This window comes from Nonomuraea pusilla, from assembly GCF_900109355.1.
Lineage (GTDB): Bacteria > Actinomycetota > Actinomycetes > Streptosporangiales > Streptosporangiaceae > Nonomuraea > Nonomuraea pusilla.
In genome coordinates this window covers 54,254-219,897 of the sequence record NZ_FOBF01000016.1, presented here as the reverse complement: position 1 = coordinate 219,897, position 165,644 = coordinate 54,254, and the positions used below count along the sequence as shown (strand labels likewise).

Genomic DNA, 165,644 nt, shown 5'->3' with positions numbered 1-165,644 from the left:
ACAACTTCCTGGTGACCGACCCCGCCGACATCGCCCGGACCATCGCCGAGGCGTTCCACATCGCCTCGACGGGCCGTCCCGGGCCGGTGCTGGTGGACATCTCCAAGGACGCCCTGCAGGCCGAGACGGACTTCAGCTGGCCGCCGACGATGCAGCTGCCCGGCTACCGGCCGGTGACCAAGCCGCATTCGAAGCAGATCCGCGAGGCGGCCAAGCTGATCGCCGAGGCGAAGCGGCCGGTGCTGTACGTCGGCGGCGGCGTCCACAAGGCGCGCGCGTCGGCGGAGCTGCTGCGCCTGGCCGAGCTGACCGGCATCCCGGTCGTGACGACGCTGATGGCGCGTGGCACGTTCCCCGACAGCCACCCGCAGCACATGGGCATGCCGGGCATGCACGGCAGCGTGTCCGCGGTCGGCGCGCTGCAGAAGTCCGACCTGCTCATCGGCCTGGGCGTGCGCTTCGACGACCGGGTCACCGGCGAGCTTTCGTCCTTCGCGCCGCACGCGAAGGTCGTCCACGCCGACATCGACCCGGCGGAGATCTCCAAGAACCGCCACGCCGACGTGCCGATCGTGGGCGACTGCAAGGAGGTCCTCGCCGACCTCATCGCCGCCGTCGAGGCGTCGGGCGAGAAGGGCGACTACACCGAGTGGTGGACCCTCCTCAACGGCTACAAGGAGACGTACCCGCTCGGGTACGACACCTTCGAGGACGGCTCCCTCGCCCCGCAGTACGTCATGGAGCGGCTCAGCGCCATCGCCGGGCCCGACGCGTACTACGTGGCCGGGGTCGGTCAGCACCAGATGTGGGCGTCGCAGTTCGTGTCGTACGAGAACCCGGGCACGTTCATCAACTCCGGCGGCGCCGGCACGATGGGCTTCGCCGTCCCGGCCGCGATGGGCGCCAAGATGGGCCGGCCCGACGCGATCGTGTGGGCCATCGACGGCGACGGCTGCTTCCAGATGACCAACCAGGAACTCGCCACCTGCGCCCTGGAGGGCGTGCCGATCAAGGTCGCCGTCATCAACAACGGCAACCTCGGCATGGTCAGGCAGTGGCAGACGCTCTTCTACGACCAGCGGTACTCCAACACCAACCTGCAGACGGCGCGCCGCATCCCGGACTTCGTGAAGCTCGCGGACGCCTATGGTTGTGTTGGCCTGCGGTGCGAGCGTCCCGAGGACGTGGACGCGACCATCAGGAAGGCCATGGAGATCAACGACGTGCCCGTCGTGGTCGACTTCGTCGTCCACGAGGACGCCATGGTCTGGCCCATGGTCGCGGCAGGCACCAGCAACGACGACATCAAGATCGCCCGTGACATGGCGCCGAAGTGGGAGAACGAGGAATGAGCAGACACACGCTGTCGGTGCTCGTGGAGAACAAGCCGGGTGTGCTGGCGCGGGTGTCCTCGCTGTTCAGCCGGCGTGGGTTCAACATCGACTCGCTGGCCGTCGGGCCCACCGAGCACGACGACATCTCCCGCATGACGATCGTCGTCAGCGTCGAGGAGCTCCCGCTGGAGCAGGTGACCAAGCAGCTCAACAAGCTGGTGAACATCCTGAAGATCGTGGAGCTCGACCCGTCGCAGTCCGTGCAGCGGGAGCTGATGCTGATCAAGGTCAAGGCCGACGCGGACAACCGCAGCCACGTCCTCGAACTCGTGCAGCTCTTCCGCGCCCGCTGCGTGGACGTCGCGTCCGACGCCGTGACCATCGAGGTCACCGGCACCCCCGACAAGCTGGAGGCCTTCGTGAAGGTCCTCGAGCCGTTCGGGATCAAAGAACTCGTCCAGTCGGGCATGGTGGCCATCGGCCGCGGCGCCCGTTCCATCACCGACCGGTCCCTCAGGGCACTGGACCGTACCGCCTGAAAGGTTTTGAGCAAGTGACCGAGATCTACTACGACGACCAGGCCGACCTGTCGATCATCCAGGGACGCCACGTGGCCGTGCTGGGGTACGGCAGCCAGGGCCACGCCCACGCGCTCTCCCTGCGTGACTCGGGTGTCGACGTCCGCGTCGGCCTGCCCGAGGGGTCCAAGAGCCGCGAGAAGGCCGAGAACGACGGCCTTCGGGTGCTCACGCCGTCCGAGGCGGTCGAGGAGGCCGACCTCACGATGATCCTCGCGCCGGACCACATCCAGCGCCACCTGTACGCCGAGCACGTCGCCCCGAACCTCGTCGAGGGCGACGCCCTGTTCTTCGGCCACGGCCTGAACATCCGCTACGGCCTCATCGAGGCGCCCGAGGGCGTCGACGTCTGCATGGTCGCCCCGAAGGGTCCGGGCCACCTGGTCCGCCGCCAGTTCGAGGCCGGCCGCGGCGTGCCGTGTCTCGTCGCCGTCGAGAAGGACGCCTCCGGCCGGGCGCTCGACCTCGCCCTGTCGTACGCGAAGGGCATCGGCGGCACCCGCGCCGGCGCGCTGCGCACCACCTTCACCGAGGAGACCGAGACCGACCTGTTCGGCGAGCAGGCCGTGCTGTGCGGCGGCGTGTCCGAGCTGATCAAGGCGGGCTTCGAGACCCTGATCGAGGCCGGCTACCAGCCTGAGGTCGCCTACTTCGAGTGCCTGCACGAGATGAAGCTGATCGTCGACCTCATGTACGAGGGCGGCATCTCCAAGATGTACTGGTCGGTGTCCGACACCGCCGAGTACGGCGGCTACACGCGCGGCCCGCGCGTCATCACCGACGAGACCAGGAAGGAGATGCGCCGCATCCTGGGTGAGATCCAGGACGGCACCTTCGCCAGGGAGCTCGTCGCCGAGTTCGACGGCGGCCAGAAGGAGTTCAGCCGCTACCGCGAGGAGCTGGCCGAGAACCCGATCGAGAAGACGGGCGCCACGCTGCGCCCGATGATGAGCTGGCTCAAGGGCTGAGCCCTGGCCGCTCCGAGGCCGGTCGGTCGTGCGGGAAGCCCGCCCGGGGTCACCCCGGGCGGGCTTCGCCGTCTCCGCCCCCGTGCGGTGACGGGTCAGGCGCAGTTCCAGCGGATGCCCTGCCACTGGGCGCCCCAGCGGCTCCACTGCGCGGTGGCGGAGCGGTGCGGGGCGAGCACGGTGCACCTCGGGTCCGGGCCGCGCCGCTTGACCTGGAACGAGATGGTGTAGCTGCAGTTGTTCGTCACCCTGACGCTCTGGGTCACCCGGCCCGTCCAGTGCTTGACGGCGGCGCAGCCGCCGAGCGCCGCCGAAGCCGCCGCGGTGGTCTGAGCGCCCGTGGTGGCCTGGCCGTCGGCCTGCGCGGGGGCCGCGCCGAGGGCGCCGAGTGCGATGGCGCCCGCCGCGACCGCCGTGCCGATCCTCGTGATGGTCCTCATGGGTTCCTCCCCTTGTCGGTCGGTATGGGAGGACGTTAGGACCGGGCGTGTTGAGAACCTGTTGAGTCCGCGTCCAGCACGGCCTTCGGCGGCGGGGCGACGAGGGAGGCGAGACGGTCGCGTAGGCGCGTCAGCCGGGCGATCTCCGCGTCCAGCGCGGCGACGCGGCGCTCCGCGACGCCGCTGCCCCGCTCGCACCCGGGCCCGGACGGGGGCCGCAGATCCACGTCGAGGAGGTCCAGGCGGTCGGCGACGTGCCGGACGTCCTCGACGGTCAGCCCCAGCGACAGCAGCTCCCTGATGACGCGGACGCGGGCCACCTCGCGCGGCCCGTACTCGCGCTGCCCGGCCGCCGTGCGCGACGGCGGCGTCAGCAGCCCCCGCTCCTCGTAGAAGCGCAGCGCGCGCGGGGTGGTGCCCGCGGCGGCGGCCGCGTCGCCGATCCGCATCCCGTCTCACCTCTCCACGGCGGTCCTCACACCTCCACGAGGACGGCGCCGAAGTGCCGCCCCGTGAACACCTCGTGCAACGCGCGCGGCGCCTGATCGATGCCGGGAACGCGGACGTGGGGGAAGACGATCTCGCCGGAGCGCAGCCACCCGCCGAACCGCTCGGTCCACCGCGCCTGCTCCTCCGGGTCGTCGGGCGCGCTGAGGCCGCGCACCGTGACCCTCTTCAGGATCAGCTGGTACGTGTCCAGCTCCACCGGGGCCGAGCCGCCCGTGCCCCGCTCGGAGAGCTGCCCCGACAGCGCCCCCACCAGGACGAACCGCGCGTCGGGCCGGGCCGCCGCGAGCGCGCCGCGCAGCTGCTCGCCGCCGGAGTTGTCCAGGTGGACGTCGATGCCGTCGGGGGCGGCCTCGGCGAGCTGCTCGGCCGTAGGCGCGCCGCCGCGCAGCACGACCGCGTCGTACCCGAGCTCGTCCAGCATGCGGGCGGCCTTCTCCGGTGAGCCGGTGCCGCCGACCACCCTGCGGGCGCCGAGCAGCCGGGCGATCTGCCCGGCCATCGACCCGACGGCCCCGGCGCCGCCCGACACGAAGACGGTGTCGCCGGGCCTGACCCGGGCGTTCAGCGCGAGCGCCGCGTACGCGATCCAGCCCTTCGACAGGTGGGCGGCCGGGTCGGGCAGCGCGTCGCCCAGCGGCACGCACCGCTCCACCGGCACGGCCGCGTACTCGCGCCAGCCCTGCCCGTGGAGGACCAGGTCGCCGGGGCGCAGGGCGGCGCCGTCCGGCGCGGAGACCACCTCGCCGACGGCGGGGCCGATCAGAGTGTCGCCGGGCCGCAGCGGCGGGAGCGGCGCGCCCTGCAGGCCGCCGATCAGGGTGCGCAGCGCGGCGAAGACGTGGAAGAAGCGGTTGCGGACCAGCGCCTGCCCGGGGGCGGGCTCGGGCAGCGGGGCCTCGGCGACCTCGAAGTGCTCGGGCCGCGGCAGCCCGTCGGGCACGGCGGCGAGCCGCACCTCACGGGAGACGCCCGGCCGGGCGGTGTGCGGGCGGGAGTCGTGCGGGCGGGCGGTGTGCGGGCGGGAGTCGTGCGGGCGGGATTCGTGCGACATGGGGCGTTTCCTCGGCGTCGGCGTCGTCGGGTCCCGGCGGCGGCGCGCCGCCGGGGCTCCCGTGAGAGCCGGGCGACCGTAACCCCTGACGCGCACGTCAAAGGCAAGCCTCAGCCGCCCGGCCCGCCGCCCTCCCGGCGCGGGGCGGGCGGCTCCAGCGGGGTGCGGGCCGGGTAGCGCAGAGCCTCCCGGTGCTGGTGGCACAGGTACGCCACGCCCCGGTTCTCCGGCAGCTCGCGCTCGCGCAGCCCGCCCCACTCGCCCGACGGGTCGAGCGCCAGCAGCGCCTGCCGCAGCCGCGCGAAATCCGCGCTGGTACGCGGCCGGCTCGCGTGCGCCGGGTCGAGCAGCCCGTCGGTCTGGTCCTGCGGCGGCCCGGCGAGCCGGTCCAGCAGCCGGCACGACAGCTCCAGCCGCCCCTCGTCGGCCGCCGACAGCGCCACCCCGGCCAGGCCGGTCAGCGCGGGGCCGACGAGAGGCAGCGCGAACCGCAGCCCCGACAGCAGCAGCCGCAGGTAGGGGGCGTACGCGCGCAGCCAGTCGGGGATGCGCCGCAGCTCGTACACGCCGGCGTCGTCGGGCAGCGGGTGCGGCGCCTCCGGCTGCTCGCAGTACAGGCGCAGCTCGTAGCGCAGGAACCCGGTTCGCGTCACGGTGAAGATGCTGGGGCAGCGCACGCCCTGCTCGGCGCGGTGGCGCAGCAGGTCGCGGACGGTGTCGAGGACGTGCAGCTGCGACACCTCGATGCGTCCCGCCGTCTCGGCGAGCTGCCCGAGGTCCCGCTGGATCTCCGCGAGCGTGCGCTCCAGCGGGACGGGCCGCAGCCCGAGCAGCAGCGTGCGCGGATCGACGGTGCTCAGCGACTGCTGGCACTGCAGCCCCACGCCGCGCTCCAGGGCCCGCAGCGCGGCGGCGTGGTCGAACTCGTACGAGCAGGGCGGCCCCGGCGGCCCGTCGCAGACGCAGGGGATGAGCTGCTGCACCCCGAGGCCGGGGTAGCGCTCGGCCAGGATGCCGGTGAACCCTTCGTGCAGGATCGAGTAGAAGGCGTGCGGTTCGACGCCCCGCACGGTCAGCCGGATCGTCGGCTGGGCGCGGTCGTCGTCCTCCAGGAGCGCCATCGCCGCGTGGCCGGGGCCGTGGTGGTGGCGCAGGAGCACGCCGCGCGCCCACGCGACACCCGTCGTGAACCGGTGCTCCCTCGCGATGAACCAGGACGGGATGCCCGCCTGCCGCGACGACAGCTTGTACGTGATGCGCAGCTCGGTGGCGCCGGGCACGTCGAGCGCCTGCCGCCAGGTGACGGGCAGCTCGGCGGGGGCGCCCGCGGGCAGGCGTTCGACGACGAGGGCCACGTCGTCCTGGCCCGGCGCGTCGGTGCGGTACGCCAGGTCGAACCGCTCCATCAGGGCGGTGAGCGTCTCGCCCAGGCCGGGGTCGTCCAGGTCGCGCCAGAGCTCGGCCCGGTGGGCGCGGCTGAGCAGGCCGCCCCGGTCCACGACCTCCTGGCTGTCGAGCACCCGGGTGATCAGGGCGTCGACCCAGGTCGGCTCCAGGACGACGGTGTAGCGCAGCTCGGGGTCGTTGGCGAAGTGGAGGATCTGGCCGCGGTCGTGCAGCGCGTTCAGCAGCGCCCTGCGCTCCACGGGGTCGTCCATGCCGGCCTCGGCCATGAGGAGCTCGGCCCGATGGGTGGTGATGTAGCGGCCGGGCTCGGCGGCCAGGCGGCGGGCGCCCCCCGCCCAGGTGGCGGGCCAGCGGCGGCCCATCAGCGGCAGGTCGGCCGCCCGGCGCCTGATCTCCTCGCGCAGCTCGGCGATGCCGGTGCCGTCCCGGCAGTCCACCCGCAGGATGTTGGTGATGCGGGGGTAGCGGCGGCGCAGGTCGGCCTCGTCCAGGTCGGCGACCGACTCCGTGCAGTGCGTCGCGACGATCACGACGGGGGAGGACGGGGCGACGTTCGTGATGGCCTGCAGCCACTCCTCGACCTGGCCGCCGACCCGCCAGCCGCGCCTGCTGTTCCACACCAGCAGGAACAGCGAGCGGTCGGTGAGGTAGAAGCGCTGGGTGGCGCGGTACTCGAGCTGGCCGCCGAAGTCCCACAGGTTGAGCCGCATGGTGACGTCGGGGTGCTCGGGGTGGCGCAGATCGAGCGGATCGACGTGGACGCCGTGGGTCTGCGGCTCGCTCGGGTCGTACGCCAGGCCGCACAGCGCCTTGGTGACGGTGGTCTTGCCGACGGCGGCCTCGCCGACCACGAGCATCTTGGACGACCACTGCTCCTCGCCGCCGCGCGCCAGCGCGCGCAGGAACGCCAGCACCGCCACGGTGCCGGACGCGCAGATCTCCTTGGGCGGGCTGACCAGGTCGTTGCCTTCGAGGACGAACGTCTCCAGCCTGGTCAGCGCGCCCAGCGACTCGGGCAGCGTGCGCAGCCGGTTGAAGCCGAGGTCGAGCTCGACGAGGTTGACCAGGCCGCCCAGCGACTCGGGCAGCGCGCTGAGCTGGTTGCCGCTCAGGGACAGGCTGGTCAGGTGCACCAGGTCGCCGAGCGAGTCGGGCAGGGTGGTGAGCTGGTTGTCGTACAGGGAGAGCGTGGTCAGCCGGGTGAGCCGGCCGAGCGAGTCGGGCAGCGACTTGAGCTGGTTGCCGCCCAGCGACAGCCGGGTCAGGCCGGTGAGGTCGCCCAGCCAGTCGGGCAGGGCGGTGAGCTGGTTGACGTAGAGGGAGAGCCTGGTCAGCCCGGTGAGGCGGCGCAGCCAGTCGGGCAGCCTGGTCAGCCGGTTGCCGCCGAGGTGGAGCGTGGTCAGGCCGGTGAGCCCGGCCAGGGTCTCCGGCAGGCTCTCCAGGTCGAGGTTGGTGAGTTCGAGCGTGGTGGCGTCGTCGCGCCTGGCCGCCTCGATGAGACGGATCGCGGTGGCGTACCCCTCGGTCATCGTGGCTCCCCGGGTTCATGTCTCGGCCGGCACGGTGGGGAACAGCATCGTCGCAGGAAGCGACCCCGGTGAAGGCCGCATTGGCGAACGCCACGCCTGCCGTTTACCTCGTCCTCGGTGAGCGAACGCGGCGCCTTCCGCCGAGATCTCCCTCTCCCTTCCTGAAGGACGGACGCGGCGCCTTCTGGAGGGATCTCCCTTCTCCCTCCTGAAGGACGGACGCGGCGCCTTCCGGAGGGATCTCCCTTCTCCCTCCTGAAGGACCGACGCGGCACCTCCGGAAGCGTGATAAGAATACCGGTATAGTTATCGAGGCGCGCTGGAAAGGTGCTGGCTGTGATCGAACTGAAGACCGCCGGAGAGATCGACGCGATGCGGGAGGCGGGGCGGGTCGTCGCGGCCGTGCACGCCGCCGTACGGGAGCGCGCCGCCATAGGCGTGACGCTGCACGAGCTGGACCAGGTGGCGAGGACGGTCATCGAGGAGGCGAAGGCGAAGTCGTCGTTCCTCGGCTACCACCCGTCGTTCGGCGCCACCCCGTACCCGGGGGTGATCTGCACCTCGGTGAACGGCGCCATGCTGCACGGCCTGCCGACGACGTACCGGCTGCGCGACGGCGACCTGATCAGCGTCGACTGCGCGGCGCACCTGGACGGCTGGCACGCCGACGGCACGGTCAGCTTCACCGTGGGCCACGCCCGCGAGGACGATCTCAAGCTCGTCAGGGCGGCCGACGAGATGCTGGCGGCGGGCATCGCCGCCGCGGTCCCCGGGGCCAGGATGGGCGACATCGGCCACGCGATGTCCCTGGTGGGCCGGGGCGCCGGGTACGGCGTCCAGAACGACTTCGCCGGTCACGGCATCGGCCGGGAGATGCACGAGTCGCCGTTCGTGCCGAACGAGGGCCGTCCCGGGCGCGGGCTGCGGCTGCTGCCCGGCCTGGTGATCGCGATCGAGCCGAGCCTGATCGCGGGCGGCTCCGACGACTACCGCATGGCGGACGACGGCTGGACGGTGGTGACGGCCGACGGCAGCAGAAGCGCGCACGTCGAGCACACGGTGGCCGTGACCCAGGACGGCCCGGTGATCCTCACGCTGCCCTGACCGGGGCGGACGGCTCCCGGAGCCGCCCGCCGCCGGTCCTGTCAGGGGGCCGGGGTCAGCACTGGGCGGGCTTGAGCCACGAGCACTCCAGGTCCCCGGCGGACGGGTCCTGGGCGGAGCGCAGCTCGGCGGTGGCGGCGTCCACCGGGTTGGCGCGGGAGAACTGCGCCAGCCTGACCGCGATCTTGTCCTCGATGTCCTTGGGGGAGCCGGACAGGTACTGGTTCAGCATGATCGAGAAGACCAGCGGCTCACCGTCGGCGCTGGTGACGTAGCCCGACAGCGACGTGACGCCGGTGAGCGAGCCGGTCTTGGCGTGGACGTTGTTCGCGGCGGGCGTGTTGCGCATGCGGCTGCGCAGCGTGCCGCCGACGAACCGGTCGGCGTTGCCGGCGACGGGCAGGGAGTCGTACCACGTCTTGAACCAGGGCTTGGCGCGGACGGCGGTGAGGAGCTGCGCGATGGAGCCGGGCGAGAAGCCGTCGCGGCGGGAGAGCCCTGAGCCGTCACGCATGTTGATCACCTGGACGCCGTTGGCCTTGGCGAAGTCGGTGGCGACCTTGAGCCCGGCGGACCAGGTGCCCTGGCCGGCGACCTTGCGTCCCATGGCCTTGGTGAGGATCTCGGCGTGGATGTTGTTGCTCAGCTTCATGAACGGCACGAGCAGCTCGCCCAGCGTCATCGACCGGTGCTCGGCCAGCACGGCGGCGCCCTCGGGCGCGGCCCCGGCGACGGTGCGCCCGAGCACCTTGACGCCGTGCTTGGTGAGGGCGGCGCGGAACAGCGACGCGGCGTAGGCGGCGGGGTCGTCGACCGCCACCCACTCCTGGTACGGGTCGGCGACCGTGCCGGTGATGACGACGGTCCTGCTGCCGTGCTGACGCTCGATGAGCACGTCGGTCTCCGAGCCGACGGTCGCCTTGTTGACGATCTTCAGGTAGTCGGTCTCGGGCGTGGTCGTGACCTTGACCTGGCCGTCGGCGGCCGACACCGACACGATGACGGAGCCCGCGTCGTAGTCGCGGTCGGGGGAGGCGGTCAGCGCGGAGATGGGCGCGGCGTAGTAGGCGGTCTCGTCGTCCCAGGACCAGTCGTTGCCGAGGCGCTGCCCGTCGAACCAGGTGTCGTCGGCGACGAGCCTGCCCGTCACGACCTTGACGCCCGCCGCGGCGACCTCGGCGGCGAGCGCGTCGTAGTCCTCGGCCAGCATGGTGGGGTCGCCGGTGCCGCGCAGCACCAGGTCGCCGGCGAGGGCGGAGCCGGCCCTGCGGCCGGAGGCGAGGACGCCGGTGGTGAAGCGGTGGTCGAGCCCGAGCGTCTCCACCGCCGCGGCGGAGGTGAACAGCTTGGTGTTGGACGCGGGGGTCATGAGCTTGCCGGCGTCGGTGGAGTAGAGCTCCTCGCCGGTCGAGGCGCTCTTGACGACGACGCCCGCCCTCGCGACGGTGAGCCGCGAGTCGCTGAGGATCTTGTTGATGTCCTGGCCGAGGTCGGCCACGCCGGCGGCGGGGTCGAGGGCGTTGGCGGGGGAGGAGGGTCCTGACGTCCACGCGAGGGCCGCGACGAGCGCGCCCGCGACGAGGCTGGCTGAGGTGCGCCGCATGGGGTCTCCAAAGGGCTGAGGGATCGCCTGCGAGCATGGATCACCACGGCCACCCTGTAATCCGCAAATCTCCGTATTTATCGGAGATTTGGTATCTGTGAGGGGTCCCGATGGCTCTGGTGGGATCAGAGCGAGGAGGGACCGGACGTCACCAGGAAGCCGCAGTCGCCGAACGACACCTCGTCGCCCGACCGGACGCGGGCGGGGCCGACGAGCCGCCAGCCGTTGAGCCGCGTGCCGTTGAGCGAGCCGAGATCGACCAGCGTCCAGCCGCCGTCGGGCTCGCGGCGCAGCTCGGCGTGCACGCGCGACACGGTGAGGTCGGCCAGCACGAGGTCGCAGGCGGAGCCGCGGCCGACCACGTAGCGGGCGCGGTCGTCGTCGGGCAGGGCCAGGCGGGGCAGGCGCGGCTTGCGCCAGGCCGACTGGAGCCTGGTGGTGAACTCGGAGACCGACGAGACGGCGTCGGTCAGCCGCTGGCGGAGCGTCGGCCGCCTGGGCAGGTCGGCCACCAGCTCGTCGAGCTCGTGCTGGCTGCGGGCGCGCAGTGCCTGATCGACGCGGCCCACGAACGTGTCGTGCGACAGCCGACCCTCGACGGCGCGGTTCTTGAGCTCGTCGATCGCACGATCGCGTTCCCCATCTGATGCGCGAAACGGCGGATGCGTCGAGCTCATCCCCCGAGTATCCGACTCCACGCCGGGCGCTGTCCAGAAATACGGGGATCACTTGCCGAGAGCATACTCGGTATGCATACTCAGTAACCATGTCGATCAGGCATGGGCTGCTGGCCCTGCTGAGCAGAGGACCGCGCTACGGCTACCAGTTGCGGGTGGAGTTCGAGGCGTCGACCGGGGCCACCTGGCCGTTGAACATCGGCCAGGTGTACACGACGCTCTCCCGCCTGGAACGCGACGGCCTGGTGGCGCCGGGGGGCGCCGACGACCAGGGGCGCGCGGTCTACACGATCACCGACGCCGGACGGCGCGAGCTGGAGCGGTGGTTCGCCACCCCCGTCGCCCAGGCCGACCGGCCCAGGGACGAGCTGGTCATCAAGCTCGCCATGGCCATCGCCGCCGCCGACGTGGACGTCGCCGGCGTCATCCTGGCCCAGCGCATGGCCACGATGCGTGCCCTGCAGAAGCTCACCAGGGCCAAACGCGACGCGGGCGACCTCGGCGAGCGGCTCGTCCTCGATTCCATGATCTTCCAGGCCGAGGCGGAACAGCGCTGGCTGGACCACTGCGAGGCCGTGCTGAAGGAGAAGAACGCATGACTGTGGTGAGCCTGCGGGACATCACCCGCGACCACGGCTCCGTCCGTGCCCTGCGAGGAGTGAGCCTGGACGTCTCGAAGGGCGAGCTGGTCGCCGTCATGGGCCCGTCCGGGTCCGGCAAGTCGACGCTGCTCAACATCGCGGGCGGCCTCGACAGGCCGACGTCGGGCACGGTGACCGTCGGGGGCGCCGACCTGGCCGGGGTCAAGGACCTCGCCGCGTTACGCCGCACCAAGGTCGGCTACGTCTTCCAGGACCTCAACCTCATCCCGTCGCTGACCGCCGCCGAGAACGTCATGCTCCCGCGGGAGCTCGACGGCGTCCGGACGGGACGGGCGAGGGAGGAGGCGCTGGCCGCGCTCGCCTCGGTCGGCGCCGACCAGGCGGCCGACCGCTTCCCCGACGAACTGTCGGGCGGCCAGCGCCAGCGGGTCGCCATCGCCAGGGCGCTGGTGGGGGAGCGGTCGCTGCTGCTCGCCGACGAGCCCACCGGCGCCCTGGACACGGTGACCGGCGACGAGATCCTGCGCGTGCTGCGCGCCCGCTGCGACGACGGGGCGGCGGTGCTGCTCGTCACCCACGAGCCCCGCTACGCCGCCTGGGCCGACCGGGTCGTCTACCTGCGCGACGGCCTCGTGGCCGAAGCGTCGGAGGTGCGGATGGAGAGCGCCCGATGAGCGCGGTGCGCGCCGCGCTGCGCCTGTCCTGGAGGGACATGCTGCGTGCCAAGGGCCGCAGCGCGCTCATCATGATCATGGTGGGCCTGCCGGTGCTGGCCGTCACCGCGCTCTTCACCCTCAACGCGACGACCGAGGTCACGATGCGGGAGCAGCTGACGTCCAGGCTCGGCGAGGTGGCCGACGCGCGGATCGTCACCTTTCCCAAGGGCAAGGTTCTCGAACAGGACTTCGCCGGCAACAGCGCCATCGAGAAGGACGCCGAACCCCTCGCGATGCAGCCGTGGCCGCCCGGCGACGTCGCCGCGCTGGTCAAGGGCCGGCTGATCCCGTACGACATGGGCACGGTCTCCGTGCTGCTGCCCGAGGGCCACGACTGGGCCGACTCGCTGCTGCTCGACCTGCGCGACCCGCTGGCCCGAGGCGTGCGCCGCCTGGTCGAGGGCCGCTTCCCGGCCGCCCCTGGCGAGGTGGCCGTCACGCCCGCGCTCGTGGACGCCGGCGTACGGGTCGGCGGCACGATCGGCGTCACCAGGCGGGACGCGCCCGCGCGGGTGGTGGGCGTGATGGAGCACCCCACCCGGCCCGGCATACGGGAGGTCGCGGCGCTGCCGGGCGCCACCCTGGAGGAGGACGGCGAGGAGAGCGGCGTCGGCTGGCTGGCCGAGACGCCCGCCCCGCTCAGCCTGGCGGACGTCGCCAGGCTCAACCGGCAGGGGCTCCTCGTGGCCTCGCGTGCCGTGATCGAGGACGAGCCGAGGCCCGACTACGGCTACGGCCTGAGTTTCGACGAAGGGGCGAGCTGGGCGGCCGTCGGCGCGGTGCTGATCGTGACCGAGACGGCCCTGCTCGCCGGGCCCGCGTTCGCGGTCGGGCTGCGGCGGCGCGGCAGGGAACTGGCGCTGATCGCGGCCCAGGGCGGCTCGGCCGCGCACCTGCGCCTGGTGGTGCTGGCCGACGGCCTGCTGCTGGGCGGCGTCGCGGCTGCGCTCGGCACGGCGGGCGGCATCGGCGTGGGCCTGCTCGCCGAGTCGATCGCGGCGCGGACGCTGGACTGGCAGAGCGGCCCTCCGGAGGTTCCCTGGCCGCAGGTGCTCGGCGTGGCGCTCCTCGGCCTGGTCAGCGCGCTCGCCGCGGCACTCGTCCCGGCCGTGTCGGCGGCCCGCCAGGACCCGGTCCAGGTACTGGCCGGACGGTCCGCCGAGGCCCGCGGACGCCCGGCCCGCCCGCTGCCCGGCCTCGTGCTGGCAGTGCTCGGGCTCGGCGCCGTGGCCCTGGCGGCGTGGAAGGGCGACGTCGCGGCCACGGTGGCGTCGATCCGGCTGTCGGTCGTGGCGTCCTCGATCCCACTGGTCTTCGGGCTGGTCGCGCTGATGCCGTGGCTGGTGCAGATCACGGGGCGGTGGGCCGCGCGGCTGCCGCTGCCGCTGCGCCTGTCCGTACGCGACGCGGGGCGGCACCGTACGCGTACGGCGTCCGCCGTGGCGGCGGTCATGGCGGCCACGATGGGCGCGGTCGCGATCGGCATCGGCTACAGCAGCTCGCACGCCGTCCGCATGCTCCAGTATCCGGGCGAGACCCCTCCGGGAACCCTGTGGATCAGCGCGCCGGGCACCGACGACGGGACGTGGGCCAAGGTGAAGGCGGAGGCGGAGCGCCTGATGCCTGGGGCGGCGCTGGTGCCAGGCCCGCTCGCCCTCGACGCCAAGGGGCGGGAGCTGCGGCTGACCGTCCAGCAGGTGCCCAAGGGGTGTGGGAAGTGCCCCGTCACCATCAGAGACCTGCCCGCAGGTGACGACCGCCTGCTCGCCTTCTTGCAGGGGCGGCGCGATCCCGTGGCGGCGGCCGCGCTGGCTTCCGGCAAGGCCGTGGTGTTCGACCCCCGCCTGATGCGTGGCGACAAGGTCGAGGTGTCGGCCTGGCGGTCCACGGGGGGCGAGGCGGCCGCCCGGTTCACCGTGCCCGCCGTGCTCGCCACCGCCGGCGATCCCTCGCAGGGCGGCGGAGTGCTGCCCGCCTCGGCAGTGACGGCGGCCGGGATACGGACGGCCGAGCGGCGCCTGTTCGCCGACCGGACCGAGCGTCAGCTCACGGGCGCCATGTACGCGCTGAGCGAGAAGGTGTCCCTCCACGCGACGACGAACCACGAACAGGAGTTGCTCCTCACGCTGTCGGCGGCGCTCGCGCTGGCCGTGGTCGTGGTGCTGGGCGGCACGTTCGCCGCCACCGGGCTGGCCGTCGCGGACATGCGCCGCGACCTCGACACCCTGTCGGCCGTCGGAGGCCGGCCGCTGACCCGCAGGCTGGTGGTGGCATCCCAGGCGGGCTACGTGGCGGGACTCGGCGCGCTCACCGGCCTGCCAGGGGGCCTGCTCGTGGGGCTCGCGCTGAGCTGGCCCACGGGCGGGACGACGCGGTGGACGGGCCTGTCCGGGTTCGACGTCGTGTTCGTCAGCGGCTCGGTGCCGTGGCTGTACCTGGCCGCGCTGGTCGTCGGGGTGCCGGCGCTGGCCGCGCTGCTGGCGGGGCTGTGCGCCCGTACCCGCCTGGTGCTCGCCCGCCGCGTCACCTGAGGACGCGCGGAAACCCCGAGGGGCGCCCCGGCTCCGTCGTGCGGGTCGGGGCGCCGAGGTCGCGCGGTGCCGCGGCTCCGGCGTGCGGGGCCGGGGCGCCGGGGGCGCGCCGTCCATGGCCTGTGGCCGGGGCGGCGCGCCTTCCGGCGTTCGGGCCTCAGTCCTGGACGTCGGCGCAGACGACGTGGGCGCCGATCTCGATCATGCGGCGTTCGCTGCGGCCGTCGGCCACCCGTGCCATGAGGATCGGGGCGCCGCTCGCCGCGAACTGGGGCAGCCGGGCGCGCACCAGCCGGTGCAGGTCGCGTACGACGTCCTCGGCGGCGGACATGTGCACCTTGACGTGCAGCATGATGCCGGGGACGCCGGAGGCGGTGCGGGCCTCGGAGATCCAGACGTGGTGCACGAGCGGGAAGTCCACGAGCAGTTGCGCGATGGCGCGCCGCAGCGCGGGCAGTATCGGGTGCGCGCACCGCCGGTAGCCGGGGTCCACCTGCTGCATCGGCCCTGACAGGTGCGGCCGGGGCGCGGGCACCCACGGCACCGCCGGGGCGTCCTGGGGCTGGGCGAGCGGCGTCAGCGCCGGCTGCTTGGAGACGGTGGCCATGGCGCCGGTCGCGTACGCGGCGGGGACGGCGCCCGACAACACCGGCATGGGCCCGGTCCTGGTGGAGGTGAGGAAGCGTTGGAGGTCGTCGATGGGCACGGCCGCCGCAGCGGGGCCGGCCGCGTCGATCACGATTTCCCGGACGCCGGTGACGCGCTGGATGTCCAGGATGGTGTCGGCGTCGCACGCCGAGAGGGAATGACCGCCGCGGTGCCTGGCGTACGTCGCAGAACTGGTGTAACCGAGCAGGACCCGGTCACCGGCCTGGGTCGTCCCGAGGACGACCGATCGGTCTGGTCGTACTGCCACCAGGACTCCACCGTCGGCGAGAGCTGCCAGCAGGCGGCGCGGGGTGCCATGCTGAGCGAGCACGTCGGCAAGCGCAGGATTCCCGATGCTCATATGACGAACCATAGGTAGTTGGCCACGGCTTATCAGGCTAATGGCCAATAAATCTCCCGATCAAGACAAAGATGGGCGAAGACGGGATGAGTTTTCCGAGTCCTGGGTAGGGCTGCGCTCGTCTCACATCGTGGGTGGCTCGTGAACGCGTTCACAAGCGCGGATAGACTCTGTGGGACCGCGAGAGACCCGCCGCAGTGTCTCTCCAGCCCGCCGCACGCCCGAAGGATCCACACCTGTGAACAAGCCCGTCGTACTGGTCGCAGAGGAGCTGTCCGAGGCCGGCCTGGCCGTGCTCGGAGCCGATTTCGAGGTCCGCCACACCGACGGCGCCGACCGTTCCCAGCTGCTGCCCGCGCTCGCGGACGTGGACGCGCTGATCGTCCGCTCCGCCACGCAGGTCGACGCGGAGGCCATCGCCGCCGCGCCGAAGCTGCGCGTGGTCGCCCGCGCCGGTGTCGGCCTGGACAACGTCGACGTCGAGGCGGCCACCAAGGCCGGCGTCATGGTCGTCAACGCGCCGACCTCCAACATCACCAGCGCCGCCGAGCAGACCGTCGCCCTGATCCTGGCCAGCGCGCGCAACACCGCCCAGGCGCACGCCGCGCTGAAGAACGGCGAGTGGAAGCGGTCGAAGTACACCGGCGTCGAGCTCGACGGCAAGATCGTCGGCATCCTCGGCCTGGGCAAGATCGGCCAGCTCGTGGCGCAGCGGCTGCAGCCGTTCGGCGTCGAGCTGATCGCCTACGACCCGTACCTGCCGCCGGCCCGCGCCGCGCAGATGGGCGTCAAGCTGCTGCCGCTGGAGGACGTCCTCAAGCAGTCCGACTTCATCACGGTGCACCTGCCGAAGTCCAAGGAGACCCTCGGCCTCATCGGCGACAAGGAGCTGCACGAGGTCAAGCCCAGCGTGCGCATCGTCAACGTCGCGCGCGGCGGCATCGTCGACGAGGGCGCGCTCTACTCGGCGATCAAGGAGGGGCGCGTGGCGGGCGCCGGCCTCGACGTGTTCGCCAAGGAGCCGTGCACCGACAGCCCGCTGTTCGAGCTCGACCAGGTCGTCGTCACCCCGCACCTGGGCGCCTCCACGCACGAGGCCCAGGAGAAGGCCGGCACCCAGGTGGCGCGCAGCGTCAAGCTGGCCCTCGCGGGCGAGTTCGTGCCCGACGCGGTGAACGTCCAGGGCGGCGCGGTGGCCGAGGACGTCAAGCCGGGCCTGCCGCTGGCCGAGAAGCTGGGCCGCGTCTTCACGGCGCTGGCGGGCGAGGTCGCCACCAAGCTCGACGTCGAGGTCCGCGGCGAGATCGCCGCCCAGGACGTCCGCGTGATCGAGCTGGCCGCGCTCAAGGGCGTCTTCACCGACGTGATCGAGGAGCAGGTCACCTACGTCAACGCGCCGCTGCTGGCCAAGGACCGCGGCGTGACGGTCGAGCTGGTCACCAGCTCCGAGAGCCCCGACTGGCGCAACCTCGTCACCGTGCGCGGCGTCCTCGCCGACGGCCGCCAGGTCTCGGTGTCCGGCACGCTCTCCGGCCCGCGGCAGATCACCAAGATCGTCGAGGTGAACGGCTACGAGATGGAGATCGAGCCGACCGCGCACCTCGCGTTCTTCGCCTACACCGACCGTCCCGGCGTGGTCGGCGTGGTGGGCCGCCTGCTCGGCGAGGCCGGCATCAACATCGCGTCGATGCAGGTGTCCCGTGACGTCAAGGGCGGCAAGGCGCTCATCGCGCTGACCGTCGACTCGGCGATCACGGCCGACGTGGCCGAGCAGATCGGCGCCGAGATCGGCGCGGAGAGCAGCCGCACGGTCGACCTGGAGGACTGACGCTCCGGCTCGTGCGAACGCGCGGCCGCCGCCCGGCTCCCTGGGCGGCGGCCGCTTTCGTTGTCTCGGCATACGAGATGGTAGGACGTCCAACGAGACAGCTCCCGGACCGCCGGGTACTGTGAAAGAGACATGCGCCAGGTTCTCGTACTCATTACCTGCCGCGGCGGGGCCTGTTAGGGCAGGTCGACCACCCGCCGCGGTGAGCGGCGTACGCGTCGGCCGGTAAGCCCCTATCCCCTCCGGGGCCCGCGATCCGGGCTCCCGAGTCACAGGCCCGGTCGGATTCGCGACCGGGGTCCGACGTCCCCAGGACGACCACTCGCGAAAGAGACGAGCCATGTACGAGATGTACGCGTTCCACCGTGCCGACCACCGCCCCGACCGCCCTGTCGCGCACCGTGCCGAGGGTGACCGTGACGAGGCCGCGGAGGCGCTGCAGACCGCCCTGGACCGCAGGGACAACGGCGGGGTTCCGCAGCAGCTGGGCTGAACCGTCGCCGGGCGTGGGGGGCCGGCGGAGGGCGGCGTGACCTGCCTCACGCCGTCCGTCCTGAACGCGGCCTAGAGGGTCGCGGTGGGCATGGCGGGGGCGGGCGCGCGGCGCTGCTTCTGGATCTGGGCCCAGCGCTCGACCCCCTTCCGGTCGGGGCGTACGGCGCCGACGAAGCTGTCCTTGCGCCACGCCGACAACTGCTCCTCCTTCACCACGTCGCCCGTGTGCGGGGCGTGGACCATGTAGCCGGGCCGGGAGATCATCCCGACGTGGCCGAGGCCGTGGAAGAAGACCAGGTCACCGGGTTTGAGGTCGTCCCAGGCGATCTTCCTGGTGAAGGCGTTGTACTGCTCCTCGGCGGTTCTGGGGAGTTCGATCCCGGCCGCCGCGTACGCCTTGAGCGTCAGGCCGGAGCAGTCGTAGCCCCGGTCGGTGGTGCCGCCCCAGACGTACGGGATGCCGCGCTTGCTCATCGCGAAGGCGAGGGCGGTCTTCCACGCGGGGGTGGGCAGGCGTTCGACCTGCGCGCGTTTGACGTCGGCGCCCGTGAGGGTGACGGACTCCGCGTCGATCGAGGTGGAGGTGGAGGCGGAGGTGTGGCCCGTGCCGGAGGACGAGCCGGTGGCGGAGGTGTTCGAGGCGGTGGTGGGGGCCGCGGCGTGGGCCGGGCCGGCGACGGTGAGCGTGGCGGCGCACGCCGCCAGGAGGAAAGCGAAGCGAGACAGGGCTCTGTCCTTCCACGTGGCCGGCCGGGTTAGCTGACGGGCTCGGGCCTGGAAGCAGCCCTACGACACGCGCGGCGCGCCGATTCGCCCCAAGGGGGTCGGTGGGTCCCCGGCTCCGCGCAGAGCGGCTGCGCGGATTAGGCTGGTCGGGACTCTAACGAAACGGTCAAAACCCCGCAAACTGTGCAAAACGGGATGTCCAAGACATGAGACTGTGTGTTCGGCAGTCGAGACGAGCGGTAAGGTACGCCCATGGAGTCGCGTAACATCCGTCTGGCCGTCATCCCTGGCGACGGCATCGGCACCGAGGTCGTGGCCGAGGGGCTGAAGGTCCTCGAAGCGGTCGGCACGAAGATCGAGCCCACCCACTACGACCTGGGCGCCGCCCGTTACCACCGCACCGGCGAGACGCTGCCCGACGCCGTGCTCGAAGAGCTGCGCGGCTACGACGCGATCCTGCTCGGCGCGGTGGGCGATCCCAGCGTGCCGCCGGGCATCCTGGAGCGCGACCTGCTGCTGCGCCTGCGTTTCGAGTTCGACCACTACGTCAACCTGCGCCCGGTCAAGCTGTTCCCCGGCGTGGAGACGCCGCTGGCCGACACGCCGTCCGAGGACATCGACATGATCGTCGTCCGCGAGGGCACCGAGGGCCTGTACGCCGGCACCGGCGGCGTCATGCGGCGCGGCACGAAGCACGAGATCGCCACCCAGGAGTCGCTGAACACGGCCCACGGCGTGGAGCGCGTGGTGCGTTACGCGTTCGAGAAGGCCAGGTCGCGCCCGCGCAAGAAGCTCACGCTCGTCCACAAGACGAACGTCCTCACCTTCGCCGGCGACCTGTGGCAGCGCACGGTCGACCGCGTGGCCGAGGAGTACCCCGAGGTCGCCACCGACTACTGCCACATCGACGCCGCGTCGATGTTCTTCGTGACGCAGCCCGAGCGCTTCGACGTCGTCGTCACCGACAACCTGTTCGGCGACATCATCACCGACCTCGGCGCCGCAATCGCGGGCGGCATCGGCCTGGCCGCGAGCGGCAACATCAACCCCGAGGGCACGGCGCCGAGCATGTTCGAGCCGGTGCACGGCAGCGCCCCCGACATCGCGGGGCAGGGCAAGGCCGACCCGACGGCGACGATCCTGTCGGTCGCCATGCTCCTCGACCACCTGGGCCTGCGCGAGCAGGCGGCCAGGGTCGAGCAGGCCGTCGCCGACGACATCCTGGAGCGCCTGACCGGCTGGGCGGGCCGCACCACCCACGAGATCGGCGACGACATCACCGCGCGAGTATCCGGCTAGGGCCGCCCAGCCCGGAGAGCGCCTGGCGGTCCGACGAGGGCCACCAGGCGCTTTTTTCGTGCGCTGGAACGAAACCCCCCAACAGGGGCTTGCCATCCCATATAGCGAGACAATAGGAAGTACGGACTGCCCTCGGCAGTACAGATTCGCAGAGAGAAGGACCTCCGTCATGACCAGCGCTCAGAAGCTCAGCTTCGACGTGCAGCACAACGACCACGCTCGCACCGCGGCCGAGCGGGAGCAGGTACTGGCGAACCCGGGCTTCGGGCAGACCTTCACCGATCACATGATCATGATCGACTACACCGAGGGCAGCGGCTGGCACGACGCGAGGCTGATGCCGTACGGTCCGCTGTCGCTCGACCCCGCCACGTCGGTCTTCCACTACGCCCAGGAGCTGTTCGAGGGGCTGAAGGCCTACCGCCAGGTCGGCGGCTCGATCGTCGCCTTCCGCCCGCACGCCAACGCGGCCCGCTTCAACCGCTCCGCCGCCCGCATGGCCATGCCGGAGCTGCCCGAGGACGCCTTCGTCGAGTCGCTCGAACTCCTCGTCGAGGCCGACAAGGAGTGGGTGCCGACCACCGAGGGCCACAGCCTGTACCTGCGCCCCTTCATGATCGCCACGCAGGTGGGCCTGGGCGTGAACTACCCCTCCAAGACCTACAAGTACATGGTCATCGCCTCGCCGGCGGCGTCGTACTTCACCGGCGGCATCAAGCCGGTCTCGGTCTGGCTGTCCACCGAGTACACCCGGGCCGCGCCCGGCGGCACCGGCTTCGCCAAGTGCGGCGGCAACTACGCCGCGGCCTTCCTCGCCCAGCGCCAGGCCGTCGAGAACGGCTGCGACCAGGTGGTCTGGCTCGACGCCCACGAGCACGAGTACGTCGAGGAGATGGGCGGGATGAACCTGTTCTTCGTGTTCGGCAACAAGCTCGTCACCCCCGAGCTGACCGGCACGCTCCTGCCCGGCATCACCCGCGAGTCGATCCTGGAGCTGGCCGGCGACCTCGGCCTGGAGACCGAGGAGCGGCTCGTCTCGGTGGAGGAGTGGCAGGAGGGCTGCGCCTCCGGCGAGCTGACCGAGGTGTTCGCCTGCGGCACCGCCGCCGTCGTGACCCCCGTCGGCTCCGTGAAGGGCGAGGACCGCTCCTGGACCGTCGCCGACGGCACCCCCGGCCCCGTCACCATGCGGGTGCGTGAGGAACTGGTCGGCATCCAGTACGGCGCCCGCCCCGACACCCGCAACTGGATCCACAAGATCCTCTGACGGCTCCTTCTCAACGGCCCGCCAGGCCGGCGATGCCGAGCGCACGGCCCCAAGCGAGGGGCGGCCTTAACGGATCGCCGGCCGGCGCCACCGTCCGCGCCGCGCCGCGCGCCACGCGCCGCGACCGTGCCCGAAACCATGTCCGCGAGCGTGTCGATCAGGGGTTCTTGCGCACCATGGTGAGGCCGTCGGCGATCGGCAGGATCACGAGGGTCACGCGAGGGTCCTCCCGTACGAGGTCGTTGAACTCGCGCATCACCACCGTGGCGGCGTCGTGGTCGGACGGGTCGGCCACGCGGCCCCTCCACAGCGTGTTGTCCACCATGAGCAGCCCGCCGGGCCGCAGGCGGTCCATGAGCAGCTCGTAGTACGCCGGGTAGTTCGGCTTGTCCGCGTCGAGGAAGGCCAGGTCGATCCGCTGGTCGAAGGCGGCGAGCGTCTCGACGGCCGGGCCCAGCGTGAGCGTGACGCGGTGCGCCACCCCGGCCTTCTCCCAGTGGCGGCGGGCGATGGACGTCCACTCCTCGCTCACGTCGAAGCAGTACAGGTGGCCGCCGGTCAGACCGCGGGCGATGCACAGCGACGAGTAGCCGGTGAACGTCCCGACCTCCACCGCGACGGACGGCGCGGTGAGCTGCGTGATCATGGTGAGGAAGCGGCCCTGGTCGGCCGAGATCTGCATGCCCGCGCTGCTGCCCGTCGTCTCGGCCGTCTCCCTGGCGAGGTCGTCGAGCAGCGGGTCGGGCGCGGTGGAGTGGTCGAGGATGTAGCGCGCCACTGCCTGGTCGAGGAGGTGTGCCTTCATGGGGTCATTGTGTCGGGTAAGGTCTGCGCGATCGACGATCGTTTGAGAGTTGGGCGGATGATGAAGCGGTGGGCGGCCGTGGCGGTCGCGTGTGCGGTGCTGGCGCTGATCGGTGTGCTGGCGTTCTCCGAGCCGGGCCAGTCGGACGGCGGCGTGCGGCTGCTGCGGCAGGCCGACGGGTCGATGGTGCTGGCCGACACGGCGGGCGACGCGCCGGTCCTCGACCTGTACGAGGACTTCGACTGCCCGGTCTGCAAGGAACTGCACGGCCGCGTCGATCCGACGATCCAGCGGCTGGCCAGGGAGGGCAAGGTCAAGGTCGTCTTCCACCCGGTGACGATCTTCAGGGACGAGCCCATGCGTTCCAACTCGATCAGGGCCGCCGCGGCGGCGCGCTGCGTGCCCGAGGCCGGCTGGCTGGCCTTCAGGGACGAGCTGTACGCCATGCAGCCCGCCCCGCACGGCACCGCGTCCGGTTTCACGGTGGAGGAGCTGGCGGCGGCGGCGAGGAAGGCCGGCGCCCAGGTGGACGAGTGCGTCACCTCCCAGTCGTACGCGAAGGAGCACCTGGCGCAGACCGCGAAGGTGCGCATCGAGGGCACCCCGACCGTGCTGCTCGACGGCCGCATGCTGGGCCAGGAGGCGTTCGACCCGGCCGCGCTGGAGCGCGCCATCACCGGCGGCGACGGCGTCAGCGTGTGACCTCGCGTCTCGCGCCTTGAGATCGATGTGCCAGATGGTGAATCGGTGTGGCAGACTGACAGGCACCATGTTCTACGGTCTGCTCATTATCGGCAGGCGCGCTGGCAGCTGAATGGGACACCGCCAGCGCGCAGACCTCTCACGTCCGTGAGGGGTCTTTTTGTTTTCCAGGGAGAAGGAACCATGGCCGACGACCGCTTCCACGTCTACGACACGACGCTGAGGGACGGCGCACAGCAGGAGGGACTCAACCTCACCGTCGCCGACAAGCTCGCCGTCGCTCGGCAGCTGGACAGCCTGGGCGTCGGCTTCATCGAAGGGGGCTGGCCAGGCGCCAACCCCAAGGACACCGAGTTCTTCAGGCGGGCCCGGACCGAGCTCGACCTGAGAAACGCGCAGCTCGCCGCGTTCGGCGCGACCCGCCGGGCCGGTGTGAAGGCAGCCGACGACCCCTTGGTGGCCGCGCTGCGCGAATCCGGCGCGCCGGTCGTGACCCTTGTCGCCAAGAGTCACGACCGGCACGTGGAGCTGGCCCTCCGCACGACTCTCCAGGAGAACCTCGCGATGATCCGCGACACGGTCTCTCACCTTCGTGCGGAGGGACAGCGAGTCTTCCTCGACGCCGAGCACTTCTTCGACGGTTACACGTCCAACCCAGCCTACGCGCTGGAGGTCGTCCGCACCGCCGCCGAGGCGGGCGCCGACGTCATCGCCCTGTGCGACACCAACGGCGGCATGCTGCCCGACGAGCTCGCCGAGATCGTCCACGCGGCCGTCCAGACCAGCGCCCGCGTCGGCATCCACTGCCACGACGACACCGGCTGCGCCGTCGCCAACACGCTGGCCGCCGTCAAGGCGGGCGCCACGCACGTCCAGGGCTGCGCCAACGGCTACGGCGAGCGGTCCGGCAACGCCAACCTCTTCACCGTCGTCGCCAACCTGCAGCTCAAGCGCGGCTTCGACCTGGTGCCGCCCGAGTCGCTCGCCGACATGACGCGCATCGCCCACGCCGTCACCGAGGTGACCAACGTCACCCCCAACTCGCACGCGCCGTACGTCGGCACGTCCGCGTTCGCGCACAAGGCCGGGCTGCACGCCAGCGCGATCAAGGTCGATCCGAACCTCTACCAGCACATCGACCCCGCGCTCGTCGGCAACGACATGCGCATGCTCGTCTCCGACATGGCCGGCCGCGCCTCCGTCGAGCTGAAGGGCCGCGAGCTCGGCTACGAGCTCACCCCCGGCCACACGAAGACGCTGGTCGACCGGGTCAAGGACCTGGAGGCCAAGGGGTTCACGTTCGAGGCGGCCGACGCGTCGTTCGAGCTGCTGCTGCGCGACACCGTCCAGGGCGAGCGCAGGCGCCACTTCCAGGTCGAGTCGTGGCGGGTGATCGTCGAGCGGACCAAGGGCGGCGAGCTGGTCAGCGAGGCCACCGTCAAGGTGCACGCCAAGGGCGAGCGCATCGTCGCCACCGGCGAGGGCAACGGCCCGGTCAACGCGCTCGACAGGGCCGTGCGGCAGGCGCTGGAGAAGCTCTACCCCGAGCTGGCCAAGCTGGAGCTGGTCGACTACAAGGTGCGCATCCTGGAGGGCACCCACGGCACCGGCGCCGTCACCCGGGTGCTCATCACCTCCAGCGACGACAGCGGCGAATGGGCCACGGTCGGCGTCGCCGAGAACATCATCGACGCGAGCTGGCAGGCCCTGGAGCAGGCGGTCACGTACGGGCTGCTGCGCGCCGGCCGCGAGACGTCCTCCTGACACCTGCTCAGCAGGGAGAACCGTCCTGGGCGGGGCCCCGCCCAGGACGGTCGTCGCACGGGCCGCCGGGGAAGCGCAGAGCGATGCGGCGGGCGGCCCGCGCGGGCTCCGTGGCCGGGTGCCAGGCGTACACGACGTGGCGCGACCCCTCGTCCCAGCCGGCCCGCCACCAGTACTTCTCGCCGTCGCACCAGACGACCAGGCCGACGCGCACCCACACGAGCGCGAGGCCGTACCCGGCGTGCAGGGTGGTGGGCACTCCCAGCCGCGCCAGGCAGTCGGCGAGCCGCTCGGCGTCCTGATAGGGAATGCCGTGCTCGTCCTGAGGCGTGGCGGTCTGCGCGTGCCACGGTTCCCCGCTCATGACACCGATCATTCCCCGGACGTCGCCGCAGGTGGAGCCGGTAGTCGTGGTGGTGCGCGGACCATTCTTCCCGCGAATATCAGTCTGGTAACGGCTGTCGGCCTAACCTACCGTTGTGACCGAGACACCAGGTCGTCTCCCGCCTCAGTTCTGGTCCGAGCCCGCGGTCGCCGCCGCGCTGGCCGGCTGCGACATCCCCGTCATCCTCGCCGAGGTGCGGCGGGCGCACGGCTGGACGCAGGCCCAGCTGGCGGAGGCGGTCGGCTATTCGCAGAGCTGGGTGTCCAAGGTGCTGCGCGGCAGGCAGCCGCTCACCCTGGACCAGGTCAGGGAGATGTCGAGCCGGATCGGGGTTCCGCTGCACCTGCTCCGCTTCGGCGTACGAGGGGATGACGATCAGACGAAGCGCAGAGACTTCGGCAAGGCGGTGGCGCTGACCGCGCTCGCGGGGCTGGCGCCGTCCAGACCGGCGGAGGTGGACGAGGGCGCCGTCCAGACCCTGACCGGCATCACCGGGGCGCAGCGCCGCCTGGAGGCCACCACGCCCGCCAGGGACCTCGCGCGCGGCGCCACCGCGCACGTCGAGCTGGCCCGGCGCCTGCTGGGCAGGGCGCACCCCGGCCTGGCCGGCGACGTGCGGGCCGCGCTCAGCGAGGCCGCCGGGTTCGCCGCCTGGGTCCACGCCGACATGCAGGACCACGGCAGCGCCAGGGGCTACTACCGGCTGGCCGTCGAGAGCGCGAGAAGGGCCGGGCATCCGCTGCTGGCGGCGTACATGATCGGCAGCCTGGCCGCGTTCGAGATCGACGCCGACGACGCGGGCCTCGCGCTGACGCTGCTCGCGCAGGCCAGGCGCGAGCTCGGGGAGCGGCCACCCGCCACCGCCCGCGCCTGGCTGTCCAGCATCGAGGCGCTCGGCCACGCCGCCGCCGGCGACGCGCCGTCGGCGCTCGCCGCGCTGCGCGACGCCGAGTCCGCCGTCGCGGCGGCGGAGCGCGCGGCCACCCCGCCCTGGCCCTGGGTCTTCCCGTTCGACCAGGCCAAGCTCGCGAGCTACCGGGCCCTCGTCGCGGTGCGGCTCGGCCGCGCGGAGGAGGCGGAGCACGCGCTCGCCGAGTCGCTCGCGTCGGCGCAGCCCGCCGTCAAGCAGCGCGCCGTGCTCACCACCGAGATCGCCGCCGCCAGGCTCATGGCAGGCCGGCCCGACGAGGCGTTCCACCTGGCGGGCGGCGCGCTGGAGGTGGGGCTCGCCTACGGCTCGGCCCGGATCGTCCACCGCGTCAGGAGGTTCCGGCGGGCGTACGACGGCGCCGAGACGGCCGTCGTACGCGACTTCGACGAGCGGCTGAGGTCCACCGTGTGGAACGCGTGAGAGGAGCGTCGATCACCGGCATGATCCGTGTCGCCGTGTCAGGACACCGGGGCCTGCCGCCCCGTACCGCGGAGCTGGTCGACGCGGCCGTCCGCGCCGCGCTGGCCGGCCACGCGCCCCGCCTCGTCGGGCTCTCCTGCCTGGCCGACGGGGCCGACCAGCTCTTCGCCCGCGCGGTGCTCGACCTGGGCGGCGCGCTGGAGGTCGTGGTTCCCGCGGAGCGGTACCGCGACGGGCTGCCGGGCAGCGCCCACGACGAGTACGACGCCCTGCTCAAGCAGGCCGCGGTCGTGCACAGGCTGCCGTTCGCCGACTCCACGCCGCGCGCCCACATGGCGGCGAGCCTCGCCATGCTCGACCGCGCCGACGAGCTCCTCGCCGTCTGGGACGGCAGGCCCGCGCGCGGCTACGGCGGCACCGCCGACGTCGTCGCCGAGGCCGGGCGGCGCGGCCTGCCGGTGCGCGTCGTCTGGCCGCCGGGCGCCCGCCGCGACTGACGGCCCGGACGCACCGCCCGGCCTTCCACATCGATGCGGAGCGGGAGGGCGCCCGGGTTCGCCGGGAACGGCCTAGAGGAGGTTGGCCGAGAACGAGACGCCCTCGACCGTGACCTTCCCGCCCGAGCACGACACCTTGGGCGAGTCGGTGCCCGGCACGATGATCGTCAGCAGCTTCTCCGCCGCCGGCGAGACCACCACGTTCGCGGCCTCCTTCGACAGGTACGTCGGCGACACCCAGCCCAGCGCGCCGCCCCGCTCCACCTTCTGCCCGCCCACCGGCGAGCACGAGGAGAGCTGCACCAGCGTGACCTTGAACTTGCCGTCGCCCAGCACCACCCGGCCGCCCGAGTTCGAGACGAGCTTCAGCGACGGCGCGAACCGCCACAGGCTGCTGACCTTGCCGCCGCCCCCGGCGGTGTCGAGCACCGCCATGACGTCCTGGCCGTGGTTGACGAGCACCGACCTGGTGCGGGTGACGCCGTACGCCTTGTCGGTCAGGCGGAACGCCTGCCTGTCCTTGCCGTACGCGCTGTCGACCAGGCTGCTCGCCGTGCGCGGACGGAAGCGCGCCCCGACGACCGTGGGCACGTTGTGCGCCTCGGGGGAGAGCGTCCAGTAGCGGTAGGAGCTCTTCTCGTACGAGTGGAAGCCGCCGTCCATGAGGATGTCGCGGCCCTGCGCGTAGTACGTCACACCCAGGTGGTCCTCGTGCCCGTGGAACTTCGTCCCGGGGCCGAACCTGATCGAGTAGTACGCCGACTCGGGCTTGCCCCAGTCGGTGCGGCCGTACACGTACCCGGCCCGGTACACCTTGACCTTCTTGTCCGGGGTGCCGGTCTCCATCTTCGGCTCGGTCTCGGCGCTGCCGTCGCCGATGGGCACCATGTAGCCGTTCGGCATGGTGGAGTGCGCGACGAACTCCTTCAGCGCCTCCGCCCGCCGCGACACCTCGCCCGGCACCTTCCTGCCGCACGCCTTCATGTTGGCCATGGCCACCTGCAGCCGGCCGTACACGTAGACGGCGTAGCGGGGGGCCTGCTCCATCAGCGCGCCCTGCGCGTCGACGTCCAGCTTCACCGTGCCCGTGAGCCGCCTCGCGGCCAGGCTCTGCCAGTCGGCGCGGCCGTACCTGCAGCCGATGCCCATGAGGGCGATGTCCTGGTCGATGCCGTGGTTGTGGCCCTTCTTGTACAGCCGCGCGTCGGACAGCAGCCTCGCGTGGTCGGCCAGGCTCGTCTTCAGCCAGTCCGCCTTGACGTGCATGCTCAGGCACAGCAGCGGCTGCGTGCGCAGCGAGACGGGGTGGTCCTTCCACACGTACGGCTTGGTGCCGCGCGCCCCGCGCTTGTTGTGCAGCACCCAGTCCTCGGCGATCTCGGTGGCCCGGTCGAGGTACCGCTTCTCGCCGCTGTTCTCGTACGCGACGACGAGCGTTCCCATCCAGCGCAACGACTGGAAGACGAACTCCCACGAGCGGTTGCGGTACGGGCTCGCCCCCCAGTCGATCTTCTTGCCGAGCTTGAACGCGGGCAGCCCGACGAGGGAGATCTCGCCGCTCATGACGTCCTCGGCGGTGGGGCTGCCGGGCAGCCAGTCGCCCTGGCACTGGGCGGTGCGCTTGACCGGGGCGTCCGCCTGGGCCGGGCCCGCCACGCCGCCGAGGGCGAGCACGAGAGCAAGGGGTATCGCGAGCCGGCGCACGCCAGTTCCTTCCGGAGCCGAAATATGGGGGCGGAACATGCTGTCCGACCGGCGATCATGCGGTCAAGTCGGACATCTCACGGGTGTGGCGCCGCACCGCTTCCAGGCCGCCCGTACGGGATGCTGGTGACTGTGAGATTCGACGACATCGTGCTGCCCGACACGCCCGCCTGCCGCGGCGCGCTCGACGTGGCCACGCGCTACCACACGCCCTCGCTGCTCAACCACTCGGTGCGCGCCTACCTGTGGGCGGCGGCCTATGCCCAGGACAACGGCATCGCGTTCGACGCCGAGTTGCTCTACGTGTCGTCCATGCTGCACGACATCGGGCTGGCGCCGGAGTTCGACAGCCACACCGTGCCGTACGAGGAGGCCGGCGGGCACGTGGCGTGGGCGTTCTGCGCCGGGGCCGGCTGGTCGGCCGAGCGCAGGACCCGCGCCACGGAGGTGATCATCCATCACATGTGGGACGAGGTGTCCGTGGACGAGGACCCGGAGGGCCACCTCCTCGAACTCTCGACCGGCATGGACATCTCAGGCCGCCGGACCGAGGACATCCCCGCGCTCGTGCGCGAGGAGGTGCTCGCGCGCTACCCGCGGCTCGGCATCGCCAAGGAGTTCGCCGCCTGCATCACCGAGCAGGGAGCGCGCAAGCCCGGCAGCCTGGCGGGCGGCTTCGTGCGCTCGGGCATCGCCGACCGCATCGCCCGCAACCCCCTGGACGCCTGAGTCCCGGACGCCCGGCACGCGGGACGTCCGGGACCCGGACGGCTGAGACCTACGCGTCCGTCACGGCTTGGGCCCCGCGCTCTGCACGACCTCGAACGTCCACACCTCGGAGCCGGTCGCCGCGGGGCCCTGCCCGTGACCGTGTCCCTGCCCCGCGTGCCCGTGCCCCGCCTGCCCCGGATGCCCCTGCGCGGCGGCCTGTCCGTGCTCGCGCGCCTCCTGGGCCGCCTGCGCGTGCCCGCGCTGGAACGCCTGGCTCTGCTGCCAGACCTGGAAGTCCTCCTCGCTGCGCCAGCGCGTGTAGACGAGGTAGCGGTCGGTGCCCTCGACCGGCCTGAGCAGCTCGAACCACTCGAACCCGTCGGACGACTCCACCATCCCCGCCCGGTTGGAGAACCGGCTCTCCAGCTCGGAGCGCATCTGCTCGGGAACGGTCAGCACATTGATCTTGACGACGGACACCAGGACCCCTCTCGCGGCACCCTCATCGCACCACCCGTTGCGGCGCGGGTGAGGGCTCCAGGCTAACGCGGGCCACAGCCGGGACGCGGTCGGCCTCCAGCGCGTCGCGCATGTGCGGCAGCGCGACCCGCGACAGGTGCTCGCTCAGCTCGCTCATCGGCCACCGCTCGTCGGCGACCACGCGCAGCCGCACCTCCGGCCGCCCCGACCGTCCGGCCAGCCCGGCGTCGGCGCTCAGCACCGCGGGGCTGCGCGCCACGTCGGCGGCCACCGCCTCCGCCATGCCGCTCGCCGACAGGTCCGTGACCCCCGCCGCGCCCCGCTCGATCCGGTACGACCCCAGCGCCTCGCCGCGCCCCTGCGCGAACAGCCAGCGCAGCCCGAGCAGCGCCACGACCAGCGCCACGGCGGTCACCGCCCACCAGATCCAGGGCGAGTTCGCCGCGAACCACGACCGCACACCCGCGTCCACCACGGGCGTCCCCGCCGCCCGCGCCGAGAACCCGCCCAGGCCCCGCGCCAGCGTCAGGCCGCCCAGCACCGCCAGCACCAGCCCGACCACCGCGAGCCCCCACCGGTTCCCCCGGCCGGTCCTGTCGCTCACCTGCGCTCCTTCACGTTCACGGCCACCCGGTACGGCTCCACCGGCTGCAACGCGGCCATCCTCGTCAGCACCGCGTCCCTGACGGCCCGCGCGAAGCCCTCCTCGTCCCAGCCCGAGGTGAACGGCGTGACGGCGACCGTCCTGCCGCGCAGCCTCGCCCTGGCGCCGTGGACGCCGGGCACCTCCTCGGCCGCGTGGGCCAGGGCACTGGAGAAGCTCTTCCGCCGCATGCCGATGACGAGGTCGGGGTCGCCGGTGCGTACCGGGATCATCCTGGGCCTGCCGGGCACCAGGGCGGTGGCCAGCAGGGCGAGGCCGACGAGCGTGGCGACGGCCGCGCCGAGCAGCAGCAGCGGGTCGGACCACGGCGTCGAGGACGCCCAGGCGAGCATCCGGTCGTAGGGCAGCAGCCGCAGCGGGGCGCCGACGAGCGCGGAGACGGTCTCGGCGGCCACGTAGAGGCCCGCGAGCGTCACGAGCGCCGCCACGACGACGGCGGGGACGGTCCTGTGCGGCCGGAAGGCCCGTACAGCCGCCCGGTCCGCGGCCCGTTCCTGCCTGCCCCGCCCCGGCGCCCGGCCGCCGTGCTCAGGGCCGCCGCGCTCAGGGCCGCCGTGCTCAGGGCCGCCGTGCTCAGGGCCGCTGTGCTCAGGGCCGCGGTGCTCAGGGCCGCTGTGCTCAGGGCCGCCGTGCTCAGGGCCGCCGTGTTCGGGGCCTCCGGGTGCGCGGGTGCCCGGGTCGCGGGCGGTGGGTTCACCGGCGCCGCGCACGCCCGGTTCGTCCGCCGCGGTCATGCCCGGTCTCCCGAGAGGTCCTGACCGGCGCCCCGGCCGGCGCCCCGGCCGGCGCTCTGATCGACGTCCTGGCCCGCTCTCCGGCCGGCCGGCTGAGCGGTGCTCCGGCCCGTGGCCCGGTCGGCGAGGGCGGTGTCCAGGGAGACGTCCATGCCGATGTCCAGGCGGGTGACGCGCAGCCCGGCCTGCTCGGCCACGCGGCGCGTGACGTGCTCCCTGAGCCGCCGCGCCACCTCCCGCAGCGGCGCCGGGTAGCCGACGGTCACGCTCAGCTCGATCTCGGCCCGCGCGCCCCGCACCGTCACCCTGGACGCGCGCGTCCACGGCAGGCCGCCCTGGTGCACCTTGCGCACGCCGGGCACCTCCCTGGCGGCGGCCAGCGCGATGACGGTGGCGGCGCGGTCGCCCACCTCGGTGCGCCCGCGCGACTCGGGCGCGGGCGGCGGCGGACGGCGCTGCCGTGGCACGAGGCCGCCGCCGCTGCGGTGTTCGGGGGCGACGGCCGTCATTTCCGCCTCACGGACAGACCTGACAGGTTGACCTCGCCGGTCTCGGCGACCCTCCCGAGGAGGAACCCGAGCGCGCCGAGCACGAGCACGATCAGGAACGGGCCGAGCCCGCCGAACGCGCCCACGATCCCGAGCACCATGCCGGCGATCATGCCGATCACCGGCGTCCACCGGATGTTGTTCATGTCTCCTCCACGACGTCGTCGATCCGGACGTCCACGCGCCGGCCCCCGGCCAGGTCTGCGACGGCCCGCCGCACCTCGTCGGCGGTCTCGGCCAGTGGGCGGCCCGTCGTCGCGACGATCGCGATCTCCACCGCGCCGTCGCCCACCGACACGCCCACGAGCCGTTCGCCCGGCAGGTACGTGGCCACCGTGCCGAAGGGGCCGCCCGACAGCCGGACCACCCCCGGGCAGGCCGCGGCCCGCTCGGCGATCGCCCGGGCCTCGCTCATTGGACCCTGGGCTCCTGCTGCTGTTGCTCGCCCTCGCCGCCCTGCTGGCGTTCCTGGCCGGGCAGGTGCACGTCGTCGACCCTGATGTTCACCTCGGTGACCTCCAGGCCGCACATCCGCTCCACGGCGTTGATCACGTTCTTGCGCACGGCCGCGGCGAGGTCGGGGATGGCGGTGCCGTACTCGGCCACCAGTTCGAGGTCCACGGCGGCCTGCCGCTCGCCCACCTCCACCGACACGCCCTGCGCGGGGCTCCGCTCGCCGCCGACCATGCCGCGTACGCTGCCGAAGGCACGCGCGGCCCCGGCGCCCATGTCGTAGACGCCGGACACCTCGCGGGCCGCCAGTCCGGCGATCTTCGCGACGACGCCGTCGTCGATGCTCGTGGTGCCCCGTTCGGTGACCAGCGAGGTCCCCGGGGCGCCGCTCTCGGTCCTGGCCCGCGGTACCGACGCGGTTTGAGACGCGGTTTGAATGTCCGACACGACCCGTCACCCCCGACGTTCGATGTGTGCCATCAAGTCCGACATAGCCGGATATTGGGCATTGATGCAGCATGAAAGGGATTCGGGGGCTAACTATGGGGGCCCCGTGACCCGGCCCTTCTCCGGGTGGGCCGACCCCTGCGACGGCGGCGATAGCCTTGTCAGGTGCGCATAGCGAGGTTCTCCACAGGCGAAGGCATGTCGTTCGGGGTGGTCGAGGGCGGTCCGGGCGAGGAGGTCGTGTCCGCGATCGCCGGCCACCCGTTCAACCAGGTGCAGTTCACGGGCGAGCGCTTCCCGCTGTCCCAGGTGAAGCTGCTGGCCCCGATGCTGCCGAGCAAGGTGGTCGCCATCGGCAGGAACTACGCGGAGCACGCCCGCGAGCTGGGCAACGAGGTGCCCGACGAGCCGCTCATCTTCATGAAGCCGTCCACGTCCGTGATCGGCCACGGCGAGGCCATCGCCTACCCGACGTCGCTGTCCGAGCGCGTCGACTTCGAGGGCGAGCTGGCCGTCGTGATCGGCAGGCTGTGCCGCGAGGTGCCGGTCGAGCGGGTCAAGGACGTCATCTTCGGCTACACCTGCGCCAACGACGTCACCGCGCGCGACCTGCAGAAGAAGGACGTCCAGTTCACCCGGGCCAAGAGCTTCGACACCTTCTGCCCGCTCGGCCCCTGGATCCAGACCGACCTCGACGCCGCCGACCTGGCCCTCACCACCACGGTCAACGGCGAGGTGCGCCAGAGCGGCCGCACCAGCCAGCTCATCAACGACATCCCCGCGCTCGTCGCCTACGTCAGCGCCGTCATGACGCTGATCCCCGGCGACGTCATCCTGACCGGCACCCCGGCCGGCGTCGGCCCGCTCCACATCGGCGACGAGGTCAGCGTGGGCATCGAAGGCATCGGCACTCTGACGAACAAGGTGGTCTCCCGTGACTGATCTGCGGGTGCGTTTCGCCCCGTCCCCAACCGGCATGTTCCACGTCGGCGGCGCGCGCACGGCGCTGTACAACTGGGCGCTGGCCGAGCAGTCCGGCGGCACGTTCGTGCTGCGCATCGAGGACACCGACGCGTCGAGGAACCGCCCCGAGTGGACCGAGGGCATCATCTCCGCCCTCGACTGGATCGGCATCAACGGCTCGCACCCGGCCTTCGAGGGCCCCTACTTCCAGTCCGCGTACGAGCCGCAGCACCGCGAGGCCGTGGCCAAGCTGCTGGCCGACGGCCTGGCCTACTACTGCGACTGCACCCGCGAGCAGCTCGTGGCCCGCACCGGCTCCGAGCACAGGGGCTACGACGGCCACTGCCGCGAGCGCGGCCTCACCGCGGGCGCGGTGCGCTTCCGCACCCCCGACGAGGGCGTCACCGTGGTCGAGGACGTCATCCGCGGGCGCGTGGAGTTCCCGAACGACGCGCAGGAGGACTTCGTCATCGCCCGCAGCGACGGCTCCCCGCTGTACGTGCTGGCCAACGCCGTCGACGACATCACCCAGAACATCACCCACGTCATCCGCGGCGAGGAGCACCTCGGCAACGCGGCCAAGCAGGAGCTGCTGTGGCCGGCGCTGGGTGCCAAGGCGCCGGTCTGGGCGCACCTGCCGGTCATCGTCAACGAGCAGCGCAAGAAGCTGTCCAAGCGCCGCGACAAGGTGGCGCTGGAGGCGTACCGCGCCGAGGGTTACCTGGCCGAGGCCATGGTCAACTACCTCATGCTGCTCGGCTGGGGTCCGGGCGACGACCGCGAGATCATGCCGTGGTCCGAGATGATGCCGCTGTTCCGCCTCGACTCGGTCAACTCCTCCAGCGCGTTCTTCGACGAGAAGAAGCTGCGCGCGTTCAACGGCGAGTACATCCGCGCGCTGCCGCTGGAGACGTTCGAGGAGCGCTGCGCCCCCTACCTGGAGCCGTCGTGGGACCGCGAGCTGTTCAGCAAGCTCGCCCCGCTCGCCCAGACCCGCCTCACCGTGCTGTCCGAGATCCGGCAGAACGTCGACTTCCTCTTCCTGGAGGAGCCCGTCTTCGACCAGGCGTCCTGGGACAAGGCGATGAAGAACGCCCCCGAGGAGATCCTCGGCGGCTACCTGGAGCGCCTGGAGACCGTGAGCTGGGACCCCGAGTCGCTCAAGGAGGCGCTGGAGGAGGTCGGCGCGGCCCACGGGCTCAAGCTGGGCAAGGCTCAGGCCCCGGTCCGCGTGGCGATCACCGGCCGCACGGTCGGCCTTCCGCTGTTCGAGTCGATCGAGGTGCTCGGGCGGGAGCGGTCGCAGGACCGCCTGCGCGCGGCGCTAGCGCGGCTGCGAGGCTGACCGAGGCCCCCGCGGCCATCGACAGCCACACGCCGGTCACGCCGAGCCACGAGCTCAGCGCGTACGCGAGGGGCAGCTGCACGGCGAAACCCGCCAGCGTGGCGGCCAGCAGGCGGCCGCCCCTCCCGCTCGCCTGGAGCACGCCGCCCACGGCGATGAGCCCGCCGAAGGGCACCAGGTAGAGCGTCATCCAGCGCAGGAATCCCACGGCCACCGACGGGTCGGCGGTGAACAGCCCGGCGGCGGGCACGGCGGCCGCGTTCAGCGCGGCCGCCACCGCCGCGCCCCCGCCGAGTCCCAGCAGCAGCGGCGACCCGGCGGGCTCCGACCGGGCGGTACGGATCATCGCGGCCTGCCGCAGTGCGTAGAACACCATGACCCCGGCCAGCATGATCTTCTGGCCGATGCCGTAGCCCGCCACCTGCGCGGTGCCGAACCCGGCCACGATCTCGACCAGCGCCATGCCGACGAGCGCGCGGGCCAGGAAGTCGCCGGACATCGGCAGCCCGGTCACCAGGATCTCCCGGCCGAGCCACGCCCCCCTGCCCCGCTCGCCGTCATCGGGGGCGCCGGCAGCGGGGGAGCCGTCCTCGGGGGCGCTGTCGCCCTGGGCGCCGTCGCGCAGCCCCCTGAGCGATCTGACCGCGATGGCCAGCGTGACGGCGCGGGCGGCCACGGTGGCCAGCGCGGCGCCGCGCACGCCCAGCCCGAGCCCGTAGATGAGCAGCGGGTCCAGGACGACCACGAGGGCGTTGCAGATGAGCGCGTTGCGCATCGGGGTCCGCGTGTCACCCAGGCCCTTCAGCACGCCGTCCACGACGGTCTGGGCGAAGTACACGGGCAGCCCGGCCAGCGAGACCAGCAGGAAGTCCGCGGCCGGGCCGGACGCGGCGCCGAACAGGGCGGCGATCGGCTCGTGCAGGAGCACGCCGGGGACGGCGACGGCGGCGGAGAACAGGGCCCACAGCAGCCGGCCGGTCCTGACCACGGGCCACAGCGGGGCCCGGCCGTCCCGCCTTCCCACCAGCACGGTGACGCCCGTGGGCACCGCCAGGAACAGCCCGTAGGCCAGGTACTCCACCGTGGTGCCGACGGTCACGGCGGCGATCGCGCCCTCCCCGAGCCCGGAGACCCACAGCAGGTCGATCAGGCCCACCGCGACGACGGCGGTGAGCAGTTCCACGTAGACGGGCAGGGCCAGCCTGAACATCGATACCTCGTTTCGTTGTACCTCGTTTAGAGGTATAACGGTACGATGCTCCCCATGGCAAGCGGCGGTGACCTGGCGTTCACCATCCTGGGATTCCTGAACGAGCGGCCCATGCACGGCTACGAGCTGAAGGCCCGTCTCACCTCGCTGACCGGTCACCTGCGGCCGGTCAGCGACGGCGCGCTCTACCCGGCCATCGCCAGGCTGGAGGCCAAGGGGCTCCTCGAACGGCACGAGGAGCCCGGCGCCGCCGCCGCCCGCAGGCAGGTGCTGACCATCACCCGCGCCGGTCGCGAGGAACTGCTGCGACGGCTGCGCGACCCCGCCGACCTCGACATCAGCGACCAGACGCGGTTCTTCGCCCTCCTCACGTTCCTGTCCGCGCTGCCCGACCCCGCGGGCCGGGCGCGCGTGCTGCGGCGCCGCCTCGACTTCCTGGAGGCCCCCGCGAGCTTCTTCCACGAGGGCGACCGGCCGGTACGGGCCCGGGACGAGCCGGACCCGTACCGGCGCGGCATGCTTCTGGTCGCCGCCGCCTCCAGCAGGGCCGAACGCGCGTGGCTGCGCGAGCGCCTGGCCGAACTGGAGCCGCGGCGGGAGGGCGAGCCCGCGGCGGACGCCTGAACCCGCCCCGGCCCCGCCCGGCGGGCGGGCTCAGGCGAGGCCGCGGCGGGTGAGCAGCGGCTCGATGCGCGGCTCCCCGCCCCGGAACGCCCGGAAGGCCGCCAGCGGATCGACGCTCCCGCCCCGCGACAGCAGCTCCCGCCGGAAGTGGTCGCCGTTCTCCCGGGTGAGGCCGCCGTTCTCCTTGAACCACTCCACGCTCTCCGCGTCGAGCACCTCGCTCCAGATGTACGAGTAGTACCCGGCGCTGTAGCCGCCCGCGAAGATGTGCGCGAAGTAGTTCGTGCGGTACCGGGGCGGCACCGGCGCGAACGCGATGCCCGCCGCCTCCAGGGCCGCCGCCTCGAACGCCTCCGGGTCGCCGGGGTCCTCGCCCGGGGCCAGCTTGTGCCAGGCCCAGTCGAGGAGCGTCGCCGCGAGGTACTCCACCGTCTTGAAGCCCTGGTTGAACTGCTCGGCCGCCGTCAGCTTGTCCACGAGCTCCTGCGGCATCGGCTCGCCCGTCTCGTAGTGCCTGGCGTAGTTGGCCAGGATCTCCGGCCAGGTGACCCACATCTCGTTCACCTGCGACGGGTACTCGACGAAGTCGCGCGGCACGTTCGTGCCGGAGACCCGCGGGTAGCGCACGCGCGAGAACAGCCCGTGCAGCGCGTGGCCGAACTCGTGGAAGGCGGTCGTGACCTCGTCGTACGTCAGCAGGGTCGGCCCGGAGGCCGGCTTGGTGACGTTGAGGTTGTTCATCACCACGGGCAGCTCGTCGAACAGGAACGACTGGTCCACCAGGTTGTTCATCCACGCGCCGCCCCGCTTGTTCGCCCTCGCGTACGGGTCGAGCGCGAACAGCCCGAGCGGCGTGCCGTCGGCGTCGGACACCTCGAAGACCGTGACGTCCTCGTGGTAGCCCCGCAGGTCCGGCCGGTCGGCGAAGGTGACGCCGTACAGGCGGGTGGCGGCGTGGAAGACGCCGTCGCGGTAGACGCGCTCCAGCTCGAAGTACGGACGCACCGCCTCCGCGTCGAAGTCGTAGCGGGCCTTGCGCACCTTCTCCGCGTAGTACGACCAGTCCCACGGCTCGATCGCGAACCCGGCCTGTTCGGCCAGCGCCTCCGCCTCCCTGCGGGCGTTGCGCACGGCCGGCCCGACCAGCTGGCCCAGCATCTCCTCGACCGCCTCGACGGTCTTGGCGGTCTGGTCGGCGACCGAGTAGGCGGCGTGGTTCGGGAAGCCCAGCAGCGCCGCCCGCTCCGCCCGCAGCCGCGCCATGCGCGCCGCCACCTCGAAGTTGCGCGGCGCGCGCTCCACGCTCAGCGTGTACAGCCTGCGGCGCACCTCGCGGTCGGTGAGCTGCGCGAGCGCCGGCTGGTTGGTGAAGTTCAGCAGCGGCAGGGCGTAGCGGCCGTCGTCCTGCACCAGCGCCGAGACCGCGGCCTCGTCCATCCCGTCGAGCTCCTTGGCGTCGTCGACGACCAGGGCCGACTCCGTCGAGGCCCGCAGCAGGATCTGCCGGAACTCGGTCGACAGGCGGGACAGCTCCTCGTTCAGCTCGCGCAGCCGCGCCTGCTCGGGCTCGGTCAGGTCAGCGCCGGCCCTGACGAAGTCGTCGCGGTACTTCTCCAGCAGCCACGCCTCCTCGGGGTCGTCCGTGGCGACCTGCTTGATGCGGGCCCACAGCGCGCGGTTCAGCCGGATGGCGTCGCTGTGCTTGGACAGCTCGGGCGAGATCCGCTTCTCGATCTCCATGACGCCGTCGGTGGAGTTCGAGGCGGCGACCGTGAAGAAGGCCGTGGCGGCGCGGCCGAGGACGCGCCCCGACCGCTCCAGCGCCGCGATCGTGTTCTCGAACGTGGGCGGCTCGGGGTTGCTCGCGATCGCGTCGACCTCGGCCAGTTGCTCGGCCATGCCGCGCTCGAACGCGGGCAGGTAGTGCTCCTCGCGGATCTCCGCGAACGGCGGCAACTGGTAGGGCAGGCTGCTGGGGGCGAAGAACGGGTTCTCGGCCAACGCTTGGGCTCCTCCACGTGGGGTTTTGTCCCCATCAGCTTGGCACGGCCGGGCCGTCGCCGGGGCCGCCACGGAGGCGTCCCGGTATTCGTTTTGGTCTTACCCCCGTAGCTGGGCTATTCTTTCGGACGTCGCCAAGCGAAACCCCAAGGGGATCGCAGCGGTGGGGTATGGTGTAATTGGCAGCACGACTGATTCTGGTTCAGTTAGTCTAGGTTCGAGTCCTGGTACCCCAGCAGGGAAAACAGAGCGGATGTCTCCACACGGAGGCGTCCGTTTTCTTATGCCGCCAGCCGGTGCAGGATCTCCGTGATCCGCCGGTACACCGCCGGCGTCGGCGCGTGCGGCGCGTCCACCGTGCGCACGTCGAAACCGTTGCCCGGCGTCGCCGCGTCCGCCTCCCTGATCATCCGGTCCTGCAGCGCGAGCGGGATCATCCGGTCCCGCGTGTGCCTGATGTACGTACGCGGCACCCGGCCCCATGCGTCCGGCCGGCCGCGGGCGTCGCCCGCCGACACCAGCAGGCTCTCGTCCGGCAGCAGCGTGTTCATCATGGCCAGCACCTCCCCGTCGGTCGCGCCCTCCATGAAGGCGGCCTTCACGGCGTCCACGAACGCCCTGTCGGCCGAACGCCAGTTCACCCGGACCGCCCCGATGACCCGGGGATCTCCCACGATCCCGGCCAGCACGGCCGACGCGAGGCTCCCCGCCGCCTCGGGCGTCTCCAGGTACTCGGCGGGGGAGCGCAGGTCCGTGCAGCAGAACGCGGCGTCGTACACGAGCCGGTGGATCAGGTGCGGCACCTCGTCGGCGGCCTTCGTGATCGCCGTGCCGCCCAGGCTGCCGCCCACCAGGACGACGGGACCGTGCTCGGCGGCCCTGCGCACGACCGTCACGGTGGCCTCGACGTGGTCGTCCAGCGTGACGCCCGCGACGGCCGAGGGCAGCGCGGCGAGCCGCTCCAGGTCCTGGGGGGCCTGGTAGGCGAGGTCGAACTGCCGGGCGGCCCCGTGGCCAGGCAACTCCACCCCCACGCAGCGGTGCCCGCGCAACGTCAGCTCGGGATCCTGGGCGGGCGCCCCGTTCGCCCCGCTCACGAACACGTACGTGGTCACCGCCCCCGCCTGCACGTCCGAGGAGGTCCCGTCGCCGGTGAGGGCCGTGGACCGGTCCACCGCTCTGCTCATGTGATCGCTCATGCGAAGATGCTCGCCCGCCGCACCCGGCTCCCGCATCGCCCGCCCGGCCCTCCATCCGGTGGACGCCCCCGTCAACCGATCGGCGAACCGGCAGGCGGCCCAGGCTCGGTACATGGCGCGCGGCATGTCAGGCTGGGGACGTGAGCCGGCTCGACGGGCGCGAACGCCTGGTGCACCTGACCATCGCCTACGGCCTGCTCGCGGTCTCCGTGATCGCCGCGGTCGCGTTCGGCGACGGCGCGGGCGGCCCCAGGCCCGGCACACCGGCACTGGCCGTCGCCCCCTGGCTGGCGGGCACGTCCTGGCCGCCCCTGGCCGTCCTGGCGGCCCTCTGGCTCGCGCCTCTGGGCCTCCCACGTCGAGAGGGCAGGCTGAGACGCGGCTCCCCTCTTCCGCCCGCCTGGGGCTGGGCGCGACGGGTGCCGGTCGTCGTGCACCACGCGGGCCTGGTGGCGATCGCCGGGGCGCTCGTGGCGTGCGACGCCGCCTTCACGGTGTTCGCCTCGGCCGGATACCTGCTCGCCACCGCCCTGCTCCCCGGACGGCTCGTCATCGCGGGCGTCGCGCTCACCGCCGCCGCGGTCGTCCTCGGCCAGGCGGGCGCCGACGACACCGCCGGGCTGCTCGTCGTCATCGGCGGCCTGGCACTCCCGCTGGCCGTCGCCGGTTGGTACGTCTCCGCCGAGAGTGACAGGCGGCGCAGGCTCGTCGAGGAGCTGCGCGCCGCCCTGGCCGAGAACGCCGCCCTGCACGCCCGCCTCCTCGACCAGGCCAGGCACGCGGGCGTGCTCGACGAGCGGCAGCGCGTCGCCGGTGAGATCCACGACACCGTGGCCCAGGACCTCGCCGCCGTCATCGGCCAGCTCGCAGCCGCCGACGCCGCCGCCGGTGAGCCGGAGCGGCGACGCCACCTCGACCGGGCGTCCGCACTGGCCCGCAGCGGCCTCGCCGAGGCCCGCCGCGCCGTGCGCGCCCTGCGCCCGGGGCCGCTGGAGGACTCCCGCCTGCCCGACGCCCTGACCCGGCTGGCCGCCGAGTGGGAGGCCCGGACCGGCCTCGCCCTGGCCGTCGAGATCACGGGGACGCCCGTGGCGCTCGCCGCCGACGTCGAGGACACCCTGTTCCGGGTGGCGCAGGAAGCGCTGACCAACGTCGCCAAGCACGCCGGGGCCCGGCGCGCGGCCCTGACCCTGTCGTACACGGACCTCCCCTTCCCCGGCCCGCACGCCGCCCACGCCGCCGGCGGCCGGGACGGCGGCCCGCGGGGCGTCCTGCTGGACGTGCGTGATGACGGGCGGGGATTCGACCCGCGGGCGCCGGGCGACGGCTTCGGGCTCGACGGCATGCGGCAGCGGGTGCGCGGCGTCGGTGGCACCCTGGAGGTCGAGTCAGAGCCCGGCCGCGGCACCGCCGTCGCCGCGGCCGTGCCCGCCATACCTCCGGAAGGCCGTCCATGACGACGCTCATCAGGCTGCTCATCGTCGACGACCACCCGATCGTGCGCGACGGCCTGCGTGCGGTGCTCGGCCGCGAACCCGACCTGGAGATCGCTGGGGAGGCGGGCGACGGTGAGGAGGCGGTGCGGCTGACCGCCCGGCTCGCTCCCGACGTCGTCCTGCTGGACCTGCGCATGCCCGGCCTGGCCGGCGTCGCCGCCATCCGCGCCCTGCGGGCCGCGGGGGAGGGGGAGCCGCCCCGCGTGCTCGTCCTCACGACCTTCGACACGGACGTGCTGCCCGCGCTGGAGGCGGGCGCGGACGGCTACCTGCTCAAGGACGCGCCGCCTGAGGAGCTGGCGCGGGCCGTGCGCGCCACGCACAGGGGGGAGACGGTGCTCGCGCCCGCGGCGGCCGGGCGGCTGGCCGACCATGTGCGCAGGCCCGCCCGAGGGGTGCTGACGGGGCGTGAGCTGGAGGTGCTGCGGCTGGTGGCCGGGGGAGCGACGAACCGCGAGGCGGCCGCCGAGCTCTTCATCAGCGAGGCGAGCGTGAAGACGCACCTGCTGCACGTCTACGCCAAGCTGGACGTCCGCGACCGCGCGGCCGCGGTCGGCGAGGCCTACCGCCGCGGTCTCCTCCACCCCTAGCCGGGCAGGCGGCCTCCTCCGCCCCGGGGTGGCCGATCTGGCGGGCTGATAGCGGTTTGGAGTGGTCTCCGGGGTGCGGTAGAGTTACCTCCGTTGCCGGGGAGCCCCGGCACACAGCTTGTGGGACCAGGTCCCGTCGTCTAGTGGCCCAGGACGCCGCCCTCTCAAGGCGGTAGCGCCGGTTCGAATCCGGTCGGGACTACCACTCCACAAGCGCAGCAAGGTCCCGTCGTCTAGTGGCCCAGGACGCCGCCCTCTCAAGGCGGTAGCGCCGGTTCGAATCCGGTCGGGACTACGTCTTTCTCATGCAGCTCCGGTGCCGTACACGGCCCGGAGCTTTTCGCTGTTCCGGCCCGGCACGGGCAGGGCGGCGAGAAGCCCGGCCGCGCGGGTCGCGACCGGGCTTCGAGGACGGGCGGGGGCGTTACCTGGCGGGCTGCCCAGCGGAGCGGGCCTTGAACAGCGCCCGCTTGGCGGCCTTCGCCACCTGCTTGTCCGGGTGCACCTGGGAAATCAGGTCGAGCAGCTCCTCGACGTGGCCGTGCGGGATCTTCCAGATGACGTCGAGCAGCTCGTTGACCATCTCGGGCCCGATGTCCTGCAGGCTGCTCACGAACTCGGACCGGCCGAGGCCCGCCGAGATCGTCCACATGTCGAGGATCAGCCAGTGCGTGTCGTCCTGGGTGGGTTCGGGGGCCCCCTCGACCCCGAGCTGGCTCAGGTGGGTCGCCGCGTACGGGCGCAGCGACGGCTGCTTGAGCGCCTCCTGCCAGGCCGGGACGGCCGCCTCGCCCAGCGTGCCCACCACGCTGGCGGCCTGCACCCTGATGAGGGCGTCGTTCTCGTCCTCGACCGCGGCCTCCAGCAGCTCCTCGGCGGCCTTGGCCGGCTCGCGCAGCCGCATCCAGGCGGCGAACTCGGCGTCGGCTTCGTCCTCGGGCAGCTCGGCGCTGAGCGCGAGCAGCTCGTGCGCCGTCATGGACTCGATCGCGGGCCTCGCGTCGATCTCGATGTCGGCGTCGTCGACCAGGTGGATGACGCCCTCGGTGCCGAGCGGGGTGAGCCTGACGGCGTCGCCCTCGACCTCGGCCATGCCGTAGCCGACGAGCCAGTCGATCGCGCCGGCCAGCGGGTCGCCCGCCGCCTCCCAGGCCTCGGCGCCCAGCTCGTCGAGGTCGGCGGCGGCCTCGGCCAGCTCCCTGCCGAGGTCGTCGATCTCGCGGGAGCCGCCGGCGAGCAGCAGCCGCACGAGGACGCCGCGGGTGAGCCCGGCCAGCGCCATCGTGAGGTCCTCGTCGGACAGCTCGGGGTCGCCGTAGTCGACCGAGTGCAGCCCCAGCATCCAGGCGTCGAGGACGTCCTCGTCGTCGTCGAACGGCCAGTCGGAGGTGTCGTCCTGGACGTGGACGGTGCCGCCCTCGCCGGGTTCGAGGAACTCGAGGTCGACGGCGAGGTTCCAGATGTTCCACAGGTGGGGGACGGACTCGGCGAGCGGCCGGTCGGTCTCGGGCCTCGGCAGGCCGACGGCCCGCAGCGCCTCCTCCACCTCGGCGTCGCTGAGCAGGGTGTCCTCGCCGACGCGGCGGCCGGAGCCGACCCACAGGGCCAGGTCGCGGGCCTTGGCGACGAGCGGGGCCGTGCGGGCCAGCGCGGCCAGCTCGGAGTCGGGCCGCAGCCTGATGGTGTCGAGCTCGGCCAGCTCGTCGGCGAAGGGTTCGAAGTCGCCGAGGTCGCCGGCCTCCTCGTCGTCGTCGTCCTCGTCGTCCTCGATGAGGTCTTCCATGAGCTCGACGAACTCGTCTTCGACGTCGTCGAGCTCCGCCTGCAGATCTGCGAGGGAGTCCGAGCCCTTGGCGAGCCTGCCGGTCTGGGAGAGGAACGTCAGGTACGCGTCGACGGCCGGGAGCATGCCGTCGGCCGCGGCGTCGGGGTCCTCCACGACCTTGGGCATGCGGTCGAGCAGCAGGTTGCGCAGGTCGGCGCGCTTCCAGGTGCCGAGGTCCTGCGAGAAGGCGAGACGGTGCCACAGTGCTGCGGGCCCCACGAGCTCGGGGTCGCTGTCGGGCGCGTTGACGCGGGCCCACATGATGAACTCTTCGAGCAGGGGTCGCAGCTCAGTGGCGGCTACCTCGATGCGATCTGTCACCCACTCAGGCTAGTGCGCTCCCGAGGCAGTCGGCTCCCGAAATTCCGGCATTCACCGATCATGACGTGCGGCGCATCGCCTCGGTGATCCGCTCGGCGGCGGCCATGACGGGCACCGCGTGGAGCCTGCCGGGCGCCCTGGTGAGCCGCTCGATCGGGCCGGAGACGGAGACGGCGGCGATCACCTTGCCGCCGCTGCCCCTGATGGGGGCGGACACGCTGGCGACGCCCTGCTCGCGTTCGCCGACGCTGTGGGCCCAGCCGCGCCTGCGGACGGAGGCGAGGGTGGCGGCGGTGAACTTGGCGCCGCGCAGGCCGCGGTGCAGGCGGTCGGGCTCCTCCCAGGCGAGGAGTATCTGGGCGGCGGAGCCGGCGGTCATGGGCAGCGCCGACCCGACGGGGACGGTGTCGCGCAGGCCGCTGGCGCGTTCGGCGGCGGCGACGCAGACGCGCTCGTCGCCCTGGCGGCGGTAGAGCTGGGCGCTCTCGCCGGTCAGGTCGCGGAGCTGGGTCAGCACGGGGGCGGCCACGGCGAGCAGCCGGTCCTCGCCGGCGGCGGTGGACAACTCGGACAGCCGCGGGCCGAGGACGAATCTGCCCTGCGTGTCGCGGCTGACGATGCGGTGGTGCTCCAGTGCGACGGCGAGTCTGTGGGCCGTGGGCCGGGCCAGGCCGGTGGCCTGAACGAGCTGAGCCAGTGAAGCAGGGCCTGCTTCGAGGGCGTTGAGTACCAGAACGGCCTTGTCCAGTACTCCGACTCCGCTAGAGTTGTCCATACACCGATACTGCCGTCTCGACATATGAGAAAGCAAGTCGGATGATTCTCAAGGAGGAGATCATGGGCCGCACACTGGCCGAGAAGGTCTGGGAGCAGCACGTCGTCCGACGTGCCGAGGGCGAACCCGACCTGCTCTACATCGACCTGCACCTCATCCACGAGGTGACCAGCCCCCAGGCGTTCGACGGGCTCCGTCTCGCCGGGCGAGGCGTGCGGCGGCCCGATCTCACCATCGCCACCGAGGACCACAACGTCCCGACCGTGCTCGGGCCGATCTCCGACCCGGTGTCCAAGACGCAGGTCGAGACGCTGCGCAAGAACGCCGCCGAGTTCGGCGTCCGGCTGCACCCGATGGGCGACGCCGGTCAGGGCGTCGTGCACATCATCGGCCCGCAGTTCGGCCTGACCCAGCCGGGCATGACCATCGTCTGCGGCGACTCGCACACCTCCACCCACGGCGCGTTCGGCGCCATCGCCTTCGGCATCGGCACCTCCGAGGTCGAGCACGTCCTGGCCACCCAGACGCTGCCCGCCTACCGGCCGAAGACCATGGCCATCGAGGTGTCGGGCGAGCTGCCCCCCGGCGTCACCGCCAAGGACCTCATCCTCGCCATCATCGCCAGGATCGGCACCGGCGGCGGCCAGGGCTACATCGTCGAGTACCGCGGCGAGGCCGTCCGCAAGCTCTCCATGGAGGGCCGGATGACCGTCTGCAACATGTCCATCGAGGCGGGCGCCCGCGCCGGCCTGATCGCGCCGGACGAGACCACGTTCGCCTACCTGGAGGGCCGCCCGCACGCGCCGCAGGGCGAGCTGTGGGACCAGGCCGTCGAGTACTGGAAGACGCTGCGCACCGACGACGACGCCGTGTTCGACAAGGTCGTCGAGATCGACGCCTCCACCCTCACGCCGTACGTCACGTGGGGCACCAACCCCGGGCAGGGCCTGCCGCTCGGCGAGTCCGTGCCGAGCCCCGAGAGCTTCTCCGACCCGGTGGAGCGGGCCGCCGCCGAGCGCGCCCTGGAGTACATGGGCCTCACCGCCGGCACGCCGCTGCGCGAGGTCGAGGTCGACACCGTCTTCGTCGGCTCGTGCACCAACGGCCGCATCGAGGACCTGCGCGCCGCCGCCGAGATCCTGCGCGGCCGCCAGGTGAAGACGCGCACGCTCATCGTGCCCGGCTCGATGCTGGTCAAGCTGCAGGCCGAGCAGGAGGGCCTGCACGAGGTGTTCAGGTCCGCGGGCGCCGAGTGGCGCGAGGCCGGCTGCTCGATGTGCCTCGGCATGAACCCCGACACGCTCCAGCCCGGCGAGCGCAGCGCCTCCACCTCCAACCGCAACTTCGAGGGCCGCCAGGGCAAGGGTGGCCGCACCCACCTGGTGTCGCCGCAGGTCGCCGCCGCGACCGCGGTCACCGGCCGCCTGACCGCCCCCGCCGACCTCTAGGAGACCGAACGATGGAAGCCTTCACCACCCACACCGGTACGGCGGTGCCGCTGCGCCGCAGCAACGTCGACACCGACCAGATCATCCCGGCCGTCTGGCTCAAGCAGGTCAGCCGCACCGGCTTCGAGAAGGGCCTGTTCGCCGCCTGGCGCGAGGACCCGTCGTTCGTGCTGAACGACCCCGCCTACGCGGGCGGCACCGTCCTGGTCTCCGGCCCCGACTTCGGCACCGGCTCCTCCCGCGAGCACGCCGTGTGGGCCCTGCAGCAGTACGGGTTCCGCGTCGTGATCGCCGCCAGGTTCGGCGACATCTTCCGCAACAACTCCACCAAGATGGGCCTGCTGCCCGTCGTCCTGCCCGGCGACAAGGTCGAGGCGCTGCAGGCCGCGGTCGAGGCCGACCCCACGCTGCAGGTGACCGTCGACCTGGAGGGCCGCGAGGTCCGCTGGGCGGACGAGACCGTCCCGTTCGAGATCGACGACTACACCCGCTGGCGGCTCCTGGAGGGCCTCGACGACATCGGGCTGACCCTGCGTCACGCCGACGACATCGCGGCGTACGAGAATGGGCGGCAGCCATGGCTGCCGACGACCGTCTAGACGACGACGAACTGGCGCGGCGGTTGCGCGAGGCGCACCGCCGCGTCCGCATGCTCCCGGCCGGGGAGCCGGGCCAGGCCGCGGAAAAGGAGCGGCTGGCCCGCCGCCATCTCGCCATTTGCGACCTGGCCAAGCGCGACCCGGAAAGGGCCGCCGCGCGGCTCGACGCGTTTCTCGGGGCGCTGGAACCGCCGCCCGACACGCCACGCGATGAAGAAAACACCGTGGGTGATTGAGTTCCCACGCGGTTACGCCTACTTTCGAGTCGCGTAAGGGGTTTCTCCGTCGAACGTCTGGGCTGGAACCCCGAGCCGTAACTGGGGGAGCAGGACTTTCATGAACAAGCGAGAACTCGTCGAGGCCATCACGCAGCGGGTGGGCGACAAGAAGACGGCCACCGAGGCGGTGAACGCGATCGTCGACACCATTCAGAAGGCCGTGTCGAACGGTGACAAGGTCTCGATCACGGGCTTCGGAGCGTTCGAGATGGTGCACAAGCCGGCCCGCACGGCCAGAAACCCGTCGACCGGTGCGGAAATCAACGTCGAGGAGGGCTGGGCGCCCAAGTTCCGCCCCGGTTCCGACTTCAAGGAGCTGGTGAACCAGGGCGGCAAGAAGGTCGGGAAGAAGAAGTAATCCCAGGGGAACGTGTGACGCCCGGGCCGGACGGCCCGGGCGTTCCTGTTTCCGCTCGCCGCGTGCGACGCGGGGGCCTCAGGATCCGGGGAGCGGGAAGGTGGAGAGCGTCACGTAGGTGATCTCGCCTTCCGAGACGGCCAGGTTCACCCGCTGGCCGCTGCGCAGCAGCCGCAGCGGGCCCGCGTCGAACGCCGCCGCGCCGAACGCGAGGACGGTCCCGTCGTCGAGGAAGACCGTGCCCGAACGGGTCGCCTGGTCGAAGCTGCGTACGGTCGCCTGCACGCCGACCAGCGTAATCCGTTTGCCGCACGGGCCGCGAGACCGGGAGGATCCCCGGGTGGGATCCGACTTCCTCCGGTTCGCCTGGGCGAACGGCATCACGCAGATGGGCACGCAGATCACGGTGGTGGCCCTGCCGCTGGCCGCCGCGCTCGGGCTCGACGCGGGCGCGTTCGAGCTGGGCCTGCTGTCGGCGGCGCAGATGGTGGCGTTCCTGCTGGTCGGACTGCCGGCCGGGGTCTGGGTGGACCGGGTGCGCCGCCGCCCGATCCTCGTCTGGTCCGACGCGGTGCGCGGCGTCGCGCTGCTGACCGTCCCGGTCGCCGCCTGGCTGGACGTGCTCACCATGCCCCACCTGTACGCCGTCGCCCTGATCCTCGGCCTCGGCGCGGTGTTCTTCGACATCGCCCACATGAGCCTGCTGCCCGCCGTCGTCCCGGCGGACCGGCTCGAACGCGGCAACGGCGTCCTGGAGGTCACGAGGAGCACGTCCGTGCTGGTCGGGCCGGGCGCGGGCGGCTGGCTGACGGGCGTGCTGACCGCGCCCGTCGCGCTGCTGGCCGACGCGGTCAGCTACCTGCTGTCGGCGCTGCTGCTGTCAGGCGTGCGAGCCGAGGAGGACGTCGCGCGTCCCCGCGCGGCGCAGGGGAGGGGCTGGCGCGCGGAGGTCGCCGAGGGCATCAGGTTCGTGGCGGGGGAGCCGGTGCTGCGCAGGGTCGCGGTCACCGGGGCGACGGTGATGGCGGGCAACGGCGTGCTGTCGGTCGGGCTCGTCCTCTACCTCGTCGAGGAGCTCAAGGTCGGCGCCGCCCGGTACGGCCTGCTGCTGTCGGGGGCCGCGGTGGGAGCGGTGGTCGGCGCGGCGGTGACGGCCAGGGTGACCGCGCGGTTCGGCACGGGCCGCGCGCTCTACGGCGCGGCCGTCGTCGCGACCGCTGCCCTGCTGCCCGCCCTGGCCACGGGGCCGGGCTGGCGGCTGCTGCTCTACCCGGTGTCGGTGTCGCTGTTCGGCGTGGCGAGCTCCGTGTTCGGCATCACGCAGGTGAGCCACCGCCAGCGGGTGACGCCCGCGCCGCTGCTCGGACGGGTCAACGCGAGCATGCGCTTCCTCATGTGGGGCGCGATGCCGCTGGGCGGGCTGCTCGGCGGCGCCCTGGCGGAGTGGCTCGGCGGTTACGCGGCCTTCGCCGCGGGTCTCATGCTGCTCGGGCTGGCGCACCTGGCCGTGGTGGCCGCGCCGCGCGTCGTCATGCGGGCGGCCACAACTCCCTGACGACCGCGGCCGTGTGCGCGCCCAGGCCGAGCGCCATGGCGGCGCGCAGGTCGTCGGGGGTGTCCACGTCGCGCCTGAGGGAGTCGAGGCCCGGCAGGCACAGCTCCTTCGCCCCCGCCGCCAGGTGCCTGGCCCGCGACTCCCCGCCGAACCCCGGCATGAACGGGCGTTCGGGGCGCACGCCGTAGAAGGTGGTGCCGACGTCGAGCGCGTCGGGCACGAACGCCTGGTCGAACTCCGCCGCCGCCTCCAGCGCCGCGGCCAGCTCGGCGGGGCGCAGGGCGGGCAGGTCCGCCTGCAGGGCGCCCACGGCGTCGTCCGGGGCCACCCGGGCGGCGTGGGCGGCGCCGGTGCGCAGCGCCGTGTTCAGCCCCCTGTCGGGGTCGGGCACCACGTCGGCGCCCAGCGCCGCGAGCGGTCCCGCGGCGGCGGGGTCGGCGGTCACGACGATCACGCGGGCCACCGGCGGGCAGGCGAGCGCCGCCGCCACGGTGTCGCAGGCCACGGCCACGGCCAGCCTCGTACGGTACGGTCCCGCGGCGGCGGCCATGCGGGTCTTCGCGGCGATCAGCGTCTTCACCGGGATGACCAGTGACCAGCGGATGCTCATAGGCTTAAGCATCGCGCCTCGACATCTCCCACGGCCAACCGGGAGACTTGGTGCGCATCCCGACGTGTTGGAGGAGACCATGAGCCGCCCCACGAGACCATCGCGTTTCTGGGAAACCCTGGCAGTCGTGATCGTGAAACCTCTGTCCTGGCTCCTGGTCAAGAAGGACTGGCGGCACGGAGACCGCCTCCCGCGCACGGGCGGGCTCATCATCGCCGCCAACCACCTGTCGTGGGCCGACCCCGTGCTGCTCGCGCACTTCCTCTACAACAACGGCCGCTGGCCGGTGATCCTCGCCAAGTCCGCCCTGTTCAAGGTGCCGCTCCTCGGCCGGGCCGTACGGGGGCTGCTCGCCATCCCGGTGGCCAGGGGCAGCAGCGAGGCGGCCAGGTCCCTCGCGGAGTCGGCCCGCCGGCTGGCCGACGGCGGCGCGATCCTCTTCTACCCCGAGGGCACCTGCACCCGCGACCCCGAGCTGTGGCCCATGGTGGGCAAGACCGGCGTGGCCAGGCTGGCGCTGGAGAGCGGCGCCCCGGTGATCCCGGTGGCCCACTGGGGGGCGCACGAGCTGCTGCCGTACGGGGAGAAGAAGCCGCGGCTGTTCCCGCGCAAGACCTTCCGCGTGATCGTCGGCCCGCCCGTGGACCTGTCGAAGTACGACGGGCAGCCGCTGCGCGCCGGCGTGCTGCGCGAGGCCACCGCCGACATCATGGCGGCCCTCACCGCGCAGCTCGCCGAGCTGCGCGGCGAAAAGGCGCCGGAAACCCCCTTCGACCCCGCCGGGCGGTGACGTCATGACGACAGTGGCGGTGTTCGGCACGGGCTCGTGGGGCACCACCTTCGCCATGCTCCTCGCCGAGGCGGGGCACCGGGTCACGCTGTGGGGGCGCAGGCCCGAGCTGGTCGAGGCGATCGACCGCGACCACGTCAACCCCGACTACCTGCCCGGCATCCCGCTGCCGCCGACGCTGCGCGCCACCACCGACCCGGCGCGGGCGCTCGACGGCGCCGAGTTCGTGGTGCTCGCGGTGCCGTCCCAGATGCTGCGTCCCAATCTGGTCGCCTGGCGTGAGCACATCCCGCCGGACGCGGTGCTGGTCAGCCTGATGAAGGGCATCGAACTCGGCACCACCAAGCGGATGAGCGAGGTGATCCGCGAGGTGGCCGGGGTGCCCGAGGAGCGGGTGGCCGTCGTCTCGGGGCCGAACCTGGCCAAGGAGATCGCCCAGCGCCAGCCCGCCGCCACCGTCGTCGCCTGCACCGACGAGGCCGTGGCCGAGCGGCTGCAGGCCCTGTGCCACCTGCCGCCGTGGTTCCGCCCGTACACCAACCCCGACGTCGTGGGCGTCGAGCTGGGCGGCGCGGTCAAGAACGTGATCGCGCTCGCCGTGGGCGTGTCGGCCGGCATGGGCATGGGCGACAACGTCAGCGCCATGCTCATCACCCGCGGCCTGGCCGAGATCAGCCGCCTGGGCGCGGCGCTCGGCGCCGACCCGCACACGTTCGCCGGCCTGGCCGGCATGGGCGACCTGGTCGCCACCTGCACCTCGCCGCTGTCGCGCAACCGCACGTTCGGCGAGAACCTGGGGCGCGGCATGACGCTGGAAGAGGTCGTGGCCGCCACCAAGCAGACCGCGGAGGGCGTGAAGTCCTGCGAGTCGGTGCTCGAACTGGCGCGCAAGCACGACGTCGAGATGCCGATCACCGAGGTGGTCGTCGGGGTCGTCCACGACGGCATGTCACCGGCGGAGGCGGCCATGCTGCTCATGTCCCGCTCGCCCAAACCCGAGCGGTACGGCCTGTGAGCGGCGCGTCACCTGCGTGGCCGGCTCGCTGTCCAGGGGACAGGCCGGTAGATTCGGACGTCATGAGCAAGCCACGCGTCGCCGTCGTTTTCGGAGGTCGCAATTCCGAGCACGCCGTGTCCCTGATGGGCGCGGGCAGCGTGCTGGAGGCGATCGACAGGAGCAAGTACGAGGTGGTCCCCATCGGGATCGCCCAGGACGGCAGGTGGGTGCTGGCCGCGTCCGACCAGCGGTTCGCCATCGAGTCCGGCGAGCTGCCGGTCGTCGACACGAGCGGGGCGGCCCTCGCGCTGCCCGCCGGCGGCGGCCCCCTCGTGGCCTACGACCCGGGCAGCATCCCGGTCGAGCTGGGCGCCGTGGACGTCGTGTTCCCCGTGATGCACGGCCCGTTCGCCGAGGACGGCACGATCCAGGGCCTGCTGGAGATGGCCGGGGTGCGCTACGTCGGCTCCGGCGTGCTGGCCAGCGCCGTCGGCATGGACAAGGCGTACATGAAGACCGTGATGGCGGCGGCGGGGCTGCCTGTCGGCCGCCACGTCGTCGTACGCGACCGCGACTGGCGGCTCGACCGCGAGCGCGTGCTGAAGGAGGCCGAGGAGCTCGGCTACCCGCTGTTCGTCAAGCCGGCCAGGGCGGGCTCGTCCCAGGGCATCTCCAAGGCGCACGACCGGGCCCAGCTGGAGGCGGCCGTGGAGTTCGCCAGGCAGCACGACCCGAAGGTGCTCATCGAGGAGGCGATCACCGGGCGCGAGATCGAGTGCGCGGTGCTGGAGTCGCCCGGCGACGAGCCGGCCGCCGCGTCGCTGGCCGGAGAGGTCAGGGTCGAGGGCGGCCAGGAGTTCTTCGACTTCGAGGCCAAGTACTACCCCGACCAGATGTCGCTGACGGTGCCCGCGGACATTCCGGCCGAGACGGCCGAGGAGCTGCGGGCGATGGCGGTGCGCGCGTTCGACGCGCTCGACTGCGAGGGGCTGTCGCGGGTCGACTTCTTCTACACGCCCGAGGGGCGGCTGATCCTCAACGAGATCAACACGATGCCGGGCTTCACGTCGCTGTCGGTCGCGCCGCAGCTGTGGGCCGCCTCCGGGCTGTCGTACCCGGAGCTGGTCGACCGGCTCATCCAGCTCGCGCTGGCCAAGTCACCCGGTCTTCGGTGAGACCTGGCCGATCGGGCCCGACAGGTCGGCGAGCACGGCGGGCGCGGCGTGCCCGCCCCCGATCGTGACCTCCACGTACAGGGGGTCGGCCACGGCGGTGAACAGGGCGGGGCGCTCGGGGTCGGCGAACCAGCCCACCCCGTCGACCTCCTGGAGCTGGTCGGTGGGGGCCATCCTGGCCGGCCGCGGGACGCCGCAGCGCAGCGCGATCTCGGCGTCGCCCCACACCGCGACGTACGGCGACTCGGGAGTGGACGTGCCGCGCGCGGCGCCGTCGAGCGTCGCGGGCAGCAGCCCGGCCAGCCTCCCGCACGCCGCCGCCGCCTCGCCCTGCGGCGAAGGCGGGTCGACCCGCACCGCGCCTGAGCATCCGGCGGCGGCGAGGACGACGAGCAGGGCGGCGACGGCACGCATGGAACGACTACCTTCTGAGGCTTCAGATATGGACGATGGGACACGTAAGGGTACGCGTGATCCCCTCCACAGCCTGAATCTGCGCGACGACCAGCTTGCCCAGCTCGTCGACGTTGTTCGCTTCCGCACGGACGATCACGTCGTAGGGTCCCGTCACGTCCTCCGCCTGCGTCACCCCCGGAATCCCGGAGATCTCGCCGGCGACGGCCGCGGCCTTCCCGACCTCGGTCTGAATAAGGATGTAGGCCTGCACCATAACGTCCTCCCGGGCGATTGGATCACGCCGAAGGGCCACCGTACCCTGTGTGGGTCAGGAGGTGTGCTATCACAGTCGGAGATCTCGGCGAATTCGGTGTGGTTGGTCGTATAGCCGGACGTCTGCCCCAAGGCGCGACAGTTCTGCTCGGCCCCGGCGATGACGCCGCCATGGTGGCCGCCCCCGACGGGCGTGTGGTCGTGTCAACGGATCTACTCATCGAGGGTAGGCACTTCCGCCGCGATTGGTCCAGCGGGTACGACGTGGGCCGCAAGGCCGCCGCGCAGAACCTCGCCGACGTCGCGGCCATGGGCGCGACGCCCACGTCCATCGTGGTCGGGCTGGGCATGCCCCCCGACCTGTCCGCCGAATGGCTCGACGCGCTGACCGACGGCTTCCGCGACGAGTGCGCGCTGGTCGGGGCCAGCGTCGTGGGCGGCGACGTCACCCGGTGCGACCTGGTGGTGCTCGGCGTGACCGCCCTGGGCGACCTGGGCGGCCGTGCACCGGTGACCCGGTCGGGGGCGCGGCCGGGGGACAAGGTGGCCGTCGCGGGGCGGCTGGGGTTCGCCGCGGCCGGGCTGGCGCTGCTGGGGTCGGGCCTGGCGCCGGAGCGCCTGCCCGAGGGGTCGCCGCTGCTGGAGGCGGTGGCCGCGCACCGCAGGCCGCGCCCGCCGTACGCGATGGGGCCGGCGGCGGCGCTGCTGGGCGCCACCGCGATGCTGGACGTCAGCGACGGCCTGGTGCAGGACGTCGGGCACGTCGCCGAGGCCAGCGGGGTGCGCGTGGAGCTCGATCCCGAGGCGTTCGCGGTGGCCGAGCCGGTGGCGCTGGCCGCCGAGGAGCTGGGCGCCGATCCGCTGGAGTGGATCCTCACCGGTGGCGAGGATCACGCGCTCGCGGCGGCGTTCCCGGCCGATGCGGAGCTTCCTGAGGAGTGGCGCGTGGTGGGGCGCGTCGTCGCAGGTCAAGGGGTCGTGGTGGGCGGGCGTGCGGTGGAGCGCGGGGGTTGGGATCACTTTCGGTGACGCTTCGTCCCAATTTATGCACATTTTTCGGGATTTGTGGTGGTGACTCCCGAGATTATTGTGACAAGGACGTAGTGAAGGTGTTATGAAGATTGGCGGCCACTGTAACCGGAAGAGAGGGCAGCCATGGGCCGCCACGGCACAGGTGGATCCGACGACGGGGAAGAACGGGGGAGCGGCAGCGCTTTCTGGGGTCCTGACGAGCAGCCCGGCTGGCCGGCGCCTCCGGACCAGCCCGCGGTGACGGGCCAGTGGGCGCCGATGCCCCGTCATGACGACGACCACCCGCGCCGGACGCCGTCCGAGCCGTCCGAGCCGTTCGAGACGACCGGGGCCTACGCGCTGCCCACCGACGCCGGCACCGGGCTCCCGCCCACCGGCGGCCCGACCGGCCTGCCGCCCTCCGGCGGCTCCACGGGCCTGCCGCCCTCCGGCGGCCCCGGCTCCGCGCCGCTGCGTCCCGACCCGCTCGGCACGCAGGCGGGGCCGTTCGAGACGACGGGCGCGTTCGCGATCCCGCCCGACTGGGACGCCGCCCGCCCGGGGAGCGCTCCCGGAAGCCCCGGCCCCGCCCCCCAGGGCCCGGCCCCCTTCGGCGAGCCCGGGGCTCCCTTCGGCGCCCCCGGTCACACAGCGGTCTTCGGCACGGCTCCCTTCGGCGACCCCGAACGCACGGCCGCCTTCGGCACGGGTCCGTCCGGCGACCCCGAACGCACGGCCGCCTTCGACAGCCCCTCCGGCCCCACCTCCGTCTACGGCGGGCCGCCCGAGCCCGGCGACGTCAAGGTCGCCGGCACGCCCGCGCACCCTCCCACGCCCGCCCCGACCCCGGCATGGGCCGAGGCCGAGACCGGCTTCCTCACCTCCGGCTGGTCCGAGGACGACGGCGCGCTGGACGAGCCCGAGCCGCGCCGCGGCCGTGGCCGCCGCAGGGAGTCGCGCGGGCGCGACGACGGCGCCCCGCCCTCCGGCGGCGGCCGCGGCGGCAAGGGGAAGCTCGCGCTGCTGTCCGTCGCCGCGGTCGTCGTCGTGCTCGGCGGCACGGTGATGGGCGTCAACCTCCTGAGCTCGTCCGACGACGCGGGCGCGTGCACCGGCAGCGCCTGCACCGCCGTATCGACCTCCGCCGGGCCCGCCACCGGCGCCTCCGACCCGGCCGAGGAGACCGAGCCCGCCGAGGAGCCCACGGACGAGCCGACCGAGGAGCCCACCGAGGACGACGACCGGGCCACCCCCTCCACGGCGCCCACGGCGCCGAACACCTCCGGCGTCCGCCCGTCCCGCCGCCCCACGCCCACCCCCAGCAAGACCAAGGTGCCGACGTCGCACAGGCCCACCAGGCCGCCGACCCGGTCTCCCGCCGAGGACACCGCGTCCGACGCGCCCACCGACACCGCGTCCCCGCTCGGCGACGGCGGAACCGGCGTCGTCCCGACCGTGGGCAGCGAGCAGCAGCCCACGCCGTCCCAGACGGCGACCAACGAGTCCGCGCCGAGCGGCGGCTCGGTGAACGTCCGGCAGACGGTCAGGCAGCGCGGCACCGACTACACCGCCAAGCTGCGCGTCTCCAACGTCTCCCGCGAGACGCTGGAGAACCCCACGCTGTCGGTTCCGGTCGAGGGCCGGGTGCAGAACGTCAGCGGCGGCACCTGGACGCAGGACGGCGACCTGCTGATCATCGACCTGTCGGCGTCGCTGGCCACGGGAGACTCCGCCGAGGTGACGTTCACCGCGACGGGAGACGCGGAGCAGCCGGGCGCCTGCGGGCTGGTCGGCGGGCAGTGCAGCGTCGCCTGAGCGCCGCCCTCGGAGCACGGTCGTCCTGGCGGGTCGGCTGAGCGGGCCGCCTGGGCGCCGTCCTCCGAGGGCGGTCGTCCTGGCGGGTCGGCTGAGCGGGCCGTCTGAGCGCCGTCCTCCGAGCGTGATCGTCCTGGCGGGTCGGCCGAGCGGGCCGTCCTGACGGACCGCCGGAGCGGGTCGTCCGGGCGGACCGCCCGAGTGGTTGGATGGGGTCATGACGGTTCCGACCCCTCCACGCGTGCTGACCGTCGCCGGCTCCGACTCGGGTGGCGGCGCGGGCATCCAGGCAGACCTGAAGACCATGATGGCCCTGGGCGTCCACGGCATGAGCGTCATCGCCGCGGTCACGGCCCAGAACTCCCTGGGCGTCCAAGGCTACTGGGAGCTGCCCCCCGAGGCCGTGCGCGCGCAGCTCGACGCCGTGCTCGGCGACATCGGCGCGCAGGCCGTGAAGACCGGCATGCTGGCCTCGCCCGCGCTGGTCGAGGTGGTGGCCGACGTGCTCGGCGCGTACGGAGCGCCCCTCGTGATCGACCCCGTCGGCGTGTCGAAGCACGGCGACTCGCTGCTGGCCCCCGAGGCGGTCGACACGATCAGGACGCGGCTCCTGCCGATCGCGACCGTCGTCACCCCCAACCTGTGGGAGGTCGAGCAGCTCACCTCGGTCAAGGTCGAGGACGAGGGCGACCTGCGCCGCGCCGCCGACGCCGTGCTGGCGCTCGGTCCCACCTGGGCGCTGGTCAAGGGCGGCCACCTGCCCGGACGCCCCGTGGACCTGCTCACCGACGGCGTCAGCGAGTACCGCTTCGACGCCGAGCGCCTCGACAACCGCCACACCCACGGCACGGGCTGCACGCTCGCGTCCGCCATCGCCTCCTGGATCGCGCGCGGCGAGGACGTGCCCGGCGCGGTGGGCAGGGCCAAGGAGTACGTCACGGGCGCCATCGCGGCCGGCTTCCCCCTGGGCTCCGGCATCGGCCCCGTGGACCACGCCTGGCAGTGGCACTGACCCCGCCCCTCCGAGTCGGGGCATGAGAAGGGCCAGCCCCTCCGGCTCGGGCATGAGAAGGGCCAGCCCCTCCGGCTCGGGGCATGAGAAAAGCCCGCCGCTCCTTGTCTGGAGCGGCGGGCCTTCCGCGAAGTGCGGGGGTTAGCGGGAGACCTTGCCCGCCTTGATGCACGAGGTGCACACGTTCAGCTTCTTCGGCGTGCCGCCGACGACCGCGCGCACCGTCTGGATGTTGGGGTTCCAACGACGGCGGGTGCGGCGGTGCGAGTGGGACACGTTGTTGCCGAAGGTCGGCCCCTTGCGGCAGACATCGCAGACGGAAGCCACGGTATCGCTCCTTAAAACAGTCGATGTAGCCCTGTCCGCTGATGCATTCCGGGCGGAGGGCATGCCGGGACAACCGGCTAGCCAGACGAGAATATCCGATCCACCTGACTGGGTGCGACCCGGGGAGCTGGACGCCGCCTGGCACGGAGATATCCTCCTCGCACAACGGTAGCGCACTCGGGGAGGTCGGAGCGCGTACATGGAGGTCCTCGACCCGCCCGCGGTGCGCCGCTGGGCCCGCCTGGCCGCCGACGCCCTCGGAGGGGCCAGGACGGAGATCGACGCGCTCAACGTCTTCCCCGTCGCCGACGGCGACACCGGCACCAACCTCCACCTGACCATGCTCTCTGCCGCCGAGGCCGTCGAGTCGCTCCCCGACGACGTCGACGTCGCCGTCGTCTGGCAGACCCTCGCGTACGGCGCCCTGGTGGGGGCGCGCGGCAACTCGGGCGTGATCGTGAGCCAGGCGCTGCGCGGGCTGTCCGACGTCCTGAAGGACGGCGGCGACCTGCGTGAGGCGCTGCTGCGGGCGGCGGCGCTCGCCAGGCAGTGCGTCGCCAGGCCGGTCGAGGGCACCGTGCTGACCGTGCTGGAGAGCGCGGCGCTGGCGGCGCGCGAGGCCGGCGACGACCTGGCCGAGGTGGCGCGGCGGGCGGCGGGGGAGGCCCGCGCCGCGCTGCGCCGCACGCCGGGCCAGCTCGACGTCCTGGCCCGCAGCGGCGTGGTGGACGCGGGCGGCGCGGGCGCGGCGATCCTCCTGGAGACGCTGTCGGCAGCGATCACCGGGTCCTCGGCCGGCCGCTACGACGTCCCCGCGCCGACGGGCCGGGTGACCCCGATGACCGAGGTGGGCGCGGGCTACGAGGTGATGTACCTGCTCGACGCCGAGGACGCCGCCGTGGCGGCGCTGCGCGACGAGCTCGACGCCATGGGCGACTCCCTCGTCGTGGTCGGCGGCGACGGGCTGTGGAACGTCCATGTCCACGTCCCGGAGGCGGGGCCGGCCGTCGAGGCGGCGCTGCGGGCGGGGCGTCCCCACCGGATCAGGATCACCTACCTCGCCGAGCCGCAGGGGAAGGCGGGCAGGGGCAGGGGCGTGGTGGCGGTGGCCGCGGGCGACGGCATCGCGGCGCTGTTCGAGGAGTGCGGCGCCGAGGTGGTGCGGCGGGCCCCCGGCACGCGGCCGCCGCTGCCCGCGCTGGTCGCCGCGATCAGGCGGGCGGGCAGCGAGGTCGTGGTGCTGCCGAACGACGAGGGCGTCGGCGCCGTCGCCGGGGCGGCGGCCGAGATCGCCCGCGAGGACGGCGTGCACGTCAGCGTCCTGCCCACGAAGGCGACCGTGCAGGGACTCGCGGCGCTGGCCGTGCACGACCCGCTGCGCCGCTTCGACGACGACGTGGTGGCGATGACCGACGCGGCCGGCCACACCAGGCACGGGCACCTCGCGGTGGCCGACAGGGAGGCGGTGACGAGCGCGGGCGTGTGCCGCCCCGGCGACGTCCTCGGCCTGATCGACGGGGACGTGGCCGTGATCGGCGGCGCGCTCGGCGAGGTCGCGGTCATGGTCGTGCACCGCATGCTGGCGGGCGGCGGCGAGCTGGTCACCCTGGTCACGGGCGCCGGCGCGCCGCCCGGCCTCACGTCCGGCGTGGAGGAGCACCTGCGCCGCACCCGTCCCGACGTGGACGTGGCCGTGTACGAGGGCGGCCAGGGCGGCTACCCCCTGCTCATCGGGGTGGAGTGACGCCCGCGCCGCGGACGAGGCGGCGCCGGTGGTGGCGCGCGTGAATCCTGTCGGTCACAGGCGGTAGAACATAGAGCCGTGAGCCGTTTCGACGAGCCCCTCACCAAGGCGCTCGACCCGAAGACCGCCAAGCTGCTGCACGCCGTGCTCGGCCTGGAGACGGTCGGCGACCTGCTGCGCCACTACCCGCGCCGCTACGCCGAGCGCGGCGAGCTCACCGCGCTCGACGCGCTGGAGGTCGACGAGCACGTCACCGTGGTGGGCGAGGTGTCCAGGCTCATGCGCAAGCCCATGCGCAACCGCGGCGGCACCTGGCTGGAGGTCGAGGTCGTCGACGCCGCGCGCAACAAGATCTATCTGTCGTTCTTCGGCAAGGGCTCGCACGTCGCGGAGTCGCGGCTCAAGCCGGGGCGGCGCGGCATGTTCGCCGGGAAGGTGGGGCTGTTCGGCTCGCGCTCCCACCCGCGCTGGCAGCTCTCGCACCCCGAGTTCGAGCTGTTCGAGGACGGCGAGGCGAGTGCCGAGGAGTTCGCGTCCGCGCCGGTGCCGATCTACCCGGCGGGCAAGGACGTCACGCCGTGGGCGATCAGGCGCGCAGTCGGCGTCGTGCTCGACACGCTGGGCCCGCTCGACGACCCGCTGCCCGCCGACCTGCGCTCCCGGCTGGGGCTGAGCGGCCTGGGCGACGCCCTCGTGGCCGTCCACCGGCCGAAGGACCTCGCCGACGTGCGGCGGGCGCGCGAGCGGCTGAAGTTCGACGAGGCGTTCCTGCTCCAGTCGGCGCTGCTCCAGCGGCGCAGGGCCGCCACCGCCTGGCCCGCCATGCCGAGGCCGCGCAGGTCCGGCGGCATCCTCGCGGCCTTCGACGAGCGGCTGCCGTTCTCCCTGACCGAGGGCCAGGCGCTGGTCGGCGAGGAGATCGCCGCCGACCTGGCGCTGGAGCACCCCATGCACCGGCTGCTGCAGGGCGAGGTCGGCGCGGGCAAGACCGTGGTGGCGCTGCGCGCCATGCTCCAGGTCGTCGACGCGGGCGGCCAGGCCGCGCTGCTCGCCCCCACCGAGGTGCTGGCCCAGCAGCACCACCGCTCCATCACCGCGATGCTGGGCGACCTCGCGCAGGGCGGCATGTTCGGCGGCACCGCGGTCACGCTGCTCACCGGCTCGATGGGGGCCGCCGCGCGGCGCGCCGCCCTGCTCGACGCGGCATCAGGCACGGCCGGCATCGTGGTCGGCACGCACGCCCTGCTGCAGGAGCACGTCCAGTTCGCCGACCTCGGGCTCGTCGTGGTCGACGAGCAGCACCGCTTCGGCGTCGAGCAGCGCGACGCGCTGCGCGAGAAGGCCGGGGGCAAGCGGCCGCACGTCCTGGTCATGACGGCCACGCCGATCCCGCGCACGGTCGCCATGACGGTCTTCGGCGACCTCGAGGTCTCCACGCTGTCGCAGCTGCCGTCCGGGCGGGCGCCGATCACCACGCACGTCGTCCCCGCGGCGGAGAAGCCCCACTACCTGGAGCGCACCTGGCAGCGGGTGCGCGAGGAGGTGGAGCTGGGCAGGCAGGCGTACATCGTGTGCCCGCGCATCGGCGACCTGGAGGGCGACGAGGGCGACATGGAGCCGCAGGGCGACGACGAGCGCCGCCCGCCGCTGGCCGTCCTCGACGTCGCGGAGCTGCTGCGCGAGGGGCCGTTCCACGACCTGCGGCTCGGCGTGCTGCACGGCAAGCTGCCCCCGGAGGAGAAGGACGCCGTCATGCGCTCCTTCACGCGGGGCGAGCTCGACGTCCTGGTGGCGACCACGGTGATCGAGGTGGGCGTCGACGTGCCGAACTCGTCCGTCATGATCATCATGGACGCCGACCGGTTCGGCGTCTCCCAGCTGCACCAGCTCAGGGGCCGGGTCGGCCGGGGCGGGCTGCCCGGGCTGTGCCTGCTCGTGTCCGACTTCCCCGAGGGCACGCCCGCGCGGGCGAGGCTCGACGCGGTGGCGGCGACGCTCGACGGCTTCGAGCTGTCACGGGTCGACCTGGAGCAGCGCCGCGAGGGCGACGTGCTGGGCGCGGCCCAGTCGGGCAAGCGCTCGTCGCTCAAGCTGCTGCAGCTCCTGCGCGACGAGGACGTCATCGCCTCGGCCAGACAGGAGGCCGCGGCGCTGCTGGCCGGAGATCCCGAGCTGGCCCACCACCCCGGGCTGCGCGCGGAACTCGACCGCCTGCTGGCGGACGAACGCGCCGAATACCTGGAGAAGACCTGACCCCTGCCCTCTCGCCCCGGCCGCGCGGCGGTGCCGGGGGCGTGCGTCGCGGCGGAGGCGGGGACGCCGGGGGGTCGTCCCGGCGGTGAGGTGCGCGTCCGTCGTGAGCGCGACGGCTGGTCGCCTCGTGGGCGAGGCGGCGATCGAGGTGCGCGTCGTGCTGTGAGCGCGGCGGTTGATGCGCGTCCCGTTGGCAGCGGGGCCGCTGAGGTCGCGTTGGGAGCGGGGTGGCGGCGGCGAGGGGCGCTCGGCTGCCTGGCACTTCCCGGAGGCGGAGACGCTCCTCGCGAGGCGCTGGAAGCGCCGGTGTGAAAGAACCCAGCCGCGGGGACGGCCTCCCCCCGAATGCCGTCCCCGGCTGGGCCCATCCCCCGGGTCAGGTGCCGAGGGAACCGGCGTGCGGAAGGGCTCACGATCACGCCGGTCGGCCTTCATCTGGGTCACCTCGAAGGCCGCAGACTCATCATGCGTACTCCCGGGACGGATGGGAATCACCCTTGCGCTCTCGAGGCCGACACTTGTTCACTCTTGACCTGCGCCGACATGCGGAAGAATGGGGCGCATGACTCGGATCATCGCGGGCAGCGCGGGTGGGCGCCGGTTGAGCGTCCCGCCGGGGCGCGGGACGAGACCGACCAGCGACAGGGCGCGGGAAGGGATCTTCTTGACGCTCGACGCGCTGCAGGGTCTCGACGGGGCCCGGGTGATGGACCTGTACGCGGGGTCGGGCGCGGTGGGGCTGGAGGCGCTGTCGCGGGGGGCGGCGCACGCGCTGCTGGTGGAGTCCGACCCGAAGGCGATCCGGACGATCAAGGCGAACGTGCAGGCGCTGGGCCTGGCGGGCGCCCGGCTGGTGGGCGACAAGGTGGAGCGGGTGCTCGCGCGGCCTCCTGAGGAGGAGCCGTACGACATCGTCTTCGCCGATCCGCCGTACGCGGTGCCGGACGCGGACGTGGTCCGGGTCCTGGAGCTGCTGCGCGACAACGGCTGGCTGGCCGATGAGGCTTTGGTGGCGTTCGAACGGGAAAGCAGGGGAAAGCCCCTGGTGTGGCCTGATGGATATCTTGAGGAGAGGGTCCGTAGATACGGCGAAGCGTCCGTTTGGTACGGTCGCGCAGCCGGGAACCCGTAGGCCGTAGACCTGGGAGGCGTCTTGCGCCGCGTTGTCTGCCCGGGGTCGTTCGACCCCATCACCAATGGCCATCTCGACATCATCGGCCGGGCCGCCCGGCTGTACGACGAGGTGACCGTGGCGGTCCTGATCAACATCGAGAAGAGCAGCCTGTTCACGGTGGACGAGCGGATCGAGGTCCTGCAGTCCGTGACGAAGGACTTTCCCAACGTCAGGGTGCGGAAGTTCCACGGGCTGCTGGTGGACTTCTGCAAGCAGAACGAGATCCCCGCCATCGTCAAGGGCATCAGGGTGGTCAGCGACTTCGACTACGAGCTGCAGATGGCGCAGCTCAACTACCGCCTGTCGGGCGTGGAGACGCTGTTCATGCCCACCAACCCCGAGTACTCCTTCCTGTCCTCCAGCAGGGTCAAGGAGATCGCCCGGTATGGTGGGGACGTGTCCGGCCTGGTCCCCGACCTGGTCCACAAGCTGCTCATAGAGCGGCTCAGGGGCTGACGGCGACCTGGTATCCTTTCATTTCGGCCTTGTACGACGGCGAATGTCGCCATGCCTAGCGAGAGCAGGATGACTCAGCACCTCGACCCCCGCTCCCCTTGGGTGATCTCCACTCACGACCTGGGAAAGCGGCCGGGCACGATGCGCGAGCTGCGCCTGACCCTCCCGGCTCCGGCGCACCTCGGCGTCGACATGATCGGTGTCCCCAAGGACGCCGAAGTCGAGCTGGACCTGCGGCTCGAAGCAGTGATGGAAGGCGTGCTCGTCTCGGGCACGGCGCGCGCCCCGCTCGCCGGGGAGTGCGCGCGGTGTCTCGACCCCGTCGCCTCGGACATCGAGGTCGACCTCCAGGAGCTGTTCTTCTACTCCGACGAGGACGCCTCGGAGGACGACTCACTGCTCGACGGGGAGCTGCTCGACCTCGAGCCGACGTTCCGCGACGCGGTGGTGCTCGCACTGCCGCTGAGCCCCGTCTGCAGTGAAGACTGCGAGGGGCTCTGCACGGAGTGCGGGGTCAAGCTGGCCGAGGCCGGCCCTGACCACCGGCACGAGAAGATCGACGCCCGCTGGGCGTCGTTGCAGGGTCTGATTACCGAGAACGATAACGATCAGGAGAAGTGACGTGGCCGTCCCGAAGCGAAAGATGTCGCGGAGCAACACCCGCGCCCGTCGCTCCCAGTGGAAGACGACTGCTGTCGCCCTGGTGAGCTGCCCGCAGTGCCGTTCGCCCAAGCAGCCGCACATCGCGTGCCCCACCTGCGGCACCTACAACCGTCGTCAGGTCGTCGAGCCGTCCGCCTGATCCCGTCAGTTGACGTGATGCCGACCGGGTGCCATTGTGCCTCGGTCGGCGTTAACGTCTCAGATGCGTACGGCGGCGGTCCCGCCCGCGGCCGTGGTGGACGCCGGGGGGCGTTCGTCCCCGACGCCCACCACGTTTTCGGGCATCTTCCGCAGCCGTCGAGCCTTGTGAAGATGTCCGAGGAGGAAACACGTGGGCGCAGGTCCTAAGCCGGTGGCCGTCGAGGTCGCCCGAGACGAGCTGGAGCGGGTCCTTGTCGTCGGCCTCGACGCCGACATCCTGGAGCGGGCGCTGACGCACCGCTCGTACGCGTACGAGAACGGCGGCCTGCCCACCAACGAGCGCCTGGAGTTCCTCGGCGACTCGGTGCTGGGCCTGGTGGTCACCGACACCCTCTACCGCAACCACCCCGACCTGCCCGAAGGGCAGCTGGCGAAGCTGCGCGCCGCGGTGGTCAACATGCGTGCCCTGGCCGACGTGGCCCGCAACCTGGGCCTGGGCCGGTTCCTGCGGCTGGGCAGGGGCGAGGAGGGCACCGGCGGGCGCGACAAGTCCTCGATCCTGGCCGACACGCTGGAGGCGCTGATCGGCGCCGTCTACGTCGACAAGGGGCTCGACGAGGCGTTCCGCGTGGTGCACCTGCTGTTCGACCCGCTGATCGTCCGTTCGGCGTCGCTCGGGGCCGGGCTCGACTGGAAGACGTCCCTGCAGGAGCTCACCGCCTCCGAGGCGCTCGGCGTGCCCGAGTACCACGTCGAGGAGAGCGGCCCCGACCACGCCAAGTCGTTCACGGCCATGGTGCGCGTGGGCGGCGAGTCGTACGGGTCGGGCACGGGCCGCAGCAAGAAGGAGGCCGAGCAGCAGGCGGCCGAGGCGGCCTGGACCCGCATCAGGGCGCGCCGCGAGCAGCGCGAGAACCAGCCGGCGGGCTAGGTTGCCCGAGCTGCCGGAGGTCGAGGTCGTCAGGCGCGGCCTCGCGCAATGGGTGGTCGGCCGCGAGATCGCCGAGGCCGAGGTGCTGCACCCGCGGGCGGTCAGACGGCACCTCGCCGGCGCCGACGACCTCGCCGCACGGCTGAAGGGCCGCGTGATCGAGTCGGCGCGGCGGCGCGGCAAGTACCTGTGGCTGCCGCTGTCGGGCCCCGACGAGGCGCTGATGGCGCATCTCGGCATGAGCGGGCAGCTCCTCGTCGTCGACCCGGCCGCGCCGCCTGAGAAGCATCTACGGGTCCGCGTCAGGTTCGCCGACGGCGGCCCCGACCTGCGCTTCGTCGACCAGCGCACGTTCGGGCACGTCATGCTGGCGCCGCTGGTGGGCGGCGTGCCCGAGCCGATCGCGCACATCGCGCCCGACCCGTTCGAGCCGGCGTTCGACGAGGCGGAGTTCGCGCGCAGGCTCAGGGCGCGGCACACCGAGATCAAGCGGGCGCTGCTCGACCAGTCGCTGATCAGCGGCGTCGGCAACATCTACGCCGACGAGGCGCTGTGGATCGCCCGGCTGCACTGGGCCAGGCCCACGGAGACGCTCACCCGGCCGAAGATCGCGGAGCTCGTGTCGGCGGTCAGGGAGGTCATGGCGGCCGCGCTGCACCAGGGCGGCACGTCCTTCGACAGCCTGTACGTCAACGTCAACGGCGAGAGCGGCTACTTCGACCGCTCCCTGGAGGTGTACGGCCGCCGCGACCTGCCGTGCTCTCGCTGCGGCTCCCCGATCAGGCGCGAGCCGTTCATGAACCGTTCGTCCTACTCCTGCCCCCGCTGCCAGCGCAGACCACGCTGACCAGGGAGGCGTCGGAGATCCCGCCACCGCGCAGGGCCCCAAGGGGGATGGCGGCGTTGGAGACCGCCGCGAGCTGGGCGGCCCCGGTGTCGCCGCCGCCCGCCTGATGACCCGGAGCTGAAGCGCGACGGAGACACCGCCGCAGGCCGGGGCCCACGGTACGACGGGGGTGACGGCGCCCGTGCGCGCTGTGCGGTTCCTGGCCGGGCGCGCGGCCCCCTGCCGCGGCGAAGGGGATTGTGGTGGTCATGTCCTCCGCCTCCGGCGGCGCGACCTGCGGGGACGCGGACGGAGATCGAAGCCGTCGTTTACCCTGGCTAAGGGATCGGGAGGTGGCATGGAGTTCAGGGAGCTGGAGTGCTTCGTCGTGCTCAGTGAGGAACTTCACTTCGCCCGCGCGGCGGAGCGGCTCCGCCTGTCGCCCGGCCGGGTGAGCCAGCTCGTACGGGCACTGGAGACCCGGGTGGGCGCGCGGTTGTTCGACCGTACGAGCAGGCGGGTGCGGCTGACCCCGCTGGGTGAGCGCTTCCTCGCCGACCTGCGGCCCGCCTACGACGGCCTGGGACGCGCGTTCGACAGGGTGAGGGCGGCGGCGCGGCGGGTGGAGGGCGTGCTGCGCGTGGGCTTCATCGGCACGCCGACGGACGTCGTCACGGGCGCGGTGGAGCGCTTCGAGCGGCGGCACCCGGAGTGCGCGGTGGAGCTGGTGGAGATCCCGCTGTCCGACCCGTTCGGGAGGCTCCGCGCGGGCGGCGTGGACGTCGCCTTCACGCTGCTGCCGGTGGACGAGCCCGACCTGGAGACGGGCCCGGCGCTGAACCGCGTGCCGCACCGGCTGGGGCTGTCCGTGCGGCACCGGCTGGCGGCCAGGCGCTCGATCGGGGCAGAGGAGCTGGCGGACGTGCCGCTGATCGGCCTGGACGGGCCCGCGCCGCCCCGCTGGCGGGAGCTGGTGGCCCCGCGGGTCACGCCCGGCGGGCGGCCCGTCACGGTGGCCGCGGCGGTGTCCACGACCCAGGAAGGGCTGACGCTGGTGGCTCTGAACAGGGGCGGCATGCTCTTCTGCACCCCGACCGCCGCCCACCATGGACGGCCCGACGTCGCGTTCGTCCCGGTCGCGGGCCTGCCGCCGTCGGTGATGGCCCTGGTCTGGCGGCGCGAGGGGGCGACGGCGGCCGTCAGGGCGTTCTGCGCGGCCGCCGCTCCAGCTCAGGCCGCGTGAAAGCCTGGCCGTGGTCGCGTGAAAGCCTCGGCCGTGGCCGCGTGGAGCCCCGCCTCCCGGGCGCGACCTTTGAAGCTGTGGACGCAGAGTAATGGAGACAAAATGACTAAAAACCCCGAAAACGCCCGCGTGACCGCCTGGGTGCGCGGGAACGTGCAGGGTGTCGGCTTCCGGTGGTGGACCCGGGCGCGAGCCTTGGAGCTCGGGCTGGTCGGGTGGGCACGCAACACCGAGGACGGTCGCGTGGAAGTGGTGGCGGAGGGCCCCAGGGACGCCTGCGTCAAGCTGCTGGAGCTGCTGAGAGGTTGCGACACGCCGGGGAGGGTCGATGGAGTAGTGGAACGCTGGAGCGAACCCCGAGGTAGTTTGGGCGGTTTTATCGAGCGATGACGCCTTTTGCTAAACCGCCCAAATAGGGTATAGTTATATGTCGGGAGTGCCCATCGGTGGGCGACGGCGGTCCGATCGACTTGACCGCCCACACCGCCGGTGCGACTCTTGTTAGGTACCACGCGCACCCCTCCCGCGGAACAGAAGTGCGCGAACCAGTCTGGTCACTCAGCGTGGAGGACCCTTTACCATGGCGAAGGCTCTACTCGGCCACGTCGGCGGTCCTGACCCTCGAATGGTCTCGGAGATGCGCCGCCTGCAGCAGCGTATCCGGGATCTGGAGGCAGAACTCATCCGGCTTCAGGCCCAGAATGACGCTCTTGCGGCGCAGACCCGCGACGAGGCGCTCAGCCGCATGCAAGAGCGCGAGCCGGCACTCACCTGAGAGTGATCGGAGCGCAAGATCCAGGGACGTCTCGGAGAGGCGTCCCTTGTCATGTGCGCAGAAATGTGCGCACTCATGTGCCCAGGCGGGCGGAAGGCCAGGTGAACGGCGCCCCGAGGCGCCGCACCCCTGACCTCCGCCCCTGACCCCATCCGCGAACCCCGCCCCCCCCGAAGCACCCCTGCAACCACCCACACCGCCGATGAGCCCGCATGCGAGCCCGCCCGTAGGCGCAGCGGGGTCGCCGGTGAGCCCCGGTGCGAGCCGCCGCAGGTCATGGGCCGGCGGGGAGTCCGGTGTCGCCCGTTCGCAGGCGACCGGCGCACCCCCTGTGAGCCGGTCGCCTGCGCACGAGAAGCGGCGGGCGGCGGCTCATGGCGCGGCGGCCGTGCGCCGGGCGCGGACGCTCTCGGTGAGGCGGTGGGGCAGCGACGCGCGGTGGTCGCGTCGTACCCGCCCGCGCGGGGCGGCTCGACCAGTACTCTTTTCCCCGAAGTCCGTTCAGGGGAAGGGGGTCGGCGTTTGTATCTCAAGACGCTCACCCTGCGCGGCTTCAAGTCCTTCGCCTCGGCGACCGCCCTGCGCTTCGAGCCCGGCATCACCTGTGTGGTCGGCCCGAACGGCTCGGGCAAGTCCAACGTCGTCGACGCGCTCGCCTGGGTCATGGGCGAGCACAGCGCCAAGTCGCTGCGCGGCGGCAAGATGGAGGACGTCATCTTCGCCGGCACCTCGTCCAGGCCCCCGCTGGGGCGGGCCGAGGTCACGCTGACCATCGACAACTCCGACGGCGCGCTCCCGATCGACTACACCGAGGTCACGATCAGCCGCCTGATGTTCAGGTCAGGCCAGAGCGAGTACGCCATCAACGGCGACACCTGCCGCCTGCTCGACATCCAGGAGCTGCTGTCCGACTCGGGCATCGGCAGGGAGATGCACGTCATCGTCGGGCAGGGCCAGCTCGACGCCGTGCTGCACGCGGGCCCGGAGGACCGCCGGGCGTTCATCGAAGAGGCCGCGGGCGTGCTCAAGCACCGCAAGCGCAAGGAGAAGGCGCTGCGCAAGCTCGACGCGATGCAGGCCAACCTCACCCGCGTCCAGGACCTCACCACCGAGCTGCGCCGCCAGCTCAAGCCCCTCGGGCGGCAGGCGGAGATCGCCCGCAAGGCCGCCGTCATCCAGGCCGACCTGCGCGACGCCCGGCTGCGGCTGCTCGCCGACGACGTGTGCACGCTGCGCGCGACGCTGGAGCGCGAGGCCGCCGACGAGGCCGCGATCCTGACCAGGCGCAACCAGGTCGAGACCGACCTGGCCGAGGGGCAGCGGCGGGAGACCGCGCTGGAGGCCGCCGAGGCCGAGGCGCAGCCGCGGCTCAGCGCGGCCCAGGAGACGTACTTCAGGCTCTCGTCGCTGCGTGAGCGCATCACGGGCCTCGAACAGCTCGCCGCGGAGCGGCACCGGCACGCGCTCGACGCGGCCTCCATCGAGCGGCGCGGACGCGACCCGGAAGACCTCGAACGCGAGGCCGCCGAGATGCGCGAGCGCGAGGAGATCCTGAGGGCCGAGCTGGAGCACGCCCAGGACCTCCTGGAGGAGGCCGTCCAACGGCGCGCCGAGGCCGAGGCCGAGCTGGGCGCCGAGGAACGCAGGCTCGCCATGGCGGCCAGGGCCGCCGCCGACCGGCGCGAGGGGCTGGCCAGGCTGCGCGGCCAGGTCGAGTCGGTACGCAGCAGGGCGCGGGCCGCCGAGGAGGAGATCGGCAGGCTCGAACGGGCCGTCGCCGACGCCGGCGAGCGCGAGGGGCAGGCCAGGGAGGAGCTGGAGGCGCGGCGCGTCGAGGAGCCCTCCGCCGATCCCGCGCTGGCCGAGGAGCTGGCCCGTGAGCTGGCCGCGGCCCAGGCGTTGGTCGAGGAGGCCCGCGCGGTCGCCGACGAGGCCCGTGCCGCCGCCGACGAGGCCAAGTCCGCGCTCGACGCGCCGCGTGCGGCGCTCCAGGCCGCCAGGACGGCGACCGTCGCGGCGCGGGCGGCCGACCAGGAGGCGCAGCGGGCGGTCGTCGCGCTGCGGGCCCGCCGCGACGCGCTGGAGCTGGGCCTGGCCAAGGGCGACGGCGGGGCGGCGGTGCTGGAGTCGGGGCTGACCGGCGTGCTCGGCCCGCTCGCCGCGGTGCTCCAGGTCACGCCGGGGGCCGAGCCCGCGGTCGCGGCGGTGCTCGGGCCGGTCGCCGAGGCCGTCGCCGTGGAGTCGCTCGACACCGCGGTCGAGGCCCTCGACCTGCTGCGCAGCACCAAGGCCGGTCAGGCGACGCTGCTCGTGGCCGGCCAAGGCGGGCCAACGGACCGCCCCATGGGACCCGACGGCTCCGACCGCTTCACGGCACCCGACGGCACGAACCGGCCCACGCCACCCGATGGCTCCGACCGGCCTACGTCATCCGACGGTTCGGACCGCTCCAGGCCGCTCGACGGCTCGGGGCACATGGCGTCCACCGAGGGCTCCGTTCGGCCCGGTTTGCCTGATGGGGCCGTGTGGGCCGCTGATCTGGTCGGCGTTCCCGGCCACCTGCGGGCCGCCGTCGAGCGCGTCCTCGGCGACGTGGCCGTGGTCGGCGACCTCGACGCCGCCCGCGCGCTCGTCCTGAGCCGTCCCGAGCTGCGGGCCGTCACCCGCGACGGCGACGTGGTGGCCGCGCACCTGGCGGAGGGCGGGTCCGAGGGCGGCACGTCGGTGCTGCAGGTCCGTGCGGCGTTCGACGAGGCCGTCGCCGACCTGGAGGACGCCGAGCGGCGCGCGGAGGAGACGACGCTGGCGTTCGACGAGGCCGCCGAGGCCGAGCAGGCCGCGCAGGCCGCGCTGGAGGCCGCGCAGGCGCGCGTGAACGAGGCGCAGACCGCCGTCACCACCGCCCAGTCCGGCGTGAGCGCCGCGCAGGGCGCCCTCGACCAGGTACGCGCGAAGCAGCGCGAGGCCGACCAGCGCGGCGCCGCGGCGGCGAGGCGGCTCGCCCAGCTCGAAGCCGCCGCCCAGGCCGCCCACGACGAGGCGGCCAGGCTCGTGAAGAGCGTCGAGGCGGCCAGGGCGTCGCGCGCCGAGGGGCTGGAGGAGCTGGCCGAGCTGGAGATCAGGCTTGCCGAGGCCGAGTACGCCCAGGAGCTGGAGTCCGAGCCCACCACCGACGCGCGCGACGAGCTGGCGGGGGCGTGCGAGGCGGCCAGGCAGCGCGAGATGGACTGCCGCCTGCAGGTGCGCACAGCCGAGGAGCGGGTCAAGGGCATCGAGGGCAGGGCCGACTCCCTGCTGCGGGCCGCGCAGCGCGAGCGGCAGGAGCGGGCCCAGGCGGCGGCCCAGCGGGCCAGGCGCAGGCAGCAGGCCGTGGTGGCCGAGGCGGTCAGCGGGGCGGCCAGGCAGGTGCTCGCGCGGCTGGCCGAGTCGATCGCGCTGGCCGCGCGCGAGCGCGACGAGGCCGACCTGGCCAGGGTCGCGATCGACGCCGAGCTGAAGCAGGTGCGGGTGCACGTCCGCGAGCTGGGCCAGGAGCTCGACCGGCTGGTCAACCGGGTCCACGGCAGCGAGGTGGCCCGCACCGAGCAGCGGATGCGCCTGGAGCAGCTCGAACAGCGGGCCATGGACGAGTTCGGCGTCGAGGTCGAGGCGCTGGTCGCCGAGTACGGCCCCGAGGTGGCCGTGCCGGGGGAGCCGCCGGTGCCGTACGTGCGGGAGGAGCAGGAGAAGCGGGCGCGGGCGGCCGAGCGGCAGATGAACCAGCTCGGCAAGGTCAACCCGCTGGCGCTGGAGGAGTTCGCGGCGCTGGAGGAGCGCCACGCGTTCCTGACCTCCCAGCTGGAGGACCTCAAGAAGACCAGGCGCGACCTGCTCACCGTCGTCAAGGAGGTCGACGACCGGGTGGAGCAGATGTTCGCCTCGGCGTACGAGGACGTCGCGCGCGAGTTCGAGCAGATCTTCACGCGGGTGTTCCCGGGCGGCGAGGGGCGGCTCGTGCTGACCGACCCCACCGACATGCTGACCACGGGCATCGAGGTGGAGGCGCGTCCGCCGGGCAAGAAGGTCAAGCGGCTGTCGCTGCTGTCGGGCGGCGAGCGCTCGCTGACGGCGGTGGCGTTCCTCATCTCGATCTTCAAGGCGCGGCCGTCGCCGTTCTACGTGATGGACGAGGTCGAGGCGGCGCTCGACGACACGAACACGCAGCGGCTGCTGACGCTCTTCGAGGAGCTGCGGCAGAGCTCGCAGCTGATCGTCATCACCCACAACAAGCGCACGATGGAGATCGCCGACGCGCTGTACGGCGTGTCGATGCGCGGCGACGGCGTGACCCAGGTGGTGAGCCAGCGGCTGCGCGAGCGCGAGTCCGCCTGACCGCCGCGGCGGAGCCGGACCCGGCGCAGCCGCAGGGGGCGCGACCGGGCCGGAGCCGCAGGGGGCGCGACCGGGCCGGAGCCGCGGAGGGCGCGGGCGGGGCCGGAGCCGCAGGGGCGCGGCCCGGAGGGGGCCGCAGGGGGCGCGGTCTGGAGGGTGCCGCAGGGGCCCGTGACCCGATCAACCTGGCCGGATCCGCGTGGCCTTGGGCATGAGCATGCCGGTCGATCTGGAAAACTGACATCTTGTGGATGGTTACCTCGGCGTCATAGTGATCGTGGTCGTCGTCGCCCTGCTGGCGGCCGGCGCCCTCTTCCTGCTGTTCAGGCCGGGTGGCAAGGCAGCGCCGCCGCCGGTCAAGCCGCCTGAGGCTCCCCCGCTTCCCGAGGAGGAGAAGCGGCCCGCGGGGGCGGGTGAGGAGGCCGAGGGCGCGACCACCACCTTGCCTCCGCCGGTCAAGCCGGCGGAGCCGGCCGTGGTGGTGCCGGAGATCGAGGTTCCGCCGCCGTCGGCGGGCCGGATGGTGCGGCTGCGTTCGCGCCTGGCCCGCTCCCAGAACGCCCTCGGCCGCGGCCTGCTGGACCTGCTGTCCCGCGACAGGCTCGACGACGAGGTGTGGGACGAGATCGAGGAGAGCCTGATCACCGCCGACGTGGGCGTCGCGCCGACCCGCGTCATGGTGGAGGAGCTGCGTACCAAGGTGAAGGTGCTGGGCAGCCGCACCCACGAGGAGGTGCGCGCGCTGCTGCGCGAGCAGCTGCTCACGCAGGTCAACCCCGACCTCGACCGTACGCTGCGGGTGCAGAAGCACGGCGAGCGGCCGGCGGTGGTGCTCGTGGTGGGCGTGAACGGCACCGGCAAGACCACGACCACGGGCAAGCTGGCCCGGGTGCTGGTGGGCGACGGCAAGAAGGTCGTGCTGGGCGCGGCCGACACGTTCCGGGCGGCGGCGGCCGACCAGCTCCAGACCTGGGGCGACCGGGTGGGCGCCGACGTGGTGCGCGGCCCTGAGGGCGGCGACCCGGCGTCGGTGGCGTTCGACGCCACGGCGAGGGGCATCGAGGAGAAGGCCGACGTCGTCATCGTCGACACGGCTGGCCGCCTGCACACCAAGACCGGCCTGATGGACGAGCTGGGCAAGGTCAAGCGGGTCGTCGAGAAGAAGGCCACGGTGGACGAGACGCTGCTCGTCCTCGACGCCACGACCGGCCAGAACGGCATGCGCCAGGCGCAGGTGTTCGCCGAGGCGGTGAACATCACGGGCATCGCCCTGACCAAGCTCGACGGCACGGCCAAGGGCGGCATCGTCATCTCGGTGCAGCGGGAGCTGGGCGTGCCGGTGAAGCTGGTGGGCCTGGGTGAGGGGCCGGACGATCTGGCGCCGTTCGACCCCGAGGTGTTCGTCGACGCCATCCTGGGCGAGTAAATCCGACGTTTCCCGACGATCTGCCGAAATTACGGACAGGACGGAAATCTCGACTGAAATAGCGCTTACCAGATAAGCCTTGATCGGCCTCTTCGCGGTGTGCTGACATGTACCGGTCACCGAGCTCGCCAGTGCCGTGAAAGGGTGCCATGAAGAAGATCGTCGTTCACAAGCCCGGAACCGTGAAGCCCACCGCCGCGGCCGCGCCGCGGCACACCATCTGACCCGATGGTGTCCGGCCGGCGCCTCCCGTGAGGCGCCGGCCACGGCGCTCCCTCCGCGAACTCCCGCCGCGAGCTCCCCGTCGCAGCTCGCGCAGGAAGGCTCCCCGTGAACACGATCGTCCTCGACGCCGACCGCAGGCTCCGCGGCCCGTACACGCTGGCCGCCGCGCTGCTCGACGTCGTCGTCCCGCAGGCTCTGGAGCGGTGGCCCGACCTCGCCGCCGCGTACGACATCGAGATCCGCGTCGCCGCGCCCCACCTGGCCGGTGCGGTGCCGGTGCGCAGGCGGTCGGTCGCCGACACGCTGCCGAGGCAGCAGCGCATCCTCATCCCCGGGGCCCGGCGCAGCCTCAGGATCGCCAACGGGCTGGCCGAGTTCGTCCGCGACCACCTGCGCCGCTCGGGCCCGCTCGCGCTGCGCGTGGACAACCTGGCGGAGGCCGACCAGACCGACGCCGAGCTGGTCGAGGTGCTGCGCCGCAGGGTCCACCCCGACCTGCTGACGGTGGAGCCCGGCGCGTCCGCGCCGCGCGAGGGCGCCGTGCCGCCCGACTTCGACCGCTACCGCGACGAGGGGTTCCACCACGCCATGGCCGAGGCCGGGCTGGAGGCGCTGCGCGGCATGGCGTATGCCGACGAACCCCGCCAGTGGGAGGTGCTCGTCCAGCGGGTCGCCGCGGCCCTGGAGGCCGTCGAACGCGAGGACGAGGCCAGGGAGCTCTACGACCGGGCGCGCAGGGAGAGCACCGACCCCAAGCACCGCGCCACCATCGCGTACGGCACCGCCATGCTGCTCGTCCGCCATCACGACCACGCCAGGCGCGACCCGGAGCAGGCGCTGTCCTGGATCAACGAGGCGGTCACGATCACCTCGCTGCTGCCCGACCCGGCTGAGCGCGCCTTCCACCTGGGCTTCGACCTCAACGGCAAGGCGCTGGTGGAGCTGCGCAGGGGCCGTCCCGACGCGGCGCTCGACCTCGTGCAGCAGGCCATCGACCTGGCGGAGCGGCACCTGCCCGACGAGCACCCGGTGCACCGGCTCGTCCTGTACGCCAACCGGGCGCAGCTCACGGCGGCGATGGGCCGCCCCGAGCAGGCGCTCGCCGACTACGACGCCGCCATCGCGCTCGACACTGGCTACCCCGACTACTACCTCGACCGGGGCAACCTCCTGCTCAAGCTGGGCCGCGCCGACGAGGCGCTGGCCGACTACGAGAGCGTCATGCGGCTCAGCCCGCCCTTCCCGGAGGCGTACTACAACCGGGCGGAGGTCAGGTACGCGGCGGGCGACCTCGAAGGGGCCCGCGCCGACCTGGACCACACCCTGGAGCTCGACCCGGCCTTCACGGCGGCGTACGTCAACAGGAGCGGCCTGTGCGCCGCGGCGGGCGACACCGTCCAGGCGCGGCGCGACGCCGAGCGCGGGCTGGAGCTCGACCCGGACAATCCCTACCTGCTGTGCGTGCTGGGCCAGGTGGAGGCCGCGGAGGGGCGGGCGGCCGAGGCGCTCGCGGCGTTCGACCGGGCGCTGGAGCTCGACCAGGACCTCGTGCCCGCGTGGGCGGGCCGGGGCGAGCTGGCCTTCGGACGCGGCGAGCACGACGCGGCCGTGGCCGACCTGAGCCGGGCGCTGAAGCTGGGGGAGACGGCCGAGCTCCTGTTCAACCGGGCGGTGGCGCACCGGGCGGCGGGCCGGGCCGAGGAGGCGAGGGCCGACCTGCGAAGAGCGGCGGAGCTGGCCCCGGACGACGAGGACGTCAGGCAGGCGCTCGCGGAGGTCTGAGGCGTTGGGCGGGCGGTTCTGGCTCCTCCTCGCGGGGTTCCTCACCTCGTCGCTCGGAACCTGGATCTACCGGCTGGCCCTGCCGCTGCTGGTCTACGACCTGACGGGGTCGGCGCTCGGCACCGGGCTGGTCTACGTCGTGGAGTACCTGCCGTACCTGGCGCTCTCCCTGGTGGGAGGGGTGCTGGCCGACCGGTTCGACCGGCGGAGGCTCCTGGTCGCGGGCGACGCGGTCTCGGCGGTGGTCACGCTCGCGCTGGCCCTGCTCGTCACCGCCGGTGCCGGGTCGGTGTGGCCGATCTACCTGGTGGCGCTGCTGCTGGCCGCCGTGGACCCGCTCTACCAGCCCGCGTTCCGCGCGATCCTGCCGTCGCTGGTGCCGCAGGACCGGCTGCCGCAGGCCAACGCGCGTGTCCACATGGGGGAGCACGCGGTGAACATGGCGGGACCGGTGATCGGCGGCGCGCTCGTGGTGGCGTTCGGCCACCAGGTGGCCGTGTACGTGGACGCCGCGAGCTTCGCGGTCTCGGCGCTGCTCATCGCCCTCATCGGAACGACGCCGGTCAGGACGGGCGGCCGGGGAGCGGCGCGCCGGTGGCGCGGGTCGGTGCTCGCGGACGCAGGGGAGGGGCTCCGGTTCCTCCTCGGCGGCGACCGGGTCGTGCTCACCACCGCGCTCGGCTCGCTGGCCTGCAACTTCGGGGTGTGGCTGCTGCTCGGCAACCTCGTCTACTACCTCAGCGCCTACCACGGGTTCACGCCGGAGGAGATCGGCGTCGTCTACGCCTTCCAGGGGGCGGGCGCGGTGCTCGGGGCGGCGCTGGGCAGCCGCCTGGTCAGGCGGTGGCGGCCGATGCCGCTCGTGTGCTGGGCGACGGCGGCGGGCGGGCTGTCGATGCTGCTGATGATCGTCGCGCGCGGGCCGGTCGCGATCGGCCTGGCCTGGCTGGGGCAGTTCGCGGCGGCGGGGACGTCGATCGTGGCCGTCGCCACCGTGCGCCAGCTCCTCATCCCCGAGCGGCTGCTCGGCCGGGTGCTCGGCACCAGCAGGATGATCGCGTTCTCGTCGATCCCGCTGGCGGCTCTGACGGCGGGGGCGCTGGAGGGGCTGACCCGCACCTCGTACGGGCTGATGGCGTTCGCGGGGGTGAGCTGGCTGGCCGTCGCCGCGGCGCTCGCCGTCTCGCCGCTGCGGCGGGTCACGCTCGCTGATCTGGCCGGTCGCCCTCCTGCCGGGCAGGACGCGGCCGGATCGGGACCACGAGCGGAGTCCCCGCGACCGGATCCTCGATGACCTTGGCGTCGAGCTCGAACACCTCGCCCATCAGCTCCTCGGTCAGCACCTCGCGCGGGGCGCCCGCGGCGGCGACCCGCCCGGCCCGCATGGCGACGAGCGTGTCGGCGTAGCGGGCGGCGAGGTTGAGGTCGTGCAGCACCATGACGACGGTCCGGCCGGCCGCCCGGTGCAGGTGGCGCACCAGTTCCAGCACCTCCACCTGGTGGGCCAGGTCGAGGAAGGTGGTGGGCTCGTCGAGCAGCAGCAGGTCGGTGCCCTGGGCCAGGGCCATGGAGATCCAGGCGCGCTGCCGCTGACCGCCTGACAGCTCGTCCAGGGGGCGTTCGGCCAGGTCGGCCAGGCCGGTCATCTCCAGGGCGGCCGCGACGGCCTCCTCGTCGCCCGACGACCACTGCCGGTACCACGTCTGGTGCGGGTGCCTGCCCCGCGCCACCAGGTCGGCCACGGTCAGCCCCTCGGGCGCGGTCGGCGCCTGCGGGAGCACGCCGAGGACCTTGGCCACCTCGCGGGTGGGGAGCCGGTCGATGCGCTTGCCGTCGAGCAGGACCTCGCCGCCCATGGGCTTCAGCAGCCGGCCGAGCGCACGCAGCAGCGTCGACTTGCCGCACCCGTTCGGGCCGATGATCGCGGTCACCGTGCCGGCCTCGATCCCGAGGTCGAGGCCGTCGACGACGACTCTCTCGCCGTAGCCCAGCCTGACCTTCGCGGCCTGCAGCCTCACGTACGTGCCCTCCAAATCAGGTGGATCAGGTACGGCGCGCCCAGCACGGCCGTGACGACGCCGACCGGCAGCTCGACGGGGGAGAAGGCGGTGCGGGCCAGCAGGTCGGAGCCGGCCGTGAGCACCGCCCCGACGACGGCCGACGACAGCAGCGGCGGGCGGCCCGTGCGGGCCAGGCGCAGCGCGATCTGCGGCGCGGCCAGCGCCACGAACGCGATGGGGCCCGCGGCGGCGGTGGCGACGGCCGCCAGCAGCACGGCGGCCAGGATCATCAGCGCGCGGGCGGCGTTCATCCGCACGCCGAGCGCGGTGACGGTGTCGTCGCCGAAGCGCAGCGCGTCGAGCGAGCGGGCGCCGAGCAGGGTCGCGGGCACCAGGACGGCCAGCGCCAGCGCCACGGGCGTGACGTGCTCCCAGCCGCGGGCGTTGAGCGAGCCGCTGATCCAGACCATCGCCCGGCCGGTGTCGTCGACGTCGCCGATGGTGAGGAGCCAGAACTTCACGTTCGTGAACACGGCGGCCACGCCGATGCCGACCAGCACGAGGCGGTAGCCGTCCAGGCCGCGCCGCCAGGCCAGCGCGTACACGAGGGCGGCGCCGGTGAGGCCGCCGAGCAGGGCGAGCGCGGGGACGCCGAGGGTGGACAGCAGGCCGCTGACGCCGCCGTACACGTTGCCGGCCGCGACGATCCCGGCGACGACGGCGACGGACGCGCCGGTGGTGACGCCGAGGATTTCGGGGCTGGCCAGCGGGTTGCGCGCCACGGACTGCGTGATCGCGCCGGACAGCGCCAGGGCGGCGCCGACCAGCGCGCCGGCCAGCGCCCTGGGCAGGCGCAGCTCCATCACCACGAAGTGGTCGGGGCTCGCGGGGTCGAGGACGCCGGTGACGACCGAGCCGAGGCTCATGGAGATGTTGCCGAGCCGCATGTTCAGCGCCATGAGCAGGACGAGGACCGCCAGTCCTGCCAGCGTCACGGCGACGCCGCGCGGGCGCACGCGGAACGACAGGCCGGCGACGCGTACGGGGAGGGCGGTCACAGCCGCACCGGCTTCCTGCGGCGTACCAGCAGGACGAAGAACGGCGCGCCGATCAGGGCCAGCACCACGCCCACCTCCAGCTCTCCCGGGGGGGCGACCACGCGGCCGATCACGTCGGCGAGCAGCAGCAGCGCCGCGCCGATCAGCCCCGAGTACGGCAGCAGCCACCGGTGGTCGGTGCCGGACAGCGGGCGCGCCAGGTGGGGCACGACCAGCCCGACGAACGACAGCGACCCGCACGCCGCGACGGCCGCCCCGGACAGCAGGGTGACGGCGGCGACGCCGACGGCGCGGGTCATGGCGATGTTCTGGCCGAGCCCGCGCGCGACGTCCTCGCCGAGCGACAGGGCGTTGAGCCCGGGGGCGTTGGCCGCGGCCAGCGCCAGGCCGGCGAGGACGAAGGGCAGCACCTGCCAGACGACGGCGCCGCCGCGGGCGGCGATCGAGCCGGACTGCCAGAAGCGGAACACGTCCATGGCCTGCTCGTCGAGCAGGACGACGGCGGAGGTCAGCGCGTACAGCAGGGCGCTGACGGCGGTGCCGGCGAGCGCGAGCGTGACCGGGGTGGGGCCGCCCCCGCCGGCCGCCCTGCCGCCGGGGCCGCCGCGGACGCTGCCGAGCGCGAACACCGCGACGCTGGCGGCGAGCGCGCCGGCCAGGCCGAGCCAGATGTAGCCGAGCAGGTTGGACGCGCCGAACACGACGATCGACGTGACCATCGCGAACGCGGCGCCCTGCGTGACGCCGAGCAGGCCGGGGTCGGCGAGGGGGTTGCGGGTGTGGCCCTGCATGAGCGCGCCGGCGACGCCCAGCGCGATGCCGGCGAGGACGCCGAGCGCGGTCCTCGGCACGCGCAGCGAGCGGATGACGATGTCGTTGTCGGTGCCGGTGGGGGCGGTGAGCGCGTGCCAGGCGTCGGCCAGGGGCACCGGCTTGGCGCCGACGGTGATGCTCAGCGCGGCGGCGAGCAGGAGCGCGGCGAGCAGGACGGCGAGGAGGGACAGTCTCCGGGCGCGCAGGCCGCGCAGGCGCGGCGCCACAGCGGTTGCGCTCATGCGGTCCCTCCTCCGTTTGCCCGATCCCGCTGAAGTATGCCAGGTTAGGCAGGGCTAACCTAATTTAGGTTTGCCTTACTTCAGCTTGGGAAGGGATCTCTCGATGCGACCGTTGCGCGCGCTGATCGGCGCCGTCCTGCTCGCGGGCCTGGCCGCCTGCGGCTCCACCCAGCCGCCGGCGGGCGGCACGTCCGGCCAGCCGTTCCGCACGGTCAAGCACGCGATGGGCGAGACCGCGATCCCGGCCCAGCCGAAGCGGGTGGTCGCGCTCGACCAGAGCTTCGTCGACGCCGTGCTCACCCTGGAGACCCCGGTGGTGGGCTTCACCACCTACCGCTCCATCGAGGGCGGCCTGCCGCCCTACCTCGGCCAGGTCGCGGAGAAGTACGGCAAGGACGCCACCACGGTCGGCACGCTGGAGCAGCCGAGCCTGGAGAAGATCGCCGCGCTCAAGCCCGACCTCATCCTCTCGGCCAAGGTCAGGCACGAGGCCCTGTACGACAAGCTGTCGAAGATCGCGCCGACGGTGTTCAGCGAGACGACGGGCGCCATCTGGAAGGAGAACCTGCGGCTGGTAGGCCAGGCCCTCGGCAAGGAGCAGCTCGCCGACGCCACGATCAAGGCGTACGAGGACCGCGCGGCCAAGATCGGTACGGAGATCAAGGAGAAGGAGGGCGAGCTGCCCACCATCTCGATCGTGCGCTTCGCCGGTGAGCCGACGACCCGCCTGTACGTGGAGAAGTCGTACTCGGGGATCGTCATGAAGGACGTCGGGTTCCCCCGGCCGCAGGGCCAGCCCACCACCACCGAGACCATCGTGGTCAACGTCAGCCAGGAGCGCATCGCCGACCTCGACGCCGACCACATCTTCGTCGCGACCTACGCCGACCCGACGGCCGAGGCGCCGAAGGAGAAGTTCACCGCCAACCCGCTGTGGGGCAAGCTCAAGGGGCAGAAGCACGACGTCGACGACCAGACCTGGATGACCGCCGTGGGCATCCAGGGGGCCCACTCCGTCCTGGACGACGTCGCCAAGATCTTCGGAGTGGGCCCCGCGAGGGCCTGACGGCCCCGGGCTCAGCCGGGAAGGAACGCGCGCAGGTCGTCCAGGTGCGGCTCGACGTCGAGCCCCTGGGCGGCCAGCCATTCCGGGTCGCCGTAGGTGCCCCGGTAGCGGTCGCCGCGGTCGCAGACGAGCGTGACGACGCTGCCCCGCTCGCCGGCCGCGCGCATCTCGCGGACGAGGTCCACGCAGGCCGCCATGTTGGTGCCGGTGGACCCGCCCACGTCGAGGCCGGTGACCTCGCGCGTCCAGTGCATGGCGGCGATCGAGCGGGCGTCCGGCACGGCGATCATGCGGTCGATGACCGCCGGCTGGAACGACGGCTCGACGCGCGGCCTGCCGATGCCCTCGATGCGCGACCCGGGGGCGGTGACGGTCAGGTCGCCCGACACCCAGGCGGGGTAGAAGGCCGAGCCCTCGGGGTCGGCGACGGCCAGGCGGGTGGCGTGGCGGCGGTAGCGGATGTAGCGCCCGATGGTGGACGACGTGCCGCCGGTGCCCGCGCCGACCACGATCCAGGAGGGTTCGGGGTGCGGCTCCAGCGCCATCTGCGCGTAGATCGACTCGGCGATGTTGTTGTTGCCCCGCCAGTCGGTGGCCCGCTCGGCGTAGGTGAACTGGTCCATGAAGTGGCCGCCGGTCTCGGCGGTCAGGCGGTTCGACTCCTCGTAGATCGCGCAGGGGTCGTCCACCAGGTGGCACTTGCCGCCGTAGAACTCGATGAGGTGGCACTTCTCCGGCGACGTGGAGGCCGGCATCACGGCGATGAAGGGCAGCCCGAGCAGGCGGGCGAAGTAGGCCTCGCTCACGGCGGTGGACCCGCTGGAGGCCTCGATGATCGTGGTGGACGGCCCGATCCAGCCGTTGGCCAGTCCGTAGAGGAACAGGGAGCGGGCCAGCCGGTGTTTGAGTGAACCGGTGGGGTGCACCGACTCGTCTTTCAAGTAGAGGTTTACACCCCAGTCGGAGGGCAGCGGAAAGACGTGCAGGTGCGTGTCACAGCTACGGTTGGCATCGGCTTCGACCGTGCGTACGGCCTCGGCCACCCAGCGGCGGGTCGAGGCATCGTGGCGGTCAACGAAATTCTTCCTCATACGCTATCTCTTGTGACTCTCGCCACGATTAGTGCGAAATTGGACAGGTAGTGTTATGATAATGAGATCTTGTCCGGCCGTGGACGTGACCACGCACGCCGCGAGCAGATGGACGTTGAACCCCTTCTGACCAGGCGGAACCCTAACGCGTCCCTTACATGGGGCTTGTGAAGATGGTAACGCCGTCAGGCGGCCTATGCCGAAACCGGGGGATGTGCGCGCAAGGGGGAATGACTTGATCACTATGACTGAGGAACAGCGTCAGGACTGGTTCGAGCGCGACGTCGTGCCGGTGACGTCGCAGCTGTTCGCCTCCGCGATGCGCCTCACCCGGAACGCCGCCGACGCCGAGGACCTCGTGCAGGAGACCGTCGCCAAGGCGTACACCTCCTACCACCAGTTCCGCGAGGGCACCAACCTCAAGGCGTGGCTGCACCGGATCCTGACCAACAACTTCATCAACGACTACCGCAAGAAGCAGCGCTCGCCCAAGCTGTCCGCCGCCGAGGACATCGAGGACTGGCAGCTGCACGCCGCCGAGTCCCACTCCTCCACGGGCCTGCGCTCCGCCGAGACCGAGGCGCTCGACCGGCTCCCCGACACCGTCGTGATGAACGCCCTTCGCGCGCTCCCCGAGGACTTCCGCGTGGCCGTCTACCTGGCCGACGTCGAGGGCTTCCCCTACAAGGAGATCGCCGAGCGCATGGGCACCCCCATCGGCACGGTCATGTCCCGCCTGCACCGCGGCCGCCGCCAGCTGCGCGGCATGCTGGAGGAGTACGCCCGCGAGGAGGGCGCCCTCCGGCTGCCCGCCCAGCGCGCCGCGGCCTGACCCGCCGCCCCTCACCACCCCGATCCACCCGGCCGTGCCGCCCCTGCGGGCTCCGCCCGCGGGACGTCAGCAGGGGCCGCTCAGCCCCAGGTGGAGGCGGACCCGCAGCACCCCGTCGCGGTCGCGCAGCTCCACCAGGTCGCAGAGCTGCCGGCTGATCCAGAGCCCGTATCCCCTCGGGGACTCGGGCTCCGGCGGCAGGTAGCCGGGCAGCGGGTCGTCCAGGCCGCCGCCCGGGTTGGCCACCTCGCAGACCAGCTCGCCGCCGCCGTTCGCGCCGCCGCGCCCCACCCACATCGTCACCGTGCCGTGGCCGGCGCCGTGCTCCACGCTGTTCGCCGCGATCTCCGAGACGCTGAGCACGATGGACGTGATGAGGTTGCGGTGCATGCCCGCCGCCCTGGCGTAGTCGCCCACCGCCTGGCGCACCCGTTTCAGCTCGCGGGCCGTGAACCGTACGACGTGGGCGTCCTCCGCCGGCTCGGGCAGCGGCGCGAGGTCGCCGTCCAGCACCAGCTCGTGCGGCTCGACGAAGCCCCCGCTCGGCCGCTCGCCGGCCGCTCCCAGCACCACCGGGTGGACGACCGGGCAGAGGCCGAGCACCTGGCGCGGGGTCGTGCGCTCGTCGTACAGGCATAACAGGCTGGCGGGGGCGCCGCGCAGCGCCGCGTTGAGCAGCCCGTCGTAGCGCACCAGCTCGCGGGCGGTGCGGTCGTCCAGGCGCTCCCAGGGCGGCTCGCCCACCACCAGGACGGGCCCGGCGCGGGCGTACTCGTGGCAGGCGGCCAGCATGCGGTGGGGGTGGGCGTACCAGGAGGCGGGGGAGCGGACCTCGATCCGCTCGGCCTCGACGCCGAGAGCGACGGCCAGCAGGCCCATCCGCTCGGGACATACGACGGCCAGGACGCGCCCGCCCTCGGACAGCGCGGCGCGCACACGCGGAACGGTCGCCTCCAGGAAGGCGGTCTCGGACCCGTACGGCGCCGCGACGTGCACCGGCGGTTCGCCGCGGGTCCGCGCCCGGTCGGGGTGCACGCGCGAAACGTAGCAAGCGCTTGTCGATCACGCAACGCCGCCGGGCCGCCGCCCGCCCCGGCGACCGAGGCGACGGCGACCGAGGCGACGGCCGGTCGAAGGGATGGCGGTCAGGTCAGGCGACGGCGATCAGGGCCACCGCGCCCAGCGCGCAGGCGACTCCCGCCAGCTGGACGGCGCGCAGCCGCTCGCCCAGCACCTGCCTGGCCAGCACCAGCGTGCTGGCCGGGTACAGCGACACCAGCACCGCGACCAGGCTCAGCAGCCCGTGCTGCTTGGCCAGCAGGTAGAGGACGTTGGCCGCCATGTCGAGCGTGCCCGCCGCCACGATCACGCGCAGCCCGCCGGCACTGGGCCGCAGCGCCCGCCGGGTGGCGAGGGCCAGCAGCAGCACCACGGAGATCGACGAGAGCCGCGCGCCGACCAGCGGCCACAGCCCGGCCTCCTTCTGTGCGAGCGCCAGCAGGACGAAGAAGCCGCCGAACCCGGCGCCCGCCGCGAGCGCGGCCAGCACCGAGCCGGGCGAGGCGCCCTCGCCCCCGCCGGGGCTCTGGCTGACCAGCAGCACCGACCCCAGCGCGAGCACCACGCCGACCAGCGCCCAGAACGACGGCCGCTCGCCCGTCGCCAGGCCGAACACCACCGGCAGCGCCGCCGAGGTGACCGCGGTGGTCGGTGCCACGACCGACATCACCCCGGTGGCCAGCGCCCGGTAGAACAGCACGAGACCGGCCGCCCCCGACACGCCGGCGGCCAGGCCCCAGAGCACGTCCTCGCCGCCGAGGCGTCCGGGCAGCAGCGGCAGCAGGACCAGGATCAACGCCAGTCCGGCGACCTGCGACAGCGCGACGACAGCCAGCACGCGGGACCTGCGCGTGGCCAGGCCGCCGAAGAAGTCGGCCGTGCCGTACACGATCGCGCACGCGGTCGCCAGGATCACCGCAGTCACGTTTCCTCCACGAACGGTTCAATGCAATGCACTGTCAGTACAACACACGAGATGCAGTGAGTTGTACTCGGGGTTCACTAGACTGCACCGCATGCAGGATCCCGAGATCATCACCCAGGCCATCGCCAACAACGTGCGGGCCACCCGCGCGCACCGCGGCCTCACGCTCGACGCGCTGGCCGCCAGGTCCGGCGTCAGCAGGGGGATGCTCGTGCAGGTGGAGCAGGGCCGCACCAACCCCAGTGTGTCCACGCTCACCCGCATCGCCTCGGCGCTCGGGGTCACCGTCGCCCGCCTGGTCGAGGTCGGCGACGTGCCGATGGTCCGCATCGTCCCCAAGGCCGACGTCGTCACCTTCCAGCAGGGCGAGACGCAGGCACGGCTGCTCGTCGGCGCCGACACGCCCATGATCCTGGAGCTGTGGGACTGGCGGCTCGCCCCGGGCGAGCACCACGACGGCGACGCCCACCCCGCCGGCACCCGCGAGATGCTGACCGTGCTGGCCGGCGAGCTCACCCTCAGCGTGTTCGGCAAGACCCACGTCATCGGCGCGGGCGACGCCGTGCTGTTCACCGCAGACCGCCCCCACCGCTACGCCAACGAGGCGGAGGAGGAGCTCAGGTTCGTCATGGTGGTCGCCGAGCCGCGAGAGGCTCCCGACCAATAACGCGGAACAGCCTCCTGATCACCATCGGGAGTTTCATGATTACTCCATGTCTTGGGCGGCTGATGCCCGTCGATGGGTACATCCCGGTGTGAACGTCGCGACGTCGGCAGGGGGTGGCGTGTGAGCGAGGCCGATGCGGCCACGGAGAAGCTCCGGGCGGAGCTGCATGGCCTGGGGGTCACCACCGCGTACGACGTCGGTGACGGGGAGACGCTCTCCGTCTGGATCGGCCTCGTCGTGCGCTACAGGGACGGCTTTTACCGCTGGCAGGAAGGGGCGGTGAAACGTCGTCATTTGGGTACGGATCCCGATGGATGTGCCATGCGTGTGGCGCGCCGCTTCAAGGAACTGCAGGCCGATATCCCACTCTGGTGGAACGACCTGGCCAGGGAGCTGCGGGGGGACCGGGTCCAGAGCTATCCATAGACCCCGCGCGCCGTTTCAGGGGGACACATGCGCGGATGGGCGGTGGCGCTCGCACTGCTGACGCTCATGGCGTGCGGCGGCGAGCCGTGGCCGCGGCGTGAGCATCAGCTGGCCCCGGTCCGCGCGCCGCAGGCCATCGACCCGGCGGCCCTCGCCAGGCGCCTCGCCGCGATCCAGCCGGGCTGGCCGCGCAGCCGCAGGTTCGACTGCGCCAAGCTCAAGTGCGTCGCCCTGACCTTCGACGACGGGCCCGGCGAGTACACCCCGCGGCTGCTCGACGAGCTGCGCAGGCGCGACGTCAAGGCCACCTTCTTCGTGCTCGGCGAGATGGTCGCCGCCGACCGGAGCGGCCACATGATCCGGCGCATCGCCGCAGACGGCCACGAGCTCGGCAACCACTCGTGGAACCACCCGTCGCTCACCGGCGTGTCAGGCGACGAGCTCAAACGCCAGCTCAGGCAGACCGAGGAGCTCGTGCACCGGCTCACCGGGGTGCGGATGCGGCTGATGCGGCCGCCGTACGGGGCCACGGACAAGGCGGTCGCCGAGGAGACGCGCCGCGAGGGCCTGGCGCAGATCCTCTGGAACGTCGACACGCTCGACTGGCGCGACCGCGACCCCGAGGTGGTGGCCAGGCGGGCCGCCGCCGCGACGCCCGGCTCGATCGTCCTGATGCACGACATCCACCCGACGACCGTGGAGGCCGTGCCCAAGGTGCTCGACACGCTCGCCAAGAAGGGCTTCACCTTCGTGACGGTCTCCGAGCTCTACGGCAAGGAGCCCCTGGCGGGCAAGACGTACACCGAGCGCTGAACCGCCGCACCGGCGTGGCACGCTGGTCGGCATGGGTTTCACCGGCTTCCCCGACGAGGCGTTCCTGTACTACGAGGGCCTCGAGGCGGACAACTCCAAGACCTACTTCACCCGGCACAGGCAGCTGTACGAGCAGGCCGTGCGCGCCCCGATGGAGGCGCTGGCCGAGGAGCTGGCGGGCGAGTTCGGGCAGGCGACGCTGTTCCGGCCGTACCGCGACGTGCGTTACGCCAAGGACAAGAGCCCGTACAAGACGCACCAGGGCGCCTTCGTCGACGTGGAGCCGGGCATCGGCCTGTACGTCGAGCTGAGCGCGGCCGGCCTGTACGTGGCGGGCGGCTGCTACACCAAGGCCCCCGACCAGGTGGCCCGCTACCGGGCCGCCGTCGACGACGACCTCACGGGCAAGCCCCTGGCCGCGATCACCCAGGCGCTGGAGGAGGCCGGCTACGAGCTCGCGGGCGACCGGCTCAAGACCAGGCCGCGCGGCTTCGACGACGGCCACCCGCGCATCGCGCTGCTGCGGCACCGCTCGCTGTACGCGGGCGTCAGGTTCGAGCCGGAGCCGTGGGTGCTCACCGGCGAGGTGCGCGACCGGGTGGCCACGGACTGGCGCGCGTTCGGCCCGCTGGTGGACTGGCTGGCCGCGCACGTACGCGGCAGCGAGCTCCCGCCCCGCCGCTGACCCTCCCGCCCCGCTCCTCGCGGCAGGAGGCCGGGGCGTCCGCGCGGGAGGAGGCCGGGGCGTCCGTGCGGGAGGCCGGGGCGTCCGGTCCGCACGCCGTCGGCCTTCGTCAGGCCGACGGCGGGGTGGAGGTCAGGAGCGCTTGGCCCTGGCGGCGGCGCGGCCGCGGGTGGCGGCGTCGAGCACGACCTTGCGGATGCGCACCGCCTCCGGCGTGATCTCCACGCACTCGTCCTCGCGGATGAACTCGAGCGCCTGCTCAAGCGACAGCACCCGCGGCGGGATCACCTTCTCCGTCTCCTCGCTGGTGGAGGAGCGCATGTTGGTGAGCTTCTTCTCCTTGGTGATGTTGACATCCATGTCGTCGGACCGGGAGTTCTCGCCCACGATCATGCCCTCGTACACCTCGGTGCCGGGGGAGACGAACAGGGTGCCGCGCTCCTGCAGGTTGAGCATGGCGAACGCCGTGACGGGGCCCGAGCGGTCGGCCACCAGGGAGCCGTTGTTGCGGGTGCGCAGCTCGCCGAACCACGGCTCGTACGAGTCGAAGACGTGGTGGACCAGGCCGGTGCCGCGGGTCTCGGTCAGGAACTCGGTGCGGAAGCCGATGAGGCCGCGCGCCGGCACCACGAACTCCATGCGGATCCAGCCGGTGCCGTGGTTGGTCATGTGCTCCATGCGGCCCTTGCGGACGGCCAGGAGCTGCGTGACGGCGCCGAGGTACTCCTCGGGGCAGTCGACCGTGAGGCGCTCGACCGGCTCGTGCAGCTTGCCGTCGACCGTCTTGGTGACGACCTGCGGCTTGCCGACGGTGAGCTCGTAGCCCTCGCGGCGCATCTGCTCGACCAGGATGGCCAGCGCCAGCTCGCCGCGGCCCTGCACCTCCCAGGCGTCGGGACGGTCGGTGGGGAGCACGCGCAGCGAGACGTTGCCGACGAGCTCCTTCTCGAGGCGGTCCTTGACCATGCGCGCCGTGACCTTGCCGCCCTTGACCTTGCCGACGAGCGGCGAGGTGTTGGTGCCGATGGTCATGGAGATGGCCGGCTCGTCGACGGTGATGAGCGGCAGCGGGCGCGGGTCGTCGGGGTCGGCCAGCGTCTCGCCGATCATGATGTCGGGGATGCCGGCGATGGCGATGATGTCGCCAGGCCCCGCCTCCTCGGCCGGCTTGCGCTCCAGCGCCTCGGTCATCAGCAGCTCGGTGATCTTCACCCGCTGCACGGAGCCGTCGGTGCGGCACCAGGCCACCTGCTGGCCCTTGCGCATCACGCCCTGGTGGATGCGGCACAGCGCGATGCGGCCCAGGTAGGAGGAGGCGTCGAGGTTGGTGACGTGCGCCTGGAGCGGCGCGCTCGGGTCGTACGTGGGCGCGGGGATGGTCGACTTGATGATCTCGAAGAGCGGTTCGAGGTCCTCGGAGTCGGGCATGCCGCCGTCCTCGGGACGGTTCAGCGACGCCCGGCCCGCCTTGGCGGAGGCGTAGACGATCGGGAAGTCGATCTGGTCCTCGGTCGCGTCGAGGTCCATGAACAGCTCGTAGACCTCGTCGACGACCTCCCTGATGCGGGCGTCGGGCCGGTCGACCTTGTTGATGCACAGGATGACGGGCATCTTCGCGGCGAGCGCCTTGCGCAGCACGAACCGGGTCTGGGGCAGCGGGCCCTCGGAGGCGTCGACGAGCAGCACGACGCCGTCGACCATCGACAGGCCGCGCTCGACCTCGCCGCCGAAGTCGGCGTGGCCGGGGGTGTCGATGATGTTGATGGTCATGCCGCCGTGCTTGACGGCGGTGTTCTTCGCGAGAATGGTGATGCCCTTCTCGCGTTCGAGGTCGTTGGAGTCCATGACGCGGTCGTCCACGTCCTGGTTGGCGCGGAACGCCCCGGACTGCCAGAGCATCGCGTCGACGAGGGTGGTCTTCCCGTGGTCGACGTGCGCGATGATCGCGATGTTCCGCAGGTCGTCGCGGCTGTTCAAAGGCATGATGACGTCTCGCTCTGTGTCGTGGGGACCGCCGCGCGATGTCGCGACCGCATAAGTCTAGTTGATCCCCCCAGGTGGGAGGAGCGGGACCGGGGACGACGGCCCACTCCGGTGAACGGGCGGGCAACGGGGAGGGAACCGGCGGGCAACGCGCATGGAACGGGCGCCCCGGGGCAGAGGGGCGCCTGTGACGTCCGATGAGGGATTGGTGCTGCTGGCGGCGTGGGGCGAGTTCGCCGTGCTGCTCCTGCTCCTCGCGTACTTCCTGCTGAAGGGCCGGGCATGAGGGCGCCGTCCGCCCTGGCGGCCGTGCTGCTGGCGCTGGTCCTGGCCGTCGCGGGGTGCGTGAGTCCCGCCTGGGACGACCACGACTACGCGCTGAAGGGGGAGCAGACGGCCAAGACCGCCCTGTCGAAGGTCGAGATCGTCCGCATCGCCGTCGCGGACTCCCGCCGCCTGCCGCAGCCGTACCTGGAGACGCTGCTCACCAAGGCCTCCTCGGACCTCAGCAACGTGGAGACCCAGTTCGGCGGCGTGCAGCCGCCCACGCGGCGCTCCGACAGGCTGCGCGACCACCTCCTCGACCTCGTCCAGCAGGCGCAGGCCGAGGTGCAGGGGCTGCTCATCCAGGTCAGGAGGAACGGGATCGAGGACCCGGCGGGCTCGGCGAACCGGCTGGAGCGGATCGCGGAGGAACTGCGGTGAAGCGCCTCTTCGCCGTCACGCTCGGCATCCTCACCGCGTTCGGCGGCTTCGTGGACATCGGCGACCTGGTGGCCAACGGCCTGGTCGGGGCCAGGTTCGGCATGTCGCTGGCCTGGACCGTCGTGGTGGGCGTGATCGGCATCTGCCTGTTCGCCGAGATGTCGGGCCGCATCGCCGCCGTGTCGGGACGGCCCGTGTTCGACCTCGTACGCGAACGGCTCGGGCCGAAGGCGGGCCTGGTCAACCTGGCGGCGTCGCTGTTCGTGAACCTGCTCACGCTGGCCGCGGAGATCGGCGGCGCCTCGCTCGCGCTGGAGCTGGCGACCGGCGTCAACTACCTGCTGTGGGTGCCGGCCGTGGCGTTCGTGGCCTGGCTGGTGATGTGGCGGGTCAAGTTCGAGACCATGGAGCGGGTGTTCGGGCTGGCCGGGCTCGCGCTCGTCGTGTTCGTCGTCGCGCTGTGGCAGCTCGGGCCCGACTGGGGAGAGCTGGGGCGCCAGCTCACGTCGCCGCCGCAGGACGAGGGCGCGCCCACGTACTGGTACTACGCCATCGCCCTGCTGGGCGGCGCCATGACGCCGTACGAGGTGTTCTTCTTCTCCTCCGGCGGGGTCGAGGAGAAGTGGCGGCCGCGCGACCTGGTCACGGCGCGCGCCAACGTCTTCGTCGGCTTCCCGCTCGGCGGACTGATGTCGATCAGCATCGCGGCGTGCGCGGCGACGGTGTTCCTGCCGTTCGACGCGCAGGTGGACGCCCTCGGGGAGATCGTGCTGCCGGTCGGGCTCGGGCTGGGGCAGATCGGCATGGCACTGGTCATCTTCGGCGTGTTCGCGGCCACGTTCGGGGCGACGCTGGAGACGGCCCTGTCGTCGGGCTACACGCTGAGCCAGTACTTCGGCTGGCAGTGGGGCAAGTTCGTACGGCCGAGGAGCGCGGCCCGCTTCCACGCGGTGCTGCTGGTCGCGGTGGTGCTGGCCACGGCGCTCATCCTCACCACGATCGATCCGATCATGGTGACGGAGTACTCGCTGGTCTTCTCCGCCGCGGCGCTGCCGCTCACGTACTTCCCCGTGCTGCTGATCGCCAACGATCCCGACTACATGGGGGACCGGGTCAACGGCCGCTTCACCAACGCGCTCGGCACGTTCTACATGATCCTGCTGAGCCTGATCACGGTGGCGGCGCTGCCGCTGATGATCGCGACGAAGGCGGGGCAATGAGGGCGCGGGAGATCCACGCGGGCCTGCAGCTGCTCGACAGGCAGGTGGTCAGGGTCGGCACGGGCGGCCTGGTGTGCAAGGTGGACGACCTGGAGCTGCAGGGCGACCCGCCGTACGTGTCGGCGATCCTCGCCGGGCCCCTCGCCCTGGGCCCGCGCGTCGGCGGCCTCCCGGGCTGGCTGATGGTGCAGGTGACGAGGCTGTTCAGGCCCGAGGAGGATCCGCAGCCGCGGCGCATCCCCATGCACCTCGTCAACGAGATCGGCAGCGCGGTCGTGGTGGGCGGCGAGCCGGCCGAGCCCGCGCTCGAACGCTGGCTGCGTGAGAACGTCATCGCCCGCATCCCGGGCAGCGGAGGCGAGGGCCCGCCGTACGCCGAGCCGGAGCACGCGACGGGGCACGCGCCGCGCATCAGCGCGCTCCTCGGCCGCAGGGTGACCGACGCCGAGGGGACGGTCGTGGGTAAGGTCGCCGACGTGCGGCTGTGCCAGGACGGCCCGCTGCTGCACGGCGTGCAGAACGCGTTCAGGATCGCGGGGCTGGTCGTGGTGCCCGAGCGGACGGGCAAGCTCTTTGGCTACGAACGCGGGCCGGGCGGCCAGGCGCCGTGGCTGGTGCGGGCGGTCATCACGCGGTGGTTCTCGGGCAGCGCGCTGGTCGGCTGGGACCAGGTGGACGCGTCCTCCGCGAGATTCGAGACGCCTGAGGTGCGGCTCACCGTGCCGGCCCGCGATCTGGCCCCGCTCACGGACCTGTACGAACGCGAGCCACGAGGGTAGGGGGAGCGCTCCCGGCATAAGCTCGTCCCATGTCCCACGTGCTGTCCTTCGCACCCGTCTTCCCCGCGATGCTGCGCACCGAGGACGGCGTCCGCATCGACGCCGCGCACATCCCGCCGGCGGGCGGCGAGGCGCGTGCGGACCTCGGGATCGTGGTGGCGCACGGCTTCACCGGCTCCTGGCGCGAGCGCACCGCCCGCCGCATCGCCCACGTCCTGAGCCGGTACGGCGGCGTGGTGGCCTTCGACTTCCGCGGCCACGGCCGCTCCGGCGGGCTGACGACGGTCGGCGACCTGGAGATCCTCGACGTGGAGGCGGCCGTGCGGCACGCCCGCGTGGTGGGCTACTCCAGGATCGCGGTGGTGGGCTTCTCGATGGGCGCGGCGGTCGCCGTGCGGCACGCGGCGCTGCGGCGGGGCGTGGACGCGGTGGCGGCGGTGAGCGGCCCGGCCCGCTGGTACTACCGGGGCACCCGCCCGATGCGGCAGGTGCACTGGGCGATCGAGCGGCCGGTGGGCCGCCTGGCGGCCAGGGTGGCCAAGCGCACGAGGATCGCCCGCGGCCCCTGGGACCCGGTGCCGATGCCGCCGCACGAGGCCGTGCGGCTGATCGCCCCGGCCCCGCTGCTGATCGTGCACGGAGACGCCGACTCCTTCTTCCCGCTGGACCACCCGTACGAGTTGTTCGAGGGGGCGCGCGAGCCGAAGGAGCTGTGGATCGAGCCGGGGTACGGCCACGCGGAGGCCGCCGCCACTCCCGAACTCATCCGTCGAATCGGTATGTGGATTGGTTCGAACCTTTTGTGAGTAAGGAGCGTCTACCTAGGGCGTATGGGAGGAAACCGCCGGGAGAAATGTCCCTGGGGAAGGAAACCGCCGATGCGGTGGACGTGGGACATACTTCAGTAGTCGGACGGTTGCCCAGCGTCGCGGGGGCGCGCTGGGTGCCTCCCCTGTACGGCGGAGGGCCCCGCGGCGCGCGGGGCCCTCGTACCGCCGGTCAGCCGAGGCGCGAGATCGACTTGTACTCCAGGTAGCCGCCCAGCCCCTCGGGGCCGAGCTCGCGGCCGACGCCGCTGGCCTTGTAGCCGCCGAAGGGCGCGTTGGCCTCCAGCATGAAGCAGTTCACCCCGTACGTGCCGGTGCGCACCTGGCGGGCCACGTCCATGCCGTGCTCGGCGTCGGCCGTCCAGACCGTGCCGGCCAGGCCGTAGTCGCTGTCGTTGGCGATGCGGATCGCGTCGGCCTCGTCCTCGTACGGGATCACGGCCAGCACCGGGCCGAAGATCTCCTCGCGGGCGATGCGCATGTCGTTGCTCACGCCGGAGAAGACGGTGGGGGCGACGTACCAGCCGCGGTCGTACGGCCGGTCGAGCCCCCCGACGACGACCTTGGCGCCCTCGTCCATGCCGATCCTGACGTAGCCCTCGACGCGCTCCTGCTGGCGCCTGGCGACGAGCGGGCCGATGCCGGTGGCGGGGTCGGCGGGGTCGCCGACGGGCTGGGAGGCGACCATGGCGGCGACGGCGTCCACGACCTCGTCGTAGCGGCGGCGCGAGGCGAGGATGCGGGTCTGGGCGACGCACGCCTGGCCGTTGTTCATGAGCGAGGCGATGGCCAGCATGCCCATGCTGGAGGCGAGGTCGGCGTCGTCCAGGACGATCGCGGCGGACTTGCCGCCGAGCTCCAGGCTGACCCGCTTGAGCTGCTCGCCGCAGATGCCGCCGATGCGGCGGCCGGCGGCGGTGGAGCCGGTGAAGGCGACCTTGTCCACGCCGGGGTGCGAGACGAGGTGCTCGCCCGCCTCGCGCCCGGCGGGCACGACGTTGAGCACGCCCGCGGGGATGCCCGCCTCGGACGCCCACTCGGCCAGCAGGTACGCGTCGAGCGGCGTCTCGGGCGCGGGCTTGAGCACGATCGCGCACCCGGCGAGCAGCGCGGGAGCGACCTTGGTCATGGTGACGAACTGCGGGACGTTCCAGGGCACGATGGCCGCGACGACGCCCACCGGCTCCCTGCGCACGGTGATCGGGCCGAACAGGCCGGGGCGCTGCTCCTCCTGCGCGAACTCCTCGCCCAGCGCGGCGTAGAACTGGAGCATGCCGAGCGGCTGCGGCGCCTGGGCGAGGTTGGAGAAGGTGATGGGGGAGCCCATCTCCTCGGTGATGAGGGCGGCCATCTCGGCCTGGCCCGCGGCGTAGATCTCGGCCAGCCTGCCGATCACGGCGGCCCGTTCGGCGAACGTCATCCTGGGCCAGGGCCCGTGGTCGAACGCCTCGCGGGCGGCGGCCACGGCGCGGTCCATGTCGGCGGCGGTGCCGTCGGGGACCCGTCCCACGACCTCCTCGGTGTGCGGGGAGATCACGTCGATGGTGCCGGTGCCCGCCGGTGCCACCCATTCGCCCCCGATGAACAGCGTGTCGTGCTGGCGCATGTCGTGAGCCTCCTGCTTGAGCGAATGCTTGCTTGTGAGGGTGACGTCCCAAGGCGACCGAACCATGTTCTGTGCAGGCGTGCAAGGGTCCGGCTGTGGCGCGTTCCCCGACGGGATGCGCATAACGGACAAATCCCGTCAGAGTTCGCCAAAGGTGCGCCAATTGCCCTGTTCGGATGACAGGATTCAAGATCATCTTCTATAGTTTCGGACCGTCTACGAGGGGAGGGGACGGGCGTGAGGCTCTGGCGCTTCGCCGCACTCGTCGCCGTCCTCGCCGGGCTGCTCGGGCTCCCCGCGCCCGCGCCCGCGGTGGCCGACCCGAGCATCACCGAGCTGCGCAGGCTCACCAAGCAGGCGGCCAAGCTCGAACAGCTCTACCGCGGGCAGATCCAGAGCCTGGAGGAGGTCAAGCTCCAGGTGAAGAACGCCACCCGGGTCTCCGGCAGCCTGCGCGCCCAGCTCAAGGCCGCCCAGACCGACGTCAGAACCATCATCGAGACCACGTACATGACGGGTTCGCTCGACGGCGTGCAGCTGTTCGGCTTCCAGGGCGACCCGTACAAGACGCTGGGCGCGGCCTCGACCCTGCTCCACCTCGCCGCCGAGCGCAGCGGCAAGGTGCAGCGCATCGAGAAGCTCGTCGAGGACTCGAAGCAGGCCCAGCTCAACGCCAGCGACAAGATCAAGAAGATGAAGACGGAGATCGAGCGGCTGCAGAGCAAGCGCCGCGAGGTCGAACGCCTGCTCGCCAAGTTCGGCTTCCAGCAGCCCGGCGGCGCCGAGGGGCTGACCCCGCGCATGATCGCGGTGCGCGCCGCGATCATGCAGGAGTTCCCCATGCGGTACGGCGTCGGCTGCCTGCGCCCCGGCGACCCCGGGGAGCACGGCAAGGGCCGGGCCTGCGACTTCATGATGTCGCGCGGCGGCACCATGGCCGCCGGCAACGACGCCGCCACCGGCGACGCCCTCGCCGAGTGGCTCATCAAGAACGGCGCCAGGCTCGGCGTCATGTACATCATCTGGAAGCAGCGCTACTACGACATCAGGTCGGGCGGCGGCTGGGACCCGATGTCCGACCGCGGCGGCGTGACCGCCAACCACTACGACCACGTCCACGTCTCGGTCTTCTAGCCGCGCTCCTTCGCCAGGAAGTCCCTGAACCACGCGTACGACGCCTTCGGGGTGCGGCGTCCCGTCGCGAAGTCCACGTGCACCAGGCCGAAGCGCTGGTGGTAGCCCTCGGCCCACTCGAAGTTGTCCAGCAGCGACCAGACGAAGTAGCCGCGCACGTCCACGCCCTGCTCCGCCGCGGCCCGCACGGCGGCGATGTGGCCCTCCAGGTACGCGATGCGGTCCTGGTCGTCCACCGTGCCGTCGGGGCCGGGGACGTCGGGCTGCGAGCAGCCGTTCTCGGTGATGTGGATCGGCGGCAGCGCCTCGCCGTAGCGGGCCTTGAGCCCGGTCAGCAGCTCGCGCAGCCCGTCGGGGACGACCGGCCAGCCGAACGCGGTGGTGGGGTATCCGGTGACGCCGGCGTCGGAGAAGGGCAGGCCGTCGGCGTCGGGCGCGGCGATCCTGGTGGGGTTGTAGTAGTTGATCCCGAGCGCGTCGAGGGGCGCGGAGATGATCTCGAGGTCGCCGTCGCGGACGGCGTCCAGGGCCGGCACGTAGGCCGACAGGTCGGGGTAGGCACCGAGCAGCACCGGGTCGTTGAACAGGCGGTTGTGCAGCGTGTCGTAGGCGTCGGCGGCGGCCAGGTCCTCGGGGGAGTCCGACGCGGGCCACACCGGGGTGCAGTTGTTGGTGATCGCCACCTGCCGGGCGCCGGCGGCGCGCAGCGCGCCCACCGCCAGGCCGTGGGCCAGGAGCTGGTGGTGCGCGACGGGCAGCGCGTTCACGAGCAGGGCCTGCCCCGGGGCGTGGAGGCCCATGGCGTGGCCGTAGGCCATGTGGACGAACGGCTCGTTCAGGGTGATCCACAGGGGGACGCGGTCGGCCAGGCGGCCCGCGACCAGTGCCGCGTAGTCGGCGAACCGGCCGGTGACGTCCCGGTCGAACCAGCCGCCGCGGTCCTGGAGCGCCTGCGGCAGGTCCCAGTGGAACAGCGTGGGCACCGGCTGGACGCCCGCCTCCAGCAGCGCGTCCACGAGCCGGTCGTAGAAGCCGAGCCCCGCGGCGTTGACCGCGCCGGCGCCCTCGGGCAGCACGCGCGGCCAGGAGATCGAGAACCGGTAGGCGTTGACGCCCAGGTCCCGCATGAGCGCGACGTCCTCGCGCCAGCGGTGGTAGTGGTCGCAGGCGGTGTCGCCGGTGTGGCCGTCGCGGGTGCGTCCTGGCTCGTGGGAGAAGGTGTCCCAGATGGAGACACCCCTTCCGTCCTCGGCGACTGCGCCCTCGATCTGGTAGGCGGCCGTGGCCGTGCCCCAAAGGAACATGCGGTGCTCCTCAGCGTCATGTGAGTATGGCTCATGTTAAGCCGGAGCCCCCGCCGCCGCCACAGAGCGCGGGCGATAGGCCAGGATGGAGCACATGACGAGTACCCTGCGCCGCCGTCCCGCCCAGCGCCGCAGCCTGGAGCGGGTGGAACGGATGCTCGACGAGTGCGCGCTGCTGCTCGACGAGGTCGGCTACGAGGCGTTGACCACCAAGGAGGTGGCCCGCCGCGCCGAGGTGCCCATCGGCACCTTCTACCAGTTCTTCGAGGACAAACAGGGGCTGGTCCGAGCCCTGGCGCTGCGCAACCTGGAGGCGTTCCTCACGCGGGTCGCCGAATGCCTCGCCACCGCCACCCTGAACCACTGGGCCGACCTGGCCGACCTCGCCATCGACGAGTTCGTGGAGATGAAGCGCACCACGCCGGGGTTCGCCGTCGTCGACTTCGGCGAGGTGCTGCTCGCGCCTGGCGGCCCGTCCATCGAGGGCAGCAGGCGGGCGCTCGACGGGCGGCTCGACAACAACGTCGTCGTCGCCGACCGGCTGCGCGACCTCATCATCGACCTGGCCGACGTCCCGGCCGGGCCGGAGCTGGACCGCGCCCTGCTCGTGGCGGTCGAGGCCGCCGACGCCGTGCTCAAGCTGGCCTTCCGGGCGAACCCGGCGGGAGACCCCGACCTGATCGCCGAGTGCAAGCAGCTCGTACGCCGCTACCTGGCCACCCACCTCAGCTGACCGGCGACTCCGGGAGGTGCTCCTCGACCAGCCACGCCCCGGCCGCCGCCACCATCAGCCGCCCGCGCGGCGGGCCCGCCGCCCGGTGACCCGGGCGGCGGCCCAGCCTCCGGCGCAACCTCCGGCCGAGCCTCAGCACGCCGCGTCCAGGCGGGTCCGCAGGTCGGCGTCCAGCTTGACGTCGGCGGCGCCGATCGCCTCCTCCAACTGCTCCATCGACGACACCCCCACCACGGGGACGTGCCCGTCCGCCATGAGCCAGGCCAGCACCACCTGGTTCGGCGTCGCGCCCAGCTCGCCCGCCACCTCCCGCAGCACGGCGAGGCGGCGCTCGGTGCCCGGATGGTGGTAGATGTCGGGGATCGGCCGGTCCGGCCGGGTGTAGGCGCCGGACATCAACGTGTTGTACGCCCACAGTGTCACCTCCGGCTCGGCCGCCACGTAGTCCAGCATCTCCTCCGACGCGAGCCGGTGCCCCGACTCGGCGAACCTGGTGTGCGGGCGCGGCCGCAGGTAGGTGTGCCGCAGCTGCACCGCCGTGTACGGCATCGAGCCGTGCGCCGCCGCGACGTTCCTCGCCCGCTCCAGCCGCCAGGCCGGGGCGTTGCTCGCGCCCGCCGCCAGGACCCGCCCCCGCCGCGCCAGCTCGCCGAACGCCTCCACGGTCTCCTCCAGCGGGACCGAGCGGTCCTCGACGTGCGCCCAGTACAGGTCGATCCTGTCGGTGCCGAGCCGCCGCAGGCTGCCCTCCGCCGCCCTCGTCACGGCCGCGGCCGACAGGCCCTCGGCGGAGCCGAGCGTGGTGTCGCCCGGCACCGTCGGCCTGGCCCCGCACTTGGTGCTGATGAAGACGCGGTCGCGGTTGCCGCGCGCCGCCAGCCACGCGCCGATCGTCTCCTCGCTCTCGTCGCCGGTGCGGCCCGGAACCCAGAACGGGTAGTTGTTCGCCGTGTCGAGCATCGTGCCGCCGGCCTCGTGGAAACGGTCGAGCAGGGCGAAGGAGTCCTCGCGGCTGACGGCGGTGCCGAACGGGATCGTCCCGAGTGCGATGTCCATGCCCCCGACTGTCGGAGCTGGAGCGCACTCCATGTCAAGCGGCATCCCCGGCCCCGAGGGGCGGTTGACCTGGAGTGCGCTCCAGGTGCCATGCTTGGCCCGTGAGCGTGTACACCCCCGCGGAAGTGGTCGAGGAGACCGGCTTCAGCCTCGACACACTCCGCTACTACGAGAAGATCGGCCTGCTGGAGCCGGTGGAGCGCAACGCGGCGGGGCAGCGCAGGTTCAGCCAGGAGGACGTCGGCTGGCTCGGCATGATCCGCTGCCTGCGCGACACCGGCATGCCCATCGCCCAGATGCTGCGCTTCGCTGAGCTCGTCCGCGCCGGCGAGCACACCATCCCCGACCGGATCGAGCTCCTGGAGGAGCACGACCGCCGGGTGGCGGCCCAGATCGCCAACCTCACCGAGCGCCAGAGCTACATCCACCACAAGATTTCCTACTACCGCAGCGTCCTGTAGCGCTGGCTTGGCGTTCCGGCTGTTAACCATGGTCCATGGCCGGAGTCAGGGCACGGAGGCTGAACGTACCGCTGCGCCGCGTCGCGCAGTCCTGCGCGGTGATGCTCTTCCTCCTGCTCGGGCACGTCACCGTCATCCAGGCGTTCGGCTCGCACGTGCTCAACGCCGACCGGCGCAACCAGCGGCCGCTCATCGACAGGTTCGACCATCCGCGCGGCGACATCCTCACCCACGACGGCACGGTGATCGCCACCAGCGAGGCGACCGGCACCGGCCCGTACCTCTACCGGCGCGTCTACCCGGGCGGGCCGTCGTACGCGGCGGTCACCGGCCATCTCTCGCTGAACAGCGCCACCGGGGTCGAGGCGGTCGAGGACGGCCTGCTGTCCGGCGAGGACCCCAAGGTCAAGGTGCGGTCCCTCGTCGGCGACGGCGGCGCGGGGGGCGCCGACGTCCGGCTGACGATCAGCGAGCGCGCCCAGGAGGCCGCCTACCGGGGGCTCGAGTCCGCGGGCCGCCCCGGCGCCGCCGTGGCGATCAACCCGTCCACCGGCGCCGTCCTCGCGCTGGCCACCTACCCGTCGTACGACCCGAACGAGCTGGCCGTGTTCGACAGGGACCGCGTGGCCCAGGCGGCGCGGCGGCTGCGCAGGGACCCGGCGCGCCCGCTGCTGAACCGGGCGCTCAACCGGCTCTACCCGCCCGGCGGGACGTTCAAGGTGGTCACCACGGCGGCCGCGCTCGCCTCCGGCGAGTACGGGCCCACCTCCTACGTCCGCGCCCCCGCCCGGCTCCGGCTCCCCGGCACGCCCGCGTTCCTGCAGAACCCCGGCGCGGCCCCGTGCGGCAACGCCAGGCCCACCCTCGCGTACGCCTTCCAGACCTCCTGCGACACGGCGTTCGCGGCGATCGGGCTGCAGCTCGGTCACGACATCCTGCGCGACCAGGCCGAGGCGTTCGGCTTCAACGCGCACGGGCTCACCATCCCGCTGGCCACGACGGCCAGCACGTACCCGGTCAGCCTCGACCGGCCGCAGACCGCGCTGGCCGCGATCGGGCACCAGGACAACCTGGCCACCCCCCTGATGATCGCCATGCTGTCGGCGGCGGTGGCGAACGACGGCGTGCTCATGCGGCCGTACCTGGTGGAGGACGTCCGCCTGCCCGACGGCTCCGTCATCGGGCGGGCCAATCCGGCGCCGTACCGCACCGCCGTGCCGCCCATGCTCGCCCGCTACCTGGCGGCCATGATGACCACGGTGACGCACGCGGGCGGCACCGGGACGGCGGCGGCCATCCCCGGCGTGGAGGTGGCCGCCAAGACCGCCGTCACGGACGTCGTGGCGGGCACGGAGGAGCCCGCCCTGGTGACGGCCTTCGCCCCTGCGGAGACGCCGCAGGTGGCGGTGGGCGTGGTGCTGGAGCGGGCGGGCCCGCAGTCGCCGGCCGCCGTCCCGATCGCCCGCGCCGTCCTCCAGGCCGCCATGACCTGACCGGCGCCCGCCCCCCGCTCAGCGGTACGCCTCCGCCTGGAGGGTGTACAGCTCGGCGTACAGGCCGTCCCTCGCCATCAGCGTCGCGTGGTCGCCCTGCTCGGTGATGCGGCCGTGCTCCAGGACGTAGATCCGGTCGGCGTAGCGGACGCTGGCCAGCCGGTGGGTGATGAGCAGGACGGTGCGCCCTTCGGCGTGGTCGCGGATGCGCTGGAAGAGCGCGTGCTCGGCGCGGGCGTCGAGCGCGGCCGTCGGCTCGTCGCAGATGAGCAGGTCCGCTTCGCGGTGGAATCCCCGGGCCACGGCGATCCTCTGCCACTGGCCGCCCGACAGCTCCTGGCCGTCCTTGAACCGGCGGTCGAGCAGGGTGCTGTAGCCGTGCGGCAGACCGGCCACCACCTCGTCGGCCCCCGCCACCGCCGCGGCCGCGCGCAGCGCCTCCTCGCCCCTGTCCGTGCCCATCGTGATGTTGTAGCGGGCGGTCAGCGGCCAGTGCCGGTGGTCCTGGGCGATGACGGCCGTACGCTCCCTGACCTCCTCGGGGCTGACCTGGCGCAGGTCCACGTCGTCCCAGTACACGCTGCCCTTGTCGGGCTCGTACAGGCCGGCGAGGATCTTGGACAGCGTGGTCTTGCCCGAGCCGTTCTCGCCGACGAAGGCGATCACCTCGCCGCGCTTGATCTCGATGCTGACGTCGCGCAGCGCGGGGCCGTCGGCCCCGGGGTAGGTGAACGACACGTTCTCGGCGACCACCCGCTGGAACCCGTCGGGGATCCGCCGCGGGCGCGGGCCGGGCAGGCGGCGTTCCGCGTCGGCGCAGAACTCCAGGAAGTCGGTGAAGTAGAGGCCGTCCTCGTAGAGGCGGTTGGTGGCGTACATGAGGGTGCCGAGCGAGGACTGCGCGGACCTGATGGCGAGGACGGCGGTGCCGGCGACGGCGAGCGGGATCGCGCCGACGGCCAGGAGCACGCCGAGCGCCACGTAGACGAGGCCGGTGCCGAGCCCGCCCAGCGCCTCGCCGGCGAGCCTGGCGACCGTCTGCCGCCTGGACAGGTCGAGCAGCACCTCCTGCTCGGCCTTGGCGACGGCGTCGTACATGCGCAGGAGGAAGCCGCGCATGGTGAACGAGCGCACCTCGGCGGCCGGGTCGCGGTTGGCGAGCAGGTCCGCGATGATCCACTTGCGGCGGACGGCGGGGATGAGGGAGTAGAGGGTGGAGTAGCGCATCCTGGCGCTGCGGACGGCGGCCCAGGCGTCGGGCAGCACCGCGAGCAGGAGCAGCGGCAGCAGCGCCGGGTGCAGCACGCCGAGCACGCCGGCCACGGCCGCGATGCCGACGGCGGCGGTGACCACGTTGATGGCGGTGCTCACGACGGAGTCGGCCATCGCCACGCCACGCGCTCTGGCGCGCTGGAGGGCGTCGTGGAAGTCGGGGTCGTCGTAGGCGACGAGGTCGACGCGGCTGGTCAGGCCGAACAGGCGCTCCTCGGTGAGGCGGGAGACCTGCGGGTCGAGCCTCGACTGCGCCCACCCGGCGCCGGCGCTCATGGCGGCGCCCAGCGCGGCGGACGCGGCGACCAGGGCGAGGCTCGGTAACGCGGCGACCACCCGTTCAGGCGTGGGCCCCTCGCTGAACAGCGCGGTGAGCACGCCGGTGGTGGCGAGCAGGCCGGTGGCGGTGAAGACGCCGCTCAGCAGGTTCAGCGCGACGGTGGCGGCGGTGTCGCGGGGGCTGGCCCGCCACGCGATGCTCATGGCCTGGCGGACGAGGGAGGGCAGCTTCCTGGCGATCGCGAGGAAGCCGACGTCGCTCATGGTGTCGTTGTGGGCATGCCATTCGGAGAGGGAGATCTCGCCGAGTTCCAGCGGCTCGTCGGGCATGAGGGGAGTGTTCCCCGGCCCGGTCACGCCGCCACCTGCGAAACGCGATCCGTAGTCGGGCCGTCGCTTAGGGCGACCAATTCGCCGTATTCCGGGCGCCTCATTAAAACCCCACGTCAAGGCATGTTCAATCGCGCTCAGCGCGCGTATCGTTGCGCTGTGTCATCGGCCGCCCCGCCTCTCGTGCCGGCGGGGCGTGCCGGTCGCCGGGGACGTCGCGCGGCGTCCAGCGGGTCTGGGCCTCTTCGGAGGGGTGGGGGTCCGGGTCCGAGCCGCGCGACCGCGGGTCCGAGTCGCGCAGGGCTCGGGCCCGCCCCGTCCCCCGTCCCCGCCTCCCCGCCGGGCCTCCGACGTGCGGCACTGCCGAAGATGCGGAGCTGTGACCGGCGCGCGCTTGACGATCGCGAGCGCGAAATGGGTTGATGTTCCTTTGACAACGTTGTCAGGTCACCAACTCGGGGGAGTTTCCGAAGGGATGGTGTGCAGTGCGACGATGGTTTGCGGCCGTATCGATCACGATGGCGGGCGTGCTCGGCCTGGCCGCCTGCGGCGGCAGCGGCGGCGGCGGCGGGCAGGCCGCCCAGTCGTCGGCGGCGACCGGCGGCGGCAAGCAGCAGGTCGAGGTGTTCTCCTGGTGGACGGGTCCCGGCGAGGCCGACGGCCTGCAGGCGATGAAGAAGATCTTCGAGGAGCGCAACCCCAACTACACCTTCTTCGACGCGGCCGTGGCGGGCGGCTCCGGCGACAAGGCCAAGGCGCTCCTGCAGTCGAAGCTCCAGGCCGACACCCCGCCCGACACCTTCCAGGGCCACGCGGGCGCCGAGCTGCAGGGCTACATCAAGGCGGGCGACCTGGAGGACCTCACCTTCCTCTATGACGAGCTGAAGCTCAAGGACGTCTTCCCCGCCCAGCTCGTGGACCAGATCAGCGTCCAGGGCAAGATCTACTCGGTGCCGGTCAACATCCACCGGTCGAACGTCCTGTGGTTCAACCCCAAGGTGCTCAAGGAGGCGGGCGTCGCGGCCGCGCCCACGACGATCGAGGAGTTCGTCGCCGACCTGGAGAAGGTCAAGGCCAAGGGCAAGATCCCGCTGTCGGTCGGCTCCGAGTGGACCGTGACCCACCTGCTGGAGAACGTGCTGCTCGGCACGCTCGGCACCGACGCCTACAACGCGCTGTTCAAGCCGGGCGCCGACTGGAACAGCCCGCAGGTGGCCAAGGCGCTGGAGAACTTCAAGACGATCCTGTCGTACGCGGGCGACCCGCAGGACGACTGGCAGCCCGCCGCCAAGCAGGTGGCCGACGGGCAGGCCGCCTTCACGATCATGGGTGACTGGGCCTACGGCTACTTCCACAACCCGCCGGAGGGCGGCCTGGGCAAGAAGTCGAAGGAGGACTTCGACTGGGCGCCCGCGCCGGGCACCGGCGGCACGTACCTGTGGCTGTCCGACAGCTTCACGCTGCCGAAGGGCGCCAAGAACCGCGACGGCGCCATCGCGTGGCTGAAGGTGGCCGCCAGCAAGGAGGGCCAGGACGCCTTCAACCCGAAGAAGGGCTCCATCCCGGCCCGCAAGGACGCCGACCAATCGCTCTACACCGACTACCTGGCCGACGCGCTGAAGGACTGGTCGAGCGACAAGCTCGCCGGGTCCATCCAGCACGGCGTCTCGGTGAGCCAGCCGTGGCTGGCCGCGATCAACGAGGCGGTCGGCCTGTTCATCGCCGGCAAGGACGTCGCCGCGCTGCAGAAGGCGCTGGCCGTCGCCGCGCAGGCCAACGCCCAGTAGGCGGGCCGGAGCAGCAGGTCGTGACGCGGCGGGCCCGTACGCACCGCGGCGGGCCCGCCGCGCCGAACCGGAGGGAGTGACAGATGAGGCGGGCACGCAGCTGGCTGCCCGGTCTCCTCCTCGTGTCGCCGTCGATCGTGGCGATCGGCGTCTTCGTGTACGGCATGCTCGGCTGGAACTTCCGGCTGGCCATGACCGACCAGCACGACGAGGTGTCCGAGGGCGAGTTCGTGGGGCTCAAGAACTTCGTCGACCTCTGGGACGTGCCCCGCTGGCACGTCTCGGTCGACCACGCCGTCATGTTCACGGTGGTGTTCGTGCTGGGGGCGTTGCTGCTCGGGTGGTTCCTGGCGTTCCTCATGGAGAAGGGGATCAGGGGCGAGGGGACGTTCAGGGCGGTCTACCTGTTCCCGATGGCGGTGTCCTTCGTGGCGACCGGCATCGTGTGGCGGTGGCTGATGAACTCGGGCACGGGGGAGCGGGCGGTCGGGCTGAACCGGCTGTTCGACGTGATCGGGCTGCCGCAGTGGCAGTGGTTCAGGGATCCGGACTGGGGGATGGCGGCCATGGCCATCCCGGCCATCTGGCAGATGTCCGGATATGTCATGGCGTTGTTCCTGGCGGGGTTCCGCGGCGTCCCCGAGGAGCTGCGCGAGGCGGCGCGCGTGGACGGCTGCACCGAGTGGGGGGTCTACCGGCACGTCGTGCTGCCCCTGCTGCGGCCCGTCACGCTGTCGGCGCTGATCATCCTCGGGCACATCTCGCTCAAGGTGTTCGACCTGATCGTCGCCGTGTCCGGCAAGCAGATCGTCACCGACGTGCCCGCCGTGTTCATGTGGGTGGCCGTGTTCGACGCCCACGACCCGGCCAAGGGCGCCACCATCGCGTCCTACATCGTGCTCAGCGTGGCCGTCTTCGTGATCCCCTACCTCGTCTGGTCCGTACGGAAGGAGCGGCGCTCGTGACGGCCGTCGTCACCAGGCGGGCGGGCGCGGCGACGTGGGTCCGGTTCGGCCTGCTGCTCGCGTTCGTCGTCGTCTTCCTCATCCCGATCTACGTGCTGCTGGCCACCAGCTTCAAGCCGCTCACCGAGGCCGACCCCGGGCAGGCGTGGAACCTGCCGCGGACCTGGACCGGCGAGGCGTGGCGGGTCGCCTGGGAGAAGCTCTCGCCCGGCCTGTGGAACAGCGTGCTGCTGGCGGTGCCCGGCGCGCTGCTGTCGTGCGCGCTCGGCTCGATGAACGGCTACGTCCTGTCCAAGTGGCGCTTCCCCGGCGCGGACGTGCTGTTCACGCTGTTCCTGTTCGGCATGTTCATCCCGTACCAGGGGGTGATGATCCCGCTCGTCCAGCTCCTCGTGAAGCTGAACGAGTGGACCGGGCTGCAGGGCGTCTTCTACGGCGGCATCCCCGGCCTCGTGCTCGCGCACGTCGTCTACGGCATCCCCATCTGCACCCTGATCTTCCGCAACTACTACGTCACCATCCCCGACGAGCTCGTCGAGGCGTCGCGCGTGGACGGCGCGGGCATGCTGCGCACGTACTGGTCGGTCGTGCTGCCGGTGTCGGCGCCCGCCTTCGCGGTCGTGATCATCTGGCAGTTCACGTCGCTGTGGAACGACTTCCTCTTCGCGGTGTTCCTCACCTCGCCCACGAGCTGGCCCGCGACGGTCATGCTCAACAACATCGCGGGCGCCCAGGCGACCCCCTACAGCCAGCAGATGGCCGCCGCCGTCCTCGCGTCGATCCCGACCATGCTCATCTACGTCCTGCTGGGCCGCTTCTTCATGCGCGGCCTCATGGCCGGGGCGCTCAAAGGGTGACGCGGGGCCGGGCGCTCTCTATCCGATCGAGCCCTGGGTCAGGGCGTCCCCCAGGGGCGTCCTGGCGTACAGGACCGTCCTGCCCGTCCGCGCGCCGGTGATCAGGCCCGCCCGGCGCAGCGCCGCCACGTGCTCCCCGACCGTGCCCGCGCTCATGGCCAGCAGCGTCGCCAGGTGCGTGGTCGTGGCCGGCACGGCCAGCTCGGCCAGGATCCGCGCGCGGGTACGCCCCACCAGCCCCGCCAGCGCGCCGCCGCCGTCCGCCGCCGGCGGGGCCGCCGTGCCGCGCGCCGGGTAGACCAGCGCGTACGGCCAGGCGTCCTCCAGGTACGCGCCCAGCCCCGGCGTGAACGCCGACGGCAGGAACAGCAGGCCCCTGCCGCCCAGCCGGTGCGCGCGGGCCTCGCCGCCCACCCGCAGCTCGACGCGGCCCTCCTCGCGCCAGCGCACCTGCGGGCTCAGGTCCTCCAACGCCGCCGCCCAGCCGAACGTCGCCAGCTGCCCGGCCCGCTGCACGATGTCGCGCTCCAGGATCGCGCGCAGCCGCGGCCAGATCGCCGAGAAGATCTCCGTCCACAGCGCCTCGTACGCGTCCGCCAGCACCCGCACCACGTCCGCGCCGAACAGCAGCTCCCTGATCCAGGGCGCCACCGGCGGGACGTCCGCCAGCGTCCTTGCGATCTCCGCGTGCGCCTGCGCCACCGGGGTGCGCCGCATCGCCGCCAGCTCCGCCTCGAACGGCACGCTCAGCCCCGCCGGAGGCGGGGCGATGAAGTCGACGTTCGCGCTGCCCCTGTTGCCGGTGATCGCGGTGATCGCGCCCAGCGCCGGATGCCGCCGCCTCAGCTCGCGGTACGGCTCCCTGTGGCGGGCCACCCAGCGCGTGTGGACGCCTGCCTGCGCCCGGCCGTCCAGCACGAGCTGCGCGTGCATCGTCTCGATCAGCGGCGAGAGGGCGAACCTGCTGGCCACCACGTCCTGGGGGGTGACCTCGACCGTCAGCACCTTTCGGTTATATCCGAAGAAATCGCCTGCCGGGCGGGGCGTCCGCACCATCGAGGACGTGAGACAAGCGACGTACGGAGAGGTCTTCGCCGTCCGGGAGTTCCGCGTGCTGTTCGGCAGCTTCGCGCTCCTGGTGGCCGGGGACTCCATCAAGATGCTGGCGCTGTCCGTGCTCGTGTACGCGCAGACCGGCTCGGCGGGGCTGTCCGCCGCCGCGTACATGGCCGGGTGGCTGCCGTACGTGTTCGGCGGGATGTTCCTGCTGTCACTGGCCGACCGGCTGCCGCCGCGCGGGCTGATGATCATCGGTGAGCTGGTCAGGGTGGCGGTGTGCCTGCTGCTCGCGTACGCGGGGCTGCCGGTGTGGGCGATGCTGGCGCTCGTCCTCGTGACCGGGCTGTTCGCGCCCGTCTTCGGCGCGGCCAGGACCGCCCTGCTGCCAGAGGTGCTGCCGGGCGACGCGTTCGTGCTGGGGCGGTCGCTGCTGGGCGTGACCTCCGCGAGCGCGCAGATCGCCGGGCTGGCCGCGGGGGGCGCGTTCCTCGCCGCCGCGGGGCCGCACGGCGCGCTCGCCGTCACGGCGGCCCTCTCGGCCGTGGCGGCCGCCGTCCTCCGCCTCGGCCTCCCACCCCGCCCCGCCCGCGCCGCACGGGACGCCGCCGGTGCGGGGCCGGAGGCGGGGCTGCGTGCCCGGCGGGACGGCGGTGGCGGGCGGCGTGGGGCCGTGGCGGAGACCGTGGCCGTGAACCGGCGGCTGCTCGCCGACCGGCGGGTGCGCGGGCTGCTGCTGGCCGGGTGGCTGCCCAGCGTGTGCCTGGCCGGCGCGGAGGCGATGATCGTCCCCTACCTGGGCGGTCAGGGCCAGGCCGGCGCGGTGCTGGCGGCGGCCGCCTGCGGGATGGCCGTCGGGGAGTTCGCCGTGGGCAGGTTCGCCGCACCCGGGCTGAGAGAACGCCTGTCGCTGCCGCTCGCGGTGCTGCTCGGGCTGCCGTGGCTCGCCTTCGTCCTCGCGCCCGGCGCCGGGTGGGCGGCGGCGCTCGCCGCGCTCGCCGCCGCCGGGCTGGCGTACCAGCTCGGGCTCCAGCGGCGCTTCGTGGACGCGGTGCCCGAGGAGGTGCGCGGGCAGGCGTTCGGGCTGCACTCGGCGGGGCTCATGACGGGACAGGCCGTCGGGGCGGCGCTGATCGGTGTGCTCGGCGAGCTGGTGACGCCCAGGTACGCGCTGGTCGCGGCGGGAGCGGCGGGCGTACTCACCGCCCTGGCCCTCACCCGCCACCTCCGCCCGGACCCCGAGCCCGCGATCAGGCGGTGAGTCCGGGCGAGGCGGTCAGGCGCGGGCCGCGTACGGGCCGGGGAGCTCGCCGGAGCCGCGCGGGACGAGGCGTACCGGCAGCTCCAGCCGCCCGGACGGGCCCGTGTCGCCGCCCAGGCGGCGGAACAGCAGCTCGGCCGCCGCCCGCCCCATCCCCGCCGGGTCCTGCGCCACCACGGTCACGCCGGGGGCGAGCAGGTCGGCCAGCTCGAAGTCGTCGAACCCCACCAGCGCCACCGGCCGCCCGCCCGGCAGCCGCCACCTCCCCGCCTCGTACGGCCCGTCATGGCCCTGGCGCCCCGGCAGTGCGCGCAGCACGGTGACGGTCAGGCGGCCGTTGCCCGTGAACAGCGCGGTCGGCGGGTCGTCCAGCGCGGCCAGCCGGGCGAGCTCCTCCCGCACCGGGCCGGGCGCCGCCCCGCGCATCGCCACGAGCCGCTCGTCGAACAGCGGACCCAGCGCCTCCCGGTAACCGCGCAGCCGCTCGGCCGCCGTGTAGATGGTCGGCTGGTCGCCGAGGAAGGCGATCCTGCGGTGCCCGTGCCCCAGCAGGTGGCGTACGGCGATCGCGGCTCCGTCGGCGTTGGCCGCGAGCACGGTGTCGACGTCCAGCCCGGGGCCTGGCGGCCGGTCGGCGAACACCACGGGTGTCCCGGTCTCCAGCTCGGGCTGCAGGTAGGCGTGGTCGTCGCCGGCCGGGACGACGATGAGGCCGTCCACCCGGCGCGTGCAGAACGCGAGCACCAGCTCGCGTTCCCTGCCCGGCTGCTCGCCGGACGAGCCGCTCATGAGCAGGCAGCCGTGCTCGATGGCGACGTCCTCGACGGCGCGGCTCAGCCCGGAGTAGAACGGGTCGGCGACGTCCTCGATGACCAGCCCGATCGTGGCGGTCCTGCCGCTGCGCAGCACGCGCGCGCTCTCGTTGCGGCTGTAGCCGAGGCGCTCGATCGCCGCGCGCACCCGCTCGGCGGTGTCGGGGTGCACCCCGGGTTCGTCGTTCACGACGCGCGATACGGTTTTCAGCGCCACGCCCGCGGCCGAGGCGACGTCCTTCATCGTCGGTCTCACGCTCGGATCATGTCCTAATCGGGCCGGGTGGACAACGTTGTCAAGAGGGTATGCGAGAGTTGGGGTCCATGTCGTTGAGATCGGCCGTCCTGGTCGTGGGGTTCGTGCTCACCGCGCTCAACCTGCGCCCCGCCATCGCCGGCGTGTCGCCCCTGCTCAACGAGATCATGAGGGACGCCGGCCTGTCGCCCGCGGGAGGCGGCGCGATCACCACCGTGATGGTCGTCTGCCTCGGGGTGTTCGGCCCGGTCGCGCCGCTGCTCGCGAGCCGTATCGGGCTCGACCGCACGCTGCTCGCCGGCCTCCTGGTGATCGCGCTGGGCGTGGTGCTGCGCGGCCTCGACGGCGTCGCGGCGCTCTACGTCGGCTCGGCGCTCGCCGCCACGGCCATCGCCGTGATGAACGTCTCCATGCCCGGCGTGGTCAAACAGCACTTCCCCGCCCGGGTCAACCTGTTCACCGGCGTCTACGTCTCCGGCGTGGTCGCCGGGGCCGCCGCCGCGTCCGCCCTCGTGATCCCGGTCGAGCGGGCCACCGGCTTCGGCTGGCGCGGCGTCTCCGCGCTGCTCGCCGTGCCCGCCCTGCTCGCGGCCCTGCTCTGGCTGCCGCAGGCGCTCGGCAAGCAGACGCTCGCGGGCGGCGGCCCCCGGCCGTTCCGCACGGTGCTGCGCAGCCGCGTCACCTGGTACGTCACCGCGCTCATGGGCCTGCAGTCGCTGACCTTCTACGTCATGCTGGCCTGGCTGCCGACGATCTTCGTGGAGGCCGGCCTGCCCGCCGACCAGGCCGGCTACCTGCTGAGCCTGACCAACCTCGTCCAGGTCGGCGCCTCGCTGGCGGTGCCGGTGCTGGCCGGGCGCGGCCCGTCGCAGGTGTCGTACGTGGTGGGCGCCTGCCTGCTGACCGTGGCCGGGTACCTCGGCATGCTGCTCGCGCCGACGACCCTGCCGTGGCTGTGGATGATCGTCCTGGGTGTGGGCCAGGGGGCGGCGTTCGCGCTGGCGCTGCTCATCATCGCGCTGCGGCCCGCCGACCCGGCCGCCGTCACCGCGCTGTCGGCGGTGGCGCAGTCGGTCGGGTACGTCGTCGCCGCCCTCGGGCCGATGCTGTTCGGGCTGCTCAGGCAGGTCTCCGGCGGCTGGACGGCGCCGCTGCTCGCCGGTCTGGCCGCGCTCGCCGCGCAGACCGTGGCTGGCTGGCTCGCCGGGCGTCCTGCTACGTTAGGTAAGGCTAACCTATAGAGCAGGAGGGCTACCGGCGTGCTGACCGAGACGCTCCAGCGCGTGGCCGACGCGCGCGGCGGGATCCTGGGCGTGGAGCCCGGCCTGGTGATCGAACCCGACGAGAGCTGGACCCCGGTCGCCGAGCTGCTGTGCCCCCCGTACCCGCGGCTGCGGGAACTGGTCGCGCAGACGGCCGCCCGCTGGAACGCGCCGCTCCACGTCGGCGCCGCCCTGTTCTGGAAGACGTACGGCTACTGGCACGCCATGCCGATGGCGCTCGGCTGGGCGCTGGACGGCCGGGTGCCGATCATGCGCCTCGCCGACACCTACATGAAGACGTCCGAGGCGGGCGTCACCATCGGGGCCACCCGCGTGAGCTGGGCGTCCGGCGGACCCGCCATCGCCGGGGCGCTGGAGGAGTCGCAGCGCCCCCTGGTCGAGGTCATCGCCGCCATGGCGAAGGTGGGCGAACGCACCCTGTGGGGGTCCACCGCCGAGGCGTTCGCCCATCCGCTGACCCAGATCGTCCAGGCCGACTACATGGCGCTGCTGCGCGAGATCGGCAGCCCCGTCGACGGCCTGATCGAACCCTCGGACGACGGCTACTTCCGCAGGACCTGCTGCCTGTGGATCACCCTGCCCGACGCCGAGGCGTGCGGGAGCTGCTGTGTCCTGCGGCCCCGTGGGGGACGTCCTGCTCCCGCGGCCCCCTGATCGCTCAGGCGACCGCGGGGTCCGCCGTGCCCGCCACCGCGTCGGGCTCGATCGGACGCAGCTCGTCGGCGTAGCTCACCGAGACCCGCCGCATCACGCCGCCCTCGTCGATCGAGTACTGCCCGAGCCGCCACAGCGGCGGCGAGTACGCGTGGATGGACACGCTCTCCGGCAGCGCGCCGGTCAGCCGGTGGATGTGGTCGGGCCCGAACGAGAACGACTGGCCCTCGGCCACCACCGTCTCCAGGTGCTCGCCGCCGATGCGCGGGTTGCACTCCTTCAGCGCGCCCCGCACCACCCGCACCGCCCCGGAGGAGATGTCGTGGTCGTGCCAGCCCGTGTCGTCCTCGGGCCGCCAGCACAGCAGCCACACGTCCACGTACGCGTCGCGGTGCAGCGAGGCGTAGTGCCGGCCGCCGCCCTCGGGGAAGCGCACCTCGTCGGCCCACTCCACGGGGCGGTCCGCCAGATCGTTCACCAGGTCACGCAGCTCCCGCCGGTCGAGCGTCCGCTCGGGGAGGCGGGCGGCGAGGCCCTCGTCCCGGTTCTCCCTGGTGCTCACGTACGTGTCTCCTTTCTGCCGAGTAGCCGGAGGGGGTTGGCGACCCGGACCGCGTGGCGGGCGGCCACGCCGAGCCCCGGGTCGGGAGCCGTGGCGTAGGGGGCGTCGGAGCCGTTCACGACGACGTCGACGCCGAGCTCGCGGACGATCGCGTCGATCGCGCGCGGGCCGTAGGAGGAGGTCTCCACGTAGCAGCCGGGGTCCACCAGGCCGCGGCGCGGGCCGCCCCTGGCGATGAGCCGCTCGGAGTGCAGCGGCGCGAGCCCCGCGAGCAGGGCGAAGCAGACGCGTAGCCGCGGGTGCCGCGGCCTGACCACGGCGTGGAAGCGGTGCCAGGCGGCGTGCATCTGCTGCACGTACGGCACCATGGCGGGCCACCAGCCCGGCAGGCCGGGAGGGCTCGCGACCGGCCCTGGATGGACGAACAGCGGCAGGTCGCGCTCGGTGAGCACGTCGAGCAGCCGGTCGTCGGGCTCGGCGCCGGCCGGGATCTGCAGCCCGGCCAGCCCGCGGTCGAGGTCCTTCGCCAGGCGGTCGGGGTCGGGCTCGCTGAGGCAGGTCGCGGCCCACGCGCCGTACGGCGCGCCGAGCGCGAGCGCGCCGTCGTGGTGGGCGTCGATGAGCGGCCACGACTCCTCGGGCGGCAGGAACTCGATGCCGAGCGGGCTCGACAGCGACAGCAGGACCAGGTCGAGCCCGGCGGCGGCGTCGCGCCGCGCGCGCTCGGCGGGGTCGTGGTCGGCGGGGTTCACCTCGTACGGCTCCTCGCCGTCGAGGAGCAGCGTCCAGCCGTCGAGCCTGGGCGGGGACGCGCGGTGGCGCAGGGCCTCGACGAACCCCGGGGCCCACAGGTGCTGGTGCACGTCGACGCCCACGAACTCCTCCTCCCTGTATTTCCGACAGACAATACAGGAATATGTCCACCGCCCGTGCTCACTGCCCTGTGAAGCGGTTCAGTGATACGGTTCAGTGAACCGTTTCACCTCCGGGTTGTCAACGGCTCAGGGAAACTGTCGGCGACACGCAATAGGCTGGCGGGCGTGCCGCGCAAGAGAGCGACGATCCGCGAAGTGGCGAGGGCCACCGGCCTGTCGCCGGCCGCTGTGTCGTACGCGCTGCGAGGTCTGCAGGTCTCCGAGGAGACGATGGAGCGCGTCAGGGCCGCCGCCGCCGAGCTCGGCTACGAGGCCGACCCCATCGCCAGGGCGCTCGCCAGCGGGCGCAGCGGCATGATCGGCGTGCTGTGCGGCTCGCTCGAAGACCTGTGGCAGCAGTCGCTGGCCACCGGCATCAGCCGCGGCCTTCGCGAGAAGGACCGCTACGCGCTCATCCTCGACGCCGTCGGCGACCCGTCCCGCGAGCGGGCCCTCGCCAGGCAGCTGCGCGACCAGCGCGTCGACGGCCTGATCGTCCAGCCGCTCGACCCGGCCGCGCCGTTCTGGGCCGAGCTGTGCGAGTCGCTGCCCGTCGTGGCCATCGGCGACTCCCTTCCCGGCACCGCCGGCGAGGTCGTCTTCGACAACCGCAGCGGCGTCACCCTCGCCCTTGAGCACCTGCGCCACCTCGGCCACCGCCGCGTCGCCGTCCTCACCCCGACCAGGCCCAGCACCCCCGACCGGCCCGCCGACGTCCACGTCACCGCCGAGGCCGACCGGCTCGGGCTCGACATCCTGGTCGCCACCGCGCCCCACGACCTGCCCGGCGCCACCGCCGCCGCCTGCGCCCTGCTGGAGTCCGAGCGGCCGGGCGCCGTCTTCTGCTTCGCCGACTCCATCGCGTACGGCGTCTACGCGGCGGCCCGCGACCTCGGCCTGTCGATCCCCGGCGACGTCTCCGTCATGGGCTACGACGACCACCCGATGTCCGAGCTGCTCACGCCCGGCCTCACCACCGTCGACTGGAACATCGACGGCATCGTCAGCGCCGCCGTCCGCCTCATGTCGGCCGCCGCCGACGGCCCGTCCCGCCGCCGCCGCATCGTCCAACGCCCCACCCTCAAGGAACGCGGCTCCGTCGCCCTGGCGAACAACGGTAAATAGCCCGTCAGAAGACGGGGTAAAGCTATGGCGGAGATCATCCCCTCGGCATTCGGAGGATCTTCACGATGGAACAGCCCTCCTTGTTCTCCCCGGACCTTGGAACGCTCCAGGACAAGCCGCGCGGCAAAGACTTCCGGCAGCTCAGCGCGCTCATCACCGTGAACGTGCCTCGGCGGCCAGCAGCCGGTCGGCATACACCCCCCGGGCCGTGCCCGGCTCGGCCGGGCTGCCGGAGAAACCTGCCCTGTTCCACTTCGGGTTGCCAAGAGCGCGCATGTGCCGGCAGGCGATCCCCGCGGCGGCGAGCGCCGTGGCCAGAGCGGTCTTGCTGAATCCGCGCTTGCGGGAGATGGGCGTCAACCTCACGTCCACCAGCAGCTCCGACTCTCTCATGGTAGGCGGCGCGCCGTCTCATACACGTCGCAGCGCTTGGCGGGCGGTCGTGAGGTCCTGGGTGAGGGGGCGGTCCGGGGGCGGGGGGTTGAGGGCGCGTACGGCGGCTGCCCGTTCGCAGGCCAGGACGATCTCCAGGGGCTCGGCGCAGCGCAGCGCGTAGCGGGCGGCCTGGGTGGCGAAACCGGCGTGGTCCTCGGTGCCGAGGGAGATCACGGCGGTGCCCGTGGTCACCGGGGTGGCCAGGTGGCGCAGCTCCGCCAGGGCGTCCTGGGCCACGTACTCCAGGATCAGCGCGCCCGAGCCGCCCTCGGCGGCGGCCAGGAACGGCAGGCGGCCGGTGTGGGCCGGGTTCATGAGCGTCGCCAGCCTGGCCGTGCTGAGCTGCGCCGTCTGGACGAGCGCGGCCCGCAGCGCGTCCAGCGCGAGGGCCACGGGCGCGCTGTGGAAGTTGCCGTTGTGCCAGGCCAGCGAGTCCGCGATGAGGGGGTTCTCGGTGGCGGCGTTCATGTCGGTCTCGACCACGGCGGCGGCGTGGCCGAGCGCGTCCACGGCCGCGCCGTGCACCTGCGCGAACGCCCGGTAGCCGTACGGGTCCTGCAGGCGGGCCGCGCGTTCGCCCGTGAGCAGGCCGCGCAGGCGCGCGGCCACGACCGCCTGGCCGGGGTGCGGCCTGGCCTCCTGCACGGCCGCCGCCAGCGGCTCGGCCGAGGCCGAGACGGCGGTGAACGACAGGGCCGCCACGTCCACGGCGGCGTCCAGCAGCAGGCCGAGGCGGTGGCAGGCGATCGCGGCGTCGGCCAGGGTGGCCGCGCCCGAGCTGATGAAGGGCAGGGCGTCGGAGGAGGACAGCGGGTAGCGGGGCGGGTCGGCCGGTTCGTCGCGCCACGGCAGCTCGCCCAGCAGGCACAGGGCGGTGGTGGCGAGCGCCGTCAGGTCGCCCGTGCCGATGGCGCCGTACGTCAGGATCGGCGGGGTGCAGCCGGCGTTGACCGCGTCGGCGAGCACGGGGAGCACGCCGGGGTCGACGCCGGAGCCGCCGGCGAGAAGCTGGTTGAGCCTGACCACGAGCATGGCCCTGGCCCGCTCGGGCTCGACGGGCGGCCCCGCGCCGCAGGCGTGGCTGCGCAGCAGGTCGAGGCCGGGGGCGTCGAGGGGGACGTCCCTGTTCGCCCCGACGCCGGTGGTGCGGCCGTACACGGGGCCGGTCAGCTCCTGGGCGGTGGCCCAGGCGGCGCGCGCCCGCTCCAGCCTCGAGACGGTGACGCGGACCCCGCCGAGCCCCGCCTCGTGCACCTGCGCGCAGGTCAGGCCCGCACCCGTCAGCTCCATGGGGAGGTCAGTCGCCGTCCGGGAGGATCAGGCCGAGCAGCCAGCTCACGACACTGATGATGATCGCGCCCCAGAAGGCGGCGGGGTAGAAGTCGGCGACGTGGAAGGGGATGTCGAGCTGGCCGGAGATCCAGCTCGTCAGCAGCAGCATGGCCGCGTTGATGACGAGGAGGAACAGCCCGAGCGTCAGGACGATGATCGCGCAGCCGAGCGCCTTGACGATCGGCTTCACGATGGCGTTGACCAGGCCGAAGATCAGGGCCACGAGCAGCAGGACGCCCCAGTACGTGGCGCCGCCGGAGGAGGTGTTGACCTCGATGCCCGGGACGACCTGCACGGCCACCCACAGGGCGACCGCGGCCGCGAGGGTTCTGATGATGAACTTCACGCTTGTGATACTTCCACTTTGCGCAGCCGGGTGCGATGGGACGGCGGCGTTACAGGCGGTCCGGCGCGGGGAAGGGGCGTGCTGGGAGGGAGCGACATGGACGCTAACGGGCTTGAGTCGTTGCCGGCGAGCGAGCTGCACGACCGCGCGGTGCGCTACGCGGTTCACCACGGCGACCTGGGATTCCTGTGGAACCTGCTGAAGGTGATCCCGGCCGCCGAGGCCGCCAGCGGTCACGACAACGAGACCGCCAACGACCTCAGCCGCGTCTCGGCGCTGCTCAGCGACGCCATCGCCTCGGGCGAGGGCGACCTGGGCGAGGCGCTGCGCCCCATCTACGTGGAGTACCTGCGCGCCCACCCCGACGCCTGACCCTCAGCCGGCGAGGCGGGTCTCCGCGCCGCCGTACTCGGCGACCTCCTGGCCGTCGAGGCTCACGATCAGCGTCCTGTACGGCCCCTCGTCGGCCAGTCGCTTGGCGAACCGCCTGGCCAGGGCGGGGCCCATGGCGTACATGGCGGTGGCGTACGCGTCGGCCACGCCCAGGTCGGGGCCGAGCACGGTCACGGAGCCGAGGCCGCGGCGGCGCTGCCCGGTGAGCGGGTTCACGACGGGCGAGCCGCCCGAGGTGGCGATGCCGAGGTCGTGGGCGGCGACGACCTTGCGGACGGCGCCCGTGCGCGGGTCGCGGAGCGGCACCCGCCAGCGCCTTCCCGGAGCCACTGAGCCGCGCACCCGGATGTCGCCGCCCGCGGTGATGCGGTGGTCGACGGCGCCGGCCTGCGACAGGGCGCGTGACAGCCGCTCCAGCGCCCAGCCCTTGATGTAGCCGGACGGGTCGATCACGCCGTTGATCCTGGCGTCGAACCAGCCCCCGGTGGCCTCGCGGAGCTCGTCGCAGCGGTGCAGCACCTCGATGATCTCGGGGATCTGCCTGATGGTCTGGCCTCGGTTGAGCCGGCGGATCTGGCTGTCCTCCCTGGCCGGGCTGAAGGTGTCGTCCACCCAGCGCAGCCAGGCGAAGGCGTCGTCGAGCAGAGGGGTCAGTTCTCGTGCGGGCAGAGCCGTACGGATGTCAACGCTGACCGGCGTGCCCATGACCGTCTCGACACGGGCGCTTCCCGGGAAAGTCGTCACCTTGCCTCCTTGTCCGAGCCCACCGTCCCACGTCGGCCGTAATGTGAGGCTAAACCTTTTGCTGGGATTTGAAGCGGATCTGTGACCTCGGGACGGCGAGGCGTGACAGGGCGCCGCGCACGTACCGCTGGAAGTGGCGCGGACCTGCGACGACGACCTCCCGCTCGGCGATGTCAGGGACCCGGCGGCTCAGCCCGGACGCGCTCACCTGCTCCTTGGCCCGAGGGTCGTGCTCCTCGCCCACGACGAGGATGACGCCGTACCTGGACTCCAGCTCGCGCAGCTCGTCGGTGACGCGGTCGGTCCTGTAGACCGCGACCGTGTCGCCGCCGCCCCCGCCGTGATCGGCGCCGCGCAGCCGCTCGCGCAGGGCGGACGGCTCGACGCCGGTGGCGATGAGCAGCGAGCCCCTGGCCCTGGACGGGGCGGTGTGGCTGAGGACGGCCATGACGGCCGCCGCCGCGTACAGGAGGAGCGAAGCGGCCCGGCTCACGCTGGTGACGTACGCGGTGGAGCTGAACTGATGCGCCACCAGCAGCGCGCCCGCCAGGTACCCGGCGAGCCGCAGCCGCTGCCTGGCCTGCTCGGTCGGCAGGAGCTCGGCCGCCTTGACGGTGGTCAGGCCGAGTGCCACGAGCAGGGCGGCGCCGGCGTAGGCGGTGGGATGCCACGGATAGCCGAACGACGGCTGCACCGTGCCGAACTCGGCGACCGCCACCCCGCACCAGAAGAGAACGGGACCTTGATGCGCTCTCGTCTCGCTTGCCATGTCCTCCACGATGCTGAAGGAACATTAGAGCTTCCTGAGTAAAGTCTGAAACATGGCTAACGTGCGAGTTGAGCGGACCGAAGACGGTGGATTCCGGGCGACCAACGCCCGCGGCGCCGAGGTGCGCATGGGAGGCGGCGACGAGGAAGGCGTGTTCACGCCGGTCGAGTTGCTGCTGGCCGCCGTGGGCGGCTGCAACATCGTGACCGTCGAACCGCTCACCGCCAAGCGCGGGCACCGGCTCGTCCGGCTCGCGATGACGGTCGAGGCGGAGAAGGTCGAGCCGGACCGGCTCGGGCCGGTCACGGTCACGTACGACGTGGAACTGCCCTCGGAGGAGGCGGACGAGGTGTACCGGGCGGTGGCCCAGCGCGTGCACGAGAAGTACTGCACGGTCAGCCGGTCGCTCCAGGAGGGCACGGAGGTCCGTTTGGAACTTCCGTAGTCGGATTAAACAGATATTCGACCCCGTTATGACGCGACCGTTGCATTCGTCTCGGTAGCGTTGTAGCAGGTCAACACGACCGACAGACCTTCACCGATGCGGACGCGGAGGGGGACCGCAGTCCGCACAGTGCGGGACCGCCGGTGTTTTTGGGGGAAGACACCGGCCTGGACCGCCGATGATCGGGGTCGGGCAGATTTGGGGGAACTGCCCGGCCCCGATCCATGCCCGGACACCGGCCGGGACCCGTCCGGGCGCGTGGGGAACCAGCCCCGGACACCGATCGGAGGTTCGGGCGCTCGGGGAACCAGCCTCCGACACCGCTCGGGGAACCTGCCTCCGACACCGCTCGGGGAACGTGCCTCCGACACCGGTCGGGCCGCGTGGTCGAAGGGAACCCGCCCCACCCGATTCTCTTCTGGCCAACGTATTGTTCGGGTTTGTGAAGAAAGTCCTCATCGACTGCGACCCCGGCATCGACGACGCGCTCGCCCTGGCCCTCGCGGCCGGATCCCCTTCGCTCGACCTCGTGGGCGTCACCACCGTCGGCGGGAACGTCGACCTCTCGCTGACCACCGCCAACGCCCTGGCCCTGCGCGAGTTCCTCCAGCTCGGCGACGTGCCCGTGACGCCCGGCATGGCGGGGGCGCTGCTGCACAGGACCGTCCGCGCCGACCACGTCCACGGCGCCACCGGCCTCGGCGACGTCGTGCTGCCCGCGCCCACGCGCGGCCCCTCGCCCGGCCACGCCGTGGACTTCATCGTCGAGACCCTCGCCGCCGCCCCCGGCGAGATCACCCTGGTCGCCATCGGCCCGCTGTCGAACGTCGCCATGGCCGTACGCCGCGAGCCGCGCGTCGTGACGTGGGCACGCGACATCGTCATCATGGGCGGCTCCTTCAGCCGGGGGAACCACAACCCGGCCGCCGAGTTCAACATGCTCGCCGACCCCGAGGCCGCCGCGATCGTCTTCGAGGCCGGGTGGACGGTCAAGCAGATGGGCCTGGACGTCACCCTGTCGGCCCTGGTGACGGCCGACGTGCTCGACCGCATGCGCCCGCTCGGGCGGCTGGCCGAGCTGCTGGTGCCCGGCGCCACCTCGTACGGCGTGGTCACGGCCGAAGGCGGGCCCGCCATCCACGACGCGTGCGCCGTGGCGTACGTGCTCGACCCGTCGCTGTTCACCCTCGCGCCCGCCGTCGTGAACGTGGAGACGGCCGGGACCTACACCCGAGGCATGACCGTGACCGACTTCAAGGCGACCCCCGAGGGTACGAACGCCCTGGTCGCGACCGCTCTGGACGTGAAGGGGTTCTGGGACCTCATGCTGGGCGCGTACGAGGGGCTGGCCGCCAGGCTCGGCTGATCGCGTCCCGGACTCCGCTCGATGTGCGGGCACTGCCCGGCGGCTGATACAGTTACACCTGTTGCGCCGCTAGCTCAGTTGGTCAGAGCAGCTGACTCTTAATCAGCGGGTCCGGGGTTCGAGTCCCTGGCGGCGCACCAGCGAGAAGCCCAGGTCGGCACACCCGGCCTGGGCTTTCTTCATGTGCCTCACATGCACGGCCCATGCGGAACCATCACGTCCTGCTTATAATCCACCGACTCGGGCTTTTCGCCGCTCACGGACAGGTGATCGGGTGCGCCCGGCGGCCCAGCGGCAGGGAGGCGGCGGTGGAGCACACGTCAGGAGCACCGGCTCGCCGTGGCTCGCGCCTGATCGTCGTCGGGGCGATCGGCCTGGTGCTCTTCCTGCTCGCCGGCGTGGGCGGTTACGTGGTCATGAGCGACGCCCGCAGAGAGGACCTGAGTTACTGCGGCCACGACTGCGTTCCCGGCCTCAAGATCACCACTGTCGTCGAGGCGTTGAAGGGCCGGGGGCACTCGTGCGCGGACGAGAGACTCTTCTGGTCCTGTGACCTGAGGGTCGGTGACGTGCGGTTCGAGGCGGTGCTCTACCGGCCGGCCGCCGCCCTGAACGTCTACGACTACATCAGCAAGGTCAAGCTCAAGATCCGGAACCCGGACGGCAACACCTCGGTCGGGGCTGATGTGGGCTATATGTCATGGTTTGCGACCATGCCGCACCGTGACGACCCTACGACGGTCAAGAAGGTCAACGACTGGCTGGCCGAAGGGGTCCGAGCGGAGAAGGACGTGACCTACGTCCTCGGCTGGGAGTACGTGCTGCAGCGGAACGCGCAGAGCATCGACCTCACGATGAAGCGGAGGTACTGACAGCGATGGCGGATCAATCCGGCGGGCCGTACTCTCCCGACGGCAGGTTCTGGTGGGACGGCGCCGCCTGGCAGCCGGTGCAGGCCCCGCCGCCTCCCGGGCCGCCGCCGCAGCACCACCCCGCCCCGCCGCAGCCTTCCGATCACGCGGCGGGCCGGCCACCCGCCCAGTGGCCGCCCCAGCCGCCCGGCCCGCAGCCGCCCTGGCCGCAGGCGGGCCAGCCGTACGCGCCCCAGCCGGGTCAGCAGTATGCGGCCCAGCCGGGTCAGCCGCATGCGGGCCAGCCGCAGTCGCCGCCCTACCACCCCGGACCGTCCGGTCTCCACACTTCCCCTCCCGCGCCGGAGGTCTCCCGCCGCCGGCCGGGGACGGCGGTGTTCGCGCTGCTCGCGGCAGGCGCGCTGATCGTGGCGCTGGCGCTGGGCGGGGTCACGGGCGCGGCACTCGGCATGGTGGTCAACGACCCGAGGACGAACGACCCCGCGCCCTCCTTCCCCGCGACGTTCCCCACCGGGAAGTGACGGCCGCTCCAGGAAGCTCCCGAGCCCCGTGGCGGTTCGGCGCGCCGCCGCGGGCCCCCCGTCCGGCGCCGCCGGGCCGGAGTCTCCGCTTTTCTGTCGGTCGTCGCGTTCACACTCGTCCTCGACGCCGTCATTCTCCGGGGAGGGGTCCGTGGCGAGGCGAGGGAACGGCCGCCGGAGCAGGCGCGACAAGCCGCGCGTCCTGCTCCCGGCGCTGGTGGGGTGCGCCGTCGCGCTGGCCGCGGCGGTGGTCGAGTTCGTCCAGGCCCATCCCGGCTGGGCGGCGGCCGTCGCCGCCCTGCTCGCGGCCGGGCTGGCCGGCGGGCTCGTCCTGCGGGTCCGGCTGATCGAGGCGCGGCGGGCGCGCTTCCTGGCCGCCAACGCCCGGCTGGAGCAGGTCGACCGGCTCACCGGAGGCCAGTTCGAACAGCTCGTCGCCGAGCGGTTACGCGCCGACGGGTTCCGCCAGGTGACCCAGCGAGGCGGCAGCGGCGACCTCGGGGTGGACATCGTGGCCGTCGCCCCTGGGCGCGGCCGGTACGCCATCCAGTGCAAGCGGTACACCAGGAAGGTGGGGGCACCCGAGGTGCGCAACTTCCTCGGGGCGCTGGCCAACACCTTCGCCGGGCACACCGGCGTCCTGGTCACCAGCGGTCATCTCACCCGGCAGGCCAGGACGGAGGCGGCCGCGGCCCGGCAGCCGCTCATCGTCGTCGAACGCGACGGGCTCGCCGACTGGCTGCTGGGCAGGGCCGCCCTGCTGCCGCCCTCCCGCCGCCCGTGGTGACGGCCCACGCCCTTCCGAGCCGGGTCGCGTTCCGAGCCCGGTCGCGCCGGGTCGCGGCGTCGGCCGCTCTCAGCGTCCTGGGGGCCTGCACCAGACCAGGGAGTACCTCCACAGCAGGTGCCTGCGGCAGCGGACCCCCGGCAGCAGGCGGCGGGCACGCCGCCGCACCTCGGCCCAGGTCATCTCCGGCTGCCGCGCCGGCATCCCGTCGGCCTGCGCCTCCCGGCGCAGCGCCTTCATCAGCCGGTTGTACGGGACGCCGAGCAGCTCGTACGGCAGGTCGGCGGGCGACGTGCGGGGCACGCCGAGGACGACGAGCGTGCCGCCGGGGCGCAGCGCGGCGGCCATCCTCGACAGCGCCGCGTCGAACGCCATGTGGTGGATCGTCGCGACGGACGTGACGACGTCGTAGCGGCCGTGGGGCCAGGACATGAAGTCACCGTGGACGAACTCCACGCCGGGGTGCCGCCGCCGCGCCAGCTCGATCATCTCGGGGGAGGAGTCGACGCCGGTGACGTGGCCGGCCCTGGCGGCCAGCTTCGCGGCGAGCAGCCCGTCGCCGCAGCCGACGTCCAGCGCGCTCTCGCAGCGCTCGGGCAGGGCGCGCAGGACGAGCGGGTGGTAGTGGACGTTGTGGTTCCACTCATGGTTCCGGTGATCAGACACCTTGGCCACCCTGACAGCGCCACCCGCCCCGTGCAACCGGCGAGCCTGCGACTGCCGGGGGTCCGACCGCCGGGGGAGGGCGGGTTGCCCGGGTTGCCCGCGGTCCCCTGGATCGTCGGGATCCTCCCCGTCCCCAGCATGCTCGCCCGGGCCCCCCGGCCCACGGGGCCCCGGGTCGCCCGGGTTGTTCGGGTCGTCCTCGGCTTTCGGGTCCTACGGGCGTTCGGGGCGTCCGGGGCGTAGGGGGGTTCGGTCAGGAGTCCTGGAGGCGGCGGATCATGGCCTGTTTGGCGGCGGCGAACTCCTCGTCGGTGAGGACGCCGCTGCGGTGGAGCTCGCCCAGCTCCGCGAGGCGGCGCAGCACCGCGTCGTGCACGTCGCCCGACCCGCCGACCCCGGCTCCGGTGCCCGCCGGCGCGGGGGCCGGGGGCAGTTCCTGGGCGTCGCGGGGCAGGCGGGCGTACACGGCCGCCGCGACCAGGGCGGTGGTGCCGCCGTAGCGCTGGATGCCCCAGGCCACGCAGTGCGGGTCCTTCTGCGGCGGCCTGGCGGGCGGCTCGCCCTTCACCCGGAAGCGCAGCGTGCCGTAGCCCATGCCGGACTGCGGCTTCCACTCCACGCCAGCGATCTCGCTGAGCGACAGCTCCTGCGGGCCCGCGTGCTCCTTCTCGCCGGCGGCGAAGCCGGTCCACTCCAGGCGGACGCGTTCGCCGTCGAACGTCGCCGTGCCGTCGCCCGCCGTGGCCGTCACGGGCACGGCCGGGCCGGGCAGGAGGAAGCCGTCGCAGGCGGTGGCGGAGTGCGGCCAGAGCCGCAGGGTGTCGCGGACCTCGTCGGCGAAGTACTCGGCCGCCCCCGCGCGGTCCTTCGGCACCGCCAGCCGGTACGGGTCGGCGGGCGGCCCGAGCGACCCGGCCACGGCGTCGGTCAGCGGATCGGCCCCCTTGCGCAGGCGCAGGCGGATGTGCCCGCCCTTGCGGGAGGGCTCGAAGGCGATGCCCGCGACGGCTTCGAGCGGCACGACCAGCTCGCCCAGCGTCCTGCGCAGCTCGTGAACGTCCTTGCCGCTGCCGGGGACGAGACGCAGGGTCTCGCCGTCGAACCCCCAGGAACCGTCGGCGACAACGATCTCGGCCATGAGGGAAGCCTAGAGCGTCAGCCGGGCAGACGGGCCAGACGGTTGCGGACGCCGTCGAAGTGGGCGTGGACGGCGGCGACGGCCGCCGCCCTGTCGCCCGCGAGGACGGCGTCGTAGATGTCGCGGTGCCGCCTGGCGACGTCGGCGGGCGGCTCGTCGGGGGCGCCGAGGTGCTCGCGGAGCTGGTGGTAGACGTCCCAGAAGGCGCCGAGGAGCTGGCTGACGAGGGGGTTGCTGAGGGGGCGGTAGAGGACGTCGTGGAAGAGCCGGTCGGTCTCGGGGGAGATCTCCTCCACCTGGGCCTGGGCCTCCATGCGGGCCATGACGTCGCCCACGGGGGAGAGGTCGGCCTCGGGGCCGAGGTCGATGAGGCGCTGGACGAGGCCGCTCTCCAGGATCTCCCTGATCTCGATCAGGTAGCGGAGGTGGTTGCGCCCGTCCTGGAGGGTGATGCGGCTGTGGAAGGCGAGCTCGTCCACGAGGCCGGCCAGGGACATCCTGCCGACGAACATGCCGAACCCGTGGCGGATGTCGACGATGCCGACGGCCTGGAGGGCCTTGAGCGCCTCCCGGATGGAGTTGCGGCTGACGCGCAGTTCCTCCATCAGCTCCGACTCGGTCGGCAGGGGGTCTCCCGCCATGAGCCCGCGCCGGAGGATCAGCTCTTTGACGCTCTCCTGAGCCTCGGCGGCACGGCTGGGCCGCGGGCGCGGGACAGTGGTCATGCAAAATTCCTCTCTGGTAGGCACTTGCGTAACATTCCGGAGATCTCCTGTTGACCTCAAGCGGCCCCGGCATCTAGCGTCCACTTTACGCAAACATAGGACATGGGACGTCCCACGTCCCACGTCCCACGTCGGGCCTCCCCTCCGATGGCGGCCCGGCGCAGCCCAGCGGGTTTCGCACCTCACCCCCAGGAGGCATCCGTGAGCCCTGAGTTCAGCCGCCGCGACTTCCTGCGTCACAGCGGAGCGACGGGTGCGGCGGCGCTCATCGCGGCCACCCTCTCCGCCTGCACCGGAGGCCCGGCCTCGACCGGTTCCGTCGGGGCCGGATCGGACAAGGACCTCATCACCGCCGTCATCGGGTACGGCAACGACCAGAGCTGGGACCCGACGCAGACCGCCTCGGCGTTCGCCATGGCCGGGATCAGCCACGTCTACGAGGGCCTGCTCGACACCGACCCCATCACCAGGCAGCCGTACCCGGCGCTCGCCACCGCGTTACCCGCCGACCCGAAGGCCACGACCTGGCGCTTCACGCTCAGGGACGGGGCGAAGTGGCACGACGGGCAGCCGGTGACCGCTGACGACGTGACGTTCACCTTCGAGCGGGTCCTCGACCCCCAGGCCAACGTGCTGGTCGGCAACTTCTTCAAGTCCTGGCTGAAGGAGGTGAGGAAGGTCGACGACCGGACGGTGGAACTGGTGCTCGCCTTCCCGTTCCCCGACGCCGCGCCACGGCTCACCATCGCCAAGATCATGCCGAGGCACGTCTACGGCCAGGCAGGCGCCTGGGACCAGGCCAAGGCCGGCAAGGCCGTGGGCTCGGGGCCGTACCGGCTGGTCCAGCACAACCCCAAGTCGAACACGGTCTTCGAGGCGTTCGATGGCTACAACGGCCCCCGCCCCGCCACGGTCAGGAAGATGAACTGGCTGACCATCGTGGACGCCTCCGCCCGGGTCGCCAAGATCTCCGGTGCGTCGGCGGAGGCGCAGATCGCCGACAACATCCCGTACGCCAACGTGGAGCAGCTCAGGCAGCAGGGCCTCACGGTCGAGGGCGGCAGGGGCATGAACCACATGTTCCTGATGTTCAACACGGCCGCCAAGCCGTTCGACGACGTCCGGGTGCGCCAGGCGCTGCACTACGCCATCGACCGGCAGAAGATGATCGACGTGGCGCTGAAGGGCCACGGCACGGCCGCCAGCTCGTTCCTCAACGAGGGGCACCCCGACCACCGCCGCGCCTCGACCGTCTACGACCACGACCCGGAGAAGGCCAAGGCGCTGCTGGCCGAGGCCGGGGTGCGGGACCTGTCGATCAACCTCATGGCGGTCAACGTGAGCTGGATCGTGGACTGCCTGCCCACCATCGCGTCGTCCTGGGAGGCCATCGGCGTCAGGACGACGCTGGAGCCGCAGGACACCGCGGCGCTCTTCACCAAGATGGACCAGTTCCAGGACTACCAGGTGGTCGCCGCCGCCTCGAACCCCAACCAGTTCGGCATGGACGCCGACCTGATCCTGCACTACAACTACGTGCCCGGCGGCCTGTGGATGAAGTACAGCCACTGGGACGGCGGCAAGGACGCCAAGGCCCTGTTCGCGATGATGGACGAGGCGAGCAGGGAGACCGACAAGGCGAAGAGGTCCGAGCTGATCCACAAGTACCTCGACCTGGTCGCGGAGCAGGCCGTGCTCTACCCGGTCGTCCACAACGAGCTGATGACCGCCTGGGACCCGAAGAAGCTGTCGGGCGTGCGCGCCCAGCCGTACCCCGGCATCAACCTGCTGCAGGCCAAGAGGACATGACGCTCGTCGCCCGGATGCTGCTCAGGCGGCTCCTCATCCTCGTCCCGCTGGTGCTCGGGGTCGTCGCCTTCGTGTTCGTCGTCATGCGGTTCTCCAACAGCAAGCCGGAGTACGCCTACTTCCAGGGCGCCAACCCGACCCCCGAGCAGATCCACCAGTTCCAGGTGGACAACGGCCTGCTCGACCCGCTGCCGCTGCGGTACGTCCGGTTCGTCGCGGACCTTGCCAGGGGCGACATGGGCACGAGCGTGCTCACGAAGAAGCCGGTGATCGAGTCGGTCATGACGGCGCTGCCGCTGACGCTCCAGCTCACCTTCCTGGGGCTGGCCGTCGCCGTGGCGCTGGCGCTGCTGTTCGGCGTCACCGCCGCGCTGTTCCGCGACCGCTGGCCCGACCAGGTGATCCGCATGGTGTCGCTGGTCGGGGTGGCCGCGCCGGCGTTCTGGCTGGCGCTGCTGATGATCCAGTGGCTGGCCGTGGGCGAGGGCGTCTTCCCCACAGGGGGCTACATCAACCCGGCCGACTCGGTCACGGGCTGGCTGCGGTCGATGACGCTGCCCGCGCTCTCGCTGTCGCTGCCCGTCGCGGCGCAGCTCACCAGGATCGTCCGTACGTCGATGGTGGAGGAGCTGGACCGCGACTACGTCCGCACCGCGATCGGCAGCGGCCTGCCGCCGGTCGTCGTGGTCGGGCGCAACGTGCTGCGCAACGCCCTCATCAACCCGCTCACCGTGCTCGGCCTGCGCATCGGGTACCTGATCGGCGGCGCGGTCGTCATCGAGCAGATCTACGGCCTGCCCGGCATGGGCCAGCTCATGATCAACGCGGTGCGCGACGGCGACCCCGCCGTGGTGCAGGGCGTGGTGCTGACGATCGCCGTGGGCTTCATGGTCGTCAACCTCGTGGTGGACGTCCTCTACCTGCTGGTCAACCCCCGCCTCAGGAGCGCCGCATGAGACGTGGACTCACCGAACGCCTTTCGCGGCCGGGCGCCGGGTTCCGGCGGCTGCGCCCGCTGTCGTGGGCGGCCGTCGCCGTGCTGGCCGTGATCGTGCTCGCCGCGCTGCTCGCTCCCGTCGTCGCGCCGCACTCGCCGTACGTCCAGGAGGCCGTGGGCGGCGGCCCGTCGGCGGAGCACTGGATGGGCCTGGACAGCGCCAACCGCGACATCCTGTCCAGGCTCCTGTACGGCGCCCGCTGGTCGCTCCTCATCGGCCTCGGCGCGACCGGCCTGGCCCTCGTCGCGGGTGCGCTGATCGGCGCGGTCGCCGCCACGTCGCGCAGGGCCGTGGACGAGACGATCATGCGCCTGCTCGACGTCGTCATGGCGTTCCCCGGCATCGCGCTGGCCGCGGTGCTCGTCGCCGTGTTCGGCGGCAGCATCCCGGTGCTGGTCATGGCGATGGCGTTCCTCTACATGCCGTCCGTGGCGCGGGTCGTGCGGGCCAACGTGATCGCCCAGTACGGCGAGGACTACGTGGCGGCCGAGCGGGTCGTCGGCGCGGGGACGCCGCACATCCTGGCCAGGCACGTCGCGATCAACTGCGCGGCCCCCGTACTGGTGTTCTGTACGGTGATGGTGGCCGACGCGATCGTGTTCGAGGCGTCGCTGTCGTTCATCGGCGCGGGGGTGCGACCGCCGGACCCGTCGTGGGGCAGCGTCATCGCCGACGGCAAGAACATGGTGCTGATCGGCGGCTGGTGGGCGACGGTCTTCCCCGGCCTGCTCATCCTGCTCACGGTGCTGGCGCTGAACCTCCTGGCGGAGGGCCTGTCCGACGCGTGGGCGGCGCCTGCCTCACCCGGGCCCGCCCGGCGCCGTCCCGAGGGCGGCACCGGCGACGCGTTCGAGCGTGCCGAGGCGGGGTCCGGCAGGGTCGTCGAGCTGCCGGGGCTGGCTGAGGCGGCGCGCAGGCTGGCCGAGCGGGCCCGCCCGCTGCCCGGGGGTCCGCCGGTGCTGGAGGTGAGGGACCTGCGCATCGGCTTCGGCGCGGGCGGGAGCACGCCTGCGCGAAGAGGCACGGCGGCGGACACGGCGACAGACGCGGCGGCGGACGCGGAGACAGACGCGGCGACAGACGCGGGAACGGGTGCCGGGGTGGACGTCGTGGACGGTGTCTCGTTCGAGGTGCGGCCCGGCGAGGTGCTCGGGCTGGTCGGCGAGTCCGGCTGCGGCAAGTCCCTCACCGCGCTGACCGTGATGGGCCTGCAGCCGCGCGGCGCCCGGGTGCAGGGCCGGATCCTCTTCGCCGGCGAGGACCTGCTGACCATGCCGCGCAGGGCACGCAGGCGGCTGCTCGGCCACGAGATGGCGATGATCTACCAGGACGCGCTGTCGTCGCTCAACCCGGCCATGACGATCAGGTCCCAGCTCAGGCAGGTGACCAGGCGTGGCGGCCGCCGCTCGCCCGCCGAGCTGCTGGACCTGGTGGGCCTGGACGCCCGCCGCACCCTGTCGGCGTACCCGCACGAACTGTCGGGCGGCCAGCGGCAGCGGGTGCTGATCGCCATGGCGCTGTCACGCGACCCGAAGCTGATCATCGCCGACGAGCCCACCACGGCGCTCGACGTGACCGTCCAGGCGCAGGTCATCGAGCTGCTGCTGCGGCTGCGCGAGGAACTGGGGTTCGCCCTCGTCCTCGTCTCGCACGACCTCGCGCTGGTCGCCGACGTCACCGACCGGGTGGTCGTGATGTACGGCGGTCAGATCGTCGAGAGCGGCGTCACGGCGTCGCTCGTCGGGGCGCCCGCCCACCACTACGCCCGCGGGCTGCTCGGCGCGGTGCTGTCACTGGAATCGGGAGCGGAACGCCTCACCCAGATCCCCGGCGTTGTGCCCGCGCCTGCCGACTTCCCCGCCGGGTGCCGTTTCGCCGGCCGCTGCCCGATGGCGACCGACCTGTGCTGGAAGGACGCGCCGCCGCTGGAGGGCGACGCCCGCACGCACGCCGTCGCCTGCCACCACCCGGCCGAGACCCTCGTGGGGAGTGACCACGGTGCCTGACGTGACGGTGCTTGAGCTGAAGGACGTCCACGTCCTGCACAGGGCCCGCTCGGGCGGCCTGTTCTCGAGGGACAGGGTGCACGCGCTGACGGCCGCGGACCTGACCGTCGGGGCGGGTGAGACGGTCGGCGTGGTGGGCGAGTCGGGGTGCGGCAAGTCCACCCTGGCCAGGGTCATGGTGGGCCTTCAGCGGCCCACCTCGGGCGGGGTGCTGTTCCGCGGGGCCGACCTCTGGGCGCTGGGCGAGGCCGAGCGGCGGGCGCTGGTCGGGGCGGGCGTCGGGATGGTGTTCCAGGATCCGTCCACGGCGCTCAACCGGCGGCTGCCGGTGCGCCGGATCCTGCGCGACCCGCTCGACGTGCACAGGCGCGGTACGCCCGCGCAGCGTGACGCCCGGGTCCGTGAGCTGCTCGACCTCGTCGGGCTCCCCGCGGGGGCCGCCGACGCGCTGCCCGGGCAGCTGTCCGGCGGTCAGCGCCAGCGCGTGGCCGTGGCCAGGGCGCTCGCGCTCGAACCGGGCCTGCTCGTCGCCGACGAGCCGACCAGCGCGCTCGACGTGTCCGTCCGCGCTCAGATACTCAACCTGCTGCTCGACCTGAAGGAACGGCTGGGCCTGGCGCTGGTGTTCGTCTCGCACGACATCCAGACGGTCAGGCGCATGAGCGACCGCGTGGTCACCATGTATCTGGGCAGGATCGTCGAGCAGGCCCCGGCGCACGCCGTGCCGCTCGCCGCCCGTCACCCCTACACCAGGGCCCTGTTCTCCGCCACGCCCGGCCTCGTCTCGCCGGTCACCCCGATCCCGCTGGTGGGCGCCGTCCCCTCCGCGACGCGCCCGCCGAGCGGCTGCCCGTTCCGTACCCGGTGCTGGCGGGCGGACGACGCCTGCGCCGCGGCGATGCCCGCCGCGCGGCCGGGCGGCGACCAGCACCTCTTCCACTGCCACCACCCGGTGGCGGCGGGAGCGACCGACATCGAACTGATCCAGGAGCGCGCATGACCTCGACGTTGACCGGTGTGATCCCCCCGGTCTGCACCCCGATGACCCCCGGCGGCGAGGTGGATGCCGCCTCGCTCGTCCGGCTGGTCGACCACCTGCTCGGCGGCGGGGTGGACGCCCTGTTCGTGCTCGGGTCGTCGTCGGAGGTGGCCTACCTGACGGACGCGCGGCGGCGGACCGTGCTGGACACCGTGGCCGGGCACGTCGCCGGGCAGGTGCCGGTGCTCGCCGGCGTGATCGACATGACGACGCCGCGGGTGCTGGAGCACGCCAGGGCGGCCGCCGCGGCGGGGGCGTCGGCGCTGGTGGCGACCGCGCCGTTCTACGCCCGCACGCACCCGGCGGAGATCCGCACCCACTTCAGGACGATCGCCGCCGAGGGCGGGTTGCCGGTGTACGCCTACGACCTGCCGGTGTCCGTCCACACGAAGCTGGAGGCCGACCTGCTGCTGGAGTTGGCGGGCGAGGGCACGCTGGCCGGGGTGAAGGACTCCAGCGGCGACGATGGCGGCCTGCGCCGGGTGCTCATGGGCAGGACGACGACGGGCGGGGCGACGTCGTTCAGCGTGCTCACCGGCTCGGAGGTGACGGTGGACTCGGCGCTGTGGATGGGCGCGGACGGCGTGGTGCCCGGCCTGGGCAACGTGGACCCGCACGGCTACGTGCGCCTGTACCGGGCCGCGGCGCGCGGGGACTGGGAGGCGGCGCGCGCCGAGCAGGAACGCCTGGTCAGGCTGTTCGAGATGGTACGGGTCGGCGGCTCACGCATGGGGGCGGGCTCGTCGGGGCTGGGCGCGTTCAAGGCGGCGCTGCACCTGCGCGGCGTCATCGACTGCCCGGTGACGGCGGTGCCGCAGGTGCCGCTCGACGCCGAGGAGGCCGGCCGGGTGGGAAAGCTCCTGGCCGCGGCCGGCCTCCTCTGACCTCCGCCGAGCACGCCGGTCGGCGCCGGCCGGCGCCGACCGGGAACGGTGGTCAGGACGCCGCGTGGGCGGCGCGTTCGTCGGGCACGCAGTGGGTCATCCTCAGCCCCTCCACGTCGCGCGGGCCGTTCCTGCCCAGCTTGGCGAGCCGGTTCCGGTCCTCCTCGGTGAGGTCCTGGCCCGGCAGCGGGTCGAGGTGGGAGACCTCGTCGGGGCCGAGGCCGATCCCCTCGCCCACGCGCAGGCCCAGGTCGTCCTCCACGAGCAGGAAGTGCCAGACCATCCGCTCCTGGACCCGCCTGTCGCACTCCTTCAGCGCCGTCACCAGGTTCAGGACGAGGTCGTCGCGCTCCCACTGCTCCATCAGCAGGTACCGCTGCCCGGCCTGCTTGTAGTCGTTCGTCCGCGGGATGCGCTTGCGGGTGAGGCGGCCGGAGACGAGCGGGCCCTGCTCGTCGTGCGCCGGGCGGGGCGCCTCCCGCGGCCCGCCGAGCAGCGACGGCTCGTAGTTGACGTGCCCGGCGCCGTCCACGTGGTACGTCATCTGCCCGTCGCGCTGGTTGGTGCGGACCTCGGCGTGTCTGGCCTGGTTGACCGGGAGCTGCAGGTAGTTCGGGCCGACCCGGTAGCGCTGGGTGTCGCTGTAGGAGAAGGTCCGGCCGACGAGCATCTTGTCGTCGGAGAAGTCCAGGCCGTCCACGAGCACGCCGGTGCCGAACGAGATCTGCTCGTTCTCGGCGAACACGTTCTCCACGTTCCTGTCGAGCACCATCCGGCCCACCGGCCGGGCGGGGAACTGCTCCTCCGGCCAGACCTTGGTGTCGTCGAGCGGGTCGAAGTCCAGCTCGGGGTGCTCGTCGTCGCTCATGATCTGGACGAGCAGCTCCCACTCGGGGTGGTCGCCGCGCTCGATCGCGTCACGCAGGTCCTTGGTGGCGTGCCCGAGGTCGGTGGCCTGGACGGCGGCGGCGTCGGCGGCGGTCATGCTGCGCACGCCCTGCTTCGGCATCCAGTGGTACTTCACCAGCACCGTCTCGCCCTGCTCGTTGACCCACTTGTAGGTGTTCACGCCGAACCCCTGCATGTGCCGGTAGTCGGCCGGGATGCCGCGCGGGCTGAACAGGTTGACCAGCATGTGCATGCTCTCCGGCGTCTGCGACATGAAGTCGAAGATCCGGCCAGGCTCCTGGCGGAACGTGACGGGGTCGGGCTTGAGCGCGTGGATGACGTCGGGGAACTTGATGGCGTCCCGGATGAAGAAGACGGCCAGGTTGTTGCCGACGAGGTCCCAGTTGCCGTCCTCGGTGTAGAACTTGACGGCGAACCCGCGCGGGTCGCGCGCGGTCTCGGCGGAGTCGCGCCCGCCGATCACGGTGGAGAAGCGCACGGCCACCTCGGTGCGCCTGCCCGCCTCCTGGAAGAGCTTCGCCCTCGTGTACCTGCTGATCGGCTCGTCGCCGATCCTGCCGTACGCCTCGAACCAGCCGTACGAGGTGGTGCCCCTGGCGTGGACGACCCGTTCGGGTATCCGTTCGCGGTCGAAGTGGCTGATCTTCTCCAGGAACTGGTAGTTCTCCAGCGTCGCGGGCCCGCGGGCGCCGATCGTCCGCTGGTTCTGGTTGTCGTGGACGGGGTGTCCCTGACGGTTGGTCAGCACGTCGCGTTGCTGGGACCCCTTGCCGGAAACGTCAGTCATCGCACCTTTCCTCTCCCCGGTTGAGCTGTTCCCCGCCTGCCCCCAAGACCCCAGGCGACACCGGCAAAGAGGTCCCAGCGGGAGACAACCGTTCGGCAAGAGGAGGACGGGCGCTACCTGCTCACGCCGTCGGCGGCGCCCCCGAGCAGGGCGAGGTCGGACCTCCTCGGCAGGCTCTCCCAGTCGCCCTGCGAGGTGACGGCGAACGCGCCCGCCGCGCACGCGGTGCGCAGCCGGAGCTCCGGCTCGGCCCCGGCCAGCCAGTCGGCCAGCCACCCGGCGGCGAACGCGTCGCCCGCGCCCACCGGATCGACCTCCGTCACCCGGTACGGCTCGGCCCGCAGCACCCGGCCGTCGCTCAGCTCCAGCGCGCCGCGCGCGCCCATCTTGACGAGAACGTGCCGCGGCCCGAACGCGGCGAGCGCCTTGGCCAGCTCCTCGGGGCCGTCGCCGTCCGCGAGCAGCCGGCCCTCGGCCTCGGTGGCGAACAGCACGTCCACCTCGCCGGCGATCTCGCGCAGCCAGGCGCCGGCGTCGTCGGGGCTCCACAGCGCGGCGCGGTAGTTGACGTCGAGCGACACGGCCACCCCGGCCGCGCGGGCCTCGGACACCGCGTGGCGGACGGCGGCGCGGGCGGACGGCGACAGCGCCGGGGTGATGGCCGAGACGTGCAGCACCCTGGCCGACCTGAGGAGCGCGGGGTCGAGGTCGGCGGGGGAGAGCCGGGAGCCCGCGCTGTCCCTGCGGTAGTAGCGGACGTCCACCAGGTCGGCGGTGCGCCTGCCCTTGATCATCAGGCCGGTGGGCGCCTCGTGGTCGGTGACCGCGTGCACCTCGACGCCCTCGCCCGCGAGCGTCGCCCTGATCAGGTCGCCGAACTCGTCGGCACCGACCCGGCCGATCCAGGCGGCCCCGGCGCCGAGCCTGGCCACGCCGATGGCGACGTTCGACTCCGCGCCGCCCAGGCCGAGGTCGAAGTCGCGGGCGAAGCGCAGCGGCCCGGTGCGCCTGGCCGCGAAGAGCGCCATGGTCTCGCCGAAGGTCACGAGGTCGGTCATCGGGCTGAAGCACCCAGCCTTCCTGAGATGCGCGCGGCCGCCCGCGCCACCAGCGGCCCCAGCTCACGCACCCGCGCGGCGGTGACGCGCGAGCCGAGCCCGGAGACGGAGACGGCGGCGACGACCGCGTCGAGGTGATTGAAGATCGGCGCGCCGACGCAGCGCACCTCGGGCTCGTTCTCGCGGTCGTCGACCGCGTAGCCGCGCCGTCTGACCTGCGCCAGCTCGGCGCGCAGCCCTTCCTGGTCGGTGATGGTGTGCCGGGTCCTCGGCTCCAGCGTCAGCCCGGCCAGCGCCTCCTCCGGCTGCCAGGCCAGGACGGCCTTGCCGACCGCCGTGGAGTGCATCGGCGCGCGGCTGCCGATGCGGGAGGCCATGTGGACGTTCGTCCGGTTCTCCACCTTGTCGACGTAGACGACGTGCGGGTGGTCGTGGACGACCAGGTGGACGGTCTCGCCCACCTCCTCCATCAGCCGGCGGCACTCCTCGGCCGCGACCGCCCGCAGGTCGAGCGTGGCCAGGTAGGACTGCCCGAGCAGCAGCGCGCCGTGGCCCAGCCGGTAGGCGCCCGTGCCGGGGTCGCGGTCGAGCAGCCTGGCCTCGACGAGCGGGGCGGCCAGCCGGAGCACGGTGCTCTTGGACACCCCCACGGCCTCGGCGAGCTGGCCGAGCGACAGGGCGCCGCGGTCGCGGACGTGCTCCAGCACGGTCAGCGCGCGCCTGAGGGAGGCGGACTGGTTGCGTTCGGGCACGGCGGCCACCCTACGCGGGGGCCCGCGCCTTATGCAACACGGCGTTGTGCAATGCACAACGCCGTGTGTCCAGGCAGGAGGAGGGCGGGCCGAGGGGCGGCCGGGTTCAGGCGTGGGCGGGGTGGCCTCGACGGGCGGCCGGGCTCAGGCGTGGGCGGGGCCGTGGAGGACCGAGACGTCGTGACCGTCGTCGGGGGCCAGGAACTCCAGCAGCCGGCGGCCCTCCGCCTCGACCTCGTCCACCGGGGCCGCCGGCTCCCACAGGCGGACCTCCAGCCTGGACACGCCCTTGGCCCTGGAGACGGTCCAGCGGCCCCCGGTGAACCCGTCCACCAGGACGATGCGCGGCATGACGTTCGTGCCCATGAACGAGCCGAGCACCTCGGCGCCCGCCTCGGTGATCGTGCGCGACCGGTCGTCGTACGACAGGAAGAGGTTGTCGAAGTCGTACATGAAGCGCACCGGCGCGGGGACGTCCTCGGCGGGGCGCGGCGCGTCCGGCAGGTCGTAGAGCGTGCGGCCGGACTCGTCGCGGAAGCGTACGAGGTCCATCGACTCGACCACCTCGCCCAGCCGGGTCAGCCCGGACCAGGTCTGCGCGTCCATGACGGAGGCGGGGCCGAACGCGGCCAGGTAGCGGCGCACCAGCTCCCGCGCCGTCATCGGCGGCGTGGCGAGGGGCGGCGTCGCGGCAGGCGCCGTCACGGACGGCGGCGGTGCCACCGGAGGCACGGACGAGGACAGCCAGGACTCCGCGCTGGTGTGCGCCACCGGCCCGCTCCTGCCCCACAGGCCGCGCGGCGGCACCTGGACGAGCGGCACCAGCCAGCGCACGCCCTGCCCGAGCGCGTGCGGGTCGACGCCCGGCCACCGCCCGGCCAGCGCGCGCCCCAGCTCGGCGAACGTCATCGGGCGCTCCTCCAGCAGCGCCCGCCCCACGGCGGCCAGCTCGTCGAGGTCCACCTGGGCGAGCTTCCTGCCGTACGCGCCCCGCGTGCCGCGCTCGGTCACCACCTGGAGAAGCGGCCGCATCGCCAGGCAGTCGCGGGCGGTGACCAGGTGGATGGTGGAGCGCTGGAGCGCGATGCGTACGAGCTCGCGCGAGAGCAGCAGGTCGGCGGCGTCGGAGGGCTTGAAGCTCTCGACGCGCGTCCACAGGCCGGTGTACCAGGTGTGCGGGGTCTGCGCCTGGAGCCCGGCCAGGTGCTCGACGACGTCGAGCACGGGCAGGCCCGTACGGCTCAGCAGGAACTGCCGGTGGAGCGTGGCCCGGTTGAGGGCCCGCCGGGTGAGGAGGGGGTCCATGCCACCCACCGTAGAGCCCATCGAGGACGGGAACCGGCCGCGATGCCGCTCACCGCACCAGCCGGGATCGCCCCCCGGGCTCGTCCGGGGAGGCGCTTCTCAGGGCCCGGTGGCCATCCAGGCGCGCAGGCGCGGCCAGGCGCGGTAGAGCGCCGCGCTGGCCGGCGTCACCCGGTCGTCGGCGACGGCCACGAGCTTGCCCACCCCGGTCTCGCGGGGCGGCACGCGCACGCTCCTGCGGACGAGCAGCCCGGCGTCCATGAGCGGGGCCAGTGCCGCCGCGTACGGCCCGTCGCCGTCGAGCAGCCGCAACAGCAGGCCGGGCACCTCCTCCCGCTCGCCCGGCCCGAGCGCGGCGTACGCCTCCTCCGCCACCTCGCCCAGCGACCGCGGCCCGCGCAGCCCCTCGGGCGGGCGCAGCTCACCGGCGGTCTCCACCGGCAGCTCGTCCGCCGTGGGACGCGCGGCGGAGTCCTTCGCCAGGGCACGCCCGACCAGGTCGCGCAGCGGCGCGGGCAGCGCGCCGAGGTCGGGGTCGGCGGTGAGCAGGCGGTGCATCAGCGCGCCCATGCTGGCGCCGGTGAACGGGTCGCGGCCGGTCGCCGCGAACAGCACGACGGCCCCCCACGCGAACACGTCGGCCGCCGTCCCGGCCTCGCACCCGGTGAAGACCTCGGGCGCGAGGTACGTGCGGGTGCAGCCGACCGGCCCGCCGGAGGCCACGCCGACGTCGATGACCTTGGGGCCGTCCGCGGCCAGCAGGACGCTCTCGGGCTTCAGCTCGCCGTGGGCCACGCCGGCCGCGTGCAGTGCCCGGAGGGCCCGCGCCAGCGCCCCGGCCAGGGCGATCAGGTCGTCGCCCGCGTACGGCCCGTGCCTGGAGACGGCCTGCCGCAGGTCGGGCCCGTCGACGAACTCGCTCACCACGTACGGCAGCCCGGCGTCGACCCCGACCTCGACGACGGCCGCGACGTGCGGGCAGGACACCCGGTCGAGCCGCCGCCCCACCTCGGCACGCGGCACCTTGACGGCGAACCTGCGGCCGTCGTCGTCGTACGCGTCGTAGACCACGCTCCGCCAGCTCGCGCCGAGACGGCCCGCCAGCCAGTAGCCGCCGAGCCTTTCCGGATCACCGGGCACCAAGCGCATCGTCACCACTGCTTAGATGCCGGTCGAGGCACATTGGTTGCACCAGGAAACGCCCCGGGCCCCCCGCGCGCCTCGGGGGACCCGGGGCGTCATGATCATTATGCCAGCGTTTCCGATCGGGCCGGCCATCCGCGCGCGGCGGCCCACTCCTTGCGCAGCAGCGCCATGACGAGGGTGTCGTGCCACTCGCCCGCCCAGCGCAGGCTCTCCCGCAGCAGGCCTTCCTGGACGAAGCCGAGCTTCTCGTAGACGTGCCTGGCCCGCGCGTTGTACGAGAACACCTCCAGGCTGACCCGGTGCAGCGGGGTGGCGCCGAAGGCGTGGTCGAGCACCAGGGTGATGGCCTCGCTGCCGTAGCCCTTGCCGAACGCCCGCGCGCCGATCAGGGCGATGCGCAGGCTGCACGACAGGTTGTCGGCGTCGAGCTCGTTGAGCACGACCTCGCCGACGTACTCGCCGTCCGCGACGATCGCCAGGTCGAGGCGGTCGTCGTGGGCGGCCCGCCCGGCGTACCAGGTCCTCGCCCCCTCCAGGTCGGGCTCCAGGTGGGAGCCGGTGAACCTGCGGACCTCGGGGTCGGACATCAGCTCGTACAGGCCCTCGGCGTCGTCGAGGCCGACCGGGCGGAGGGTCACGAGGCGGCCCGTCAGGGTGGGTTTGTCGGCGAACATCCCCTTTGGGTATCAGCTGGGATCGGCGGCGGGCAAACCCATTTCCCGCAGCACCGCGTCGCGCACCTGCTCGGGAGTGAGCACGCCGACGTCGCACCTCAGGTCGGCCACCTCGCGGAAGTACCGCTCCCTCCGGGCCCGCATCGCGGCGGGGGAGAAGCCGGGCCGGTGGTCGCCCGACCGCATCCGCCGGGCCAGCACCTCGTCGTCGGCGTCCACCCAGACCACTAACGCGTCACGCAGCGCCTCCCGCACCCGGGGGTCCTCCACCGTGCTCGCCGCCGCCGCGATCACCTTCGGCTCGCCGGCCAGCTCGTGCAGCACGTGCTCGGCCTCGTACCGGTGCAGCGCCCGCGCGCCCTCACGCGCGGCGATCTCGGCGGCGGTGCCGCCGTGCCGCTCCATCAGGTACGGGTCGCTGTCGGTCAGGGGGACGCCCAGCGCCTCGCTGATCAGGCGGCCCGCGGTGGACTTCCCCGAACCCATGAGGCCGACGACCACGACGGGTTTGTTTTTCGCCATGTGGATAGAGGTCCTTCGTGTCAAGGAGGTAGATCTGATGACCATCGCCGGAAGCATCATCCTCATCATGCTCGGCGCGATACTCACCTGGGCCGTCGAGTTCGACCTCGCCGGCCTCGACATCAACGTCGTCGGCGTCGTCCTCATGCTCGGTGGCCTGGTCGGACTCGCGTTCGGCATCTACCGGATCAACGTCACCCGCCGCGCGGTGGGCCCCATCGACGAACCGGTTCACCGCCACGAGATCTACGAGGAGCCCGAGGCGCGCAGGACCACCGTCTACGAGGAGCGCCGCCACTACGACGAACCGCCGCTGTAGGAGGTGACTCGGCATGCCAGCCGTTCAGGAGCTGCCGTCGACCATCAAGCGTTCGCCCAAGAAGGCGCAGGACACCTGGGTCAAGGCCCACGACTCGGCCGTCAAGGAGTACGGCGAGGGGCGGCGCGCGCACATGACCGCCTTCGCCGCCCTCAAGCACTCCTTCGAGAAGGTCGGCGACCACTGGGAGCCGAAGGGCAGGAAGGGGCCGTCGGACAAGGGCGCCACCGACCGCTCCGGCAGGACCCAGGAGGGCGTGGACGCCAACGCCAGCAAGGAGCACCTGCAGCACGTCGCCGCCGAGCTCGGTGTGCACGGCCGGTCGAGGATGACCAAGCAGGAGCTCGTCGACGCCATCAAGAAGGCCAACAGGAAGGCCACGGCCAAGGCTCGCCGCTGAGCGGCGGGCGCCCGCCGGGCGCCGGGTCCCGTCCACCGCGACGGAGCCCGGCGCTTTGGCGTGAGCGGAGGCGCCCTCTCGCGCCGCGGAGGCGCCCTCTCGCGCCGCGAAGGGGCCCGGCGCTCTCCCGCGCCGCGAAGGGGCCGTCACAGGAGGCGCTTCACGGTGTCGGCGATCGCGTGGCGGTCGATGCGCGCGTCGGCGAGCTGCTCCTCCGGCGTGGCCGACGCGGGCAGGCCGAGCACCGCGAGCTTCACCACGCGGGGACCGAGCTCGCCCACGGCGTCCAGCACCGCGTCGCCGAGCCCGCCCTCGGCCCTGTGGTCCTCGACGGTGATCAGGGTGCCGGTGGTGGTGGCGGCCTCCACGAGCGCCGCCGCGTCGATCGGCTTGATCGAGTACATGTCGATGACGCCTACGGGGACGCCCGACGCGGCGAGGTCGTCGGCCGCCGCCAGCGCCTCGTGCACGGTCACGCCGGCGGCCACGATCGTCGCGCGGTCCTCGGGGGAGCGGCGCAGCACCCGTGAGCCGCCCACGGGGAACCGCTCGCCCGGCTGGTAGATCACCGGAGTGCCGCCCCGCGTGGTCCGCAGGTACGACACGCCGGACACGTCCGCCATCTCCGTCGTGAGCGCGGCCGCCTGGTTGGCGTCGCACGGGTAGAGCACGGTGCTGCCGTACACGGCCCGCATCATCGCGAGGTCCTCCAGGCCCATCTGGGACGGGCCGTCCTCGCCGATGGACACGCCCGCGTGCGAGCCGACCAGCCGGATCGACGCCTTGCTCACCCCGGCCATCCTGATGAAGTCGTACGCCCGGGTGAGGAACGCCGCGAAGGTGGCCGCGTACGGCTTCCACCCGCGCACCTGCAGCCCGACGGCCGCGGCGACGAGCTGCTGCTCGGCGATGTACATCTCGAAGAACCGCTCGGGGCAGGCGTCCGCGAACGCCTCGGTCTTCGTCGAGTCGGCCACCTCGCCGTCCAGCACGACGACGTCGCCGCGCGCCTCGCCCAGCGCCGCGAGCGCCGCGCCGAACGCCTCCCTGGTGGCCACCTTGTCGCCGACCCGGTACTCGGGCGGCGCCGACATCCTGGTCTCGAACCGGTGCGGCTCGGGGACGTCCTCGGGCCTGCGCACCTCGACGTGCAGCGACCGCACGCCGCCGAGCTCCTCGACGGCCCGCTCAGGGTCCTTCAGCGCCTTGCCGTGGGCGCCCTCCCTGTTCTCCACCTCGACGACGCCCTCGCCCTTGCGGGTCTTGGCCAGGATCACGGTCGGGCGCCTGCGGGTGTTGCAGGCGTCGCCGAGCGCGTAGTCGATCTGGCCGGGGTCGTGCCCGTCGATCTCGATGGTGTGCCAGCCGAACGCCCCGAACCTGCGGGCGTACGCGCCGGTGTCCCACCCGTGCCGGGTGGGACCGCGCTGGCCGAGCCGGTTGACGTCCACGATGACGGTCAGGTTCGCGAGCCCCTCGGTGCCGGCGTGCTCGGCGGCCTCCCAGATCGACCCCTCGGCCAGCTCGCTGTCGCCGCACAGCACCCAGACGTGGTACGGCAGCCGTTCCAGCCGGCCCGCCATGGCGACGCCCACGCCGACCGGCAGGCCCTGGCCGAGCGAGCCGGTGGCCACGTCCACCCAGGGCAGGCGCGGGGTGGGGTGCCCCTCCAGGCGGCTGCCCCGCTTCCTGAACGTCAGCAACTCGTCGTCGTCGATCGCCCCGGCGGCCTTGTACAGCGCGTACAGCAGGGGAGAGGCGTGCCCCTTGGAGAAGATCAGGTGGTCGTTGCCGGGGTTGTGGGGGTGGGTGAAGTCGTAGCGCAGGTGGCAGGAGAACAGCACGGCCATCAGGTCGGCGGCCGACATGGACGAGGTGGGGTGGCCGGAGCCGGCGGCGGCCGCGGCCCGCACCGAGTCGACGCGCAGTTGCGCCGCCAGCTCGGCCAGGAACTGTAGATCGCGTTCGGGCATCAGGGTCCTCCTCATGGTTGCCCGCCGCCTACCCCCCGGGCGCTCCCGTTTAACGGCGCGGCCGCGGCCCCTCGGCCGCGGCCGGGTTCCCGCCGCCGGTCAGCGCCGGGCGAGGCGGGCGGCGGCGACGGCGGCGGTGCCGGCCAGCGCGCCGGCGAGGGACAGCAGCACCGGGCGGCGGTGCTGCGACAGCCAGAGCTGGGGGCTGTGGCTGTGGGAGCGCCGGTCGAACGTGCCGTGGGCGCCGTAGTCGGTGTCCTCGTCCGCCGGTTTCCAGAGGTTGGACACGCCGGTGGGCGGCTCCTCGTCGGTCAGCTGCGACGTGATGCCGGTCCTGGCCAGGTAGCGGTCCACGAGCGCGGGGGCCGCCTTCTGGGCCAGCAGCGTCGCGACGGTGCTCGCGCCCACCCAGTACTCCTTGCGCTCCGGGTGCTCGGCGGCGTGGACGATGCCGCGGGCGGCGACCTCGGGCTGGTAGATGGGGGGCACGGGCTGGGGGTGCTTGCGCAGCTTGGAGCGGACCCACTCGAACTGCGGGGTGTTGACGGCGGGGAGCTGCACGACCGTGATGTCGATGCCGCTGCCGTCGGCCATGAGTTCGGTGCGGACCGATTCCGTGAAGCCCTGGATGGCGTGTTTCGCCCCACAATAGGCGGACTGAAGGGGAATTCCGCGTTTGGCGAGTGCCGACCCTGTTTGAACGATGGTTCCGGCGTTTCGCGGTTTCATGAGATCGAGGGCGACCTTGGTGCCCCAGACATAGCCGAGATACGTCACTGCAGTGGTGCGGGCATATTCTTCTGGCGAGATATCCGTAAATTTCGCGAAAACTGAGGAAAAGGCGCAGTTTATCCAGACGGCGATCGGGCCCATCTCCGCCTCGATCCGCGCTGCCGCCTCCCGCACCTGCTCGTACTCCGCCATGTCGGCCTCGTAGACCTTGGCGACGCCGCCCGCGGCCCCGACGTCCACGGCCGCCGCGCCCAGCCCCGTCGTGCCGCGCGCGATGAGCGCCACCTGCGCGCCTCTCGCGCCCAGCTCGCGCACCACGGCACGCCCGACCCCGCCGCTCGCGCCCGTCACCACCACGACCTGTCCGCGTACCGGTGCCATCAGCCGGCCTCTCCCGATCGGTGCTGTTTCTGCCTGCGTACCGCCAGGATCATGTCGATCACCGTGATGATCCCGGCCACCACCGCGACGCCGGTCATGACCGGTGCGCGCGCGATGATGCCCAGCACCGCGAACGCGAAGAGGAAGACCAGGATGAACGAGCCCACCCTGATGTGGACGACGTCGCGGGGGGTGGCGGGAACCATGGGGTGCCCCCTGGGGGAGCGTTCCTCGTGCCAGTCTCCGTTGTCAGTCATGCGGCCCACCTGCCCCCCTTGTTTGACGCCTAACGTCGTGGGTAGCGGCGCGTCGTGCCCGAGCTACGTCCCAGCGATCAGGGGGAGCCGGGGATCACGCGGCGGCGCCGCGGACGAGGTTTCAGCTATCACGGCCCCGACGGCACCCCCATCAGCGACCCCGCCACGCTGGACCGGATCCGATCCCTCGTCATCCCCCCTGCCTGGAAGGACGTCTGGATCTGCGCGGACCCGGACGGCCACCTCCAGGCGGTCGGCACGGACACGGCCGGGCGCAGGCAGTACCGCTACCACGACCTGTGGAGGGAGCAGCAGGACCGGGATAAGTTCGACCGGGTGCTGGAGCTGGCCGAGCGGCTGCCCGTGTTCAGGAAGGCCGTGGACGAGCAGCTCCAGGGCCGCGGACTGACCAGGGAGCGGGTGCTGGCCGCCGCGGCGCGGCTGCTCGACATCGGCTTCTTCCGCATCGGCGGCGAGAGCTACGACACCTACGGCCTGGCCACGCTCCGGATGGAGCACGTCACCTGCGGGAAGGGCCTGGTCGTGTGCTCGTACCAGGCGAAGGGCGACATCCCGCGCGAGGTGGAGATCGCCGACCCGGCGGCGTGCCGGGTGCTGCGGGCCCTCAAGGCGCTCGGCGTGGAGGGGGAGCTGCTGCGCTACCGCCACCCGGGCGGCTGGTCCGACATCCGCAGCGAGGACATCAACGACTACCTGCACGAGATCATCGGCCACGACGTCACGGCCAAGGACTTCCGCACCTGGCACGCGACCGTGCTCGCCGCGGTGGGCCTGGCCGTCTCGCGGCACGCCGGCAGGGGCGGCAGCGCCAGGGCCAAGCAGCGGGCGGTCACCAGGGTGATGAAGGAGGTCGCCGAGTACCTCGGCAACACCCCGACGGTGGCCAGGGCGTCGTACGTGGACCCGCGGGTGGTGGAGGCGTACGACAGGGACATGACGATCGCCGCGGCCCTCACCGAGCTGGGCGCGGACGCCGACTTCGGGCAGCTCGCGACGCACGGGACGGTGGAACGCGCGGTTATAGACCTCATTCGTGCTATTCGCGCTGTTTGAGGCTTTTTTGCTTGGGCATGCGGCGACAGGAGAAGGAGGCGAGCGAATGGAAGCTCCGCAGTACGTCGCGGCCCGCGTGCAGCAGGCGCTGGCCGAGGACGGGCGAACCAACGAGCTCGGCATCCGCGTCGACGTGCGAGGCGACCAGCTCTTCCTGCGCGGGCAGGTGAGCGAGGCCGGGCAGCGCGACAGGCTCGGCCTGGTGGCGCACGAGGCCGCCCCCGAGCTGCACCTGCACAACGAGATCACCATCGTGGGGGACGTCTTCGACCAGGGAGAGGATGAGCACCTTGACTGACCTGCGGATAGCGGCCGTCGGCGACATCCACCTCGGTGAGGACGCCAGAGGCCGGTACCGGCGGAGGCTCGAAGGCATCGAGCAGCGGGCGGACGTCCTGCTGGTCGCGGGCGACCTCACCCGCCACGGGACGCTGGAGGAGGGCAGGGTCGTGGCCGACGAGCTGCGCGACCTGCCCGTTCCCGTCGTCACGGTGCTCGGCAACCACGACTACCACTCCGACCTGCAGTTCGAGATCGCGAGCGAGCTGCGCGACGCCGGGGTGATCGTGCTCGACGACGACGGCGTCGTCCTGGAGATCGGCGAGTCGAAGCTGGGCGTGGTCGGGGGCAAGGGCTTCGGCGGGGGGTACGCCGGCAAGTGCGCCAGCGAGTTCGGCGAGCGCGAGATCAAGAACTTCGTCTCGCACACCCGCTTCATCGCCGAGGCCTGGAAGGTCGCGCTGAAGGAGATCGTGGCCGACCACCGCGTCGTGCTGTCGCACTATTCCCCCATCAAGGAGACGCTGGAGGGCGAACCGCCGGAGATCTACCCCTTCCTCGGCAGCTACCTGCTGGCCGAGGCGGTGGACACGGTCGGGGCCGACCTCATCCTGCACGGCCACGCGCACCGCGGCACCGAGAAGGGCATCACGCCCGGCGGGATCCGGGTGCGCAACGTGGCCCTGCCGGTGCTCGGCAAGCCGTACGCGGTCTACTGCATGGACGGCGCCTGCTAGCCGGGCGGACCTGGTCAGGTGGCGTGAGTCCCGCGCGCCGGCCCGGTCAGGTGGCGTGAATCCCGCGCGGCGGGCGGCCTCGGCCGCCCGCCGCGTCTTTCCCGGACGTCATTTCTTGTTTCAGGCAAAAACTAGGCTGGGCCGTTCTCGGAGATCGGCCCAGCTTGGAGACGGACGGTTGACGGGCGACGCTAGACATGGAAGATGCTGATCCCACCCGGACCCACGAGGAAGCCGAGGACGATGAGCACGATCCCCCAGAGGATGTCGCGCCTGGCCAGAATCACATAGATCCCGGCGATGACGAGGATGACGGCGATGATCCAGAGCAAAGTAGCCATGCCACGCAACTGCCCCTCTTGGGGACTCCGTAACATGTTTTTCCCCTTCTAAAGGGGCAGGTGGACGCTTATGACGAGATTTGGCTATTTCCTGTCATGCGAGGAGCATGGCCCGAAAGAGCTGGTAAGGCAGGCGCAAGCCGCCGAACGCGCCGGCTTCGAGGCCCTGTGGATCTCCGACCACTTCCACCCGTGGCTCGACGTCCAGGGCCAGTCGCCCTTCGTCTGGCCTGTGATCGGCGCCGTGGCCCAGGCCACGTCCCTGCCGATCGCCACCGCCGTGACGTGCCCGATCATGCGGGTCCACCCGGTGATCGTCGCCCAGGCCGCCGCCACGGCGGGCGTACTGACCGGCGGCCGGTTCCGCCTCGGCGTGGGCACGGGCGAGGCGCTCAACGAGCACGTCGTCGCCACGCGCTGGCCGCCGCTCGACGAGCGGCTGGAGATGCTGGAGGAGGCCGTCGGCCTCATCCGCGAGCTGTTCACCGGCAGGCAGCTGACGCACCGGGGCCGCCACTACCGCGTCGACACCGCCAGGCTCTACACGCTGCCCGGCGAGCCGCCGCCCGTCTACATGTCGGGCTTCGGGGAGAAGTCCATCGAGGTGGCCGGGCGTGTCGCCGACGGCTACGTCGCCACCGCGCCGAACGCCGAGTGGGTGAAGCTGTTCCGCGCCTCGGGCGGGGCGGGCAAGCCCGCCGTGGGCGGGCTCAAGGCGTGCTACGCCGCCGACGAGGCCGAGGCGCGCAGGACCGTGCACCGGCTGTGGCCCAACCAGGGGCTCAAGGGCGAGGCGTCGCAGCTCCTGCCGCTGCCCCGCCACTTCGAGCAGCTGTCGGAGTCGGTCACCGAGGAGGAGGCGGTCGGGGGCGCCCCCGTCGGACCCGACCCCGAGGTCCACGCCCGCGCGCTCTCGGAGTACGTGCAGGCGGGCTACGACGAGGTGTACGTCAACCAGATCGGCCCCGACCAGGACGCCTTCTTCGACTTCTACGCCAGGGAGGTGCTCCCGCGCCTGCGCTAGACCTCCCTGAGCTTCGCAGCCGGAGGTGCTGCTCGGTGCGGCTTCTTCTCGGCCCGAGTGCGACTGACCCATAGAACCATTTTGGTCAGTTGGTCGGCTAGCATGGCCTGGAGCTCATGAGAGGAGTCGTCATGACCGAGGTCGGCAAGGCCGGCCGGGCGCTGGTGGTCGGGCTGGGGATCACCGGCATCGCCACCGCGTTGCGGCTGCACCAGGTCGGGTGGGAGCCGGTGGTGGTGGAACGGGCGCCCGCGCGCCGCTCCGGCGGATACTTCATCGTGCTGTTCGGCGCCGGCATCGCCTCGGCCCGGCGGCTGGGCGTTCTGGAGGCGATCGGCGACCGCAGCGGTCCCCACGTCACCAGCTACGAGGTGGACCGCGCGGGGCGCCGCCGTCCCGGCATGAATCCCTTCGCCATGGCCGCGGGCCCCCGGCCGCTGCTGCGCGGCGACGTGGAACGAGGTCTGTTCGCGGCGCTGCCGGACGACGTGGAGATCCGCTACGCCACCGTCCCCACCCGCATCACGCAGGACGACGCCGCGGCCGAGGTGACGCTGCACGACACGACCACGGACACCACCGTCACCGAGCGGTTCGACCTGGTGATCGGCGCCGACGGGATGCGCTCCACGGTGCGCAGGCTCGTCTTCGGCCCCGAGGAGTACCTGCACCCCCTGAACTACATGGTCGGCGCCACCGTGCTCGACGGCCCGGTCGACGGCTTCGGCCTGCACGAGGGTCTGGTCCTGGCCGAGCCGGGCCGTTCCGTGTGGGCCTTCCCGTTCGCCGATCACGCGCCGAGCCTGCTGTTCTCCTACCGCACCGCCGACATCGACGCCGAGTTCCGCCGCCCGCCGATCGCGTCCATCCGCGCCGCCTTCGGCCCCGAACCCACGGGCCCCCTGCTGGAAGGGCTGCTGACGCGCTACGCGCAGGCACCCGACGCGCTGTTCGATTCGGTGCAGCAGGTCAAGCTGCCGCGCTGGCACCGCGGCCGGGTCGTCCTGATCGGCGACGCCGCCTGGTGCGTCACCCTGTATGCGGGCATGGGCGCCTCCAGCGGCATGGCCGGCGGCGAACTGCTGGGCACCATGCTGCGGCGCCATCCCGGCGACCTGCCCGGCGCGCTACGGGCCTGGGAGGCCCGTATGAGGCCGTTCATCCACCTGCAGCAGGAGAGCGCCTGGCCCGGACGGCGCATCTTCACCCCGCATGACCGCAAGGAGCATCTCCTGCGAGCCGGGATGATGCGCCTGATGCGGATGCCGGGCGTCGGCAGGGCGATGGGCAGGAGAATGTTCGACAGCAAGGACATGCGGGCCAAGAACATCGACGTCGCGGCCCCCTGACACGGCCGGGCATCCCGACCGCACGAAGATGGAGGACAGCACGGTGAGCCGGCTCGTCGAACACCACTCGCACAAGGCCGCCCGCATCCTGGACAGCGCCCGCGAGCTGGTGGCCGATCACGGCGTGCGCAAGGTCACCGTCAGCGAGATCGCCGCGGCGGCCGGGGTCGGCAAGGGCACCGTCTACCTGTACTGGCCCACCAAGGAGGACCTCATCCTCGGCCTGTTCGCCCGCGAACTGCTGTCCTTCCTGGACGAGCTCATCACCCGGGTCACCGCCGACCCCGCCGTCGTCCTGCCGCGCCACCTGGCCCCGCTGCTGGTCCGTACCGGGCTGCGATCCCCGCTGGCACGCCGCCTCGCCGCCAAGGACGGCGAACTGCTGCGGCTGCTCACCGAGCAGGCGGGCGACCGTGACCTGTTCGACCGCACCCAGCCCAGTGCCATGTGCCAGGCGGTCATGCCGATCCTGCGCGAGCACGGGCTGCTCCGCCAGGACCGTCCGCTGGCCGACCAGTCCTACGCCATGCACGCCGTGCTCGTCGGCTTCGGCACCACCATGTCGAACCCCGATTCCGCTCCGACCCGTGTCGGCGACCCCGGCGAGGTCCTCGCCGACACCGTGGCCCTGCTGCTCGAGCCCGCGGTCGCGCCCGCCGAGCAGGCCGTCACCGCGGCCGCCGACGGCACCGTCGCCGTCTTCCGCCAGACCAGGGACGCCGTTCTGGACCTCATCGACCGCAGCCAGAACCTCCAGCAGTGAAGCTGCGGGGAAAGCCGGAAGGCCCGCCTGGACCGCGCCACGCGGACGACAGGCTCGACCTCCCGGCGAAGGGTCCTCGCGGCTCGGGACAGCGCACGGGACCCGGGACTCATCGCGGACTTCACCTCGGCTGCCCTCGATGCGCACGACGTGACGTCGGCAGCACCTGGACGGAGCAAGTCCAGAGGCCGGTCCGTGGTCGTAGGCGATCAGTGAGCGGGACGCGGGTGTCGTCGACCGCTTCACGGTGACTCAGGACCTGTTCGTCCGGCACCGGCGGCGGGCCGTCGCGGTCGAGGTAATCCGCCCCGGACCGGGCCTTTGCCTGTGGTGGATGACACGGGGCCGTCCTCTCCCTAGCGTGAGAACCGGGGACAGGCACGGATCCCGCCGCGCAGGGCCGCCGGACGGCCCGGCGGCCACCGCCCCTGACCGACACGGGGGCGCGTGCCGCGGCGCCGGGGCGCGGGCGTTCGCCGGCACCAGGCGATCCGGGCGTCCCCAGGTCCATCGCCGTTTCGGCGTTCCCGGGAGACCGATGCGAGCTCCGGCCGTCCAGGCAGGGTCCTGGGCGGGACCCGACGATCCGGAGGAGCGATCCTCATGATGAAGCAAGCCGTCGCGTCGGCCGTCGTGGCCGCGGCCGCGTTCGCGGCGCCCCTGGCGCCGCCGGCGCAGGCCGCCCAGGCGGACACGCTCAAGCCGGCCTCGATCGTGCCGGCCGGCCACCACGACGACCACGGAGACGACCACTGGGATCACCACCACCATGGTCACCACCACTGGTGGTGGTGGGGCGGCCATCACCACGGCCACCATCACGGGGGCTGGTGGGACCACGGCGACCACCACGGCGACCACCACGGAGACCATCACCACGGTGACCACGACTAGGGAGGAGCGTCTCGACGGCGGGGCAGGTCCGCGAGGGCGTGCCCCGTCCTCGTGCGCGAGGCGGGGAGGCGGGCTCCCGCCCACGTCCTCGTGCGCGAGGCCGGGAGGTGGGCTCCCGCGCCCGCGCCAGGAGGCCGACTTCGTCAGCTTGCCGACTTCATCAGCTTGGCGTACGCCAGCTGCAGCCAGTCGGAGACGGCCACCGCCGTCATCGTGGCCCCGGCGAGCCGGGTGACCCGGGGGGCGAAGACCATCCCGATGGCGTAACCGGTGGCCGTCCACTGGGCGAGGCAGAAGGGGCAGGCGAGCAGCTCGCCGATCGGGCCCCTCGGCGCCTCCTGCACCTCCGCGGGGCCGCTCTCCCCCTCGTAGCGGGTGAACGGCGCGCGGATCGGGCTGGTCACAGGGTCCTTGGCCAGCCGCCGCGACGCCTTGTGCGTGCAGCACGCCATGAGCACGAGGTCCATGACGCTGATGCGCTCGGGCGGGCGGCGCCCGGTGATCGCGGCGGCCGCCGCCGCCGCGGCGACCACGCCGCCGTACGCGGCGAGGATGCGGACGTAACCGCCGAGCGGACGGTGGTGGTCGCCCTGGTACGCCTGCTCGGTCTGCTCCAGGATGTCGGTCATGGAGGCTGGCGCTACCCCCATGTCAAGGCTCTACTCAGGCGCTGCCAAGTAAGGGTGCAAAACAGGATGATTCTGTGCCTATTCAGGGGCTGTTCGGGTAGCCCGATCACATGAGCAGCCACGGCCACGCCGTCACCGACGCGATCCTGGACACGCTGAAACGCGCCAGCTCCGGGCTGAAGGACGCGGGGGTGAAGTTCGCGCTGGCGGGCGGCTGCGCGGCGTACGCCAGGGGGGCCGCGCCCTCGCTCCACGACGTCGACTTCGTGATCACCGAGCACGACGTGCCCGCCGCGCTCGACGCGCTGCGCAAGATCGGCTTCGGGACGGCGAAACCGCCGGAGGACTGGCTCGTCAAGGCGTACGACGAGGGGCGGCTGGTCGATCTGATCTTCCGGATCTCCGATCACCCCATCACCGACGAGCTGCTCGACCGGGCCGAGCCGATGAAGGCGTCGGCGGTGATCGTCCCCGTGCTCCAGGCCACCGACCTGGTGATCTCCTGGCTCCTGCCGCTCTCGGAGCACGCCTGCGACTACGGCGCCCTGCTCGCGCAGGTACGCGCGCTGCGCGAGCAGGTGGACTGGCCTCGCGTCGCCGCCGTGGTGTCCGACTCGCCGTACGCCATCACGTTCATCACGCTGCTGGAACGTCTGGGCGTGCTCAGCGAGCCGGTCAAGCCGATGGGGGACGCCCTCTGGCCCTGAGCAGCGGGTACGGGATCAGCTCGGGAAGCGGCTGTAGTAGTCCGTGAGCCGCGTCCGGTAGCCCGCCTCCTTGAAGGCGTCCTCGTCGAACTCCGGCGCGTCCTTGATCTCGGCCTTGGTGCGCCCGACGAACACCTCGCGTTCCTCGGGGTCGATCCGCGTGATCAGGCGTGCCGGGATCATCACCTTCTTGCCGAAGATCCACGGGCCGGTGTCGACGATGAGGTGGCTCCGCCCCACCTCGTACGTCGCCTCGTCCACCGAGCCGATCTTCCCGTCGGTCGCGTGGACGCGGTAGCCCGCCAGGTCCAGGGCCTGCCCGCGGTCGTAGACGTCAGGCCGGTAGTCCCAGGGATCCATCGCTGCACTTCCTCTCCGTGCGGTCCTCCTGCGGCCCGCTACCCGGGCGTGGCGGTGTAAACGCCGGGCCGCTACCATGCGGCCATCGACCTCAAGGGTGGCCTCGTGAGTCCTGACGATGAACGCGAATGGGCCCCGCCGGGCGTCGACCCGGAGCGGCCCAGCATGGCCCGCGTCCACGACGCCCTGCTCGGGGGCATGGAGAACTTCGCCTCCGACCGCTCGGTGGCCAGACGGCTCAAGGACGCCGTGCCCGAGGTGGTCGAGCTGGTCTGGTGCGACCGCGCCTTCGTCGGCAGGGTCGTCGACTACCTGGTGCGCGAGGCGGGCATCCGGCAGATCATCGACCTCGGCGCCGGCCTGCCGACCGTGGAGAACACCCACGAGGTGGCGCAGTTCGCCGACCCGCGGACCCGCGTCGTCTACGTCGACATCGACCCGATGGTGGAGCCGCACGCCCGCGCGCTGCTCAAGGGCAACCCGTACACCGACGCCATCACGGCCGACGCGCGCGACGTCGACGGCGTGCTCGGCCACCCGGCCGTGACCCGCCTCGTCGACCTCGCCCAGCCGACCGCGATCCTGGCGATCGGGCTGCTGCACCTGTTCCCCGACAGGGATGATCCCCGTCGCCTGATGAGGACGTACATGGACCGCCTCGCGCCGGGCAGCCACCTGGCCGTCTCGAACATGTACGCCTCCGACAACCCCAAGGCCAAGGCGCTGGAGACGATGCTCCACGTCACGATGGGCACCGGCTACTTCCGCGACCGGGCCGCCGTCGAGTCGTTCTTCGACGGGCTGGTGCTGGTCGAGCCGGGCGTCGTCCACTTCCCCGAGTGGCATCCCGACGAGCGGCTGCCCGGCCCGCTGGCCCCGTGGGAGGAACTCCTGCTCGGCGGCGTCGCCCGCAAACCCTGACCGCCAGGCGTTCGAGCCTGCCCGTCCCGGACGTCGGCCGCTAGGGTGGTGGCCGTGACGCGACGCCTGATCTGCTCCCCGCCGCCCGCCCGTTAGCGGGCGGCGACAGCTGAGACGTCCGGATCCTGCCGATCCGGGGGTGGTTGCTGCCCGCACACCGGGCCGTTTCCCCAACCACTCCTCCGGAGAGATCCATGACCCATGTCTCCGCCCGGCGGGGCGCCGCGTACGCGTCGGCCGCCGCGCTCGCCTGGGGCACCGGTGGCGCCGCCGGTTCCCTGCTCTTCCAGACGGGCGGCCTCGGCCCCGTCGGCGTCTCGTTCTGGCGCTACCTGCTCGGCGCCGCCTTCCTGCTCGGGGTGGCGGCGTGCGCCGCCCAGAGATCGCCGGGCGGGCCCTTCGCCCGGCCGGTCGCGTTGGTCGCCGGTGCGGGGCGGCCGCGCGTGCTGGTCGCCGGCGTCGGGATGGCCGTCTACCAGACCGCGTACTTCGCCGGCATCGCCCACGCGGGGGTGGCGGTCGCGACCGTGGTGACGATGGGGGCGACCCCGCTGTTCACCGCGCTCGGCGGCCGGCTGCTCCTCGGTGAGCGCGTCGGCGGGACCGGCCTCGTGTCGCTGGCCGCCGCCCTCGCGGGCCTGGCGCTGCTGTCGGGCGTGCCAGGGTCCGGCGCCGCCGGCCCCGGCCCGGCCGGGATCGGCTTCTCCCTGCTCTCCGCCGCCGGGTACGCCGCCGTCACGCTGCACTCCCGCCGCCACCGCGACGACCCGCAGGGGATGGCGGTGGGCGGCTTCCTCGTGGGCGCGGCGTGCCTCGCGCCGTTCGCGCTGGCCGACGGCGTGCTGCCGGGAACGGGCCCGTCATCGCCCGCGCCCGGGTCCGGCATGGCGTCCCTCGTGCCCGGGTCCGGCACGTCCTGGTTTGTGCCCGGGTCCGGCACGTCCTGGTTTGTGCCCGGGTCCGGCACGTCCTGGTTTGTGCCCGGGTCCGGCACAGTGTCGGTGGCGTTGCTCGTCTACCTGGGCGCGGTGCCGACCGCCCTGGCGTACGCGCTGTTCTTCCGCGCGCTGACCGCGCTGCGGGCGACGACGGTCGCCGTCATCTCGCTGGGCGAGGCGGTGGGGGCGGCGCTGCTCGGCGTGGCGCTGTTCGGTGAACGGCTCACGGCCGCGGCCTGGTGCGGCTGCGCGCTGCTGCTGGCCGCCGTGGCCGTGCCCGCGATCAAGGCCGAGTGACGGGGCACGGGAGCGGTGTGGTGGCGCGGGTCGCCGGATGGGTTAAGGTCCGGTACGGCGACGCTGGCCGTACCGTCGCTCCGCTCCCGCGCCGGGCCAGGCGTCCGGTCCGAGGGAACGGTGCCTGCGGAGCGCGCGTTGGAGGAACTGTGGCCTCGATAAAGGGAATAGTCAAGAACCTCCTGGATCGTCCAGGCGGCGTGAACCTGACGCCGTACCAGAAGGTCGTCAAGGCGGCGGGCGAGCGCGCGGCCCGGCTGCGCGAGGCGGACGACCTGCCCGAGCCGGACATGACGGACCTGGCGGGATTCTGCGCCATCGCCCGCGAGACGGCCGACCGCACCCTCGGGCTGCGGCCGTACGACGTGCAGCTCCTCGGCACCCTCGCCCTCCTCGACGGCAAGGTCGCCGAGATGGCCACGGGCGAGGGCAAGACCCTGTCGGGCGCCATGGCGGCGGCCGGGTACGCGCTCCAGGGCAGGCGCGTGCACGTCATGTCGGTCAACGACTACCTGGCCAGGCGCGACGCCGAGTGGATGGCCCCGTTCTACGAGGCGCTCGGCGTCAGCGTGGGCTGGATCGGCCAGAGCTCCACCCCCGAGGAGCGCCGCGCCGCCTACGCCAAGGACGTCACGTACGGGCCGGTCAGCGAGATCGGCTTCGACGTGCTGCGCGACCGGCTGCGCACCGACCCGGACGGGATCGTCGTGCCCCCGCCCGAGGTCGCCGTGATCGACGAGGCCGACTCGGTGCTCGTCGACGAGGCCAGGGTGCCGCTCGTCATGGCCGGCGCGTCCGACGCGGGCGACGCCGTGCCGGAGATGGCGGCGCTCGTCAGGCAGCTCGTCCGCGGCTACCACTACGAGATCGACGAGCAGGCGCGCAACGTCTACCTCACGCCGAAGGGCGCCGACACCGTCGAGAACCTCCTCGGCGTCGAGCTCTACGACGAGCACGAGCCGGGCGCCCTCATCGAGCTCAACCTGGCCCTGCACGCCCACGCCCTGCTCACCCGCGACGTCGACTACATCGTCCGCGACGGCAAGGTGCAGCTCATCAACCCCTCGCGCGGCCGGGTGGCGCTGCTCCAGCGCTGGCCCGACGGCCTCCAGGCGGCCGTCGAGGCCAAGGAGGCGCTGCCGCCCAGCGAGAAGGGCGAGATCCTCGACTCGATCACCGTGCAGGGGCTCGTCCGCCGCTATCCGCAGATCTGCGGCATGACCGGCACCGCCGTGGCGGTCAGCGAGCAACTCGGCGAGTTCTACGGGCTGAAGGTCGCGGTGATCCCGCCGAACCGCCCGTGCGTGCGCGAGGACGAGCCCGACCGCGTCTACCCGACCGTCCCCGACAAGGACGCCGCGCTGGTCGAGGAGATCCAGAAGGCCCACGCCACCGGCCGGCCCATCCTCATCGGCACGCTCGACGTGGCCGAGTCGGAGAACCTGGCCAGGCTGCTCCAGCGGCGCGGCCTGGAACCCGTCGTGCTGAACGCCAAGAACGACGCGGAGGAGGCCGCGATCATCGCCAGGGCCGGCGAGCGCGACGCGGTCACCGTCTCCACCCAGATGGCCGGCCGCGGCACCGACATCAGGCTCGGCGAGGGCGTCGCCGAGCTGGGCGGCCTGTACGTGATCGGCTCGGGCCGCCACGCCAGCAGCCGGCTCGACGACCAGCTCCGCGGCCGGGCCGGCCGCCAGGGCGACCCGGGCGGCTCGGTGTTCTTCGTCAGCATGCAGGACGACCTGATCACCCAGTTCGTCCCCGACGAGCGGCCGCCCGCGGCCGACGCCGACGGCCTCGTCCGCCACCGGAGGGGCGCCTACCTCGTGGCGCACGCCCAGCGCGTGGCCGAGGGCGTCAACCTGGAGATCCACCGCAACACCTGGCGCTACACGCGCCTGCTGGAGCAGCAGCGCGAGCTGATCCTCGAATGGCGTGACAAGGTGCTGCACGGCGACGCCGCGAGCAAGGCCCTGGCCGCCGCCGACCCCGAGCGGTGGGAGTCGATGCCCGAGGACACCCGCGACGAGACCGCCAGGCAGATCGTCCTGCACGCCATCGACACCTGCTGGACCGAGCACCTGGCGTTCCTCACCGACCTGCGCGAGGGCATCCACCTGCGGGCGCTCGGCCGGATGAGCCCGGTCGACGAGTTCCACAGGGAGGCGGTGGCGGAGTACAAGACGCTGCTCGCCGAGGTGGAGCGCCGGTCGCTGGAGGCGTTCGAGGCGCCCGAGCCCGACCTCAGGCGGCCCAGCGCGACGTGGACGTACCTGGTGCAGGACAACCCGTTCGGCACGGAGTGGGACAGGATCCGCAGGAAGGTCAGCTCATCCGCGCGACGTACCTGACAGAGGATGGCAGGTATGGCTGCGAGGGTTGAGCCATGACAACGAAGGCGAAGCTCCTGGCGGTCACCCTCGACTGCGCGGAGCCCAAGAAGCTGGCCGAGTTCTACCACGAGATCACGGGCTGGGACGTCCAGGTCGCGGAGGACGAGTACGCCGCCGTCGGCGACGGCGTGCGCACGATCTACTTCGGCCGCGTGGCCGACAGGGAGCCGGCGCCGTGGCCCGGCCCTGGCAAGCAGTTCCACTTCGACTTCCTCGTGCCCGACGTCGAGCGGGCGGCGGAGGAGTACGAGGCGCTCGGCGCGACCAGGCCCGACTTCCAGCCGGGCGTCACCGACGAGGGCGTGCGGTGGATCGTGCTGCGCGACCCGGAGGGCCACCTGTTCTGCGTGTGCCCCGACCGTTCGTGACACGTTCTCCCAGGTCGGGACGTACGCGGAGCCACTATTCCGCCTAAAGGATGATTCCTCGACCCTCGCGGGCTCATAAGCTGGAGCAATGCTCTTGGAATCGTCCCTGCGCGGGCGCTCATGACGTGGGTGGGGGTCCTGATCGCCCTGGCGGGGGCGCTCGGGTACGCGCTCGGAGCGGCGCTGCAGCAGTACGAGGCCGTGGCCGAGGGGGCCTCGCTCAAGCTGGTGCGGCGCCCGCGCTGGTGGATCGGCGGCGTGATCGGGTTCACCGGCGCCAGCCTGCACGCCGTGGCGCTGAGCTTCGCGCCGCTCGTGGCCGTCCAGCCGATCAGCGTGGCCACGCTCGTGTTCGCCGTCCCGCTGGCCGCCTTCCTGTACGGGCGCAGGCCGTACAAGGCGGAGATCTTCGGATCCGTGGCCGTGGCGGTGGGCCTGCTCTGGCTCATGCTGCTCGTTCCCCAGCACGACGTGACGCCCCACCTCGACAACGGCCCCGCGCTCGGCTTCATCGGCGTGATCGCCGTGATCGCGCTCGTGTCGCAGGTCGTGGCCGCGCGCCTGCGCGGCCCCGCCAAGGCGCTCCTGCTGTCGGTCGGAGCGGGGGCGGTCACGGCGAGCGTGTCCACGTTCGTCCGGGTCGTGGGCGGCGGCATGCAGGGCGACTGGGGCAGGCTGCTGCACTGGTTCACGCTGGCCGTGCCCGTGCTGCTGGTGTGCGCGGTCGTGCTGCTGCAGCGCTCGTACGCGGTCGGCTACTTCGGCATCGCGTACGCCGGGGTGCAGGTCGTCGACCCGATCACGTCGGTGCTCGCAGGGGCGATCCTGCTGGGCGAGCCGCTGCCGACCAGCCCGTCCACGGCGATCCCCGCGCTGATGGCGAGCGCGCTGACCATCGCCGGCACGATCACGCTCGGCCGCCTGGCCCCCGACCACTCCCGCCCGTCCACCCCGGCGGACGCCACCCCGGTGGAGACCGTGCCGGTCGAGACGGTGCCGGTCGAGGAGGCGGCCCTGGAGCCCATGCCCGGTGAGTCCGCCGCCCGTACGGCGCCCGCGGCCTCCGAGCTGAGCTGACGACGGCGCGGTCGTCGGCTGTGCCTCCCCGCGCCCCCGAAGTTCTAACTACGTCTGTAGTGCGGCCTGTAGGATCGGGTTCCGTGAAACGTTCGCAGGCCGTCGCCGACGCCGCCATCACCCTGCTGGCCGAGCGCGGCATGCGCGGGCTGACCCACCGGGCCGTGGACGAGGCCGCTGGGCTGCCGCCCGGGTCCACGTCGAACCTGGCCCGCACCCGGGCCGCTCTCCTGGAGCTGACCCTGCGGCGGCTGACCGAGCTGGAGGAGCAGGCGCTCGCCCCCGCGTACGCGGAGGTGGACCGGCCCTCCTCACGCCCGCCCGACCTGCGGGAGCTGCTCTCGGGGATCGCGGAGGGCATGCGGGTCCAGCTCGCCGACCGCAGGCGCACCCTCGCGAGGTACGAACTGGCCCTGGAGGCCACCAGGCGGCCCGAGCTGCGCGCCATCTACGACGAGATGGGCCGCCGCTTCCGCGAGCCCGTCGTCCGCCTGCTCACGGCCCTCGGCTCGAAGGATCCCGTACGTCACGCCCGCCAGATCGTCGCGTACGCGGAGGGCCTGATGTTCGACGCGATCGCGGGGGCGGGCGAGGTGCCGGGTCAGGAGGAGATCGCCCAGGGCATGGGCGACCTGCTGGCGGGGATGCTCAGGCAAGCGTGACGAGGCCGTCTCGGCCCCGCAGGACCGCCTCCAGCCTGGGCCGCGGCCCCTTGCGCACGTCGAGCGTGGCGCCGACGGCGGCCAGCGCGCGGCCCACCACGTCCGGCTCGGGGTGTTCGGCGTGCAGCCCGGCCAGCTCCACCTGAGGAAGCCCGGTGTCGGTCGGGTGCCGGGTGTCGCCCCACTGGATGAGGAAGGGCACCAGGCCGCTGTAGGCGGCCCGCCGCGGCGGGGTGAGCCGCCAGGTCAGCAGGTCGCCGGCGGGGGTGCGGCGCGCCATCGCCTCCGGGTCGCCGGGGTCGTAGCCCCGGCCGCAGGCCCCGGCGACGGCCGCGTCGATGTCGTCCACCGCGAGCGCCCAGGCGACCAGCGCGGGCTCGGCCAGCACGTCGAGGTGGAACGGCCGGGGGAAGGCCGGCGACCCCTGCGCGGGGTCCGGCCCGATGATCTCCAGGTAGCTCCTGCCGCCCAGGCCGATCAGGCGGTTGCGGGTGCCGAAGCCGGGGTGGCTCCCGCCGGGCGCCGCCCGCACGCCGAGCCGCCGCTCCAGGTCGGCGACGGCGGCGTCGAGGTCGGGCGCGGCGTACACGAGATGGTCGAGGCTCACCGGGCCAGTCTAGGAACGGCCGCCGCGGCTCAGCGGCAACCGGGTCGGGGGAGCGCCCCGGGGGCTGCGGGGTCAGGGGCGGCGCGGATCAGAGTGGCGCATCAGGGGCTGCGGGGGCGGCGGGGGCGAGGGCGCGGGGTCAGGGGCGGGCGGTGAGGCGGGCCCGGTGGGCGGGCCACTCCTCCTCCAGGATCCCGAAGTAGACGGTGTCGCGCCAGGTGCCGTCGGTGCGCCTGCGCTGGCGCCGCAGCGTGCCCTCGTGCACGCCGCCGATGCGCCTGATCGCCGCCTGCGACCGCTCGTTGAGCACGTCGGTCTTGAGCATGACGCGGTTGTGGCCGAGGCCGAAGGCGTGGTCGATCAGCAGGACCTTGCAGCTCGTGTTGACCGCCGTGCGCCAGACGGCGCGGCCGTACCAGGTCCAGCCGATCTCGACGCTCTCGTCGAAGCCGGGCACGTCGATGTACGTCGTCCAGCCCACCGCCCTGCCGGTCCGCTTGAGCACGACCGCGAAGGGGACGTGCCGGTCGTCGTCGAGCAGGTCGCGCGCGGTCTTGGCGAGCTCCTCCTCGGTGCGCGGCGCGGGGACGGGGAGCCAGCGCCACAGCTCGTCGTCCCCGCCCCCGGCGGCGAAGAGGTCGGGGACGTGGTCCATGGTGAGCGGTTCGAGGCGGACGACGTCGTTCTCCAGGACCACCGGCTCGGGCATTCTCGCGGTCATGGCCCGTCACCCTACGGCGGGCGCGGCGTCACGAGGACGGCCACCTGCCCCTTTTTGCGGGGAACCACCTGTCGACACTCATACCGGCCGGTCGGTAGGCTCGCCCCATGGACTTCGCCTTCGACAGCGTCACCGAGGACCTGCGTGAGCGCCTGCTGCGCTTCATGGACGAATGCGTCTACCCCGCCGAGCCCGCCTTCGAGGAGCAGGCCGCGACCAGCGGGTGGAACATCCCGCCGCTCGTGGAGGACCTCAAGGACGAGGCCAGGCGGCGTGGCCTGTGGAACCTGTTCCTGCCGGGCGAGCACGGCGCCGGCCTGACCAACCTCCAGTACGCGCCGCTGGCGGAGATCATGGGCCGCAGCCCCGCGATCGCGCCCGCCGCCACCAACTGCGCCGCTCCCGACACCGGGAACATGGAGGTCCTCGCCATGTTCGGCAGCGAGTGGCAGCGCAAGGAGTGGCTGCGTCCGCTGCTCGACGGCGAGATCCGGTCCGCGTTCGCGATGACGGAGCCCGACGTCGCCTCCTCCGACGCCACGAACATCGCGACGTCCATCACCCGCGACGGCGACGAGTACGTCATCAACGGCCGCAAGTGGTACATCTCCGGCGCGATGAACCCGAACTGCAAGATCTTCATCGTCATGGGCAAGACCAACCCCGACGCGCCGTCGCACCGGCAGCAGAGCATGGTCCTCGTGCCGCGCGACACGCCCGGCCTGCAGGTCAAGCGGGGCATGCACGTCTTCGGCTACACCGACGCCGACCACGGCGGCCACGCCGAGGTTGTCTTCGAGGACGTCCGCGTGCCGGTGGAGAACCTCATCGGCGAGGAGGGCGGCGGCTTCGCCATCGCGCAGGCGAGGCTCGGCCCCGGCCGCATCCACCACTGCATGCGCCTGATCGGCATGGCGGAGCGGGCGCTGGAGCTGATGTGCCGCAGGGCCCTCGCCAGGACCGCGTTCGGCAAGCCCATCGCGCAGCAGGGCGTCGTCCAGGACTGGATCGCGGAGTCCCGCGTCAGGATCGAGCAGCAGCGCCTGCTCGTGCTCAAGACCGCCTGGCTCATGGACACCGTCGGCAACCGGGGCGCCCACACCGAGATCCAGGCCATCAAGATCAGTACGCCGCTGGCCGTCGAGTGGATCCTCGACAAGGCCGTCCAGGTGCACGGCGCGGGCGGCGTGTCCCAGGACTTCCCGCTGGCCGCGCTCTGGGCGGGCGCGCGGACCCTGCGCCTGGCCGACGGCCCCGACGAGGTGCACAAGCGATCGCTGGCCTACCGCGAGCTGAAGAGGTACATGTGAACGAGGCGCAGATCAGGGAGCGCGTCGCGGCGTTCCTCGCCGAGCACGACCCGCACGGCGACCGGCTGGAGTTCCTGCGCGCCAGGTACGACGCCGGCCTGGCCTGGGTGTGGTTCCCCGAAGGGCACGGCGGCCTGGGCGCGCCGAGGGAGCTGCAGCAGGTCGTCGAGCACGAGCTGTCGGCGACGCCCCAGCTCAACACCGGTGTCCAGGCGATCGGCCTCGGCATGGCCGCGCCGACCATCCTCGCGTTCGGCACGGAGGAGCAGAAGCGCCGCTTCCTGCGTCCGCTGTGGACCGGCGAGGAGATCTGGTGCCAGCTCTTCAGCGAGCCGGGCGCCGGGTCCGACCTGGCCACGCTGGGCACCAGGGCCGTCAGGGACGGCGACGAGTGGGTGGTCGACGGGCAGAAGGTCTGGACGTCGGGCGCCCACCACGCCCGGTGGGCCATCCTGGTCGCCCGCACCGACCCCGGCGTCCCCAAGCACCGGGGCCTGACGTACTTCGTGTGCGACATGCACGCGCCCGGCGTCGAGGTGCGGCCGCTGCGCCAGATCACCGGCGAGGCCGAGTTCAACGAGGTGTTCCTCACCGGCGTGCGGCTCCCCGACGACCTGCGGCTCGGCGAGGTCGGCGACGGCTGGCGGGTCGCCCAGACCACGCTCATGAACGAGCGCGTCGCCATCGGCGGCGCCCCGGTCCGCCGCGGCGGCGGCATGGTCGGAGCCGTGCTCGACGCCTGGCGCGAACATCCCGGGCTGCGCAGCCACGACCTGCACGAGCGGCTGCTGTCGCTGTGGGTGGAGGCCGAGGTGACCCGGCTGTCGGGGGCGCGGCTGCGCGAGCAGCTCGCCGCGGGCCATCCGGGGCCCGAGGGCTCCGGCATGAAGCTGTCGTTCGCCCGGCTCAACCAGGAGCTGTCGGGCTTCGACGTGGAGTTCAGGCGGGAGCTCACCTACGACGACTGGACGTTCCGCCGCTCCGAGGACGTCGACTTCTACGGCCGCGGCCCCGGCTACCGCTACCTGCGCGCCAAGGGCAACTCGATCGAGGGCGGCACGTCGGAGATCCTGCGCAACATCATCGCCGAGCGGGTGCTCGGACTCCCCTCCGAACCCCGTGTCGACAAGGACGTGCCCTGGAAGGACCTGCCGCGATGACCCTGCTGTACTCCGACGTCGAGGAGGAGCTGCGCGCGGCGGTGCGCGGGCTGCTCGCCGACCGCTGCCCGCCCGCCGCCGTGCTCGGGCGGGTGGAGTCCGAGCCGGGTCGTCGCGGGCTCCTCGACTCCGTGAACTCCGTCTACGACCTGGGCCTGTGGAAGACCCTCGCCGCCGAGATCGGCGTGGCCGGGCTGCTGGTCCCGGAGGAGCTGGGCGGCGCGGGGGCCGGCCTCGGGGAGGCCGCCGTCGTGCTGGAGGAGCTGGGCCGGGCCGTCGCGCCCGTGCCGTTCCTCACCAGCGCGGTCATGGCCACCCGGGCGCTGCTGCCCACCGGCGACCCGCTGCTCGGCGAGCTGGCCGAGGGACGCGCGACGGCGGCGCTCGCCGTCTCGTTCGCCGCCTCGCCGTACGCGCCGGGCCGCGGCGCGTCGCTGCGGCTCGACGCGGGCGGGCGGCTGTCCGGCAGCGTCGACCAGGTCGCCAGCGCGGACGTGGCCGACGTCCTGCTCGTGCCGCTCGACGGCGTCCTGTACGCGGTCGAGGCGGTGGAGGGTGCGTCGGTCGAGGCCGTGCCCTCGCTGGACCTGACCAGGCCGGTCGCCTCGGTGAGGTTCGACGGCGCCGCGGCCAGGCGGGTGGGGGAGTGCGACGTGGCGGAGGTGCTCCGCCTCGGCGCGGGCCTGCTGGCGTCCGAGCAGCTCGGCGTGGCCGAGTGGTGCCTGGAGACGACGCTCGCCTACGTGAAGGAGCGCCACCAGTTCGCCCGGCCGATCGGGTCGTTCCAGGCGATCAAGCACCGGCTGGCCGACCTCTGGCTCGACGTCGTACGGGCCAGGGCCGCCGCGCGCGGCGCCGTCGCCGACCCCTCGCCCCTGTCGGTGGCCGTGGCCCAGGCGTGGAACGCGGAGGTGGCCGTGCGCGCGGCGGAGGAGGCGCTGCAACTGCACGGCGGCATCGGGATGACCTGGGAGCATCCCGTACACCTGTATCTCAAGCGCGCCAAGGCCACGCAGATCGCGCTCGGCACGCCGGGCGACCACCGGGCCGCGCTCGCGTCACTCGCGGGGGTTCCCGGCCCCGAGTGAGGCCAGCAGCAGGTCGGCGAAGTGCCTGCCCACCTGGGCGCCGGTGAGCGGCCCTTCCGCGTGGAACCAGCTGCCCAGGTGGTGCACCGAGCCGAAGAAGAAGTCCACCACCAGCTCGGCCGGCACCTCGGCGGCGAGGACGCCCTCGCGCTGCCCCTCGGCGACCAGGTCGCGGAAGCGCTCGTGGTAGCGGCGGCGCTCGGCCCGCACGGTCTTCTGCGTCTCGGGCGCGAGCAGGTGCATCGACCTGAAGAAGATCTTGGAGTCGTCGAGGTTGGCGGTGGTCGTCTCCACGACGTCGGCGGCGGCCGCGTGCAGCCGCTCGACGACGGTGCCGGGGCCGTCGGCGATCTGCGTCAGCCGCTCCATCTGCATCCGCAGCACGCGCGCGTAGATCTCGTGCAGCAGGTCGTCCTTGGAGTCGAAGTAGTGGTACATGGCGCCCTTGGTGACGCCGGCCGCGATGACGATCTCCTGCACGGAGGTGCCCTCGAACCCGCGCTCCGCGAACAGGCGGGTCGCCGCGGCGAGCAGCCTGCGCCGGACCGGTTCCTCTTTCACATGCTCCCCCTTGGTCACGCAGCCCAGCATACCGACTGGTCGGTTGATGGTCTTGCGGGTACTAATTCCGTCACCTTAGGCTCACCTTGGTTAGGGATTGGGTATCACCTGACCGGCGAGGGATCTTCGGCGTGGCAGATCCTGTGGTTTCCTACTCATTGAGGGAGTTTGCCGTGCCCGGTGGCTCTATCTACGTGCAGCAGGACGAGAAGTTCACGGGGTCCTCTCCTCAGTGGTGGTACGAGAAGTTCTGGCGCGAGGACGCCCAGAACCGGCGCAAGTCGAGGTACGTCAAGGCCGCGGGCGGCTTCCTCGTGGGCGTCGCGCTCGCGTACCGGTTCGGACTGGCCCTGGCCCCGGCGTTCGGCCTGCTGGCCGCCGCGCTGACGGCCGCCGCCGACTGGTACCTCGCGTGGTGGTCGTTCCGCAGGACCGCCGTCTGGCGGGGCGCGCGGCGCGGCGAGGTCATCACCGGACGCCTGCTGCGCAGGTCGCTGGCGCGGCGCGGCTACCGGGTGCTCGACGGCCGGGCCATCCGCGACCAGGCCAGCATCGACCACCTGGTCATCGGCCCCACCGGCGTCTGGATCATCGACAACGAGTCGTGGAGCCCCGACACCGAGATCGGCGCGTACGGCGGGCGGCTGTTCATCGGCGAGAAGTACGGCACCAAGGTGGCCAAGCCGCTCGTCGAGACCGCCGAGGCGTTCGCCGAGCTGCTCGGCCGCGAGACCGGCGTGCCGGTGACCATCACCCCCATGCTGGCCGTGCACTGCGGCAACCTGCCCAAGGGCGGCACCGTCGCGGCCGAGGGGCTCATCCTGCTCAAGCCCCGCCTGATCGCCAGGGTCGTCAGGCAGGCCGAGCGGGTCGTGTACGACAAGGCCCAGGTCGAGCTGCTCGCCCGCGTCGCCGCCAGGGAGCTCAGGAGGGTCTGACCCCCCGGCCCGGCGCCGCCGCTAGGCGATCGCCTCGATGAACGCGGTGAGCTGCGCCACGTTCCTGCACTCGTGCATCGGGACGACCGCCGCGTAGTCGCCGGCGACCGAGTCGCCCGTGTCCCACTGGGCCCTCGGCTCCGGATTGAGCCAGTACGCGTGCCTGGCCCTGCCCGCCAGCGCCCGCAGCGTGCCGAGCGCGGGCGGCTGGTAGTTGGAGCGGGCGTCGCCGAGGATCAGCAGCGACGTCTTCGGCCCGACCGCGTCGCCGTATCGCTCGGCGAAGCGCTCCAGCGCGTGACCGTAGTTCGTGCGGCCGAACCGCACCATGTCGGCCTCGTTCGCCAGCCGCGTCATGGCCTCCACCACGTCGGCGCCCGGCTGGAAGAACCTCGTGATCTCGTCCACGGTGTCCACGAAGCCGAACGCCCGCACCCGGGTGAACTGCTCGCGCAGCGCGTACGTGAGCAGCAGCGTGAAGTGCGCGAACGACGACACCGAGTCGCTGGTGTCGCACAGGACGACCAGCTCCGGCTTGTGCGGGCGGGGCGGCCGGAAATGCGTCGTCAGGGGCACGCCGCCGCTCTGCAGCGACGCCCGCACGGTCCTGCGGAAGTCGAGCCTGCCCCGCCTGCCCTTCCTGTGCTTGATCGTCAGCCGCGCGGCCAGCCGCCTGGCCAGCGGGTACACCTCCCTGCGCAGCCTGGCCAGGTCGGCCTTCGTGACGCGCAGGAAGTCGATCTGGTCGAGCGGCGGGCGCACCGTCGAACGCGCGATGCGCTCCACCCCCGACTCCTCGGCGATGCGCCTGCGCACGTCCGCGGCCACCGCCTCCTCGAACCGCCTGATCCCCGACGTGACCCGCTGCCTGACCGTCTTCTCCGCCAGGCCGCCGCGCTCCCGCCCGGCCAGCGCCTGCCGCAGGATGCGCGCCATCAGGGTCTCCGGCGACAGCGCCCGCAGCACCCCGTACGAGAACCAGCTCTGCCGCCCCGGCGTGGCCGGCTGGCGGCCGAAACGCTCCACCATGGCCTGCGCGAACTCGCGCAGCTCCACCTCCGTGCCCTCGGCGAGCAGCTCCGCCAGCCGGTCGCGCAGCTTCTCCACGGGCGCCTCGGCCAGGTCCCCGGCCGGGTCCTCGGCCCGCCGCGCCCGCATCCCCGACGTCGAAGGCGGGAACCACAGGTCGAACAGCACGTCGAACCCCGGCCGGTACGCCGGCTTCTTCACCAGCGTGGCCGCGTACGCCGCGCGCAGCGACTCCCGCTCACGCAGGTCGATCACGGCCAGCGCCCGCGCGGCGTCCAGGCCCTCCGACACCGACACCGGCAGGCCCGCCTCGCGCAGCGCCTGCACGAACCCGACGTGCCGGTCCACCAGCGACCCGGGCTCAGGCATCGGGCAGCCCCAGCTCCTTGACCGCCCGCGCGTGGTCGGAGACGTGCTTGAGCACCACGCCCAGCGTGCCCGCCACCGTGGCCTCGTCCAGGTCCTCCCTGCCGAGGGCCAGCAGCGTGCGCGCCCAGTCCACGGTCTCCGCCACCGACGGCGCCTTCTTCAGCTCCAGGGCCCGCAGCGTGGCCACCGTCCGGGCGAGCTGCTCGGCCAGGTCCGCGCGGATCGTGGGCACCTGGCCGAGCACG

169 protein-coding genes, 4 tRNA genes and 1 riboswitch (1 of these 174 cut by a window edge) are annotated in these 165,644 nt (G+C 72.6%); of the genes, 104 read left to right on the top strand and 69 right to left on the bottom strand.

The window, feature by feature from the left end; translation table 11 throughout:
• The 3 genes from BMX74_RS29625 to ilvC all read left to right on the top strand — a co-directional run.
• On the top strand, positions 1–1,352 hold a 1,352-nt coding region (locus BMX74_RS29625), incomplete at its 5' end, for a thiamine pyrophosphate-dependent enzyme (RefSeq protein WP_091103970.1).
• Positions 1,349–1,873 carry an acetolactate synthase small subunit gene (gene ilvN / locus BMX74_RS29620; protein WP_055505181.1) on the top strand — a complete coding sequence of 175 codons (525 nt, stop codon included), beginning with the start codon at positions 1,349–1,351 and terminating at the stop codon, positions 1,871–1,873. The genes BMX74_RS29625 and ilvN, both read left to right, overlap by 4 nt.
• Positions 1,874–1,896: 23 nt before the next feature.
• Positions 1,897–2,880: a ketol-acid reductoisomerase gene (ilvC, locus tag BMX74_RS29615; protein ID WP_055505455.1), complete on the top strand. Its 984-nt coding sequence runs from the start codon at positions 1,897–1,899 to the stop codon at positions 2,878–2,880.
• Between the two features lie 95 nt (positions 2,881–2,975).
• Here the strand turns inward: ilvC and BMX74_RS43345 are convergent, their stop codons facing one another.
• The 4 genes from BMX74_RS43345 to BMX74_RS29600 form a co-directional block, all read right to left on the bottom strand.
• Positions 2,976–3,320, bottom strand: a complete 345-nt coding sequence (locus BMX74_RS43345; protein ID WP_063792168.1) for a hypothetical protein — start codon at positions 3,318–3,320, stop codon at positions 2,976–2,978.
• Positions 3,321–3,355: 35 nt separating this feature from the next.
• A complete protein-coding gene (locus tag BMX74_RS43340; RefSeq protein WP_143078807.1) occupies positions 3,356–3,769 on the bottom strand; it encodes a MerR family transcriptional regulator in 414 nt (137 codons plus the stop codon).
• 26 nt (positions 3,770–3,795) lie between these two features.
• Positions 3,796–4,881, bottom strand: a complete 1,086-nt coding sequence (locus BMX74_RS29605) for an MDR family NADP-dependent oxidoreductase (RefSeq protein ID WP_091103949.1) — start codon at positions 4,879–4,881, stop codon at positions 3,796–3,798.
• 110 nt (positions 4,882–4,991) lie between these two features.
• Positions 4,992–7,817: a leucine-rich repeat domain-containing protein gene (locus BMX74_RS29600; RefSeq protein WP_091103947.1), complete on the bottom strand. Its 2,826-nt coding sequence runs from the start codon at positions 7,815–7,817 to the stop codon at positions 4,992–4,994.
• Between the two features lie 336 nt (positions 7,818–8,153).
• Here BMX74_RS29600 and map point away from each other — a divergent pair, with 336 nt between their 5' ends.
• A complete protein-coding gene (map, locus tag BMX74_RS29595; RefSeq protein ID WP_055505178.1) occupies positions 8,154–8,921 on the top strand; it encodes a type I methionyl aminopeptidase in 768 nt (255 codons plus the stop codon).
• A 55-nt stretch (positions 8,922–8,976) separates the two neighbouring features.
• On the opposite strand, the gene dacB is transcribed toward map, so the two are convergent.
• Entirely contained in the window at positions 8,977–10,524 is a 1,548-nt protein-coding gene (gene dacB, locus BMX74_RS29590; protein WP_055505177.1) for a D-alanyl-D-alanine carboxypeptidase/D-alanyl-D-alanine endopeptidase, read from the bottom strand.
• A 125-nt stretch (positions 10,525–10,649) separates the two neighbouring features.
• A complete protein-coding gene (locus BMX74_RS29585) occupies positions 10,650–11,201 on the bottom strand; it encodes a DUF1707 and FHA domain-containing protein (protein ID WP_055505176.1) in 552 nt (183 codons plus the stop codon).
• A gap of 89 nt (positions 11,202–11,290) precedes the next feature.
• Between BMX74_RS29585 and BMX74_RS29580 the strand changes: the two genes are divergently transcribed.
• The 3 genes from BMX74_RS29580 to BMX74_RS29570 are packed head-to-tail and all read left to right on the top strand — an operon-like array spanning position 11,291 to position 15,050.
• On the top strand, positions 11,291–11,800 hold the full coding sequence (locus tag BMX74_RS29580) for a helix-turn-helix transcriptional regulator (protein WP_055505175.1): 510 nt from the start codon (positions 11,291–11,293) through the stop codon (positions 11,798–11,800).
• Positions 11,797–12,477 (top strand): ABC transporter ATP-binding protein, encoded by a 681-nt coding sequence (locus BMX74_RS29575; protein WP_091103945.1) that lies wholly within the window; start codon positions 11,797–11,799, stop codon positions 12,475–12,477. The genes BMX74_RS29580 and BMX74_RS29575 overlap by 4 nt, the downstream gene beginning before the upstream one ends.
• Positions 12,474–15,050, top strand: coding sequence for an FtsX-like permease family protein (locus tag BMX74_RS29570; protein ID WP_091103944.1), 2,577 nt, complete (start codon positions 12,474–12,476; stop codon positions 15,048–15,050). Before BMX74_RS29575 ends, BMX74_RS29570 begins: the two co-directional genes overlap by 4 nt.
• A gap of 157 nt (positions 15,051–15,207) precedes the next feature.
• On the opposite strand, the gene BMX74_RS29565 is transcribed toward BMX74_RS29570, so the two are convergent.
• Complete coding sequence (locus BMX74_RS29565; RefSeq protein WP_055505172.1) at positions 15,208–16,059, bottom strand: hypothetical protein; 852 nt, start codon at positions 16,057–16,059, stop codon at positions 15,208–15,210.
• 238 nt (positions 16,060–16,297) lie between these two features.
• Here BMX74_RS29565 and serA point away from each other — a divergent pair, with 238 nt between their 5' ends.
• Positions 16,298–17,887 carry a phosphoglycerate dehydrogenase gene (serA, locus tag BMX74_RS29560; RefSeq protein WP_055505171.1) on the top strand — a complete coding sequence of 530 codons (1,590 nt, stop codon included), beginning with the start codon at positions 16,298–16,300 and terminating at the stop codon, positions 17,885–17,887.
• Positions 17,888–18,227: 340 nt separating this feature from the next.
• Entirely contained in the window at positions 18,228–18,380 is a 153-nt protein-coding gene (locus tag BMX74_RS44400; protein ID WP_176573387.1) for a hypothetical protein, read from the top strand.
• Between the two features lie 71 nt (positions 18,381–18,451).
• On the opposite strand, the gene BMX74_RS29555 is transcribed toward BMX74_RS44400, so the two are convergent.
• The gene (locus tag BMX74_RS29555) at positions 18,452–18,856 is read right to left on the bottom strand and encodes a C40 family peptidase (RefSeq protein WP_055505170.1); all 405 of its coding nucleotides are present in this window, start codon (positions 18,854–18,856) and stop codon (positions 18,452–18,454) included.
• 73 nt (positions 18,857–18,929) lie between these two features.
• Here BMX74_RS29555 and BMX74_RS29550 point away from each other — a divergent pair, with 73 nt between their 5' ends.
• The 3 genes from BMX74_RS29550 to BMX74_RS29540 all read left to right on the top strand — a co-directional run bounded on the left by BMX74_RS29550 (position 18,930) and on the right by BMX74_RS29540 (position 21,674).
• Positions 18,930–19,145, top strand: a complete 216-nt coding sequence (locus BMX74_RS29550) for a hypothetical protein (protein ID WP_091103943.1) — start codon at positions 18,930–18,932, stop codon at positions 19,143–19,145.
• Positions 19,112–19,262: riboswitch (cyclic di-AMP (ydaO/yuaA leader) on the bottom strand. Its footprint overlaps the gene before it by 34 nt.
• A gap of 98 nt (positions 19,263–19,360) precedes the next feature.
• Positions 19,361–20,407 (top strand): 3-isopropylmalate dehydrogenase, encoded by a 1,047-nt coding sequence (locus BMX74_RS29545; RefSeq protein WP_055505168.1) that lies wholly within the window; start codon positions 19,361–19,363, stop codon positions 20,405–20,407.
• Positions 20,408–20,576: 169 nt separating this feature from the next.
• The gene (locus BMX74_RS29540) at positions 20,577–21,674 is read left to right on the top strand and encodes a branched-chain amino acid aminotransferase (RefSeq protein WP_055505167.1); all 1,098 of its coding nucleotides are present in this window, start codon (positions 20,577–20,579) and stop codon (positions 21,672–21,674) included.
• 157 nt (positions 21,675–21,831) lie between these two features.
• Here BMX74_RS29540 and BMX74_RS29535 read toward each other — a convergent pair whose 3' ends face one another.
• A complete protein-coding gene (locus tag BMX74_RS29535) occupies positions 21,832–22,479 on the bottom strand; it encodes an O-methyltransferase (protein ID WP_091103941.1) in 648 nt (215 codons plus the stop codon).
• Between the two features lie 57 nt (positions 22,480–22,536).
• Here BMX74_RS29535 and BMX74_RS29530 point away from each other — a divergent pair, with 57 nt between their 5' ends.
• Positions 22,537–23,181, top strand: a complete 645-nt coding sequence (locus BMX74_RS29530; RefSeq protein WP_091103940.1) for a DsbA family protein — start codon at positions 22,537–22,539, stop codon at positions 23,179–23,181.
• A gap of 183 nt (positions 23,182–23,364) precedes the next feature.
• Complete coding sequence (cimA, locus tag BMX74_RS29525) at positions 23,365–24,945, top strand: citramalate synthase (protein WP_055505164.1); 1,581 nt, start codon at positions 23,365–23,367, stop codon at positions 24,943–24,945.
• A 7-nt stretch (positions 24,946–24,952) separates the two neighbouring features.
• Here cimA and BMX74_RS29520 read toward each other — a convergent pair whose 3' ends face one another.
• On the bottom strand, positions 24,953–25,309 hold the full coding sequence (locus tag BMX74_RS29520; RefSeq protein ID WP_055505163.1) for a hypothetical protein: 357 nt from the start codon (positions 25,307–25,309) through the stop codon (positions 24,953–24,955).
• Between the two features lie 115 nt (positions 25,310–25,424).
• On the opposite strand from BMX74_RS29520, the gene BMX74_RS29515 reads away from it, so the two are divergent.
• Together BMX74_RS29515 and BMX74_RS29510 are read left to right on the top strand one after the other, a co-directional pair.
• Positions 25,425–26,681 (top strand): helix-turn-helix domain-containing protein, encoded by a 1,257-nt coding sequence (locus tag BMX74_RS29515; RefSeq protein ID WP_055505162.1) that lies wholly within the window; start codon positions 25,425–25,427, stop codon positions 26,679–26,681.
• Positions 26,682–26,701: 20 nt separating this feature from the next.
• Entirely contained in the window at positions 26,702–27,178 is a 477-nt protein-coding gene (locus tag BMX74_RS29510) for a hypothetical protein (RefSeq protein ID WP_091103969.1), read from the top strand.
• Between the two features lie 72 nt (positions 27,179–27,250).
• Here BMX74_RS29510 and BMX74_RS29505 read toward each other — a convergent pair whose 3' ends face one another.
• Positions 27,251–28,882, bottom strand: coding sequence for a heparinase II/III family protein (locus BMX74_RS29505; RefSeq protein WP_256257327.1), 1,632 nt, complete (start codon positions 28,880–28,882; stop codon positions 27,251–27,253).
• A 132-nt stretch (positions 28,883–29,014) separates the two neighbouring features.
• Here BMX74_RS29505 and BMX74_RS29500 point away from each other — a divergent pair, with 132 nt between their 5' ends.
• Positions 29,015–29,611: an HD domain-containing protein gene (locus tag BMX74_RS29500; protein WP_091103937.1), complete on the top strand. Its 597-nt coding sequence runs from the start codon at positions 29,015–29,017 to the stop codon at positions 29,609–29,611.
• A 60-nt stretch (positions 29,612–29,671) separates the two neighbouring features.
• Here BMX74_RS29500 and BMX74_RS29495 read toward each other — a convergent pair whose 3' ends face one another.
• From BMX74_RS29495 to BMX74_RS29465, 7 genes are read right to left on the bottom strand one after another with little or no spacing between them, the layout of a single operon-like run.
• Complete coding sequence (locus tag BMX74_RS29495; protein ID WP_091103935.1) at positions 29,672–30,073, bottom strand: antibiotic biosynthesis monooxygenase family protein; 402 nt, start codon at positions 30,071–30,073, stop codon at positions 29,672–29,674.
• Positions 30,074–30,095: 22 nt separating this feature from the next.
• The gene (locus tag BMX74_RS29490) at positions 30,096–30,677 is read right to left on the bottom strand and encodes a hypothetical protein (protein ID WP_055505159.1); all 582 of its coding nucleotides are present in this window, start codon (positions 30,675–30,677) and stop codon (positions 30,096–30,098) included.
• Positions 30,674–31,471, bottom strand: coding sequence for a DUF6286 domain-containing protein (locus BMX74_RS29485; protein ID WP_091103934.1), 798 nt, complete (start codon positions 31,469–31,471; stop codon positions 30,674–30,676). Before BMX74_RS29485 ends, BMX74_RS29490 begins: the two co-directional genes overlap by 4 nt.
• Positions 31,468–31,980 (bottom strand): Asp23/Gls24 family envelope stress response protein, encoded by a 513-nt coding sequence (locus BMX74_RS29480; RefSeq protein ID WP_091103932.1) that lies wholly within the window; start codon positions 31,978–31,980, stop codon positions 31,468–31,470. The genes BMX74_RS29485 and BMX74_RS29480 overlap by 4 nt, the downstream gene beginning before the upstream one ends.
• Positions 31,977–32,165 (bottom strand): hypothetical protein, encoded by a 189-nt coding sequence (locus tag BMX74_RS29475; RefSeq protein ID WP_055505156.1) that lies wholly within the window; start codon positions 32,163–32,165, stop codon positions 31,977–31,979. The genes BMX74_RS29480 and BMX74_RS29475 overlap by 4 nt, the downstream gene beginning before the upstream one ends.
• Positions 32,162–32,434 (bottom strand): Asp23/Gls24 family envelope stress response protein, encoded by a 273-nt coding sequence (locus tag BMX74_RS29470; RefSeq protein WP_055505155.1) that lies wholly within the window; start codon positions 32,432–32,434, stop codon positions 32,162–32,164. Before BMX74_RS29470 ends, BMX74_RS29475 begins: the two co-directional genes overlap by 4 nt.
• Complete coding sequence (locus BMX74_RS29465) at positions 32,431–32,919, bottom strand: Asp23/Gls24 family envelope stress response protein (RefSeq protein ID WP_055505154.1); 489 nt, start codon at positions 32,917–32,919, stop codon at positions 32,431–32,433. The genes BMX74_RS29470 and BMX74_RS29465 overlap by 4 nt, the downstream gene beginning before the upstream one ends.
• A gap of 165 nt (positions 32,920–33,084) precedes the next feature.
• Between BMX74_RS29465 and BMX74_RS29460 the strand changes: the two genes are divergently transcribed.
• Both BMX74_RS29460 and gltX read left to right on the top strand, forming a co-directional pair.
• Positions 33,085–33,861 carry a fumarylacetoacetate hydrolase family protein gene (locus BMX74_RS29460; protein WP_055505153.1) on the top strand — a complete coding sequence of 259 codons (777 nt, stop codon included), beginning with the start codon at positions 33,085–33,087 and terminating at the stop codon, positions 33,859–33,861.
• A gap of 34 nt (positions 33,862–33,895) precedes the next feature.
• Positions 33,896–35,227 carry a glutamate--tRNA ligase gene (gltX, locus tag BMX74_RS29455; protein WP_055505152.1) on the top strand — a complete coding sequence of 444 codons (1,332 nt, stop codon included), beginning with the start codon at positions 33,896–33,898 and terminating at the stop codon, positions 35,225–35,227.
• Here the strand turns inward: gltX and BMX74_RS29450 are convergent.
• Complete coding sequence (locus BMX74_RS29450; RefSeq protein WP_091103930.1) at positions 35,121–36,437, bottom strand: MATE family efflux transporter; 1,317 nt, start codon at positions 36,435–36,437, stop codon at positions 35,121–35,123. The two genes, gltX and BMX74_RS29450, sit on opposite strands and share 107 nt — an antisense overlap.
• Positions 36,438–36,491: 54 nt before the next feature.
• Between BMX74_RS29450 and BMX74_RS29445 the strand changes: the two genes are divergently transcribed.
• Positions 36,492–37,061 carry a PadR family transcriptional regulator gene (locus tag BMX74_RS29445; protein ID WP_055505150.1) on the top strand — a complete coding sequence of 190 codons (570 nt, stop codon included), beginning with the start codon at positions 36,492–36,494 and terminating at the stop codon, positions 37,059–37,061.
• Positions 37,062–37,091: 30 nt separating this feature from the next.
• Here the strand turns inward: BMX74_RS29445 and BMX74_RS29440 are convergent, their stop codons facing one another.
• Positions 37,092–39,062, bottom strand: coding sequence for a M3 family metallopeptidase (locus tag BMX74_RS29440; RefSeq protein ID WP_091103928.1), 1,971 nt, complete (start codon positions 39,060–39,062; stop codon positions 37,092–37,094).
• A 164-nt stretch (positions 39,063–39,226) separates the two neighbouring features.
• On the opposite strand from BMX74_RS29440, the gene BMX74_RS29435 reads away from it, so the two are divergent.
• A tRNA-Gln gene (locus BMX74_RS29435) sits at positions 39,227–39,298 on the top strand.
• Positions 39,299–39,343: 45 nt separating this feature from the next.
• On the opposite strand, the gene BMX74_RS29430 is transcribed toward BMX74_RS29435, so the two are convergent.
• Positions 39,344–40,261 carry an alpha/beta fold hydrolase gene (locus BMX74_RS29430; protein ID WP_256257326.1) on the bottom strand — a complete coding sequence of 306 codons (918 nt, stop codon included), beginning with the start codon at positions 40,259–40,261 and terminating at the stop codon, positions 39,344–39,346.
• A gap of 140 nt (positions 40,262–40,401) precedes the next feature.
• Between BMX74_RS29430 and BMX74_RS29425 the strand changes: the two genes are divergently transcribed.
• The 4 genes from BMX74_RS29425 to BMX74_RS29410 all read left to right on the top strand — a co-directional run bounded on the left by BMX74_RS29425 (position 40,402) and on the right by BMX74_RS29410 (position 42,642).
• Positions 40,402–41,718, top strand: a complete 1,317-nt coding sequence (locus BMX74_RS29425) for a sensor histidine kinase (RefSeq protein WP_091103927.1) — start codon at positions 40,402–40,404, stop codon at positions 41,716–41,718.
• Positions 41,715–42,347, top strand: a complete 633-nt coding sequence (locus tag BMX74_RS29420) for a response regulator (RefSeq protein WP_055505146.1) — start codon at positions 41,715–41,717, stop codon at positions 42,345–42,347. Before BMX74_RS29425 ends, BMX74_RS29420 begins: the two co-directional genes overlap by 4 nt.
• A gap of 129 nt (positions 42,348–42,476) precedes the next feature.
• A tRNA-Glu gene (locus BMX74_RS29415) sits at positions 42,477–42,552 on the top strand.
• A 17-nt stretch (positions 42,553–42,569) separates the two neighbouring features.
• A tRNA-Glu gene (locus BMX74_RS29410) sits at positions 42,570–42,642 on the top strand.
• Positions 42,643–42,771: 129 nt separating this feature from the next.
• Here the strand turns inward: BMX74_RS29410 and BMX74_RS29405 are convergent.
• Positions 42,772–44,493, bottom strand: a complete 1,722-nt coding sequence (locus tag BMX74_RS29405; RefSeq protein ID WP_055505145.1) for a hypothetical protein — start codon at positions 44,491–44,493, stop codon at positions 42,772–42,774.
• A 58-nt stretch (positions 44,494–44,551) separates the two neighbouring features.
• The gene (locus tag BMX74_RS29400) at positions 44,552–45,268 is read right to left on the bottom strand and encodes an IclR family transcriptional regulator (RefSeq protein WP_055505144.1); all 717 of its coding nucleotides are present in this window, start codon (positions 45,266–45,268) and stop codon (positions 44,552–44,554) included.
• A gap of 62 nt (positions 45,269–45,330) precedes the next feature.
• On the opposite strand from BMX74_RS29400, the gene leuC reads away from it, so the two are divergent.
• The 4 genes from leuC (at position 45,331) to BMX74_RS29380 (ending at position 47,951) form a co-directional block, all read left to right on the top strand.
• Positions 45,331–46,716, top strand: coding sequence for a 3-isopropylmalate dehydratase large subunit (gene leuC, locus BMX74_RS29395; protein WP_055505452.1), 1,386 nt, complete (start codon positions 45,331–45,333; stop codon positions 46,714–46,716).
• An 11-nt stretch (positions 46,717–46,727) separates the two neighbouring features.
• The gene (leuD, locus tag BMX74_RS29390) at positions 46,728–47,315 is read left to right on the top strand and encodes a 3-isopropylmalate dehydratase small subunit (RefSeq protein WP_055505143.1); all 588 of its coding nucleotides are present in this window, start codon (positions 46,728–46,730) and stop codon (positions 47,313–47,315) included.
• Positions 47,294–47,551: an SCO5555 family protein gene (locus BMX74_RS29385; RefSeq protein WP_091103925.1), complete on the top strand. Its 258-nt coding sequence runs from the start codon at positions 47,294–47,296 to the stop codon at positions 47,549–47,551. The genes leuD and BMX74_RS29385 overlap by 22 nt, the downstream gene beginning before the upstream one ends.
• Positions 47,552–47,651: 100 nt before the next feature.
• Complete coding sequence (locus BMX74_RS29380) at positions 47,652–47,951, top strand: HU family DNA-binding protein (RefSeq protein WP_055505141.1); 300 nt, start codon at positions 47,652–47,654, stop codon at positions 47,949–47,951.
• A 78-nt stretch (positions 47,952–48,029) separates the two neighbouring features.
• On the opposite strand, the gene BMX74_RS29375 is transcribed toward BMX74_RS29380, so the two are convergent.
• Positions 48,030–48,236 (bottom strand): hypothetical protein, encoded by a 207-nt coding sequence (locus BMX74_RS29375; protein ID WP_055505140.1) that lies wholly within the window; start codon positions 48,234–48,236, stop codon positions 48,030–48,032.
• Between the two features lie 55 nt (positions 48,237–48,291).
• On the opposite strand from BMX74_RS29375, the gene BMX74_RS29370 reads away from it, so the two are divergent.
• Entirely contained in the window at positions 48,292–49,506 is a 1,215-nt protein-coding gene (locus BMX74_RS29370; protein ID WP_055505139.1) for an MFS transporter, read from the top strand.
• Here the strand turns inward: BMX74_RS29370 and cofC are convergent.
• Positions 49,481–50,116 carry a 2-phospho-L-lactate guanylyltransferase gene (cofC, locus tag BMX74_RS29365; protein WP_082535184.1) on the bottom strand — a complete coding sequence of 212 codons (636 nt, stop codon included), beginning with the start codon at positions 50,114–50,116 and terminating at the stop codon, positions 49,481–49,483. The genes BMX74_RS29370 and cofC overlap by 26 nt on opposite strands.
• 127 nt (positions 50,117–50,243) lie before the next feature.
• Between cofC and BMX74_RS29360 the strand changes: the two genes are divergently transcribed.
• From BMX74_RS29360 to BMX74_RS29350, 3 genes are all read left to right on the top strand, one after another.
• Positions 50,244–50,906, top strand: coding sequence for a lysophospholipid acyltransferase family protein (locus BMX74_RS29360; RefSeq protein ID WP_236714874.1), 663 nt, complete (start codon positions 50,244–50,246; stop codon positions 50,904–50,906).
• Positions 50,907–50,910: 4 nt separating this feature from the next.
• Positions 50,911–51,921 carry an NAD(P)H-dependent glycerol-3-phosphate dehydrogenase gene (locus tag BMX74_RS29355; RefSeq protein ID WP_055505136.1) on the top strand — a complete coding sequence of 337 codons (1,011 nt, stop codon included), beginning with the start codon at positions 50,911–50,913 and terminating at the stop codon, positions 51,919–51,921.
• Between the two features lie 62 nt (positions 51,922–51,983).
• Positions 51,984–53,078: a D-alanine--D-alanine ligase family protein gene (locus BMX74_RS29350; protein ID WP_091103923.1), complete on the top strand. Its 1,095-nt coding sequence runs from the start codon at positions 51,984–51,986 to the stop codon at positions 53,076–53,078.
• Here the strand turns inward: BMX74_RS29350 and BMX74_RS29345 are convergent.
• Together BMX74_RS29345 and BMX74_RS29340 are read right to left on the bottom strand one after the other, a co-directional pair.
• Positions 53,061–53,492: a DUF3515 domain-containing protein gene (locus tag BMX74_RS29345; protein WP_091103922.1), complete on the bottom strand. Its 432-nt coding sequence runs from the start codon at positions 53,490–53,492 to the stop codon at positions 53,061–53,063. The two genes, BMX74_RS29350 and BMX74_RS29345, sit on opposite strands and share 18 nt — an antisense overlap.
• 22 nt (positions 53,493–53,514) lie before the next feature.
• On the bottom strand, positions 53,515–53,748 hold the full coding sequence (locus BMX74_RS29340; protein WP_055505133.1) for an Lrp/AsnC family transcriptional regulator: 234 nt from the start codon (positions 53,746–53,748) through the stop codon (positions 53,515–53,517).
• 47 nt (positions 53,749–53,795) lie between these two features.
• Between BMX74_RS29340 and BMX74_RS29335 the strand changes: the two genes are divergently transcribed.
• The 3 genes from BMX74_RS29335 (at position 53,796) to thiD (ending at position 57,585) form a co-directional block, all read left to right on the top strand.
• Positions 53,796–54,776 carry a thiamine-phosphate kinase gene (locus BMX74_RS29335; protein WP_201784640.1) on the top strand — a complete coding sequence of 327 codons (981 nt, stop codon included), beginning with the start codon at positions 53,796–53,798 and terminating at the stop codon, positions 54,774–54,776.
• A 261-nt stretch (positions 54,777–55,037) separates the two neighbouring features.
• The gene (locus BMX74_RS29330; RefSeq protein ID WP_143078806.1) at positions 55,038–56,573 is read left to right on the top strand and encodes a hypothetical protein; all 1,536 of its coding nucleotides are present in this window, start codon (positions 55,038–55,040) and stop codon (positions 56,571–56,573) included.
• A 217-nt stretch (positions 56,574–56,790) separates the two neighbouring features.
• Positions 56,791–57,585: a bifunctional hydroxymethylpyrimidine kinase/phosphomethylpyrimidine kinase gene (thiD, locus tag BMX74_RS29325; protein WP_055505131.1), complete on the top strand. Its 795-nt coding sequence runs from the start codon at positions 56,791–56,793 to the stop codon at positions 57,583–57,585.
• Positions 57,586–57,726: 141 nt separating this feature from the next.
• Here thiD and rpmB read toward each other — a convergent pair whose 3' ends face one another.
• On the bottom strand, positions 57,727–57,912 hold the full coding sequence (rpmB, locus tag BMX74_RS29320) for a 50S ribosomal protein L28 (protein ID WP_055505130.1): 186 nt from the start codon (positions 57,910–57,912) through the stop codon (positions 57,727–57,729).
• Positions 57,913–58,111: 199 nt separating this feature from the next.
• Between rpmB and BMX74_RS29315 the strand changes: the two genes are divergently transcribed.
• From BMX74_RS29315 to BMX74_RS29245, 15 genes are all read left to right on the top strand, one after another.
• On the top strand, positions 58,112–59,656 hold the full coding sequence (locus tag BMX74_RS29315; RefSeq protein ID WP_055505129.1) for a DAK2 domain-containing protein: 1,545 nt from the start codon (positions 58,112–58,114) through the stop codon (positions 59,654–59,656).
• 78 nt (positions 59,657–59,734) lie between these two features.
• The gene (gene recG / locus BMX74_RS29310; RefSeq protein WP_055505128.1) at positions 59,735–61,909 is read left to right on the top strand and encodes an ATP-dependent DNA helicase RecG; all 2,175 of its coding nucleotides are present in this window, start codon (positions 59,735–59,737) and stop codon (positions 61,907–61,909) included.
• 562 nt (positions 61,910–62,471) lie between these two features.
• On the top strand, positions 62,472–63,041 hold the full coding sequence (gene rsmD, locus BMX74_RS29305) for a 16S rRNA (guanine(966)-N(2))-methyltransferase RsmD (RefSeq protein ID WP_091103966.1): 570 nt from the start codon (positions 62,472–62,474) through the stop codon (positions 63,039–63,041).
• Positions 63,042–63,062: 21 nt separating this feature from the next.
• The gene (gene coaD / locus BMX74_RS29300; RefSeq protein ID WP_055505127.1) at positions 63,063–63,539 is read left to right on the top strand and encodes a pantetheine-phosphate adenylyltransferase; all 477 of its coding nucleotides are present in this window, start codon (positions 63,063–63,065) and stop codon (positions 63,537–63,539) included.
• Between the two features lie 69 nt (positions 63,540–63,608).
• A complete protein-coding gene (locus BMX74_RS29295) occupies positions 63,609–64,160 on the top strand; it encodes a YceD family protein (RefSeq protein ID WP_055505449.1) in 552 nt (183 codons plus the stop codon).
• 1 nt (position 64,161) lies between these two features.
• Positions 64,162–64,341: a 50S ribosomal protein L32 gene (gene rpmF / locus BMX74_RS29290; protein WP_082535183.1), complete on the top strand. Its 180-nt coding sequence runs from the start codon at positions 64,162–64,164 to the stop codon at positions 64,339–64,341.
• Positions 64,342–64,554: 213 nt separating this feature from the next.
• Positions 64,555–65,274 (top strand): ribonuclease III, encoded by a 720-nt coding sequence (gene rnc, locus BMX74_RS29285; RefSeq protein WP_055505126.1) that lies wholly within the window; start codon positions 64,555–64,557, stop codon positions 65,272–65,274.
• A 1-nt stretch (position 65,275) separates the two neighbouring features.
• A complete protein-coding gene (mutM, locus tag BMX74_RS29280) occupies positions 65,276–66,121 on the top strand; it encodes a bifunctional DNA-formamidopyrimidine glycosylase/DNA-(apurinic or apyrimidinic site) lyase (protein WP_055505125.1) in 846 nt (281 codons plus the stop codon).
• A 337-nt stretch (positions 66,122–66,458) separates the two neighbouring features.
• Positions 66,459–67,343 carry a LysR family transcriptional regulator gene (locus tag BMX74_RS29275; RefSeq protein ID WP_091103918.1) on the top strand — a complete coding sequence of 295 codons (885 nt, stop codon included), beginning with the start codon at positions 66,459–66,461 and terminating at the stop codon, positions 67,341–67,343.
• A gap of 102 nt (positions 67,344–67,445) precedes the next feature.
• The gene (locus BMX74_RS29270; RefSeq protein WP_082535182.1) at positions 67,446–67,733 is read left to right on the top strand and encodes an acylphosphatase; all 288 of its coding nucleotides are present in this window, start codon (positions 67,446–67,448) and stop codon (positions 67,731–67,733) included.
• A gap of 190 nt (positions 67,734–67,923) precedes the next feature.
• Positions 67,924–68,118, top strand: a complete 195-nt coding sequence (locus tag BMX74_RS29265; protein WP_055505123.1) for a hypothetical protein — start codon at positions 67,924–67,926, stop codon at positions 68,116–68,118.
• Positions 68,119–68,640: 522 nt separating this feature from the next.
• Positions 68,641–72,489, top strand: coding sequence for an AAA family ATPase (locus BMX74_RS29260; RefSeq protein ID WP_091103917.1), 3,849 nt, complete (start codon positions 68,641–68,643; stop codon positions 72,487–72,489).
• A gap of 247 nt (positions 72,490–72,736) precedes the next feature.
• Positions 72,737–73,915 carry a signal recognition particle-docking protein FtsY gene (ftsY, locus tag BMX74_RS29255; RefSeq protein WP_091103915.1) on the top strand — a complete coding sequence of 393 codons (1,179 nt, stop codon included), beginning with the start codon at positions 72,737–72,739 and terminating at the stop codon, positions 73,913–73,915.
• Between the two features lie 330 nt (positions 73,916–74,245).
• Positions 74,246–75,922 (top strand): tetratricopeptide repeat protein, encoded by a 1,677-nt coding sequence (locus BMX74_RS29250; protein WP_091103913.1) that lies wholly within the window; start codon positions 74,246–74,248, stop codon positions 75,920–75,922.
• A gap of 4 nt (positions 75,923–75,926) precedes the next feature.
• Complete coding sequence (locus BMX74_RS29245; protein WP_091103912.1) at positions 75,927–77,216, top strand: MFS transporter; 1,290 nt, start codon at positions 75,927–75,929, stop codon at positions 77,214–77,216.
• Here the strand turns inward: BMX74_RS29245 and BMX74_RS29240 are convergent.
• The 3 genes from BMX74_RS29240 to BMX74_RS29230 are packed head-to-tail and all read right to left on the bottom strand — an operon-like array spanning position 77,122 to position 80,035.
• The gene (locus BMX74_RS29240) at positions 77,122–77,940 is read right to left on the bottom strand and encodes an ABC transporter ATP-binding protein (protein ID WP_082535241.1); all 819 of its coding nucleotides are present in this window, start codon (positions 77,938–77,940) and stop codon (positions 77,122–77,124) included. The genes BMX74_RS29245 and BMX74_RS29240 overlap by 95 nt on opposite strands.
• Positions 77,937–78,980 (bottom strand): FecCD family ABC transporter permease, encoded by a 1,044-nt coding sequence (locus BMX74_RS29235; protein ID WP_256257324.1) that lies wholly within the window; start codon positions 78,978–78,980, stop codon positions 77,937–77,939. Before BMX74_RS29235 ends, BMX74_RS29240 begins: the two co-directional genes overlap by 4 nt.
• Positions 78,977–80,035, bottom strand: a complete 1,059-nt coding sequence (locus BMX74_RS29230) for a FecCD family ABC transporter permease (RefSeq protein ID WP_091103910.1) — start codon at positions 80,033–80,035, stop codon at positions 78,977–78,979. Before BMX74_RS29230 ends, BMX74_RS29235 begins: the two co-directional genes overlap by 4 nt.
• Positions 80,036–80,138: 103 nt before the next feature.
• On the opposite strand from BMX74_RS29230, the gene BMX74_RS29225 reads away from it, so the two are divergent.
• Positions 80,139–81,101: an ABC transporter substrate-binding protein gene (locus tag BMX74_RS29225; RefSeq protein WP_091103909.1), complete on the top strand. Its 963-nt coding sequence runs from the start codon at positions 80,139–80,141 to the stop codon at positions 81,099–81,101.
• Positions 81,102–81,112: 11 nt separating this feature from the next.
• On the opposite strand, the gene BMX74_RS29220 is transcribed toward BMX74_RS29225, so the two are convergent.
• The gene (locus BMX74_RS29220; protein WP_055505114.1) at positions 81,113–82,192 is read right to left on the bottom strand and encodes a PLP-dependent cysteine synthase family protein; all 1,080 of its coding nucleotides are present in this window, start codon (positions 82,190–82,192) and stop codon (positions 81,113–81,115) included.
• Between the two features lie 196 nt (positions 82,193–82,388).
• On the opposite strand from BMX74_RS29220, the gene BMX74_RS29215 reads away from it, so the two are divergent.
• A complete protein-coding gene (locus BMX74_RS29215) occupies positions 82,389–83,024 on the top strand; it encodes a sigma-70 family RNA polymerase sigma factor (protein WP_055505113.1) in 636 nt (211 codons plus the stop codon).
• 66 nt (positions 83,025–83,090) lie between these two features.
• On the opposite strand, the gene BMX74_RS29210 is transcribed toward BMX74_RS29215, so the two are convergent.
• Both BMX74_RS29210 and BMX74_RS29205 read right to left on the bottom strand, forming a co-directional pair.
• Complete coding sequence (locus BMX74_RS29210; RefSeq protein WP_091103907.1) at positions 83,091–84,059, bottom strand: sensor histidine kinase; 969 nt, start codon at positions 84,057–84,059, stop codon at positions 83,091–83,093.
• A 115-nt stretch (positions 84,060–84,174) separates the two neighbouring features.
• Complete coding sequence (locus BMX74_RS29205) at positions 84,175–85,008, bottom strand: DMT family transporter (protein WP_055505111.1); 834 nt, start codon at positions 85,006–85,008, stop codon at positions 84,175–84,177.
• Between the two features lie 91 nt (positions 85,009–85,099).
• On the opposite strand from BMX74_RS29205, the gene BMX74_RS29200 reads away from it, so the two are divergent.
• From BMX74_RS29200 to BMX74_RS29185, 4 genes are all read left to right on the top strand, one after another.
• Positions 85,100–85,675, top strand: a complete 576-nt coding sequence (locus BMX74_RS29200) for a helix-turn-helix domain-containing protein (RefSeq protein ID WP_055505110.1) — start codon at positions 85,100–85,102, stop codon at positions 85,673–85,675.
• A 120-nt stretch (positions 85,676–85,795) separates the two neighbouring features.
• Positions 85,796–86,101, top strand: a complete 306-nt coding sequence (locus BMX74_RS29195) for a hypothetical protein (RefSeq protein ID WP_055505109.1) — start codon at positions 85,796–85,798, stop codon at positions 86,099–86,101.
• A 27-nt stretch (positions 86,102–86,128) separates the two neighbouring features.
• Positions 86,129–86,914: a polysaccharide deacetylase family protein gene (locus BMX74_RS29190; RefSeq protein WP_091103906.1), complete on the top strand. Its 786-nt coding sequence runs from the start codon at positions 86,129–86,131 to the stop codon at positions 86,912–86,914.
• A gap of 31 nt (positions 86,915–86,945) precedes the next feature.
• Positions 86,946–87,599, top strand: coding sequence for a DUF2461 domain-containing protein (locus BMX74_RS29185; protein ID WP_091103904.1), 654 nt, complete (start codon positions 86,946–86,948; stop codon positions 87,597–87,599).
• Between the two features lie 132 nt (positions 87,600–87,731).
• Here BMX74_RS29185 and typA read toward each other — a convergent pair whose 3' ends face one another.
• The gene (gene typA / locus BMX74_RS29180; protein ID WP_055505106.1) at positions 87,732–89,582 is read right to left on the bottom strand and encodes a translational GTPase TypA; all 1,851 of its coding nucleotides are present in this window, start codon (positions 89,580–89,582) and stop codon (positions 87,732–87,734) included.
• A gap of 282 nt (positions 89,583–89,864) precedes the next feature.
• Here typA and BMX74_RS29175 point away from each other — a divergent pair, with 282 nt between their 5' ends.
• Genes BMX74_RS29175 through BMX74_RS29160 form a run of 4 tightly spaced genes read left to right on the top strand, consistent with a single transcriptional unit; the run spans position 89,865 to position 93,092 of the window.
• Positions 89,865–90,287: a hypothetical protein gene (locus BMX74_RS29175; RefSeq protein ID WP_055505105.1), complete on the top strand. Its 423-nt coding sequence runs from the start codon at positions 89,865–89,867 to the stop codon at positions 90,285–90,287.
• Complete coding sequence (locus BMX74_RS29170) at positions 90,284–91,507, top strand: NRAMP family divalent metal transporter (RefSeq protein WP_055505104.1); 1,224 nt, start codon at positions 90,284–90,286, stop codon at positions 91,505–91,507. Before BMX74_RS29175 ends, BMX74_RS29170 begins: the two co-directional genes overlap by 4 nt.
• Complete coding sequence (locus BMX74_RS29165; protein WP_091103903.1) at positions 91,504–92,286, top strand: hypothetical protein; 783 nt, start codon at positions 91,504–91,506, stop codon at positions 92,284–92,286. Before BMX74_RS29170 ends, BMX74_RS29165 begins: the two co-directional genes overlap by 4 nt.
• 29 nt (positions 92,287–92,315) lie before the next feature.
• A complete protein-coding gene (locus BMX74_RS29160; RefSeq protein WP_256257323.1) occupies positions 92,316–93,092 on the top strand; it encodes an alpha/beta hydrolase in 777 nt (258 codons plus the stop codon).
• Between the two features lie 193 nt (positions 93,093–93,285).
• Here the strand turns inward: BMX74_RS29160 and BMX74_RS29155 are convergent, their stop codons facing one another.
• Positions 93,286–94,719, bottom strand: coding sequence for an aldehyde dehydrogenase (locus BMX74_RS29155; protein ID WP_091103901.1), 1,434 nt, complete (start codon positions 94,717–94,719; stop codon positions 93,286–93,288).
• Between the two features lie 237 nt (positions 94,720–94,956).
• Between BMX74_RS29155 and BMX74_RS29150 the strand changes: the two genes are divergently transcribed.
• Positions 94,957–95,853, top strand: coding sequence for a VldE C-terminal domain-containing protein (locus BMX74_RS29150; RefSeq protein ID WP_091103899.1), 897 nt, complete (start codon positions 94,957–94,959; stop codon positions 95,851–95,853).
• Here BMX74_RS29150 and BMX74_RS29145 read toward each other — a convergent pair.
• Positions 95,850–97,157, bottom strand: coding sequence for a GH1 family beta-glucosidase (locus BMX74_RS29145; RefSeq protein ID WP_091103898.1), 1,308 nt, complete (start codon positions 97,155–97,157; stop codon positions 95,850–95,852). The two genes, BMX74_RS29150 and BMX74_RS29145, sit on opposite strands and share 4 nt — an antisense overlap.
• 94 nt (positions 97,158–97,251) lie before the next feature.
• On the opposite strand from BMX74_RS29145, the gene BMX74_RS29140 reads away from it, so the two are divergent.
• A complete protein-coding gene (locus tag BMX74_RS29140; protein ID WP_091103896.1) occupies positions 97,252–97,890 on the top strand; it encodes a TetR/AcrR family transcriptional regulator in 639 nt (212 codons plus the stop codon).
• Positions 97,891–98,022: 132 nt separating this feature from the next.
• Here BMX74_RS29140 and BMX74_RS29135 read toward each other — a convergent pair whose 3' ends face one another.
• Positions 98,023–98,946 (bottom strand): aldo/keto reductase, encoded by a 924-nt coding sequence (locus BMX74_RS29135; RefSeq protein WP_082535181.1) that lies wholly within the window; start codon positions 98,944–98,946, stop codon positions 98,023–98,025.
• A gap of 101 nt (positions 98,947–99,047) precedes the next feature.
• Between BMX74_RS29135 and BMX74_RS29130 the strand changes: the two genes are divergently transcribed.
• Together BMX74_RS29130 and BMX74_RS29125 are read left to right on the top strand one after the other, a co-directional pair.
• A complete protein-coding gene (locus BMX74_RS29130; protein ID WP_055505097.1) occupies positions 99,048–99,407 on the top strand; it encodes a MerR family transcriptional regulator in 360 nt (119 codons plus the stop codon).
• Between the two features lie 35 nt (positions 99,408–99,442).
• Positions 99,443–100,900 carry a penicillin-binding transpeptidase domain-containing protein gene (locus BMX74_RS29125; protein WP_091103894.1) on the top strand — a complete coding sequence of 486 codons (1,458 nt, stop codon included), beginning with the start codon at positions 99,443–99,445 and terminating at the stop codon, positions 100,898–100,900.
• Positions 100,901–100,918: 18 nt separating this feature from the next.
• On the opposite strand, the gene BMX74_RS29120 is transcribed toward BMX74_RS29125, so the two are convergent.
• Entirely contained in the window at positions 100,919–102,781 is a 1,863-nt protein-coding gene (locus tag BMX74_RS29120; RefSeq protein ID WP_091103893.1) for an ABC transporter ATP-binding protein, read from the bottom strand.
• Positions 102,782–103,266: 485 nt separating this feature from the next.
• Between BMX74_RS29120 and BMX74_RS29115 the strand changes: the two genes are divergently transcribed.
• The 3 genes from BMX74_RS29115 to BMX74_RS29105 all read left to right on the top strand — a co-directional run bounded on the left by BMX74_RS29115 (position 103,267) and on the right by BMX74_RS29105 (position 106,390).
• Positions 103,267–104,568, top strand: a complete 1,302-nt coding sequence (locus BMX74_RS29115) for an ABC transporter substrate-binding protein (RefSeq protein ID WP_256257322.1) — start codon at positions 103,267–103,269, stop codon at positions 104,566–104,568.
• Between the two features lie 83 nt (positions 104,569–104,651).
• Positions 104,652–105,533, top strand: coding sequence for a carbohydrate ABC transporter permease (locus BMX74_RS29110; protein ID WP_091103890.1), 882 nt, complete (start codon positions 104,652–104,654; stop codon positions 105,531–105,533).
• Positions 105,530–106,390, top strand: a complete 861-nt coding sequence (locus BMX74_RS29105) for a carbohydrate ABC transporter permease (RefSeq protein WP_420538147.1) — start codon at positions 105,530–105,532, stop codon at positions 106,388–106,390. The genes BMX74_RS29110 and BMX74_RS29105 overlap by 4 nt, the downstream gene beginning before the upstream one ends.
• 18 nt (positions 106,391–106,408) lie before the next feature.
• Here BMX74_RS29105 and BMX74_RS29100 read toward each other — a convergent pair whose 3' ends face one another.
• Positions 106,409–107,395, bottom strand: coding sequence for a DUF5937 family protein (locus BMX74_RS29100; RefSeq protein ID WP_236714869.1), 987 nt, complete (start codon positions 107,393–107,395; stop codon positions 106,409–106,411).
• A 58-nt stretch (positions 107,396–107,453) separates the two neighbouring features.
• On the opposite strand from BMX74_RS29100, the gene BMX74_RS29095 reads away from it, so the two are divergent.
• A complete protein-coding gene (locus BMX74_RS29095; protein ID WP_256257320.1) occupies positions 107,454–108,707 on the top strand; it encodes an MFS transporter in 1,254 nt (417 codons plus the stop codon).
• Positions 108,708–108,722: 15 nt separating this feature from the next.
• Here the strand turns inward: BMX74_RS29095 and BMX74_RS29090 are convergent, their stop codons facing one another.
• On the bottom strand, positions 108,723–109,775 hold the full coding sequence (locus tag BMX74_RS29090) for a LacI family DNA-binding transcriptional regulator (protein WP_420538146.1): 1,053 nt from the start codon (positions 109,773–109,775) through the stop codon (positions 108,723–108,725).
• Positions 109,776–109,843: 68 nt separating this feature from the next.
• On the opposite strand from BMX74_RS29090, the gene BMX74_RS29085 reads away from it, so the two are divergent.
• Positions 109,844–111,016 carry a CynX/NimT family MFS transporter gene (locus BMX74_RS29085; protein ID WP_091103887.1) on the top strand — a complete coding sequence of 391 codons (1,173 nt, stop codon included), beginning with the start codon at positions 109,844–109,846 and terminating at the stop codon, positions 111,014–111,016.
• A gap of 18 nt (positions 111,017–111,034) precedes the next feature.
• On the top strand, positions 111,035–111,712 hold the full coding sequence (locus BMX74_RS29080) for a (2Fe-2S)-binding protein (protein ID WP_091103886.1): 678 nt from the start codon (positions 111,035–111,037) through the stop codon (positions 111,710–111,712).
• 4 nt (positions 111,713–111,716) lie between these two features.
• Here BMX74_RS29080 and BMX74_RS29075 read toward each other — a convergent pair whose 3' ends face one another.
• Both BMX74_RS29075 and BMX74_RS29070 read right to left on the bottom strand, forming a co-directional pair.
• Entirely contained in the window at positions 111,717–112,274 is a 558-nt protein-coding gene (locus BMX74_RS29075) for a cysteine dioxygenase (protein ID WP_055505089.1), read from the bottom strand.
• Positions 112,271–113,149 carry an amidohydrolase family protein gene (locus BMX74_RS29070; RefSeq protein ID WP_091103884.1) on the bottom strand — a complete coding sequence of 293 codons (879 nt, stop codon included), beginning with the start codon at positions 113,147–113,149 and terminating at the stop codon, positions 112,271–112,273. Before BMX74_RS29070 ends, BMX74_RS29075 begins: the two co-directional genes overlap by 4 nt.
• Before the next feature lie 165 nt (positions 113,150–113,314).
• Between BMX74_RS29070 and BMX74_RS29065 the strand changes: the two genes are divergently transcribed.
• The gene (locus BMX74_RS29065; protein ID WP_256257319.1) at positions 113,315–114,313 is read left to right on the top strand and encodes a LacI family DNA-binding transcriptional regulator; all 999 of its coding nucleotides are present in this window, start codon (positions 113,315–113,317) and stop codon (positions 114,311–114,313) included.
• A 153-nt stretch (positions 114,314–114,466) separates the two neighbouring features.
• Here BMX74_RS29065 and BMX74_RS29060 read toward each other — a convergent pair whose 3' ends face one another.
• The 3 genes from BMX74_RS29060 to BMX74_RS29050 are packed head-to-tail and all read right to left on the bottom strand — an operon-like array spanning position 114,467 to position 116,426.
• Complete coding sequence (locus BMX74_RS29060) at positions 114,467–114,706, bottom strand: DUF488 domain-containing protein (protein ID WP_091103881.1); 240 nt, start codon at positions 114,704–114,706, stop codon at positions 114,467–114,469.
• 18 nt (positions 114,707–114,724) lie between these two features.
• Positions 114,725–116,038, bottom strand: a complete 1,314-nt coding sequence (locus tag BMX74_RS29055) for an aromatic amino acid ammonia-lyase (protein WP_091103879.1) — start codon at positions 116,036–116,038, stop codon at positions 114,725–114,727.
• Positions 116,039–116,045: 7 nt separating this feature from the next.
• Positions 116,046–116,426 (bottom strand): phage holin family protein, encoded by a 381-nt coding sequence (locus BMX74_RS29050; RefSeq protein WP_091103878.1) that lies wholly within the window; start codon positions 116,424–116,426, stop codon positions 116,046–116,048.
• Positions 116,427–116,522: 96 nt separating this feature from the next.
• Here BMX74_RS29050 and BMX74_RS29045 point away from each other — a divergent pair, with 96 nt between their 5' ends.
• Positions 116,523–116,798, top strand: a complete 276-nt coding sequence (locus tag BMX74_RS29045; protein WP_055509625.1) for a hypothetical protein — start codon at positions 116,523–116,525, stop codon at positions 116,796–116,798.
• Positions 116,799–116,801: 3 nt separating this feature from the next.
• Here the strand turns inward: BMX74_RS29045 and BMX74_RS29040 are convergent, their stop codons facing one another.
• Both BMX74_RS29040 and BMX74_RS29035 read right to left on the bottom strand, forming a co-directional pair.
• Positions 116,802–117,563, bottom strand: a complete 762-nt coding sequence (locus BMX74_RS29040; protein ID WP_143078804.1) for an FAD:protein FMN transferase — start codon at positions 117,561–117,563, stop codon at positions 116,802–116,804.
• 49 nt (positions 117,564–117,612) lie between these two features.
• Positions 117,613–118,332 (bottom strand): ferredoxin reductase domain-containing protein, encoded by a 720-nt coding sequence (locus BMX74_RS29035; RefSeq protein WP_143078803.1) that lies wholly within the window; start codon positions 118,330–118,332, stop codon positions 117,613–117,615.
• A 52-nt stretch (positions 118,333–118,384) separates the two neighbouring features.
• Here BMX74_RS29035 and BMX74_RS29030 point away from each other — a divergent pair, with 52 nt between their 5' ends.
• The 6 genes from BMX74_RS29030 to BMX74_RS29005 all read left to right on the top strand — a co-directional run bounded on the left by BMX74_RS29030 (position 118,385) and on the right by BMX74_RS29005 (position 122,323).
• Complete coding sequence (locus tag BMX74_RS29030) at positions 118,385–118,777, top strand: OsmC family protein (protein ID WP_055509631.1); 393 nt, start codon at positions 118,385–118,387, stop codon at positions 118,775–118,777.
• A gap of 442 nt (positions 118,778–119,219) precedes the next feature.
• A complete protein-coding gene (locus BMX74_RS29025; RefSeq protein WP_218154097.1) occupies positions 119,220–120,143 on the top strand; it encodes a nucleoside hydrolase in 924 nt (307 codons plus the stop codon).
• 63 nt (positions 120,144–120,206) lie between these two features.
• Positions 120,207–120,283 (top strand) — tRNA-Lys (locus BMX74_RS29020).
• 63 nt (positions 120,284–120,346) lie between these two features.
• The gene (locus BMX74_RS29015) at positions 120,347–121,015 is read left to right on the top strand and encodes a hypothetical protein (protein WP_143078802.1); all 669 of its coding nucleotides are present in this window, start codon (positions 120,347–120,349) and stop codon (positions 121,013–121,015) included.
• A gap of 5 nt (positions 121,016–121,020) precedes the next feature.
• On the top strand, positions 121,021–121,536 hold the full coding sequence (locus BMX74_RS29010) for a hypothetical protein (protein WP_091103874.1): 516 nt from the start codon (positions 121,021–121,023) through the stop codon (positions 121,534–121,536).
• Positions 121,537–121,687: 151 nt separating this feature from the next.
• Positions 121,688–122,323, top strand: coding sequence for a restriction endonuclease (locus BMX74_RS29005; RefSeq protein WP_143078801.1), 636 nt, complete (start codon positions 121,688–121,690; stop codon positions 122,321–122,323).
• A gap of 69 nt (positions 122,324–122,392) precedes the next feature.
• On the opposite strand, the gene BMX74_RS29000 is transcribed toward BMX74_RS29005, so the two are convergent.
• The 3 genes from BMX74_RS29000 to BMX74_RS28990 form a co-directional block, all read right to left on the bottom strand.
• Positions 122,393–122,989, bottom strand: a complete 597-nt coding sequence (locus BMX74_RS29000; RefSeq protein WP_091103959.1) for a class I SAM-dependent methyltransferase — start codon at positions 122,987–122,989, stop codon at positions 122,393–122,395.
• Positions 122,990–123,242: 253 nt separating this feature from the next.
• The gene (locus tag BMX74_RS28995; protein WP_091103870.1) at positions 123,243–124,127 is read right to left on the bottom strand and encodes a DUF4429 domain-containing protein; all 885 of its coding nucleotides are present in this window, start codon (positions 124,125–124,127) and stop codon (positions 123,243–123,245) included.
• Positions 124,128–124,144: 17 nt separating this feature from the next.
• The gene (locus BMX74_RS28990) at positions 124,145–124,852 is read right to left on the bottom strand and encodes a FadR/GntR family transcriptional regulator (protein ID WP_091103869.1); all 708 of its coding nucleotides are present in this window, start codon (positions 124,850–124,852) and stop codon (positions 124,145–124,147) included.
• Positions 124,853–125,053: 201 nt separating this feature from the next.
• On the opposite strand from BMX74_RS28990, the gene BMX74_RS28985 reads away from it, so the two are divergent.
• Genes BMX74_RS28985 through BMX74_RS28965 form a run of 5 tightly spaced genes read left to right on the top strand, consistent with a single transcriptional unit; the run spans position 125,054 to position 131,588 of the window.
• Complete coding sequence (locus tag BMX74_RS28985) at positions 125,054–126,661, top strand: ABC transporter substrate-binding protein (protein WP_055509644.1); 1,608 nt, start codon at positions 125,054–125,056, stop codon at positions 126,659–126,661.
• Positions 126,658–127,617 carry an ABC transporter permease gene (locus BMX74_RS28980; RefSeq protein ID WP_055509646.1) on the top strand — a complete coding sequence of 320 codons (960 nt, stop codon included), beginning with the start codon at positions 126,658–126,660 and terminating at the stop codon, positions 127,615–127,617. The genes BMX74_RS28985 and BMX74_RS28980 overlap by 4 nt, the downstream gene beginning before the upstream one ends.
• Complete coding sequence (locus BMX74_RS28975; protein ID WP_091103867.1) at positions 127,614–129,665, top strand: dipeptide/oligopeptide/nickel ABC transporter permease/ATP-binding protein; 2,052 nt, start codon at positions 127,614–127,616, stop codon at positions 129,663–129,665. Before BMX74_RS28980 ends, BMX74_RS28975 begins: the two co-directional genes overlap by 4 nt.
• Position 129,666: 1 nt before the next feature.
• Positions 129,667–130,665 (top strand): oligopeptide/dipeptide ABC transporter ATP-binding protein, encoded by a 999-nt coding sequence (locus BMX74_RS28970; RefSeq protein ID WP_055510425.1) that lies wholly within the window; start codon positions 129,667–129,669, stop codon positions 130,663–130,665.
• On the top strand, positions 130,662–131,588 hold the full coding sequence (locus BMX74_RS28965) for a dihydrodipicolinate synthase family protein (RefSeq protein ID WP_055509652.1): 927 nt from the start codon (positions 130,662–130,664) through the stop codon (positions 131,586–131,588). The genes BMX74_RS28970 and BMX74_RS28965 overlap by 4 nt, the downstream gene beginning before the upstream one ends.
• Before the next feature lie 52 nt (positions 131,589–131,640).
• On the opposite strand, the gene BMX74_RS28960 is transcribed toward BMX74_RS28965, so the two are convergent.
• The 7 genes from BMX74_RS28960 to BMX74_RS28930 form a co-directional block, all read right to left on the bottom strand.
• Positions 131,641–133,284, bottom strand: a complete 1,644-nt coding sequence (locus BMX74_RS28960; protein ID WP_091103866.1) for a catalase — start codon at positions 133,282–133,284, stop codon at positions 131,641–131,643.
• A 113-nt stretch (positions 133,285–133,397) separates the two neighbouring features.
• Entirely contained in the window at positions 133,398–134,342 is a 945-nt protein-coding gene (locus BMX74_RS28955) for a sugar kinase (RefSeq protein ID WP_055509656.1), read from the bottom strand.
• Positions 134,339–135,094 carry an IclR family transcriptional regulator gene (locus BMX74_RS28950; RefSeq protein ID WP_236715148.1) on the bottom strand — a complete coding sequence of 252 codons (756 nt, stop codon included), beginning with the start codon at positions 135,092–135,094 and terminating at the stop codon, positions 134,339–134,341. The genes BMX74_RS28955 and BMX74_RS28950 overlap by 4 nt, the downstream gene beginning before the upstream one ends.
• Positions 135,095–135,238: 144 nt before the next feature.
• Complete coding sequence (locus BMX74_RS28945; RefSeq protein WP_091103864.1) at positions 135,239–136,399, bottom strand: winged helix DNA-binding domain-containing protein; 1,161 nt, start codon at positions 136,397–136,399, stop codon at positions 135,239–135,241.
• 99 nt (positions 136,400–136,498) lie between these two features.
• Positions 136,499–137,548 carry a protein kinase domain-containing protein gene (locus BMX74_RS28940; RefSeq protein ID WP_236715191.1) on the bottom strand — a complete coding sequence of 350 codons (1,050 nt, stop codon included), beginning with the start codon at positions 137,546–137,548 and terminating at the stop codon, positions 136,499–136,501.
• Positions 137,549–137,646: 98 nt separating this feature from the next.
• Positions 137,647–138,219, bottom strand: a complete 573-nt coding sequence (locus BMX74_RS28935; protein ID WP_055509665.1) for a GNAT family N-acetyltransferase — start codon at positions 138,217–138,219, stop codon at positions 137,647–137,649.
• Positions 138,220–138,231: 12 nt separating this feature from the next.
• A complete protein-coding gene (locus tag BMX74_RS28930) occupies positions 138,232–138,741 on the bottom strand; it encodes a shikimate kinase (RefSeq protein WP_236715149.1) in 510 nt (169 codons plus the stop codon).
• Between the two features lie 37 nt (positions 138,742–138,778).
• Between BMX74_RS28930 and BMX74_RS28925 the strand changes: the two genes are divergently transcribed.
• Positions 138,779–139,060 (top strand): hypothetical protein, encoded by a 282-nt coding sequence (locus BMX74_RS28925; protein ID WP_055509668.1) that lies wholly within the window; start codon positions 138,779–138,781, stop codon positions 139,058–139,060.
• 13 nt (positions 139,061–139,073) lie between these two features.
• Complete coding sequence (locus BMX74_RS28920; protein WP_055509670.1) at positions 139,074–139,460, top strand: ChaB family protein; 387 nt, start codon at positions 139,074–139,076, stop codon at positions 139,458–139,460.
• A 146-nt stretch (positions 139,461–139,606) separates the two neighbouring features.
• Here BMX74_RS28920 and BMX74_RS28915 read toward each other — a convergent pair whose 3' ends face one another.
• The 3 genes from BMX74_RS28915 to BMX74_RS28905 all read right to left on the bottom strand — a co-directional run bounded on the left by BMX74_RS28915 (position 139,607) and on the right by BMX74_RS28905 (position 142,803).
• Positions 139,607–141,433, bottom strand: a complete 1,827-nt coding sequence (locus BMX74_RS28915; RefSeq protein WP_055509673.1) for a transketolase — start codon at positions 141,431–141,433, stop codon at positions 139,607–139,609.
• A 99-nt stretch (positions 141,434–141,532) separates the two neighbouring features.
• Positions 141,533–142,546, bottom strand: coding sequence for an SDR family oxidoreductase (locus BMX74_RS28910; protein WP_055509674.1), 1,014 nt, complete (start codon positions 142,544–142,546; stop codon positions 141,533–141,535).
• Positions 142,546–142,803, bottom strand: coding sequence for a hypothetical protein (locus BMX74_RS28905; protein ID WP_143078799.1), 258 nt, complete (start codon positions 142,801–142,803; stop codon positions 142,546–142,548). The genes BMX74_RS28910 and BMX74_RS28905 overlap by 1 nt, the downstream gene beginning before the upstream one ends.
• Before the next feature lie 54 nt (positions 142,804–142,857).
• On the opposite strand from BMX74_RS28905, the gene BMX74_RS28900 reads away from it, so the two are divergent.
• From BMX74_RS28900 to BMX74_RS28890, 3 genes are read left to right on the top strand one after another with little or no spacing between them, the layout of a single operon-like run.
• The gene (locus tag BMX74_RS28900; protein WP_055509678.1) at positions 142,858–143,877 is read left to right on the top strand and encodes a DNA topoisomerase IB; all 1,020 of its coding nucleotides are present in this window, start codon (positions 142,858–142,860) and stop codon (positions 143,875–143,877) included.
• A gap of 46 nt (positions 143,878–143,923) precedes the next feature.
• On the top strand, positions 143,924–144,175 hold the full coding sequence (locus tag BMX74_RS28895; RefSeq protein ID WP_055509681.1) for a BON domain-containing protein: 252 nt from the start codon (positions 143,924–143,926) through the stop codon (positions 144,173–144,175).
• A complete protein-coding gene (locus BMX74_RS28890) occupies positions 144,159–144,893 on the top strand; it encodes a metallophosphoesterase family protein (protein WP_236715150.1) in 735 nt (244 codons plus the stop codon). Before BMX74_RS28895 ends, BMX74_RS28890 begins: the two co-directional genes overlap by 17 nt.
• Positions 144,894–145,084: 191 nt before the next feature.
• Here BMX74_RS28890 and BMX74_RS44395 read toward each other — a convergent pair whose 3' ends face one another.
• Complete coding sequence (locus BMX74_RS44395; RefSeq protein ID WP_176573589.1) at positions 145,085–145,234, bottom strand: GPGG-motif small membrane protein; 150 nt, start codon at positions 145,232–145,234, stop codon at positions 145,085–145,087.
• A gap of 70 nt (positions 145,235–145,304) precedes the next feature.
• Between BMX74_RS44395 and BMX74_RS28880 the strand changes: the two genes are divergently transcribed.
• The 4 genes from BMX74_RS28880 (at position 145,305) to BMX74_RS28865 (ending at position 149,264) form a co-directional block, all read left to right on the top strand.
• Positions 145,305–146,258: a TIGR03557 family F420-dependent LLM class oxidoreductase gene (locus tag BMX74_RS28880; protein WP_091103859.1), complete on the top strand. Its 954-nt coding sequence runs from the start codon at positions 145,305–145,307 to the stop codon at positions 146,256–146,258.
• 131 nt (positions 146,259–146,389) lie between these two features.
• A complete protein-coding gene (locus tag BMX74_RS28875; RefSeq protein WP_055509684.1) occupies positions 146,390–147,607 on the top strand; it encodes an FAD-dependent monooxygenase in 1,218 nt (405 codons plus the stop codon).
• A gap of 28 nt (positions 147,608–147,635) precedes the next feature.
• Positions 147,636–148,370, top strand: a complete 735-nt coding sequence (locus tag BMX74_RS28870) for a TetR/AcrR family transcriptional regulator (protein ID WP_091103858.1) — start codon at positions 147,636–147,638, stop codon at positions 148,368–148,370.
• A gap of 603 nt (positions 148,371–148,973) precedes the next feature.
• Complete coding sequence (locus BMX74_RS28865) at positions 148,974–149,264, top strand: hypothetical protein (RefSeq protein WP_055509691.1); 291 nt, start codon at positions 148,974–148,976, stop codon at positions 149,262–149,264.
• A 143-nt stretch (positions 149,265–149,407) separates the two neighbouring features.
• Here BMX74_RS28865 and BMX74_RS28860 read toward each other — a convergent pair whose 3' ends face one another.
• Positions 149,408–149,893 carry a DUF1360 domain-containing protein gene (locus BMX74_RS28860; RefSeq protein WP_082535654.1) on the bottom strand — a complete coding sequence of 162 codons (486 nt, stop codon included), beginning with the start codon at positions 149,891–149,893 and terminating at the stop codon, positions 149,408–149,410.
• A gap of 110 nt (positions 149,894–150,003) precedes the next feature.
• On the opposite strand from BMX74_RS28860, the gene BMX74_RS28855 reads away from it, so the two are divergent.
• Positions 150,004–150,600, top strand: coding sequence for a nucleotidyltransferase (locus tag BMX74_RS28855; RefSeq protein WP_055509695.1), 597 nt, complete (start codon positions 150,004–150,006; stop codon positions 150,598–150,600).
• A gap of 15 nt (positions 150,601–150,615) precedes the next feature.
• On the opposite strand, the gene BMX74_RS28850 is transcribed toward BMX74_RS28855, so the two are convergent.
• Entirely contained in the window at positions 150,616–150,960 is a 345-nt protein-coding gene (locus BMX74_RS28850) for a hypothetical protein (RefSeq protein WP_091103856.1), read from the bottom strand.
• A 105-nt stretch (positions 150,961–151,065) separates the two neighbouring features.
• Between BMX74_RS28850 and BMX74_RS28845 the strand changes: the two genes are divergently transcribed.
• The 6 genes from BMX74_RS28845 (at position 151,066) to BMX74_RS28820 (ending at position 157,616) form a co-directional block, all read left to right on the top strand.
• Positions 151,066–151,881 (top strand): SAM-dependent methyltransferase, encoded by an 816-nt coding sequence (locus tag BMX74_RS28845; protein ID WP_055509699.1) that lies wholly within the window; start codon positions 151,066–151,068, stop codon positions 151,879–151,881.
• Between the two features lie 194 nt (positions 151,882–152,075).
• Positions 152,076–153,116 (top strand): DMT family transporter, encoded by a 1,041-nt coding sequence (locus BMX74_RS28840; protein ID WP_091103855.1) that lies wholly within the window; start codon positions 152,076–152,078, stop codon positions 153,114–153,116.
• Positions 153,117–153,316: 200 nt separating this feature from the next.
• Entirely contained in the window at positions 153,317–155,467 is a 2,151-nt protein-coding gene (gene secA2 / locus BMX74_RS28835) for an accessory Sec system translocase SecA2 (protein WP_055509702.1), read from the top strand.
• A 35-nt stretch (positions 155,468–155,502) separates the two neighbouring features.
• Positions 155,503–155,877 (top strand): VOC family protein, encoded by a 375-nt coding sequence (locus BMX74_RS28830; protein ID WP_091103853.1) that lies wholly within the window; start codon positions 155,503–155,505, stop codon positions 155,875–155,877.
• 120 nt (positions 155,878–155,997) lie between these two features.
• Complete coding sequence (locus BMX74_RS28825) at positions 155,998–156,954, top strand: DMT family transporter (RefSeq protein WP_177227564.1); 957 nt, start codon at positions 155,998–156,000, stop codon at positions 156,952–156,954.
• An 83-nt stretch (positions 156,955–157,037) separates the two neighbouring features.
• Complete coding sequence (locus BMX74_RS28820; RefSeq protein WP_256257315.1) at positions 157,038–157,616, top strand: TetR/AcrR family transcriptional regulator; 579 nt, start codon at positions 157,038–157,040, stop codon at positions 157,614–157,616.
• Here the strand turns inward: BMX74_RS28820 and BMX74_RS28815 are convergent.
• Complete coding sequence (locus tag BMX74_RS28815) at positions 157,603–158,223, bottom strand: VOC family protein (protein WP_091103851.1); 621 nt, start codon at positions 158,221–158,223, stop codon at positions 157,603–157,605. The two genes, BMX74_RS28820 and BMX74_RS28815, sit on opposite strands and share 14 nt — an antisense overlap.
• A 139-nt stretch (positions 158,224–158,362) precedes the next feature.
• Positions 158,363–158,944, bottom strand: coding sequence for a GNAT family N-acetyltransferase (locus tag BMX74_RS28810; protein ID WP_055509709.1), 582 nt, complete (start codon positions 158,942–158,944; stop codon positions 158,363–158,365).
• A 107-nt stretch (positions 158,945–159,051) separates the two neighbouring features.
• Here BMX74_RS28810 and BMX74_RS28805 point away from each other — a divergent pair, with 107 nt between their 5' ends.
• From BMX74_RS28805 to BMX74_RS28795, 3 genes are read left to right on the top strand one after another with little or no spacing between them, the layout of a single operon-like run.
• Positions 159,052–160,254 (top strand): acyl-CoA dehydrogenase family protein, encoded by a 1,203-nt coding sequence (locus BMX74_RS28805; RefSeq protein ID WP_055509712.1) that lies wholly within the window; start codon positions 159,052–159,054, stop codon positions 160,252–160,254.
• Positions 160,251–161,414 (top strand): acyl-CoA dehydrogenase family protein, encoded by a 1,164-nt coding sequence (locus tag BMX74_RS28800; RefSeq protein ID WP_091103850.1) that lies wholly within the window; start codon positions 160,251–160,253, stop codon positions 161,412–161,414. The genes BMX74_RS28805 and BMX74_RS28800 overlap by 4 nt, the downstream gene beginning before the upstream one ends.
• Positions 161,411–162,502, top strand: a complete 1,092-nt coding sequence (locus tag BMX74_RS28795) for an acyl-CoA dehydrogenase family protein (RefSeq protein WP_091103848.1) — start codon at positions 161,411–161,413, stop codon at positions 162,500–162,502. Before BMX74_RS28800 ends, BMX74_RS28795 begins: the two co-directional genes overlap by 4 nt.
• Here the strand turns inward: BMX74_RS28795 and BMX74_RS28790 are convergent.
• Positions 162,473–163,093, bottom strand: coding sequence for a TetR/AcrR family transcriptional regulator (locus BMX74_RS28790; RefSeq protein WP_055509718.1), 621 nt, complete (start codon positions 163,091–163,093; stop codon positions 162,473–162,475). The genes BMX74_RS28795 and BMX74_RS28790 overlap by 30 nt on opposite strands.
• 143 nt (positions 163,094–163,236) lie before the next feature.
• On the opposite strand from BMX74_RS28790, the gene BMX74_RS28785 reads away from it, so the two are divergent.
• Positions 163,237–164,001: a nuclease-related domain-containing protein gene (locus BMX74_RS28785; protein WP_055509720.1), complete on the top strand. Its 765-nt coding sequence runs from the start codon at positions 163,237–163,239 to the stop codon at positions 163,999–164,001.
• 21 nt (positions 164,002–164,022) lie between these two features.
• Here the strand turns inward: BMX74_RS28785 and BMX74_RS28780 are convergent, their stop codons facing one another.
• Together BMX74_RS28780 and BMX74_RS28775 are read right to left on the bottom strand one after the other, a co-directional pair.
• On the bottom strand, positions 164,023–165,399 hold the full coding sequence (locus tag BMX74_RS28780; RefSeq protein ID WP_055509722.1) for a vWA domain-containing protein: 1,377 nt from the start codon (positions 165,397–165,399) through the stop codon (positions 164,023–164,025).
• On the bottom strand, positions 165,392–165,644 hold the final stretch of the coding sequence (locus BMX74_RS28775) for an AAA family ATPase (protein WP_055509724.1). 587 nt of this gene lie beyond the right edge of the window; 253 of the gene's 840 nt are visible here — the last part of the coding sequence; its start codon lies beyond the right edge, outside the window — the gene reads right to left on this strand; the stop codon is at positions 165,392–165,394. The genes BMX74_RS28780 and BMX74_RS28775 overlap by 8 nt, the downstream gene beginning before the upstream one ends.

What these genes read in the sequence shown, in the direction of transcription:
- BMX74_RS44400 (WP_176573387.1), top strand. Translation starts at nt 18,228, where the DNA reads ATGTACGAGATGTACGCGTTCCACCGTGCCGACCACCGCCCCGACCGC.
- BMX74_RS29340 (WP_055505133.1), bottom strand. Translation starts at nt 53,748, where the DNA reads ATGGTGCAGGCCTACATCCTTATTCAGACCGAGGTCGGGAAGGCCGCG.
- BMX74_RS28995 (WP_091103870.1), bottom strand. Translation starts at nt 124,127, where the DNA reads ATGGCCGAGATCGTTGTCGCCGACGGTTCCTGGGGGTTCGACGGCGAG.
- BMX74_RS29270 (WP_082535182.1), top strand. Translation starts at nt 67,446, where the DNA reads ATGACTAAAAACCCCGAAAACGCCCGCGTGACCGCCTGGGTGCGCGGG.
- BMX74_RS28975 (WP_091103867.1), top strand. Translation starts at nt 127,614, where the DNA reads ATGAGACGTGGACTCACCGAACGCCTTTCGCGGCCGGGCGCCGGGTTC.
- BMX74_RS28965 (WP_055509652.1), top strand. Translation starts at nt 130,662, where the DNA reads ATGACCTCGACGTTGACCGGTGTGATCCCCCCGGTCTGCACCCCGATG.
- BMX74_RS29530 (WP_091103940.1), top strand. Translation starts at nt 22,537, where the DNA reads ATGATGAAGCGGTGGGCGGCCGTGGCGGTCGCGTGTGCGGTGCTGGCG.
- BMX74_RS29010 (WP_091103874.1), top strand. Translation starts at nt 121,021, where the DNA reads ATGGCGGATCAATCCGGCGGGCCGTACTCTCCCGACGGCAGGTTCTGG.
- BMX74_RS29535 (WP_091103941.1), bottom strand. Translation starts at nt 22,479, where the DNA reads ATGAAGGCACACCTCCTCGACCAGGCAGTGGCGCGCTACATCCTCGAC.
- BMX74_RS29135 (WP_082535181.1), bottom strand. Translation starts at nt 98,946, where the DNA reads ATGGACATCGCACTCGGGACGATCCCGTTCGGCACCGCCGTCAGCCGC.
- BMX74_RS28955 (WP_055509656.1), bottom strand. Translation starts at nt 134,342, where the DNA reads ATGACCGACCTCGTGACCTTCGGCGAGACCATGGCGCTCTTCGCGGCC.
- BMX74_RS29265 (WP_055505123.1), top strand. Translation starts at nt 67,924, where the DNA reads ATGGCGAAGGCTCTACTCGGCCACGTCGGCGGTCCTGACCCTCGAATG.
- BMX74_RS28850 (WP_091103856.1), bottom strand. Translation starts at nt 150,960, where the DNA reads ATGGATCCCTGGGACTACCGGCCTGACGTCTACGACCGCGGGCAGGCC.
- BMX74_RS29345 (WP_091103922.1), bottom strand. Translation starts at nt 53,492, where the DNA reads ATGCGTGCCGTCGCCGCCCTGCTCGTCGTCCTCGCCGCCGCCGGATGC.
- BMX74_RS29385 (WP_091103925.1), top strand. Translation starts at nt 47,294, where the DNA reads ATGGCTGCCGACGACCGTCTAGACGACGACGAACTGGCGCGGCGGTTG.
- thiD (WP_055505131.1), top strand. Translation starts at nt 56,791, where the DNA reads ATGACGGTTCCGACCCCTCCACGCGTGCTGACCGTCGCCGGCTCCGAC.
- BMX74_RS28830 (WP_091103853.1), top strand. Translation starts at nt 155,503, where the DNA reads ATGACAACGAAGGCGAAGCTCCTGGCGGTCACCCTCGACTGCGCGGAG.
- BMX74_RS28930 (WP_236715149.1), bottom strand. Translation starts at nt 138,741, where the DNA reads ATGGCGAAAAACAAACCCGTCGTGGTCGTCGGCCTCATGGGTTCGGGG.
- BMX74_RS28905 (WP_143078799.1), bottom strand. Translation starts at nt 142,803, where the DNA reads ATGACTGACAACGGAGACTGGCACGAGGAACGCTCCCCCAGGGGGCAC.
- BMX74_RS29225 (WP_091103909.1), top strand. Translation starts at nt 80,139, where the DNA reads ATGCGACCGTTGCGCGCGCTGATCGGCGCCGTCCTGCTCGCGGGCCTG.
- rsmD (WP_091103966.1), top strand. Translation starts at nt 62,472, where the DNA reads ATGACTCGGATCATCGCGGGCAGCGCGGGTGGGCGCCGGTTGAGCGTC.
- BMX74_RS29185 (WP_091103904.1), top strand. Translation starts at nt 86,946, where the DNA reads ATGGGTTTCACCGGCTTCCCCGACGAGGCGTTCCTGTACTACGAGGGC.
- BMX74_RS28920 (WP_055509670.1), top strand. Translation starts at nt 139,074, where the DNA reads ATGCCAGCCGTTCAGGAGCTGCCGTCGACCATCAAGCGTTCGCCCAAG.
- ilvN (WP_055505181.1), top strand. Translation starts at nt 1,349, where the DNA reads ATGAGCAGACACACGCTGTCGGTGCTCGTGGAGAACAAGCCGGGTGTG.
- BMX74_RS29190 (WP_091103906.1), top strand. Translation starts at nt 86,129, where the DNA reads ATGCGCGGATGGGCGGTGGCGCTCGCACTGCTGACGCTCATGGCGTGC.
- typA (WP_055505106.1), bottom strand. Translation starts at nt 89,582, where the DNA reads ATGCCTTTGAACAGCCGCGACGACCTGCGGAACATCGCGATCATCGCG.
- BMX74_RS28945 (WP_091103864.1), bottom strand. Translation starts at nt 136,399, where the DNA reads ATGGACCCCCTCCTCACCCGGCGGGCCCTCAACCGGGCCACGCTCCAC.
- BMX74_RS29380 (WP_055505141.1), top strand. Translation starts at nt 47,652, where the DNA reads ATGAACAAGCGAGAACTCGTCGAGGCCATCACGCAGCGGGTGGGCGAC.
- BMX74_RS29480 (WP_091103932.1), bottom strand. Translation starts at nt 31,980, where the DNA reads ATGACGGCCGTCGCCCCCGAACACCGCAGCGGCGGCGGCCTCGTGCCA.
- BMX74_RS29295 (WP_055505449.1), top strand. Translation starts at nt 63,609, where the DNA reads ATGACTCAGCACCTCGACCCCCGCTCCCCTTGGGTGATCTCCACTCAC.
- BMX74_RS28855 (WP_055509695.1), top strand. Translation starts at nt 150,004, where the DNA reads ATGAGCAGCCACGGCCACGCCGTCACCGACGCGATCCTGGACACGCTG.
- BMX74_RS28895 (WP_055509681.1), top strand. Translation starts at nt 143,924, where the DNA reads ATGGAAGCTCCGCAGTACGTCGCGGCCCGCGTGCAGCAGGCGCTGGCC.
- BMX74_RS29060 (WP_091103881.1), bottom strand. Translation starts at nt 114,706, where the DNA reads ATGAGAGAGTCGGAGCTGCTGGTGGACGTGAGGTTGACGCCCATCTCC.
- BMX74_RS29125 (WP_091103894.1), top strand. Translation starts at nt 99,443, where the DNA reads ATGGCCGGAGTCAGGGCACGGAGGCTGAACGTACCGCTGCGCCGCGTC.
- BMX74_RS29035 (WP_143078803.1), bottom strand. Translation starts at nt 118,332, where the DNA reads ATGGCAAGCGAGACGAGAGCGCATCAAGGTCCCGTTCTCTTCTGGTGC.
- BMX74_RS28810 (WP_055509709.1), bottom strand. Translation starts at nt 158,944, where the DNA reads ATGACCGCGAGAATGCCCGAGCCGGTGGTCCTGGAGAACGACGTCGTC.
- BMX74_RS29510 (WP_091103969.1), top strand. Translation starts at nt 26,702, where the DNA reads ATGATCCGTGTCGCCGTGTCAGGACACCGGGGCCTGCCGCCCCGTACC.
- BMX74_RS29445 (WP_055505150.1), top strand. Translation starts at nt 36,492, where the DNA reads ATGGCAAGCGGCGGTGACCTGGCGTTCACCATCCTGGGATTCCTGAAC.
- BMX74_RS29315 (WP_055505129.1), top strand. Translation starts at nt 58,112, where the DNA reads ATGGAGGTCCTCGACCCGCCCGCGGTGCGCCGCTGGGCCCGCCTGGCC.
- BMX74_RS28840 (WP_091103855.1), top strand. Translation starts at nt 152,076, where the DNA reads ATGACCCATGTCTCCGCCCGGCGGGGCGCCGCGTACGCGTCGGCCGCC.
- BMX74_RS29555 (WP_055505170.1), bottom strand. Translation starts at nt 18,856, where the DNA reads ATGAGCAAGCGCGGCATCCCGTACGTCTGGGGCGGCACCACCGACCGG.
- BMX74_RS29015 (WP_143078802.1), top strand. Translation starts at nt 120,347, where the DNA reads ATGCGGAACCATCACGTCCTGCTTATAATCCACCGACTCGGGCTTTTC.
- BMX74_RS29030 (WP_055509631.1), top strand. Translation starts at nt 118,385, where the DNA reads ATGGCTAACGTGCGAGTTGAGCGGACCGAAGACGGTGGATTCCGGGCG.
- BMX74_RS29565 (WP_055505172.1), bottom strand. Translation starts at nt 16,059, where the DNA reads ATGAGCATCGGGAATCCTGCGCTTGCCGACGTGCTCGCTCAGCATGGC.
- BMX74_RS29475 (WP_055505156.1), bottom strand. Translation starts at nt 32,165, where the DNA reads ATGAACAACATCCGGTGGACGCCGGTGATCGGCATGATCGCCGGCATG.
- BMX74_RS29165 (WP_091103903.1), top strand. Translation starts at nt 91,504, where the DNA reads ATGAGGGCGCGGGAGATCCACGCGGGCCTGCAGCTGCTCGACAGGCAG.
- dacB (WP_055505177.1), bottom strand. Translation starts at nt 10,524, where the DNA reads ATGCGGCGCACCTCAGCCAGCCTCGTCGCGGGCGCGCTCGTCGCGGCC.
- BMX74_RS29220 (WP_055505114.1), bottom strand. Translation starts at nt 82,192, where the DNA reads ATGAGGAAGAATTTCGTTGACCGCCACGATGCCTCGACCCGCCGCTGG.
- BMX74_RS28990 (WP_091103869.1), bottom strand. Translation starts at nt 124,852, where the DNA reads ATGACCACTGTCCCGCGCCCGCGGCCCAGCCGTGCCGCCGAGGCTCAG.
- BMX74_RS29110 (WP_091103890.1), top strand. Translation starts at nt 104,652, where the DNA reads ATGAGGCGGGCACGCAGCTGGCTGCCCGGTCTCCTCCTCGTGTCGCCG.
- BMX74_RS29120 (WP_091103893.1), bottom strand. Translation starts at nt 102,781, where the DNA reads ATGCCCGACGAGCCGCTGGAACTCGGCGAGATCTCCCTCTCCGAATGG.
- leuC (WP_055505452.1), top strand. Translation starts at nt 45,331, where the DNA reads ATGGGCCGCACACTGGCCGAGAAGGTCTGGGAGCAGCACGTCGTCCGA.
- BMX74_RS28910 (WP_055509674.1), bottom strand. Translation starts at nt 142,546, where the DNA reads ATGGCACCGGTACGCGGACAGGTCGTGGTGGTGACGGGCGCGAGCGGC.
- BMX74_RS29580 (WP_055505175.1), top strand. Translation starts at nt 11,291, where the DNA reads ATGTCGATCAGGCATGGGCTGCTGGCCCTGCTGAGCAGAGGACCGCGC.
- BMX74_RS29160 (WP_256257323.1), top strand. Translation starts at nt 92,316, where the DNA reads ATGTCCCACGTGCTGTCCTTCGCACCCGTCTTCCCCGCGATGCTGCGC.
- BMX74_RS29575 (WP_091103945.1), top strand. Translation starts at nt 11,797, where the DNA reads ATGACTGTGGTGAGCCTGCGGGACATCACCCGCGACCACGGCTCCGTC.
- BMX74_RS29450 (WP_091103930.1), bottom strand. Translation starts at nt 36,437, where the DNA reads ATGTTCAGGCTGGCCCTGCCCGTCTACGTGGAACTGCTCACCGCCGTC.
- BMX74_RS29140 (WP_091103896.1), top strand. Translation starts at nt 97,252, where the DNA reads ATGACGAGTACCCTGCGCCGCCGTCCCGCCCAGCGCCGCAGCCTGGAG.
- BMX74_RS28915 (WP_055509673.1), bottom strand. Translation starts at nt 141,433, where the DNA reads ATGCCCGAACGCGATCTACAGTTCCTGGCCGAGCTGGCGGCGCAACTG.
- BMX74_RS29540 (WP_055505167.1), top strand. Translation starts at nt 20,577, where the DNA reads ATGACCAGCGCTCAGAAGCTCAGCTTCGACGTGCAGCACAACGACCAC.
- gltX (WP_055505152.1), top strand. Translation starts at nt 33,896, where the DNA reads ATGTTCCACGTCGGCGGCGCGCGCACGGCGCTGTACAACTGGGCGCTG.
- BMX74_RS43345 (WP_063792168.1), bottom strand. Translation starts at nt 3,320, where the DNA reads ATGAGGACCATCACGAGGATCGGCACGGCGGTCGCGGCGGGCGCCATC.
- BMX74_RS28925 (WP_055509668.1), top strand. Translation starts at nt 138,779, where the DNA reads ATGACCATCGCCGGAAGCATCATCCTCATCATGCTCGGCGCGATACTC.
- BMX74_RS29230 (WP_091103910.1), bottom strand. Translation starts at nt 80,035, where the DNA reads ATGAGCGCAACCGCTGTGGCGCCGCGCCTGCGCGGCCTGCGCGCCCGG.
- cofC (WP_082535184.1), bottom strand. Translation starts at nt 50,116, where the DNA reads ATGAGCATCCGCTGGTCACTGGTCATCCCGGTGAAGACGCTGATCGCC.
- BMX74_RS28795 (WP_091103848.1), top strand. Translation starts at nt 161,411, where the DNA reads ATGACCCTGCTGTACTCCGACGTCGAGGAGGAGCTGCGCGCGGCGGTG.
- cimA (WP_055505164.1), top strand. Translation starts at nt 23,365, where the DNA reads ATGGCCGACGACCGCTTCCACGTCTACGACACGACGCTGAGGGACGGC.
- BMX74_RS29470 (WP_055505155.1), bottom strand. Translation starts at nt 32,434, where the DNA reads ATGAGCGAGGCCCGGGCGATCGCCGAGCGGGCCGCGGCCTGCCCGGGG.
- BMX74_RS29175 (WP_055505105.1), top strand. Translation starts at nt 89,865, where the DNA reads ATGAGGGCGCCGTCCGCCCTGGCGGCCGTGCTGCTGGCGCTGGTCCTG.
- BMX74_RS28825 (WP_177227564.1), top strand. Translation starts at nt 155,998, where the DNA reads ATGACGTGGGTGGGGGTCCTGATCGCCCTGGCGGGGGCGCTCGGGTAC.
- BMX74_RS28860 (WP_082535654.1), bottom strand. Translation starts at nt 149,893, where the DNA reads ATGACCGACATCCTGGAGCAGACCGAGCAGGCGTACCAGGGCGACCAC.
- BMX74_RS29430 (WP_256257326.1), bottom strand. Translation starts at nt 40,261, where the DNA reads ATGAGCGATCACATGAGCAGAGCGGTGGACCGGTCCACGGCCCTCACC.
- BMX74_RS28940 (WP_236715191.1), bottom strand. Translation starts at nt 137,548, where the DNA reads ATGCGCTTGGTGCCCGGTGATCCGGAAAGGCTCGGCGGCTACTGGCTG.
- BMX74_RS29330 (WP_143078806.1), top strand. Translation starts at nt 55,038, where the DNA reads ATGCCCCGTCATGACGACGACCACCCGCGCCGGACGCCGTCCGAGCCG.
- BMX74_RS28960 (WP_091103866.1), bottom strand. Translation starts at nt 133,284, where the DNA reads ATGACTGACGTTTCCGGCAAGGGGTCCCAGCAACGCGACGTGCTGACC.
- BMX74_RS28935 (WP_055509665.1), bottom strand. Translation starts at nt 138,219, where the DNA reads ATGTTCGCCGACAAACCCACCCTGACGGGCCGCCTCGTGACCCTCCGC.
- BMX74_RS29545 (WP_055505168.1), top strand. Translation starts at nt 19,361, where the DNA reads ATGGAGTCGCGTAACATCCGTCTGGCCGTCATCCCTGGCGACGGCATC.
- BMX74_RS29045 (WP_055509625.1), top strand. Translation starts at nt 116,523, where the DNA reads ATGGACGCTAACGGGCTTGAGTCGTTGCCGGCGAGCGAGCTGCACGAC.
- BMX74_RS29600 (WP_091103947.1), bottom strand. Translation starts at nt 7,817, where the DNA reads ATGACCGAGGGGTACGCCACCGCGATCCGTCTCATCGAGGCGGCCAGG.
- BMX74_RS28980 (WP_055509646.1), top strand. Translation starts at nt 126,658, where the DNA reads ATGACGCTCGTCGCCCGGATGCTGCTCAGGCGGCTCCTCATCCTCGTC.
- BMX74_RS43340 (WP_143078807.1), bottom strand. Translation starts at nt 3,769, where the DNA reads ATGCGGATCGGCGACGCGGCCGCCGCCGCGGGCACCACCCCGCGCGCG.
- leuD (WP_055505143.1), top strand. Translation starts at nt 46,728, where the DNA reads ATGGAAGCCTTCACCACCCACACCGGTACGGCGGTGCCGCTGCGCCGC.
- BMX74_RS29605 (WP_091103949.1), bottom strand. Translation starts at nt 4,881, where the DNA reads ATGTCGCACGAATCCCGCCCGCACGACTCCCGCCCGCACACCGCCCGC.
- BMX74_RS29055 (WP_091103879.1), bottom strand. Translation starts at nt 116,038, where the DNA reads ATGGAGCTGACGGGTGCGGGCCTGACCTGCGCGCAGGTGCACGAGGCG.
- BMX74_RS29215 (WP_055505113.1), top strand. Translation starts at nt 82,389, where the DNA reads ATGCCGAAACCGGGGGATGTGCGCGCAAGGGGGAATGACTTGATCACT.
- BMX74_RS29275 (WP_091103918.1), top strand. Translation starts at nt 66,459, where the DNA reads ATGGAGTTCAGGGAGCTGGAGTGCTTCGTCGTGCTCAGTGAGGAACTT.
- BMX74_RS29585 (WP_055505176.1), bottom strand. Translation starts at nt 11,201, where the DNA reads ATGAGCTCGACGCATCCGCCGTTTCGCGCATCAGATGGGGAACGCGAT.
- BMX74_RS29350 (WP_091103923.1), top strand. Translation starts at nt 51,984, where the DNA reads ATGAGCAAGCCACGCGTCGCCGTCGTTTTCGGAGGTCGCAATTCCGAG.
- BMX74_RS29085 (WP_091103887.1), top strand. Translation starts at nt 109,844, where the DNA reads ATGTCGTTGAGATCGGCCGTCCTGGTCGTGGGGTTCGTGCTCACCGCG.
- BMX74_RS28780 (WP_055509722.1), bottom strand. Translation starts at nt 165,399, where the DNA reads ATGCCTGAGCCCGGGTCGCTGGTGGACCGGCACGTCGGGTTCGTGCAG.
- BMX74_RS29355 (WP_055505136.1), top strand. Translation starts at nt 50,911, where the DNA reads ATGACGACAGTGGCGGTGTTCGGCACGGGCTCGTGGGGCACCACCTTC.
- BMX74_RS29570 (WP_091103944.1), top strand. Translation starts at nt 12,474, where the DNA reads ATGAGCGCGGTGCGCGCCGCGCTGCGCCTGTCCTGGAGGGACATGCTG.
- BMX74_RS28805 (WP_055509712.1), top strand. Translation starts at nt 159,052, where the DNA reads ATGGACTTCGCCTTCGACAGCGTCACCGAGGACCTGCGTGAGCGCCTG.
- BMX74_RS29200 (WP_055505110.1), top strand. Translation starts at nt 85,100, where the DNA reads ATGCAGGATCCCGAGATCATCACCCAGGCCATCGCCAACAACGTGCGG.
- BMX74_RS28865 (WP_055509691.1), top strand. Translation starts at nt 148,974, where the DNA reads ATGATGAAGCAAGCCGTCGCGTCGGCCGTCGTGGCCGCGGCCGCGTTC.
- BMX74_RS28880 (WP_091103859.1), top strand. Translation starts at nt 145,305, where the DNA reads ATGACGAGATTTGGCTATTTCCTGTCATGCGAGGAGCATGGCCCGAAA.
- BMX74_RS29155 (WP_091103901.1), bottom strand. Translation starts at nt 94,719, where the DNA reads ATGCGCCAGCACGACACGCTGTTCATCGGGGGCGAATGGGTGGCACCG.
- BMX74_RS29145 (WP_091103898.1), bottom strand. Translation starts at nt 97,157, where the DNA reads ATGTTCCTTTGGGGCACGGCCACGGCCGCCTACCAGATCGAGGGCGCA.
- BMX74_RS29420 (WP_055505146.1), top strand. Translation starts at nt 41,715, where the DNA reads ATGACGACGCTCATCAGGCTGCTCATCGTCGACGACCACCCGATCGTG.
- BMX74_RS28790 (WP_055509718.1), bottom strand. Translation starts at nt 163,093, where the DNA reads ATGCTGGGCTGCGTGACCAAGGGGGAGCATGTGAAAGAGGAACCGGTC.
- BMX74_RS44395 (WP_176573589.1), bottom strand. Translation starts at nt 145,234, where the DNA reads ATGGCTACTTTGCTCTGGATCATCGCCGTCATCCTCGTCATCGCCGGG.
- BMX74_RS28875 (WP_055509684.1), top strand. Translation starts at nt 146,390, where the DNA reads ATGACCGAGGTCGGCAAGGCCGGCCGGGCGCTGGTGGTCGGGCTGGGG.
- BMX74_RS28890 (WP_236715150.1), top strand. Translation starts at nt 144,159, where the DNA reads ATGAGCACCTTGACTGACCTGCGGATAGCGGCCGTCGGCGACATCCAC.
- BMX74_RS29485 (WP_091103934.1), bottom strand. Translation starts at nt 31,471, where the DNA reads ATGACCGCGGCGGACGAACCGGGCGTGCGCGGCGCCGGTGAACCCACC.
- BMX74_RS29400 (WP_055505144.1), bottom strand. Translation starts at nt 45,268, where the DNA reads ATGGACAACTCTAGCGGAGTCGGAGTACTGGACAAGGCCGTTCTGGTA.
- BMX74_RS28870 (WP_091103858.1), top strand. Translation starts at nt 147,636, where the DNA reads ATGGAGGACAGCACGGTGAGCCGGCTCGTCGAACACCACTCGCACAAG.
- BMX74_RS29520 (WP_055505163.1), bottom strand. Translation starts at nt 25,309, where the DNA reads ATGAGCGGGGAACCGTGGCACGCGCAGACCGCCACGCCTCAGGACGAG.